We start from the raw sequence: 226,064 nt of genomic DNA, 5'->3' as shown, positions 1-226,064 counted from the left end.
GATGGGCCGCGAGGAAACTCGCGGCTTGACCACACCGCTTTTATTTGTGTAACCTCCTGTCACTTAAGGATATTATCTGTTCAAACACTAACCAGGTAGGTTCGGTTATGGGAGGTAAGACGGTCACACGCGCTGATCTGGCAGAGGCTGTTTACCGAAAGGTAGGCCTGTCCAGAACAGAATCGGCGGCTCTGGTCGAGATGATACTCGATGAAGTCTGTGACGCCATCGTCAACGGTGAAACTGTGAAGTTGTCGTCTTTCGCGACATTTCAAGTCCGTGACAAGAATGAGCGCATCGGCCGTAATCCGAAGACTGGCGAGGAAGTTCCTATTCTCCCACGCCGCGTCATGACGTTCAAAGCTTCTAACGTTCTTAAGCAGCGTATCCTGCAGGAACACCAGAAGCGTAGCGCAAAAGGCGCCAAGTAATCACCTCATATAGATAAAGAGAGATTTGTCTCTTTATCTCTTCGTCCTCACCGGGCGAAGTATTTTCGCTTGCTTATTTATCCAGTGACATCTGTAAATCCGAAAACTGTGCCTCTTCCTGTAATATATGAAGGGGTGCTTATAAAGTTCTGATATTATATAATCGACGGATAAAGCGAGTCGTTTCGCTAATATAACAGGCCAAAAAGTAGGGGGCTTTTTATCCCAATTTTTTGTGTTAAACGCCGTTAGATTATTATGATATTATGGCCGGCGCTGATTCACGTGCCGATTGCCATTTGAACTATCTGGACTGGCAGGTTCGCCCAAAAGACGACCACACCACTGGAAAGGGCAAGCAGATGGACAAAAGCCCTGATGCATTCAGGACTATTAGCGAAGTTGCCGAGGATCTCGATCTCCCTCAGCATGTACTGCGTTTCTGGGAAACGCGTTTCACCCAGATAAAGCCTATGAAGCGGGGCGGTGGTCGCCGCTATTATCGTCCACTGGATGTTGAGCTTCTCAAGGGTATTCGTCATCTGCTTTATGATCAGGGCTACACCATCAAGGGTGTGCAGCGTCTGCTTCGCGAGAACAACGCACAATTCATCATTGCCTTGGGTAATGGCGACGTGCAGGCTATTGAAGCGATCACGCGCCAGAAACAGGCTGCGGCTGAAAAGCAGGCAATGGAAAATGCCGCTGATCATGAAATGGCTTTGCCGAACGGCATCAAGGCACCACAACCCGCACGCAAGCTCTTCGGATTGCTGAAGGGTGAAGAAGACGGCCCGATCGGTGCCGATGGCAAGCGACCATCCAAAGACAATCGTTCGCTGTTGCAGGAAGCGCTTTTTGATCTGCTCGAATGTAAGCGACTATTGGATCAGGTTCGCTAAAGCATTTTGCATTTAAGCTGAACCATTCGAAACGCTCTATCTTTTTGTTTTTACGCATGTCTTCGTCCAAAAAACGGTGTCTGGTTTTGAGAGACGTGCTCAAAGAACGTAATTGAATTGAGATAATAAAAAGGGAGGCTTTTGCCTCCCTTTCTTTTTCGGTTATGTCGATGAGAGTTTGAGCCCGACGATGCCCGCGAGAATGAGCGAGACGCTTAAAATCCGGAAGAACGTCGCAGCTTCGCCCAGAATGACAATGCCCACCACGAATGCACCCAAGGCACCGATTCCGGTCCAGATTGCATAAGCTGTGCCCAATGGCAGGCTACGCATGGCAATTGACAGCAGTGCAAAGCTGCCGATCATCGTTACGATGGTGATGATTGTCGGCGTCAGAAGTGAGAACCCTTCTGACTTTTTCATAAAATAGGCCCAGACGATTTCAAGACCGCCCGCAAGTACGAGATAAATCCATGCCATTATAGTGCTCCTTGGGTATGGGCCGTCCCATATTTGAAGGAACGAAAGGTCGTCCTTTCGCTCTGGTATCGGGTTCCGAGCGCATCCCGAAAAGTGTGAAACGTTTTTTAGATGAAGATGCGCGTTAAAGCTCTAGTGAGAAGGATGCAGGGCGTCGTTTAGATACATGCAGCTTAGCATGGTGAAAACATATGCCTGAATGATAGCCATAAGCAATTCGAGTGCGGTAAGTGCGACAGTCATGGCAAGTGGTAGAACTGCCGACAACAAGCCCATCGTGCCCAAACTGCCCAAGCCCACGACAAAGCCCGCAAAGACTTTAAGCGTGATGTGCCCCGCCAGCATGACGGCAAACAAGCGCACCGAATGGCTGATTGGCCGTGAAATATAGGACATCACCTCGAAAGGTACTATAATCGGCGCGAGTATCATGGGGACACCTGCCGGCATAAACAGCTTGAAGAATTTAAAGCCGTGGCGGACCAGCCCATAAATAGTCACGGTGAGAAATACCAGCATCGCCAGCGCGAATGTCACAATGATGTGGCTTGTAACCGTAAAGGCATACGGAAACATCCCAATGAGATTTGCGACGAGGATGAACATGAAAAGCGAGAAAACCAGCGGGAAGAACTTCATCCCGTGTTCGCCTGCATTCTCGCGAATCGTTTTGGAAACAAACTCGTAGAGCATTTCGACCGACGACTGCCAGCGGCCAGGCACAACCCGATTCCGGCGTGAGGCTAAAAACAGAAAGCCAGCAGCAACTGTTACAGTCAGCAGCATGTAAAGCGCAGAATTTGTGAAGACAATCTGTTGGCCACCAAGTGTACCAAGCTCGACGATAGGTCGAATCGCAAATTGCTCAATAGGTCCAGCCACGGAACACCCCTCTTATGGGGCCGTCCCCTATGCGAACACAGACGCGGGTCGTCCCGCGCAACTTTCAGATAGAGACATTTTTTGCGGGCCGCAAGTCTCACTTAATTCAGAACCTACGAAAACTTGAATGGGCAGCTCTGGATCGAGACCGTTTTTGCGCTATTTTTAAAGTAACGCAACTCACTCTGGAGACTGATTGATGGCTATCTCACGGCGAAATTTCATTGTTGCTGCTTCTGCTGCGGGGGGCGGGGCAGCTCTGTCGCCATTCGATAGCTCTCAGGCTCAGGCACAAGGTCAGGCTCCGGTGTCAAAGGTCGAGAATCCAGGTTTTCATCGCTTTCAGTTTGGCGATTTTGAAATCACGACGCTTTCCGACGGCCGCAGACCAGGCGAAGCGCCTGAAAAAACCTATGCAATCAATCAAGACCCGAAGGACGTGGCGGCACTTCTGGAGGAAAATCTCCTGCCGACTGATCGCTTTGTGAATAGTTTTACACCAGTTCTGATCAATACAGGCAAAGAGTTGGTATTGTTTGATACCGGAATGGGCGCAGGGGCGCGCGAAGCTGGTCAGGGCAAATTAATCAGCGCTCTTGAGGCTTCGGGCTATAAGGCGGACGACGTATCACTCGTTGTGCTCAGCCATTTTCACCCCGATCACATTGGTGGCCTGATGGAAGATGGTAAGCCGGCTTTCGCGAATGCGCGTTACGCTGCCGGTCAGAAGGAATTTGACTTCTGGACAGATCCGGGGCGTCTTGAGACACCGGCTAAAACCGTTGCGCAAATGGTGGAAAAGAACGTGAAGCCATTCGCCGAAAAAACGACTTTCGTCGATGATGGCAAGGAGGTTGTCTCGGGCATTCATGCAGTGGGTGCGTATGGCCATACGCCAGGTCATCTGGCGTTCCGAGTAGAATCGGGTGGAAAGTCGCTGATGTTGATTTCCGATACGGCCAACCACTCTGTCATCACCTTACAGCGCCCCGACTGGCATGTTTCCTTTGATATCGACAAGGAAATGGCGGTTGAAACCAGAAAACGTATCTTCGATATGCTCGCGACGGAACGTCTGCCGTTCATTGGTTACCATATGCCTTTCCCATCTCTCGCCTATCTTCAGCGCGCAGGTGAGGGCTATCGTTACGTCCCGGAAACTTACCAGATCCGCGCAAGTTAAGTCCCCTTATCTACGGTGCAGGGCTGTTCATTTCTGCAAATGCAGAAATTAGACCTTGCGCCGTAACAGGTTATATTCTACGGCTTTTTCATGGTCCGGAGCGTAGCGCAGCCCGGTAGCGCACTTGACTGGGGGTCAAGGGGTCGTGGGTTCGAATCCCGCCGCTCCGACCATTAAATCAAGCCTAACAATAGAAGTTTTTATGGTGCTTTTGCTGACGCTTTTCACAAGCTTCGGCTGAGGATTTCCATCATTTTTGAAAATTGTTTTGTAGCCGAAGTGAAGCGCTCAGTGCCGTCTGCAGTCTGCACAAGCACAAAAAAGCCCCTGTATAGAACAGGGGCAATTTTGTTAACCTAATGCAATTTTGGATAAGAATACGTACGGGGGTAATACGATAAACTGATCCATAATGAAGTTAGTAAAAGAAGTTACGAAAATCTATTTCCACGTTAAATGAAAAAATGCCTGGTAATAGTATATCTTGATTAGATCGCAATTTTAGTTATTGAACAACCGCACTTGTTCGCTCACAATTATGAAGTGGGATTGTCTTATATGATGCAGGTTTGGTTGATTGATATTTTCCAAACGAAAAGAAATTTTACCATTTGGTTCAAAATATTTATTTGTATAATGCGGCGCTTCACGAATGTTATATTTAAGAGGAATCGTTCTTTCATTGCTGAAATTATTGCTGTTATCTGATCTCAAGCGGTATTTATTCTTCTTTTTCAGGTTGATGCTTGATGTGCGAGGCATGTAGTGATGAGTTTGATCATTGATTTCGTCAAATACGTTTCAATCGTCGTGATTGGTCTTTTGCCTATTATGAATCCCTTGACGACAATTCCCTTATATATGTCGCTGACCAAGCGCATGAGTGCTGAAAACAAACGTGTTCAGGCGCGAAAAGCATGTATTTATGCATTTTCGATTCTCACAGCATTTCTATTGCTCGGAAATGGGATCATCTCGCTTTTCAGCATATCCATGCCAGGTATTCGCGTCGCTGGCGGGCTGATCATCATGATTTTGGCGTTGCGGATGATTTTCTCGGGGGAGGATTCGTCATCAGAAGTAGATGCAGAGCCCGCCGATATCAAAAAAGCTGATCTGGATTATTCTTTCTCACCACTCGCAATGCCGAGCCTTGCTGGGCCGGGCTCTATTGCGGTTATTATGAGCTTTGGATCGCAGATTCCGTCTGAGCACACAATCATCGGCCATGGGATTGTCATTGTTGGTATCGCCATCACGATCTGCGTTGCTTATCTCGCACTCTCGTCTGCGTCACTGATTGAAAAAGTGCTCGGGGAACACGGTATGCAGGCTGTGACAAAGATCATGGGCTTTCTGCTGACCTGTGTGGCCGTGCAGTTTCTGGCGTCCGGTATCCGCGATTTCTACATCGAGTTCAGCAAAATCAGCTGATCCAATCAGGATCGTGGGACGAAGAGAATGATGCAGGTGCCAACAAAGGCCGTTGCGGCACCAATGATATCCCAGCGGTCTGGACGCATTCCTTCTGCAGCCCAAATCCAAACAATCGAAGCGATGACGTAAATACCACCATAAGCGGCGTAAGCACGGCCAGCAGCGTCACTTTCAATCAGCGTGAGCAGGTAAGCAAAGAGCCCAAGGCAAACCAGCCCGGGAATAAGCCAAAGCGGCGACTTATCGAGTTTGAGCCACGCCCAGAATGTAAAACAGCCTGCGATTTCGAACAAAGCGGCGGCGACATAGATAAGAAGCTGCAAAGTGATTTTCCTAGAGACAGTTAGTTGCATAAGGCTGAGGTTCAGCAGCTTTGCGCTGATACTTATACTCCAGCCCCGCGCACCCCCAAATAATGCCGAACAGCAAATAGAAATGACGCCAGTGATCGGTATCAATGACATTGCCAATCAGCACATGCCCCAGATAGGCAGCATAGGCGCACATCAGAAATGGCTGCCACGGGCGGTTTCGAAACATCAGTTTGAAACCAATGCCGAGCGTTAGAAAAGTCAGCGTCATAAAGCTTATGAAACCGATCCATCCATAGTCGAGTACCGCTTTTAGCCAGGTATTATGCGTGTCCTCACCAAACATAGGCCCAAACTCAAGCGGTCCAATGCCCAAGGGATGTTCGGTGGCTAACCACATGCCCAGCCAGTGACGCGCAAAGCGGCCCAGCCGCGCGCTATCGTAGCTTTGTTCCAGCTGTGCACGCTCGAGAAAGAAGGAGCGAACATCTGGAATCTGCAGCAGCAGCAGCACAGTGAGAACAATCACGACAACAGAGAGGAGGCCAATCGTTATAAGTCGCAGCCGGAACTTGTTGCTTTCACTTTGCAAAAACAGAACTGCGAAAATGCAAATGAAGGAGAGGGGAACCATCCCCCATGCGGCGCGTGAGAACGATACCAATATGCCCAGGACAAGCACGCAACACAGCGGCATGTAAATCAGGAGATCGCGCATATTTCCGCGCATGATACGGTAAAGGCACCATGTAAAAGGCAGGACCAGAAACGGAGCGTAGACGTTAGAATCCTGAAATGCCCCTTTAGCACGATCATAACGCGTGAAGATTTCCGCACCGGGAAAAAGATTGAGATAGCCAGCAATGCCCAATAGCGAAGATACAAGACCAATGAGCAGATAGGCATTGAAGATCGTTTTCAGGCGCCGATAGTCGGTTTCGATAATTGCTGCATAGAAAACCGCTGTGAAGGCCAGGAAGAGCGACACAGCGATGTAAAGAGGCGCTTCCTTGGTATCCGCCATCTGCATGACGGAAATCATGCCGCCGAAATTGAACATGGCGAAGATTGCAAGCAGCACCATACTGGTTCGCGTCAACCGCATCCCGAAAAGCAGCGCTACACTAATGAGCGCGACCATATAGAGTTCATAAGGCGCGGGCTCGCTCATGACGAACCCAAGCAGAAATACACCGAACCCTATAGCGAAATTACTGATCAGCCTGTTCAGCGCGCGCTTGCCCGCAACATCGGCAGCAGGCAGGCTACGCCGATTTTGAGCCGCATCGTTGACGCTATGGGAAATCGCGCTCAATAAGCATTTTCCGTATTGAGAAGTCGGATCGGCGTAAGAAACAGGATCTTCAGGTCAAACCAAAGCGACCAGTTTTCGATATAAAACAGATCATATTCGGTGCGCATTCTGATCTTGTCGTCATTGTCGATTTCGCCACGCCAGCCATTGATCTGAGCCCAGCCTGTTACGCCCGGTTTCACGCGGTGGCGAGCGAAATAGCCGTCAACCACTTCGTTGTAGAGCACATTGTGCGAGTGAGCAGCCACTGCATGGGGGCGAGGTCCGACCAGAGACAGCGATCCTGTTAGCGAGTTGAAGAACTGCGGCAGCTCATCGATAGATGTTTTGCGGATAAAGCGGCCAACTCGAGTTACACGCGGATCATTTTTAGTGACGGCATTGCGCGCTGTCGGGTCGCTAAGCTCGGTGTACATCGAGCGGAACTTCCAGACATTGATCACTTCGTTGTTAAAGCCATGGCGCTTCTGCTTGAAGATTACAGGTCCCTTGCTGTCGAGCTTGATGGCAATGGCTGTGGCCAGCATGATCGGCGAAAGGAAAATGATGCCAAGCAGACTGAAGGTAATGTCGAAAATACGTTTCGCGACAGAATCCCAATCGTTGATCGGTTTATCGAAAATATCCAGCATCGGCACGGTGCCGATGTAGGAATAAGCGCGGGGGCGGAAACGCAGATGATTGTTGAGAGCCGAAAGACGAATATCGACCGGCAGGACCCAAAGCTTGTTCAGGATCATTAGAATGCGCTCTTCAGCACTGATCGGCAGAGAGACGATCAGCATGTCGATATAGGCGATACGTGCAAATTCTATGAGTTCTTTGATGTTTCCAAGCTTGGGATAGCCAGCGACGATAGGTGGGGAGCGTTTATCATCGCGATCATCGAAAATGCCGCAAATGCGAATATCATTATCCGGCTGTTGCTCGAGCGAGCGGATCAGCGCTTCAGCGTTAGGGCCACCACCGACGATTACGGCGCGACGCTCCATGATACCGTTTCGTGCCCAGCGGCGGATGCGCCATGAAACGAACAGACGGCAAATAATGAGAACGATCAGGCCACTTAAGGCCCAGATAAGAAACCAGGCACGTGAAAAGTCGGACGAAACTTTGAACAGAAAGCCAGCTACGGCGACTGTACCAAGAACCGTCGCCCAGCTGATGATGACGCGTTTCAAATGGCGGCTGGGGCTACGCAGAATATTGATCTGATAGCCGTTGTTTATTTCCATCGAAAGCACATACAGGCCACCGCCTGCGGCCATGATCAGGAAATAATAAAGCAGATGAGGAGTGTTGAAGCTTACATAATAAGCGAAACTGAATACGCCCGTCAGAAAAACAATGCCGAACTCAACGAGCCTGATGACCCCGCTCACCATGGTTGGTGACAATGTGTCACGAGCATATTGTTCGGCCATCTGGCGCGCCATCGGGTTCAGTTCTACCCGTTCGTTCTGCTTGGAATCCTTCGCACCGCTGGCATTGCTTGCCTCAAGGCTGTTTGGAGAAGGTGTATTATTATCCCGCACAGTTTTACCCCTACTAATCAAAGTGCCGGGCTATCTTTAAAGGCAAATCCTAAGGAATTGCTGATTAAACGGCCTTCATCACGATAAGATCGTTAGGATCGTGCCTCACGGTAAACCAATTCTATAGAATGTGCCATTGTCTGGAGGCTGAAGCGCTCATGCAAGCGCGAGGCGTCGGGCATGGAAGCCTTGAAGCTGTCTTCGTCGTTCATGATGACAAGCAGCTTAGCTGCCAATTTCTCCACGTCGGGTTCGACGAGAGAAGGAGAGCTGGGGCCGAAGATTTCAGGGATGCCACCGACATTGCTCGCGAGCACAGCCTTTCCAGCAGCCAAAGCTTCCAGAACGATATAGGGAAAAGCTTCTGCACGCGATGGCACGACCATGACTTTCCCGAGCGCAAAAGCTTCGCGTGCTGCCATTCCAGACATGAAACGGATTTGGTCCGCCATTCCCAGCTCATCTGAGAGCGCCAGAAATTCCGGCTTCTCGGCACCGTCGCCTATGATTGTCGTGGTGAAGCGCTGGTTGTGTTTCTCGCGAAGGTCGGCGAGGGCGCGGATCAACAGATCAGGGCCCTTCAAGGCACGCATGGTTCCGACAAATAGAAAATCGGTGGCGTCTGGTGCGGTTGCCGTATGAACAAACTCTTCATCGGACAAACCATTATAGATGACCGCATGAAGATCATATGGTCGACCGACTTTCTCTTCGTATGTTCGCTTCTCAAAATTTGAAACAAACAGAACAGCGTCGGTCAGCGGCGCCAGCAGTTTTTCGATGAGAAAGACAGCGCCACCGCGGCGTGTCTTTCTGTCGAAATGCAGGCTACCGCCATGCGGTGAATAGATACGGGCTACGCGAGACTTAAAAACCCGTAGGACTGAACCGAACAGACGTGCATAAACGCCACCTTTGGCGCCATGACCGTGCAGGATGTCCGGCTGCAATTTCTTGATGATACGATACGCTTTGAATGCCGCTTTGATATCGCCAGTGCCGATATGTCGTTGCATGGCGATACGGTGGATACCAAGCGTAAGGTACGGCTGTAACTCTTCGAGCAACGCTTCTTCACGCGGACCGCCGGTCGTAGCATCGCAGACGATGCCGACCTGATGTCCATTTTGAGCTTGCGTCGCGACGAGATCGCGCACATGGCGGAACAGCCCGCCGGTTGGCTCACGGAAACAATGGACGATCCGAAGTGGGGAAACGCTTTTTTCATCAGACATTTATCGCCATCAGAACAGACGTTCGCGGACATAGACTGTGTCGCCCGGCAGGATCGGATCAGAGATCAGAACCCGACCTGTCACCACTTCGCCGTTAACGGTGCGCGTGATGTCGACATTCTCCTGATTGGCGCGGGGGCTGAAACCGCCCGCCGCAGCAATGGCTTTCTGAACAGTCATGCCCGGCACGTATGAATACTGACCGGAGCCACCGACCTCACCCATGATGAAGATTGGCCGATAGCGATCAACCTCGACACTTACATCTGGATCGCGCAGGTAGCCGCCGCGCAGTTTGGACGCGATAACTCCTTCAAGTTGCTTTACGGTTTTGCCGCTCGCAGGAACGCTGCCAATAAGCGGGAAAGCGATGTAGCCCGACTGATCGACGCTATAATTATTGGTGAGGCTTGCCTGCTCAAATACGGTAACGCGCACGCGATCGCCGGAATTGAGCATATAAGGCTCGTTCAGTGCTGCATGAAAAGCCGGAGGGGCAGGGCGATAGCTTGAACATGCGGAAAGCGTCATCGCCGCGAGGCCGAGCGCGATAAGGACCATGTGGCCCGAGCGCTTTTTATGAGTTTTCTGCATTGTCATTGTTGCCTCGGTCTCTTCCGAAAAGCCTGCCGCATTTAGAGATTCGGATCACGAATATCCGAATGCTTATGAGTGATGTTATCGTTTGATTAAGGTTAATGGCTGGTAAAGAACCGCCATTCGGATGAAAAATCTTTATACATGGGCAGCTTATACAGGGCGTATTGAATAAAACCCGTTTGTCCTCTGCTAATTCGAGCGGCGATCCGTGCTGCGTCAGCAATTTGAGCCTTGGTATTAACATTGCGATGCGTGTGTTTAACGGTCTGGTTACCTTGTTCGTTTACGTTTCCTTACAAAATTGGCTGTTTGCCTTTGTATGGGTGAGGGCGGTTGCTCGAGAACCGTGTCTCGCGGAGTGTCGGAATGACTGAAGTCGATAGCCTGTCGAAAGACGCAGATATTGATATCGGTGCGCTCTTTGCGAGCCTGCGCCGAAATTGGCTTTTGATTATCAGTGGTGCAGCCATCATGGCTGTGCTGGCGTGGATTATTTGTCTGCTTATCACCCCGGACTATCGTGCAGAAACGCGCATTCTGATTGAATCGCGCGAGTCCGTTTTTACGCGCCCCAATGGTGAAGCGACGACTGAACGTCCGGTCATGGACCCCGAAGGCGTTAAAAGTCAGGTCGAGGTTCTAACCTCTGGCGATCTTTTGAAGCAGGTCGCAGACAGGCTCAAGCTTACCCAAAACGAGGCATTTACCTCAACGAATATAAGGCCTTGGACGCGTGTCTTGATTCTTCTTGGGATGCGTAACAACCCAGAAAATCTGACGCCGGAAGAGCGTGTGTTGCAGATTCTGCGTCAAAACCTGCAAGTCTTCAATGTCGCCGGTTCACGCGTGATCGTGGTTCAATATACGTCTGCCAGTGCGCAGGAAGCAGCTGATGTCGCAAATGCGGTTGCAGACGCATATATCGCGCTTCAAGGTGCTGCAAAACTTCAATCCAATGACGATGCTACCGGCTGGCTTGCGCCTGAAATCGAGGATCTGCGCGGTAAGGTTCGCGATTCAGAAAAGAAAGTCGCTGATTATCGTGCGGCCCAAGGACTTCTGACCGGACAGACGAACACCACCATCGCCGCCCAGCAGCTCACAGAAGTTACAACCGAACTTACGCGTCTGCGCGCCAATCGTGCCGCTTCGGAAGCTCGTGCCAAGAGCGTCCTTCAGGCACTCGCTTCGGGTGTGCCGGTTGATACGCTGCCCGATGTGGTTGCGTCAGGCATGATGCAGCGCCTTGCTGAACGTCGCATTGAACTCAACGCGCAAATTGCTGATCTATCGGTGACGCTGCTTGAAGGTCATCCGCGTATTAAGGCTTTGCGTTCGCAGCTTGCCGATCTGGATCGTCAGATTAATGCGGAAGGTCGCAAATTGCTTGCGAGCCTCAATAATGAGGTGAACGCCGCGAAACTTCGCGAAGATGAGCTTAACCGCGAGCTTAACCGTGTCAAAGCACAGGCCGCACAGGCTGGCGCGCAGGAAGTAGAGTTGCGGGCTCTTGAGCGTGAAGCCGCGGCTCAACGTCAGCTGCTGGAAACTTATCTGACGCGTTATCGCGAAGCTGCATCGCGAACGGATCGCAATTATGTTCCTGCCGATGCGCGCATCTTCTCGCGCGCCGATGCACCTGCGGTTCCTTATTATCCGAAGATCTTGCCTATCGTCAGCGCAACCTTTGTTGCCGGGCTTCTCATTCTTTCAATCTTCGTATTGCTACGTGAGCTGTTCAGCGGTCGGGCATTTGTAACTGCGGATGGAAGGCGCATTGCTTCGGTCGAAGAAATTGAAATGCCGGTCATTGAGGCTACGACCGATATGGCTTTTGTTCCGCCTTCGGAAAATGAACTAGAAGGCTCTCACAGGCCGGTCCGGCATTGGACATCGCCATTCATGACGGAAGCTTTGGTCGAAATCGACCAGAATGCTCCAGCCGTTCCGGAAAACCCGAATGGTGTGAAAGCGGTTGCAGATAGGCTCGTGGCGAACAAATTGAAGCGCGTTATCGCGGTTTCGCCAGAAGGCGATGCGGCTTCCGCGGGCACTGTTCGGTTGCTGCGCGAGCTGGCGGATCGTGGCAAGCGTGCCATTCTGATCGATATGACTGCCTATGGCACGTTGGGGCGGACAATGCTGGATGGCGGCAACCGTGCCGGCATTACAGAGCTTCTCGCGGGAGAACGCCGCTTCAACGACGTCATTCACACCGACCATTATTCTCAGGCGCATGTAATGCCGCTTGGTAAAGTTGAGCCGGAAAGCGCAATGCGTTCGGCTGATCGTCTGCCGTATATTCTTGACGCGCTGGAAACGGTTTATGATTTCGTCGTTGTCGAATGTGGTCCTTCGACCTCACGTCAGATACGCCGTATCGCAGATGGTCCGGCATTGGTTATCATGAATATCGTCGATCCTGACGACAACACAGTCGTTATGGCAGCCCTTGATATGGATCAGGGTGGCTATGAAGACGTCATCATTCTGATGGATAATCCGGCCCACGCTGCGGCTGCTTCCAGTTCTGAAACGCCACGGCCGACAGCCTGATTTCGATTCCCGATCAATGAGATAGCGCTTTCAACTGAATCAGATCTGGAAGCGCTTATCTTGAAATCTCAGCGTCGGGCCAATTTGCTCCGCAGTGTCTTTGCTAATTGCCATAGGCGCGGATTACCCTTGATTGCAGCAACCACCTTGCTTCTTGCTGATTGCAATGCAGTGAATGCTTTGCCTTTTGCAGTCAGCGGAATGATGGTGTCGTAGATGCTGGATTGGATATCGCACCATTCCCGCTTATAGGGCTCATCGCCGATACCGAAACTATAGATGTCTCGTCCGCTCTCGCAGTTTTTCTTGATATCTTCGTAGAACAAAAACTCGCCGGGGCTGGCGGTCATCAACTCATCATCGGCAATGGCGCTGAACTCGACGGTTGGCCCGGATTTCGAGATGCTCTTGCCAATAAGCGAACGGATTTTGCCGTTCACCTCCAGAACCTGAAGTTCGAAATTTGGAGATTGCTGTTCTGCAGCATGGCTATAAAGCTGTTTGAAGAAGGCCTGAATGTCTGCCGCTGCAAAAGGGTCGCTTATTCCCATTTGTTTAAAACGGTGGGCTTTGAGTGCAAAGAATGCGTCGAGCGCCTGCTCAGATTGCAGACGAGATTCAGGCCTATAAATCCGCCATCCGCCAGCTTCTTCATAACGCCGACCATGCTGACGATGTTTTTTAAGTTTACGCTTGGCGTTGCTGCGCTCCAGCACGCTTTCAAAGCCGCAAGTGATAGATGCCGCAAGAACCGGATTAGGGTTCTCTGCGCTCTTCGTCTGTAGCAACGGATTATCGCGCCCGGATAAGGACGGTAGCTGCCGCGTCAGTGAAAGCACATCCACGTCTGGGCGCACTTTGCGTATAGCTGTCACAAGATTTTCGATTGATTTGTAATGAACCTGACCGTCAAGCCATGGGAAATTGCAATTCGCGTGGCTTCCACCGGGATAGCGCAGAACGCGTGCGCCATTCATTCTGAGAACTTCCAATGGCAGTAGCATGATGGGCTCGTTGCCAGCAAAAAGACCCGCTACAAAGCTATCCGCATTTACTTGCCTGCGCCAGCAGTCGAACCAGTCAAAACTTTGAGCATTCCCGTGGACGGCATCCTGTTTTGACCAGATATCGCGCAACTGCTCATAATCGGTGATGAGCCGCGGTGTCAGGTTAACTGTTGCCTTGTCAGTCACGTTCAACCCGCCCCCGCAAAATAATCAGTGACGTTTTTGGCGCGGAGGTTGTGCCATCCACCAGATAATACCCATGGCTGGCAAAACCCACAAAAGACCTGTGAGGAGGAAGTAGAGCAGATGTACCCACGCCGGTGAATTGGCGAGCTGGGCTACGGCGATGATCGTTGCAAAAACTGCATAGATAATCACAAGGGCTACCAGCAGAAACGTGCCAATGAGTTTTTTCAGCCGAACGGGCATGTCTTTCTCCTCTGTCTTGTCTTCACTAGCTCGTGAGCACGCGCAAAGGAAGCGAAAACGCGTCGGCATGTCGCGTGAACCTGTCTTGTAACCGCTTCGCCTATGCGGCATGTATCCCTGACTAAATATTGAAGGAAGAGATGGCATGGCGGCAGTTACCGTTCGACATGAAGGGCAGGGCGCAACAAGATCCCGCGATGATACAAATCGTCGGTTGATCCGGTATTGGCTCTATGCGGTTTTTGTCGTTCTGATCGCCATTGTCATGGTCGGCGGCGCCACCCGCATGACAGGCTCAGGACTGTCGATTACCGAGTGGAAGCCGATCCATGGCGTTATTCCGCCGCTCAATCATGCAGAATGGCTGGAAGAATTCGATAAATACCGCCAGATTCCGCAATATCAGCAGATTAACAAGGGCATGGCCCTTGAAGAATTCCAGTTCATCTTCTGGTGGGAATGGGCACATCGTATGCTGGCCCGCTTCGTGGGCTTTCTGGTAGCCGTGCCGCTTGCGTTCTTCTGGCTTACGGGCCGTCTTAACACGACACTGAAATATCGTATGCTCGGTCTGCTTGCATTGGGCGGTTTTCAGGGCGCAATCGGCTGGTGGATGGTTGCATCGGGCCTGAGCGAACGCACAAGTGTCAGCCAGTATCGCCTGGCGATCCACCTGACCACAGCCTGCGTCATCATAACGGCGGTGTTCTACATCGCCCGCGGTTTGGTGAAATATACCGAACGCCCGGCGGAACGGTCTATCCAGCGTTTCGCTGGCTGGCTGGTATTTTCGGTGCTGATACAGATTTATCTTGGTGGTCTGGTTGCCGGCCTTCATGCTGGTCTGACTTATAACACCTGGCCATTGATGGACGGCGCGATCATTCCGTCAGATCTGTTCATACAATCGCCTTGGTGGCGTAACCTGTTTGAAAATCCAAAGACCGTGCAGTTCGTTCACCGGATGTTTGCCTATACGGTGCTGGTTCTGGCTGTGCTTCATGCTGTGCAGGTCTGGATAAACGCAGCTGCGACCACCCATGCGCGCCGGACCATCGTGCTGCTGGGCCTGATACTGGTACAGGCGGCCATCGGCATTGCAACACTTCTGATGAGCGTTCCACTTGATCTCGGTCTCACACACCAGTTTGTTGCGCTGATGGTGCTGGCCTTTGCTGTGGCGCATTGGCGCGCAACGAAGGGCGCTTACGAGGGATAGGCTTCGGGCCCATTATGAATGGGTCCTGACCCTAAGCCGTCAGGCGCAGGCTTCGTAGCGCGGAGGCTATTTTCAGCTCCCGCGCTTCATCGGCATCATTGCCGTCTTCACGGTGCCACGCCGCCGAAAGGCAGCCGTAAGCAAAAGCATAATCCAGAACATAGGCTGGATCGCGTTTGAGAATTGGCGCGAAATGCTCAGCCATGTGCTTTGCGCGTTGAAGATCAAGGCACAGATCATCGCGATCAAGCGGATTGTAGAAGATATTGGCGGCATCGAATGCTGCATCACCTATCAATCCATGTGGATCGATCACCAGCCACCCGCGCGGCCCAAAAATGACGTTCTCGTGGTGAATATCACCATGCAGCGGAATGGCGCTATGTGGCGATGACAGAAGGCGTTGGGCAAGGGATGCGGCTTCCGCATAGACCGGGCTTTCATTGGCGACTGCAAACAGACCTGCGAAATGCTTATCCAAAGGCTGCAGATCAGTGGGAACGGCAGCGGGAGAAGGCTGATGCAGTGCAGCCAGAACCTCACCGAAAACTGTCAGGCACTCACCGTCTTTACCGTTCTTCAGGTGCTGATCAAGATGATAGCTGCCCGCATATTCGAGCAGCATTGACGTGCCCTTGAGGTCGTAAAGCTTTGCAGCGCCGTGACCGTCACGCCATGAAAGATAATGCGCGCCACGCAATTCCTCCATTCCTGCAGGCTTCAGCTGCTTGATAACAAAAACCTCGTCTGGATAGTCGTTGCGTTCGACTTTCCAGACGAGGCTTGAATGTGTATCAGCCAGTGGCTCAAAAGAGCCGATATTCCATTCGGCAGGGAATATCGGCCTTTCCGTCATCAGGCTTTTCCAAGCATCAGGTTCATGTTCTGAACAGCGGCACCCGAAGCACCCTTGCCGAGATTGTCGAGCAGCGCCACGAGATTGACCTGATTGTCACCTTCCGTGCCAAACACGAACAGCTTCATGCCATCCTTGCCTGCAAGCTCCTCAGCATCGACGCGCGCAAGCTTGCTGCTTTCATCAAGCGAAACCACTTCCACAATATCCTGACCGGCGTAATGTGCAGTCAGAGCGGCATGAATATCCTTGAGCGATGGAGTGCCTTCTAGCTCGGTAACAAACAGCGGAACCTGAACGATCATACCCTGCGGGAAACGGCCCACGCTTGGGCTGAAAATCGGACGACGATCCAGACGGCCATGCAACTGAAGTTCCGGCACATGCTTGTGGTGCAACGACAAGCCGTAAAGGAAGTTATTGGCTGCGAGATGCTCTGGATGGTTCTTGTCTTCCATCTGCGCGATCATCTGCTTGCCGCCGCCCGTGTAGCCGGAAACCGCGTTGACGCTGATCGGATAATCCGCAGCCAGCAGGCCAGCGTCGCGCAATGGGCGCACCAGTGCGATTGCACCCGTCGGATAGCAGCCGGGATTGGCAACGAGCCGTGCCTCAGAGATCCGCTCACGCTGTCCTTTTGCAAGCTCTGCGAAACCATAAGCCCAGTCGGCATGTACGCGATGTGCCGTTGAGGTATCGATGATGCGGGTCGAGTTGTGACCTTCCAGCAGTGTGACAGCTTCCTTGGAAGCGTCGTCCGGCAGGCAGAGGATCGCGATATCGGCAGCGCGCAGATAGTCGGCGCGCAAATCCTTGTTGCGTCGCTCGGCTTCCGGGATGGAAATAACTTCAAGATCGTCGCGCTCGGCAAGGCGGGTGCGGATTTGCAGACCGGTGGTGCCGTGTTCGCCGTCGATGAAGATTTTCGGTTTCATGCGCTTTGCCTTTAGATTTCAGAAAGTTACATCAATATTCGGAATCGATTTTTCAGCTGCTTGAACCAGTTTCTGAGCTTTATCTATCGTCGTCGTGCTTTTTGTTCAGCCAGCAATCCAAGATAGTACATTGCAATGGTTGCTCCGGCGATTGCCGTTATATCAGCATGATCATAAGCCGGTGCAACCTCAACAACGTCCGCACCCACGAAATCAAGCGAAGTGAGCTTACGAAGAACGGAAAGCATTTTCGCAGACGAAGGGCCCCCGGCAACAGGTGTGCCTGTTCCTGGCGCAAAGGCTGGGTCGAGGCAATCAATGTCGAAAGTCAGATAGGTCTTCTTGCCAGCGATGCGCTTGAGAATTTCGTCAGCAATTGCCTGCGCCGACGTATCCTCGACTTCGTGACCATAAATGATCTTGATGCCGCAATCTTCCGGCGCATGTGTGCGAATACCGACCTGGATCGAATGTTCGGGGTCGATAATCCCGTCACGAACGGCACGCGCGACGAAAGAGCCGTGATCAATGCGTTTGCCATCGTCGAACCAGGTATCCTGATGGGCATCGAACTGAACGAGCGCCAGCGGACCATATTTTGCAGCGTGAGCTTTGAGCAGGGGCCAAGTCACGAAATGATCGCCGCCAAGCGTTAGCAAAAATGCATCTGATTTGAGGATTTTTGCGGCTTCCCGCTCGATAGTCGCTGGCGTCTTATAGTGATTGCCATAATCAAGCAGGCAATCACCGTAGTCGATGACAGCAAGGTCTTCGAACAGATCGCGCTCGAATGGATATTGCGGATCATTGTCGAAAATTGCCGATGCACGCCGAATGGCCTGCGGACCAAACCGTGCGCCCGGACGATTAGAGACCGCCGCATCGAACGGAATACCCCAGACCACGGCTTCAGCACCTTTCAGCGATTTACTGTAAAGACGCCGCATAAACGACAGCACACCCGCATGGGTGGGGTCGGTGGCAGCACTTGTCAGGCTGCGAGCGGTGAAAGCATGGTCAATCGTCTTAGAGGGCATGGCCGGCTCCCGGATGGTGTCTCAACTCTCATAGCGCTTCACGAAGCAAAATGGGAGATTGCTTTATGCGGTTTTAAAGCATGTCGCGGAAAAGTGGGAACCGGTTTTCCGATAACGATATGCTTAAAATCAAAAAAGATGGAGCGATCATGATGATTACGATTAAGTGCGACGCGCTCTATCTTCAAACCCGTAAGCGCGTTCTACACGCGCAATGCGAACGCAATAAGTTTCATACCACTGCTGGCGACCAAGCTTTTGCGCCACAAGATGATCAACGTCGCGCTTCCATGCGCGGATGCTGTCTTCATCCACCCAGAATGAATTGGTGATGCCGAAACCTTCTGCATCGCGCGCACTCTCAACGCCAATATAGCCGGGCTGCTTTGCAGCAAGCTCCGCCATGCGGTCGGCCATTTTACCATAGCCATCATCATCGCCCAGACGTTGCGACGAAAACGAAACAACGAAGTAGGGTGGTTGGGGTGTATGAGCGAAGCGTTGCGACGGCATTTATTGTTTCCAGCTTTACAATCCGGTGATCAATAACAAAAAAGCGGACCCGAAGGCCCGCTTTTCTGTAATTCCAAAGCGATAAATATGAATGCTTCGAGAACTGGCCTGAAGCGTACTAACGCTTCGAGAACTGGAACGAACGGCGAGCCTTGGCCTTACCGTACTTCTTACGTTCAACAACGCGGCTATCGCGAGTAAGGAAGCCACCCTTCTTGAGAACCGTGCGAAGGCCTGGTTCGTAGTAGGTGAGTGCCTTGGAGATGCCGTGACGAACAGCACCGGCCTGACCGGAAAGACCGCCGCCAACAACAGTTGCGACAACGTCGAACTGACCAGCGCGGTTCGAAGCAACGATTGGCTGCTGCAGGATCATCTGCAGAACCGGACGTGCGAAGTATGCAGCAAATTCTTTGCCGTTGACTGTGATCTTGCCAGAACCTGGCTTGACCCAAACGCGAGCAATCGCGTCTTTACGCTTGCCGGTCGCATAAGCGCGGCCCTGAGCGTCGATCTTCTGAACGTGAACCGGAGCGGCCTGTTCAGCGGCTACGCTGCCGAGTTCTTCGAGCGAGTTGAGCTGCTCAGCCATGATTATGCATTCCCTTTGTTCTTGCGGTTCAGCGCTGCTACGTCCAGAACTTCTGGCTGCTGAGCTTCATGCTGATGTTCTGCACCTGCGTAAACGCGCAGGTTCTTCATCTGGCGACGGCCAAGAGGACCGCGTGGGATCATGCGCTCGATAGCCTTTTCAAGAACACGTTCCGGGAAACGGCCTTCGAGAATCTGGCGAGCAGTACGTTCCTTGATGCCACCTGGATGGCCAGTGTGCCAGTAGTAAACCTTGTCGGTGTACTTCTTGCCGGTCAGAACAACCTTGTCTGCATTGATGATGATGACATTGTCGCCATCGTCAACGTGCGGGGTGAAGGTTGCTTTGTGCTTACCGCGCAGGCGATTGGCGACGAGGGATGCGAGACGACCGACGACGAGACCTTCTGCGTCGATCAGAATCCACTTCTTCACCACTTCGGCTGGCTTCTGAGAAAAAGTTGCCATTGAAGTCTTCCTTGACTTAATCCCCGATCTTGCGATCCGGGCTTTTCTTGTTGCTTGTGTTGGTCGTACCAATCGTGACGACGGCCAACCGTAAGAACGTATAAAAGCGGGCTTCCATACGTGCTGGGCGGGTCGATACACAAACTCTGACAGGCCGTCAAGCGCTGTTTTTACGGCAATCTTTTAAAAAGTCAATAAAAACAATAAGCTATGATATTGGTATTATAATACCGTATCTTTTTATCGTGGTGGAATGGAATAAGTCGCGGTTGCGTGTGCAATAAGCTCACCTGTTGTGGCGCTTGTAAGGCTTATATCCAAAACGGCCAAACGCTTTCCGAGCTTGAGAATCCGTGCCACAGCTTCGACTATGCCCGGATCGGCTTTGCGGAGAAAATTGATGTTGAGGTTGGTCGTGACCGCCAGCGCTACAGGCCCGATATGACCTAAAATGGCCGCATAAGCCGCCACATCAGCCAGAGCAAAGAGAGAAGGGCCGGATACAGTGCCGCCCGGGCGTAAATGTTGTTCGTCAGCATGAAGATGCATGATCGCAGCACCTTCACTGACCGAGACGATCTTAAAGCTTTCACCAAGCTGCGGAAATTCGCGCTCCATGAAGGTTTGCAAATCTTCAATACTCATGACGGGGCTCAAGCCGGTATGGTGTGCAGTGCTGATGTTCATCTTCTCTCCCTTGAAATAAGAAATAGGGGGAGTGTGGCCGGTCTTGCAAGCATGTGTTTCTGTATGCTTACAATAAAAGCCGGAATGGCATTGGAGGAACGTTATGCAGATGTCTTCAGATAACGAGATTCGCGATATTCTGCAGTCCGCCAAAACGATTGCTTTGCTAGGTGCTTCGCCAAAACCAGAGCGGCCGAGCAACGGTGTCATGAAATTTCTGTTGGATCGTGGCTATCACGTCATTCCCGTTAATCCGGGGCAGGTGGGAAAGACCATCCACGGGCAGCAAGTCGTAGCTGAGCTTACCGACATCAACGAGCCGATTGATATGGTGGACGTGTTTCGCGCGTCCTATTCACTTCCCGGTATTGTGGATGAAATTCTCGCCTTAAAACATCGCCCGGCCGTTCTTTGGACACAGCTTGACGTGGTGCATGAAGAGGCTGCAAAAAAGGCTGAAGAAGCTGGTTTGAAGGTTGTGATGGATCGGTGTCCAGCTATCGATTACCCGCGTCTGATTGGTTGACCGTAAACCACGGAATTAATTTCTTTAATTGTATCGCTGGGAGCAAATTCCTCCTTTGCTTTCTCTCACGCAAAGCCTAACGTCCGGTCACATTATTCGGCATAGGCTGTAAGGAGGAACTCATGTCTAAGCGCTCACCAGGGATCGAAACACTCGCAGTTCACGCAGGCGCGAAGCCTGACCCAACTACGGGCGCGCGGGCCACGCCGATCTATCAGACCACATCCTTCGTGTTTAACGATGCAGATCATGCCGCATCTCTGTTTGGCCTGCAGGCTTTTGGCAATATCTATACGCGCATCACAAATCCAACCACAGCCGTTCTGGAAGAGCGCATTGCGGCTCTTGAAGGTGGTACGGCGGCTGTTGCGACGGCTTCCGGTCATGCTGCACAGCTGCTTGTTTTCCATACACTGCTGCAGCCGGGTGATAATTTCATCGCAGCGCGCCAGCTTTACGGCGGTTCGATCAACCAGTTCGGTCAGTCGTTCAAATCTTTCGGCTGGCAGGTTCGTTGGGCTGATGCGACCAACCCGACCGATTTCGCAAAGCAGATCGATAGCAAGACGCGCGCAATCTTCATTGAAAGCTTTGCCAATCCGGGCGGGATCGTCGTCGATATCGAAGCGATTGCCGAAATCGCACACAAGCATGGTCTGCCACTGATCGTAGATAACACGCTGGCATCGCCTTATCTGGTGCGCCCGATTGAGCACGGCGCGGATATCGTCGTGCATTCGCTGACCAAGTTCATCGGCGGTCACGGCAATTCGATGGGGGGCATTCTGGTTGACGCTGGCACATTTGATTGGGCCAAGTCCAGCAATTATCCGCTTCTGACTGAACCACGCCCAGACTATGCCGGGCTCGAATTGCACAAGACCTTTGGCAATATCTCGTTTGCCATTGCGGCGCGCGTACTCGGTCTGCGCGATTTTGGCCCGGCCATTTCACCGTTCAATGCATTCCAGATCCTGACAGGCGTTGAAACATTGCCACTGCGTATGCAGCGCCACGCGGATAACGCATTGAAGGTCGCTTCATGGCTGCATGGGCATGAAAAAGTGTCCTGGGTGAATTATGCGGGACTTCCGCATGACAAATACCATGCGCTGCAGCAGAAATATTCTCCGAAGGGCGCTGGCTCGGTTTTCACCTTCGGCCTGAAGAGCGGTTATGAAGCAGGCGTCAAGTTTGTTGATAGCCTTGAGTTGTTCTCGCTTCTGGCCAATATCGGTGACACGCGTTCGCTGGTTATTCACCCGGCATCAACAACGCATCGTCAGCTGACTGACGAACAGAAGGTTGCCGCGGGCGCAGGCTCTGATGTTGTTCGTCTGTCCATTGGTATTGAAGACGCCGATGACATTATCGCTGATATCGAGCAGGCACTCGCCAAGGTTTGATGCGATGAGCCGATTCCTCAGTTTTGATATCGATGGTGTGGAACCAGAAGAAAGCGCTCCTTTGCCGGAGCGCGTTCTTTCTGGTGATCCGCGGTTTCTTACGTGGAACTTCGAGGAAAGTACCGACGGCAAGCTATTCGCAGGCATATGGGAGAGCTCACCCGGAAAATGGCGCGTAGAATATGACGAATGGGAGTTTTGCCATATTCTGGCAGGCCACTCGGTTTTGACGGAAGAGGGCGGCGAAGCACGTACGCTTAAAGCAGGCGATAGTTTTGTTATTCAGCCGGGTTTCAAAGGTACCTGGGACGTTATTGAAACTACGCGCAAAGAATATGTAATCCGGCTTTGAAAGTGCCGCTTGATTGTTTGAAACTGAAAGGCCCGGTCGATTGACCGGGCCTTTCTTTTTAAGCGCCGTATGGCACCCATATATTTTTGACTTGAACAGCTCTGCGCAAGTAATCGCGACCTTGTGCTTCGCTGGTATTGTTCCAGTTAGGCAGACGGCCATTGCTGACCCATGTGGCCTTGAGATTTCCGGCAGAAGCCTTTTCAACCATCGCGCTTCCTTCCTTAGAACCGAAGTACCAAAGGGCTGCCACTTCATCATGTTCAGCCAATGTCTTGGCCAAGACATCACGCTCACCAGTGACGATGTTGATTACACCACCCGGCACATCCGATGTGTCGAGCACCTGATAGAAATCGCCAGCAATTAGCGGATGACGGCTTGATGGCACGACAACTGCGCGATTACCCATCGCAATTGCTGGCAGCACAAGTGAGACCAGCGACAAAAGCGGAGCTTCATCCGGGCAGACGATACCCATCACACCCCATGGCTCGTTCATGGCGAGCGTCACATGGCGCGACTTGGTCGAATGCACCGCGCCGTCGAATTTGTCGGCCTGTGCCGCGTAATAGAAAATGCGGCGCAGTGATGCTTCGACTTCTTCGATAGCTTTCTTTTCGCTGATGCCGGCGCTCTCAACAAGGCGAGCCACAAATTCGTCGCGGCGTGCATCGAGGTTTTCACCCAGATAATAAAGCACCTGTGCCCGGTTATGGGCGGTGGCGCTGCCCCAGCTTGATGCTTTGGCTGCCGCTTCAACCGCATTGCGGATATCTTTGCGGTTGCCAATGCCAGCCTGACCGATAACCGCGCCGCCTTTGCCTGTGACCGAATAGCTATAACCACCATCAGGACGAGCCTGCTTGCCGCCAATATAGTTCTTCATGGTGCGGTCAATGCCATCGATGACGATCTTGTCTTCACCTGATGGCGCAGCAGACGGTACGAAGCTTTCGACAGCCTTTGGAGAAGTCAGCGTCTTTTCCCAATCTGCTGCAAGATACTCGTAAAGGCCTTCGCGAGCACCTTCACGGCCGTATCCGCTTTCGCGATAGCCGCCAAAGCCTGCGCCTGCATCCAGCATATTGGTGCAGTTGATCCAGACAACACCGGCCTTCACGCGAGCTGCGAGGTCAAGCGCAACATTGATGTTTTCCGACCAGATGGATGCGGCAAGGCCGTAACGCGTATTGTTGGCGAGTGCCACAGCCTCATCTGGCGTACGGAAGGTTGTGGCGGCGGCGATTGGTCCGAAGATTTCCACCTGGCAGACCGTTGCCGCCTGATCGACCTCAGTGAAAAAACCGGGCGCAATGTAATTACCCTTGGCAGGCAACGGATTTGGTGTCTGCCAGAGTTGGCCACCTTCATCGATACCTTTCTGGATCAGATCGGATATGCGTTTCACCTGAGTAGGCGAGACAATGGCGCCAACATCAGTGGATTTGTCGAGCGGATCACCGACGCGCAGGCTTTCAAGACGCTTTTTCAACTTGGCATAGAAGCGATCGGCAATACCTTCCTGCACCAGAAGACGTGAACCCGCGCAGCAGACCTCGCCTTGGTTAAACCAGATGGCGTCGACGACACCTTCAACAGCGGCATCGAGATCAGCATCTTCAAATACGATGAAGGGCGACTTGCCACCAAGCTCCAGCGAGAGCTTCTTGCCAGAACCTGCAATTTGCTCGCGGATGATGCGGCCCACTTGTGTCGAGCCGGTGAAAGCAACCTTGTCGACGCCGTCATGACCGCAGAGGCTCGCACCCGTTATGCCATCGCCCTGTACGATATTGACCACACCGGCAGGCAGGCCAACTTCGTGGCAGATTTCTGCAAAGGCAATAGCGGTCAGTGGTGTGAGATCAGCAGGCTTCAACACAATCGTATTGCCAGCAGCCAAGGCCGGCGCGATCTTCCACGCCAGCATCAACAATGGGAAGTTCCAAGGGATCACCTGACCACAAACGCCAACCGGCGAGAAGCCCTTGAACTCATCTTCAACCATCTCCGCCCAACCGGCATGATGGTAGAAATGACGAACTGCCAGCGGAATATCAATGTCGCGCGTTTCACGCAGCGGTTTGCCATTATCCATGGATTCCAGAACCGAGAGGAAGCGTTCTCGCTTCTGGATATGGCGGGCAATTGCATAAAGGTATTTTGCACGTTCATGGCCGGAAAGCTTTGACCACTTGCCAAAGGCACCACGCGCAGCTTTCACAGCCTGATCGACGTCTTCCTGCGTTCCAAGTGTGATCTCGGCAAGCTTGTCGCCATTGGCTGGATTGGCCACGGCAATGGTTTTGCGGCCTTCCGGTTTGACGAAAGCGCCGTTGATATAATGACCGAAAGAATGGCCATGCTGTTCCAGCCACTGCTTCACATCGCCGTTTGCTTCAGGGGAAGGTCCATATTCCATGGTCTTCAGAATGTCCTTGATGGGTCGCATTTTATGTTCCTTACGAGCATTTCCAGCAAAACTGCGTGAGCGTTTGAGTAGGAGAATGCGAAATGCCAAGTTTAAGCAGCGGCGTGACGATTGGCGCTTGAATAGCGTCCGGTCACGAAGTGCTCTAATTGTCGTTCAATATCGCCGAGCATCGATGATGCGCCGATGCGGAAAAGATCGGGTTCAAGCCAGCGATTGCCGAGCTCTTCTTTCATGAGCGTGAGCCAAGCGAGTGCGTCCTTGGCGGTCTTGAGACCACCGGCAGGCTTGAATCCGACGATCTGCCCGGATAGCTCGCCATAATCCCGCAATGCCCGCACCATGGTAAGGCTGACGGGCAGCGTCGCGTTGACATCTTCCTTGCCGGTTGAGGTCTTGATGAAATCAGAACCCGCCTGCATCGCAACCATCGAAGCGCGATAAACATTGGTGAGCGTGTTGAGATCACCGGTTGCGAGAATGGCCTTCATATGCGCCTCGCCACAGGCTTCGCGCATGGCGGCGATTTCGTCATAAAGCGCCGACCAATTTTGTGTCAGCACATGCTCGCGGGTAATGACGATGTCGATTTCGTGCGCACCCTGCTCAACCGCATAGGTGATTTCTGCAAGGCGCAATGGCAAAGGTGTCAGGCCCGCCGGAAAACCTGTTGCCACAGAGGCTACGGGAATGCCGGAGCCCTCCAGTGCTTTGACTGCATGGGACACCATGGTCGGATAAACACAGACTGCGCCGGTGGTTATGCCTGCATCGAGCAGGCCGAGGGCTTCAAGAATGTCATCGCGCACGGGGCGGCGCGCCTTGGCACAAAGTCTGCGCACGCGTCCGGCGGTATCATCCCCGGCGAGCGTCGTCAGGTCGATGCACTGGATTGCACGAATAAGCCATGCTGCCTGATATTCTTTCTTGATCGAACGTCGCGCTGGCAGCGTTGCAGCGCGACGTTCCGAGGCGCTGCGGTTCACGACAACATCTTCAAACCATTCAGGCTTGAGCGGCGTGCCATTATTGCGGGGAAGGGTTTCGGTCATTGTATTGTCCGTCTGTGAGGTTTGTTGACGTTCAAGAGCACTTAGGCGCGTTCGATCAAAGGCGCGTGGTCACGGCAGAACGTTTCAAATTCATCGGCACTGGCATAAGCCTTTTGCGTGCCGGGTCGGGTGATGGAATGAGCGGCATAAAGGGAGGCTTTGCGAAGTGCAGCTTCCATATCGCCCGTCTCCGCATAGAAGCGGGCAAACGAGCCGATAAAGGCATCGCCTGCGCCTGTCGTGTCTTTCGGTGTGACTTTGACCGGCGGGATATTGACGATCTCAGTTGCGGTAATCATGCATGCGCCACGTCCGCCGAGTGTCACGATGACCGTGCGGATACCGCGCGCAATCAACGAGCGAGCGGCAACGACAATCTCATCATCCGTGCTGGTTGGAAGGCCAGACAAAAGAGCAAGCTCGCTCTCGTTGGGCACGAGGAAGGTCACTTGTCGGATACGCTCAGGATCAAGATCAGCCGCAGCAGGCGCGGGGTTCAAAATAGTTTCGATGCCATTTTCAGCAGCAAAAGCGATTGTGTGGTAGACGGTCTCGACCGGCACTTCCATCTGCATTAGGATCAGGCCGCACTGCTTCAGATCACTGGCAGCCTTGTCGACTTCGGCTGGTAGGAGGTCTGCATTGGCACCTTTGACGATCAGGATCGAGTTTTCGCCTGAAGGTTCGACAAAGATAGGGGCTACACCGCTCGACTTGCCCGATACTTTGAGAACGTGTCGCGTATCGACGCCAAAGCTATTGAGATTGCGGATCGTATTATCGGCAAAGACGTCGTCGCCAACGCGGGTTACCATCATCACGTCGGCACCGAGGCGTGCAGCTGCAACAGCCTGATTTGCCCCCTTGCCGCCGCAGCCAATTTCGAACGTTGGTGCTTCAAGCGTCTCGCCGGGGCCAGGCATACGGTTCACATAGGTGATGAGATCCACCATGTTGGAGCCGACCACTCCGATCTTTCTGGTCATGAGAAGTTCCTTTGAAATTTCAGAGTGCCCTGATCTTGGCTTCAAACTGTTCGGCGGTAGGCTGATCGAGATAGCCAACGCGCACGGGGAAGATGGCGCGCTCACCCGACGCCAGTATCCGCACATTGTTCTTGGCTTTTTCGGCGAGATAGCCTTCCGGCTCGCAAGTGGATGGCAGGGCAAAGGCTGCAACCTGCGCATCACCGTTGACGAGAATCCAGCGTACGGTTTTCGGGAAAGCCTCAACCGGATAGGAGATCGCAAAGCCGTCACCATCAGCAAGCTGCATCATCTGATGCGTCTTGCCATCGGCATCGGTTGGTAAGCCACGAATGTAGAAGACCTGTTCGGGATCGTAGCGTTCCGGTTCATCCAACACTTCCATCACGGAAGGATCTGCGGCTAGTTCATCAATCAAGGAGAGGTAATCGTCATTGGGTGTCACATGGCCCGGAACGGCCGTGCGAACCTGCACCTGATCTGGTGTAAAGGCGACCGGCTGCACAATGCGCGCGTCTTCGTCATAGGCGAAATTGACGTGGCACATATACATCAGCTCCATCGGAGCCGATGACAGGTTTTCAACATCCATGGTGATGTCGAAGAGCGTTTCCTTTGCATGAAGCCGAACGCTTGGCCGCGCGAGATAATGCGCGCCAAAGCCCATGACATATTCATATTCGCCAGTGACTTCGACAAAGCTGCCATGTTCATCCGCGCCGAACAAAAGCCCCGCCTTGTCCATCTTTGCGCAGGCCATTTCACCATGCAGAAGGTGATTATCCTGTGGCGAAGGGCAACCATTGCGCAAGATTCCGCTGTGAAAAGCAAAGCATCCATAAGTCTCGACGATGGTGGTTGCCGGACGCGGCATGGAGAAGCTGTTGCCCATGGTAAGGTCAATGCCGTCGAACTCTGCGCCCCATACCATCTGCCCCATGAATGGAAGCACGATGATATTGCCGCGCTCGTTTTCGATCAGTAGAGCTTCGATGCCGCTTGGATAGCGAAATGCCGTCACACTCAGCCCGTCTGAACTGGCAATGACATGCGGCTGTTCGACAAAGTCCTGACGACGAAGATGAAATTCAATATCCTGCATTTGGGATCACCTGCCTTGATTGCGCGAAGCATTGATCGCGATGACGAGGATGAGGAACGCACCCCAGATGAAGTCGATCAGGTGGTTGGAGAACCGCATCATCTGAAAGCCGGAGGAAAGAAGCATGAGAGCGATCAGCGCGATGGCGATGCCCAGCACACGCCCCTTGCCACCAGCCGGATTGGTGCCGCCAAGCACGGCGATCAGAACCGCCTGCAACAGATAGGATGCGCCATAATCGGACTTAGCCGCATTGGTACGTCCCGACAAAATGATCCCAGCAAGCGAAGCGAGAACGCCCGTAAGCATGTAGGAATAAAGGATCATGCGTTCTTTGCGGATGCCAGCAAACACGGCTGCGCGCGGGTTGGTGCCGATCAGCATCAGATTGATACCAAGCGTGGTGCGCGTCAGCAAAATTCCGACGAGAATGCAGACCACGATGAATAGAAGGAAAGGCGTGGCGATGCCCATGATCTTTCCATTGCCTACCCAGTTCCAAGCATCCGGAAAACCAACGATGGCAGGCCCACCGGTAAGCACCAGCGCCAGTCCCATCAGAACCTGGCCTGTGCCGAGTGTTGCGAGGATCGGCGTGATGCGCAGTTTGGCGATCAGCAGCCCGTTCACAAGGCCTGATAGAAGCCCGATGAGTATCGCAAGCAGGATACCAATGACCGTGTAAAACAACATTCCAGAGCCTGAAGTGTGGGCTGCCTGCACCATGGATGAGTGGAAATAGACGCCAGCGACAATACCCGCCAGATTGGCAATGCCGACCACCGAAAGATCAATGCCGCCCGTCAACATCGCAATCATCATGGCGACGGAGAGGATGCCCAACTCCGGCATGATGTAGCTGATTGATTCAAAGTTGTAGTAACGCAGGAACTTGTCCGGGTTCATCCAGGTCATCAGCGCGAACACAAGCACGGTGATCACAACGAGCTGGATGATATTGTTGTCTCCGCCAAGGATGCGGCGCATGTCGAAAGACTGTTTCATGTCGCTTTCTCCCTTCAGGCGATGCTTTTGCGATCGCGCCACGCCGTGATGGCGGTTGCTGCGATGATGATGAGGCCGACCACGACACGCTGCCATGTGGTGTCGACCTTCATGATGATGAGCGAGTTTTTGACCATCACGAGCATGAAGACACCCATGAGTGTGCCAAGCACTGTTCCGCGGCCGCCGAAAATCGACGCACCACCGAGAACCACGGCTGCGATCACATCGAGTTCGAGGCCTACAAAATCGCGCGGATTGGCAAGCCAGATCATGGATGAATGCAGCAGCCCTGCAAAACCTGCCAAGGCACCCGCCACGCAATAAACGAAGAAGATCGTGCGGCGCGTGTTGAAGCCGACGCGCTTTGCGGCTTCCGGCGAGCCGCCATAGGCATAAACACTGCGTCCGATCATCGTATGGCTGAGGATCAGGTGGATCAGCAATGCAAGCGTGAGATAGACGAGGAACATCGCGGTCAGACCAAAGGCTGTGCCGGAGGCAGAGGTGAGCGAAATCACGTCTGTCTTGCCAAACTCGATCAGCTCTTTTGGCATCTTGTTGATATTGACGATGCTGGTGCCAACAAGACCCAGCACAAGGCCGCGCACAATGGAGCCGGTGCCGAGCGTCACGATCAGCGGGATCATCTTGAAGCGATGGATGATGAAGCCGTTAAAGGCACCGAGCAGCAAGCCGATCAACGTTGCCGCGACAAACGGAATGAACACACCATCATAGCCAAGGTAAACCATGGCGCGGACGGTCAGATACATTGCCGCAATAGCAAAGGCCGTAAACGATACGTCGATGCCGCCGGAAATCATCACCAGCAGAACGCCAAGCGCCATGATGCCGATCACGACATTGGAACGTAGAAGCCCGAAAATATTATCCAGTGACCAGAAGGCGGGGTTGATAAGACCAATAATAATCATTGCGGCGAGAAGCACACAGGCAATGATGAATTCGGTACTGCGAAAGAATTTCATGTGCCGGTTCCTCAATTCAAGGTCTTGAGCCGGTCATTGACGGCGTCTTCTGTCATGTTTTCACCGGAGAGTTCATCGACGAAACGTCCACGATGCATCACCAGCACACGATTGCAGTTTTGAACCAGCTCCGGCACATCATCGGAAATCATCAGAACGGACAGACCTTCATCCTGTGCGAGTTTGCGGATGATGTTGTGAATCTGAGCCTTTGAACCCACATCAACGCCAACCGTTGGCCCGTTGAGGATCAGGATTTTAGCGCCAGTCAAAAGCCATCGCGCCAACACAACGCGTTGCGCGTTGCCGCCGGAGAGATGGTTGACGGGTGTATGCGGGCCGGGCGCAACAATATTCATTGCCGAGAACATATCGCGCGTTGTCGCGTCCGCTTTTTTGCGATTGATGAACAAACCACGTACGAATTTCTCAATCGACGTCACAATGATATTGCGCTCAATCGACTGGGTGAGGAAAAGCCCTTCCGTGAGGCGATCTTCCGGCACATAAGCAACGCCGCAGGCAATGCCTTCCTGCACGGTTTTGGGATGAACAGGCTTGCCATCGATCCGCACATTACCGGTAAAGTCAGGCTTCATTCCAAAGAGAGCCAAGGCAAGCTCGGTACGGCCAGAACCGATCAGGCCGGAAATGCCAACAATCTCGCCTGCATGAAGCGTGAGGCTGGCTTTTTCCACTGAACCGGGAACCGAGAGATTGTCGACCTCAAGGCTCGGAACATGGGTCGCGCCTTCACGGGCAACCCATTGGTAGCTGTGTGCCGTCAGTTCCTGGCCCGTCATGGCGCGGGTGATCGCCGGTTCGTCAAACTCGTTAATCGGGCCTTCCGCGACTTTCTTGCCGTTGCGGAATACAGTCAGCCGCTCGCTGATTTCCAGCATTTCGCGCATCTTGTGGCTGACGAACAGCACGGCGATGCCCTGTGCCTGAATATCGCGCACGATCTTGAACAGCGCGTCGACTTCATGTCGGGTAAGCGCAGTGGTTGGTTCATCCATGATCAGAAGCCGCGCGTCGGCCATAACGGCGCGCGCTATTGCAACGATCTGCTTGCCGGATGTTGGCAGGCTGTCCACATCGGCATCCAGATCCATCTGAACACCGAGACGATCAAGCGCCTGCTGCGCAAGTTCGCGCACGCGCTTCCAGTCGACAGCTTTTCGGCCTTCCATGAGAAATGTATTGATCGCGAGATTCTCCGCGACCGTCAGGTTTCCGAACAGGGAGAAATCCTGATAAATCACCTGAATGCCATGATGTACGGATTTGACAGGATCGAGCTTGCCGACCGTCTTGCCGTCGATCAGAATTTCACCGTCTTCGGGTGTGTAAACACCGGACATGATCTTGATTACAGTGGATTTGCCAGAGCCGTTTTCGCCAGCTAGGCAGTGAATTTCGCCGGGCTTGATGGTAAAGGACACGTCGTCCAGCGCTTTCACGCCGCCAAAGCGCTTCCCGATATGGCGCAATTCGATCAGATTTTCAGTCATAGAGGCCTCGTGCAAGGCTGCAAATGCAGATGGAATGGGGAGAAAGAGGCGGGGGCCTCTTTCTCCTGTTCAGCAACGATTAGAAGTCGTACTGATCCATGTTTTCCTTGGTCACGCCGACCCAGCCTGCGCCGTAGAGCAGGTTTGGCATGGAAGCGTCGGGAGCGATCAGGCTTTCATAGCCAGGCAGACCGAGATTAAGGCCAGCCTTGATTTGCTCATTCTTCTTTTCAAGGGCTGCAACGGCCAGCATGTTCATGGCATAGCCCGCGACTGCCGGGTCCCAGAACTGAATATACTGAACATCGTCATTCTTGATGTACTCACCGGCAACCGACACAAGACCGGTGCCAGCGAATGAGACTTTACCCTTTAGTCCGCCTTCAGCAATCAGACGACCGGCACCGGCTGAAGTAGGCATTGGCGCGCCCAGAATACCGGTGATGTCAGGATAGGCGGTCATTGCTTCCTTGAGCTTGTTGTAATCGGTATTTGCATCGTCATAGGTTTCGAGACGTTCAGTCGCCTGCGACATTTCCGGGAAGTTGGCCTTCTGATACTCAACGGCACCATCAACCCATTCCATCTGTGACTTCGAGGTCAGGCTGCCAACGGTGGCAACATATTTGCCCTTGCCGCCCATCGACTTGCCCAGTTCCTTCATAAGGTTGGCGCCGTAGGCCTTATTGTCGAAAGCTTCGATGTCATAGTCGACATTCTGAATGTTGGAAGCTTCATGGCTGATAACGACGATGCCGCGTTCACGAGCCTTCTTCAAGACTGGTTCCACAGCCTCAACCGAGAACGGTACGATGGCAATAGCGTCAACGCCCTGAGCGATCAGGTTTTCTACGATCTGAACCTGAGCGGCCGCATCTGCCTGACTTGGACCAACCATCCAGACGTCATTGCCGGTATCGGCCTTGAACTGCTCAACGCCGTCACGCATACGGTCGAACCAGGCAATGCCGTCAACCTTCACAACTGTCGCGATCGTGTATTTCTTGTCGTTTGCCGTCGTGATCAGGTCTTTATTGATTTTCGACGTATCGACGACGCCTTCCGCAAAAGCATGTGGCACGGCAACAGACATCGTAACAGACGCGGCAATAGCCATGGACGCGATAAACTTCTTCACCGGTATTTCCTCCCTGGAAACGAATAGCCCCCGCCAAAAGCGCTTCCGCGCAGGCGAGATTGGTGACTACTGATTTTTACGCTGATGCTTTGCAGACTGCTGCTGACACCAGTGTCTCCTCCATTGCGACCATCAACGCTGGATAAGTCGCAAATTCCTCTTTCTTGGCGCAGGCTGCCTGAAGCGTTGTGGCCTGCTGCAAATTCCTATTGTCAGATCCTCCCGATAATGCGAATTATAATGTTATAATCCGATCATTATGTTTGGATCGTTTCATATTTCTGTTTGACCTGTCAAGTATGCACCATCGCAATTGCACCAATTGATGTGGCAAGCTAAACGGGGGTGAACGGCAACCGAAATGGGGAATCAGTGAGCAGGATCAGTCGTAAAGACGAACGGATTGCCGAACTTGCGGCTCTTGTTGAGGAAGCGGGAGTGCTGCGTCTTCGCGATGCAGCCACGCGGCTGGGCGTTTCGGAAATGACAATTCGCCGCGATATCGGGACCGATTCCGGGCCGCTCAATTGTTTGGGTGGTTACATTATTCCTGTGCAGGATAACGGTAACGGCAGCGATTATGTCTTTGATCTTGAAAAAGATTGTCATGCCAATGCAAAAGCGCAAGCCTGCGCGGCAGCCGCAGCGCTTATCGAGGCGCATGACACTGTTTTTATTGATTGCGGCACGACAACGCCATATCTCGCGCAGCAAATACCGCAAAACCAGCACATCACCGTGGTCTGTTATTCGCTGAATATCGCCGAGATTCTATCGCGCCGGGATGATGTCCGGCTCATCGTGCTCGGTGGGGTTTACCACCCGGAAGCCGCGTCTTTCTCAAGTGATGAAGGCATAGAGGTTCTCAAGCGCGTCAATGTCAACAAGGCTTTCTTGTCGGCAGGCGGTGTTGATGAGCAACACGGAGTCACCTGCTCGCACTTTCATGAGGTGCCGGTAAAGCAGATGGCGATGCAGCGCGCGCTCCAGAAACATCTGGTGGTTGATGAAAGCAAATTCGGCAAAGTCCGCGCTGCACGCTTTGCCGGAATGGTAGATTTCGATTCCATCGTTTCAGGCTGAAATACACGTCCGTCGTCCCGCAATTAGGAAGCTTTGGTGCAGTTCAAATTTTCGAAATCGGCGCTGGTCATCACTATCATGATCTTCTTTGGTCTTTTGCTGTTGGCGACCGCAGGCGCTGGCCTTGGCTGGATAAGAAGCTTCTTAGGCGATGTTATTGCTGTAATCTTCGTCTATTTTGCATTCCGTACGGTGCTTGACGGAAACCGAGTTTTGTTGGCTCTGGCGGCATTTTTTGTAGGCGTGGCGGTTGAGGCCGGGCAATATCTGTCCAAAGTATTCGGTAGTGAAATCAGCAACCGAGCGCTGCGGATCATTCTGGGGGCAACGCCGGATTGGCTCGATGTTCTGGCTTATGGAATCGGCGGGTTGCTGATTATCGCGTGCCTTGGAGTAGGCGCTTTATTGAAGCGCGATCAAAGAATGTGATTTTTCAGCAAGCGGACTTTCTTTGAACACAATGCTCTCTTATATGTCTGTTTATCGGCTTTGCTGATGAGCGCTGGAACGCGTCTGTCGCTCGCAATAGCCTTCATCAATTAGAGCTTTTGACCACGGATGTACTGGCACTGGTAGACATTGATGATCAGGAAGGTCGGTGCATTTTTGCCCCGGCCTTTTTTGTTGCGTAAAATTCGATTGAATACGCGCACAGTACTTCAAGCGCGAAGATCGATCAGCTCATCTACCGACGTTGATGCTACGAGCATGTTTGCTTGGATTGTCCGCGCATATGCACATTCTTAACGAAGAATAGCACGCAAACTACCGGCGAAGGGCAGAACGCACACTCGACGACTTTTGAGAGAAAAACTATTTAGAGGATTGTTGGTCTACAGGGCCAGGCGAGGTTTATTGAACCTAAAGTAAACTTCATATTTTCGATCTAAGTGATTGGAAAATATGGTGGGCGATGAGAGACTCGAACTCCCGACATCTTCGGTGTAAACGAAGCGCTCTACCAACTGAGCTAATCGCCCGACTGACTTGTCAGCCGCTGTGAGAGCCGTTTAGGCTGTTCGTTTGGAGAGTGCAAGCGGAAAAATTAGAAAAATGCATTTTTTTAGTTCTCCGGCTAAAATCGATAGGCCCGCTGGGGATAACTCAAATCGGCGCTCTTATAAGAACTGCTTGTGAGAGCCTGATTCATGCACTTGAACATGCAACGCGATTCTATTTTCCATTTAATTTGAATGCGTTCGGGAGATACATGCAGAGATGTGGATAAAAGCTCCCCTATAAGAAAGCCCGCAAAATGGGGGCTTTTAAAATAAAATCGAATTTCTTCTTTTTTCTTCAGACCACTCGCTTGACACTCGTGAGAGAACCCCTTAAACGACCGCTCACACCGAACGGAAACGCCGGTGACTACCCAGCCAAACGGCTGAAAATGAAATGCGCGGGTGTAGCTCAGTTGGTTAGAGTGCCGGCCTGTCACGCCGGAGGTCGCGGGTTCGAGCCCCGTCACTCGCGCCATTTTCATTCAAGAATTCAATCATAAAATCTTGAAGAAAATGGCGCATCTCGCGTTTTTATTCCCCATGATGAAACATTCAAATCTTATGCTCAGTCACGCCTGATCGAGAGCCTTACTTCGCCGCGTGCTTAGCCGCGCAAGCGAATTAGCGTCATTATTCATATTGTCAGGGTCGGGCTATTTCGCTTTACGCTTCCAGGAGAGATAGGCGACAGACAAAATCCCGGCCAGAATGACCAGAACGTCGCCACTTGTGAGCAGATATGTGCTCAAATCTCTCTCCTTTTATTAAGCCCAGACTTTGATGCCGAAGCGATGAGGTGTGCGTACCTGCAGTTTCGTCAGCATTTGATTCTTATGCCAATGCGAAAGCGCTACGATCCTGAGGGGCAATTCTAAAAAATAGTGGCTGATTGCTGAAGGCACGCGAAACCACTCATTGAATCGCTGGCGCTAATTCATTTCAAGAATCGTGGTCATGACGATGAGAATTTTCCGCCGGTAGCGACAGGTCGGCAGAAGTGAGGAGGGGGCTGTTTTGCACTTTATATATAAGTGTGATTTTCACTCTCTATATATAAAGAGTGCTCAGCGACTTTCCTGAAGCGAAGCTGCGCCTCAATTTATTCCGTATTCGAAAGCAAGCGAGTGAATCGCATCCCGGTTTGCGCTTCGCAATGAATGTGAGCAATAGAAATGAATCGGAGGCACTTGCGGTGAATGACAGGTGCGAACTTGATTGAAAATCCGCCGTCAGTTTTGTCGCTCGCATCTAAATCGATTGATTCTATTCGCCTCAAAATGGCGAAAGACGGTTTGTCTCTAAATACTCACGAAATTATGATGTTTTCGTGCTATACGAAAATAGGGTGGCATATATGGGCTTGATGTTGCCTCTTATTAAGCATCTTGACCGGACTATACCCGCCTGATCGCGTTGGAGGGCTTGCGCTTGCGCGCATGCTGCGCTAACCGTCCCCGCGAAATGAACTAAGTTCGCACGGCATGCCTTTTGAAGCTGCTTGAGGCGACGAGGTCGCAATAGATGCAATGTGTCGCATGGTGGTAAGCTTCAAAAAGCTTATGACAGGCGGCGCAGCCTCGTATTCAAGCCGGATAAGGATCATGAACGAGCTTTTAAGTTCCTATTTGCCGATTGTCATCTTTCTCGGCATCGCAATGGTAATCGGTGTAGCCCTACTGGTTGCGCCGTTTCTAGTCGCGTACAGACAGCCCGACCCGGAAAAGCTTTCAGCTTACGAGTGCGGCTTCAATGCCTTTGATGACGCCCGTATGAAATTCGACATCCGTTTCTATCTGGTGTCGATTCTCTTTATCATCTTCGATCTCGAAGTCGCCTTCCTGTTCCCGTGGGCAGTGTCCTTCGGTGCAATCGGCTGGTTTGGTTTCCTGTCGATGATGTTGTTCCTTGGTGTTCTGACCATCGGCTTCATCTATGAATGGAAGAAGGGAGCGCTGGAATGGGATTGACCGGCACAAATCAGTCGTCGGGTTCGACGCTCATTGCTCCGCAGCCAAAGGGTATTCTTGACCCTCGCACGGGCAAGCCTGTTGGCTCCGACGATGCGTTTTTCAACGATCTGAACAGCGAACTGTCTGACAAGGGCTTCATCGTCACATCTGCTGACGCTCTGATCACCTGGGCACGTACTGGCTCGCTGATGTGGATGACCTTCGGTCTCGCATGTTGCGCTGTGGAAATGATGCACATTTCCATGCCGCGCTATGACGCCGAGCGTTTCGGTATCGCGCCGCGCGCATCTCCACGCCAGTCCGATGTTATGATCGTTGCAGGTACGCTGACCAACAAGATGGCTCCGGCTCTCCGCAAGGTCTACGACCAGATGCCTGAGCCACGTTACGTCATTTCGATGGGTTCATGCGCCAACGGCGGCGGCTATTACCACTACTCTTATTCTGTAGTGCGTGGCTGCGACCGCGTTGTTCCGGTCGATATTTATGTTCCAGGCTGCCCGCCAACGGCGGAGGCTCTGCTCTACGGCATTCTGATGCTGCAGAAGAAAATACGTCGTACAGGTACGATCGAGCGTTAACAGGGCTTTCGCAGTCCCGTTGGTGCAAGAGGGTTTATTAGAGTTCGATCCGTTTTCCCACGGATGGGTCGAAATCTAAAAGAGGAAGTTAGAGATATGAGCGAAGAAGCTCTTGGTGAACTTTCCGGCTATATCAAAGAACGTCTCGGCGATGCGATCGAAGAGGCGAAGCTGGCCTATGGCGAGCTTACTCTTAATGTTCCGGTTACGAGCCTGATCAGCGTTCTGACGTTTCTGCGCGATGACGTGCAGTGCCAGTTCGTGAACCTGACGGATATTTCCGGCGTAGACTATCCGCAGCGCGTTCAGCGCTTCGATGTTGTCTATCAGCTCATGTCTCCACGCCAGAACCTCCGCATTCGTGTGAAGGTTAAGGCTGATGAAGATACGCTGGTCCCTTCAGCTGTCGGCGTTTACGTCGGTGCTGAGTGGTTTGAACGTGAAACATACGACATGTATGGCGTTCTGTTTTCTGGCCACCCGGATCTGCGTCGCATTCTGACCGATTACGGTTTTGAAGGTCATCCGCTGCGCAAGGACTTCCCAACGACTGGTTTTGTTGAAGTTCGCTATAGCGATGAAGCAAAGCGCGTCGTTTATGAGCCTGTCATGCTGCGACAGGAATTCCGCAATTTTGATTTTCTCTCGCCATGGGAAGGGACGGATTACGTCCTGCCGGGCGATGAGAAAGCCAAGACGAACTGAGCGACAGGAAGCTGAACATGGCTGAGACTCAGGTCCGCAACTTTAATATCAACTTCGGTCCGCAGCATCCTGCTGCGCACGGCGTTTTGCGTCTTGTTCTTGAACTCGACGGCGAAGTCGTGGAACGCGTCGATCCGCATATCGGTCTGCTGCATCGCGGCACTGAAAAGCTGATGGAAACGAAGACCTATCTTCAGGCACTTCCTTACCTCGACCGCCTCGATTACGTGGCGCCGATGAACCAGGAACACGCCTATGCTTTGGCTGTTGAGCGTCTGCTCGGCATCACAGTGCCGAAGCGTGGCCAGCTGATCCGCGTTCTCTTTTCGGAAATCGGCCGTATCCTGAACCACATTCTGAACGTGACCACGCAGGCCATGGACGTCGGCGCACTGACGCCGCCGCTCTGGGGCTTCGAAGAGCGTGAAAAGCTGATGGTGTTCTACGAGCGCGCTTGTGGCGCCCGTATGCACGCAGCTTACTTCCGTCCAGGTGGCGTGCATCAGGATCTGCCTGATCAGCTAATCGAGGATATCGGCAAATGGATTGATCCATTTTTGTCGACGACGCTTACGAACCTCGATGATCTGATTACGCCAAACCGCATTTTCAAGCAGCGTAACGTCGATATTGGCGTTGTTTCGCTCGAAGATGCATGGGCATGGGGCTTCTCGGGCGTCATGGTTCGCGGTTCGGGTGCAGCATGGGATCTGCGCAAGTCGCAGCCTTATGAATGCTACAACGAAATGGAATTCGATATTCCTATCGGCAAGAACGGTGACTGCTATGACCGTTACCTGATCCGTATGGAAGAAATGCGCCAGTCGGCTCGCATTATGCGTCAGTGCGTAGATCTTCTGCTTGGTAAGGAACGCGTCGGTCCTGTTTCGAACACCGACAACAAGATCGTGCCGCCGAAGCGCGGCGAGATGAAGCGCTCGATGGAAGCGCTCATCCATCACTTCAAGCTTTACACGGAAGGCTACCATGTGCCTGCCGGTGAAGTTTACGCAGCAGTTGAAGCACCAAAGGGTGAATTTGGCGTCTTCCTCGTATCGGATGGCTCCAACAAGCCTTACCGCTGCAAGCTGCGCGCTCCGGGCTTTGCCCATCTTCAGGCTATGGATTTCCTGTGCCGCGGCCACATGTTGGCTGACGTGTCGGCAATTCTTGGCTCGCTCGATATCGTGTTTGGTGAGGTTGACCGCTGATGTCCGTTCGCCGTCTCGCAGATGATGCCGTCCAGCCGGCTGGTTTCGCTTTTAACGCGGATAACCAGGCATGGGCGCACAAGACGATCGCAAAATATCCGGAAGGCCGTCAGCAGTCGGCTGTTATTCCGCTGCTCATGCGTGCGCAGGAACAGGATGGCTGGGTCACGAAAGCCGCTATCGAACATGTCGCTGACATGCTCGATATGCCGCTGATCCGCGTTCTTGAAGTTGCGACTTTCTATACGCAGTTCCAGCTCAAGCCAGTTGGCACTCGCGCGCACATTCAGGTTTGCGGCACCACGCCATGCATGTTGCGTGGTTCGGAAGCCCTGATGGATGTTTGCCGTCATAAAATCCACCACGATCCTTTCGAGCTTAATGCCGAAGGCACGCTGTCGTGGGAAGAAGTCGAATGCCAGGGCGCTTGCGTCAATGCACCGATGGTCATGATCTTCAAGGACGCTTATGAAGATCTGACGCCAGAACGCCTGGCTGAAATCATCGATACGTTCGAAGCAGGCAAGGGCGACACTGTTAAGCCAGGTCCACAGGATGGCCGCATCACGTCTGAGCCTATGGGCGGACTGACGGCTTTGACCGAAGATCTGGACTACAGAAAAGTTGGTCTGGAAACCCGTAAGGCATCGGATGCCGCAGTTGCCAAAGCCAAGGCGGAAGCCGAAGCAAAGGCAAAGGCGGAAGCTGAAGCCGCAACCAAAGACGGAAGCAGGTGAGACATGCTGGCTGATAAAGATCGCATCTTCACCAATATTTATGGCTTTAAAGACCAGTCGCTGAAAGGCGCTATGTCGCGTGGCCATTGGGATAACACCAAGGGCTTCATCGAAAAGGGCCGCGACTGGATCATCAACGAAATGAAGGCTTCGAACCTTCGTGGACGTGGTGGCGCAGGCTTCCCGACTGGCCTCAAATGGTCATTTATGCCGAAGGAAGTGACGGATCGTCCGCATTACCTCGTCGTGAATGCCGATGAATCAGAGCCAGGCACTTGTAAGGACCGCGAAATTCTGCGCCACGATCCGCATACGCTGATCGAAGGCTGCGTGATCGCCGGTTGTGCCATGAGCGCCCATACCGCTTACATTTATCTGCGCGGCGAATTCATGCGTGAGCGTGAAGCGCTGCAGGCAGCGATTGATGAGTGCTATGACGCTGGCCTTCTGGGCAAGAACAATAAGTGCGGCTGGGATATGGATATTTTCCTCCATCACGGCGCCGGCGCTTATATCTGCGGTGAAGAAACAGCTCTTCTCGAAAGCCTTGAAGGCAAGAAGGGCCAGCCACGTCTGAAGCCTCCGTTCCCTGCGAACATGGGCCTTTATGGTTGCCCAACGACTGTTAACAACGTTGAATCGATTGCTGTTGCTCCGACAATCTTGCGTCGCGGCGGTGCATGGTTCTCGTCGATTGGCCGTCCGAACAACGTCGGTACCAAGCTGTTCCAGATTTCTGGTCATGTGAACACGCCTTGCACCGTTGAAGAAAGCCTCGGCATTACTTTCCGCGAGCTGATCGAAAAGCACGCTGGCGGTATCCGTGGTGGCTGGGACAATCTGCTCGGCGTTATTCCTGGCGGTGCTTCCTGCCCGATTATCAAGGGCGAAGACATGATGGATGCCATCATGGACTTTGACGGTATGCGCGAAAAGAAATCTTCGTTCGGCACCGGCGGCGTGATCGTCATGGACAAGTCCACTGACGTGATTAAGGCAATTGCCCGTCTTTCAGCTTTCTTCAAGCATGAAAGCTGCGGCCAGTGCACGCCTTGCCGTGAAGGCACGGGCTGGATGTGGCGCGTCATGGAACGCATGGTCAAGGGTAACGCGCAGAAGCGCGAAATCGACATGCTTCTCGACGTAACCAAGCAGATTGAAGGTCACACGATCTGCGCGCTTGGTGATGCTGCTGCATGGCCTATTCAGGGCTTGATCCGCAATTTCCGTCCGGAAATTGAAAAGCGCATTGACGATTATACACGCAACGCTGTTCAGAGCCGCAACATCCGCCTCGAAGCGGCTGAGTAAGCGGAAGAATACGTTGTATGTCCGCCCGGGAAGGGCGGACTTTAGAGTTTGACATCTGGAAGATGCGGCAAGAGCCGCAGGTTTGGATAAGCGATGGCAAATATTAAGGTTGACGGCACAGAGATCGAAGTACCCGATCACTATACGCTCCTTCAGGCTGCCGAAGCCGCGGGGGCTGAAGTCCCGCGTTTTTGTTTCCACGAACGGCTTTCTATCGCTGGAAACTGCCGCATGTGCCTTGTTGAAGTGAAGGGTGGACCGCCAAAGCCGGCAGCATCCTGCGCTATGGGTGTTCGCGATCTGCGTCCTGGCCCGAACGGCGAAGCACCTGAAATTTTCACCAACACGCCTATGGTCAAGAAGGCCCGCGAAGGCGTGATGGAATTCCTGCTCATCAACCATCCGCTCGATTGCCCGATCTGCGATCAGGCAGGTGAGTGCGATCTGCAGGATCAGGCAATGGCATTTGGTACCGATGGCTCGCGCTATCGCGAAAACAAGCGTGCTGTTGAGAACAAGTATATTGGTCCACTCGTCAAGACGGTGATGACGCGTTGCATTCACTGCACGCGCTGCGTTCGTTTCACGACTGAAGTGGCTGGCATTTCCGAGCTCGGCCTTATCGGTCGTGGTGAAGATGCTGAAATCACCACCTATCTTGAACGCGCAATGACCTCGGAACTGCAGGGCAATGTTATCGACCTTTGCCCGGTTGGTGCTCTGACTTCGCGTCCATATGAATTCCAGGCTCGTCCGTGGGAACTGAACAAGACTGAAACCATCGACGTGATGGATGCGGTCGGTTCGAACATCCGCGTTGATACCCGTGGCCGTGAAGTGATGCGCATCATGCCGCGCGTCAATGAAGCGGTGAACGAAGAGTGGATTTCCGACAAGACCCGCTTCATCTGGGATGGTCTGCGCACCCAGCGCCTTGATCGCCCATATGTTCGCAAGGATGGTCGTCTGGTTGCAGCATCGTGGCCAGAAGCTTTCGCAGCAATCGCTGCCAAGGTTTCCGCTACTTCCGCTGACAAGATCGGTGCAGTCGCTGGCGATCTGGCTTCGGTTGAAGAACTCTATGCTCTGAAAAGCCTCATTGCATCGCTCGGCTCGAAGAATATCGATAGCCGTCAGGATGGCGTAGCACTTGATCCAGCTTTGGGTCGTTCAAGCTATCTCTTTAACACAACGATCGAAGGCATTGAAAATGCTGACGCTCTTCTGATCATCGGCTCCAACCCACGCGTTGAAGCAGCTGTTCTGAACGCTCGTATTCGCAAGCGTCAGCGCATGGGCCATTTCCCGATCGCTCTGATCGGCGAACAGGCCGAACTGCGTTACGATTACGAATATCTGGGTGCAGGCGCAGACACACTCGCAGCAGTTGCTTCGGGCAAGAACGCATTCCGCGACGTGCTGGCAAAGGCTGAACGTCCATTGATCATCATTGGTCAGGGCGCGCTCACCGGCGAAAATGGTGCAGCAGTTCTCGCATCCGCTGCAAAGCTTGCTCAGGATGTTGGTGCAATCAACGGTGAGTGGAACGGTTTCTCGGTTCTTCACACTGCTGCTTCCCGCGTCGGTGCTCTTGATCTCGGCATTGTTCCGGGTGAGGGCGGCAAGGCTGCCCGCGATATGTTGGGCAATCTCGATGTTGTGTTCATGCTCGGTGCAGACGAACTCGACATGACGACCAAGGGTTCGAGCTTTGTTGTTTATATCGGTACGCATGGCGATGCCGGTGCACATGCCGCTGACGTTATCCTCCCAGGTGCAGCTTATACCGAAAAGTCGGGTACATGGCTCAACACTGAAGGTCGCGTACAGCTCGGCAACCGTGCTGGTTTCGCACCGGGCGAGGCGAAGGAAGATTGGGCAATCCTGCGCGCTCTTTCCGACACGCTCGGCAAGCGTCTGCCATTTGACAGCCTCGCACAGCTTCGCGCCAAGCTCTATGCAGACTTCCCGCATATGATGGCGATCGACACTATTACGCCTGCTTCGGCTGACGACATCGTCGCGCTGGCTGCAAAGGCAGCCAACCTTTCCGGCGGCGCTGCGTTCGTTTCGCCGGTCAAGGATTTCTACCTGACGAACCCAATCGCGCGTGCTTCCGCTGTCATGGCCGAGTGCTCGGCGCTTGCGGCCGGCAGCTTCCAACAGGCAGCTGAGTAAGCGAGAGAGAGACGGAATAATGGACGGAATTTTTGCAGCTTACGTCTTGCCCGCGCTAATCATGGCGCTGAAGTCGGTCGTTCTGCTTGTCGTATTGCTGATCGTCGTGGCTTACCTGCTTTATGCGGATCGTAAGATCTGGGCAGCTGTTCAGCTTCGCCGTGGACCAAACGTTGTTGGTCCATGGGGTCTCTTTCAGGCATTCGCCGATCTTTTGAAGTTTGTCTTCAAGGAACCAATCATTCCTTCGGGCGCAAACAAGGGCGTGTTCCTTCTTGCACCGTTTGTTTCAGCGGTTCTGGCAATGGCAACCTGGGCAGTCATCCCGGTCAATGAAGGCTGGGCGATTGCTAATATTAATGTCGGCATTCTCTATATCTTCGCCATTTCTTCGCTTGAAGTTTACGGCGTGATCATGGGCGGCTGGGCCTCGAACTCGAAGTACCCGTTCCTCGGCGCACTTCGTTCGGCAGCACAGATGGTCTCTTATGAAGTGTCGATCGGTTTCGTGATTGTCACGGTTCTTCTGACGGTTGGCTCGCTCAACCTGACGGATATCGTGCTGTCGCAGAATACGGGTCTCGGCACATCGCTCGGCCTGCCTGCTTCGTTCCTCGACTGGAACTGGCTGGTACTGTTTCCAATGTTCGTGATCTTCTTCATTTCGGCGCTTGCTGAAACGAACCGTCCGCCATTCGATCTTGTCGAAGCTGAATCTGAACTCGTGGCCGGTCACATGATCGAATATTCGTCCACGCCGTTCCTTCTGTTCTTCCTCGGCGAGTATGTGGCGATCACGCTGATGTGCGCCCTGATGACCACACTCTTCCTTGGCGGCTGGTTGCCTCCGGTTGACGTATGGTTCCTCAACTGGGTTCCGGGCATCATCTGGTTCATGCTCAAGCTCTGCTTCTGCTTCTTCATGTTCGCCATGGTGAAGGCTTTCGTACCGCGTTACCGTTACGACCAGCTGATGCGTCTGGGTTGGAAAGTGTTCCTGCCGATTTCGCTGGCAATGGTTGTTCTGACCGCGACCGTCATCAAAGTCTTCGATCTGGTGTAAGGAGAAAGACAAATGGCTTCATTCGCACAAGCCGCGAAATCCCTCCTTCTCAAGGAGTTCGTCGGTGCTTTCTTCCTCTCCATGCGTCAGTTCTTTGCGCCCAAGGCGACACTGAACTACCCGCATGAAAAAGGTCCCGTTTCGCCACGTTTCCGTGGCGAGCACGCGCTGCGCCGTTATCCCAACGGCGAAGAACGCTGCATTGCCTGCAAGCTCTGCGAAGCGATCTGCCCGGCGCAGGCTATCACCATTGAAGCTGGTCCGCGCCGCAATGACGGCACGCGCCGCACGGTGCGTTACGACATCGATATGGTGAAGTGCATCTATTGTGGCTTCTGTCAGGAAGCTTGCCCGGTGGATGCAATCGTTGAAGGTCCGAACTTCGAGTTTGCGACCGAAACCCGCGAAGAGCTCTATTATGACAAGGACAAGCTCCTTGCCAATGGCGATCGCTGGGAACGCGAAATTGCGCGCAACATCGCGATGGATGCGCCATATCGCTGATTGGTTTTGCTGAAACCTTGTTTCGGCATCCGGTTTGAAAAGCGGCAACAAGAAGGGGCGGCCCGTCTTGTTGCTGGAATTTAAGTTTCGCGATTATTCGCGGCAAACAAAGACTAAAGCGGATGAAGCAATCAGGCTTTGTCCACGGAAAGGTGTTGGGGGATCCCCATGCTGACAGGTATTGCGGCAGCGTTCTTCTATCTGTTCGCCTTTATCATGATCGCAAGCGCGTTCATGGTGATTGCGGCACGCAACCCCGTGCATTCGGTGCTGTTTCTGATCCTCGCTTTCTTCAATGCAGCGGCGCTGTTCCTGCTGACGGGGGCCGAGTTCCTCGCCATGATCCTGCTCGTCGTTTATGTCGGTGCTGTGGCGGTTCTCTTCCTCTTCGTCGTCATGATGCTGGATGTTGACTTCTCCGAATTGAAGCGCGGTGCGCTGCAATATGCGCCGGTTGGCGCTCTGGTCGGTCTCATTCTGTTGGGCGAGCTGATTGTTGTTTTTGCGGGTTCGATGTTCACGCCTAAGCTGGGGCAGGGCGCAGTTCCGATCCCTGATCTTGCTGAACGCACCAACACCGCAGCCCTCGGTGATATTCTTTACACCGACTTCGTCTTCCACTTCCAGATTGCAGGATTGGTCCTTCTCGTAGCCATGATCGGCGCGATCGTTCTGACGCTGCGGCACAAGCCGAATGTTAAGCGCCAGTCGATCCCGGATCAGGTCGCTCGTACGCCTGAGACGGCGATCGAGATCAAGAAGGTCGAACCGGGCAAGGGCATCTGAGGATAAGAATATGGAAATCGGTATTTCTCATTATCTGACCGTTTCGGCCATCCTGTTCACCCTTGGCGTTTTCGGTATCTTCTTAAACCGTAAGAACGTCATTGTTATCCTGATGTCTGTCGAATTGATCCTTCTCTCGGTCAATCTCAATTTCGTGGCGTTTTCTTCTGTGCTTGGCGATATGGTCGGACAGGTTTTCGCGCTCTTCGTTCTGACTGTTGCGGCTGCTGAAGCAGCTATCGGTCTGGCAATCCTCGTTGTTTTCTTCCGTAATCGCGGCTCCATCGCGGTGGAAGACGTCAATGTTATGAAAGGTTGACGGGCAAATGCTCTACTACGCGATCGTCTTCCTTCCGCTTATCGGCTTTCTTGTTGCTGGCCTGTTCGGCAACAAGATCGGAGCCAAAGCGAGTGAATACATCACTTCCGGCCTGATGGTGATCGTCGCGATCCTGTCATGGGTCGTGTTCTTCAAGATCCCACTTGGCCACGATGCCGAAACAATTCGTATCCCTGTTCTTCACTGGGTTACGTCCGGTTCGCTGTCGTTTGATTGGGCTCTGCGTGTTGATACGCTGACTGGCGTTATGCTCGTCGTGATCAACTCGGTGTCGGCACTGGTGCACATTTATTCGATCGGATACATGCACCACGATCCACATCGTCCGCGCTTCTTTGCTTATCTTTCGCTCTTCACCTTTGCCATGCTCATGCTGGTAACCTCGGACAATCTGATCCAGATGTTCTTCGGCTGGGAAGGCGTTGGTCTCGCATCCTACCTTCTGATCGGTTTCTGGTTCCAGAAGCCATCGGCAAATGCTGCTGCAATGAAGGCATTCGTGGTCAACCGCGTTGGTGACTTCGGCTTCCTGCTCGGCATCTTCGGTCTGTTCGCACTGTTCCAGTCGGTTGATTACAACACGATCTTCTCAGCCGCGGCGACCTATCTGCCAGCTGAAGGTGCAAGCGATGCCGGTTCGGTTGTTCTTAACTTCCTCGGCTATGAGCTGCACAAGGAAACCGCTCTGACGGTTGTCTGCCTTCTGCTCTTCATGGGTGCTATGGGTAAGTCCGCGCAGTTCCTGCTGCACACCTGGCTTCCTGACGCGATGGAAGGCCCGACGCCTGTGTCCGCGCTTATTCACGCGGCAACGATGGTGACCGCGGGTGTGTTCATGGTTGCGCGCCTGTCGCCGATCTTCGAACTCTCGCACACTGCTCTGCTGATCGTGACGATCATCGGTGCAACGACAGCTTTCTTTGCTGCAACCGTTGCTCTGGTTCAGAACGACATCAAGCGCGTTATCGCTTACTCGACCTGTTCGCAGCTTGGTTACATGTTTGCGGCTCTGGGTGTTGGCGCTTACGGTGCTGCTGTATTCCACCTGTTCACGCACGCTTTCTTCAAGGCTCTTCTGTTCCTTTGCGCAGGCTCGGTCATCCATGCCGTGTCTGAAGAACAGGACATGCGTCGCATGGGTGGTCTGCGTAAGCTGATCCCGATCACCTACTGGATGATGATGATTGGTACTGTTGCGATTACGGGTCTGGGTGTACCAGGCACGATCATCGGTACCGCTGGCTTCTTCTCGAAGGATGCCATCATCGAGTCGGTCTTCGCATCGCACAGCATCGCATCAGGTTACGCTTTCACGCTCCTCGTGATCGCGGCAATGTTCACCAGCTTCTACTCATGGCGCCTGATTTTCATGACCTTCTATGGCAAGCCACGCGCTTCCGCTGAAGTCATGCATCACGTCCATGAATCGCCTCCGGTGATGCTTGTACCGTTGCTGATCCTCGCTGTCGGCGCTCTGCTTGCAGGTGTCGTGTTCAAGGAATTCTTCTTCGGTCACGAATATGCCGAGTTCTGGAAGGGTGCGCTCTTCACGTTGCCAAGCAACGAAATCCTGGAGCATTATCACCATGTTCCACTGTGGGTTAAGTTGTCGCCGTTCATCGCTATGCTGATCGGTCTTGTAACGGCCTGGATTTTCTATATCCGTGCGCCGCACATTCCAAAGGCACTCGCAGAACGCCATCGTGGTCTGTACCAGTTCCTTCTCAATAAGTGGTACTTCGACGAATTGTATGACTTTATCTTCGTCCGTCCTGCACGTTTCCTCGGCCGCTTCTTCTGGAAGGTCGGTGATGGCAAGATTATCGACGGATACGGTCCTAATGGTGTCGCCGCACGCGTTCTTGATGTTACGGGTCGCGTTGTGAAGATGCAGTCGGGTTACCTTTATCACTACGCATTCGCGATGCTTATCGGCGTCGCCGCGCTCGTCACCTGGATGATGCTCGGGAGCTCTTTCTGATGACCGATTGGCCAATTCTTTCTACGGTCACATTCCTGCCGCTCGTCGGCGCCTTGTTGATCCTTCTCATCAAGGATGACAGCGAAGCCTCGCGTCGCAACATCAAGAATGTTGCGCTGCTGACCACGGTTTTCGTCTTCATTCTATCGCTGGTTATCTGGGCCGGATTTGATAATTCAAATCCAGGCTTCCAGATGGTCGAACAGATCGACTGGCTCGGTGGTGGCATTTCCTACCACATGGGCGTTGACGGCATTTCCATGCTGTTTGTCGTGCTCTCCGCTTTCCTCATGCCGTTCTGCATCTTGGCAAGCTGGTTGGCTATCGACAAGCGCGTCAAGGAATACATGATCGCTTTCCTTATTCTGGAAACGCTCATGATCGGCGTGTTCTGCGCGCTCGACCTGTTCCTGTTCTACGTGTTCTTTGAAGCAAGCCTTATCCCGATGTTCATCATCATCGGTGTTTGGGGTGGCAAGCGCCGCGTTTATGCAAGCTTCAAGTTCTTCCTCTACACACTGCTCGGCTCCGTGCTGATGCTGATCGCGATCATGGCAATGTACTGGCAGGCCGGTACACTCAATATCGTCGAACTGCTGAAATACGACTTCCCGGCAGGTATGCAGACGTGGCTGTGGCTGGCGTTCTTCGCATCCTTCGCGGTCAAGATGCCAATGTGGCCGGTTCATACCTGGTTGCCTGATGCGCACGTTGAAGCGCCGACGGCAGGCTCGGTCATTTTGGCTGGTATTCTTCTGAAGCTCGGCGGCTACGGCTTCCTGCGCTTCTCGCTGCCGATGTTCCCGCTTGCATCTGCCGATTTTGCACCATTTGTCTTTGCATTATCTGCAATTGCTATCGTCTACACCTCGCTCGTGGCTTTGGTGCAGGAAGATATCAAGAAGCTGATTGCTTACTCGTCGGTTGCGCACATGGGCTATGTGACCATGGGTATCTTCGCCGCCAACGAGCAGGGCGTGCAGGGTGCAATCTTCCAGATGCTCTCGCATGGTATTGTTTCGGGCGCGCTCTTCCTTTGCGTGGGCGTCATCTATGACCGTATGCATACCCGTGAGATTTCGGCCTTTGGCGGTCTCGTCAACAACATGCCGAAATATGCGGTTGCCTTCCTCATCCTGACGATGGCGAATGTGGGTCTTCCGGGTACTTCGGGCTTTGTGGGTGAATTCCTCACGCTGTTCGGTGTCTTCCGCGTCAATACGTGGGTTGCACTGTTCGCGACATCGGGTGTGATCCTGTCGGCAGCCTATGCGCTGTGGCTCTATCGCAACGTGGTGTTTGGTGCGCTGACCAAGGAAAGCCTCAAGGGCCTTCTCGACCTCAGCCCGCGTGAAAAGCTGATCCTGTATCCGCTTGTGATCCTCACTATCTTCTTCGGTGTGTATCCGGTTCCGGTCTTTGATGCGACCGCAAGCGCCGTGCATGCACTGGTTACTAATTACGACGCAGCGCTGGCAAATGCCGCTAGCGCTACGCTGGCGCAGTAAGTAAAGGCGTAGGCTTGATGCAAACCGACCTGATTGCTTCCCTGTCTCTCGCAGCTCCCGAGGTTCTCCTCGCGCTGAGCGGACTGGCATTGCTCATGATCGGCGTGTTCTCCGGAGAGCGCGCCTCAACCCTCGTCAATGGACTTGCAGTCGCTGTTTTGATTGCAGCACTGGCTCTTGTCGTGATCTTCCCGCACAACGGCACTGCTTTCGGCGGCAGCTTTGTAAGCGATGGCTTCGCACGTTTCATGAAGGCGCTGACACTGATCGGCTCCATCGTGACACTCGTTATGTCCGTTGGCTTTGCGCGTGAAGAAAAGTTCGACAAGTTCGAATTCCCAGTGCTGATCGTGCTTTCGACGCTCGGCATGCTCATTATGGTGTCGGCATCGAACATGCTGACGCTTTATATGGGTCTCGAACTGCAGTCGCTTGCACTCTATGTGCTTGCAGCCTTCAATCGTGACAGCGTTCGCTCCACCGAAGCTGGCCTCAAGTACTTCGTACTGGGTGCGCTTTCGTCGGGTATGCTGCTCTACGGTATCAGCCTTGTTTACGGTTACACCGGCCATATCGGCTTTGCCGAAATCGCAACCGCTATCAGCGGCGGCGAGCGTCAGCTTGGTCTGGTCTTCGGTCTGGTGTTCATTCTGGCAGGTCTCTGCTTCAAGATTTCCGCTGTTCCATTCCATATGTGGACGCCGGACGTTTATGAAGGTTCGCCAACGCCTGTAACCGCATTCTTTGCAGCCGCTCCAAAGATGGCAGCGATGGCTCTGATCGTTCGTGTTGTTGAAGGCGCATTTGCTCCTGTGACCCACGACTGGCAGCAGGTTATCACTTTCGTCGCGATTGCTTCGATGGTGCTGGGTGCTTTTGCCGCTATCGGTCAGCGCAACATCAAGCGCCTGATGGCCTACTCGTCGATCAGCCACATGGGCTATGCTCTGGTTGGTCTGGCTGCCGGTACGGTTGTTGGTGTTAAGGGTGTTGCGCTTTACATGGCGATCTATCTCGTCATGACGCTGGGTAGCTTTGCCTTCATCCTGTCCATGCGGACCAAGGACGGCAATGTTGAGCAGATCGAAGATCTTGCTGGTCTGTCGCGCACCAATCCGGTGATGGCAACCATCATGACCATGATGCTGTTCTCGCTTGCTGGTATTCCGCCGCTCGCTGGCTTCTTCGGTAAGTGGTACACCTTCGTTGCGGCCGTTGAAGTGGGTCTTTATCCGCTGGCAATCATCGGTATCGTCGCTTCGGTTGTTGGTGCATTCTACTACCTGCGCATGATCAAGATCATGTGGTTCGATGAGCCAACAACGACTTTCGTTCCAGCAGCAATTGAGCTGCGTCTGGTACTGCTCGTTTCGGGTGCTTTCGTTCTGTTCTATGGACTGATCGGTGGCTGGCTCGGCGGCTTGGCTGAAACTGCAGCGAAGACGTTCTTCTGAGCATGACAATGAATAAGGCCGCAGGTGATGGCATGGGTTTCACGCTGGCACCTGCGGCTTTAGCAGACGAATACCGACTGGAGTTTTTTCCGGTCGTTGGTTCTACCAATGCAGAGGCGCTTGCACAGGCTAATGCCGGGGATGCTGGGCGCATCTGGTTCGTTTCTCCCAAACAGGAGAGCGGACGAGGGCGTCGTGGCCGTACGTGGACCGCGCCCGAAGGCAATCTTGCCGCAACTCTGCTTCTCGTTGATCGTTTTGATCCCAAAACTGCCGCCACACTCGGTTTTGTCGCAGGTCTCGCTTTGGCGGATGCTGTTGACGCCGTTTTGCCAGAAGCTGTAGCTGCCCGCGTCAATGTCGCGCTCAAATGGCCGAATGATGTGCTGGTTGATGGCGCAAAGCTTTCCGGAATTCTGCTTGAATCAACCATGCTCTCGGATGGACGTTTCGGAATAGCGATTGGCATGGGCACGAATGTCGTTGCAGCGCCTGAGGGCTTGCCTTACGCCGCAACCTCGATCAACGGATTGGGCGGCAATACGGATGCCGCTACGCTGTTTCTGGCGCTTTCGGATGCATGGTGCCAATATTACCGCATCTGGGATCAGGGGCGGGGATTGAACAATATTCGCGAACTTTGGCTGAAGCGCGCGCACGGTCTCGGCCAGCCTGTTGCTATGCAGCTCAATGGCCGGATTGTTGAAGGCGTTTTTGAAACTATCGATTCGGAGTGTCGGCTGGTCATCCGTGAGGACGATGGAACACGCGTGCCTGTGACCGCTGGCGATGTCTATTTTGGAACGGCAGCATCTGTTAAAGCCGTTTCCTGAAGCAATGTATGTGCACAATAGGCCTCAGTTTGCGCCGTTCCGGGCTTGAAAACTATCGGTAGTCGGTTCAACAGAGGCATAATCAGAGCATCTTCGGTGAAGAATTGTTTTCTCTTCCGGAACAGGATGCGCATTATATCAAAAAGTTAGAGTGTTAAGCTGAATCAATTTGCTAAGAAGACACTCTAAAACGAAGTTAGAACAGGGAGGCATTATGCCCCGCTCACCATCGACGCAATTTGTCTTCCTGCCGCTCGGCGGTGTCGGCGAAATCGGCATGAACCTCGCCATGTATGGCTTTGGTCCTGAAGACAATCGTGAATGGATCGTGGTTGACATGGGCGTAAGCTTTGCCGGACCGGAACATCCGGGCGCGGACCTTATTCTCCCTGACATTCGTTTTCTCGAAGCTGAAAAGCACAATCTGCGCGGCATCGTCATCACGCATGCGCACGAAGACCACTACGGCGCATTGCTCGATCTCTGGCCGCGTCTGAAGACGCCCGTCCATGCAACGCCATTCACGGCTGGCCTGCTTGAAGCCAAGCGCCAGTCTGAATTCGGTGCGCCGGAAATCCCGATGAATATTTTCAAGGCGGGTGAAAGCTTTGAAATCGGCCCGTTCAAGTTGGAAGCGATTGCAGTTACGCACTCGATCCCTGAACCTGTTTCGCTGGCGATTACCACGCCACTTGGCACGGTCGTTCATACCGGCGACTGGAAGATGGATCCGGACCCTTCAATGGGGCCGCTGATTGATGAAGCACGTTTCCGTGCGCTTGGTGATCAGGGTGTTCTGGCGCTTGTCTGCGACTCCACCAATGCGATGCGCGAAGGGGAATCTCCATCCGAGCGTCAGGTTGGCGAAAGCCTGCGCGAACTGATCGAAAATGCGCGCGGACGCGTCGCCATCACGACGTTCTCATCCAATGTCGGTCGTATCCGCTCGATCACCGAAGCCGCACGCGATGCGGGTCGTCAGGTGCTGGTGGTTGGTCGTTCCATGAAACGCACAATCGCCGTGGCAACAGAACTTGGCTATATGGAAGGCTTGCCTGAGTTCCTCAGCGAAGACGATTATGGCTATATCCCGCGTGAAAACGTCGTGATGATCCTGACGGGCAGTCAGGGCGAGCCGCGTGCAGCGCTTGCGAAGCTGGCACGCGATGAAATGCGCAGCATTGCGCTTTCGGCTGGCGATACAGTTATTTTCTCGTCGCGTCCAATTCCGGGCAATGAAAAGGCCATTCTAGACATCAAGAACAAGCTTATCGATCAAGGTATCAAGCTGATCAGCGATGATGATGCGCTTGTGCATGTTTCAGGCCATCCGCGAAGAGCTGAGTTGAAGCGCATGTATTCATGGGTGCGCCCGAAGATTCTTGTGCCTGTTCATGGTGAAGCCGCGCATCTGGTTGCTCAGGGTTCGCTTGGTGCAATGGAAGGCATCGAAGAGATTGCGCAGGTGCGCGACGGCGATATGCTGCGCCTTGCTCCCGGCAAGGCTGAAATCATCGATGAAGCCCCGATTGGTCGTATATACAAGGACGGCAAGCTGATCGGTGACGAAGACGAAATCGGTATGGTTGAGCGTCGCAAGCTTGCCTATGTCGGTCATGTTGCTGTTTCCGTACTGCTTGATCGCGATTTCAAGATCATGGACGAGCCTGATCTCGTGGCTTTCGGTCTGCCGGAAGAAGATGCGCAGGGCGATCTGATGGAAGATATTCTGCTCGATTCCGCTATCGAAGCCATCGACAGCATTCCGCGCGCCCGCCGCAAGGATCTGGAAGTCGTTCGCGAATCTGTTCGCCGCGCTGTTCGCGCTGCGACAAATGAGGCATGGGGCAAAAAGCCGGTAGTGACGGTGTTTATCAACCGGATAAAGTAGGCTTCAGTTTTCGGGAGGAGGACACTGATGCTTGAACGCCTGAACCATGTCGCAATCGCGGTTCCGGATATAAAGACCGCATCTGCGCTCTATAGCGCGCAGCTGGGTGCGAAAGTTACAGCGCCACAGGCTTTGCCCGAACAAGGTGTGACTGTGGTTTTCATTGACGTCGGCAATACCAAGATCGAGTTGCTTGAGCCTTTGGGCGAGGGATCGCCCATCGCAAGCTTCTTGGAAAAGAACCCTTCCGGCGGTATGCATCATCTTTGCTATGAAGTTGCAGATATTATCGCCGCTCGTGACCATCTTAAAGCGGAAGGCGCACGCATTCTCGGTAACGGCGAGCCAAAGATCGGTGCGCACGGAAAGCCCGTACTATTTTTGCATCCCAAGGACTTCAATGGGACACTGATCGAGCTTGAGGAGGCATGAAATGACCATCGTTTCCGGCGTCGCAATGTATTTTATCTTCTGGTGGATAACATTGTTTGCCCTTCTACCCGTTGGTTTGCGCACACAGGCCGAAGAAAAAGAGGTCACATTGGGCACCGTTGCCAGTGCTCCTGCAAAGCCACGCATCGGTCTCGCCTTTCTGCGTACGACCTTTGTCGCGACCGCTATCTTCTGCCTCTATTATTACATGACGCAGGTCCAGGGTCTTGGGCTTGATGATATTCCGCACTTCTTTCCCGATCTGAAGTAAAAGCGGACACTCTATTTCCAGAAATTTGTAAGATGAAAAAACCAAATGCCTATTTTTTAGGCATTTGGTTCACGCTAGGCATTTTCGCGGCTGTTGCTGCCTACAGGCTATGAATCTAAAACTCATCAATTCTTTATAACTGTTTGAATCGATAGAAAATTAGCGCTTAGAGAAACTCGCTCTATGATGAAAACCGGCTGTCGATATCATGGTGTTCAAGTCAATAAAAAAGAGCACCCGACACTGCGTTTTGCAGTCAGAGAAATAATAAAACTATCAATGGGTTAATTCTGCGGGAGTTGGCATTTTTTATTGTGAGTTAAGTAAAGCCAAAAAAAAAGCAAGGCTTTCGCCTTGCTAGTCGAATACGCGTTCGACCCGTTTCCATTTTACTGGCGGCAGCGAGTAATCGCGCCTGGATCCATCCTCCCAAGACTTTGACCGCGTGAACCAACGGTTAATTCCGTTGTTAGGCTTATTGATGAAAAAAATAGCGGACTGCACAGCTTTTGTCACCAAAAATCTTTCACAATGTCATATTTCGTTCGTAATTTTTCCCAGAAGGATGTGCAGTTTAATTAATGTATTGAAATTGAATATAAATCTCGCTGTGTATAGTTTCTTGCGATCTACTTTCATGTTTAGGTGATGTTTGTGGATGGCAAAAACCCATATCAGCAAAGCAGTGGCGGGCGGGTTTTCAACAGCGGCATAACCCGTTATGAAACCGGCAAGTTTGCTTAATTTTTGCCTGATTCTACACGCACTCAGTTGATACTCAGGCAATCTCTCTCTTGATCGGTGGTCACGATGCGTCTGTCGCAGTATTTTTTGCCCATTCTGAAGGAAAACCCAAAAGAGGCAGAAATTGTCTCTCATAGGTTGATGCTGCGCGCGGGTATGATCCGTCAGCAGTCGGCAGGCATTTATTCATGGCTCCCGCTTGGTCTGAAAGTGCTCAACAAGGTTTGCAACATCATTCGTGAAGAGCAGAACCGTGCTGGCGCGAATGAAATTCTTATGCCGACGATCCAGTCCGCCGACCTTTGGCGTGAAAGCGGTCGTTATGATGCATACGGCAAAGAAATGCTGCGCATTCAGGACCGTCAGGAGCGTGAAATGCTCTTCGGACCGACGAATGAAGAAATGGTTACGGATATTTTCCGTTCCTATGTGCGTTCCTATAAGGATCTGCCACTGAACCTCTATCACATTCAGTGGAAGTTCCGCGACGAAGTGCGTCCACGTTTCGGTGTGATGCGCTCGCGTGAGTTCCTCATGAAAGACGCCTATTCGTTCGACCTCGATTATGAGGGCGCGAAGATGGCTTACTACCGCATGTTCGTCTCTTATCTGCGCACCTTTGCTCGCGTCGGTCTGCAGGCAATTCCGATGCGTGCCGATACCGGCCCGATCGGTGGTGATCTCAGCCACGAATTCATCATTCTGGCTGAAACCGGCGAAAGCCAGGTTTATTGCGATAAAGCCTATCTCGATCTCGCCGTTCCGGGCGCAGATACAGATTTCCGAAATGACGAACAGCTGACGGATATCGTCACTCGCTGGACGACGCCTTATGCGGCAACTGACGAAATGCATGATGAAGCGGAATGGTCAGCGGTGAAAGCCGACGATCAGGTTTCCGCGCGTGGCATTGAAGTCGGCCATATCTTCCATTTTGGCACCAAGTATTCCGAGCCAATGGGCGCAAAAGTGCAGGGCCCAGATGGCAAGGAACACCTTGTTTCGATGGGCTCTTACGGTATCGGTCCTTCGCGTCTGGTGGCGGCTGCTATTGAAGCATCCCACGACGAAGCAGGCATCATCTGGCCAAAGGCGATTGCGCCTTTCGGTGTTGGCATTGTCAACATGAAGCCGGGCGATGAAGGCTGCGATGGCGTGAGCGAAAAGCTCTATGAAGCATTCACCAATGCTGGGATCGATCCGCTTCTCGACGACACGGATAACCGTCCGGGTTCCAAGTTTGCGACAATGGATCTGATCGGCTTGCCTTATCAGGTTATCGTCGGTCCGCGTGGCGTTGCGGCTGGCGAAGTCGAGGTCAAGGACCGTAAGACCGGTGAGCGTCAGAATCTCACCGTTGAAGCAGCAATCAACCTTTTGACGGCTTAAACATGAGCAGTGCGGCGGCAGCAAAATCTGATGGTAAGCAGAAGGCGTCTGATAAGGCACCTTCTTCTGGCCCATTCTCAGCCTTTGAGCGGATGATCGCATGGCGCTATCTGCGAGCGCGCCGCCGCGAAACGTTTATTTCGGTGATTGCCGGTTTCTCGTTCACCGGCATCATGCTCGGCGTCGCTACACTCATCATCGTTATGGCGGTGATGAACGGTTTCCGCGCTGAGCTTCTGAATAGAATTCTGGGCATCAACGGACATCTCATCATGCAGCCGATAGATCGGCCACTTGATGATTATGCCAGCCTGATTACCCGCATTGACGGCATTTCCGGTGTGAAATTTGCTATTCCTGTCGTCGAAGGACAGGCTTTGGTGCAGGGCAATATCGGCGCAGGCACTGGTGCTCTGGTTCGTGGTCTTCGTGAGGAAGATCTAGCCAAGCTTAAGCTCGTTTCTGACAATATCAAGCAAGGCACTTTGCAGGGCTTTGATCAGGGCGGCGGCGTGGCCATTGGCACACGTATGGCTGAAAATCTTGGCCTTTCCATTGGCGATACGCTTCGCGTTATCTCACCCGACGGCGATGTGACGCCATTTGGCGTCAACCCGCGCGTCAAAGCCTACCCGATTGTCGCGATTTTTGAGATCGGTATGTCGGAATATGACGCGTCCATCGTCATGATGCCGCTATCGGAAGCACAGCTTTTCTTCAATCAGGAAGGCAAAGTGCAGTCGCTGGAAATCTTTGTCGATAATCCCGATAAAGTAGATGCCATGCGAGCACCCGTTGAGGAAGTTGCAGCGCGTCAAATCTCCATGGTCGATTGGCGTCAGCGCAACCAGACGTTCTTCTCTGCCTTGCAGGTTGAGCGTAACGTCATGTTCATGATCCTGACGCTGATCGTGCTTGTGGCCGCACTCAATATCATTTCCGGCCTTATCATGCTGGTGAAGGATAAAGGGCGCGACATCGCTATCCTTCGAACCATGGGGGCAACGCGTGGCGCGGTCATGCGGATATTCCTGATGACGGGTGCTGCGATTGGCGTGACGGGTACGCTTGCAGGCGTGGTTCTCGGTGTCGTCGTATGTCTCAATGTCGAACGGATTCGGCAGTTCTTCTCGTGGCTTTCGGGCACGACCCTGTTTAATCCGGAGCTTTATTTCCTGAGCACGCTGCCTGCGAAGATGGATGTTGGTGAAACATTCTCCGTCATAGCAATGGCTTTGGTCCTTTCTTTTATTGCCACCATTTTGCCGGCATGGCGCGCAGCCAAGCTCGATCCGGTCGAAGCCCTGAGGTATGAATAATGGCGGCTGAAGTCATTCTGCGTCTGGAAAATGTCAGCCGTGCCTATAAGGAAGCTGATCGCGAACTCGTTATTCTGAAGGACGCGAATTTTACGTTGCGTCGCGGCGAGATGGTTGCACTTGTTGCGCCGTCTGGCGCTGGCAAGTCGACCTTGCTGCACACGGCCGGCCTGCTTGAGCGCCCGGATGCAGGTGACGTCATTCTTGATGGCCGTTCATGTGGCGGTCTGTCGGAAGACGAGCGAACTGCTGTTCGTCGCAACGATGTAGGCTTTGTTTATCAGTTTCATCACCTGCTGCCGGAGTTTTCGGCTCTGGAAAATGTGATGATGCCACAGATGATCCGCGGCCTTCCACCGAAGGCTGCAACTGTGCGTGCGCAACAGTTGCTCGACTATATGAAGATCGGCAAACGTGCGTCGCATCGTCCTGCCGAGCTTTCTGGTGGTGAGCAGCAACGTGTTGCAATTGCGCGTGCGGTGGCTAACGCACCGCTGGTTCTGCTGGCGGATGAACCGACAGGCAACCTTGACCCGACCACGTCGTCCTACGTCTTTGGGGCGCTTGAGGCGCTCGTGCGGCAGTCGGGACTGGCAGCTCTGATCGCGACCCATAACCATGAGCTCGCTCGTCGTATGGATCGTCGCGTCACCCTTAAAGAGGGCAAGGTCGTCGATGTCTGATGTCCAAAGGGAAGTTTAAAAGTATTTCCAGCAAAAGTGCGAAGCGCCTCTGCATGGAAATCAGTTCGTCGGACTGATTTCTTTTCCTGCTGCGATGCGTCGGATAATACATAAAGCCAAATAGTTGCAGCGGTTCCAACGTTCATTCTCAACTGGAACCGCTGTAAAAGCAGCTATAGAGCGCATTTCCAATGGTTCAGTTTAAACCGTGGATGCTTTAGCATTCTGCGTCAGCTGTTCTCCGCATAGATCTCATATTGTTGATCATTGAACGCCGGTGGCCATGCTGCCGGCGATTGCATGTTTATTTTTCATAAACCTTAAATACATGACTGCAGCAGAACGGGTGTTGACTTTAGAACAAAAATGGAACAAAAACTAAACATACGTGAACAAAGAGGAGTTATTCCAATGACCGATCTCGTCTACGACGTTTTGTCTTTCGTCTCCGTCAGCCTGTTCGTTGCTACCTTTGCTATCTGGGTAAGCGTAATCTGAAAGCGTAATGCGGGTTCTTCTGTGAACCCCGATGATAGTAGCGACGGTCACTCTGGACATCGTTGCGGTATTCCCCGAAACTGCCTAAATGGGCGATAAGAGTCGCCCGTTAGAGTGTGCAAATCCATATCGTGATTGGCACGCGGATGGCGCTGAAGGCATGATGTCGTTGTCATGATATTGCAGTGCGTTTAGCTCTGCAAAGATCGGGGAAATAGTATGAATGATAAAGCAAGCATTTTAGCGGGCGAGGGCAAGTCGTCACCTCGTTTCGTTCATCTGCGAGTTCATTCTGCTTACTCCTTGTTGGAAGGCGCGCTGCCTGTCGGCAAGATCATCAAACAGGCGATTGCCGATCAAGCACCGGCCATCGCGATAACTGACAGCAACAACCTTTTCGGCGCTCTCGAGTTTGCACAAAAGGCGTCAAAGGATGGTTTGCAGCCAATCATAGGCTGTCAGCTGGATGTTGCTTTTGGCGATCACAACGATAACAGCCGCAGTGCAAACCGACGACTGGTTCTCGATCTTGCACCTCTGGTTTTCCTCGCTTCGACTGAGGAAGGTTATGCGAACGTTGTCAGGCTTGTCAGCCGTGCGTTTCTTGATACGCAATCGGGAGACCCAGTGCATGTCGATGCAAGCTGGTTATCTGATCTGTCAGAAGACGTGATTGTTCTTTCAGGCGGCCCTCTGGGGCCAATCGGACGCGCATTTGCTGCTGATCGTCCTGATCGCGCTGAAAGCCGTTTGGCCTTTTTGAAAGAAGCATTCGGTGATCGGCTTTATGTCGAGTTGCAGCGGCAGGCGGGCTATGATCGCGCGCTTGAGGCCAAGACCGTCGAGTTAGCATATGCGATGGAACTGCCGCTCGTTGCGACCAATGAAGCTTTCTTTTTGAAAGCCGAGGATTTTGAAGCGCACGACGCGCTTCTTGCCATCGCTGAAGGTCAAATTCTATCCAATGATGATCGCCGTCGCTTGACGCCGGATCATCATTTGAAAAGCCGTTCGGAAATGTCTGCCCTGTTTGCAGACCTGCCGGAAGCGCTCGAAAACACGATTGAAATCGCCGAGCGGTGCAGCTGGTTCACGCAGACACGTCAGCCAATCCTACCGCGTTTCACCGGCGAGTCTGATGATCCTGAAGCAGCCATTCAGGCGGAAGCTGACGAGCTGGCACGTCAGGCGCGTGAAGGCCTGCAGATGCGGTTGGAAACAGCAGGTCTTGCTGAAGGCTATACAGAGGAACAATATGCCGAGCGTCTCGATTACGAGATCGGCATTATTACCCGCATGAAATTCCCGGGTTACTTCCTGATCGTTGCGGACTTTATCAAATGGGCCAAACAACAGGGTATTCCTGTAGGACCGGGGCGTGGTTCTGGTGCGGGTTCGCTTGTCGCTTATGCTTTGACGATTACGGACGTTGACCCGCTGCGCTTCTCGCTTCTGTTCGAACGCTTCCTCAATCCAGATCGCGTATCGATGCCCGACTTCGATATCGACTTCTGTCAGGATCGCCGCGAAGAAGTTATTCGCTACGTTCAGGAGAAATACGGGCGCGATCAGGTCGCGCAGATCATCACCTTCGGTACTTTGCAGGCGCGTGCTGTGCTACGCGACGTGGGCCGCGTTCTCGAAATGCCTTACGGTCAGGTTGATCGTCTCTGTAAGCTTGTACCGCAGAACCCGGCCAATCCGGTGTCTCTGGCACAAGCCATCGAGACTGAGCCAAAGATCAATGAAGAGCGTGAGAAGGAGCCCGTTGTTGGCCGTCTTCTTGATATGGCGCTGAAGCTTGAAGGACTGTATCGCCACGCCTCGACCCACGCCGCCGGTATCGTCATCGGCGATCGTCCGCTTTCTGAACTCGTGCCGATGTATCGCGATCCACGTTCCGATATGCCGGTCACTCAGTTCAATATGAAATGGGTCGAGCAAGCCGGGTTGGTCAAGTTCGACTTTCTGGGTCTGAAAACACTGACGGTTCTCGAAACAGCCGTGAAGCTCGTTGCACGCAAGGGCATCGATATAGACCTGTCGCGTCTGCCGCTCGATGATGAACTCACCTATGAAATGCTGTCGCGCGGCGAAACGGTCGGCGTGTTCCAGGTGGAAAGTGCCGGTATGCGTAAGGCGCTGCTTGGTATGCGTCCCGACCGTATCGAAGATATTATTGCGCTTGTTGCGCTTTATCGCCCTGGTCCGATGGAAAACATCCCGACCTATAATGCGCGCAAGAACGGTGAGGAGGAAATCGCCTCCATTCATCCAAAAATCGACGATCTGATCAAGGAAACGCAAGGCGTTATCGTTTATCAGGAACAGGTGATGCAGATCGCACAGGTGCTTTCCGGCTATTCGCTCGGTGAAGCTGATCTTCTGCGCCGCGCGATGGGTAAAAAAATCCGCGAAGAAATGGACAAGCAGCGTGTCCGTTTTGTTGATGGTGCGATCGAAGGTGGTGTTGATAAGGCTCAGGCGAATATGATTTTCGACCTGTTGGCTAAGTTCGCTGACTACGGCTTCAACAAGTCGCACGCTGCCGCCTATGCGATTGTCTCCTACCAAACTGCCTATATGAAGGCGCATTATCCAGTTGAGTTTCTTGCGGCATCGATGACCTATGATATGTCGAACGCAGATAAGCTCAATGATTTCCGTCGTGATGCAAATCGTTTGGCAATCGATGTTGTGACACCTTCCGTCATGACATCGTTCCGTCCTTTCGAGGTGGGCGAGAAGAAGATTTTCTATTCTTTGGCAGCAATCAAGGGCGTGGGCGAAGCTGCCGTTGATCATATCGTCAGTGTGCGGTCCGAAAAGCCGTTTGAAAGCCTTGAGGATTTCTGTGAGCGGATCGATCCGAAAATCGTCAATCGCCGCGTAACGGAAAGCCTGATCAATGCAGGCGCACTTGATTGCTTTGGTCGCGACCGTGCTGCAATGAGCGCGGGTATGGACCGCATTATGGGCTTCGCGCAGCGCACGCAGGAAAATGCGGCCAGCGGCCAGTCCGATATTTTTGGGCTTTCAGGTGCTCCGAAAGAAACACTTATTCTTCCGCAGGCAGCGCCATGGCTCCCTTCGGAAAAGTTGCATCGCGAGTTTCAGGCAGTTGGCTTTTATTTGTCCGCCCATCCGCTCGATGAATATCGTCAGGTCCTTGATCGGATGCGTGTGCAGAGCTGGGCCGATTTCTCGGCGGCGGTGAAGCGTGGTGCAAATGCAGGTCGTCTTGCCGGAACAGTAACCACCAGACAGGAGCGTAAGACGCGCACAGGCAACAAAATGGGCATTGTGCAGCTGTCGGATGCCACCGGCCAGTTTGAAGCCGTACTTTTCTCGGAAGGTCTCGCGCAGTACCGCGACCTGCTTGAAAGCGGTAAATCGGTGGTGATCACAGTTGCCGCGGAAAACCGTCCAGAAGGGATTGGCCTCAGAATTCAGACGGTGCAGTCGCTCGAGGACGAAGCCTGCCGGATGCAGAAGGCACTCCGGCTCTATCTTCGTTCAGCGGAAGCGGTGAAGCATATTGTTCCGCATTTCAACACGCGTGGCGACGGTCAGGTGAGCCTGATTGTCATTAAGGAAGAAGGTCAGCGCGAAGTCGAGATTGAGCTTCCCCACCGCTATCGCGTCAGTCCGCAAATTGCGAGCGCGATGAAGGCAATTCCAGGTGTCGTTGAAGTTGAACTGGTCTAATAAAAAAAGCCGGCTGGGAATATACAGCCGGCTTTTGTTTTAAGCGGGTGTTCGCATGCTCAAGGCCTTGCGGACTTCCGGCGCAACCTTGGTCCCGAACAGCTCAATTGATTTCATTGTATTTTTGTGCGGCAGATTGCCGAGGGCTGTCTGCAGCAAGAACCGGTCATGCTTGAAATAGCTATGCTGGCTCAAGATTTTGTCGACGATCTGTTGCGGGCTTCCGACGAGCAATGATCCTCGTGGTTGGCACATCGCATCAAATTGTTCACGAGTGGCCGGCGGCCAACCACGCTCACGTCCGAGTTTGCTCATGACATAGGCGTATGAACTGTAAAATTCGTCGCCAGCTTGTTGAGAGTTTTCAGCAATATAGCCGTGAGAGTTGATTCCAACTTTGAGTTTTTCTGGTGCGTGTCCGGCTTTAAGACCTGCTTCGCGATAGAAATCGGTCAATTGCGCGAAACGCTCCGGATACCCTCCGATAATCGCGATGGCGAGAGGCAGGCCAAGAAGTGCTGCTCGTCCCACTGAAGCGGGCGTACCGCCCACTGCGAGCCAGATTGGTAAGGAATCCGGTAGCGCGCGGGGATAGACACCACGTCCGTCAATTGCTGCGCGCATGGTGCCAGTCCAACTAACCCGCTCATTCTCGCGAATATTAAGCAACAGGTCGAGTTTTTCGGCAAAAAGCGTGTCGTAATCGTCGAGATTATAACCAAAAAGGGGGAAGGACTCGATGAACGAGCCACGACCTGCCATGATTTCAGCACGCCCGTTGGAGATGAGATCAAGCGTTGAAAATTGCTGATAGACCCGCACCGGATCGTCAGACGAAAGAACCGTCACCGCACTGGTCAGCTTAATGTTCTTCGTGCGTGATGCTGCCGCTGCCAGCACGACAGGCGGTGCAGAAATCGCGTAGTCCGGGCGATGATGCTCGCCCAAGCCGAATACATCGAGGCCGACCTGATCGGCGAGTTCAATCTCTTCTATGAGATTGCTGAGCCGTTGTTGCGGCGAAAGGGGGCGATTGGTTTCGGGATCAGGCCCGATATCGCCGAAAGTATAAATACCGAGTTCCATGGCGTTCCATCGATCTGTTGGCTGTTGCGCTTTAATTAAGGCGCTTCATGCTGCTTGTTAAGAACGCACTGAAAGGTGATCGGGTTACCTTGAGGAAACCGGGCGGTTGCCCGCCCGGCAATCGATTGTCTTAGTATGCAGCGGTGAAACGCTTGCCGATGTGCTTGCCCTGTTCTGCTTCATCGACAATCGCAACGGCCAAGTCTTCGACGGAGATTTTGCTTTCGCCATTGTCATCAAACACAGGCTCGTCAGCACCCAGACGATATTTTCCGGTGCGTTCGCCCGGCTGAAGAATGATCGCAGGCGAAACGAACGTCCAATCGAGGTCTTTTTCATCACGCAATTCGTGCAATGCCTGACGTGCGCCAAGTGCGCCTTCTTTCCACTCGGCCGGAAATTCAGGTGAATCCACCAGCTGATGGCCATTGATAGCAAGGCTGCCTGCACCGCCGACTGCGATGAGACGCTTAACGCCAGCCTTTTTGGCAGCTTCGTTGATGGAGCGGCTGCCCTTGATATGGTTTTCGCGAATGTTGGCATCCGTCCAGCCGGGGTTGAAGGCTGAAATAACGATGTCGTGGCCTGCAAGTTGTTTGGCGAGCGCGTCAGTGTCGAATACGTCTGTCTTCACTGCTGTAACATTATCAAGTTTCTCAACCTTGTCCGTGTTGCGGACGAGGGCCGTTACGGTATGGCCGCGAGATACGGCTTCCTTGAGGACAGCTGCGCCTACAAAGCCGGTAGCGCCGATCAGTGCAATTTTAGCCATGACATTTTCCTTTTCAGTTAAACCTAGAGAAGTGATATTTAATAATCAGGTTCTTTATGGTAACTAGGTAGTCGAGATGAGAAGCCTTGTGAAGAACGCACTTTTTCATGTTTAAGGTACATGGAAGTAACCGCGTTGCCGGCAAGAGCAGAAATCGCCGATAAAAACTTTAGGTTTTGGCTCGCGCATGACTCCCCCAAACGCAAACCGTCTTTGCGGAAGAGGTGCCTGGAAGCGAAGATTTAAAGCGTGCCGCCTGAACTCGATTAAGCGCGATGCGCTTTAAGGAGTAAGAATGAAAAATACGACCGAGCCAAATGCGAGCTCGCCCTTATTGTCTTCAACACCCGCTTTTCAGGCTGATCCCGAAGGTGAGGGCTCATGCCCTATTCGCGAGGTGCTGGATCGCGTCGGTGATACCTGGAGCATTCTCGTGGTTTTCAATCTGCAAACGGGTTCATTACGTTTCAACGCTTTACGTCGCGCGATTGAGGGCATTTCCCAGCGAATGCTGACCGTTACCCTGCGATCTCTCGAACGCGATGGATTGGTCGCGCGTCATGTACGTCCAACATCTCCACCGGAAGTGACTTATTCACTTACCGAGCTTGGTCATTCGCTGGCCGTGCCGATTGATGTGTTGGGCCAGTGGGCGGTTAAAAATCGCGAGGAAATGCGTAGTGCCCGTTCACGCTTTGATGCAGCTACGGAAGATTAAGGAACCTGATATCGGCGCGCTCGTTGTTCTCTTGAAAAAGGGAGTAAGGATCATGCCAGCAAAATCACAGGCGCAGCAAAAAGCTGCCGGTGCAGCCCTCGCTGCCAAGCGCGGTGAAATCAAAAAGAGTGAGCTGATCGGTGCATCAAAAGAAATGTATGTGTCGATGACCGAGAAGGAACTGGAAGAATTTGCGGAAACCAAACGCAAGGGCTTGCCGGAGCATGTTTCAGACAAGAAGAGCAGCTGATTTTTAATCAGCTGCTCTCCAAGATTACAAAACTATAGCCTATTTTGCGCCTTTTCCGGTCGCAAGCTCGATAGCTTTCAGCTTGCCGCCGGTAATTCCACAGCGCAAAGTGATCGTATCCCACTGCGCACCGCTTCTATTGCGCGCTTCTCCCGGAACAGAAATCACCGCAGAAACCTTGCTTGCGTCTTTCGCGCTGAATTTCGATGATTTGTCATTCGTAGTGGCTGCTGCAATGTCCGCTTTGGTGAAGCCAAGGCGGTCGTATTTTTTGCTTTTCTTCACATAGTCATAGGCGCTTGCAATGCAGTCGGCCACCTGCGGCGATGCCTGTTGATCTTTTGCGAGCGTTTGGTAGTTACCGGTAAAATCTTTCGAGCGCTTAGGTACCGCATCTGCATGGGCTGCGCCCGCAATACCAAGTGTAAAAATTGCAGAAAGTATAAGTTGGGTCGATTTCATGGATCGCTTCCTTTGAACAGCTACCGCGCAAAGTGCGGTAAGCAAATCGATAATGACGATGCTATTAGAAACGCAGATTGGATTTTTTTGTGTTTTCCCCGTCACCTAGCAGAATATCTTACTGGCAGATTCGAGCAAGGCAGGATTTGCCGTGACAGCCCTGATCCAGATGCATGTTCGTGCGATGCGCAGCATCGCCGTCGGGCCCGATCACAGTCATGAATAGCTTGCAGCTCGCACCATGCACCGCGCGCCAGAAAGTTTTCTCTTTTTCAGACCCATTCCAACCGCTTTCGAGCTCCGTCTTCGAGCCATCTGAAAATTTAAATGACATGATATCAAGCGCATTGGCGAAAGCGTGTTCTGAGACTCGCCCCGTCAAAGCACCATTGACCTTGCGACACTGGTAATCCGAACCGGTGCCGATTTCAGTGATCTTGATGCTGTCGCCGTACACTTTCTTCGCGGCGTCACTGACATCTTTCGACCACTCAGCAAGCGTCACAGCCATGGCGCAATTTGTCGTGACTGCGGTGGCGAATTTCAGCGGCTCGGTTTTTCCTATAGCTGTGAGCGATAGAGGCGAACGAGCGCTGCATTGCGGGCCATCTTCAATCGGTGGCAACAGCTTGCCCTCTACGTCTCCGGCCATCAGTGCAGGACATGACACTTGATAGACACGTTCGGACTTTGCAGGGGGTGCTGGTGCGGGGGGCGGTTCAGCGCTTTCTACCGGTTGCTCTGGTTTTTTATCGGGAAGTGGAGCCTTTTCAGTAGGAGGTGTTTGAGTAGGCTCCGATTGTTCAGGCTGCTTTGCTGTTTCCTCTTCGCGGCGAGGTGATGGCGTCGGTAACGGAATAACCACGGGTGCGGGGGTAGCTGAAGGGCTAGGCGCAGCAGGCAATGCTTTTGATTGCTTTTGTTTGGCTATACGCTTTTTCTTCGGTCGCTTGTGGGAAGATGTGTGTCTGGCGTTACCGTTTAACACCCTTTCGATAAGGTTCTGCGCGTTAGCGCTCGAAAGACTGCCCCAGTTCTCTTGCGGAAACACCACAATCGCGAAAGTAGCGAAGGCGATAATCATCAGCCTTTGAAGGAAAGCGAAGGAAACGGCCATATTCACCTCTTTTGATATCGGGCGCTAACGAGTAATGTTGAAAGGTGATATGTCGTTCCTTCACGCTTGATGGCAGAACGTTGCAATTGGCTTCGATCAGACCCAGTTCGACGTGCTTCTTCTATAAATGATGCCTTGTGCCATTTAAGATCCGCTTTGAACTGGCCAAATGGCTTAAAATCAGGGCTTCAGCCTTGACAAGATGACACTCCAATGACTAAAAGCCGCCATCGCTGGAGCCTAAACGCTCCGGCGTTTCATTTGACGTGTCCCGTGGATGAAGATCGCAGCTGCGCGCTTCATCCTGTCAGTCCTTGAAACCCAAGGGCAGAGGAGGGCGCGTTTCCTGTCAGCGCCGTAAGGTGCACTAACTTTTTAAAGGAAATGCGATGAGCAAGCGCGAATCCGCTAAGTACAAAATTGATCGCCGCCTTGGCGAAAACATCTGGGGCCGTCCGAAGTCCCCTGTAAACCGTCGTGAATATGGCCCAGGCCAGCACGGTCAGCGCCGTAAGGGCAAGCTGTCCGACTTCGGTGTACAGCTCCGCGCAAAGCAGAAGCTCAAGGGCTTCTACGGCGATATCTCGGAAAAGCAGTTCCGCAAGACCTATGATGAAGCAGCTCGCCGCAAGGGCGATACCGGTGAAAACCTCATCGGCCTGCTCGAATCGCGTCTGGACGCTGTTGTGTACCGCGCAAAGTTCGTTCCAACGATCTTCGCTGCACGCCAGTTCATCAACCACGGTCACGTCAACGTAAACGGCCGCCGCGTCAACATTCAGTCCTACCGCCTGAAGGCTGGTGACGTTGTTGAAGTTCGCGAAAAGTCGAAGCAGCTCGTTGTTGTTCTCGAAGCTGTTGCGCTCGCAGAACGCGATGTTCCTGACTACGTTGAAGTCGATCACAACAAGATGGTTGCGACCTTCGCACGCGTTCCAGTTCTCGGCGACGTTCCATACGCCGTTCAGATGGAACCAAACCTCGTCGTCGAATTCTATTCGCGTTAATTTTGAGCCTCTGGCTCATTTAGCTGAAATAAATGGCCGCCCTCGGTTTTCCCGAGGGCGGCTTTTCTGTATGTAAACATAATCTCTCTTATTCGCAGGAAGCATCATGAACGCTTTTGATCCTAACATCGGGTCAGATATCGCAGACGAAAACGGAGGCGATGGCTGCCACCCACTTTTCCGCGATGTGCCAGCCTCGGTTGAGTTCAACAAGCTGCGTAAACGTCTCCTGCGTCATACGCGCCAGGCTATCGAAGACTTTGCCATGGTAAAGCCTGGTGAGCGTTGGATGGTTTGCCTTTCCGGAGGTAAGGATTCCTACGGTCTGTTGGCGCTTCTGCTCGATCTCAAATGGCGCGGTGTGCTGCCGGTGGAATTGCTGGCGGTCAATCTCGATCAGGGCCAGCCAAATTTTCCGAAGCACATTCTGCCGGATTTCCTGAACAGCTACGGTATTAAACATCGCATCGAGTATCAGGACACCTATTCCATTGTTACTGAAAAGCTGCCTGAAAACAGCACCTATTGCTCCCTTTGCTCGCGTTTGCGCCGCGGCAATCTCTATCGCATAGCGCGAGAAGAAGGCTGCTCGGCGGTTGTTCTCGGCCATCATCGCGAAGACATTCTCGAAACCTTCTTCATGAATCTTTTCCATGGTGGCCGTCTTGCCGCCATGCCGCCGAAGCTTCTCAATGACGAAGGTGATCTCATGGTTTTCCGTCCGCTCGCCTATGCGGCGGAAGAGGATATGGAAAAGTTTGCGACTGCGATGCAGTTTCCGATCATTCCTTGCGATCTCTGCGGTAGCCAGGAAGGCCTGCAGCGCAATGCGATGAAGGCGATGCTGACCGATATCGAAAAGCGTATGCCGGGCCGTAAGGACACGATGATCCGCGCCATGACCAATGTGCGCCCGAGCCATCTTCTCGACCGCAAACTGTTCGATTTCGCAGGCCTGATGGCAAATTCCGATGTGGAGAATGATAGTGCAGTTTGATGAAAAGCAGATCGATTGGCTGGCCGATCTTCTGGCAGACGCAGCCAACGAAGAAATAATGCCTCGCTTCCGCCAGCTGGGGCAGGGCGATATTCGCCAAAAGACCTCTGCTGCCGATCTCGTCACAGAAGCCGATGTGAATGCCGAGCGCTATATCACGGCGCGCCTCAATGAACGCTTTCCCAACGCGCTGATCGTGGGGGAAGAGGCTTGTTCTGATGATGAGGCTTTGCTTGATGGGCTCAGTGATGCGGATCTTGCATTCACGATCGATCCAGTCGATGGCACCTTCAATTTTGCTTCAGGTGTTCCCCTGTTCGGCGTAATGCTGGCGGTTGTTGCCAAAGGCGAGACAGTTGCCGGCATTATCTACGACCCAGTCGGCAAGGACTGGATTTTTGCTTCAAAGGGTAGCGGCGCGCATATTCGTCATGCCAATGGTTCAACGAGCCGCGTGAGTGTGGCTGAGCCTGTTGATATTTCGCAGATGACCGGTGCGGTTTCCTGGCAATATACTGTCGATCCGATCCGTTCGCGCCTTGCACGCAACCAGACAAAGTTTCTCTCCAAGATCGGCTATCGCTGTGCGGCACATGAATATCGTATTATCGCGACGGGCGGCGCGCATTTCGCAGTCTATAACAAGCTGATGCCGTGGGATCATTTGCCCGGTGCGCTTATCCATCAGGAAGCGGGTGGGTATCTCGCACGCTGGGATGAAAGCGACTATCTGCCGTCGCACACCGGCGGTGGGCTGTTGATTGCACCTGACAAGGAAAGCTGGAAAGCCATTCAGGCAGCTCTTTGGGAAGAATAAGAAAAGCCCGCCATCTGGCGGGCTTTTCAGTTTCTAATCAGATTGGCTTGTTGTGCGGCTTGAACATCTTGCCGCGCTCAGCAATCAAAACGCAGATGAATGCGATGAAGCCCAGCACACAATAGCCTGCGGCGACCGGCGTTGTCGTTCCATCGAATGCCTGACCGATGACTGCGCCGAGTGCTGCGCCGATGACTGTCTGTGCAAAGCCCAAAACGGAAGATGCCGTACCGGCGACTTCGCCCAGAGGCTCCATAGCCAGCGCATTGAAGTTAGCCGTTACAAGGCTGAACGAGAACATGATGGTCATATAGATCGTCATCAGAATCCAGAATGGCACGGGACCGCTGAACGTCACAGAAAGCACGACCCAAAGCAGGCTGAAGCCGACAAATACCAGCAGCATCGTCTGTGAAATGCGGCGCATACCGTAGCGACCGACAAGGCGTGAGTTGAGGAACGATGCGAGAGCAAGCGTCATGGCGACGGCAGCAAAGGCCAGCGGAAACAGCGATCCAAGCTTGTAGATATCAACAAAGATCTGCTGCGCCGAGTTGATGTAGCCGAACAGCGCTCCAAGAATGAACGAGGTGCCGAGCATGTAGAAGAGCGCTACGCGGTTGGACAGAACGATGCCAAAACCACCGATTACACTCTTGACTGTCAACGGACGACGATGGCTGACGGGCAGCGTTTCGGGCAGGCGCAAATATGCCCATACACCGATTATAACAGCCATAAGCGCCATAGACAGAAAGATCAGATGCCATTCACCGAACAGCATAATCAGCTGACCGGTTGCAGGGGCGACCACTGGCAGGATCATGAAGACCATCATGACGAGCGACATGACTTCAGCCATCTGACGCCCGGCAAATTTATCGCGAACAACTGAAACGGCAATTACACGCGTTGCTGCGGCACCCAGTCCCTGCAATACGCGCAAAACAATAAGTGTTGTGAAATCCGTCGCAACGGCTGCACCAAGTGCTGCGAGTATATAGATCAGCAAACCGCCAAAGAGAGGCAATCTTCTGCCGAAACGGTCGCTCAGCGGACCATAGAACAGCTGCGATACGCCAAAGCCGAGCAAATAGGCAGTAATGACAAACTGTGCGTGATTTTCTGAAAGAACGCCAAGGCTGGCACCAATTTGCGGCAGACCGGGCAGCATAATATCCACTGCCAACGCATTGATTGCCATGATCGCTGCAATGAGAGCGATGAACTCGCCGCGCCCGCGCATGGAAGTCTTCTGGTCCGGAGAACCATTTTGAATGTCGATTGGCATTTGGGTAGTCCTCGATAAACGGCACACCGGTCAGGGGAGTGCCGGTGTAGTAGTCAGAATTTAGAAAACAGCGGCCCGGCAGCAGATGCTGCCTATGATGGCTATGCATCGGGCAATAGAAAAGGCGCCATGAAACGGCGCCTTTTAGAAAAGGTGAGCTTTAAAAGCCGTATGAGGGGTAATTAATCCTCAAGCGGCCTTGGTTGCAATACCCTTATCGGTAAAAAGTGCCTGTAGTTCGCTGGACTGGAACATTTCGCGGATGATGTCGCAACCGCCAACAAATTCGCCCTTTACGTAGAGCTGAGGAATGGTTGGCCAGTTGGAGTAATCCTTGATGCCCTGGCGGATTTCGTCGGAAGCAAGAACGTTCACGCCCTTATAATCGACGCCGATATAGTCGAGAATCTGAACGACCTGACCGGAGAAACCGCACTGTGGGAAACCTGGTGTGCCCTTCATGAACAGCACGACGTCGTTGGTCTTCACTTCATTGTCGATGAAATCGTTGATTCCGGTCATTTTAGTTCCTTTCAGGATGCCGGTTCAAATCCCGGCCCGCGTAGGGAGAGGTTCTACCCCAATATAGTAAGCTGAGCTTTGGTAATCACCCTCTAAAGGTGAAAGCAAGTCAAATTAGCGCGAAATCAGGCTGTTTTGGGGGCAACATCTTGCCGCAGGAAGAAAATCACCGCCCGGATTGTCGTTTCGAAGTGCCATTGCGTGTATTTCAACCCTTGGCTAAAGGCTGGAAAGCTCAACCGAGGGCGGTGTTGGATTAGTTTATTCTGGTACGCTGGTCTGGAGGGCAAGGGCGTGAAGCACGCCGCCCATGTTACCCTTGAGGGCGTCATAGACCATCTGGTGCTGCTGCACGCGTGACTTGCCACGGAAACTTTCCGCAACAACTTCCGCCGCATAATGATCTCCGTCTCCGGCAAGGTCGCGGATCGTAACCTTTGCGCCGGGAATACCTTCGCGTATCAGTTTTTCGATCTCATGAGCGTCCATAGCCATGCAAAATCTCCTGCCTTTTAGGGCTTCTTCTTGTTCGTTTCGAATCGTAACGCATCATCGTGATACGTCAATATTCAACTGTCTAACGTTTAAATTGCCGACAAGCAAACGCCCGGCGCGGTGTTCCCGGCCGGGCGTCAATTGGTAACAGTTCTAACCAATAACGATTAGTTGTCGACTGCAGCTTCTCCACTCATGAAGCCTGGGAACCAGCCTTCAAAAGCATTGTTAAGCTCTGCAACTGCGACATCAACCGTTGCACCGAACTTCAGGCGGTCGCCGCCGACCGTGCCGAGTACACGGAACGGAACGCCAGCACCTTCTGCATTGAGCGCAATGAGTTTCGCCATTTCAGGTGTTGCTGCAACAACATAACGCGACTGATCTTCGCCAAACAGCGCGGCATGTGGCAGGCCGTCGCCCGCATCAAGAACCGCACCCTTGCCGGATTTGATTGCCATTTCAGCAACAGCAACGGCAAGACCACCATCGGAGAGGTCGTGACAGGCTGTCACCTGGCCATTGCGGATCGCCGAACGGACGAACTCGCCGTTACGCTTTTCAAGCGCAAGATCAACCGTTGGAGCAGGGCCATCAGCACGATCAAAAAGATCGCGCAGATAGACTGACTGACCCAAATGGGTGCCGTCGCCGCCCAGCAGAACCAGCGTGTCGCCATCCTGCATTCCGCCGATCTTGGCCATCTGCGACCAGTCAGGAATGAGGCCGACGCCGGCAATGGTCGGAGTTGGCAGGATCGCCTGACCGTTGGTTTCGTTGTAGAGCGATACGTTGCCCGAAACGATTGGGAAATCGAGCGCACGGCAAGCTTCGCCGATACCTTCAATTGCCTTGACCAGCTGGCCCATGATTTCCGGCTTTTCAGGATTGCCGAAGTTGAGGTTGTCGGTCGATGCAAGCGGCTCAGCACCGGTTGCGGTAATGTTGCGCCAGCATTCGGCGACAGCCTGCTTGCCGCCTTCAAACGGATCAGCTTCGCAATAGCGTGGCGTTACGTCAGACGAGAAAGCGAGTGCCTTGGTGGCGTGACCTTCAACGCGGATCACACCAGCATCGCCACCCGGGAGCTGCAGCGAGTTGCCCTGAATGAGTGTGTCATACTGTTCGTAAACCCAGCGGCGCGATGAACCATCCGGCGAGCCAACGAGCTTGAGCAGCGCATCCGAATAGTCTTCAACCTGTGGCACATTGCTGGCAGGCAGCGGTGCATGCTTGCCCGGTTCCATCCATGGACGATCATACTCAGGAGCTTCGTCACCGAGTTCCTTGATCGGAAGGTTTGCAACTTCTTCGCCCTGATGGATGACGCGGAAGCGCAGATCATCAGTAGTCTTGCCGACGATTGCGAAATCAAGCCCCCACTTACGGAAGATCGCCTGTGCTTCTTCTTCCATTTCTGGCTTGAGAACCATGAGCATACGCTCCTGGCTTTCCGACAGCATCATTTCGTAAGCTGTCATGTTTACTTCGCGAACCGGAACATGGTCGAGAATGAGCTCGATACCGAGATCGCCCTTCGCACCCATTTCAACGGCAGAACAGGTGAGACCTGCAGCACCCATATCCTGAATGGCGATAACCGCACCCGAAGCCATCAGCTCAAGGCAGGCTTCCAGAAGGCACTTTTCGGTGAATGGATCGCCAACCTGAACGGTTGGACGCTTTTCTTCGATCGATTCGTCAAATTCAGCCGATGCCATCGTTGCACCGCCAACGCCATCGCGGCCCGTCTTGGCACCGAGATAGACAACCGGCAGGCCAACGCCCTTGGCTTCCGACAGGAAGATGCCGTCATGCTTGGCAAGGCCAGCTGCGAATGCATTGACGAGGATATTGCCGTTATAGCGCTTGTCGAAGTTCACTTCGCCACCAACGGTCGGAACGCCGAAAGCATTGCCATAACCGCCAACGCCGGAAACAACACCGGAAACAAGGTGGCGGGTCTTTGGATGGTCAGGCTCACCGAAACGCAGGGCATTCATGGCTGCAATTGGACGAGCACCCATTGTGAAAACGTCGCGCAGAATGCCGCCAACGCCTGTCGCCGCGCCCTGATAAGGCTCGATATACGACGGGTGGTTATGGCTTTCCATCTTGAAGACGACGCAGTCGCCATCGCCAATGTCAACAACGCCAGCGTTTTCACCCGGACCCTGGAGAACGCGTGGGCCGGTTGTCGGGAGAGTACGCAGCCACTTCTTCGACGACTTGTAGGAACAATGTTCATTCCACATGGCCGAGAAAATGCCGAGCTCCGTGAAGCTTGGTTCGCGTCCGATCAGATCGAGAATACGCTGATATTCGTCCGGCTTGAGGCCGTGAGCAGAGATAAGTTCCGGCGTGATGTCGCGCTTATTGGAAATAGTCATGGAGATGAGGGACCCCGTCGCAGGCTGCGGTACCCGGAAACTTCTGCCGAAGGGCGGACACCTAAGGTTTCAAGGGGCCTCTTTAACCTAACTCTGTTGGAAGCGCGACAGGAAAATGCCGATTTCCCGGCTCAAATGCTGCCTTCATAGCCTACTTGTTCATTTTCCAGCAATTGCCGCAAAGTTGCGAAGCCATTTTCGATCAGATTACGATCCGTCGGTGAGGAAAAAGCAATACGAACCCGGTGGTAAGTTCGATCAATGCGCCCGGCTTTGAACTCGTCTTCATCGTCGATCAGTAGTCCATTTTCATAGGCGGCTGCTTTGAATGTACTGGCAAGCCATGGTTCCGGCAGTTTCAGCCAGAGGATCGGAACATGCGGTGAAGAAACAAAGTCGTAACCGGCGAAGACCTTGCGGGCCAATTGCTCGCGCCATTCGATTTCAGCCGAGCACTTGTCCAACAGGGCATTCGCCTGACCTGAAAGTACCATCTGTGCGGTAGTTTCAGCGAGCAGAAACGAAACGCCGCCCGTCATCAGCTTGTGGGTCACGCGTAAACGTTGCGCGCAATGCGGCGGGCAGGCCACCCAACCGCAGCGCAGGCCAGCCGTTACGGCCTTTGAAAGACTGCCGAGAAGAAATGTGCGTTCTGGTGCAATATCGGCAATCTTCGGGATATTTGACCGGGTCATAACCCCGTATGTGTCATCTTCAATGAGCCAGACATTGTGTCGTGCCGCGATATTGGCAATCGCCACTCGGCGCTCATAGGGCATGGTCGCAAGCGTTGGATTGTGGATGCTTGGCATGAGAAACGCCATTGTCGGGTGCTGCTGGTTGCAGACCCGCTCAAATTCTTCCGGGATCATGCCATATTCATCGCTTGCAGCAATCGCGACGCGGCGTCCGGCAATTTTCACGGACCGGCTCACTTGTGTGTAAGTGAGATCTTCAAAAACAATCCTGTCGCCGGGCGAGGTGAAAGCCGTAATCGCCGCAATTGCACCAGCATGTGCGCCGTTGGTGATAACAATATTGCTCGCATCGGCAGGAGCGTTTTCTTGATTGAGCCATTGGCGTCCGGCTTCAAGCCAATGTTGCGGGAAATGTCGCGTGTAGTTGACAACCTCATGCGGGAAATTGCGAATGACAGACGCAATCAGCGGCTCAAGTATCGTATTTTGTCCGACGTCAGGAGCTGCCGTCGTATCGAAGCGTCCCTTGTCGAGTGGTGCGTCCTGAATACGTGTGCCAGCAATGCCATCGCTCGAATAGGCAGGCGGCGCATTCTTGCCGTCGGTCCTGCCAAGCACATAAGTTCCGCGACCAACTTCGCCGGTTACAAGTCCACGCTCATGCGCGAGAGCATAGGCGCGCCCGATTGTACCGATTGTCACCTTCAGATCATAAGCCAGATTGCGTTGCGGCGGTAGCTTCTGTCCCGCAGGCAAAGTTCCAAGGGCGATCGCTTCTTCAATTGCGTCAGCGAGTTGAAGATAGAGCGGGCCGGATTTTCCGGTGAGGTCGGGAAGCCAATTTGTCATGGTCGCAATATAAGCATTGTACCGATATTTGAGTCAATTGTATTTACGTTTCACGCATCAGATTGATGCATAATATCGGCTAAGCCCAGTTTAAAAGGCTCTTTGCTATGACATATACGTCAGTTAAGCACGATGAAATAGATACAATTGATACAATCCAGACAAGGGAAAGCGATATTTGTTATGCTTCTCGTTCTGTCTGGCAGCGTTTCATTGAATGGTGCTCTCTGCGTCTCATGCTGCGCCGCAGCCGCATTGAATTGATTGATCTGACGGACGAGCAGCTTCGCGATATAGGTATTACGCGGAACGAGGCAGATGTGGAATCGCGCAAGGTCCGTTTCCACATCCGTTAAATTTGAACGTCAGCAGCCTTTTTGGCCCGATGCCCAACGATTAATGTCAGCACTGATACGACTGTTATGACCCTGCTGCATCATCGGGCCAAAGGCTTCAATGCGTGCTGGATTGCCTTCTGCCTGCACAACCAGGAGCGGGCGTCCTGCCAGATTTCGAGCAGGAACCACCAACATACGTGGACGCCCTGAAAAAGAATTAAGTTCCGGCGCAAATGCATAGCCGCGAAAATCCTTATCATTGGATTTGAACCAACAGCTATTCGCTCCCACAGCGATCCGCTCCATGGTTGCCAAGGCTGCTTTGCTAACACTTGTGGGAGTAGGAGGCGTCGGTTTCGGCGTGCAGGCTGCAAAGAGTGCCAGAGCAGGCAGTGCAACGAGCGCAATGGTCTTGTTCTTCAAGGAAGGCTCCATAAGAACGTTTTCGGCAAGACCAACAAAAGAGTGGCTTGCCGATAAACGCATAGAAACAATTTGTTAAAGCGCATTTTCAGAAATGCGCTTTCTATTGGACGGGATAATTCAGGCAAGCTGCGGCATGAAAGCCTTTAACCCGTCACTCATCTCATTCCATATGAGTTCGAACGCAGGGTCCTGCTTTGCTTTCACCGCATATGTGTCGAATTTTGGGTAAGCAGCCAGCAAATCGTCTTTCCCCGAAAGCTTCTTGAGCGGCTCCATGAGGAAGCGTACTGGCAGCAGCCATGCATCAGCAAGTGTCGGCGCATCGTTGAGTGCAAAATCGTGATCGGTGAGACGTGATTCAACCACGCTCAAGCCTTTGTGGAGCTTGGTAAACAGCCGCTCGATAGTGGCCTCGTCCCTTTCAGGTTTGCTCTGAAGAATGAAGAGTTTCATCGCAGGGCCGAGAACTTCCAGCTCCGTCACACGCGCCAGAAGGCGGATCAGAGCGCGCTCGCGCGGGGTGCCCGGCAGAACGGGAGTGTCCGGAAAATGGTCTTCCAGATATTCCGCAATGACAGCTGCTTCAAACAATGTCTCGCCAGAGCCGGTAATCAGCACCGGGACACGCTTTAAAGGTGTCACATGAATGAAGTCTTCGGGAAATGGATAGGGGAGGTTAATAGGTTTGAACGGCAGTTCCTTGAGATAAAGAACACCGCGCACAAAAGCGGAATAGGGGGAGAGTGGGCGTGAATATAACTGCATCGATATCGTTCCCCGATTCGGTTTACTCAGGAAGTATCTATCGATCAAGCTGCCACGATTTTGTGCGTGGCGCTAGAGCGCATTCCGAAAAGTGGGATCGGTTTTCGAAGCGAGATGCGCGTAGAAACAAAAATATCGAGAGGTTTCAACGCTTCGATATCAACTGGGACTGCTCCAGAGTGTCGTGTGCCTTATTGGATCAGAAAGATCGCTCTAAATCTCTGTTTTTACCGCATAATTTTATCCTAGATCGAGTCGATTTTAAGGAACTATGCTCTAGGTCCTGAAAGGACTGTTCTCTTTTGCGGCCTCAATTGTGCATCTGGTTTGGGCAACAAAAAATGGCCTCCGTTATGCAACGAAGGCCATTTAATCTGCTTGGTCGAGCTTTAAAGCTTTAAGCTGCGATACCCAATGCGCCTGCAAAAAGTGCACGGCCGTCATCGCCGCCATGTGCACCTTCGATCAGGTTTTCAGGATGTGGCATCATGCCGAGAACATTGCCGCGCGCATTGACGATGCCCGCAATGTCATTGACCGAACCGTTCGGATTGGTGCCGTCTGCATAACGGAACACAACCTGCCCTTCGCCTTCGACGCGCTTCAGTGTTTCTGCATCAGCAAAATAGTTGCCGTCATGATGGGCAACCGGGCAACGGATGATCTGGCCTGGCTGATAACCGCGCGTGAACGAGGTATTCGCATTGCTGACTTCAAGCTTCACTTCGCGGCAGACGAACTTCAGCGACGTGTTGCGCATCAGCGCACCCGGCAGCATTCCTGCTTCGACGAGAATCTGGAAGCCGTTGCAGACGCCAATAACCATGACACCCTTGTCGGCCTTCTCGCGAATGGCCTGCATTACCGGCATACGCGCTGCAATTGCACCGCAACGCAGGTAATCGCCATAAGAGAAACCGCCGGGAATCAGGATCAGATCGACATCATCGGGGATGCTCGTGTCTGTCTGCCATACGGTGATTGGTGCCTGACCGGAAATCTTAGTGATGGCCGCAATCATGTCGCGGTCACGGTTGAGGCCCGGAAGAAGAACGACTGCTGCTTTCATGGCGTTTTACGTCTCTTTGAATTTGAGTGCCCTTCAAACCCGCTGTGAAGCGGTGTGAAGGCGCGCAAAAAACTATACTTAAGCCGCAGCGCGTCAGGCGATGACGATTGCGTAATCTTCAATAACCGTGTTGGCGAGCAGCTTCTCGCACATGGCCTTGATTTCGGCTTCAGCTTTCGCCTTGTCCGAGCCTTCGAGTTCGAGATCGAAGACCTTACCCTGACGGGCGGAATTGATGCCTTCGAAGCCCAGGCTGCCGAGCGCGCCGACAATAGCTTTGCCCTGCGGGTCGAGAACGCCGTTTTTCAGTGTAACGGTGACGCGTGCCTTGATCACTCTGTAGTTCCTGCTGATTTAATTTAACAACAATGAAAACAGCCCGGAACGCGAGTTACCGGGCTGTGCGGATCTTTACTTCACAAGCGTAGGGCCGGAAGGACGGGGCGTGTCGTTCTCGTTCATGATGCCGAGACGGCGCGCTACTTCCTGATAGGCCTCAACCAGCCCGCCCATATCGCGGCGGAAACGGTCCTTATCGAGCTTGTCATTTGTGTTGACATCCCAAAGGCGCGCCGAGTCTGGCGAAATTTCGTCGGCAACGACGATGCGCATCATGTCGCCTTCAAACAGACGTCCGCATTCCATCTTGAAATCAACAAGCTGGATGCCGATGCCCAGGAACAGACCGGTGAGGAAGTCGTTGACGCGGATGGCGAGAGCCATGATGTCGTCGATTTCCTGCGGGCTGGCCCAGCCGAAAGCGGTGATGTGTTCTTCGGTGACCATTGGGTCATCGAGGGCGTCTGCCTTGTAATAGAACTCGATGATCGAGCGGGGCAGAACCGTGCCTTCTTCGAGGCCCAGACGCTTGGACATCGAGCCTGCGGCGACGTTGCGAACAACGACTTCAAGCGGGATGATCTCAACTTCCTTGATCAGCTGCTCACGCATGTTGAGGCGGCGGATGAAGTGGGTTGGAATACCAATGCGGTTCAGCTGGGTGAAAATGTGCTCGGAGATGCGGTTGTTCAACACGCCTTTTCCGTCAACAACTTCATGCTTCTTCGCGTTGAACGCGGTTGCGTCATCTTTGAAGAACTGGACAAGAGTACCGGGTTCAGGGCCTTCATAAAGAATCTTGGCCTTGCCCTCGTAAATACGGCGGCGACGGTTCATGGCTTTTCTCGGATTTCCAAAAATGTGATGATCGGCTTTTGCCGCTATTCTCGCGGGCTACGTATAGCAATTGTGGGCTTTTAACAATCCTGCTTTGTACCCGTTCCCCCGTTTTAAGCGTTTCAGAGCCAGATAAATCAATAAAGTGACTTTTGGCTCTTGTATAATCTTGCGCCCCTTGCCAGCTTTAGGCAAGAGAACGGTTGACGATCTCACATAACTTAAAGTCTTGGGAGTTGTATGAATGGCCACTGGCATGGATGATCGCCGCAACGCATTTGAAAGCAAATTCGCACTGGATGCAGAACTTCGCTTCAAGGCAGAGGCTCGCCGTAACAAGATCCTCGGCCTCTGGGCCGCACAGCTTCTTGGCAAGCACGATGCAGACGCTGATGCCTATGCTCGTGAAGTTGTTGCCGCTGACTTTGAAGAAGCTGGCGATGAAGACGTTTTCCGCAAACTACGCGCCGATTTTGATGCGGCAGATGTGAAGGTAACGGACGAAACTATTCGCGAGAAAATGTTTGCTTTCCTTGAGGAAGCGATCCAGCAGGTTCAGAAAGACTAACTCGTAGTATAAAGGGCGGAAATGCAAAATGCGTTTCCGCCCTTAGTTTTTTGTAATGCAGGGGAATAAGCATGTCTTTGTCTTCGCGTCTTCGTGCCGGAGAAACAGTTCTTTCTGCGTGGTCATCTCTACCGGAAGCACTGACAGTTGAAGTTCTGGCGCACAGCTCCTTTGAAGCGGTTACGCTTGATATGCAGCATGGCGGCCATGATGAGCAGAGCGTGTTGCGCAGTCTCGGATTGATCCTCAATGCTGGTAAGCCGCCAGTCGTTCGTATCCCGGTTGGTCGCTTCGATATGGCAAGCCGCGCGCTCGATTTTGGCGCACAGGCAGTGATTGCGCCAATGATCAACTCGGTTGAAGACGCGCGTAAGTTTGCAGCCGCAATGAAATACCCGCCGATTGGCGAGCGTTCATGGGGTGTTTTCCGCGCCAATGCTGATTACGGAGCGCCGGGCTCGAACGATTATCTCGTAACCGCCAATCAGGACACGCTGGCTTTCGCCATGATCGAAACGCGCGATGCCTATGATGCGCTGGATGCGATTCTTGACGTGCGCGGTATCGATGGCGTTTTCGTAGGTCCTGCCGACTTCTCGATTGCCTGGAGCAATGGCCGTGAAGCCAATCCGGATTCCGAAGCGATCATCGAGCCAGTGAGCACCATCGCTCGTAAGGCCGCAGCTGCTGGAAAATTCGCTGGCATTTATTCGCCGTCAGCAGAGTTTGCACGGCGCTACATCCCGCTTGGCTTCCAGTTCCTGACACTTGGAAACGATAGCGGCTATCTGCGTCTTGGCGCAAAAACGCTCGTTGACGCTGTCCGGGCTTAAATAAATAAGCGGCAGATCATTCAATCTGCCGCTTTCAAAACCGTTCTGAATCTATTTGATCAGAAAATTGGATAACTCTTTGATTCAATGCATTTTTGGCGGCTGAAGATTGGTCATAAATTCAGCAAAAACCATTGAGCCTTCCGGCCACGGGCCATGTCCGGATTCCGAATTGATATGACCTGCATCGCCTGCATCGATGAGCAGCGCACTCCAGTCCTTCACGATATCTTCTGCGGCTTCAAAGCTTGAGAAGGGATCATTGCGGCTGACGACGGTAATCGTCGGAAATGGCAGGCGCTCACGCGGATAAGGGCCGAATGTCATCAGGTGCTTTGGCCGGATCTTTTCGTTCGACACATCGGGAGGCGCTACAAAGAAAGCACCGGCTACCTTGTGCTGAATTTGCGGAAGAGCGTGAAGCGCAGTTGCAACGCCAAGCGAATGAGCAACAAGCACGATCGGCTTCGTCGTCTCATTGGCTGCTTTGACCAGCTGTGCCACCCAATCGTCTTTGACTGGCTTCGACCATTCGGCCTGTTCGACACGTCGTGCCGTCGAGAGTTTATTCTCCCAGCGCGTCTGCCAATGATCAGGTCCGGAATTGGTGTAGCCGGGGATGATAAGAATATCTGCGTCTTTGACTTTCATGCCCCCTATTTAGAGCCGTTTCAACGCATCTTCAAGCTCAGCTATAGCGCGTCAAAAAGAACTTAGATGTCGCAAATGATGAACAGCTTGTTCGCTGATCGCTATCTTGTGAAACACTCGCTAAATTGTGATCTTTAGCGGGAAGATAATTACGGAGAGGATTTGACGGCCATGACGATAAGCAGAAGAACGATACTTGGTTCTGCAGGTGCTGCCGTCATGAGCAATATTCTTTCCGCGCGCGCAGAAATGCCGCCGAAGGAGAATGAAATGACTGAAACACTGAAGATGGCCGCTGCTGATAAGGGTGGTTCGACCGCTGCCACTGTAAAGAGCGCTCCTTTGCCTTTTGCTATGACGACACCGGTACGCGTGGCGCGCATTGGCTTAAAGGCGCGCGATGCAGAAACCCTGGCTGAGTATTATCGCGATGTGGTGGGCTTGCGTGAAATGACGCGTCGTGGCGCTTCCATTGTATTGGGTGCGGGCGACCGTGAATTGATGGAAATCGAACAGTTTTCGGCTGCCAAGCCTGATGATCCACGCAGCGCTGGTCTCTACCACACGGCTTTCCTGCTGCCGACTCGTGGCGATCTCGCCCGCTGGTCGCGCCGCGCCATCGACAAGCAGCTGCCTGTTGCCGGTGCGTCTGATCATAATGTCAGCGAGGCAATCTATCTGACTGATCCTGAAGGCAACGGCATTGAGATCTATTCCGACCGTCCACACAATACGTGGCAGTGGAATGGTGATCGCGTGAATATGGGCACCGAGGCGCTCGACGTGAAGAACCTTCTCGACCTTATTGATCGTGAAGGTGGTGAATGGAACGGTGCACCGCAGAACACGGTTGTTGGTCACGTTCACTTGCGCGTTGGCAATGCGAAGGATGCGGAATCCTTCTGGCATCAGCAGCTGGGCTTTGACACTGTTCAGACCTATGGCGACAAGGCCGTGTTTCTGTCCACTGGCGGCTATCACCATCACATTGGTGCTAATGCCTGGCAGAGTTCAGGTGCTGGCATGCGCGATAAGGATCGCACGGGTCTTGCATGGGTCGAAATGGAAGATACGCGTGGCGGTAACAACCACGTCTTTGAAGACCCATGGGGCAATGTGATCAATACGATCAAAAAGAGCGCCTAATCCGAAATAATAAAAAGCCCCATGTTTACAGAAACATGGGGCTTTTTGCAGATTCAATTTATCAGCGTTAGTGATTTTGGTTATGGCGTGCCGAAAATCGTGGCTTTCGAGAACCGGAGCGGAGCGTACTTTTAGGTACGTGAGCACCGGAAGCGCTCCGCATAATCCCGAAAAGTTGCAGACTTTTCGTAGAAAATTATGCGGTTTTAAAAAATTCACGCGATTTGCAGGCCGCCAGAGCCTAAATCTCAGCCGAAAACGCGCTTGAAAATCGTGTCTACATGCTTGGTGTGATAGCCAAGGTCGAATTTTTCACGGATCTGTTCTTCGGAAAGTGCTGCACGCACTTCCGCGTCACCGAGCAGTTCTTCGAGGAAGTCTGCACCCTGTTCCCAGACCTTCATGGCATTGCGCTGCACGAGGCGGTAAGAATCTTCACGCGAAACGCCAGCCTGTGTGAGTGCTAGCAGAACGCGCTGCGAATGCACAAGACCACGGAACTTGTTCATGTTTTTCAGCATGTTTTCCGGGTAGATCACCAGCTTCTCTACAACGCCAGCCAGACGGTTCAGCGCGAAGTCGAGCGTGATGGTGGTGTCTGGGCCAATTGCGCGTTCAACGCTCGAATGCGAAATATCGCGTTCATGCCAGAGAGCGACGTTTTCCATCGCAGGCACAACCGACATACGAACCAGACGGGCGAGGCCGGTCAGGTTTTCGGTCAGAACAGGGTTACGCTTGTGCGGCATCGCCGACGAGCCTTTCTGGCCGGGCGAGAAGAACTCTTCTGCTTCCAGAACTTCCGTGCGCTGCATGTGGCGAATTTCGATGGCTACGTTCTCAATCGACGAAGCGATGACGCCGAGAGTTGCAAAGAACATGGCGTGACGGTCGCGCGGAATAACCTGCGTTGAAACTGGCTCTGCTTCGAGACCGAGCTTTTCGCAGACATATTCTTCAACGCGTGGGTCGATATTGGCAAAGGTGCCAACAGCGCCCGATACAGCGCCCGTCGCGATTTCTGCGCGTGCTGCAACAAGACGCGCGCGGTTACGTTCCATTTCGGCGTAGAAACGTGCGAAAGTCAGACCCATTGTGGTTGGCTCTGCATGGATGCCATGGCTGCGGCCGATACGAACGGTATCCTTGTGTTCAAATGCACGCTTCTTAAGCGCTGCAAGCACACGATCCATGTCTGCGAGCAGCAGATCAGCTGCGCGAACGAGCTGCACATTGAGCGTGGTGTCGAGTACGTCCGACGAGGTCATGCCCTGATGCACGAAGCGGCTGTCTGGGCCGATGAATTCTGCCAGATGCGTAAGGAACGCGATGACGTCATGTTTGGTGACGGCTTCGATTTCGTCGATGCGCGCAACGTCGAACTTGGCGGCATCACCCTTTTCCCAGATGGTCTTTGCGGCTTCTTTCGGGATTACGCCGAGTTCGGCAAGCGCCTCACATGCATAGGCCTCAATTTCGAACCAGATGCGGAATTTGGTTTCGGGAGACCAGATGGCGACCATTTCTGGTCGGGAATAGCGCGGGATCATGGGCATATCCTGTTTTGGCGGCCCGTCTGCCGGGCTGCAGGTCTTGGGTAAAGGGAATGCACGGTGTTTAGCAGAGCCTGATGCTCAGCTCAACGCACTCCCCCGGAAAAGTGGCTTCAGTTTATCGTGCAGCTTCTGCTGCTTCGCGAATGGCTTTGATGTTAGCGGCATAGCACTCAACCGAGTTGCCTTTGTAAACGGCAGAACCCGCAACGAGAATGTTTGCACCGGCTGCAACAACCGATCCGGCAGTCTCAGGCGTGATGCCGCCATCCACTTCGATATCGATCGGGCGGTCGCCAATCATCTCACGCACTTGGCTGATCTTGTCGAGCATCGGCGCAATGAACTTCTGGCCGCCAAAACCCGGATTGACCGTCATGACGAGAACGAGATCAACGTCATCAATGACGTTGGTCAATGCTTCGACAGGGGTTGCTGGATTGAGCGCCAGACCAGACTTTTTGCCCAAAGCGCGGATGCTCTGGAGCGAGCGGTGCGTATGTGCACCAGCTTCTGCGTGGATTGTAATGAGATCGCAGCCCGCATCCGCAAATGGTTCAAGATATGGATCGCAAGGCGCGATCATCAGATGCGTGTCGAAGAAAGCCTTGGTGCGTGGGCGAATTGCTTTCACCACCTGCGGACCGAACGTGATGTTCGGCACGAAATGACCATCCATGACGTCGATATGGATCCAGTCGGCACCGGCTTCAAGCACGGCATCGACTTCTTCTCCCAGACGCGCAAAGTCGGCCGAAAGAATGGATGGGGCGATAGCGATAGGACGCATGGTTGTCTCCCTTGCAGGATGTTTTCACATCATAAAATAAAAATGCGTCCGGCCAGTTTTGACCGAACGCAGATATTGAGTCTCTAGCCCCAACGCTTGTGGAACCACATCCACTGGCCAGGATATTCGCGCACCCATTCCTCAACGGTATCGTTGAGAAGCTGCGCGGTCGCGGCGATATCGATCTCGCCTTTTTCGTCGCGTGGCAGCTCCATGCGCTCTTTCAGCTCAAGCCGATATCGACCGCCAGGCAGGCGGATACAGCGTGCCGGATAAACATCGCAATCATACTGTCGCGCGAGCTTTGCGAGCAACGGATTGGTTTTTACAGGGCGATCAAAGAAGGTGGAGGGAACGCCACGCTGGAATTTCTGGTCAACCAGCATCCCGACATTACCGCCAGCATCCAGAACACGCGCCAGCGACCATGCGGCACCGGCCTTTGATGGCACCAGATGACCCATATTTGTTTTGCGTGCTTTGAGAACGGTCTTCGCGATATAGGGATTGTTCGGTGGGCGGAAGAGGGCTGTTACATCGAGGCCGAACGTACCGGCACAGATCGGCAGAAGCTCGAAATTGCCGGTATGCGCGGTGAAGAAGATATGCGGCTTTTTCTCGTCACGCAGGCGCTCGAAAATCGGAATGCCGTCAACTTCGATAAGACCGGGCTCGGTTGCATTGGGATCAAAATCGAAGATCGCATCGAGAAAGATATATTCCGCGAAAAGACGCGCCATCGAATCCCACATTTCGACGGCGATCTTTTCAATTTCAGCATCGCTCTTCTCAGGATAGGCAAGGCGCAGATTGTTGGTTGCCACCTTGTGCCGTGGCGTCAGTGGTCCCACCTTGCGTGCGAACCATGCAGAAAAGCGGATTGCGCTTTTCGCAGGCAGGAGACGCAGCAGAGCCAGAGCCATAAAGACGGCCTGCGCCCAAAGCCAGTAATTGAACTGCTTGAGCTTACGCGACCATTTGAAGAGAAGAAGCTTAATCTTGAACATAAAGGCTTAGTCGATCTGCAACACGATCTTGCCGAACACGTCGCGGCCTTCCATGCGCTTGAGAGCCGTACCGATGTCGTCAAAGCCGACAATGGTGTCGATCACTGGATGAACAACACCCTGCGCCATTTTCTGCATCGCATCAGCCATGTTTTCCATACGGCAACCAAAGGAGCCGAGGATTTTAAGCTGCTGCTGGAAGAGCTGCATCAGATTCATGTTGGTTGAAACACCAGAGGTCGAACCACAGGTGACGAGACGTGCGCCGCGCTTCATGCAGAGCATCGAGCCTGCCCATGTATCCGCACCAACGTGTTCGAACACGACATCGACGCCCTTCTTCTTGGTGAGCTTGCGCACAACACCTTCAAAGCGGTCAACGCGGTAGTTGATGACGTGATCGGCACCCAGCGCCTTGGCTTTTTCGATCTTATCGTCAGAGCCAACAGTGGTGATGACGGTGCAGCCCATCTTCTTTGCAAGCTGGATTGCTGCCGTACCAATGCCGGAGCCGCCAGCCTGAACCAGAACGGTTTCGCCCGGCTGGAGTTTCGCATTGTCAAACAGCATATGCTCGACCGTACCAAAGGTCACAGGAGCGACAGCTGCGCCGATTGCGTCAACGCCGGGAGGAGCCGGAACCAGCAGACGTGCTGGCAGATTAACGGCTTCACAGGCGAAGCCATCGAGATGGAAGCCATGAACGCCGCCTACGTGTTCACAGAGATTATCGCGACCTTCGCGGCAGGCCTTGCATAGACCACAGGTGCGTGCGCCATAGATCGAAACTAGCTGGCCTGGCAGAACATTCGACACGCCGGGTCCGATTGCATCGACAACGCCGGAAGCTTCCGCACCGATGACCAGTGGCATCTTACGCTTGGCAAATGCCATGCCGCGCCAGCCCCATACGTCGATATGGTTGAGTGCGACGGCCTTGATACGGACCGTAACTTCGCCATTGCCGGGTGCGGCAGGCGGAGCAATATCGGTCATTTCAAGGCGGCGATCGTCGAGGAGCTGTAGGGCGCGCATGAATTTATCCTTTTCAAGACATAATCCCGGGCAGCGTTTCGCTGTCCGGGATTACCGAGAATATATAACTGCAGATCCGATTAATTCGGATTTGCCGTCAAAACAAGGCTCGTGTTCTGTCCACCAAAGCCAAATGAGTTGGAAAGCACGGCAGAAACCTGTCCATCACGCTTAACATTTGGCACGACATCCAGCGGAATTGCCGGATCTGGATTGTCGTAATTGATGGTCGGAGGCAATGTGCCGGTTTCAATCGTCAGCAGCGAGAATACAGCTTCAATCGCACCAGCGGCGGTCAGTGTGTGACCGATCATCGACTTATTGGACGAAACAGGGATCGAAGAAAGCCGTTCACCAAACACGGTTGAAAGGGCAAGATATTCCATCTTGTCATTTTCAGGTGTCGAAGTGCCGTGAGCATTGACATAGGAAAGCTGATCTTCGGTCAGTCCCGCATCTGCAAGTGCTGCGCGCACTGTGCCGATTGCCGGTGAGGCATCCGGCTTGGAGCGGGTGCGATGGAAATCATCAGCCTTTTCACCGCAACCAGCTAGAATGCCGAGCACTTTTGCACCGCGTGCGATGGCGCTTTCAAGCGATTCCATAACCAGAGCGCCGGAGCCTTCAGCCATGGCAAAGCCGTCGCGATCCTTGGAGAATGGCTTGGATGCCTTTTCCGGCTTGTCATTCTGCGTGGACAGCGCCGATAGCAGCGAGAAACGGATCAGAGCTTCAGCCGAGACCGATCCGTCGGTGCCGATTGAGAGAACACGATCACTTTCGCCGCGACGAATGGCTTCAACGCCAAGCTGAATCGCGGTTGCGCCCGAAGCACATGCGGTCGACAGCGTCACCGGCAGGCCGCGTGTTCCAAAAGCCTCAGACAGACGTTCGGCGATGTAGCCAAACTGCGTCGTATTGAAGAGGGCATCCTGACGGGCACGGCGGCAGGCTTCGAGCAGAAGCTGATAGCTTGCGGGGCCTTCATCCTTGATGCTGGCATCAAGTGCAAAGCGGCTTTTCCAGTCGAGTTCAACCGGAGGAGCTGCGAGGAAAAGCGGTCCGCCGAAATTGGTCACTGAAAGACCGGACTGGGCGAGGGCTTCTTCACCGGCAAGCCGTGCAAGCGCTTCCGAAAGAGGCGATGCACCAACTTCGCTTTCAGGCAGAAAATCAACAGTACCCGCAAAGCGCGTGTTGAGATTATCGGACGGGAAGCGTGTGATTTTATGAATTCCGGAACGCCCACCGGTCAGTGCAGCCCAGTTGTCTTCCTTGCCCTGTCCAAGGGAGGAAACAACGCCTGCACCGGTAATTGCAACGATGGGACGGCCGAGATGGTCTGTATATTTGGTCATCTTATGCTCTCACCAGCTTTGCAGCACCTTCGGCGCGCGTTGCGCCAATGGTGGTGACGATGGCTTCACTGACGGCTCCGTCTATGGCCTTCTCAGATGGGCCCGATGGAGCAAACGCTTCGCCCTTCCAGACGGAAATGGCTGCAAGTGCCAAGGCCAGCGGGAACTGCGCTTCGCGCAGGTGGCCGGTCAGGCTTGCAACGCCGCGATATGCGGCTGAAACGCCTTCAAGAGCTGCTTTTTCAGCGGCCGTTGCTTCATGTGCACCGGAAGCGCCGGAGACAACATAGCCAGGCTCTGCGCCGCCATTGGCTGCGAGCACCAATTCATGCACGGTTTTGGCAAGATCAGCCGCATCGCGGCGGATCTGCGCGCTTTCGATGCTGGCAATCTCTGCATAGGCGCGTGCACCGCGTTTTTGCGCATGGTCTGCGCTTTCGAGCACGAGGAAAACACCGCCAGAGCCGGAAATCATGCCGCCACCGGCGCTGCCTTCACGTTCCCAGAGCGATGCCCAGCCGTCGTGCTTGAGCAAGCCGCCAAGCTCGTGACCGAGAATCATGTCGAAATGTTCGGAATTATAAGAGCCGCCGACCAGCGCATGGGTGCTCTGGCCTGAACGAATACGCGCAGCAGCCGTTTCAATCGCCGCGATGCCGGAACCTTCTTCGCCCATGAAGGTACGGGAAGAACCTGTCACCTTATGGACGATGGAAATGTTGCCTGCCAGCAGATTGGAAAGCTGGGCAAGAAACAGGGTAGGGCGCAGCTCCGTCGACAGCTTTTCGTTCAGCATCACACCGCGATTGTTGCTGGTGCGACCTTCTTCGAGGATCTGCATATCGACAGTAATGTCGCGCTCGCCGCCACCGGCTCCCACGATCATATCCATGCTTGCGCAAAGCGCTTCGTCGTCTTTTATACCCGCATCGTCAAGCGCCAGGCCTGCCGCATAGGTTCCAAGTCGCTGCCATGTCTCCATCTGGCGCTGGTCGCCACGCTTGGGGATTTGCAAACCCCAGTCGACTTCGCCAAGCGGATGAACTGTGTAAGGCGCAAAGTTTTCTTTTTCGAGGCGAGGTTCAGTACCTGCCTTGGAGAAAGCGTTCCAATGCGCATCCAGTCCTTCGCCTAGCGAGGAGATGATGCCAATGCCGGTTATGACGACTTTATTGCTCTGCATGGTTCGGTCTGCCCGTAAATGCTGTGCTCAAGAATGCTTGCTTGTTCCAGAAACGGAATCAGGGCGAACACGGATGTTCACCCTTCAATACCGTCAGCTTGCGTGGCTGTTCAGCCCTTCTTGGCTGCGACCAGCTCGTCAATCTTGGCGCAGAGGTTCTTCAGAACGAAGTATTCTTCGGTCGGAGCCTTGCCTTCGTTCACTTCCTGCGTCCACTGTTCCAGCGGAATCTTGATGCCGAAAGCTTTGTCGATAGCGAATACGATGTCGAGGAAGTCGAGGCTGTCAATGCCAAGATCGTCGATGGTGTGGCTATCCGGCGTGATGGTGTCACGGTCGATTTCGCTGGTTTCGGCGATGATGTCGGCGACTTTGTCAAAAGTAGAGGACAAGTTTCGATTCCTTTATTCTTGGCGATGCCTCAACAGGCATGCGTCTGAGTATCTGCGCGTGTCTAGCGTGTTTCCGGCGATAGGGAAAGTCATATTGCTTTCACAATAGCCAGAGCGTTAATTGCGCATATAAGGTGCCTGCTAGGCTAAGCGCAACATAAAGCGAATTACAAAATTTTGAAATATTGTTGGAAAAGAGTTGTTCACGGTTCGCTTCTTACTCGCTTTATGAAGTACCAAAGCCCGACCGCAGTACAGGCAAGCATCACAATCGCGAGCGCATATTGTACCGGTCCATTGCCGGAAGCGATGGCTGCGAGACCTGATGCCGCACTTCCCAGAGTTCCCAGTGCTTCGGGGTGTTTAAGCACAGTCTTAACCGCCGTATCACATTGCTTTGCTTTGGGTGAAGCGTTGGCATTCGGTTTTGCAAGTTCTGTTACGGTTGGTGTCGCTGCCAGCATCAATGCGCGTGACCGAACCCGTTCAACCCGGGCCAGCCAGCCCGCGCCAAATGTCGAAGCTGTGGACAATCCTTTAAGCCAGGCGGCGCGAGCATCGCAAAGCGCATTGATAACCGCCTCGGGAGAGCGGCCGGAAAGGGCGGAAATCGTTTTGACGCCAATGACCCCATCCTGGGGCATGTTGAGGGTGGCCTGCAATGTTTTGGCAGCTCTTCCGGGGCCGGAGTTCACAGCAAAGTCGAACACAGCATAATCAATACCTGACGGAAGACTGTCACCGTCGATCTTGTTCCAGAATTGCTGTTGGTAGATTTTCGTTGCGGTTGAGCTTGAAAGGCTCTTCACGTCGGCAGCCGAAACTGTATGGCCTTCCCATGCGGAAAGTGTAGATAGAGTAATTCCCATATTCGTGGCGCCGCCGGGATCGCGAGGATTGTCAACATAGCCGCCTTCTTCACTAAAAATATAGGGTATAACTTTTTGGAAATTTTCCTTCATTGCTAAAAATCCTAATTTATATAATGAAGATAAAGTAAGTATTATTGATATGGTTAGTTTAAACTATCGTATGACGGAATAATATTTATTTGTTTCTGTATTCCCCGAATAAAATTGGGTCGTAATTTGATCGGGGCGAAGCGGGTATCGATAAGATTATTCTTCAAATAGAGATGGTTAAGCCCGAGTGGCGATTGAATTTTTTCAAGGCGTGGATAGCGCAAGCATCTTGAGCCGCTTTGGTATAAGCGCTGATTTGATGCATTCAGATCAAAATGCATTCTAAGGGGCAGTGTTGCTGCGAATGCCTCTTGCGCAGGCTCAAATGATACGGCTTGATGCGGCTCTCATAAATGCATCAAAACGGGCGAACAAAGTGACATCGGAAATTTTCGGATATGCACCGGACGGGCAGGCGGTTCATCGGCTTACGATCGCAAACGGTCCACTTGAAGCAAAAATCATTACATGGGGCGCATCCATACAGGATCTCCGCATGCAAGGGCATGATGCCCCTTTGGTCATAGGTTATCGTGACTTTGCGGACTACCCGGCGCATTCGCCCCATTTAGGCTCGATTGCCGGCCGTTTTTCCAACCGCATCCGCAATGCGCGCTTTGTGCTCGACGGAAAGGTCTATGAGGTAGAGCCGAATTTTCAGGGAATCCACAATCTGCATGGTGGCAGCAAAGGTCTCGGAAATCGTGTCTGGAAAATCACCGGCTCAGGTGCTGATTTCGTGACACTTGCGACGCTTGCGGCCGATGGCGAGATGGGTTTTCCGGGTAATCTCAACGTGAGCTGCACTTATATGCTCAACGCAAAAGGCACATTGATTGTGCGTTTGGAAGCAGTGACCGATAAGCCAACAGTCTGCAATCTCTTGCACCATAGCTATTTCAACCTCGACGACGGCGGCGAAGGCGATATTCTAGATCACCATCTCAAGATTGAGGCTGATGCCTATATGCCGGTCGATGAGGCACTGATTCCTGATGGGCGTGTTTTGCCGGTCAAAGGAACGGCTTATGATTTCCGGGATTTCCGCCCTATCCGTTTCGAAGAGGACGGCAAACAGGTCGAGTACGACAGCAATTTCTGCATGACGGCTGCGCGCGGCCCGTTGCGGCCATGCGCTTCCGTTAAAGGAGCTCGCTCAGGGATTAGGCTTGATATCGAGACGACAGAACCTGGCGTTCAGTTCTACGCGGGCAATACGATGGCGAATGATTGCATTGGTCTGACCGGAAAGCCTTACGGCAAACATGCAGGTTTTTGCCTTGAGCCGCAGGTCTGGCCCGGTTCTCTCGAATATCCATACGTGCCGCAGGCAATTCTCCGTCCGGGCGAAGTTTACGCCCAGACAAGCCATTTCACTTTTTCGCGGGATTAAATCACGCTGAATAAGCGGCGCGCGCTGTTTCCATGGGAGCAAGCGCGCCGCGGATTTCAACGACCCGAGCCGCAACTGCGTGGGCTTTGTGGGCAGCATCGACAGGTGACAGGCCTTCGAGGCGTGCAGCAAGATAACCGCCGTTAAAGCTGTCGCCAGCGCCTGTCGTATCAACGGCATTGGCTTTCACAGAAGGAACAAGCGTTTGTCTGCCATCGGCAATGATGAGCGCAGGTTCGGTGCCGTCTTTGACCACGATTTCCTTCACACCCAATCCGATCAACCGATCAGCGCAGGCTTGAGCGGTTTCGTCGCCAAATAGTGCCTGTTCGTCGGGGAAGGTCGGCAGGGCAATATCCGCGATCTTCATTGCTTCGCTGATGATCTTTTTCGCTTCTTCCCCATCCGGCCAAAGCTGGTGGCGGAAATTGGGGTCAAAAGCAATAAGCGCGCCTTCCGCGCGGCATTCGCGCAGGGTTTCAAAAAGCGTTTCCCGATGTTCTGGAAACACAATTGCTACCGAAATGCCGGAGAAATAAATCATATCGCGCCCGGCAAGGCTGGCCTTCAGCGCCTGACGGTCGCTTGCAAGGCGCTTTGCAGCGGCATCGCTACGCCAATAGGTAAATGAGCGCTCCGCACCATTGAGCGTGATCGCATAAAGTCCAGGGTGTACACCCTGAATGACCGGGCTTTGCGCAATGCCAATGCCATTGGAAGCAAGGAATGCCCGTTGCTTCTGCGAGAAATCGTCCTCTCCGAAGGCACTGACATAGTCCACGGGGTATGATTGCTCGGTCAGAGCGCGCATGTACCAGGCCGTATTCAGCGTGTCGCCGGCATATCCCATGCGCCATTGATCGCCATCATTGCCTGAAAGCTCGATCATGCACTCACCGATCGACGCAAAACCACCCATAGTCATCTCCTCATTTTTAACCGGACGTAGGCCTATACCAATTTGCCGTGATGTAAAATCCCGATGTCATCTACCCTTTATCGACTTGCCACATTCCGCGTGTAAGCATCGCGCCAAAAGAGGAATCACTATGCGTTACGCGATTTATTTCACGCCGCCGTCGGGCGATGCGCTTCTTAAAGTGGCTGCAAACTGGCTTGGGCGCAGCGCGTTTAGCGGTGAGGCGGTAAAGGTTCCGGCGATTCGCACTCTTGCCGCAGAAGATGTCGCAGCATTGACAGAAGAGCCGCGTCGTTATGGTTTTCATGGGACGCTGAAAGCGCCTTTCCGGCTGGATGAAGCATATCAGGAGAGCGATCTGCTTTCGGCGCTGATGTATTTTGCGTCATCAAGCGCACCGTTTGTGATCCCGCGCTTGAAACTGCAGGGCATTGGCCCGTTCTTTGCGCTGGTGCCTGAAGAACCGGTTGCAGAGCTCAATCAGCTCGCCAATGATATCGTAGTGTCATTTGATCGTTTTCGTGCGCCTTTGCGTGACGCGGAAATCGCCAAACGCCGTCCAGAGCGTCTGAGCGAAGCGCAGCGGCAGAATCTTGACCGTTGGGGCTATCCTTATGTGTTCGACGAGTTCCGCTTTCACATGACGCTCACCGGTCCGGTGGAGGAGAAGCAGCGCTCACAGGTGGAGCGCACGCTCGACGATTTTTTTGCACCCGTGCTAGAGGATCAGGTCGAGGTAGCCAATCTGGCTTTGTTCGTTGAACCAGAAAAAGGTGCACCGTTCGAGATTCATTCGCTGCATCCGCTGACGGGTGGTAATAAGGTGTCGAAACGGTCTTCGCGGGCCGTGGGGAGGCCTTGAGGAATGACGACGGAAACAGTTCTTAAAAATGCAAATGTCGTGTTGCCTGATGAAGTTATCAGCGGCACCGTTAAAATCGTTGATGGCATTATTGTCGACATCACGTCTGGTTCGTCCGTATCTGGCGAAGATATGGAAGGCGATTATCTGACACCCGGTCTGGTAGAATTGCACACTGACCATTTGGAAGGCCATTATGCACCGCGCCCGAAGGTGCGTTGGAATCCGATTGCAGCAGTTCAGGCCCACGATGCGCAGATTGCGGCTTCCGGTATTACGACCGTGTTCGATGCATTACGGATCGGCTTTGATCAGGAAGCGCAGACGGGTATCGATGATATGCGCAAGCTATCTTCGGCAATTGCTGAAGGTCGGGAAGCGGGGCGCTTGCGTGCGGATCATTTTCTGCATTTGCGCTGCGAGGTTTCAGCGCCTGATTGTTTGAGCGCATTCGAGCGCTTTGGCGTTCACCCACTGGTCAAGCTTGTGTCGCTGATGGATCATGCACCCGGACAACGCCAGTTCACGGATATCGAGACCTACAAATCTTACTATATGAGCAAGCTCAAGGTCTCGGAAGAAGAGTTCATTCGCTATTGCGAAAAGCGCATGGGGCAATCGCAGCAATATTCGGCATCGACGCGCAAAGCAATTGCCAATGCCTGCACGGAACGTGGCATTGTCCTTGCCAGCCATGACGATGCAACAGTGGATCATGTTGCAGAAGCAACGGAGCAGGGCATTCGCGTGGCCGAGTTTCCGACCACGCATCTGGCCGCAAAGGCATCGAAAGAATCCGGGATGTCTGTTCTGATGGGCGCGCCAAACGTGGTGCGTGGCGGTTCGCATTCCGGCAATGTTTCGGCGCGAGAACTGGCCGAAGCGGGTCATCTCGACATCATTTCTTCGGATTATATTCCGGCAAGCATGATGCAATCGGCGTTTTTCATGGCTGACGTGATGGATGCAATCACGCTCCCACAAGCAATCAAATTCGTTTCAAGCAACCCCGCGAAGGCCGTTGGTCTTCAGGACCGAGGCGAAATTGCTATTGGTAAGCGTGGCGATCTGGTGCGTGTGCAGATTGCCGAGCATGTGCCGATCATCCGTACTGTTTGGCGTGAAGGACGGCGCGTGATCTAGAGCGCATTTCGAAAAGTTCGAAGCGGCTTTCGGAACAAGATGCGCTTAAATACAAATGGGTAGAGCATTTCCAATAGCTCAATCAAAACAGGAAATGCTCTAGAGAGCCGTGCGCCCTGTTGGGCGCACAAAGGTCGCTCTTAAAGCGTCATTCTCATCATATCAAATAGTGGCGTCTGCCAGCGAAAGTATTCCTGTTTCAGCATCTACTGACAGCTTCAACTCTTTATAGCTGTTGATGCTCTTATGCGATGTTTCTGGTGAATGCGGATGTGTGGCAGTCACAACAACGACGCGTGCGCCAGCAGTTTCGCCGGCAACAATGCCCGCAGGCGCATCTTCAAACACAAGACAATTGTGCGGATCGAAGCCAAGCCGCTTTGCGCCCAGCTGGAAGCATTCAGGGCTTGGCTTTCCGCGCTGAACATCTTCCGCGGAGACGATTGTTTTTGGCATTGGAAGGCCAGCAGCCTGAAGGCGACGGCGAGCCAGCTCGATTGGCGCAGAGGTTACGATTGCCCAGCGGTCTTCGGGTAGTGAGTTCAGGAAGTCTAGCACGCCTTCAATCGCGACGATGCCATCAAGATCTGCCATTTCCGCATCAAGCAGGATTTTAGCTTCCGTATCTGGATCAAGATGCGGCAAGCCGAGCCGACGGACAGTATCGACCGCACGCACGCCATGAATTGTTGGAACAAATGTTACCGGATCAATGCCATGACGGATGGCCCATTGGCCCCAGACGCGCTCGGTTGCAGCAATAGAGCTAAGCACAGTGCCGTCCATATCAAACAGAAAGGCGTCGAACGGCTTATCGAAGGGGGACAGATCGGTCAAAATAAGGTCCTCGGAATTTCATGCCAATTGTGGGCCAAGAATCGGGTGGGTTTGTTCGCCAGAGATCATAATGCGGAAATGCGAGCAAAGTCACAGTATTCAACGGATGAATCGCGTTTGTCATGGCGTGAGTATGAAAAATCGGATGCGCCACCTATATTGAGAGTGCTGGATCTGGCGACAAAACTTGATCATTTGCCATCTTTGTGGCTTTTTGCGCCACCTGACACCACCTCTAAAAGACGAGAACGAATAGCGGCGTGAATCGCTTTCTCAGGATTGTTGTTTAAATGACTGAAATAACAGATAAAAATCGCAACTATCCGGATTATCGGTTTTCGGTCGCGCCAATGCTCGACTGGTCTGACAGGCATTGTCGCTATTTTCATCGCCTGTTTTCCAAACATGCGCTGCTTTATACGGAAATGGTTGTGGCTGACGCCGCGATCCACGGCCCGCGCGACCGTCTCATGGGGTTTGACAATACCGAGCATCCTATTGCTTTGCAGCTCGGTGGCTCTGATCCCGTAAAATTGCAGGAAGCGGCACGCATCGGCGAAGGTTTCGGTTATGACGAAATCAATCTGAACGTCGGATGTCCATCTGATCGCGTTCAATCGGGAACGTTCGGCGCGTGCCTGATGCAGACACCTGATGTCGTTGCGCGTTGCGTTGCGGCGATGAAAGAGGTTGTTTCTGTGCCGGTCACGGTGAAGTGCCGGATTGGCGTTGATGACCAGGATCCAGAAGCTGCACTTGATGCCGTTGCAGATCAGGTGCTTCAAGCGGGCGCAGATGCGCTTTGGGTTCATGCCCGCAAAGCATGGCTGAAAGGCCTGTCACCGAAAGAAAACCGCGATATTCCGCCACTTGATTATGACCGTGTTTATCGCCTCAAGCAGCGCCTCAACACGCCGTTTGTGGGCATCAATGGCGGTATAGGCACGCTGGAAGAGGCTGCTTTGCATCTCAACCATGTAGATGGCGTCATGTTGGGGCGTGCCGCTTATCATAATCCGGCGCTTCTGGCTGACGTTGACCAGCTCATCTATGGTAGCGCCGAAAAGCCGAAAGACATCGCCGATGTTATTGAAGCCATGTGCGAATATGTCGACCGGCATATTGCCGATGGAGGCAGACTTTCGCATATCGGTCGCCATATGGTTGGCCTGTTCATGGGGCAACCCGGTGCACGTCGTTGGCGCCAAATATTATCGACCGATGCGACCAAGCCCGGTGCAAACAGCGATGTGTTGCGTCAGGCTTATGCGTCCGTCATCGAAGCGTGCAACGAAGCAGCCTGATTAGAGCGCTGATTTGATTCATTCAGATCGAAACGCGCTCTAATCCATCATAATCAGCTGGTCGCCGCGAACGCTGAAACCACCAAGGGTCTGAAGGAAGTTCATGCCGAGCAGGCTGCCGGTCATTAAACCTTCCTGTGTCACCATCGCACGAATATTGTGCCGCTGAATGTCGCCGATCTGTAGGGTCGCGATTGTGATGCTGGCTGCAGTCGCTCTGCCGTTAGCCGTATTGATCGGCACATTATAGGCAAGGGACGATGTGTCGATACCTGCTCGCTCGGCATCTTCCTTGGAAAGCACCACTGATGATGCTCCCGTATCGACAAGGAAATGCACGCGGGCATCGTTGACGCGGCCATTGACTTCAAAATGTCCGTTAGCCGATTTTGCCAGTGTGACTGTCAGTGATCCATCAGATGCACGACCAGAAATCGGGCTGCCTGGAATAAGGCCAGCAGTTATGCGACTTCCAACATCCTGAAGCTCATAGCGATATTGATAGGCTGCAACGAGACCGAGAATAATGACAGCCCAAACAGCCATGTTGCGCACGAAATCGGTAAGTTTGATACCGGAGCCGAGCAGACCAGCTGCAAGCACAACGCCCCATATGCCCATATAGGCGGCTTGACCGAAGGCGTCATTGGCAATGCCAAGCGTTGTGCCGCTGTCATTATTGGCCATCAGTAGCAAAATAACGACTGCAATGGCTGCAATCACAATCCAGAACAAACGCCCCATCAGCCTTCCTTCTTTTCCAGTCTTTCATGTCGCGTCGGTAAAAGCGCCATGATTGCTCGCCGTTCGTCTTGGCCCATGGAGGACCACTCGGCAATTTCATCGAGTGTGCGGGCGCAGCCAAGACAGAATCCTGTCCGACTGTCGATTACGCATACCAGAATACATGGCGATTCGATTGTTGCCGTGTTCATGAAATGAATGTGGTTTCCTCAAAGTGCGCTGACAAGGCCAAGCAGCACTGCAGCAACGCCAATCTGTTGAGCGGCACCCAGTGTATCACCTGTTTGCCCGCCAATTTTTGCAGTGCAGAGCTTTGCAAAGCCGAAGATCAATACAATGCTGAAGAGCAGTGCTTTGATAAAACCTGCAAGACCGGCGACCGGAATAGCCGTCACAATAAGGATGCCAAGTCCCAGCGAACAGGCGCAGACGAGGGTTTCCCAGCTTGGTTGCCCAAGGTTATCGGCGAGCCCACCGGGGCGTGCGGATGGCAGCCCATACCAGAGCGATAGCATAGCAGCGCGGCTTGCAGCTTCTGCACCGATAAGCGCAAGTGCTGCATAGCACGGACCTGCGCGATCAATGATAGCGGCCAGCAGTGCCACCTTGAGGCCTGTCCAGATGATGAGTGTCAGTGCTGCAAAGGTCCCAATGCGTGAGTCCTTCATGATGTCGAGGCGACGTTCTGGGTTGGATGAGCCAAAAAAGCCGTCCGCTGTATCACCCAGCCCGTCTTCGTGCAGTGCGCCGGTCATGGCGGCCAGTGCGCCAACGGCGATTAGGCCCGAAACAACCGAAGGCAGGCCGAGATGATCTGAAACCAGAAGGGCGATACCTGCCAAAAGGCCAAGAACAGCGCCAGCCAAAGGAAACGCGCGCAAGCTTTTCCGGAGCGAATCGCCCATGCTATCGTCAGTTGTGGTCAGCCAGTTTTGAGGCAATGGCAAACGGCTCAGAAAGCCCAGAGAACGAAATGTGTCTCTTATAAAGCTATTTCGCTGCAACTATTTGCTCCGCTTTAAAACTACAACGTCGACTGGGTCGAATATTTGCGGCCAATAAGGCTTGGCGCAAAGAGGTGATTTGAAAATTTGATTAAGTGCTTATAGGACGAGCAGAACTGTTTTGCATCCTCCATTGATTGATTGGACTAGACGATATGAGCGCCAGTGGCCTTCCTTTTGACGATTTTCGCGAACTTATCCGCAATCTGCCGGGGCCTGATCTGGGTGCCGAAGCAGCTGTACGAGCACGAGACGCCACTCTGACCAAGCCTGCTGGCTCGCTCGGGCAGCTTGAAGAAATTGTTGCTTGGCTGGCTGCATGGACCGGCAAGTCTGTACCGCAGATCAATCGTCCGCTTGTCGCAGTTTTTGCTGGTAACCACGGCGTAACTGCCAAGAACATCACGCCATTCCCATCAAGCGTTACTGCGCAGATGGTCGAGAATTTTGCGGCAGGCGGTGCAGCAATCAATCAGATCTGCATTGCACATGATCTTGGCCTGAAGGTTTTCGATCTCGCACTGGAGCATCCGACGGGCGATATCACTGAAGAAGCCGCAATGGACGAACGTACCTGTGCTGCTACCATGGCATTTGGCATGGAAGGCATCGCGGGCGGCACGGATCTTCTTTGCATCGGTGAAATGGGGATAGGCAACACCACGATTGCCGCTGCAATTTCTCTGGCGCTTTTCGGCGGCACTGCTGAGGATTGGGTCGGGCCGGGCACAGGTTCAACTGGTGAGCTTCTGCAACGCAAACTTGCTGCTGTTCGTGCAGCGGTCAATCTTCATCAGGATCACCTCAAAGACCCGCTGGAAGTGCTGCGCCGTCTGGGTGGCCGCGAAATCGCTGCTATGGCAGGCGCAATCCTTGCTGCACGCATGGAGAAAATTCCGGTTATCGTCGATGGTTTTGTCGCAAGTGCCGCAGCAGCAGTACTTTATGCAGCAAATCCAACGGCTGTCGACCATTGCCTGTTCGGCCATGTATCTGCTGAACCGGGCCACAGGCTGCTTCTGGAGAAGATGGGCAAAAAGCCACTTCTCGATCTTGGGATGCGTCTTGGCGAAGGTACGGGTGCTGCATTGGCTGCAGGGATCGTCAAAGCCGCAGCGCTTTGCCATAGTGGAATGGCAACATTTGAACAAGCTGGTGTCACAAGTTCCACAAAATGAACACAAAAAAGCCCGGAGTTTTCCGGGCTTTTTTGTGGCTATAAGCGTTTAATTGCTCTCTTTATCGAGCACCATGTAGTCGAGCGGCAGCTCAGTCGTGTACTTGATTTGCTCCATCGCGAACGACGAAGAGACGTCACGAATTTCGATCTTACCGATCAGACGCTTGTAGAAAGCATCATATGCAGCAATGTCTGGTACCGCCACGCGCAGAAGATAATCAACGTCACCGCTCATGCGGTAAAACTCGATAACTTCAGGAAATTCCTGAACCACTTCCGAGAAGCGCTTGAGCCATTCATTGCTGTGCGAGCTGGTGCGGACAGAGACGAAGACCGTTACGCGCGTGTTGACACGCACTGGGTCGAGAATGGCGACACGGCGTTTAATGACGCCGTCTTCCTCAAGTTTCTGGATGCGGCGCCAGCAAGGGGTCGTGGATAGGCCAACCTTTTTGGCGACATCAGCGACCGCCAAAGTTGCGTCTTCCTGCAGCAAGCGCAGTATTTTTCTATCGAGCCTGTCCATACGTTTTTAATCCCGGTATTAGAAATCGTTTCCCGAAGTGTCCGGATGAGTGAAACTTCATACCTTATCGTTTGCATTCGCCCGAATTTACAGGAAAAAAATTCCATTGAGAACTGAAGTTCTAAAAATTATTTTCCGGGATCAATGAGTTTGCGTATTTTCTGCTGAAGAGCTGGTACGGTTTCCGCATCAAACCACGGATTTCGTTTAAGCCAGCCGCTGTTGCGCCACGACGGATGCGGCAGAGGTAAAACCGTTCGGCCGTCGGCATTTGGCATTTCCATGAAGCTGCGCCAGTTCTGAACCGTTTTGGTGAGGCTGGTTTTGCGCCATTCAGGCAAATGATAGGCAAGGGCGTATTGCCCGACGACGAGAATGAACTCCAGTTGCGGCATGGATGCAAATACGCGGTCATGCCACGTCTGCCGACACTCTCGGCGCGGAGGAAGATCTCCGCCATGTTTGTCATAGCCTGGAAAGCAAAAGCCCATTGGCACAATCGCAAAACGTGCGGGGTCGTAAAACTCTTCTCGTGTGGTGCCGAGCCATTGCCGCAGACGATCGCCTGATGGGTCGTTGAAGGGCAGGGAGCTGTTATGCACGCGAATACCCGGCGCCTGCCCGCAAATGGCTATGCGGGCGGTATCCGATATGATGCAGACGGGATTGGGTTCGTGCGGCAAAGGCGGCAGATATTGAGGCGTGTCACGACAAATACGACACGCCTGGATCGAGTGTCTGAGCTCGTCCAGATTTTTCATTATCGCAGTGCCGCTCCGCATCAGAGTGAATTAATAAACGAAAATAGCCGATCTTTGATATAGTTGATGGTGCCGCTGATTACATCGGTTGATGGTGCCTCATGGCCTGTTTCGGGTTCAGCATTCGGCTTTTGGTGTTCTCTGCGCCATTGAAAGGGCATTTCAAAGCTGCCAGCCCATATTCCGCGTTTCTCGCGACGGGCGGAAGCTTCTGCGCTGCGATAGTCGCCATAAGAAACCGCCCAGCCTTGTTCCACCATCCACTGGTTGAGATCCGTGTCACCCAGATAGCAACGCCCGAGATCTCGACCATACTTATCAAAGCCTTCTTTTTCACACCGAATCGCGGCTTTGCCGATTCTGTTTTTCAGCGCATTGCGGGCATCTCGACCGCAGGCATAGTCACTGCCTTCAATTCGACAGGTCTGCTCCATCTCAGGTGCATCGATACTGAGAAGGCGGATATGTGCCTTATTCAGTATGACTGTATCGCCATCAATGACGTAGACTGATCCTGTCGCAGATTCCCGCGGCTGTCGGTTAACCGGTAGGGAAACAATGACGGCCCCAAGAATTAAAAAGATTAGTAAAGTTAAGAGGATGCCGCCAAATCCTCCACCCTTTTTTCGGCTTCTTGGTTGATATGGCCGCTTATAATAGCGCCGCCTTTTGTTCATTGTTTCATGCCCCCAATCGCGCCCCACACTTAATGCATCTGCAGCTTTTTGCGAAGTTCAGCGTATTTTGGATTGAAGATGCACGGCAACTTATTGGGGTCAACTCAGAGCGGTTTTGTGTTGATTCAGCAACAGTCTTTACCATTGCTTTAGTCTAAAAAGGTGGGAGATACATTTTGCCCATTTCCCGCCACAAAGGCACGTCACCGGATAGGAAAGGCAAAAGCTATTAAACACTTCTGGGAAACTTTGGTTCCCTCAGGACAGGCGAAAAATGAAGCAAGGCGCATTGTTATATAACGATCCGTTTTCGAGCAGTGGAAAGACTGCCTCAGCTTCTTTTTCTTATGCGCACAATAGCCGAGCTTTTTTCCGTCAAAATCGGGTCTCAGTGTTGACGAAAAGACAATGCATTCTGTCGTTTATGTCATCAACTTCCACCCAATGTGAAAGACCAGCGTTGTGATGCGTATCCGCAGTTTTTCATATCCCCTTATCGCTGCGGCACTTGGCTTGGCCATTGTATGCAACAGCGCTTCGGCTTTTGATTTAAACGATGACTCGGAAAAATCACGTAGTCCGTTTGAGCTCTTCAAATTCGGTTTCTCCGCTTACAAAAGCGGCCATAAGGACGAAGCCATTAAAGCTCTTCGTTATGCTGCTGAACGCGGTCATCAGGGCGCTAAGTGGAAACTGGCTCGCATGTATGCCGACGGTGACGGTGTTGCCGAGAATGACTACGAAGCTTACCAGATTTTTGAAAAGATCGTCCGTGACGGTGCAGAACCAGGTTCCGAGAATGAGCCTTATGTTGCTGACGCGCTGGTCGCGCTTGCTGGTTACGTGAAAGTAGGCATCCCGGGTTCCCCGGTGAAGTCCAATCCAAAGTTTGCTCGCGATCTTTATGTGCAGGCAGCGTCGAATTTTGGCGATTCGGCTGCCCAGTATGAGCTCGGCAAGATGCTCCTGGATGGCGAAGGCGGTGAACGCAACTCGGTTCAGGCTGCTGGTTGGTTCCAGTTGGCTGCCAAAAAGGGCAATGCCAGCGCTCAGGCAATGCTTGGAAACATGCTCTTTCAGGCTGGCAAGACCGTTCGTGGTCTGGCTATGCTGACCGCAGCATTTGAACGCTGCCCCACGGAAGATTGCACATGGATCCGCGATATGCAGGAACAGGCATTCTCAATTGCAGGTGAAGCAGATCGCCGTAATGCCATTGCTCTCGCAGGCGACTATGCCGTCAAGGGCGACTACTAATCATGCTTTATTCCTTGAACTGATCCAAGTTTAAGGAATTATGCTCTATACATTTGTTTTTACGCGCAACTTGTTCCGATAACCGCTTCGCCCTTTTCGGGATTCACTATAGCGGTGTGATTACACCGCCAATGTGACTGTGACCGGAACATGGTCGGACGGCTTTTCCCACGCTCTGACGTGCTTCTCTATATCCGCAGCAACAAAATGGTTGGCCGCTTCTGGTGAGAGCATCAGATGGTCGATGCGAATGCCATTATTTTTCTGCCAGGCTCCCGCCTGATAATCCCAGAACGTATAGACGCCATCTTCATCAGTTGAAGCGCGCACAGCTTCCGTGAAACCCAGATTTTCAAGTCGGCGAAACGCCTGACGTGATTGAGGCTGAAACAGCGCATCGCCCAGCCACTGCTGCGGGTTCTTCGCATCGTTTGGCTCTGGAATAACGTTATAGTCACCGGCGAGTACTAGCGGTTCTTCGAGCTCAAGCCTGTCTTTGGCCCATGCTTCAAGGCGCTGCATCCACGAAAGCTTGTATGGAAATTTTTCTGTGTCGATCGGATTGCCGTTTGGCAAATAGAGCGAGACCACACGAAGAACGCCCTTATCTGTCGAGAATACCGCCTCGATAAAGCGCGCTTGTTCATCGCTATCGTCGCCCGGCAAGCCACGATTAACCTCGTCAGGCGACTTCTTGGACAGAATCGCAACGCCGTTGAAGCCTTTCTGACCGTGCGTTTCCACATGATAGCCGAGCGCTTCAATCTCCATCCGTGGGAACAGTTCGTCCACCGACTTGATTTCCTGAAGGCAAGCAATGTCAGGCGACGATTCCTTCAGCCAATGCTGGAGGTTTTCGATACGCGCCTTGACGCCATTAATGTTCCATGTCGCGATTTTCATCTGCAAATGATTAGGCGGAAGACGAGGCGAGGGCAAGCGCTGCTCACTCTCCATCACAGAATTTCGCCTCGGTCTGATAATTATTCAAATGCCATTTGTATTGCCGCTTTTGCGTTCCTATCTCCATGAAACCGTAGCCAAACAGGAGATTTTAATGTTCGACGCCAAAAAGCTTCTCGATCAGTTTCTGGGATCGCAAATACCGGGCATGTCAGGAAGCGTTCGTGACAAGGCAGGGCAGGCCACTGATCTCGCGAAAAAAAACCCATTGGCTACGGGGGCGATTGCGGCTGCAATCTTGGGCACAAAAACCGGACGTAAGCTTGCAGGTAATGTGGCAACTGCGGGCGGTATCGCTGCAATCGCGGGCCTTGGTTATCTCGCCTACAAAAATTACAAATCCGGCCAGTCGCCACAGACCGCTGAACAGCCTGTAGCAAAAAAGCCAGAGCTGCCGCCGCCGCCAGCGGATTCTCCATTTCATCCGCAGTCCCCGACGATGAGCAATAGCTTCGCGCTTACACTCATTCAGGCGATGATTGCCGCTGCAAAGGCGGATGGCCATATCGATGACGCTGAACGCGCACATATCATGGAGAAGGTGCAGATTTCGGGTCTCGACAATGAGGCTGAAGCCTTCTTCGAGAAAGAATTGGCTGATCCGATTGATATTGATGCGCTGGTCGCTGCAGCGCAGACCGAAGAACAGAAGGTCGAGCTTTATACTGCTTCCCGTCTGACGATTGATCCGGACACCCGTGCGGAGCGCGGTTATCTCGATATGCTGGCCGGTCGTCTTGGCCTACCGGATGCGCTTGTCGATCATATTGATGCGACCGTTTCATCGGTAAAAGCCTGATAAAATAAAGCGGCTCCAGTCCAACTGGAGCCGCTTTATACAGCTGAATATTACTTAGAAATTAGAGCGCATACCGAAAAATGTGTAACGGTTTTCGGATAAAGATGCGCGTTAAAACAAGGGCTTAGAACGACAATCTGATTCAATCAGATCGAAACGCGCTCTAAGTCTGATCAGATCGCAAAGCTTGTGCCGCAACCGCACGATGCAGTCGCGTTCGGGTTGCGTATCTGGAACGATTGCCCCATCAGATCATCAACGAAGTCGATTTCCGATCCATCCATGTACGGCACAGAGATTGAATCAATCAGCACCTTGGCGCCGAGCTTTTCAATAACAATGTCATCGTCGGATTGATCGTCTACGAGGTCGTACTTGTAAGAAAATCCGGAGCAGCCACCGCCTTCGACCGAAACGCGGAGCGCAGTTTTGCCCGGTTCAGAACCGATAATTTTTGCAATCCGCTTGGCTGCGGATTCGGAAACGGTAATGTCTGTCATCTGCCTTGTTCCGCTTGCAATTGCGAGTGTCGAGTTGGAATTGTCTGGATTTACGACAAACGCATACTTGCCTTCATGTTTAGCTGATAGCTATGAACGCAACGTGTGGAAGTCAATGTCCGCACGATATTTGCGTAATCATATTACAGTGAGGAATGCATCGCAATGTCCGCTGAAGAAATAGGGCAACTGGAAGGAATTGGCTTCGGCTATCGCGAAAGAGCGCCCTATGCCAGTAATCCTGCGCTGAGCCGAGGTCGGCTGGTGCCGGAGCCTGAAAGCGCTACACGAACGCCTTTCCAGCGGGATCGCGATAGAATCATCCATTCCACCGCTTTTCGCCGTCTCAAGCATAAGACACAGGTGTTTATTGCCCATGAGGGGGATCATTATCGAACCCGCCTGACCCACACGATTGAAGTGGCGCAGATTGCCCGTGCTTTGGCGCGCGCTCTGAAGCTTGATGAAGATCTCGCTGAAGCCGTAGCACTCGTGCATGACTTTGGTCACACGCCTTTTGGGCATACCGGCGAAGATGCGTTGAATGAGCGGATGAAAGCCTATGGCGGCTTCGATCATAATGCGCAGTCTTTGCGTATCGTGACCAAGCTTGAACATCGCTATGCAGATTTTGACGGATTAAACCTTTCTTGGGAAACGCTTGAGGGACTGGTCAAACATAACGGCCCCCTTGTTGGTCCATTCGCCACGCACTCAGATGAACCGGTCCCGCAACCGATCCTTGATTTCAACGAACGTTATGATCTCGAATTATCGCGATTTGCCAGCCTTGAAGCGCAATGTGCCGCGATTGCCGACGATATTGCCTATAACGCCCATGACATTGACGATGGTCTTCGGTCGGGTTTGCTTAAGCTTGAGGGGCTTGATGAGGTGCCGCTCACAAAACGCCTTCTGGATATCGTGAGGACGCGCTATCCGGCGCTTGATGCGGTGCGCACTGGTCACGAACTGGTCCGCCGCCAGATCACCATCATGGTTGAGGACGTGATCGCTGAATCGCAGCGCCGTATTGCGGCAGCCAATCCGCAGAGCTTTGAGGATGTACAGGCACAACCGCGTGCGCTTGTTGGCTTTTCAGATAAGATGCGGGATGAAGAAAAAGTCCTGAAACGCTTTTTGTTCAAGAACCTGTATTTTCATGACAGCGTCGTTGTTCGCAGGCACGCTGCAGACAAGATCGTTCAGGACCTGTTCGATATCTGCTTCAGTGATCCATCGATCATGCCGTCAGAATGGCAATCAGGCTGCGAAACGCTTGATGATGCAGGGCGCGCGCGCCGCGTCGCCGACTATCTTGCGGGGATGACTGACAATTATGCAGTGCGAGAACACCGACGATTGTTTGACCATACACCCGATTTAGCTTAATCGGGGCGGGACGAAGCGGGTCTCGAAGCGCAAATGCCTCCGGGATCGCCGCTATTTTTATGACGAACAGAAGCCGGACAGCAGAAATTAACCGGACGGAAGCCTCACAGGACGAACCATGAATATCTTTGCAGATTTCGACGCGCGTATCAAAAAAACGTTGCAAGATATTGATCTTAAAGCAAAGGACGGTGGCGATCTCGATTTATCTCGTATCACCGTTGAGCCTCCGCGCGATGCAACGCATGGTGACATCGCCACCAATGCCGCGATGGTGCTTTCCAAGGCTGTCGGTCAGAACCCGCGTGAGCTTGCCACAATTATTGCTGATGCGCTGAAGGCTGATGCCGATGTTGCAACGGTCGATGTGGCTGGCCCTGGCTTCATTAATCTCCGTCTGAAAGATGTTTATTGGCAGCGCGAACTGTTTGCGATGCTCAATGAAGCAACCGACTTCGGCCGCTCCAAGCTTGGTGCTGGTACGAAGGTCAATGTCGAGTATGTTTCCGCCAACCCGACAGGACCGATGCATGTTGGTCATTGCCGTGGTGCAGTGGTTGGTGACGTGCTGGCAAATCTGCTGAAATTCGCAGGCTTCGACGTTACTAAAGAATATTACATCAATGATGCTGGTGCGCAGATTGATGTTCTTGCCCGTTCGGCGATCCTTCGCTACCGCGAAGCGCTAGGTGAGAACATTGGCGAGATCCCAGCGGGTCTTTATCCGGGCGATTATCTGGTGCCGGTTGGTGAGGCGCTTGCCAAAGAGTTTGGCAACAAACTTCTTGAAATGCCGGAAGATGAAGCGCTCGTTATCGTTAAAGATCGCACGATCGATGCCATGATGGGCATGATCCGTGCCGATCTGGAGGCGTTGAACGTTCATCATGACGTTTTCTACTCCGAGCGCACGCTCCATGTTGATCATGCACGCGTCATTCGCGCCGCAATCAACGATCTGACGCTCAAGGGCCATGTTTACAAGGGCAAGCTGCCGCCGCCAAAGGGGCAACTGCCTGAAGAATGGGAAGACCGCGAGCAGACCTTGTTCCGTTCGACAGAAGTCGGTGACGATATTGATCGTCCGCTGATGAAGTCTGATGGCACTTTCACTTATTTTGCGGCTGACGTTGCTTATTTCAAAGACAAGTATGACCGCGGCTTCAACGAGATGATCTATGTGCTGGGCGCCGACCACGGTGGCTATGTCAAGCGTCTCGAAGCTGTCGCTCGTGCCGTTTCCGACGGCAAGGCCAAGCTGACAGTTCTGCTGTGCCAGCTCGTCAAGCTGTTCCGTGACGGCGAACCAGTTCGTATGTCCAAGCGCTCTGGCGAATTCATCACTCTGCGTGATGTGGTCGATGAGGTTGGTCGTGATCCGGTCCGCTTCATGATGCTTTATCGGAAGAACGATGCGCCGCTCGACTTCGACTTTGCGAAAGTGACTGAGCAGTCGAAAGACAATCCGGTGTTCTACGTGCAGTATGCGTCCGCGCGTTGCCATTCGGTTTTCCGTCAGGCAGTCGACCAGCTTGGTCTGTCGGGTCTTGATCGCGTTTCTATGGCTGAACATTTCGGCAAACTGACCGACGAAAGCGAAATCGCACTCGTGCGTAAGCTTGCAGAATATCCGCGTCTGATCGAATCTGCAGCCACGCATCAGGAGCCACATCGCCTGGCTTTTTACCTCTATGACCTGGCCAGCGCGTTCCATTCGCAATGGAATAAGGGCACTGAGAACCCAGACTTACGTTTTATTAAGGTTAACGATCCAGAATTGTCTCTAGCAAGGCTAGGGCTAGTACAGGTCGTTTCCGATGTGCTGACTTCCGGTTTGACTATAATCGGTGCGGATGCTCCAACGGAAATGCGCTAGGACGGTTTCTATACGCGCAAGTTCAACCAGAGTGTTGAGCGGGTATAGATAAGTCAAAATGATGGAAGATCAGCGAGTATCCAAGTCGTCGATCTTCCTTCAGGCGCAGGAAACTTCCGTCAACTTTTGCCCACATTGCCTCGCTACAACGTAATGTATCGAGACGTCTTGCGGCGTCCAGGGTTTGAGTTAGGAACACACCATGACGGACAGCAGTGCTAATCCCCGTAGTTACGGCGAGCGTCCGCTGCACGAAGACGATCCGCTGATGGAACTTTCACGGATCATGGATTTCGGCGCGTCTGCAGATAATAACGTTGCTCGAAGCGAATATAGACCCGAACCAAATTTTGATTCTGGCGACAATGACCTTTCGTTCGATCTCGAGCGAGAGTTGCTTGGTGATTTCGGTAATTCAATCGAACCGGAACAGCATTCGGCTCCATATGTGACGCCAGCTTACGAGCCGCATTCCTATCAGAACGCAGAACCTGTGGTGCAGGAAGACGCGCTGGCGTCTGCACTTGAAGAAGAGTTCGATCTTCATCTCGATGCAAACGAGCCGCTTGCTCCTGCTGAATCTTTTGAATTTGTTGAAGCTGATCGTTCCGAGCCTGTGCCTCAGTTCGATTACAACGACTATTCAGAAGCCCGCACGGCTTATGAAGAAACTCATCCGGATGCCTATGCTGCACAAGCGCCTGTAGAGCCGCTGGAGCAGAACTATTCGAACTATAATCCGTCTGCTTATCAGCCGTCGGAAGATCCTTACGACAATACTTATGCGACTGAACCTGCACCGCTGCCGTCCGATGGCAATGATTGGGAATTCCAATCCGCCAAGCCATTCGAGGCCAGCTACGCCGCAGAGCCATCGCATCAGCCGCTTTCGTTAGAAGACGAGCTGGAAAACCTGCTGTTCAGCGACGAGCCTCAGTCTGCTCAGGTCACAGAGACTGCTTACGATGAGCAACCTGAGCCGTTTTCGGCCTATACGCCACGTTATGCTGAACCTGCAGCAGAAGCCCCAACTTCGGCTTATGCAGAGCCTGCTTATCGCGAAGAATCTGACCCTGTGTTTGATGACTTTCAGCTGGATGAGCCAGAGGCTTATGAACCAGTCGAAGCCGCTGTAAACTATGCGCCGGAACCAGTAAAAGAGCCACAGGCTGCTTCACAATCTGCACAGACACCGATCTATCCGCATTACGCACTCAGCAACTTCGCGGCGGGTGCCGCAACGGCTGGCGTCTTGTCGCCAGAACCTACGCAGGCTGCTGCAGAATACGAATCAGAACAAGTCGAACTCGACGATGATTTCTCTTTCGATGACGACTTCACGCTTGAGACCGAACAGTCATTTGCACCTGTCGCGGTTGAAGCAACCGGCGATGAACTTTCCGGCCTTGATGAAATCTCGTTCAATGAAGACGATTTCGGTTTCGAAGCCTCGGGCGATGCATCTTCGCCAGTTGCGGCTGACGATGCGAACCTCTTCACTGAAGAAGACTTCTTCACGGCAGATGATCTCGATCTGAGCGTAGAGGCCGAGAGTGAATCGGTGGAAACACCTTACGCTCACGCTACCTATTCCGAGGAAGAGCAGCATCCTGCCGCTCCGTCCTTCACGAACTACGCCGACCCGCGTTCTTCGTTTGCAGCACCAGCACCCGAAATCGAAACGCTGAGTGTTGCTGACAGCAAGGTGGAGCAGACCCATTCGCTCGATTTGCCGGAAGTCAGCTATGGCGAAGAAGAAAATAATGCAGGTCTGACCGATCTTGAGACTGAGTTTGCAGAAGTTTTCAACACGATTGGAGTTGATGAAACCGCTGCAAAAACAGATGCTCAGAGCGAAGCTGACAAGGCGTTTGAAGATATTTTCCGCGAAAGCGCTTCGTCCTACATGCCAAACGCAGGTGTTGCAGCTGGTACCGCGCTAGGCGTTGGAGCGGCTGCAGCTGCTGCAACAATGGCTTATGGACGTGCCAACCCTACGGCACAACCAGCATCACCGCAGAACCCAAGCGGTAGCAGCGATGATTTCTATAATCATTGGGCTGCCCAGGGTGCGCAGACTATGGAAAGTGGCGAGTTCGGCACTCGTGCTACAATGCAGCCCGAAGATGATCTCGGTAGCGCTGCGGAAGCCTATCGTAATCGTCCGGTGCGCGGCCGCCGTGGTCTTATCCTCGCAAGTGTTGCTGGTATCGCTGTCCTTATCGGCGGTATTGGCTACCATTTCCTCGGCGGTAGCGGATCCGGTGAGCCGGTTGTGATTCGCGCTGATAATCAGCCAATCAAGGTTCAGCCGGAAAATCCGGGTGGCGCTACGGTTCCTAATCAGGACAAGGCTGTCTATGACCGTGTCGCTGGTACATTGCCAAACAACCCTGAGCAGAAGTCATTGATTTCTGCCGGCGAAGAGCCTGTTGATCTTGGTGCCACACAGGACAATGAAGTCGGCACGGATGATGCACCTGAGCCTAATCAGGCTGCCGGAAACTCCGCTGAATCCGGTCAGGAATCACCGTTGATCCAGCCCCGTGAAGTTGAAACGATGATCGTTCGTCCTGATGGCACCATTGTTCAGGCCCAGCAGCCTGCGCAGACACCTCCACAGGCCGCTCCAGTAAATACTGCAAACAATTCAGCGCCAATCGCGCCGCCAGCGGAAACTGATGAGATTGCAGCTCTTGCTGCAGGTAATACGCCTCAGGAACCAGTTGCAAACACGCCTGTAACGCAGCCGACACCTGCAACTCAGGCTCCAGCGCCTCAGGTGCGGGCACCTGTCGTGCCTTCACGCCCGGCTGAACAGCCAACCACTATCGTGGGAAATGTTCCGCAGCGTACTCAGGCACAGGCTCCTGCTGCAGCACCTCAGGTTGCTTCTGCAGCCGGTGCAGGCGGTTACTTCATTCAGATCGCTTCGCAGCCGTCTGCTGAACTGGCACAGAAGTCTTACGCCAACATGGCGCAGCGTTATGGCAGCGTGATTGGTGGCCGTGCAGTCGATATCAAGCGTGCTGACATTCCGAACAAGGGCACTTATTACCGCGTTCGAGTTCAGGCTGGTTCGAAGGATGATGCATCCGCACTATGTGGTCGTCTCAAGACTGCTGGCGGTAGCTGCTTCGTGACGCAGTAAACGCTTCAAGATTGTGAATTGAAAGAAGGGCGACACCAGTCGCCCTTTTTCGTGTGACTACCATGCTCACTGTTTTTGGGTTAAACCGTTACCGCTGATTTGAAGGCGACGAACAGATCGAAGGAATGCTGCATGAAAGAGTGCAAGGCGTGGATTGCTGGTGTAGCCGGAACGAAGTTGACGCCGGACGAGGTGGCCTTTTTCCGGGATGAAAAGCCTTGGGGTTTTATTCTCTTTGCGCGCAATGTTGAAAGCCTTGAACAGGTTGCCGAGCTCACTGCGCAGTTGCGCGAAGTGACAGACAGGCCTCAGACGCCTGTTTTCATTGATCAGGAAGGTGGTCGTGTTCAGCGTCTTCGTCCGCCACTGGTTCCTAACTATCCAGCCGCAGCTCAAATTGGTGCGATCTATGATCGTGATCCCGAAGCAGGGCTTCGTGCTGCTTGGCTTCATGCACGCCTTCATGCTTTCGATCTTTTGAAGGTAGGCGTGAATGCCGATTGCCTGCCGGTTCTCGATGTTCCAATCGAGGGCGCTCATGACGTGATCGGCGCGCGTGCTTATTCCAAGAATCCGCACAATGTTGCGGCCATGGGAAGGGCTGCCGCAGAAGGTCTTCTCGCTGGTGGCGTTTTGCCTGTGGTGAAACATATGCCGGGGCATGGCCGTGCATTCAGCGATACGCACAAGGAGCTGGCGCGCGTTAATGTGCCGTTGAGTGAGCTGGTAGCCCACGACTTTGTGCCGTTTAAGGCATTGAATGACTTGCCAATGGCGATGACGGCGCATGTGATCTTTGACAGTCTCGATCCTGAACGCCCTTCGACTATGTCGCCTACGGTCATCAACACGGTTATCCGTGACGTTATCCAGTTCGATGGTCTGGTGATTAGCGACGACATTTCGATGAAGGCGCTTTCAGGTGATCTGGGCGATATCGCTGAAGGCATCACAAATGCCGGTTGCGACATCGTTCTTTATTGCGCGGGCGTTATGGAAGAGCTGGTGAAAGTTGCTGCTCGCGTTCCCGTCCTTGATGGAAAGTCGCGCAAACGTGCTGATCTTGCAGAAGTTTATGCAGGCGACCCTGATCTTTCCGATGAAGCGGAATTGCGCGAAGAGTTTGGACAAATGTTCGAACTGATGGCGTAACCGCCAAAACTTGGTAGACTATAAACTCCGGCGCTGTTTACGCGCCGGACAGAATCTACAAACAGGACGAGCGGGTGGCTGAATCTGAAGCGAACACAGGCGGAAAAGACGGTGCTAACGTGCCGATGGATGCTTTGTGGCAAGGTGAAGCCGAGCGTGCAGAAAGCGAACCATCGCTGCTGATCGACGTGCAGGGCTTTGAAGGCCCGCTTGATCTTCTGCTGCATCTGGCCCGCAATCAGCGTGTCGATCTTTCACGTATTTCTGTTCTCGCACTTGCCGAGCAGTATCTCGGTTTTGTGGAACAGGCACAGGCGCTTCGGCTCGAGCTGGCAGCAGACTATCTGGTTATGGCCGCATGGCTGGCTTACCTTAAATCCAGATTGCTTATTCCCAAGCAACAGGATGATGATGGTGCCACAGGCGAAGAACTGGTTGCTTCGCTGCAATTTCGTCTGAAGCGCCTCGAAGCGATGCGGGATGCTTCCGCAAAGCTTGTAAATCGCAACCGCTTGGGCCGTGACGTTTTCGCCCGCGGTATGCCTGAACTGGTCGTCGTCGATCGATCAAGCCAGTTTGCTGCGTCACTTTATGATCTGTTGACGGCTTATACATCGCAACGCCAGCGACAAGCCGTATCTCATGTGCAGATTGAGAAACGTGCGGTATGGTCGTTGAGAGAGGCGCGTGTTGCTCTTGTAAGATTGATGGGAGTGAGCGGGGACTGGGTTTCCCTCGATCGCTTTCTTATTGATTATACGTTGTCTCCACAGGAGAGAGCGTCAGCCTTGGCAAGCTCATTTGCCGCAAGTCTGGAGCTTGTTCGTGAGGGTAAGCTGGAGGTGCGACAGAACGCGCCTTTCGCGCCAATCTATATGCGGGCGTCGGGCGAACTGAATGAACTGGATGAGGGCGACAATGTCTGAAGCGGAAGCGGCAATGGATGAATATGAAGACGATGCACAGCATCCGGCTTCGTCGCTGACTTTGGCCGAGCTGGCTCGCATGGTTGAAGCAATAATCTTTGCATCATCCGAGCCCGTATCCGAGCGTGCTTTAGCCGAGAGACTGCCGAATGCGACTGATCTTTCTGCAGCACTTACTCATCTGCAGAAGGTGTATGAGGGACGTGGTGTGCATCTCGTTCAGGTTGGCACGGCATGGGCTTTTCGCACCGCTCCTGATCTCGGCTTTCTTATGAGCCGCGAGAAAGTGCAGCAGCGCAAACTTTCGCGCGCTGCCATGGAAGTGCTTGCAATCATTGCATATCATCAGCCGGTGACGCGCGCGGAACTTGAAGATATTCGCGGTGTGGAAACCTCCAAAGGCACGCTTGATGTGCTGATGGAGACGGGCTGGATCAAATTGCGCGGACGTCGGCGCACGCCTGGCCGCCCTGTGACTTACGGCACGACGGACACGTTTCTGGATCATTTCGGTCTGCCGGAAATCCGTGATCTGCCTGGATTGGAAGAACTGCGTGGGGCAGGGCTGTTGTCTGCCCGCATCCCATCCAGTTTCTCGGTTCCGGTTCCAAATGTTGATCCGGATGAATTGACGGATGAGGAAGAGCCACTCGAAGATATCGATCTTGAAGGGCTCGGACTGTTAGCACCACGCGGAGATTGATAAGAAAATTGAGCTACAACAAATAAATTCGTTGTATCTTGGTTCACAGTCATACTTCTGTTTGAAAGATTTGTTGAAAGCGCTTAAATCGTAATCAGCAATACAGGAATAGGCCGTGCTCTAACGGCGATGAGAGGAATGAAATGGGTAGCTTTTCTATTTGGCACTGGCTGATCGTTCTCGCGGTTGTGCTGCTTCTGTTTGGCCGTGGCAAAATTCCAGAACTGATGGGTGACGTCGCCAAGGGCATCAAGAACTTCAAGCAGGGCATGTCTGAAGAAGATGCTGCTAAGGAAGACGCCAAGGCAGATGCACGTACAATTGATGCGCGTGCGGATGAAACCGTCAACGATGTCAAGAAGACGACAAAGTCCTGATGTGATCTAGATGCTGCTGCGTGCAATATGGTGCGCAGCATGTTTTGTCATGACAGCATGATCCCGTGAGTTGAACGCCGGTTTTCGGGGTCCATCATGCGCAATAATAATAGGTTGATTGCAGGGCTTTCTCACCAGAGATGCATTTGTAATCTGGATTGCGGTTTTCCGCCGAAAGACGGGACGCGCGCGTCAGAAGCGCGGAGTATCAAATTATGTTCGATATCGGTTGGTCTGAACTGCTGATAATCGCAATCGTGATGATTGTGGTCGTTGGTCCCAAGGATTTGCCGAAGATGCTCAGAGCTTTCGGTAAGGCGACAGCGCGTATGCGCAGCACCGCCAACGAGTTCCGGCATCAGTTCAACGAAGCTTTGAAGGAAGCCGAACTTGAAGATGTGAAAAATATCGTTGATGAAGCTCGCAAGCTTGATCCGCGTTCGAAGCTTACTCAGGTTTTCGATCCGATTCGCAGCGCCGGTGAAGATATTCGTTCCGGTCTCCAGTCCACGACATCAATGTATCCTACTGAGCCTGCAAAGGTTGCCGAGGTGACGACACCTGTCGAAGCGAATGGTACGACGGTCCCGGTCGAAGCTCCTGCAGAAAAGCCTGCGCCAAAAGCACAGGCAGCCAAGCCTAAAGCCCCGCGCAAGAAGGCCGCTCCAGCTGTTGAGGCAGAGGTTCCGGCTGCATCCAAGCCTGTCAAAGCTAAGGCAGTGGCTGCAAAACCTAAAGCTGCCGCCAAAGTTGAGCCTGTTGCAAAGGCAGTGGCTCCGAAGAAAACTGCTTCGGCAAAGCCCGCAACGCCAAAAGCAGCAGTGCCTGCTGCTAAAAAGACCACCAAAAAGACGACTGAAAAGACAGGAACCAAAGCGTGAAACGGGACGAGGACGAAATTGAACAGAGCGCCGCTCCTCTGCTCGAACACCTGATCGAACTGCGCCGCCGCCTGATTTGGGCGATTCTGGCGTTTTTTGTCGCTTTTGTTATCTGCTTCGCCTTTGCAAAGCATCTCTTCAATATGCTCGTCGTGCCTTACCAGTGGGCTATCGACTGGGCTGGTATGGATCGCTCGAAGGCTGAGCTGATTTATACCGCGCCGCAGGAATTCTTCTTCACGCAGGTCAAGGTCGCGATGTTTGGCGGTCTTGTGCTGGCGTTCCCGATCATCGCCGCACAGATCTACAAGTTTGTGGCGCCGGGCCTGTATAAGCACGAGCGTATGGCATTTTTGCCGTTCCTTATTGCTTCGCCGATCCTGTTTCTGATTGGCGGCGCGCTCGTCTATTTCTTCTTCACGCCGATGGTGATGTGGTTCTTCCTGGCCATGCAGCAAAGTGGCGGCAATGGTGAAGTTCAGATTTCGCTGCTGCCGAAGGTTTCCGAATATCTGAGCCTCATCATGACGCTCATTTTCGCTTTCGGTCTCGTTTTCCAGCTTCCGGTCGTTACAAGCCTTATGGCACGCGTTGGCTTGATTACATCAGCGGGCCTGAAAGACAAACGCAAGTATGCAATCGTCATTGCCTTTGTGGTGGCAGCGGTTCTGACACCGCCGGATCCGGCAAGCCAGATCGGTCTTGCCATACCGACGATCCTTCTCTACGAGATTTCCATCATATTGGCTCGAATGATTGAGAAGCAGCGCGAAGAAGCTAAGGATGAAGCCGAAGGCGATCCTGATGCTGAAGATAGCGCTCCGACTTCCTGATCCGGACATATGTTAAACAGAGGCTGCGGGATCGCAGCCTCTCTTCTTGTTAAATTTCATGAAACGGCTTTTCCCATGCTCGATATCAAATGGATTCGCGAAAACCCTGAAGCTCTCGATAAGGCGCTTGCAAAGCGCGGAGCAGGGGCACTCTCGTCCGAACTGATCGCGCTGGACGAGAAGCGTCGTGAGCACGTCGGTAAAGTTCAGGCCGCGCAGGAACGCCGCAACGCGGCTTCCAAGGAAATCGGCAAAGCCATGGCCGAGAAGGACGCGGCAACCGCTGAAAAGCTCAAGGCTGAAGTTGGTGAGCTGAAGACCTTTTTGGCTGAAGCTGAGGAAGCAGAACGCCGTCTGGTCAAGGAACTGAACGACGCGCTTTCGAGCCTGCCAAATGTGCCAGCAGATGATGTGCCGCTTGGCAAGGACGAGGCAGATAATGTCGAAGTCCGCCGCATTGGCAATCAGCGTAATTTCTCGTTCCAGCCAAAAGAACATTATGAGCTGGGCGAAGCACTTGGCTACATGGATTTCGAGCGCGCGGCAAAGATCGCCGGTGCGCGGTTTACGATTCTCAAAGGCCCGCTCGCCCGTCTTGAACGTGCGCTTGGCCAGTTCATGCTTGATCTGCACACCACCGAAAACGGCTATACTGAAACCATGCCGCCGCTGATGGTGCGCGACGAAGCCGTATATGGCACAGGCCAGCTGCCGAAGTTTTCGGAAGACCTGTTCCGCACCACGGATGGTCGTTGGTTGATTCCAACAGCAGAAGTGCCGTTGACCAATCTGGTTGCGGACGAGATTGTCGATCTCAAGTCGCTGCCTCAGCGTTATACCGCGCTGACACCTTGCTTCCGTTCGGAAGCGGGTTCCGCAGGCCGTGACACACGCGGAATGCTGCGCCAGCATCAGTTCATGAAGGTCGAGATGGTTTCTGTCACTGACGCAGACAGCTCGGCTGCTGAACATGAACGCATGACAGCCTGTGCGGAAGAAGTTCTCAAGCGCCTTGGTCTTCCGTTCCGTACTGTTGTTTTGTGTACGGGTGATATGGGCTTTGGCGCGCAGAAGACTTACGACATCGAAGTATGGATGCCTGGACAGAACGCTTATCGCGAAATTTCCAGCTGCTCGGTCTGCGGCGACTTCCAGGGCCGCCGTATGAACGCGCGCTATCGCCCGGAAGGTGAGAAAGCCACGCGTTTTGTTCATACCCTCAACGGTTCAGGTGTTGCTGTTGGTCGCGCTCTGATTGCTGTGATGGAAAATTATCAGCAGGAAGACGGCAGCATTCATATTCCTGAAGCATTGCAGCCATACATGGGCGGCCTCACGCGCATTGAGAAAGCCGCGTGAAATAAAACATTAATGACGTGAATGAAGGAGAGACGACGTGCGAATTCTGCTGACGAACGATGATGGTATCCACGCTGAAGGCCTCGCAGTTCTGGAGCGTATCGCACGCCAGCTCTCCGATGATGTCTGGGTCGTCGCTCCTGAAACTGACCAGAGCGGCCTTGCACACTCGTTGACGCTGTCAGAGCCTCTGCGCCTGCGCAAGATTGATGATCGTCATTTTGCACTGCGTGGCACGCCGACTGATTGCGTTATCATGGGCGTTCGCCATGTTTTGCCAGAAGCACCGGACCTCATCCTGTCGGGTGTAAATTCGGGTGCCAATATGGCTGATGACGTGACCTATTCAGGCACGGTCGCCGGTGCGATGGAAGGCACGCTTCTCGGTGTAAAGGCAATCGCGCTGTCGCAGGAATATGACTACGAAGATGGTCGCCGTATTCTGCCTTGGGAAACAGCAGAGGCTCACGCACCTGGGCTTATCAAGAAGCTGGTTGAAGCTGGTTGGCCAGAAGGCGTCCTGCTCAATCTGAATTTCCCGAATTGCGCACCGGATAAGGTCAAAGGCACACGCGTCACTGCACAGGGCAAGCTGAGCCACGATGCACGGCTCGATGAGCGCCGCGACGGTCGTGGTTTCCCTTATTTCTGGCTGCAGTTCGGTCGCACCAAGGCAGAAGTCGCCAGCGATAGCGACATTGCCGCAATCCGCGCTGATTACATCTCGGTGACGCCGCTGCATCTCGACCTGACAGCACAGAAGGTTCGCGCTGAATTGAGCAAGACTCTTGGGGTTGAAGCATGAATCAGGCTGTGTCTGAACGCCCGCAGCTTTCGGACAGGGAAGGATTTGCATCCTTCGTAATGCGTATGAGAGCGCGTGGCATCAATGATGCCCGCCTCTTTGCGGCAATTGAAGCGACCCCGCGACAGAGCTTTATGGGCTCTTCCTGGGCGCATCTTGCTTTCAGCCAGCGCACCGCACCGCTTGATTGCGGTGAGTATATTGAAGGTATCGACGATCAGGCGCGGGTTATCTCTGCGCTCAATCTGGAAACGGGACACCGTGTTCTGGAAATCGGTACAGGTTCGGGCTTTACAGCCGCCGTCATGTCTATGCTTTCTGGCCGCGTGACGACAGTTGAACGTTATCGCAAGCTCTGCGACCGTGCCTTGCAGCAATTCGTGACGCTCAAGCGCGAAAATATCATGGTGAAGCACGCGGATGGTCGCCATGGAATGCCGGGTGGGCCATTCGATCGTATCGTGATCTGGCTGGCCTGTGAGGATATTCCGCGCCATTTTGTGGAGCTTCTGGCAACGCATGGCGTTCTCGTTGCGCCAGTGGGGCCGGGCGATGGTATGCAGATGGTAACGCGCATCGCAAAAGTGGGTAGCCGTTTCGAGCAGGAAAACATTATGCCTGTTCGTTATCAGCCGTTTATCGAGGGCATTTCCTCCGTTTTGTGAGGAAGTGGCCCGCGTATTTATCCTTTAAAAGCTCAGGGTTTGTGGAGCATTGCGGGCAATGCCGTGGCACTTTTGTGTGCTTATGGTGTTTAATTGGTGAATATTTTTTCGAAGAAATCTCGATTCTTAACCAGCGAGTAACATTAACGCGTTTTAATGAGTCCAAGTGAGTTTTAGAGTTGGGCGAGTTGAACATGCGTTTTCCAATATTGCAGCATACGTCCGAACGTCTTCTGCGGAATGCAGCGATCGTTCTCATTGCCGGTTTTGGTGCAGGGTGTAGCGCCGATACAATGCGCTTCACGGATGGTCTTTACACAGGCTCCACGTCTAATCAGCGTGTTGTGCAACAACAGCCTGCTGGCGATGTTTACGCATCTGCGCCAGTGGCGGCGGCTCAGCCGGTTTCGAGTGGGTCCGTACAGCGTAACAGCCTGCCTCCTGTGTCGTCTGCACCGGTCGCGGCTGCTGCAACGCAGGCACAAAATCAGGTTTATCAGGCACAAAATAATGCCGCCAATCACGTGAATGGCGCCGTTAACAATGCCGGAACTCAGGTCGCCAGTGCCGCCGGCGCTGCAAATAATGCAGCTGCCAATGCGAAGTCGCAGGTTCTGGGTCAGCTGCCTGCCACCGCAAATGGCGTTCCTCTGCCTGCCGCAAATCATACTGTTGCTCCTGCTCCAGTCGCGAACGCTGCTCCACAACCTGCCGCAGCTGGTGGTGGTTACACGGTTAAGTCAGGTGATTCGCTCTTCTCGATTGCGCAGAAGCACAACGTACCGGTTGAACAGTTGAAGCAGGCAAATGGCCTGACAAACGGAGCAATCCGCGTCGGTCAGAATCTGGCTATCCCATCGGCAGCAGGTGCGGCAACGCAGGTTGCAGCCGCTGCACCTCAGCCAGTGAAACCTGCAGCTCCTGCACCTGTGCAGACCGCTTCGGTTGCACCTGACGCAGCATCGAACGTCAAGCCTTACACGCCGCCTCAGGCGAGCAACAAGGTCATTGAAGATGCAGAAAAGGATCAGTCCGCTGCACCATCTTCAACCGGTATCTCGCAGATGCGATGGCCAGTTCGCGGTCGCGTTCTCGCAAGCTTCGGTCAGCGTGACGGCACTTCCGTGAATGACGGCATCGACATTATGGTGCCAGAAGGTACGGCTGTTAAGGCTGCTGAAAACGGCGTCGTTATCTATGCAGGCGACGGTCTGAAAGAATTCGGCCAGACAGTTCTTATCCGCCACGACAATGGTCTGGTTACGGTTTACGGCCACAACAGTCAGATTCTCGTGCAGCGCGGTCAGAAGGTTCGTCGCGGTGAAGATATCGCCAAGTCTGGCATGAGCGGCAACGCAAAGTCGCCAAAGCTGCACTTTGAAGTGCGCAAGAACTCTTCTCCTGTCAATCCGTCCAAGTATCTGGAATCCTGATCGGAATTGGATCATGTAAATAAGAAAGGCGGGTCTCGGACCCGCCTTTTTCTTTAAGCTTTCAGTTACTGCGGTTCCAGTTGAGAATGAATCCCTGGCCCCGCTTTAACTGTCTGTTTTTACGTATCATCCGACGAACAGCCGCTTCGCACTTTTGCTGGAAATACCTTAAATCGCTTTGCCGAGCCGGCCAGCGAGATCCTGAATATATTGCCAGGCAACACGGCCTGAGCGATTGCCACGCGTGGTTGACCAGGTCAGCGCCTCTGCGTGCATCGCTTGCGGATCGTAATCCAGCTTGTAATGCGCGGCATAGCCGTCAACCATCGCCAGGTAGTCATCCTGACTGCATTTATGGAAACCAAGCCACAGGCCGAAACGATCAGACAGCGAAACCTTTTCTTCAATCGCTTCCGATGGATTAACGGCAGTCGAGCGCTCGTTATCGATCATATCGCGCGGCATCAGATGACGACGATTGGACGTCGCATAGAAAATTACGTTGTCTGGACGGCCTTCAACGCCACCTTCAAGTGCAGCTTTCAGCGACTTATAAGACGTGTCGTCGTGATCGAACGAAAGATCATCGCAGAACAGAATGAAGCGATAGTCCGTTTCCTTGATGATATTCATTAGGGCAGGCAGGCTGTCGATATCTTCGCGGTGGATTTCAACGAGCTTTATCGGCAGTTTGTCGGCCTGTTCGGCGTTGACGCTGGCTTGAGCAGCCTTGACGAGCGATGACTTGCCCATGCCGCGCGCGCCCCAGAGCAGGACATTGTTTGCCGGATAACCTTTGGCAAAACGGCGGGTATTGTCGACAAGCTGGTCACGCACCAAATCAACGCCACGAATGAGCGCTATATCGACGCGATTAACACGTTTGACCGGATCAAGTGTCAGTCGCTCCGGTGCCCAGACGAAGCAGTCAGCGGCTTCAAGATCAGGTATGCCTGGTTGCGGTGGTGCAATGCGCTCCAAAGCAGCAATCAGGCGGTCTAGTTTCTGGCTGAGTATATTTTCGGTGGTCATTCCAAGCCCTCAAATAGTGAGGATCAGGGCTTAACATGCCACAGCGGGTGGGAAAAGTGTGCGACCTTGGCGCAGTAGGGCCTTCGCCGGTTGCAATTGTCGCGCTAACCATTGTAATGCCGTAAAGAATTTGTCTTCGAGACTTCAGAGGAGTTCCTAATGTTCGTAACACCAGCTTTCGCTCAAGCTTCCGGCGGCGGCGCTATGGGGCCAGATATGCTCATGAGCATTCTGCCTTTCGTCCTGATTTTCGTAATCATGTATTTCCTCATCATCCGCCCTCAGCGTACCCAGATGAAGAAGCGTCAGGAAATGCTGGCAGCAGTTCGTCGCGGCGACACGGTTGTGACCGGTGGCGGCATCGTCGGTAAGGTCCAGAAGGTCCATGACGACGGCGAACTCGATGTTGAAATCGCTGAAGGCGTTAAGATCCGCGTTCTGCGCAGCGCTCTTTCTGAAGTGCGCGTTAAGGGCGAACCAGTCGCCGACAACAAGAACAAGTAATTTTTACCAGACTAATCGAGCCCCGGTAAGGTTTCCATAACCGGGGCTCGATCATTATCGTGCATGTGCCTTGTCTTTGGATATGGCGCGTTCACAAAGCCGGAGGGCAGTTCGCGAATGCACTCCTCCAGCACGATCTACCCAAGCCGAAACGGATTTGCTGCTCGATGCTTTATTTTTCACGTTGGAAATCGGCTCTGATCTGGTTGGCAATCATTGCCAGCTTCATCATTGCGTCGCCTAATTTTTTCTCGCGTGAAACACTGGCAAATCTGCCCGGATTTTTGCCCACAAAGCAGGTCGCACTCGGCCTTGATCTTTCGGGTGGTTCTCGGCTCGTCCTTCAGGTGCAGAATGCTGCCAGTGGCGATCTTGATCGCACTAAAGACATTATGCGGCAGCGTCTGGAAGAACTTGGCTACGGCAGCCCTATCGTCGAGGAAGAGGGCCGTAATCGGATTCGCGTTGAAGTCCCGGGCCTTTATGACGCCCAGCTTCTGAAAGATATTCTCAGTATTCGTGGCAATCTCTCGTTCCGTTCGGTTGATGACAGCATGTCTCCCGACGATGCGATCCGCGGAGAACCACCAGCTGACAGCGCGGTTGTCTATTCCTATGACGATCCACCAGTCGGCTATCTCGTCAAGAACGAGCCAATTTTTACCGGTGAAGATGTCACCGATGCAAAAGCAACCCTTGCCGAAGACGATAATGAACCAGTCATTACGCTGACGCTGGACGAGAAGGGGCGCAGCAGTCTCGCTGCTGCGACCGCTCAGGCCGCTGGCAAGAGCTTCGCAATTGTCATCGATAATCAGGTTGTTTCAGCGCCTGTCGTAGACGGACAGCTTGACACGAATGAGCTTGAAATTTCTGGCGGCTTTGATCTGCAGGCTGCCAATAATATGGCCGTCGTTCTGCGTTCGGGCGCGTTGCCAAAGGCTGTTTCAGTTCTTGAAGAACGTACCATCGCTTCGGCTCTGGGTGACGACTATGCAAGTGCAGCGGTATCCGCAGCACTTCTGGCGGCGCTGCTAGTCGGCCTGTTCATGATCCTGTCCTATGGCATCCTCGGCGTGATCGCCATGGTGGCGCTTGTCGTCAACATGATCATTCTGATAGCGATCATATCACTGATTGGAGCATCGATAACGCTTGCCAGCGTTGCGGGTCTGGTGCTGATCATCGGTATGGCCGTTGATGCCAATATTCTGATTTACGAACGTGTGCGGGAAGATCGCCGAAAAGGCTATTCCGTTGTTCAGGCGATGGAATCTGGCTTCTATCGCGCGCTTTCGACCATCGTTGACGCCAACCTCACAACGATGATTGCAGCTCTCGTTCTGTTCCTGCTTGGCTCAGGTCCGGTACATGGCTTTGCGCTCACTGTTACAATCGGTATCCTTACAACACTATTCACGACGCTGACCTTCACGCGTTTGCTGATCGCCCAATGGGTGCGCACGGCAAAGCCGAAAGAAATCCCGAAGCGTCGCCTGAAGCTCGTTCCGACCGTTACGCATATTCCGTTCATGCGTCTTCAGTTCGTGACCCTCGGCATTTCCGTTCTGGCTTCAGCAATCGTTGTCGCTCTCTTCGTCAATATCGGCATCAATTACGGCATCGATTTCCGTGGTGGCTCGATGGTCGAATTGCAGGCTCGCAGCGGTGACGCCAATCTGGCTGACATTGAAGAACGCATGAGCGAGCTCAATATTGAGAGCGCGCGCGTGCTGCCTGTCAAATCCCCACGTTCTGCGCTTGTCCTTATTGGCAGTCAGGAAGTGGGCGACGATGCAGAACAGACCGTAGCGGTGAAACTGCGTGGTGAATTCGAGCAGGACTACTCGTTTCAGCGTGTTGAGGTTGTCGGCCCAACCGTTTCGGAGCAGCTGTCACAGGCCGGTCTTCTCGCGCTGTTCCTGTCGCTTGCCGGTATCTTCGTCTATGTCTGGATCAGGTTCCGTTGGCAGCTGGCGCTTGGCGCTGTTCTTTCGACGCTGCACGACGTCATCATTCTGGCGGGCGTCTTCATTGTCTTCCGCATGGAATTCAATCTTTGGAGTGTTGCGGCGGTTCTGACAATCATCGGTTATTCGCTGAATGATACCATCGTGATTTATGACCGCGTGCGTGAAAACTTGAAGCGCTATAACAGTGCGCCGCTGCCCGCGATTATTGACGCCTCCATCAATCAGACCTTGTCGCGTACATTGCCGACAGCCTTTGTGACTTTCATTGCGCATATTCCGCTCTATATGTTTGGTGGAGCAGATATCCGCATGTTTGCACTGGCATTGAGCGTGGGCATCATCGTGGCAACCTATTCTTCGATCTTTATCGCAGCACCTTTGCTCGTACAGTTCGGCCTCAAGCCGCGCGCTGCTGATGGTGACGATGCAATGGGCGATGATCTTGCACAGTCGCTCAATCTGGATAATTAGACATGGCTAAGGGTATAGAAATTCGTGAGGCCCACTTTCCGGGCCGCGCACCAATTGATGCATATGGTAATGGCGGTTTCCGCTTCGCCGATATGTCGCATATTGGCTCTATTCTGTGCCTGCCATCCGGCATTCATGGCTGGGAACCGCAGACGCCGCCAATCCTGTCACGCCGTGATCTGGGCGCCATTCTTGAACAGGCAAGTGACATTGAAATCCTGTTGGTGGGAACGGGAATGGATCTTCGCCGCATTCCGGAAGATGTGCGCGCTATGCTGCGTGAGCATCGTATTTCCTCTGATCCAATGAGTACGGGCGCTGCGGTGCGCACATATAATGTGCTGCTCGCCGAAGATCGTGCAGTAGCAGCGGCGCTGATTGCGGTAGACTGATTTCCATGAACCAGAATGAGGCACATTGCCTGGCGCTTCTGCGCGAAGCTGACCGGGATCGTTATCTTTCGGTGCTCTATGCGCCGGAAGAAAAACGCGGCGCGCTTGCGGCGCTTTATGCGTTTAATGCAGAAATTGCTCGGATTCGCGATCTGGTACACGAGCCACTACCCGGTGAAGTCCGTCTTCAATGGTGGCGCGATCTCATCAATGGTGAGGAACGGGGCAGTGCAGATGCCCACCCTGTTGCTGCAGCGCTGATCGATACGATTACCAAATATGATCTGCCGCGCGTGGCTTTCGACAATTATTGCGATGCCCGCATTTTCGATCTCTATGACGACCCAATGCCAAGCCGGAACGATCTGGAAGGCTATTGCGGCGAAACCGCGTCGGCACTTATCCAGCTAGCCGGTTTCATTCTTGATCGTGATGCGGCGCAGGCCCATACCGAGACAGTCGGCCATGCCGGAGTTGCACAGGCCGTGACTGGCCTCTTGCGCCTTATGCCGATTCATCGTCGTCGCGGGCAGCTTTATGTGCCTGCCGATATGCTGCAGGCGGTTGGCGTGACGCGCGAAGCCTTCCTCGGCAACGACGACAAATCCGCTCATGAGCGCGTCATCACTGTGATGATGGCTCTCGCGCGTGAACATCTGGCAATATTTGATAAGGCAAAGAAAGATCTGCCCAAAAGCCTCAGTCCTGCATTTCTGCCGCTGGCGCATGTTCCGGCCTATCTCAGCTCTGTTGAACGGCTTGGTAGTAAAGCTGCTGATCAGGTGGCTGACCTGTCAGCCATACGCAAACAATGGCTGATGTTTCGATCTAATTTTTAAACAGATAAGGCGGTTTTCCCGATTAAGAAAACCGCCTTATCTTTTTGAATTAAAACTGTAAATTTCTTTCGAAACTTACGCGTCGTTGCCGAGCCATTCCTGGAAATCGGCGAGTGCGCGTGCAGATAGCGCGCGTTTTTTTGCAAGCGTCTTTTCCTTGCCGCGGAGCCGCTTGCCTTCTGGTTTAGGCACGTCGATTGGCGGGAACAGACCAAAATTCACGTTCATTGGCTGGAATGAGCGTTTACCCGGTTCATCGTCGTCAGCAACAATGTGGCCGCCAGTGATATGGCCGAGCAGGGCACCAAAAGCTGTGGTCTGCGGCGGTGCCACCGGTGTCTTGCCAAGCTTTTCAGCAGCGGTGAAACGTCCGGCCAGCAGTCCGATTGCCGATGATTCGACGTAACCTTCACAGCCGGTAATCTGGCCGGCGAAGCGCAGGTTTTCGCGAGACTTCAACCGCAGCACATTATCGAGCAGCACAGGCGAATTGAGATAGGTGTTGCGGTGCAGGCCGCCAAGACGCGCAAATTCTGCATTCTCAAGGCCGGGGATCATTTTGAAAATGCCGGTCTGCGAGCCGTATTTCAATTTCGTCTGGAAACCGACCATATTGTAGAGCGTGCCAAGCGCATTATCCTGACGCAGCTGCACGACCGCATAGGCCTTGACCGTCGGATTGTGCTCATTGGTGAGGCCCATTGGCTTCATTGGGCCATGGCGCAAGGTTTCCGGGCCGCGTTCGGCCATGACTTCGATAGGCAGACAGCCATCGAAATAGGGCGTGCCTTCCCATTCCTTGAAATCGGTCGTGTCGCCTTCGATGAGGGCAGCAACGAAAGCCTCATACTGCTCTTTGTCCATGGGGCAGTTGATGTAGTCCTTGCCGGTGCCGCCCGGCCCAACCTTGTCATAGCGCGACTGGAACCAGCACACATCCATATTGATCGAATCAAAATGAATGATCGGCGCGATGGCATCAAAGAAAGCGAGCGCATCAGCACCTGTTTGTACTTGAATCGCTTCTGCAAGAGTCGGCGCAGTCAGTGGGCCGGTCGCAACAATCGTCGTGCCCCAGTCTTCGGGCGGTAGGCCGGTGACTTCTTCGCGCTCAATGGTAATCAGCGGGTGCGCTTCTAGTTTTGCAGTCACTGCCTGCGAAAAGCCTTCACGATCGACCGCAAGTGCGCCACCAGCGGGAACCTGATGTGCGTCGGCACAAGCCATAATCAGCGAGCCTGCAAGGCGCATTTCGGCATGAAGTACGCCGACGGCATTGGTCTCAGCGTCGTCCGAGCGGAAAGAATTCGAGCAGACCAGTTCTGCAAGCTGCTCCGTCTTATGCGCGTCTGTGCCGCGAACGGGGCGCATTTCATGCAAAACCACAGGAACGCCAGCCTGCGCAATTTGCCACGCGGCTTCGGAGCCTGCGAGGCCGCCGCCTACGACATGTACGGGGGAGAGATTGGTATCTTTTGACATGGCAAATCCCTTACCTCCTTTGAATGTCGCCTTCAATGGGAGAAGCGCATCAGAGCAGGGAACCTATACCACAAAAACAAATGGCATCCGGCGCGGGAGGAGGTGCGACGGATGCCATTATTGTCAGACCGGAATTGGGAGGAGGAGAGACCGGTCTTGGTATCGCAAAGCATGGGAGGAGGAGTGCTTTGCGACGAACCGGGCCTGATGGGAGGAGGATTCAGGCCCAGCGAAGTCAAATCTGATTAGCGTCCCTTGGACTGACGTGCGACAAACGGAATGTCTGCGCGGGAAATGCCAAGATCGTTAAGTTCGCGAGTCGAAAGCTGGTTAAGCTCGTTGACAGTATCGCGGTAACGGCGCCAGTTGTTGTATGAGCGAAGCAGGTTCATCGTTTTATTCCTTCATCTTTGAGGAACTGTGGTTCAATTCATCTCGTTGTGTTGCCCATTATATAACTCATTGTTTTCGCTACTTGCAGGCCCGAGTTTGCATAGCTGCTCTGCGGGTTCTGCACGACGGACTAAATCGATTAGACTGTTCAGGCACAAAATTGCCGTAAAGGACCTCGACCTAACTATTTGCCGGCTGGCGAGTTTCTTATATGTTTCCTAGTGGATTGAATTTGACGTTTGGACACGGACCGACATACATGGTGCTCCAAACGTCAAATTCGAAAAATCCACTAGATTCATAATATTGCTGGTGGTTTTTAGGTTCCGATATTTGTTCAACGCGAGTCTCGTCCGGTTACAAATATCGGAATCTAACCACCAGCCACTTGGATTAAACTTCGTATCAACGGATAGATTGTTCGGGAGTTGTTTTGTCGTTTTCAGTTTCAGTAGAGCGCCTGATCGAGCGATGGCAGCATGATGGCCTTATCGATGCCGACACGGCTTCGCGGCTGAATGCCGATCTTGAAAAACGTGGCCCCCGGTTCAGTCTCGGCTCGGTTCTCGCAACACTTGGCGGGCTGTTGCTTGGCGCTGCGGTCATTATGCTGGTTGCAGCCAACTGGCAGGATATGCCGCGCATCATGCGTATCGGTCTTATCTTCGCATTGATCTGGGTGTGCTATATCGGCGGTGCATGGCGTGAGCTGCGCGGCGACAAGCTGTTACCGCAGGTGCTCTATATAATAGCTTCAGCATCATTCGGCGCAGGCATCGCACTTGTTGGTCAGATGTATCACCTGTCAGGCGATGTTCATTCGGCGGCTGTGGTCTGGGCGGGCGGTGTTCTTGTAGCAGCGTTTCTGCTGCGCTCTTCGGTTCTGGCTGTGTTTGGTGCAGCCGTCGCCTGCTTTTATTTGGGGACCTATGCGTTCAGCAACGAATATGGCGACCTGGACTACCGCTGGATAGGCCCGTTGCTGGTTCTTGTTGGAGCAGTTGCCGCGCGTTTCACGCAATCCCGCCACGCAGCCCATTTATGGTGCCTGTTCGTTCTCGGCTGGGCGGTGCTTCTTTATTCGGAAAACGAAAGCCGGGCGATTCTTGGCATGATGCTGGTTATCGGTATTGCTTTCATGCTCGCCGACGCCTTTGCCCATGATGCGCTTCAGAAGCTCACACGCTTTGCGCATCCGCTGGCATCCTACGGCCTGCTGCTTGCGCTATTGGCGCTTGGCATTCTGCAAGTCGACAAGATGCTTTCCATCATCTTTGATAAGAACATCACGCAGGATGTCGTTTATGGCATTCTCATTCTGGCGCTATCGATTGGTTCGTTAGCCGTGTGCGGGCGAGACAATGGCAGTTTGCGTTCCATTGCCTATGCAGCTTTCTCGTTTGAAGTGCTTTATCTCGCCTTCTCGACGGTCGGTTCGATGATCGGTACATCAGGTTTCTTCCTGACGGCAGGCGTACTGGTGCTGCTCCTTGCAGCCTTCGTGCGACGTATGGAGAGCCGGTTCGGGCGAAAGCGCCAAGTGGAGGCAAAGCCATGAGCTTATTCAAGAGTAAGTGGCTTTATGCCGGTGCCGTTGTCGCTGCAGTGCTCCAGACAGGCATTCTTTATGCAAGTATTGAGAAACGCGCCTCGGTGCTTCGGTCTGGCAACGAGATCGTGCTGCAGACCCGACCGATTGATCCGCGTGATCTGATGCGTGGTGATTACGTTATCCTCGGCTATGACATCACATCGATCAACCGCAACATCATTCAGGGCAAGCCTGAGGACGGTGCCCGCACAGTCTATGTAGCGCTGAAGCCCGACGCTCAGGGCTTGTGGCATCTTTCGCGTGCGTCCTTTGAGCCGTTTACTGATCTCGCATCTGACGAGAAGCAGATTCGCGGCCATTCGGTCTATGCGATTTCTGATTATCCTGATGCGACCATCAGTATGCGTTACGGCATAGAACGCTATTACGTGCCGGAGGGTGAGGGGCGTGTAATTGAGGATAGCCAGCGTGATTTACAGATCACTGCCGTGGTTGCCGTTGACGATACAGGCACGGCTGTCATGAAAGCTTTACGTGATAATGGCGAGCAACTTTATCAGGAGCCGCTCTATTAATCGGCTTCTGAACGAAAAGGGGCTTGGCTAAGACGACAAGATCGCTATATAGGGGCGGAAAGCACGAAAGCGCTTCGGCTTGAAAGAGCTGGCAAATCTATGCCGGTAAAACGGCTTTTTTCCTTTGAACCGGGAAAATTGAATGATATAGAGACGCGCGCTTTCGAGAGGCGGTTCAATATCTGAGGCGAATTTAGTGCGTTCGGTGGAATGCACTTCGGTTCAGAGGCGGATATGGCGAAATTGGTAGACGCACCAGATTTAGGTTCTGGCGGGAGACCGTGGGGGTTCGAGTCCCTCTATCCGCACCAACTGCCTTAAGGCAAAAGAATTTCTCTCCCGCGACGAGGCACAAACGCCGGAAACGGCGGGACAATGACAAGAAGTGAAGGTTTGAACATGCAGGTTACCGAAACGCTCAATGAAGGGCTGAAGCGCGAGATTAAAGTCGTGGTTCCGGCCGGAGATCTCGAAGCCAAGCTCTCTGAGCGGCTCGAAACTGCCCGTGGTCGCGCCAAGATCAATGGCTTCCGTCCAGGCAAGGTGCCAACGGCACACCTGCGCAAGACCTACGGCAAGTCCTTCATGGCTGAAATCGTGAACGAAATCCTCAACGATTCGTCGCGTTCGATTCTTGCGGACCGCAATGAAAAGTCGGCAACGCAGCCTGTTGTTTCGATGTCGGAAGACGAAAAAGAAGCTGAACAGGTTCTGGACGGCAAGGCCGATTTCGTTTTCTCGCTGACTTACGAAGTTCTGCCAGCGATCGAAGTCAAGGACTTCTCGAAGATTGCTGTGACCCGTGAAGTCGTGGACATCTCGGACGAAGAAGTTGACGAACAGGTTAAGCGCGTTGCTGCTTCGACCCGCACTTTTGAAGCCAAAAAGGGCAAGGCCGAAAATGAAGATCGCGTAACGATCGACTATCTCGGCAAGCTCGACGGCGAACCATTTGAAGGCGGCGCAGACACCGATGCGCAGCTCGTTCTCGGTTCGGGTCAGTTCATTCCAGGCTTTGAAGAACAGCTCATTGGCCTCAAGGCTGGCGACGAAAAGGTTATCAACGTAACTTTCCCTGCTGAATACGGTGCTGCGCACCTCGCAGGTAAGGAAGCAACCTTCGACATCACCGTTAAGGGCGTTGAAAAGGCTGGCGAACTCGTCCTCGACGACGAAACCGCTAAGAAGCTCGGCATCGAGTCGCTTGAGCGTCTGCGTCAGGTTGTTCGTGAACAGATCGAAAGCCAGTACGGCCAGATCACCCGTCAGAAGGTAAAGCGTCAGATTCTCGACGCACTCGATGGCGATTACCAGTTCGAAACGCCAGAAAAGCTCGTTGAAGCAGAATTCAACAACATCTGGCAGCAGATCAACTTCGATCTGCAGCAGGCTGGCCGCACCTTCGAAGACGAAGAAACCACTGAAGAAGCTGCTCGCGAAGAATACCGCAAGCTTGCTGAGCGCCGCGTTCGCCTCGGTCTGGTTCTCTCCGAAATCGGTGAAAAGGCAGGCGTAGAAGTTTCTGAAGAAGAACTGCAGCGCGCTGTTTACGACCAGGTACGTCGCTACCCAGGTCAGGAAAAGGAAATCTACGAATTCCTGCGCAAGACGCCGGATGCAGTTGCTAACCTCCGCGCACCTATCTTCGAAGAAAAGGTCGTTGACCATCTGCTCGCAAACATCAACGTGACCGACAAGAAGGTCTCGAAGGAAGAGCTGACTGCAGAAGACGAAGATGCAGCTTCGGAAGCAAAGCCAGCCAAGAAGGCTGCTGCGAAGAAGAAGGCCGCTCCTAAGAAGAAGGCAGAAGAAAAGTCCGACGAGGCTTAATTCTTCCAAGTCTGAACTATTCGAGAAGGCCGCGCACTGCGCGGCCTTTTCATTTGAAGCTTAGTTCGTCCGTTGAAGGTGTGACATGAATGGATTGCCATATCTCCATTTGGAGCTGACGATGCAGGAAGAGCCACGCCAACCCGCATGGCCGGCCGATGTCAGTGTAGTTACCTTCTCTGATGAATATGCAAGAGCTGCCCATGATTTGTTGCTTCGAGCCTATGCCAGCGGCGGCGGTTCGGTCACTGATTTCGACAGCTGGTACAATGGTTTGATAGCCGATAGCGAATTTGATCCGGAACTGGCCGTTCTGGTTCTCGATCAGGTCCGTCGCCCTGTAGCATTTGTGCAGTGTTGGAATAGTGCTTTCGTAAAGGATTTGGTTGTCGATCAAAGCAGGCGGCGGGAAGGGCTCGGCGAAGCGCTTTTGCTTTGTGTTCTTCGGCTTTTCTTTCAACGTAAACAGACAACGATTAGTTTGAAAGTGGAGCAGAATAACCCCTCTGGTGCTGAAAAGCTTTACAGGCGCATCGGCTTTAGCGAAGTTTCAGTGACGAAACTGCCTATGAAACCTTGAGCAAATCAACCTGAAGGGCAGAGAAGGCTTGCCAGTCCTCGCCGTTTGTTTTAGCCAAAGTCAGATAGAATTTTTGCTGCGCATTGCGTCGCACAGGAAGAGATAGACGAGTTACTATGACCCTTATTGATACGCGTACGCCTGAACCAAAACGTTTCATCTCTGGCGCCACCGGCGACTGGGAAATCGTCATTGGCATGGAAGTCCACGCTCAGGTCACGTCCGAGTCCAAGCTATTTTCCGGCGCTTCCACATCCTTCGGTGCAGATCCGAATGCGAATGTGTCTCTGGTGGATGCCGCGATGCCGGGCATGTTGCCTGTCATTAATATTGAATGCGTCAAACAGGCTGTGCGTACCGGCATTGGCCTGAATTCACAGATCAATCTGAAGTCGGTTTTCGATCGCAAGAACTATTTCTACCCCGATTTGCCGCAGGGCTATCAGATTTCGCAGTTCAAGCAGCCAATCGTCGGCGAAGGCAAGATCATGATCTCCGTTGGTCCTGACAATAAGGGCCAGTTCGAAGACGTAGAGATCGGTATTGAGCGTTTGCATCTGGAGCAGGATGCGGGCAAGTCGCTGCACGACCAGCATCCAACGATGTCCTATGTCGATCTCAATCGTTCCGGTGTGGCGCTTATGGAAATCGTTTCCAAGCCAGACCTGCGTTCGTCCGACGAAGCCCGCGCTTATCTGACCAAGCTGCGCACGATTGTCCGTTATCTCGGCACTTGTGATGGCAACATGGACGAAGGTTCGATGCGCGCAGACGTGAACGTTTCCGTTCGTCGTCCGGGCGGCGAATTCGGCACCCGTTGCGAAATCAAGAACGTCAACTCGATCCGCTTCGTCGGTCAGGCGATTGAATATGAGGCACGTCGTCAGATCGCTATTCTGGAAGACGGTGGCTCTATTGATCAGGAAACGCGCCTGTTTGATCCTGTGAAGGGCGAAACCCGTTCGATGCGCTCCAAGGAAGAAGCGCACGATTATCGCTATTTCCCTGATCCGGATCTTCTGCCACTCGAATTCGATCAGGCATTCGTTGATGCGCTTGCCGCAGATCTTCCTGAGCTGCCGGATGTCAAGAAAGACCGTCTGGTCGAAAAACTCGGTATCTCGGTTTATGACGCGTCGATTCTGGTCTCGGAAAAGGCAATTGCGGACTATTACGAAGCGGTATCCGATGGTCGTGATGGCAAGCTGGCCGCAAACTGGGTCATCAACGATCTACTTGGTGCGCTGAACAAGACGGGCAAGGACATTGAAACATCGCCTGTTTCACCAGTTCAGCTCGGCGCGATCATCGATCTGATCAAAGACGGTACGATTTCCGGCAAGATCGCTAAGGAACTGTTTGAAATCGTCTGGAATGAAGGTGGCGACCCGAAAAGCCTCGTTGAAGAACGCGGCATGAAGCAGGTCACAGACACCGGTGCGATTGAAAAAGCCGTTGACGATATTATCGCAGCAAACCCGGATAAGGTCGAACAGGCTAAGGCCAAGCCAAGCATGGCTGGCTGGTTTGTTGGTCAGGTGATGAAGGCAACGGGTGGCAAGGCCAACCCGCAAGCTGTTAATGATCTGGTCAAGTCCAAGCTCGGGATTGAAGAATAATGTGGGTTCGCAGCGCCAGTGAGGCAGATCTTAAGGCCGTGCATGAATTGCTGGTCTCGACCTGGCACGCGACTTTCGACGATATTCTTGGCCGGGAAACGGTTAATGCCGTCACCGGCAAATGGCACTCGGTTGCGGCGCTGAAAGCCAATCTCAAGAAGCCATATTCTGAATTCATCGTTGCAGATAACGGCGAGGGTGGCATCGACGGCATGGCTTTTGCGAGCCAGACCGGAGAGGGCAAGGCCTCGCTCCATCAGCTCTATGTGCGTCCTGAATCGCAGGTGCAGGGCATCGGCACAATGCTTCTGGCAGAAGTCGAAATGGCTTTTCCGGGCGTAAACACGATGCGGCTTGAAGTGATCGAACGCAATGAAAAGTCGGTGCGCTTTTACGAGCGCAAAGGCTATGCCCGCGTGGGCCGCAGTGAAGATTGGGGCGATCCCAATTGCAAGGAGCCCGTGCTGATTATGGAAAAGTCTCTCGAAGGCTGGAGTATGTAGTCTTTTGCTTTAACGCGCATCATATCCGAAAACCACTTCACACTTTTCGGGATGCGCTTCATACTCTTGTGACAGCGGCAACTTGCCCCTTGCCTTGGGCCTTTGATAGGGCCATAAGCGTTGAAAACCCGGCAGTTAATCTGCCTGTGGCAATAACGGATCTGGATAGGTCATGAAGAAATTTCTTACGCAAGTCTTCACCTGGTGGAATGGCCAAACGCTTGGCACCCGCCTTCACACCTGGCGCAAAGGCGAACGGGTCGGCGAAGATGAGTTCGGTAATGTCTACTATCAGGGTGGCAAGGACTCTGAAGGTCGCACCCGCCGCTGGGTCATTTTCAATGGCTATGCGGAAGCAAGCGCTATTCCTCCGGGCTGGCATGGCTGGATGCATCACCGCGTTGATACGCCGCCAAGCAAGGAAGACTACAAGCCGCGTGACTGGCAGAAGCCACACCTGCAGAACCTGACTGGTTCGTCGCTGGCTTATCGTCCGAAGGGATCGATCGCGATTCCGGGAACCACTCCTGCCGAACGTCCACGCGTGACCGGCGAATACGATGCCTGGACACCGGGCAGCTGATTTGAAGCTTTAAACCGGCATGGATTTCATGCCGGTTTTTTCTCTTTTGCGGTATGAGAGCATAATTCGACCGGCGCGAATCGGGGCGCGATAAGATTATGCTCAACATCAAAAAATTTAGAGCGCCGATTTGATTCATTCAGATCGAAAGGCTGTCTAACGCAAAAGGTTTGAGGATAGTTGGATCGCACATACGGTAGCAAAGCATTGCTGCTTGCAGCTGGGCCACGAATCGTCACAATTGACGATTAGGAGTTGTTCTGGCTCATTATTTAACCAGATTAATACGGATATCCGTTTTGACGAAGCATTTCACCGGCACGGCTATTAACGGAAAGAACTGGTTCAAGCAGGCAGCAAAGGTGGCTTTGCTTACTCTGCTCGCCGGCACTTCAAGCTTTAATGCAGCTTATGCCGAACGTATTTCCAATCCTGTTGCAGAGTTTTCGGGTCTCGACAAGATCACCGGCCGCATCACCAGTTTCGATGTTTACATCAATGAAACTGTGCAGTTCGGCGCGCTTCAGGTAACGCCGAAGGTTTGCTATTCGCGCACCGAGAACGAAGCGCCGCGCACAGACGGTTTTGTCGAAGTTGATGAAATTACCCTCGACCGCAAGATTCGCCGTATCTTTACCGGATGGATGTTTGCCGATAGTCCGGGTCTCAACGCTGTTGAACATCCGATTTATGACGTGTGGCTTAAAGACTGCAAGCAGAAGTCCGACGTTCCGCCACCAGATCAGCGCAAGTAATCTTTCATTTCAGAAAATGGCGACGCCCTGAAGTGCTTCATCGAGAAGCCCTTCATATTTTTTGCGCCTCACTTCGATTGCACCGAAGCGCTCCAGATGGGCTGTCGTGAACTGCGTATCAAGCAGTACAAAACCCTGTCGTTTCAGATGCTCGACCAGATAGGCGAGGCAGACTTTTGAAGCGTCGCGCTTACGTGTAAACATGCTCTCGCCAAAGAAGGCGCGTCCGAGCGTGACGCCATAAAGCCCACCCACGAGCTGGCCGTCATGCCATGCTTCGACTGTGTGGCAATGACCAGCGTCAAAGAGTTTCTGATAGGCTTCGCGGATCGGCGCGTTGATCCATGTCCGCGCACGTTCGCCGGTACCGCTTGCGCAGCCGTCGATAACGCCCTCAAAGTCATTATCGAGCCGGATTTCAAAAACTGCTTGTCTGATGGTTTTCTGCAGGCTTTTCGGAATGTGAAAGCCATCGAGCGGGATGATACCGCGCTTTTCAGGACGAACCCAGAAAATCTCAGGATCGTCTGCTTCTTCGGCCATCGGGAAAACCCCGGTGGCATAGGCCCGCAGGAGCAGCTCCGGTTCGATTGTATAGTCGTCCGGTGAGGCTCCTGCGGTCACTTTATTTATGCACCCATGTTCTTATGTATTTGGAGTTTCTGACTGCTTGGCCAGATACTTTTCCAGCCAATGGATGTCGTAATCACCATTGGCAATGTCCTGATTGGAAATCAGGTCCTGGAACAGGGGCAGGGTCGTCTTGACGCCATCGACCACGAACTCATCAAGCGCACGACGCAGACGCATCATGCATTCAACGCGGTTCCGGCCATGTACGATCAGCTTGCCGATGAGGCTGTCATAATATGGCGGAATGCGGTAGCCGGAATAGACGCCTGAATCCACACGGATACCAAGGCCACCTGGCGTATGGTAATGGGTGATCAGGCCCGGTGAAGGCGTGAAGTTACGCGGGTCTTCCGCATTGATGCGGCATTCAATGGCATGGCCATGGAAGCGTACATCTTCCTGCTTGACGGACAGGCCCAGGCCTGCTGCCACACGGATCTGCTCGTGAACGAGATCGATGCCGGTGATTGCTTCGGTAACTGGGTGCTCCACCTGAAGACGGGTGTTCATTTCGATGAAATAGAACTCGCCGTTTTCATAAAGGAACTCGATCGTGCCTGCACCGCGATAACCCATATCAGCAACAGCATTGGCACAAATCATGCCGATCTTGTCGCGTGCTTCGGCATTCAATGCTGGAGAGTTGGCTTCTTCCCAGACCTTCTGGTGACGACGCTGCAACGAACAATCGCGCTCACCCAGATGGATTGCATTGCCTGCACCATCGCCCATGACCTGTACTTCGATGTGACGCGGCTTTTCGAGATATTTCTCGATGTAAACGGCATCATCACCAAATGCTGCACCAGCCTCGGTACGCGCAGTTGCAAGAGCTACTGCCAGATCGTCTTCAGTGCGGGCAACCTTCATGCCGCGACCACCACCACCGGCGGATGCCTTGATGATGACCGGATAGCCGATTTCTTTTGCGATGCGCTTGGCTTCGTTTTCATCGGTTACGCCACCGTCCGAACCCGGAACGACTGGAATGCCGAGGCGCTTTGCAGTGCGCTTGGCTTCAATCTTGTCGCCCATGGTGCGAATATGCGAAGAGGTCGGTCCGATGAAAGTAATGCCGTGTGCTTCAAGAATTTCAGCAAACTTGGCATTTTCCGAAAGGAAGCCGTAGCCCGGATGGATTGCATCCGCGCCAGTGATTTCGCAAGCGGCAACGATTTGATGAATATTCAGATAGCTGTCGCGTGATGGAGGCGGTCCAATGCACACGCTTTCGTCCGCAAGGCGAACATGCATCGCATCGGCGTCAGCTGTGGAATGAACAGCGACCGTCTTGATGCCCAGTTCTTTACAAGCCCTGAGCACACGAAGAGCGATTTCGCCACGATTGGCTATGAGTATCTTTTGAAACATTGCGCTTTGCTGCCCGTTCATTGAATAAGCCTGAATTCTACTGACCAATGGGTCGTCTTATTCAATGACGACAAGCGGTTCGCCGAATTCAACAGGCGCTGCATCTTCAACCAGAATAGCCTTGACCGTACCGGCGCGAGGCGCGGAAATCTGGTTCATGGTCTTCATGGCTTCGATGATAAGAAGGGTCTGGCCTTCCTTGACCTGTGTGCCAACTTCGATGAAGTTGCGTGCGCCAGGAGCGGGGGCGAGATAGGCGGTACCGACCATTGGCGAAGGAACAGCATTCTTGCTGAGTTCTGCCTTTGTTGGTTCTGCTGCAACAGCAGCAGCCACCGGCGCTGCAACTGCGGCTGGTGCAGCCTGCATCACAGTAGCCGCAGCCTGAACCGTTACATTGCGCGAAACGCGGATACGCAATTCACCATGTTCGACTTCGATGTCGGTCAGGTCGGTTTCATTGAGAATGTTCGCGAGATCGCGAATGGTTTCTTTGTCGATGACGGAATTTTTGCTGGACATATAAAGGCCCCTTTACGCTTGCCCGTTGTTTTCTTCTTCTTTGGCAATTGCCGCGAGTGCGCGCAGGCCGAGCAGGTATCCTTCCGCGCCAAAGCCGCAGATGACGCCTTTGGCGACTGCGGAGACATAGGAGTGATGCCGGAAAGCTTCACGCGCATGAATGTTCGACAGATGCACTTCCACGACCGTAACTTTGGCCGAACGGATGGCATCGTGAATAGCAACCGAAGTGTGGCTGTAAGCTGCGGGATTGATCAGGACATAGGCGTTCTTATCGCCCGCTTCCTGAATCCAGCTAACCAGATCACCTTCGTAATTAGTCTGGCGAAAATCGACAGCAAGGCCCAATTGTTCAGCCTCGCGCTTGCAGCCCGCTTCGATATCTTCGAGCGTTGCCACACCGTAGATGCCCGGCTCGCGCTTCCCAAGAAGATTGAGATTGGGGCCGTTCAGAACAAAAACCGTTTTCACCATATTCGTCCGTGATCGATAACGGGCCTATTACGAAAATTCAATTACACTTCGCATTTCATATAGAGGGCTTGGACGCAAGTCGAAACCCTCTAAATTAAAGCTAATGTTTCACCACAGCGTTTTTCCCGCTATTCTTTGTGGAATGAACGCTATTTGTGGCAAAAATAGTCATTTATCACTTCTGATTTATTGAATGTACCTTGCCAATAATCAACAAGACGCGATCTCAATCAGATCAGCTTTTTTTGGCTGAGCGCGCTGCAGCGATTCTTTCAATCAGGCCTTCTGCGCCGATTGCACCGGGAACGAGGTCGTTTCCGATGATGTAGGACGGCGTGCCGGTGATGTTGAGCTTCTGGGCGAGCTGATAGGTTTCCTGGAAGGCATTGGTGATTGCCGGGTCTTTCATCTTCTCGCGAAGTTGTGCTTCATCTGCGCCGAGCTTGACCGCATCAGCAATAGCCGAAGCTTCTGTTGCGCGTTCCTGCGCACCGAGAAGAACTTCATGATACTCGGCATATTTCTCCGGCATAAGGGCTTTAAACGCCTGCGCTACAATGTGGGCGCGCATGGAATCAGGTCCGAGGATCGGGAATTCCTTCATAACGAAGCGGACGTTTGGATCGTTCTTGAGGATTGCTTCCATGTCTGGAAGCGCGCGCTTGCAGTAGCCGCAATTGTAATCGAAGAACTCGTAAACGGTGACATCACCGTTTGGATTGCCGAAGACAGCATCGTGTAACGGATTGAAAAGCTGATCCTGACTTGATGCCAGAACCTGCTTGACCTGCTCTTGAGCAGCTTCCGCCTGCTTGGTTTCAAGTGCGGTCTGCACCTCAACCATGATCTCTGGGTTCTTCAGCAGATAATTGCGAACGATTGTCTCTACCGCCTGCTGGTCCAATTGCGGCGCAGCAGCCATTTCCACAGGTGCAACTGCTGGGGCTACGGGCGCTGGCTGATGTGCGGTGCCGGCATAATAGCCGAGTGCAAGCGCAGCTGCACCGACGACGGCACCACCGATTGAACCAAGAATGACGTTCTTCATACCGATCACTTTCATACGTTCTGAAATCTCACTTAAAGTGCGGCTTGGGTAGCCTCTTAAGTGGCTTACTTTTTAGCTTTGGCGTTGATGATGTCCTGCGCACGCAGCCAGTCGGGAGTTCCTGACTTCATTTGCTTTTGCGCGCGAATGGCAAATATCTGGGCCTGCTGCAGCTTCCCGGAATAGTAGTTCATGTCGGCTGTGGCAAGGTCAGCGCGGGCCATATCGCCAGACTGGCCATAGGCTTGCGCTAGATATCCATATCCGCCGGGAAACTCTGGGTCGGCCGCAATACCTGCTTTCAGCTCCTTGATAGCATTGGGCATATTGGCCTTGGTGCCAGTAAGCATCAAGGCGCGGCCGTAGCTCATGCGCAGCAGTGGAGACTTGCGCGTATCAAGAGAAACTGCACGTTGGAAAGCTTTTGCAGCACCTTGTGGGTTGTTAGCCTTAATCAGCACTTCGCCCATCATTTCCTGGAAATATGGATTCTTTGGCTGTTCTTTGATGAGTGCCTCAAACTTCGGGAGTGCGGCACGGGCCGAGCCATTCAGATAAGTGGTGATTGCGCTGCCATAACGGGCCGGTAGGCCACCGGGATTACCGCGGAACATGCGCTGCAAAGCGCCCATATTGTTGGAGTAGGCTGCGATCTTGGCGCGTGCCATATCATGTCGGAGTTGCAGCGCTGCGGAATCCGTCTTGTTATAGTTCGGGCTTTTTTTGGCCAGTTCTTCAAGGTTGGAAATTCGCTCGCGGGGCAACGGATGGCTGATACGATACTGATCGATCTGGGTGCCGGACAGTGAAAGTGCCGACGCGAAGCGCTGGAACGTATCAAGCATTCCTTTTGTCGACTGGCCAGTGGCATTGAGATAATTAACAGCCAGACGGTCGGCGGTCATTTCTTCGGTACGCTGATAGCTGAGCAGGCTGCGCATTGCCATTTCCGTACTGCCCATTGCAATGCCGCCACCTGCACCCGCAGCAGCACCGCTGCCTGAAGCTGCACCGGCAACGCCTGCGCCGACGCCCAGAAGCATACCAATAACTGCCATGGTGCGTGCGCGGCTCAACTGTTCACGCAAGCGATCCTGATGCCCGCCAGCGATATGACCGGCTTCATGCGCAATGACGCCGATGATTTCGTTCGGTGTTTCTGCCTGCATGATGGCGCCTGTATTAATGAAAATACGACGGCCATCGACAAAGGCGTTGAAGCTCTGGGAATTGACGAGAATAACGCGGACACCACGTCCGCCTAATCCGGCGACTTTGAGGATCGGAGCTGCATAATCGGCGACAAGCGCTTCGATTTCAGCATCGCGTACGATTGGAACGCCGCCACCGCCACGCGATTGCGCCTGTGCAGGCAGGACGCCTGTAACGGCAACAGCTAGGGCTGCAAAGGCAGCAACTGAACGGCGCATCACATTCTGAAAAGAAAACGCTTTGGTCGTGAAAGTTGCAGTCATGCTCCCCATAGTGCTCCTCATCCTGCTCAAACGAAACAAAAGCGAATCTTACAAATCCGGCCTAGTTTAAGGGCTTTATATCAATCTTCATCGCTGTTTTTACTACAGCGCTGTTGCTTTACCAATCCGGCGATTATAGGGCGGGTGAGTTGCATTGCATTCCCCGCTTTTCTGGAGGCTAAGTTGAATACTCTTTCCAACCGTAGCGCAGTCGAACCGTTTCACGCCATGGATGTTCTGGCAGAGGCCAATCGTCGTCGCGCTGCGGGCCATCCAATCATTTCGATGGCAGTCGGGCAACCGGCAGACCCGGCACCGCAAATCGTGCGGCTGGCTGCGGAACGCGCCCTGAAAGATGGCCGTATCGGTTATACCGATGCTCTAGGGCTGATAGAGCTGCGCGAAGCAATTGCCGCGCATTATGCTGACAACTATGGCGTAACCGTCTCGCCGGAACGCATTGCGATTACGACAGGGTCATCGGCCGCGTTCAATCTGGCGTTTCTTGTCTATTTCGATCCAGGCGATCGCGTTGCAATCACGCGCCCGGGCTATCCAGCCTATCGCAATATTCTGACAGCGCTTGGCCTCGAAGTGGTTGAAATCGCCAATGAAGGCGGCGCATCAGGTGCACTGACCGCTCAGGCATTGGCTGCCGCTCATGCAGAAAAACCGTTGAAGGGCGTACTTTTTGCAAGTCCCGCCAATCCAACTGGCGCCGTGATCGACAAACCGGAACTTAAGGCCATCATTGAAACTGCGCGCGATCTTGGTATCCGCGTAATTTCTGACGAAATCTATCACCGTCTTTCCTATGAGAGCGAAGATGTGACGGCATTGCAGATTTCGGACGATGTCACCATCATCAATTCGTTCTCAAAATACTACTGCATGACCGGCTGGCGCATTGGCTGGATGGTTCTGCCAAGTGCTGATGTGCGTGCCATCGAACGCCTCGGCCAGAGCCTTTATATTTCCGCGCCTGAACTTTCGCAGCGCGCGGCAATTGAAGCGTTTCACGCTACCGCAGAGCTGGAACGCGTGAAAGACCGCTATCGGCAGAACCGACAAATCCTGCTCGAACACCTGCCGCGCATGGGGCTAAGCCTCGCCGCGCCCATGGACGGCGCGTTCTATGCCTATTGCGATGTTTCGCGCTTTACCAATGACAGCATGGAATTTGCGCGACGCATGATTGCCGAAACCAACATTGCGGCTACTCCGGGACGGGATTTTGATCCGATCGACGGGCACCGCACCATGCGCTTTTCTTATGCAGGCAGCATAGAAGAAATTGAGGAAGCGGTTCGCCGTCTTGAAGAGTGGCTTCCACAACAGCGCGCCTGATAGCTGGAGCGGTTCCAGTTAGTATTGAATCGTGGAACCGCTCTATGTTTCTGTTTTTACGCAAAGCCGCTTCGCACTCTTGCTGGAAATGCTTTAATTACTAAAACAAAAAGAAAACCGGCGTTTCCGCCGGTTTTCTTATATTCTACATCAGAAGTGAGCAGGGCTTAGAAGAAGCCCTTCTTCTGCCACCAGCCGCCGCGCTTCGGCTTCTGCTCTTCCGTATCGCTGGAGGTGACGACAGGCTCGGTAACCTTCTGCGCTTCTGCAACAGGGGCTACCTCTGGTTCCACCGCAACTTCCTCAACTTCCGGCTTTACAGCAGTCTTGCGTGTACGACGCTTAGGCTTTGCGGCTTCTGCTTCTTCAGCAGGAGCTGCAACTTCTTCCTCAGCAGCCTTCTTGCGCGAACGTGTCTTGCGAGCAGGCTTCGCAGGTTCTTCTGCTGGCTCTGCAACGACGACATCGTCATTCGCCGCTTCTTCGCTCTTTGCAGTCTTACGACCGCGTGGCTTGCGCGCTGGCTTCGCAGGCTTTTCGTCTGCAACTGTTTCAGCAGCCGGAGCAGCTTCAGTCGCTTCAACAGTGACGGTTTCAACCGCAACGGCCTCAGCAACAACCACATCAACAGGCTGTTTTTCTACCTTCGCAGGAATGACAGGCGTGTAACCGACGAACTCAGGATCAGGTACTTTGTTGAACTGAATATCGTCTTCACGACGGTTCTTGCGACCGCCACGACGACCACGACGACGCTTCTTGCGACGATCTTCATCGCTCTGCGAGGCATTGCTCGAAGATGCGTTGTCTTCTTCATCGTCTTCGTCTGAATCGTCAGAGCCTGCTTCAACCTGCTCAGTCTGTTCGCGATTGTCGCGATCACGACCACCACGACGGCGACGGCGACGACGGCGCTTGCGATCGCCTTCTTCGCTGCTTTCTTCGCGAGCAGGGGCTTCTGCCTTGATTTCTTCTTCGGCGTCGTCGTCCTCAAGTGGAATCTCAGGATCTTCGATATCGTCTTCGTAAATCATCGGCTGTACAGGCTGGATGGTTACTGGACGTGTCGAAGGCGCACCCTTGTCGATGACAAAATGCTGATGTCCGACGCTTTCATCGGCATCGATGCTGATATTGGCGCCGAAACGGCCTTCCAGATCAGCAAGCAGCTGGCGCTTGTGATTGAGGACATAGAGAGCCGACGCTGCAGGCGTGCGAACGACAATGTCGTAGCCCGAATGACGCAGCAGATAGTCTTCGATGCCACGGATGATATGGAGCGCCATGGACGAGTCGGAACGGATATGACCGGTGCCGCCGCAATGCTGGCAAACCTGCATCGTGCTTTCGAGAACGGATGCGCGAATACGCTGACGCGACATTTCCAGAAGGCCGAAATGCGAGATACGGCCGACCTGAATGCGGGCACGGTCGTCCTTCAGGCAATCCTTCATCTTCTTTTCGACAGCGCGATTGTTGCGCTTTTCTTCCATGTCGATGAAGTCAACGACGATAAGACCTGCAAGGTCGCGCAGACGCAGCTGGCGCGCAACTTCTTCAGCTGCTTCCAGATTTGTCTGCAGTGCAGTGTCTTCAATCGAATGCTCACGGGTCGAACGCCCGGAGTTCACGTCGATTGCAACCAGAGCTTCGGTCTGGTTGATGATGAGATAACCGCCGGATTTCAGCGTTACCTGTGGCAGAAGCATACGATCAAGCTGTGCTTCCAGACCATAGCGCGTGAAGACTGGCACCTGTTCGCGGTAAGGCTGAACGACCTTGGCGTGGCTCGGCATGAGCATACGCATGAAGTCCTTCGCTTCGCGATAACCGGTTTCACCTGATACGAGAATCTCGGTGATGTCTTTGTTATAAAGATCGCGGATCGAGCGCTTGATCAGGCTGCCTTCTTCATAGACGAGGGAAGGCGCTGTCGACTGCAATGTCAGCGTGCGGACATTTTCCCACATGCGCATCAGATATTCGTAGTCGCGCTTAACTTCCGCCTTGGTGCGGTTTGCCCCAGCGGTACGAAGGATCACGCCCATGCCCTGCGGCACTTCGAGTTCCTTGACGATTTCCTTCAGGCGCTTGCGATCCTGCGGATTGGTGATCTTGCGCGAAATGCCGCCACCGCGCGCGGTGTTTGGCATCAGAACCGAGTAACGGCCAGCTAGCGACAGATACGTGGTGAGAGCTGCGCCCTTATTGCCGCGCTCTTCCTTAACGACCTGAACCAGAATGATCTGGCGGCGCTTGATGACTTCCTGAATATTGTACTGACGACGGCTGGTGCGGCCATGCGAAGGAAGTTCTTCCATCGCATCTTCCGAGCCTACCGATTCAACGATGTCTTCTTCGTTCTCAACATCATTGTCGTCATCATCGTCACCATTGTCGGTGTCGATTGCTTCGGAAATGACATGTCCAGCTTGCTTCATCAATACGATGGCAGGAGTGCCAGGAACGTAATTTTCAAAAGCCGGTCCGACAGGTTCCGCTGCAGGCAAGCCGCTGTTCGAACCGCCTGAATGCGAATCACCGTTCTGGCCATCACGACGTCCGCGACGGCGATGACGGCGCGAACGGTCGTTCTTTGCCTTCGGCTCTTCGTCTTCATCTTCTGCGCGCGCAGCTTTTGCTTCCGCTTCGAGCAGGGCCAGACGATCAGCAACCGGGATCTGGTAATAATCCGGATGAATTTCAGAGAATGCGAGGAAGCCGTGGCGATTGCCGCCATATTCCACGAACGCAGCCTGAAGAGATGGTTCGACGCGGGTAACGCGTGCGAGATAGATATTACCCTTCAGCTGCTTCTTATGTTCCGACTCGAAGTCGAATTCTTCAATCTTGTTCCCACGCGTTACGATAACGCGCGTCTCCTCCGGGTGGGAGGCATCTATAAGCATTTTGTTGGACATTATTGTCTTTCCTGCCGGCGCTAAGACGCAAGCCGCGTGCGCCGGACGAAACCCTGAAGGCTGTCGTCCTGGCTGGGATGCGTCTGCCGGATGATAATGGGTTCGTCGGAATAAAAGCTGCTGTCCTTGCGCGCGATGGCCTCATGGCGATCACGGTCTTCAGGCTTGCGATGGTCAGTCTTGCTTGACCCATAGCTGTTCCGAACGAAACGACCTCATATATGACCCGAAAAAGCCGGGCCGACCTCTTTGCTCTTTTCAGAGCACTGGCGACAGCGCGTATCAGTACGCAGTCGGCCGATTAAAAAACGGAGGCGGCAGGGGAGCCGTATTCCGTTGAATTCTGTGCGGGCTATTGGAGCAACAAACGTATATGCCACTGTTTTCGCTGCTTTTAGTAACGGTTCAAATTGAGAACCGGCAAACGATTCTGGCAGCTGCTCCATAACCTAACTAAGCTTTTATGGCGTCAATTGAACTATGACAAGTACGAATATCAGTTGACACCTTCATCGTAATTTTGCCGAAAGATGATTATAGGGCTCAAAATGCCCTGCTAGTGGTCTGATTTCGACATTTGCGTCCCTCTGATACAGGCGCCGAGCAAATGTCGGAATCGCAAAGATCACTAGTAACTTTAAGCATCTACTGGATTTTTCGCATTTGACGTTTGAAACAGCATCTCATTCAGTCGGGATTCAAGCGTCAAATTCAATCCAATAGAGCCATCAGATGCGAGCGGAAAAGTGTTCATTAACTATAATTTTGTACGGGTAGATTTATGAAGTGCGCGCAATCATAGGTCTTGGCTGAAATGTCAGGATTTGAGATTATTCGATAATATCTGGATCGCGATTACGGATGCATTGTCTGAGCTTTAAAAACGCAGCAAACAAAATTTCGGCAGTTCGAAGCACGCTCGCGCTTCTGGCGATGGTTTTCGCCGCTATTTTCCATGTCGGTTCGGCCGTTGCTGCTGACGAAGCGCCACTTTCTGCTCTTACATATCGTATGGCGGGGGACGATCTGCGAATGCGGGTCGTTGTGATGTTTGATCGTAAGCCCGAAGTTTCGACGTTGCTGCTCGACAATCCGCATCGCCTGGTCTTTGATCTTCCAGAAACGCGTTTCGGCTTTGATGAAAAAAGCCTGGAGGCGAGGGGAATTGTATCGCGCGTGCGCTATGGCCTGGTTGGAAAAAGCCGGTCACGTCTTATTCTCACCTTGCGTGGACCATTCAACGTCGAAAACGTTCAGGTGATCCAAAACGAAACAACGTCGGGTTATCGGCTTGTCGCGGATATCATTGCGTCCTCTGATCGCGAGTTTTCTGAAAGGCTCAAGTCGCAGCATGAGGTTACTGGCTCAACTGAGCGTAAGTCCGCAACGGCTGCTAAGGCACTTGCATCTGAATCCGGCGGGGCGCGGCCATTCATCGTGATGTTAGATCCCGGCCATGGTGGTATCGATAGCGGTGCTGAAAGCCTGAGTGGTATTAAAGAAAAAGATCTGACACTTGCCTTTGGTCAGGAGCTGCGCGATCGGCTGGGTAAGGAGAAGAATATCAAAGTCATGATGACGCGAGATGACGACACATTCCTGCGTCTCTCAGAGCGCGTGCGACTGGCTCGCCAGTACGAGGCTGATCTTTTCATTTCCATCCATGCAGATACGATCAATCAGGGCGATATACGCGGGGCGACGGTATATACAATTTCCGACAAAGCCTCTGACTCCGTTGCGCGAGCCATGGCTGAACGTGAAAATAAGTCGGATAGCGTTGCGGGCGCCGTTCCAGAAGAACTCCCGGAAGTTGCCGATATTTTGCTTGATCTGACTCGCCGGGAAACACATACATTTTCGTTGAGCTTTGCCGAGAAGGTCATCAGTTCCCTGCAGGGTGAGGTAAACCTCATCAATAATCCGCATCGCTTTGCCGGTTTTCAGGTTCTGCGTGCGCCTGATGTGCCATCAGTGCTTATCGAAATCGGATACCTCTCCAATGCTGAAGACGAAAAACTAATCAGTAATCCTGAGTGGCGTCGCAAATTGGCTGACCGTATTGCCCGGGCGGTAAAAGCGTTCGAAATCCAAAAACATCCGGACACTTTGTCAAAAGGCTAGAATTATGTAATGTTTAGTGGGGGCTCATGTTCATCCCTGCTGATAAGATGCATGGTTGCAACAGTTTCTTGGATTTTTGTCGCTGCCCGGCATTTGCATGCGTTAAATTGGTAAAAACATAGAAACGATCTTGCCTTTGACGCATTTGATGGTCACTAAACCAGCTTGTTGCCAATGCGGCATAGGTCGACGGGTGCTCGTTTTGATTGCCCCTAAATATATGCGAATGATCTGAAGGCAGGATCCCGGATTTATGGTAAGGCTTATCGGATATTTCTTCGGAATTGGTACGGTTCTGGCACTTTTGGTTGCTGGCGGCGTTGCCGTCTATATCGGTAGCGTCACAAAGGAACTGCCTGATTACGAAGTGCTCGCAAAGTACGAGCCTCCTGTCATGACGCGTGTTCATGCATCTGACGGTAGTCTGATGTCGGAATTTGCGCGTGAACGCCGCATGTATTTGCCGATTCAGGCCGTGCCAAATCGTGTCAAAGCTGCTTTCATTTCTGCTGAAGACAAAACATTCTACGAACACCATGGTCTCGATTTTGGTGGTCTCGCGCGGGCAGTGCTGACGAATGTTAAGAACATGGGTTCTGGCCGTCGCCCGGTTGGCGCATCGACCATCACGCAGCAGGTCGCAAAGAACTTCCTTCTAAGCTCTAACCAGACCTATGACCGCAAGATCAAAGAAGCGATTCTTGCGATGCGCATTGAGCAGGCCTATTCCAAAGACCGTATTCTTGAGCTCTATCTCAATGAAATCTTTTTCGGTCTCGGTTCCTACGGCATCGCCAGCGCTGCACTCACTTATTTCGACAAGTCTGTTGGTGAGTTGAGCATTGCTGATAGTGCGTATCTCGCCGCACTGCCAAAAGGTCCAAACAACTATCATCCGTTCCGCTACCCAGATCGCGCGATCGAACGCCGCAACTGGGTTATCGATCGTATGGCCGAAAACGGCTACATCACGATGCAGGAAGCGGATGAAGCGAAGAAAGAACCGCTCGGCGTAAAGACCCGTACTGCTACCCATTATCTGTTTGCTTCGGAATACTTTAGTGAAGAAGTGCGCCGCCAGATCATCCAGAAATATGGCGTCGATGCCCTTTATGAGGGTGGTCTTTCGGTTCGTACAACTCTTAACCCAACCATGCAGGTCGAAGCGCGCAAGGCGCTGCAGGCAGCTCTGCTCCGTTACGACGAAGCACGCGGCTGGCGCGGCCCTGTAAAGCACGCCGAGCTTGGTAGCGACTGGGCTTCTGCCTTCGGTGATTTGCAGGCGTATCCCGATGTGCCTGAATGGCAGCTCGCAGTTGTACTCAATGTATCCGCTGCAGGCGCTGATATCGGGCTTCAGCCTGAAGTCGAAGGTTCTGGTTCCCGCAGCAAAGAGCGCACACGTGCCTTTATTGCGGCTGATGACATGAAATGGGCAATGCGGGTCACCAATATCGGTGGCAAGCGCAGCAGCGCCAAGTCGCCGGAAGGTGTGTTGAACACTGGCGATATTATCTATGTATCCAAGGTCGGTGACGGCGGTTCGCGTTTCCGTCTGCAACAGCCGCCAAAGCTACAGGGCGCGCTTGTCGCGATGGACCCTCATACCGGTCGTGTGCTGTCGATGGTTGGCGGATTCTCATTTGGTGAATCTGAATTCAACCGCGCGACACAGGCCTATCGCCAGCCAGGCTCATCGTTCAAGCCGTTCGTCTATGCTGCTGCACTCGACAATGGTTATACCCCGGCTTCCGTTGTGCTGGATGGTCCGTTGGAAGTTAATCAGGGTGGCGCACTCGGTGTGTGGGCTCCGAAAAACTACTCCGGTAAGTTCTCCGGCCCCTCGACGCTCCGCTACGGTATTGAACAGTCGCGTAACGTCATGACCGTGCGCCTCGCGCAGGACATGGGCATGAAGACGGTTGCAGAATATGCAGAACGCTTCGGTGTTTACGACAAGATGTTGCCGGTTCTGTCGATGTCGCTCGGCGCTGGTGAAACAACGGTTCTGCGGATGGTTACGGCCTATTCTGTGATCGCAAATGGCGGACAGAGCATCACACCTTCGATGATTGACCGTATTCAGGATCGCTACGGCAAGACGGTGTTTAAGCACGATGGACGCCAGTGCGAAGGCTGCAATGCCCAGCAATGGTCCAATCAGGAAGAGCCAACTCTGATCGATAATCGCGATCAGGTGCTTGATCCGATGACCGCTTACCAGATCACATCCATGATGGAAGGTGTCGTTCAGCGCGGTACTGCTCAGCTTCTTAAGAGCCTTGATCGTCCACTTGCCGGTAAGACCGGTACGACCAACGACGAAAAAGACGCCTGGTTTGTCGGCTTCACGCCTGACCTGGTTGTCGGTGTATTCATGGGTTATGACACGCCAACTCCGCTTGGTCGCGGGGGTACTGGTGGCGGTCTCGCTGCTCCGGTCTTCAAGGAGTTTATGGGGCAGGCTCTGGCTGGAACGCCGAAGGTTGATTTCCGTGTCCCTGAAGGCATGACGCTGATTGCGATCAACCGTAAAACCGGTATGCGCACGAATAAGGGCGATCCGAACCTGATCATGGAAGCCTTCAAGCCTGGGACGGGACCGTCTGATACCTATTCGGTCATTGGTATGGATCAGTTCCGCGAAGGATCACCGGTTCAGCCGCAGTCGCCACAGGCAACCCGCGCTATCAATTCGGGTTCAGGCGGACTTTACTGACGTCAGCCTCTTTACACTGCGCCGCGTGCTAATTATGGTCCGCGGCGCTTGAATGGTTTTAACTTTAGCCATTCTGCGTTGAGGCAGAGCGCATCGCTTTGGTGGGATGCGCTTCAGAACAAAGCGGCTCGCTTCGAGCGTCTGTTCTCTCCATCCACGACTGAATTATTGAAGGAACGATTTGCCCATGCGCGCGGAAATCGAGACGCTGGTTGACGAAATCCAGCAGGCCATAAGCCTGCTGAGGAGGCATCTTTGACTGGGATCAGGCAATCAAACGTCTGGGCTATCTGAATCAGAGAGCTGAAGATCCGACCCTTTGGAATGATGCACAGGAAGCCCAGAAGCTGATGCGTGAGCGGCAGCAACTGGAAGACAGCATCAACGGCATTAACGGCCTGAAGCAGACGCTTAACGACAGTATCGAACTCATCGCCATGGGCGAAGAAGAAGATGACAAGTCGATTATCGCGGATGCTGAAAACACCATTCGCGATCTGAAGAAGGAAGTCGACAGCCGACAGATCGATATGCTGCTTTCAGGTGAAGCGGATGCCAACGACACCTATCTTGAAGTCCATGCTGGCGCAGGCGGCACGGAAAGTCAGGATTGGGCGTCGATGCTTCTGCGCATGTACACACGCTGGGCCGAACGCAGCGGACGTAAAGTTGAAGTGATGGAAGTGCATTACGGGGAAGAAGCAGGCATCAAGTCTGCAACGATCCTGATCAAGGGCCATAATTCATACGGTATGGCGAAGACGGAATCCGGCGTGCACCGTCTGGTTCGTATTTCGCCTTACGATTCGAATGCCCGTCGTCACACTTCGTTTGCGAGTATCTGGGTTTATCCGGTCATTGATGACAACATCGATGTGCAGGTAACGGAAGCGGATGTCCGTATCGATACCTACCGTGCATCGGGTGCCGGTGGTCAGCACGTCAATACGACTGACTCGGCCGTGCGTATTACGCACATTGCGTCGGGTATCGTGGTGCAGTGTCAGGCCGAACGTTCGCAGCACAAGAACCGCGAAAAGGCTTGGTCGATGTTGCGTGCGCGTCTTTACGAGGAAGAACTCAAGAAGCGCGAAGAAGCAACTGACGCAGCCAACGCCACCAAAACCGATATCGGTTGGGGGCATCAGATCCGCTCTTACGTGCTTCAGCCGTATCAGCTCGTTAAAGACCTTCGTACGGGCGTTGAAAGCACAAACCCGCAAGAAGTGCTTGATGGCGCGGTCACACCGTTCATGGAAGCAGCCCTCGCACATCGCATTCAGGGCGGTGGCGAAGCAATCGAAGATATTGATTGATCGCTTCCCGATAACGCTAAATAGAAAACCCGGCCTTGTGCCGGGTTTTTTGCATATGCATGTCAGATTATGCCGGAGAAATTTGCGGCCCTTACTAAGCGTCAGGAATCTTTTGACGCCGTGCGCTTGATCTCAGCTCTTGGCTTATAGGCCCGCGGACCAGTGATAATGGGATCAATGCCCTGAACATTTGGCGCATTATCGGGAATAAGCAGCTCTTGCTGCGCAGAAATATTCGGCATGGGCTCAGATGGCATTTCTGGCAACGGCTGCATCGCCGAAGAACCTTTTAACAGCAACGCGAGCTTGCTGTTCTGCGGTTTATCCGAATTGCCACCATCAGTATTGAGATAGATACCAACGCCAAAGCAAAGGGCGACCGTAACAGCGCCAAATCCAAGGACTTTAGATCGAATTCCGAACATGCCGATTGCTTTGCTTTCCATGCTTTCGAATCAACCAAATTCTATCATGGTTAACAAAGCTTATCCGAAGCTTTTGTGGTTAGATCGAAACAGGTGACAAGTTGCGATAAATGCGTGCGCCAGTTCATTGAACGGCGGCTTGAGGTCACTCGCGGAAATTGCTCTGATGGCATTCCCCGCGCAGAGACGGTTCAAACCTTTGCTTTTCAGAGTGCGCGCGCTGCCTCAAGAACGGCTTCAGCGTGACCTGCGACTTTTACTTTTTCCCAGACGTGGGCGACGCGGCCATCTGCATCAATAAGAAAAGTGGCGCGTTCAACGCCCATGTATTTACGGCCATACATGCTCTTTTCTACCCAAACACCGTAGGCTTCCAAAGCGGTTCGGTCTTCATCTGCTGCAAGCTCGACCGTCAGGTCATGCTTTTTGCGAAATTTGGCATGTTTTTCCGCGCTGTCGGGCGACAGGCCAATGATGCGAGCGCCGATTTTGTCGAATTCAGGCTTTAGCTGCGAAAACGCAATCGCCTCTTTGGTGCAGCCGGATGTGTCGTCTTTCGGATAGAAATAAACGACGACTGGTCCGCCTTTAAGTGAAGACAACGAGATTGCACCATTATCGGATGGCAATGAAAAATCCGGTGCCAGATCTCCAACTTGGGGACGAGCCATATCTAGGCCTTTCTTTTATGGATAAACGGGGAAACTGCCTGTTACACTCAAATCTATCGCATTCAGGGTAAGCTCATGCAACCGTTCAAGTGCAGCTTGCAGAGACCTTTGACGGGTGTTGATAATTCATCGGATTCGATCAAGAATGTTTCGGATGCGATGAGGAAGTGAAATAAAAACAGAAAGTTATTTAGCTCTTATAAACCGTCTCGTGAGGTCTTCCATTTGCGGAAATATGTAGTTCGGCTGGAATATTGACAGATAAACCGCGCCAGATCCGCTTTACAAAGCGGGAGATGAAAAGAATCGAACGCCTCGCAGCTGAAGGCGAGGATTGTGCTGCGCTTGGACTAACGCGGCCTCGGCGCTCGTTTGTCACCTGGTGTTCTCACGCTTTTCTTTCTTTGTGCATCGTGCTCGTCCTCATCGGTGGCGCAGGATTTGTCATTTTACGTGGCGGCGTAAACAGCGATCTCTTGCGCGACGAAGCGCAAAAGAGCCTTAGCGGAATTCTCGGTGAAGAAGCATCGGCTTCCATTGCGAGTGCGGGTTTGTCGCTTGACCAAAACAGTCTGGTTGCACTTGAAGCGCGGGGCGTGTCGATTTCTGAGCCAAAGCAGGGGCTGGAAATCAAAGATATCAGATCGGTAAGATTGGGACTGGCCCCACTGCCGCTGTTGACGGGCAAGGTCCGCGTTGCAGAGCTTGAAATCGACGGTGCGAGTTTCGACCTGCCTGAGCAGAAGGGCGCAGGTTTCTGGAAGTCCCTGCCTTACGACAACAACGGCTATATAGATTTTGATGCGGTTTCAAACGAGTTGTTCTCGACAATGCGCCGCAATCTCGAATTGCTGAGGGATCAGAATACTCAGGCAATTGGCCTTCTGAATACAACAATCCGATTTAAGACAGGCGACACGCAGCAAAGTGTTGAAGTTAAGAAGCTTCGACTGGTCGAAAACAATGGCAAGATTTCAATCGAAGGCAGTGTTGTCTGGCAAAATAAAACCATAGCAATTGATGGGAATATTGATCGCAAAGGGCAGGAAAATGATCTTGACGCTTTCCAGATCAAGGTCAGCAACCTGCCGATTGACCTTGGTTCGCCCGAAGAAGTGGCGCCAATAATTGATGGAAATCGGGTTAATCCAGCTCATTTCGATTTGCAGGGTAAGGCGAGCCTCGCCCTGTCAGGCAAGGCAGCGAATGGTGAGAATCCAGAACGCGTAACCGCCGATCTCGCCGTTGATGGCATCGAGATGGAAATTGGTCGCGTGAATGATGTGCTCGGTAAAGCGGCTCTCCGCATTGAGCATTCTGTTGGGAGTGGCAAACTTGAAATCAAGCCGTCCCGAATCCAGCTTGGCGGAATGAACGCGTCGTTTAACGGAGCGTTTGGACCAGACCCTGATTCTGAAAACAATGCGGGTGGTCCGAGCTATCGTTTTGAAGTCGTGACAAGTTCAGCCACCAGTATGCCAGCCGAATCGAGCGATCCTGAATTGCCGTTTGGTGTTAAAATTGCGGGTCGGTTTCTTGCCAATCAGCAACGACTGCAGTTCTCCAATCTGGATGTTAAGACTGAAACAGGGGAACTTTACGGGCAGGGCAGCATGGCCTTCGGCAATGGTTCGCCCGAGATGATTTTCATGCTGCGCATTCCAGAAATGCCTGTAGCGGACGCAAAACATCTCTGGCCGATTGATGTCGCTGACGGCGCGCGCGAATGGGTACTGAAGAACCTCTACGGCGGCATTCTGAAAGACAGCCGCATTGATATTTCTCTGGCGGGTGGACGTTTTAACGGTCCAGGCTTACCGCCTCCATTGACCGGCGAAGAGATCAAAGCAGACTTCAATGTGTCGGATACGCGCTTTGATGTGATCGGTGAGTTGCCGCCCGTTCGCGATGTTACGGGGAACATCTCAGTGCGCGGTGCGCATACGACGATCAAGCTGGAAAAGGGTGTTGCCTACACACCGGATAATCGCAAGGCATCCGTTTCGGACGGCACGCTGATTATCCCATGGGGACCACAGCGCCCGGTTATTGCTGATCTTGATCTGTTGGTATCTGGGGATGCAGCGGCAATTGCTGAGATTGCAGGCAAAAAGCCGATTGATGTGCTGAAAAGCGTGCCGTTTGTGCCAGAAGATGTGACCGGCGATGTCAAGGCAAAGGTGAAAGTCGGGTTTGCTGTTTCCAAGGGCGCTCCTCCTGGAACATTGACATGGAATGCCGATATAGGTTTCACCGACCTTGCGATTGCCAAGCCCGTTGGCGGATCCAATGTGAGCGATGCGACGGGCAGCATCAAAGTTGATCAATCTGCTGCGCTCATAACGGCAGATGCAAAGCTTGATGGCGTCCCTGCCAAGATATCGATGACTGAGCCGGTGGATCGTTCTGGCCCCGTCAAGCGCGAGCAGAAGATTAAGCTTGAGCTCGATGATAGCTCTCGGGACAAGCTTTTGCCCGGATTAAAAGATCTCTTCTCTGGCCCGATATCCGTTGATCTCGGTATGGAGAATAACGGCCAAAGACGCGTTTCTGCGGATTTGGACAAGACACAAATAAGCTTGCCTTGGCTTGGTTGGCGCAAAGGTAGCGGCGTTCCGGCTAAGGCGACATTCGATCTGGTAAAAGCCAGCGGCACTGACGGCAAGCTTGATATCCGCAATTTGGTTCTGACAGGCGATGCATTCGGCGCGAAGGGCAATCTTTCGATATTGGGCGGCGATTTCCAGTCGGCTGACTTCAGCGAAATTCGACTGACGCGTTCGGACCGAATGAGTGTAAAAGCCACCAAAAGCTCCGGCGGCTATCGTGTGACCGTTCGCGGCTCACAGTTCGATGCTCGTTCAATCATCAAACAGATATCTGATATCCAGAAGAAGAGCGAAAGTTCGGGGGGAAAAAGCCCACGCATTGTCGTCAGCGCCCAGGTTGATGAAGTGAGCGGGTTCAATGATGAAAAGCTTCGTAACGTGGCTGTTTCTTATGAGAATGCAGGCAACAAGATTTCCGGCGTTTCCGTGAATGCCGTTACTTCATCCGGTGCAGCTTTCGTTGCGACAAACAACGATCAGGGTGATGCCCGTTCGGTCTCGCTGCAATCCAATGATGCCGGTGCAGTTCTGCGCTTTTTCGATTTTTATGACAAAATGCGCGGCGGAAAAATTACCGTTGGTCTTGCCGGTCAGGGGAATGGACCATTGAGCGGCCAGATTGATGCGCGTAATTTCGCGATTATCAATGAGCCGCGATTGGCCAAGATCGTTTCCAGCTCTCCTTCAAGCGGTGGCACCAGCCTCAATCAGGCAGTTAAGCGGGATATCGACGTCTCACGGGTTGATGTTGAACGTGGGTTCTCTCTGATCGAAAAGGGTGAGGGTTATCTCAAGCTTTCCAAGGGCGTGGTACGTGGCCCATCTGTAGGGACGACCTTCCAAGGCACGCTTTATGATCAACGTGGCAATATGTCGATCACAGGCACATTCATGCCCGCTTATGGCGTGAATCGTATTTTTGGTGAGGTTCCAATCTTCGGCGCGCTGCTTGGCAATGGCCGTGATCGCGGACTTCTCGGCATTACCTTCAAGCTTGAAGGCAGCGCTAAACAGCCACAGGTAATGGTCAATCCGATCTCGATTATCGCGCCGGGCATTTTCCGCTCGATCTTCGAGTTCTAGAGCGCATCCCGAAAAGTGCTAAGCGGTTTTCGGAACAAGATGCGCGTAAAGACAAATGTATAGAGCATTTCCAATGACTCAATCAAAACAGGAAATGCTCTAAAAGAGACCAAATCTGAGCATTAAAAAAGCCGGGCTTAGCCCGGCTTTTATCGTTATGCGATAAGCCCTTACGCTGGGCGGATCAGAACGTGACGCTTCTTGCCGAGCGATACCTTGATAACGCCCTGTTCGTTGAGAGCGGAAGCGTTGATCGTCAGGCGCGGATCGGTAACAGGCTCGTCATTGATACGAACTGCGCCACCTTCGATGTGACGACGTGCTTCGCCGTTGGTTGCGCAGAGTTCTGCAAGAACCATGAGCGCCAACACACCAATACCGTCATTTAGCGTTGCTTTGTGGACGCCAACCGTTGGAAGATTTTCCGACAGTTCACCGTCTTCAAAGGTCTTGCGTGCGGCTTCCGCAGCTTCTTCGGCAGCGGTACGGCCATGCAGGATTGCGGTAATCTCGGTTGCAAGGATCTTCTTTGCTTCGTTGATTTCCGAACCACCCAGTGCTGCAAGCTTTGCAATCTCATCCATAGGCAGCGTCGTGTAGAGCTTCAGGAAGCGTTCTACGTCCGCATCTTCCGTATTGCGCCAGTATTGCCAGAAATCGTAGGCGCTGAGCATATCGGCGTTAAGCCAGATCGCACCACCCAGCGACTTACCCATCTTCTGGCCGGAAGCCGTGGTGAGCAAAGGAGAGGTCAGAGCGTAAAGCTGTGGTGTGCCCATGCGGTGGCCGAGGTCAATACCGTTGATGATATTGCCCCATTGATCCGAACCGCCCATCTGCAGGCGAATGCCATGACGCTTGTTCAGTTCTACGAAGTCGTAGGCCTGAAGGATCATGTAGTTGAATTCGAGGAACGACAGCGACTGCTCGCGATCAAGACGTGTCTTTACCGAATCAAACGACAACATGCGGTTGACCGAGAAATGACGGCCGACATCGCGCAGGAATTCGAGGTAGTTGATGTTGCGCAACCAGTCGGCATTGTTGACCATCATGGCGTCGTTTGGACCGTCACCGAAGGTCAGGTAATTTGCGAAAACGCGTTTGATGCCAGCAATATTCTCGGCAATCGTGTCTTCAGTCATCAGCTTGCGTGCTTCATCCTTAAAGGATGGATCGCCAACCATGCCTGTACCGCCGCCCATAAGGGCTATGGCCTTGTGGCCGGTCTGCTGGAACCAGTGCAGCATCATGATCTGGATCAGACTGCCAACGTGGAGACTCGGCGCTGTAGGATCGAAGCCAATATAGGCCGTCACGGTTTCCTTGGCCAACAATTCGTCGAGGCCGCTTTCATCGGAAATCTGATGAATAAAGCCGCGCTCGGAAAGTGTGCGAAGAAAATCGGATTTAAAACCGGACATGCCCTTTTCCTGACTGATTAGGCGAGAATGGAAACAACAGTAATCAAGTGCTTACCGCCTTATGATATTTTGCCTTTAGCATCATTCAAGCGGGAATAACAAGGAAAGTCCGGTATGGCCGATTTGAAACGCGCAATAGGACTGATGAGCGGTACTTCGATGGATGGTATCGATATTGCGCTTCTGACCACTGATGGCGAAAATTGGGTCGAGCGTGGACCTTCCAGTGCTGTGTCTTATTCGGAAGGGTTTCGTGGGCGCTTGAAGGCAGCGCTGGTTGATGCACGCAGTATCAACAAACGCAGTGAACGCCCCGGTGTTCTTAAACAGCTTGAACACGACCAGACCCTTCTTCATGCGATAGCGATTCAGGATTTCCTATACGCGCATTCGTTAAGGCCTGATGAGATCGATGTGATCGGTTTCCATGGTCAAACCGTGCTGCATCGTCCACGTGAGGCGCTGACTGTTCAGATAGGCGGTGGACAGCTGCTGGCTGAAGAGACGGGCATTCCCGTCGTCTATGACATGCGTGCCGAAGATATGCGGCACGGCGGCGAGGGTGCCCCTCTGATTCCGGCCTATCACGCAGCTTTAGCGGCCAATCTTCCGTTTGGCCTCGATGGGCCGGTGGTCTTCGTCAATATCGGCGGCATATCCAACCTGACCTATGTTGGCGAGGGCGGTGCGCTGATGGCCTATGACAGTGGGCCGGGCAATATGCTGATCGATCAGTGGATGGAGCTGCATGAACAGGGAAGCTTTGATCCAGGCGGCATCACGGCGATGAGTGGCACTGTGGATGAGACCTTGGCTTTGAAATATCTCGATCACGAGTTTTTCAAAGGGAATCATCGTCGTTCTTTGGATCGGGGTGATTTTGTCGTTCCTGCGAAAGATGAAGCGAACTTGGCAACAGGCGCACGCACGCTTGCTTATGTCAGTGCGGCCGCCATTCTGCGGTCGGCTTCGCATCTGCCGTCGAAGCCTCGAACCTATGTCGTCAGTGGCGGCGGACGTAAGAATGCAGCGATCATGGCTGAACTGAGTGCGCTTGCAGAGCGTGAAGGCGCACGCGTTTTGGATGCTGATAATGCGGGTTTTGATGGCGATGCCATGGAAGCGGAAGCATGGGCCTATCTGGCTGTGCGCTCAATGCGTGGGTTGCCGCTCACCTATCCGACGACAACGGGCTGCGATAAGCCTGTTTCCGGCGGTGTTCTTGCACTTCCGCCAAAATAAAAGCCCGGTGAATATTCTCACCGGGCTTCAGTAGGATCAGCCTTTTAAGGCTTTTAGCGCAGACGCTTCTGGCGGACTTCAACCAGTTCGCCAGCAAGACGGCGCTCCAGATATTCCGAGCATTCGTCGATCAGCTGATCGCCCATGCCGGTGAAGAAGTGGTTCGCACCCGGAATGGTGTTCTGGGTAATGGTGATACCCTTCTGCGTCTTGAGCTTATCAACGAGCCCCTGAACATCCTTTGGTGGTGCAACCTTATCCTGATCGCCATGAATGATCAGGCCCGAAGATGGGCAGGGCGCGAGGAACGCAAAGTCATAGGTGTTCGGCTGCGGCGCAACCGAGATAAAGCCTTCGATTTCCGGACGGCGCATGAGAAGCTGCATACCGATCCACGAACCAAACGAATAACCGGCGACCCAGCAATTCTTCGAATCCGGATGCAGAGCCTGCACCCAGTCGAGCGCGCTTGCCGCATCCGACAATTCACCTGCGCCGTGGTCGAACTCGCCTTGACTGCGGCCAATGCCACGGAAGTTGAAGCGAAGCGTTGTAAAACCGCGCTGTTGGAACATGTAGAACAGATCATAGACGATCTTGTTGTTCATCGTTCCACCGAACTGCGGGTGCGGATGCAGGATAAGGGCTATAGGCGCATTCTTTTCCCGTGAAGGCTGATAGCGGCCTTCAAGGCGTCCGGCAGGGCCGTTGAAAATGACTTCTGGCATGTGTACTCCGCTGGTGATCGGAAGATCGGCTTCAGGGTGGCGAACTTGACGTGGGGGTGCGCCGCTTCTAGAACCGATTTGAAATTTCGTTAGACTGGACCGTAGTTCAGTACCTAATGTGGCTTAATAGGCTTTTCCTGATTGAAAATTCAAGAAAATTGCGCTTCTGGCCACTTTATGGTGTCGCTTAGGAGATAGTATCGGTGATCGGAACCGGCAAGAGGCTCTATCTGGACTATAATGCCAGTGCGCCTTTGCTTGATGAAGCGCGCAATGCAGTCATCGAGGCATTAGGCATAACCGGCAACCCTTCATCCGTGCATCGCGAGGGCAGGGCTGCCCGCGCGCTGGTCGAATCGGCTCGCCGTAGTGTGGCAGCACTCGTGAATGCCAAGCCAGAGCATGTCTTTTTCACATCTGGCGCCACCGAAGCCGCATCCACCTTGTTGACGCCGATCTATATGATGGGGCGTTCGCCGGTGCGTCTGTCGCATCTTTACGTAAGTGCAACTGAGCACCCCTGTATGTTGGCGGGCGGACAATTTGCTCCAGACAACATCACGGTTCTTCCGGTCGATGAAAATGGTATCCTTCGTCTGGATGCGCTTGAACAAGCGCTGAAAGCGCACGACAAGAGCGCGGGCTTGCCGCTGGTTGCTGTGCAGGCCGCCAATAATGAAACCGGAGTAATTCAGCCCATTCGCGAGATCGCAGCACTCGTCAAAACGTCAGGCGGTATCTTCGTTGTCGATGCGGTACAGGCAGCTGGACGTATTAAGATCGATATTAAAGAGGGTTGTGGCGATTATCTCATAATCTCTTCACATAAGATCGGTGGTCCGAAGGGTGTTGGTGCCGTGATCGCAATCTCCGATCTCATGATGCCGAAGGCGCTGGTCCGGGGTGGCGGTCAGGAAAAGGGACATCGCGCAGGCACAGAAGCGCTTCCATTGATTGCAGGCTTTGGTGCGGCTGCGGATGTTGCAGCCACCCGACTGAATGGCAATGGCTGGTCTTTCGAAGCGCGTGACCGGCTTGAAACCGGTCTCATGGAGATTGCACCAAGTGCCACGATCCACGGTAAATCCGTTGATCGTCTCCCGAACACGACCTTCTTCTCGCTGGATGGACAAAAAGCTGAAACCGTTCAAATCGCATTTGACCTTGGCGGAATAGCTCTGTCGGCAGGATCAGCCTGTTCTTCGGGAAAGGTCGGACCAAGTCATGTGCTGGCTGCAATGGGCCTTGAGGAAGGGCCGGGCGCGATCCGTGTTTCGCTCGAACCAAACGCTCCAATAGAATCTGTTGATCAGTTTCTTGACGTTTTGCGCAAAATCGTTGCCCGTCACGAGCGCTCAAAGGCCAGTTAAACGCCTAATCGGGCCTAACCTCGTAAATTATTCTTGAATTTTACCAGCAAATTTAAAGCCGGGCTTGAAATTTAGTTTAGAGAGGTTTTAAAGAAGCGTCACGCACACTATATTGTGGCGAGGATAGCGACTATCATCGCCCTGACGTTTGCAACTGTCGAACCTTGAATTCGACGAGGATGGAGAACGCCAATGCCTGCAGTGCAGGAGACCATTGATCAGGTTCGCGGCTTGGACGTGGACCAGTATAAGTACGGCTTCGAAACAACGATCGAATCCGAGAAGGCCCCAAAGGGTCTTAATGAAGATATCATTCGCTTCATTTCCGCTAAAAAAGAAGAGCCGGAATGGATGCTTGAGTGGCGTCTGAAGGCCTATGAACGCTGGCTCACCATGGAAGAGCCATCATGGGCGCGCGTGGATTATCCAAAGATCGATTTCCAGGATGCGTATTATTACGCAGCCCCAAAGAATCAGACAGGCCCGAAATCGCTGGATGAAGTCGATCCGGAATTGCTTCGCACATATGAAAAGCTTGGTATTCCCCTGCGTGAGCAGGAAATCCTCGCTGGCGTGCGCAAGCAGGGCGATCCAAGCGAAATCGACGGCAATCCATCGGACAACGTTTATGCATCGGGCCGCGTGGCTGTTGATGCTGTGTTCGACAGTGTTTCCGTTGTCACGACCTTTAAGGCAGAGCTTGCCAAAGCGGGCGTGATCTTCTGCTCGATTTCGGAAGCCATTCGCGAGCATCCTGAACTGGTTCAGAAGTATCTCGCTTCGGTTGTTCCGGTTTCGGACAATTATTATGCGACGCTGAACTCGGCTGTCTTCACAGATGGTTCGTTCGTCTATGTACCAAAGGGCGTTCGCTGCCCGATGGAGCTTTCGACCTATTTCCGTATCAATGAGAAGAATACGGGCCAGTTCGAGCGCACGCTGATCATTGCGGAAGAAGGCGCTTACGTCTCCTATCTCGAAGGCTGCACCGCACCACAGCGCGACGAAAACCAGCTCCACGCAGCAGTCGTTGAACTGATCGCGCTTGATAATGCCGAGATCAAGTATTCGACTGTTCAGAACTGGTATCCGGGCGATAGCAGCGGTAAGGGCGGCATCTATAACTTCGTTACCAAGCGTGGCGATTGCCGTGGCGATAATTCCAAGATTTCGTGGACGCAGGTTGAAACCGGCTCCGCTGTAACGTGGAAATACCCTTCCTGCATTCTGCGCGGTGACAATTCGCGTGGCGAATTCTACTCGATTGCCGTTTCCAACGGCTATCAGCAGATCGACAGCGGCACCAAGATGATCCACCTCGGCAAAAACACGTCGAGCCGCATCATCTCCAAGGGTATTTCGGCAGGCAATTCCAACAATACCTATCGCGGTCAGGTTTCAGCCCATCGTAAGGCTGAAAATGCCCGCAACTTCACCCAGTGCGACTCGCTCCTGATCGGCAACGATTGCGGTGCGCATACCGTGCCATATATCGAGGCAAAGAACGCCACGGCACAGTTTGAGCACGAGGCAACCACCTCCAAGATTTCCGAAGACCAGCTGTTCTACGTTATGCAGCGCGGCATTCCGGAAGAGGAGGCAATCGCCCTCATCGTCAATGGTTTTGTGAAGGAAGTTATTCAGGAACTGCCAATGGAATTCGCCGTCGAGGCGCAGAAGCTCATTGGCATTTCGCTTGAAGGCAGCGTCGGTTAATCCGGCGCGCTTTACTGCCTTAAAACATCCGATTTTCTGGCCAGCCCTTTAACTGGCATAAGCAGCTCTTCGTGAGTCTGCGCTGAGAGACAAGGTTTATACCCATGCTTGAGATCAAGAACCTTCATGCAAAGATCGCTGACACGGATACAGAAATCATCCGTGGTCTGAACCTCACTGTGAACAAGGGCGAAGTTGCCGCCATCATGGGCCCGAACGGCTCGGGCAAGTCGACACTGTCCTACATTCTTGCAGGTCGCGATGATTATGAAGTGACCGAAGGCGACATTCTTTACAACGGCGAGTCGATCCTCGAGCTCGATCCGGCTGAACGCGCTGCCAAGGGCATCTTCCTTGCGTTCCAGTATCCGATGGAAATTCCAGGCGTTGCCACGATGGAGTTCCTGAAGGTTGCGATGAACAGCCAGCGCAAGGCGCGTGGCGAAGCGGAACTGAAGATTCCTGAATTCATCAAGCGCGTGAAGGAAGCCGCTGGCGGCCTTAACATCGACATGGACATGCTGAAGCGTCCGCTCAATGTTGGCTTCTCGGGCGGCGAAAAGAAGCGTGCTGAAATTCTTCAGATGCAGCTTCTCGAACCAAGCCTCTGCGTTCTCGACGAAACCGACTCCGGTCTCGACATCGATGCGCTGAAGATCGTTTCGGATGGCGTGAATGCTCTGCGTTCGCCAGACCGCGCTGTGATCGTGATTACTCACTATCAGCGTCTGCTCGATTACATTGTACCTGATAGCGTCCATGTTCTTTACAAGGGACAGGTCATCAAGTCGGGCGACAAGACCCTCGCAAACCACCTTGAAGAAAATGGCTATGCCGACATTATCGGCGAAGTAGCCTGAGGAGCGGATTATGAACATCCAGACCTCTAAACCAAGGACACCAGCTGAAAGCGCACTGATTGACAGCTTCGCCACTCGTATGGGCGAACTGCCGGGCAATGGCGATGTCGTCGTTGCACGCGACAACGCCCTGGAATCGCTGAAAGTGCATGGTCTTCCGTCACGCCGCATTGAAAGCTGGCACTACACGGATTTCCGTACGCTGCTTAAAGGCGTTGCTGACTTCAATCCGACTGCTGGAACCAATGCGCTTCCTGCACTGCTCGCAGGCTCGTCCATCATTGCTGCAAGCAATGGTGCAGCACTTGACGCAAAGGCTCCGGAAGGTGTGACCTTGACTGCTGTGCGCGACGCGCTTGCTAATGGCTCGCTCGTTCCGCAGCTTACCGTTCGGGGAACCGATGACACGATCGGCCAGATCAACGCTGCTTATGTAAGCGATGGCTGGGCGTTGTCGATTGCCGATGACGTTGAGCTTGAAGCACCGCTTGAGCTGCAGAACATCCAGAAGACCGGGCAGGGTCACACGCGCTTCCCAGTTGAAATCGGTTCAAACGTCAAGGCAACGATCATTGAGCGTCAGTCGGGCGGTGAAGGCGATGCTTTCTCGACCTCCGTAAGCCATGTGAGCGTTGGCGATGGCGCCGATGTCATCTGGGTTATTCTGCGTGATTTTGGTCAGGCAACGCAGCTTGCCCAGTTTAACGCAACGATTGGCGCAGGATCGAAGCTTACGCTTTACATCGTCAATGCTGGTGGCAAGCTGGTTCGTCAGGAAGTGCATCTGACTGTTGCAGGTGAAGATTCAGACTTTGAACTTCGCGGACTCAATCTTCTGTCTGACGATTCCCACACCGACATCACCATGACGGTGGCGCATCTGGTCGAAAATACACGTTCGACCCAGATCATCCGCAACGTGGTCAAAGATCGCGCGCGTGGCGTGTTCCAGGGCATGATCCGTGTCGCACAGATCGCCCAGAAGACCGACGCCCGCATGGCCTGCAACACGCTGCTGCTGTCTGATGATGGCGAGTTTGATGCAAAGCCGGAGCTGGAAATCTTTGCGGATGACGTGGCTTGCGGCCACGGTGCAACGGTTACTGAGCTGTCGAAAGACTATCTCTTCTATTTGATGGCACGCGGCGTTCCTGAAAACGAAGCCCGCGGCCTGCTGATCAAGGCTTTCATCGCCGAGATTATTGAAGAGCTGGAAAACGAAGCTCTCGTTGAAGCACTGGAAGAAGTGCTCTCGAACTGGCTTGCAGCCCACGCTTGAGTAAATAAGGCGGAGTAATAATTGCTCCGCCTTTTCTGCCTGAATGGTAGAAGGAGCGATCATGGATCAGAAGAATCCAATTGTTGCGGCTTACGATGTCGAAGCGATCCGCAGAGACTTCCCCATCCTGTCACGACAGGTTCATGGCAAGCCGCTCGTTTATCTCGATAATGGCGCATCTGCGCAAAAGCCGCAAAGCGTCATCGACACTGTTACGCATGCTTATGCGAATGAATATGCCAATGTGCATCGCGGCCTGCATTTTCTTTCCAATGCTGCAACCGATGCTTACGAAAAGTCGCGCGAAACGGTTCGTCGCTTTCTGAATGCCGGTTCTGTAGACGAAATCGTCTTCACCAAGAATGCGACTGAAGCGATCAATACGGTCGCTTACGGTTACGGTATGCCCGACATCGGCGAGGGCGATGAAATCCTTCTGTCGATTATGGAACATCACTCCAATATCGTTCCATGGCACTTCATCCGTGAGCGGCAGGGCGCAAAGCTTGTGTTTACACCGGTCGATGACGAAGGCGTGTTCCATATTGAGGAATTCGAAAAGCGTCTGACCGAGCGTACGAAGCTTGTTGCAATCACCCACATGTCCAACGCGCTTGGCACAGTCACTCCGATCAAGAAGATCGTTGAACTTGCTCATGCGCGCGGCATTCCCGTGCTGGTCGATGGTAGCCAGGGCGCTGTCCACTTGCCGGTCGACGTGCAGGATCTCGGCTGTGACTGGTATGTCTTTACCGGCCATAAAGTCTATGGCCCGTCAGGTATTGGCGTTCTTTATGGTCGCGCTGAAATGCTCGAAAAGATGCGCCCGTTTCAGGGTGGTGGCGAAATGATCGAGGAAGTGACGGAAGAAAACGTCACTTACAATCATCCGCCACATCGCTTTGAAGCTGGCACACCGCCAATCGTTCAAGCGATTGGCCTTGGCGCTGCGCTTGAATATATGGAAAAAATCGGTCGTCATGCGATCGCAGCCCACGAAGAAGACTTGCGTATTTATGCGCATGAACAACTGGGCAAGATCAACAGCTTGCGCATTTACGGCAATGCTCCGGACAAGGGGGCGATCATCTCGTTTGCGCTTGATGGTATTCACGCGCATGACGTATCAATGGTCATTGACCGGGCAGGGGTTGCCGTGCGTGCTGGCACGCATTGCGCACAACCGCTCTTGAAACGCTTTGGTGTCACCTCTACATGCCGTGCATCTTTTGGGATGTATAACACCCGTGCTGAAGTGGACGCGCTGGCAGAAGCCTTGGAAAAGGCAAGGAAGTTTTTCGGATGACCGAGATCGAACAAAAAGTTCAGGAACAGACTGAAACCAAGACGGATGATGCAAGCGCACCGGCAGATGGAAAGTCTGTTTTCTCTGCCTCTGCTATTCCGCAGGAAGAGCTGCTTCGGCTGACGGATGATATCATCAGTGCGCTGAAGACGGTTTATGATCCTGAAATACCAGCGGATATTTACGAGCTCGGTCTGATCTACAAGATCGACATCGAAGATGATCGCACGGTCAAAATCGAAATGACGCTGACTGCCCCTGGTTGCCCTGTTGCTGGCGAAATGCCGGGCTGGGTCGAGAATGCCGTTGGTGCAGTTGAAGGTGTTTCGATGGTCGAAGTAACCATGACATTTGATCCGCCATGGTCTGCTGACCGCATGTCGGAAGAAGCGCAGGTCGCTGTCGGTTGGTACTAAGAACTAAGAAGCCCCGCAAAATGCGGGGCTTTTTATTTGGTCAGAAGCCTGTCGTGTTCGCGTAGTGCAGGGAATTCTTTCCGATACTTCCCTGTATGAGGCCAACTAGCCCGCCTAGCGCCGTGGCCGCTGATACGAGCCCTTGGCCGCCTCGGAAAGATATAGACAGTACGGCACCCAAAAATTTGAGTGCACGGCCTACGATCTTGATTGGCAATTTTTTCAATGTCTTGTTCGGGTTTTCGCGATAACGAGCGCCGAACTCTGTGATGTTGTGATCACGGTTGCGACGATAATGATAGCTCAGCGTCAGTCGAGACGACGGCACTGTTTCATAGACGATCGCATCGCAAGCCCAGCCGGTTCTTGCGCCAAGCGATTTTGCTTTCGCCCAGAGGTTCCAGTCTTCACCCCCGGTCAGCCCGAAATGGGAATCGAAACGCAGTCCGGTGTTGCGGAAGAAATCTAGTCGTCCCATCCAGCTGCCTGTGGCAACTTTGATGGAGTCACCGCGACCTGCAGCACATTTGCGGCGGCATCTTTTCTCAGCGTTATAACCACTGCGTTTAATACCCGACCAGACAAGCTTTTGAAGAATTGTCAGGTTTTCATCAAAAGGTTTTGGTCTTACCGGGGAGCCTATAATATCGAGCTCCAGTCGATCTCGTTCTGCGAGCAATGTCGCAAGCCAGTTCGGCTCAACAAATTCATCGTCATCAACGTAGACTAGAAAGTCAAAACCCTGTTCGATTGCGTGATTCAACGCTCGATTTCGTGCCGAAGAAATGCCTAAAACACCTTCCACGATATAATTGATATGATCGCCTGGCATTTGCGCGCGAAACGTTTCGACGGTCTCATCAAGCGTCGGTGAAGAGTTATTCTCGACAATGAGAAATGAAACGTTGACGTTGTTAGGCTTCTGAATGGAAGCAAGTGATGAAAAAAGGTTGCAGAGCATTTTCGGTCTGCTGCGAGTTACGACGGAAACACAAATGCGCCGTTGACACATGATATATTAAACCAAAAAAGTTTATTTGCGATATTATGCAAGCTTAATATGTATTTGTTATGAATGCAATAGTTGTAAAAAGAAACGTTGCAACCGCAGGAAAGAGAAAGCAGTCTCTTATTCTTGCAGCTATTTGAATTTGTAAGGGAAAAAACGAGCGCTTGATAAATGCGCTAGTGGTGCCCCCAGAGAGACTCGAACTCCCGACCCCCTGATTACAAATCAGGTGCTCTACCAACTGAGCTATAAGGGCAGCACAGGCGTGGAATTAGCATAATTTTCAGCCGTGTAAAGCGAAAATTCACATTCAGCGGGTGATGGTAAGCAGGTTTTGCATATGATAGCCATCATGTCTGTGGAAAATGCACGCTTTGGCTCGCTGGAACGGATAAAAATGAACGATACATCCTTGGCGCTTCACTTCGTTTCTTCAGGGACAGAAGAATCACTCGCAGCTCAGAAAGAGCTGGTGAAGCGTTATGGTCATGTTGCTGCAGAAGACGCCGACACAGTTGTCGCGCTGGGTGGCGATGGTACAATGCTGCAGGCCTTGCGGGATTTCATGAACAGCGGCATTCCCGTTTACGGTATGAACCGTGGTTCAGTGGGCTTTCTGATGAACGAGTTCAGCGTCGAAGATTTGCCTGCGCGCATTCATGCAGCGCAGAAAGAAACAATTCGCCCTCTGGAAATGATTGCGGAAACGGAATCTGCTCCGCCATTCAAGGCTTTGGCAATAAATGAGGTTTCGCTTTTCAGGCAGTCCTATCAGGCCGCCAAGGTGCGGATCACCATTGATGGTAAGGTTCGGCTGGAGGAGCTCGTTTGTGACGGTGTGATGGTCGCGACGCCTGCAGGGTCCACCGCCTATAATCTTTCGGCGCAGGGGCCAATCCTTCCGCTGGAAGCGCCACTTCTAGCTTTGACACCCGTAAGCCCTTTTCGACCAAGGCGATGGGGTGGGGCACTTTTGCCAAAGCATGTAACCCTGCGCATGGACTTGCTTGAAACTGAAAAGCGACCAGTGAATGCAGTTGCTGACAATAACGAAGTTAAATCCGTGAAGGCAGTTACTGTGCGTGAAGACCCGGATAGTCGGGTTGCTATCTTGTTTGATCAAAATCATTCATGGGATGAGCGCATTCTGACAGAACAGTTTAGACATTAGTTGGCTATGAATTTAGTAGTTTCACGCTTTAGTGTTCGGTGAAACATAATAAAATACAAATAAATAAGCATTTTTATATTCTCTCCGGGTATTTTAGTTGACTTTTGCACGTTCTGGACGTAGGCGATGCTGCAAGAAAACGCGTATAGCGTTGCAGATGCCTTTTCTGCCTTGGTTCCTGCGCCGGATGACGCGGCTGCAATGACAGGATGGGTGGAACTCACTTCCAAACAGAGAGCTGCGCCTCCATTGACAACATTTGCCGAACTCGGTCTTTCCCCGAAAGTGCTCGCTGCTGTTGAAGCTGCGGGATACACCGCGCCTACGCCTATCCAAGCGGGAGCAATTCCTCCAGCGCTTGAGCGTAAGGATGTGCTTGGTATTGCACAGACGGGCACCGGAAAGACTGCATCTTTCGTTCTGCCTATGCTCACGCTTTTGGAAAAAGGCCGTGCTCGCGCTCGTATGCCTCGCACACTCATTCTCGAACCAACGCGCGAACTTGCAGCGCAGGTCGAAGAAAACTTTGTGAAATATGGCATTAATCAGCGTTTGAATGTTGCTCTGCTCATCGGCGGTGTTTCCTTTGACGAGCAGGAACGCAAGCTTGAACGCGGCGCAGATGTGCTGATCGCCACGCCTGGTCGTCTTCTCGACCATTTTGAGCGCGGCAAATTGCTCCTGACTGGTGTTGAAATTCTCGTCATCGACGAAGCTGACCGTATGCTCGACATGGGTTTCATTCCCGACATCGAGCGTATCTGCAAGCTGATCCCGTTTACCCGTCAGACGCTGTTTTTCTCGGCAACCATGCCGCCGGAAATTACCAAGTTGACCGAACAGTTCCTGCATTCGCCAACGCGTATCGAAGTTGCCAAGGCTTCTTCAACCGCAAAGACTGTGACGCAGCGTCTGGTCAAGTCGGGTAAGAAGGACTGGGACAAGCGCGCAGCTCTGCGTGATCTGATCCGCAGCGAACAAGATTCGCTCAAGAACGCGATCATCTTCTGTAATCGTAAGAAAGATGTGTCCGAGCTGTTCCGTTCGCTTGTTCGTCATGAGTTCAATGCAGGCGCTTTGCATGGTGATATGGATCAGCGCGCACGCATGACGATGTTGGCAAACTTCAAGGAAGGCAAGTTGCAGTTGCTGGTTGCCTCTGATGTTGCTGCACGCGGCCTTGATATTCCTGATGTGAGCCACGTCTTCAATTACGATATTCCGATTCATTCGGAGGACTATGTCCATCGTATTGGTCGTACTGGTCGTGCCGGTCGTTCAGGCAAAGCATTTACGCTGGTAACCACTGCGGACACGAAGTATCTGACCGCAATCGAATCCATGATTGGTGAAAAGATCGAATGGGTGGACGGTGATCTTTCTACATTGCCAGCGGCTGACGAATCTGAAGATACGTCACGCAAGGGCAAGAATGCCCGAGGTAAAGGCAAAGATGCCAAGGGTAAGTCGAAAGACAAACAGAAGGTCGAGGCACCTGTGATCGTTCAGGCCGATGAACCGCAACCAGTTATCAATGAAATAAAAGATCGCCGCGATGCAATCCGTCATTCAAATGACGACCGTCGCGGCAAGCCGCAGCACGATAATCATAAGCGTCGCCGTGATCGCGATGATGATGATGGTCCAGTGCCAATTGGCTTCGGTAACGACATTCCAGCATTCATGCTGATCCCGACAGGGATACTGGCGTAAGGCTTAGAAGAAACAAAAAGCCGCTCAATTCAGTGAGCGGCTTTTATTTTTTGGCTTCTGACCTGAGGCTGGCTGCAAATGCAAGTCGCGCCCATTCGGTCATCATTTCCGGATCATCATAAGCTTCGTCGGGTACCCTCCAATAGGGCATTGCAACGGTTTTTCCGTTCTTGCGGCCGTCGTAAGTCCACTGTGTCGATCCGGCCGCGATGAAAGCCGGTGCGCTTTCCTGATCGGCCTTTAAAAGCAACTCATCCTGAACAACAAGCGCTACGATCAAACCTTGATGGTAGATACCTTTGCCGCCAAACATGCGGCGGATGCTAATCGTCCCTAAGCCTTCAAAAAGGTCTCGTAGAGATTGATCATCCATGGAATGGGTAATCCTGAACGGTTAAGCAGCGCCCTGCATCTGGCGAAGGCTTTCTGGTGACGCTGCTGTGAGCTCGACAGACTCACCGCAACCGCAAGCCGATGTCTGGTTTGGATTATTGAAAACAAAACCAGTGCGCAACGTGGTCACTTCGAAATCCATTTGAGTGCCAAGCAGGAATAACACGGCTTCTGGAGCAATATAGACCTTAGCTCCGTTCTTTTCGACGGAATCATCGCCGGCCTTTGGCTCAATGACGAGATCAATCGTATATTCCATTCCAGCGCAGCCGCCTTTTTTTACGCCTACGCGGATACCGAGGGCACCGTCACGGGAAGCCATGATTTCATTAACGCGCGCTGCGGCTGCATCGGTAAGCGTCAAGACTGAGAAACGGCCCATGTTCATCTCTTCCGGTGTTATGCTGGTTTGTGACTGAAGAATCATCCAGTCTGTTCGCAACGTTGCGCTTTTCTGCGCGATTGCCACGTTTTTACTATAGTTAGTGTTGTAACATCATTACTGCAAGACACCAAATCAGTCGTTGTCCTGGCTGGCAAACACATCTTGGTGTGCTGCAACCAAAGAATTGCTGGAAGAGGAGACGCGTATGTTGATTGAACGCATAAAGCCTTTGATGCTTGCCGGGATTGCTGGCGTTTTCAGCACGATGATTTTGGTCTCTGGCACGCAAGCGCAGGAAGCGCCTAAGAAAGCAGCTTCTGAGCAGGAACAGACCAAGCCGGTCGAAGAGACAAAACCGTCTGAGCAGACGCAGGACGCGTCTGATGGCGTTACGGTGCCTGATTATCGCGATGATAGGTCCACGCCGCAGGCGTTAATGGAATCCTATTATAATGCGATCAACCGCAAGGAATATGCTCGCGCTTATAGCTATTACTCGGAAGAAGGACGTGAACCGGACTTTAAGGTCTTCGTTAAAGGTTATGAGAAAACTAAGAGCGTGAAGGTTGCAGTTCGTAAGACTGATCCAGATCCGGGGGCAGGGCAGATTTACTGGAGTCTTCCGATTGCAATCGAATCCGAAAGCGATGATGGCAAGAAGGAAGTTTATACCGGCTGCTATACAATTCGCCTTACCAATCCCGGTATGCAGGAAGAGCCACCATATAAGCCCATGCAGATTATGACTGGTTCGCTCACCAAGTCGCCGCTTGAAATTGAGAAAAGCGTTCCGGAAAGCTGCGAAGCGCCATAATGAAAGATGTTGCTTGACCTTACCACGATGGGAAGCTGCATTGTGGGTATAGTGAAAGCAAGGAGTGATTTGAATGGTTACGTTTTCAATTCCCAAGATGAAATGTGGCGGTTGTGCTGAGAGCGTTACAAATGCACTGCACAAGATCGATGGAGCATCCACGGTGGATATTGATCTCGATAAGAAAGAGGTCAAATTCGTAAGCAATGCTTCAAATGACGATGCACTCAACGCACTTGCTGCAGCGGGCTATCCAGCAACGATCACGCAATAATGTGATCAACCTCACAAGCGTTTTGATAATGCATGACTTGTAAGACGCTTATCCAAAGCCTAAGTGCCGGACGCAGATGCGCCCGGCATTTTTGTTTTGATAGAATGATATACGGTGCGGAGAGGCGACCAAGTGCTGCAGCTAGGCCTGCAAAACTTGTGTTTGATTGACTGGAAGGCCGATTTTTGCCACATCAGCGGCAAATCTCGTTTATGGTGCCCCGTAACGACAGCGAACTGAGATGATAGCATTGGATGCGTTATCCAGGCTCTGTTCATAAAGGGTGCCAGAAGGCATAATCATCGCGTTATCGCGATATAGAAGGATGTAGGGCATGGCTATGGCAGCCGATTTCCAGGATCTTCGCACGAAGATGGTCGATAACCAGATCCGTACCACGGATGTAACGGACCTTCGGGTCATCGACGCTTTTCTGACCGTTCCGCGCGAAGTTTTTGTTCCGGCAAACCGTCAGGTGCTTGCCTATATCGACGAAGACCAGCTTCTCGAAGGCGAGGGCACTGCGCCACGCTATCTGATGGAGCCGTCACCTTTTGCAAAGCTTATTCAGCTCGCAAAGGTAAATAAGAACGACGTCGTTCTCGATATCGGCTGTGGCACTGGTTACTCTTCGGCCATCCTTTCTGAGCTGGCAGGTTCGGTTATTGGTCTTGAAAGTGATTCCTCTTTGTCAGCTATTGCAGCGGCTCGTTTGCAGGAATTGGGCCATGACAATGTTGTGATCGTTTCAGGCGATTTGAAAGCAGGCTACCCTTCTGAAGCGCCTTACGATGTGATTTTCATCGAGGGTGCAGTTGATTTTGTACCGGAAGTACTTTTCAATCAGCTAAAGGAAGGTGGTCGTTTGATCGCCGTCGAAGGCCGTGGAAACGCCGGAGTTGCAAGGATTTACGTGAAAGAAAACGGCGTGGCTTCTGGTCGTAGCGTTTTCAACACTGCAGTTCGTCCGCTTCCAGGTTTTGAGCGTGTTGAGCAGTTCGAGTTCTAATCCAGAGCATGGGGCAATTCTGCAACGATGCGGAAATTGTTTGTGAAAGCACTGGCGGGAAAGATGGAAATAGCGGAATTTACACGTTATTAAGTCTTCCCGAACCGATCGGTTCGATTATAGATTCGTTTGTTCTTATATGAGGTATACGGTGTTCAAAGCGTGCAAAGGACTTATGGCGGCGGCAATACTCCTGTCGGGCACCGTTTTATCGGGCCAGGCCGCTTTGTCAGAGACGCTGAACGGCGCTCTCATGAAGGCGTATAAGAACAATGCTACCCTGAACTCATCGCGGGCAGGTGTGCGTATTCAGGACGAAAATGTTGCGATTGCAAAATCCGGCTATCGTCCACAGATCACCGGTAGCTATAACGTAGCTCGTGGCAAGTCGCCTACCTCTGATTATAGAACGACCGGCACTTACGGCATTGAGCTTAACCAGATGTTGTTCGATGGTTTTCAGACCAAGAACAACGTTGCTTCAGCAGAAACCACAGTTTTTGCTCAGCGCGAGAATCTCCGAAATGACGAACAGAACACGCTCCTAGAGGCCGTTCAGGCCTATATGAACGTGTATCAGCTTCGCCAGATTGCGGCTTTGCGCGAGAAAAATCTGGCCGCTATGAATGAGCAGGTACGCGCCTCGCGTGCTCGCCTTGACGTAGGTGAAGGCACTCGTACCGATGTTGCTCAGTCAGAATCGCAGCGTTCTACTGCAATCGCGCAACTCAACTCTGCTCGTGCAGACGTTAAGTCTGCCGAAGCGACCTATGTTCAGGTTATCGGCTCACAGCCAGATCGCCTTTCTACGGCACCAGCTGCAAAAAATCTGCCACGTTCACCAGACCAAGCCTACGCGAATGCAGTTACCGTGCATCCTGGTATTCTTGCCACTCAATATGCAGTTAACGCGCAGGGCTTTAACGTCAAGGCCAAGGAAGGCGCTTTGCTGCCGACTGTCGGTCTGACGGCAAGTGCCAGCCATCTCGACACCTATGCCGGTACTAGTGTCGGTGACGGTAACTCTGCTTCGGTTGGAGTTGGTGTAAGCATTCCAATCTATACCGGTGGCCGCACCTCTGCACAGGTCCGCCAGGCTAAGGAACAGCTCGGTCAGGCACGTATCGAAGTCGATATCGTTCAGGATAAAGTTCGTCAGGCAATCAGCTCTGCTTGGTCGCAGCTTGAAGCAGCTCGTGCATCCGTGAAAGCGAACCGCGATGGCATCGCTGCAGCTCAGCTTGCTCTTGATGGTGTGATTGAAGAACGTAAAGTTGGCCAGCGCACGACGCTAGACGTATTGAATGCTCAGAATGATCTCGTCAGCGTACAGATCGCACTCGTTCAGGCTGAACACGACTCGATTGTTGCAAGCTATGCGCTTCTGAATGCCAGTGGACGTATGACGGCACAGGACATGCAGTTGCAGGTCGCTCAGTACAAGCCTGAAGAACATTACAATGCAGTCAAGGACAAATGGTTCGGTTTGCGTACACCAGATGGTCGCTGAGCCCTATCATAAGCATTAATAAAAACGGCGCCCTCATCGGCGCCGTTTTTGTATGATTCGTCTTTCGGTTCGTAAATCTTAATAAAATGATAAAGCTGTGGGTTCGGATCACACATACCTGTGCAGGGATTCTCAAATCGCTGCATGTCCGATACCCTTAATCCATTGATTCTCTGCCTGTGTGAGTAATTGGCAAAAAGGGAAAGACGGACAGCTATGGCACAAACATCCAGCGCAGCACGCGAACCGTCGATGGAAGAAATCTTGGCTTCCATTCGCCGGATTATCGAAGATAGCGATGTTACGCGTCATCCGGCGCCTGCCGCATCCGCATTTCCTTCTCGTGGTGAGGTCGCCAAATTCCGCCGACCTGCAACGATAGAAGAGCAACAGCCTGAAGCAGTGGAGAAGCCGGTGGCAAAAGCCCCGATTTTCTCTGAGGAACCAATCCTGCGCGGCCCGATTGTCGAACCTGCAAAAGAGGTTGCTGTTGCTGACGAAACTATCGATGCCGACGAAGAAGATGCTGACTTCATTCCTGACGCGCAAAACGATGACAATCGTAGCGGAATCGTCGAAACTACTGGCGAGATAGACAATACCGTGTCGGCTGAAGCTCAAGTTGACGATAAGATCAGTGCGTCATGGACCGAAGACGTGTCAGAACCAGAGGCTGAAGTGGCTCCAGTTGCTGAGGCGCAGCTTGCTGACTTGAAAGCGCAGGGCGCAGCACATATTTTGTCGGAAGGTACAGGACGTAAAGTGGCTGCAGCTTTTCAGGATTTGAACCACGCTGTTCATTCCGAACCGCGCCGTTCCTTTGATGAAATCGCATCAGATCTTTTGCGTCCAATGCTACAGAATTGGCTCGATACCAATCTGCCTCCGCTTGTCGAGCGACTTGTTCGCGAAGAAATCGAACGTGTGGTGAGAGGCGAACGCTAACCGTCACACGTCAGATTGGACTCTTTAACCCGTCTGTCATGCAGGCGGGTTTTCACTTTTAGGGTGATTTGTCGGCTGTTAGTTGCTATTCACCCGTCAATCAATTCATTCCGCATAAAGACCGGACGTTTCCATGCTTGAGAAGACTTATGACGCCGCGGCCGTAGAGCCGAAAATCGCTGAACGCTGGGAAGAAGCTGGCGCATTCAAGGCGGGTGCAGGTTCAAAGCCTGGCGCCGATCCATTTGCTGTGGTTATTCCTCCGCCGAATGTGACGGGGTCGCTTCACATGGGCCACGCGCTCAACAATACGATTCAGGACATTATGGTCCGCTTTGAACGTATGCGCGGCAAGAACGTTCTTTGGCAGCCAGGCATGGATCATGCGGGTATTGCCACGCAGATGGTTGTTGAGCGCCAGCTCGCTGAGCGTCAGGAACCAAATCGCCATGCCATGGGCCGCGAAAAATTCATTGAACGCATCTGGCAGTGGAAGTCGGAATCCGGAGGCTTGATTTCCAATCAGCTTCGTCGCCTCGGCGCATCATGCGATTGGTCGCGTGAACGTTTTACGATGGACGAGGGGCTGTCACGCGCTGTTCTTGAAGTGTTTGTCTCTCTTTACAAGCAGGGACTGATTTATCGCGACAAGCGCTTGGTCAACTGGGATCCGAAGTTGCTTACCGCAATTTCCGATATTGAAGTCGAATCCCGCGATATCAAAGGCCATCTGTGGCATTTGCGTTATCCGCTGGAAAACATTCCTTTCGATCCAGAAAACCCACATACATTCATTGTTGTCGCCACCACGCGGCCTGAAACAATGCTTGGTGATACGGGTGTTGCTGTTAATCCGAAGGATGAGCGTTATCACGCTTCAATTGGCAACAATATCGTACTGCCACTCGTTGGCCGCCGTATTCCGATTGTTGCGGATGATTATGCTGACCCGGAAGCAGGTTCCGGTGCGGTTAAAATTACGCCTGCTCATGACTTCAACGACTTTGAAGTTGGCAAGCGTAATGACCTGCGCGTCATCAATATTCTCACGCCTTCTGCTGCGATCACTCTCAAGGGCAACGTTGATTTCCTTGAAGGTCTGGAAGTAACGCCTGAGCTCAATGCGCTTATCAACGAGTTTGAAGGACTAGACCGTTTTGCTGCGCGCAAACGTCTTGTCGAAACGCTTGAAGAGCGGGGTTATCTCGAAAAGATCGAGGATCACACGCATGCGGTTCCGCATGGTGATCGCGGTGGCGTACCGATTGAGCCTTACCTGACCGACCAGTGGTATGTGAATGCGGCTGAACTTGCAAAGCCAGCTATGGCTGCGGTTCGTGATGGGCGCACGCAGATTGTGCCGAAGAACTGGGAAAAGACCTACTTTGACTGGATGGAAAACATTCAGCCATGGTGTGTTTCGCGTCAGCTCTGGTGGGGCCATCAGATCCCGGCATGGTATGGACCAGATGGAAAGTGGTTCGTCGAGAAGAGTGAAGAGGAAGCCAAAGCTGCGGCTCTCGCACATTACGGCGAAAACGTTGCTCTGGAACGCGATACGGACGTTCTGGATACCTGGTTCTCATCAGGTCTCTGGCCGTTCTCCACACTCGGCTGGCCTGACAAGACACCTGAACTCGCGGCCTATTATCCAACCAGCGTTCTGGTAACTGGTTTCGATATTCTGTTCTTCTGGGTTGCCCGCATGATGATGATGGGCATGCACTTCATGGAGGAGATTCCGTTCCACACGGTTTATCTCCACGCACTCGTGCGCGATAAGCACGGCGCAAAGATGTCGAAGTCCAAGGGCAATGTTATCGATCCGCTTGAGCTGATGGATGAGTATGGCGCAGATGCTCTGCGCTTCACACTTGCGATCATGGCGGCTCAGGGACGCGACGTGAAGCTCGATCCAGCGCGTATTGCTGGCTATCGTAACTTCGGCACCAAGCTCTGGAATGCAACACGTTTCGCGCAGATGAATGGTGTTAAGCTCGACCCGAACTTCAAGCCTGATGATGCGAAACTCGCTGTTAATCGCTGGATTCTGACTGAGCTTACGAAAGCAACAAGTGCAGTTACTGAAGGCATTGCGAACTATCGTTTCAACGAAGCAGCAAGCGCTGCCTATCGTTTTGTCTGGAACCAGTTCTGCGATTGGTATCTGGAACTGCTCAAGCCGATCTTTATGGGCGATGATGAGGCTGCCAAGGCTGAAGCACAAGCAACGGCTGCTTACTGCCTGGATGAGATCTATAAAATCCTGCATCCGTTCATGCCGTTCATGACCGAAGAACTTTGGACATTGACCGCAGGCGAAGATGCAAAGCGCGATACAGTTCTTGCTTTGGCAGAATGGCCAGAACTGTCGTTTGAGGATGAAGAGTCCGCCGCAGATATCAACTGGCTGGTTGATCTTGTCATGGGCATTCGTTCTGTTCGTGCGGAGATGAATGTTCCGGCAGGTGCTGTTGCACCGATTGTTGTTCTCGAAGCGAATGAAACAACCATTGATCGTTTCGCGCGTCATGATGCTGCTATCAAGCGTCTTGCGCGTGTGGAATCGGTTTCCTTTGCTAATGAAGCACCAAAAGGCTCTGCTCAGCTGGTGCATGGCGAAGCCACGATTTGCCTTCCTTTGGGCAGTCTGATTGATCTGAAAGCTGAAGCCGCTCGCATGGCGAAGGAAGCAGGTAAGATCGCGGCCGAAATGGAAAAAATCGAGAAGAAGCTCTCAAACGAAAAGTTCGTGGAGAACGCCAAGGAAGAAGTTGTTCAGGCAGAACGCGAGCGGCTCGCTGAACTCAAAGATGCGGCTGCACGCGTTGCAACCGCCGAAGCACGTATCCGTGAAGCAGGCTGATTTCGGCAGTTAGCAACAGCTTTACCTCGAATCACAAGCCCGGCAATTTCACATTGCCGGGCTTTTCTGTGTCGGTGGGTCACAATTAGCTTGTTTCAAGGCGCTCTAAAGTTCATCGAACCGCCGTTTCGATTGTTTTTCCGCGCTGTTGCGCTTTAGCAACAAGGCGTGATTTGGGCCGAAAAGTGGCTAAAATTGGCGTTTTAAAGAAGGTTAGAACCAAGAAATTTAGAAGAATTCGCAATTAGCATGCTAATTTTGTGCTTTTCGCCAAAACACATCTTCGCTACTCGCTGTTCTCCCAATTTATCTATCTTGCGGGCTGAATCCTTCCTGATTTACGTTTGCGTCAAAGTAAACTGCTGAAGTTCATTGCATTCTGTTTGGGAGGACACTTTATGAAACTGCAGCGCATGAAAGCTGTCGGAATCGCAGCCGGTCTGTTGGGGAGTGCCGTAAGTGCACATGCAGGCGGTTTGGAGCGTAGCTCGCAGGATTTTGATATCCTGTTTGAGCAGGGAACCGTGATCGACACGACGGGGACTTTCGTTTCGCCACAGCGTAAGCTGAAGAACATTCGTGGTCCAATTGGCGACAGAACCGGTAACATCAACCCGTTGAGCGGTCGTCCTTATTCCTCTGACGTCGATGAGGCCAAGAGCTATTGGGTTCCGAAGTTTTCGGCAAAGGTTGATCTTACTGACGATCTCGCTTGTGCGGCCCAGTACCGTCAGCCTTGGGGTATTCACACGGATGTTGGTACAGACAATCTTCGTATGTTTACGGCTATCGAGCAGAAGATTTCCTCCAACGATTACGGCCTGAACTGTTCATATCGGTTCAATGCGGGGGAAAAGGGGTACTTCCGTCTTCTCGGTGGCGTTAGCTATCAGGAGCTGAAGGGTGAGCAGACCCGTATGATCCCTCCGGGTTCAGCTTTCGGTGGCACGTTCCGTGTCGCTTCTCTTGATGTTGAAGACAAAGCTTTTGGCTGGCGTATCGGTGCTGCCTACGAACTTCCTGAATACGCAATTCGCGCAAGCGTCGTGTATCAGTCTGAAATCAAGTACAATCTGGAAGGCACTATTGATAACCTGGCTCTGAGCCCGCTCACTGGGCGCTCGCTGCCAATCGCTGTCGCAGGTGATGTTGCTACGCCGCAGTCTGTAGAGTTCAAGTTCCAGACGGGTATTGCTCCTGACTGGCTCGCATTCGGTTCGGTCAAGTGGACCGATTGGTCGAGTGTTGAAACTGTTGCGTTCGACTCTTCTGCCAATCTTCAGCTGGCGCCTGGTGTAATTGTTCCTAAGGGAACGAATATCACAAACCTGAACCTCTACTATCAGGATGGCTGGACTGTCAGTGGCGGTGTTGGTCACAAGTTCAACGAACAGTGGTCTGCTGCTGCAACCGTTACCTGGGATCGCGGAACGACAACCGGTTTGACATCGCAGACCGACCTCTGGCTCTTTGGTCTGGGCACAAACTACAAGGCAACGGAAAACTTTGAAATCCGTCTCGCTGGTGCTGCTGGCTGGCTCACGTCGGGCGAAATGGACGATACCATCGTGAACGGTAAGCCAAACGCTACCGGCTCGAAGGGTGAGTTTGGTAATGATTTCGTCGGCGGTCTGTCGCTGACGGCCAAAGTTAAGTTCTGATCGTCTGAACACCACAATGAAAAGCCCGGCTTCGAGCCGGGCTTTTTTGTTTCAAGCTTAGTATCTTATTGCTCAAGTCGAGCGAGCAGAGAGGAGGTATCCCAGCGACCGCCGCCGATCTTCTGCACTTCCTTATAGAACTGATCAACAAGGGCTGTTACCGGAAGAAGCGCGCCGTTGCGGTTGGCTTCCTCAAGGCAAATCCCAAGATCCTTGCGCATCCAGTCAACGGCGAATCCAAACTCATATTTGCCTTGGTTCATTGTGTTATGGCGATTTTCCATCTGCCAGGAGCCTGCAGCTCCTTTGGAAATAACGGCCACCAGTTTCTCGATATCGAGACCAGCTTTTTTACCAAAGTGAATACCTTCCGCCAGTCCTTGCACCAGACCTGCGATGCAAATCTGATTGACCATCTTGGCAAGTTGTCCAGAGCCAACAGGCCCCATAAGCCCGACCGAACGCGCATAGGATTCAATGATCGGCTTTGCTTTTTCAAAGACCGCCTCTGATGCGCCGACCATAACCGTAAGGACGCCATTTTCAGCTCCAGCTTGACCGCCGGAAACTGGCGCATCTATGAAGTGAAAACCGCGCTTTTGCGCTTCCGCGTCAAGCTCGCGTGCAACTTCGGCTGATGCTGTCGTGTTATCGATGAACACGGCATTCTTTTTCATTGTTGCAAAGGCGCCGTTCGACCCGGTTGTCACTTCACGCAGATCGTCGTCGTTGCCCACGCAGCTGAAAACAAAATCTGCATCACGAGCTGCTTCCGCCGGGGTGGCCACATGATTTCCACCAAACTGTTCTGCCCACTTGGAAGCTTTTGCACTTGTTCGATTATAAACGGTAACGTCGTAGCCGCCCTTGGTTTTCAGGTGACCAGCCATTGGATAGCCCATCACGCCGAGGCCGAGGAAGGCCACTTTAATTGCTGTCATTGTCAGATACCTCCGGAGGGAATGCGTAGAAACATCGATTAGGTGAGGGGTGTCATCACTGCCTTGCGATAGGCTGCACGCTGCGTAAGACGCTGATACCAGCCTTCAAGGCGCGGCATTGAGGGGCGTGTGATGGGTAATTCGAACCAAGCATAGGCATAGCAACCAAGTGGAATATCACCTATGCCGAAATTATCGCCGGAAAACCACGGTTGTACGGCAAGTGCTTCTTCCGCAATTTGGAGCGATCGAGCCATGCCTTCAATGCCGCGCTGCAAAATCGCTGGATCGCGCTTGTCTTCAGGTAAACGGATCAGATGCATCATCACATCTCGGAAATCGCCAAACAGGGTAGTCGACGACCAATCCATCCACTTTTCAGCTTGGGCGCGCTTGGCTGGATTTTCGATCCATAAGCTGCCATTGGCGCGGCTAGCTGCAAGATAGCGTACAATGACGTTGGATTCCCAAAGTGTTGTGTCACCATCCTGTAGAAGTGGAATGAGGCCGTTGGGGTTTAGCGCAAGAAAGCCGGCATCCTGTAAGCCGCCAAATGGACCGCCAATGTTGACCTGTTCATATTCAAGGCCAAGCTCTTCAGCCGCCCAAAGCGCTTTTCTTACATTGGTGGAATTAATTCGACCCCAGATTTTCAGCATGATGTAGCCTATCGCATTGCTATGAAAACGCGCGGGCAGCGCATTTGAATAAGTATACATTTAAAGCAGATCGCCCCCGGTAGCTGCAAGGCTAACGGGGGCGATAAATTTTCTTTTGTTTCGATGATTAGCGGACCAAATGTCTTGTCAGTCGCCGTTCAATGAAATCCCATATATGTCGCAAACACTCGACGATCAGCAGATAAATAACTGCCGCCCAGAGGTAGGTCTGGAAGTCGAATGTGCGCGAATAAGCACGGCGCGTTTCGCCCATCAGATCGAGGATCGTGATGATCGAGACAATCGCAGAACCTTTAATCATCAGAATGATTTCATTGCCGTAAGGACGCAGAGCCACGATCAGTGCCTGAGGCAGAATGACCTTCCAGAATGTCACGCGTTTGGAAATACCAAGCGCTGCTGCACCTTCCCATTGCCCGAGAGCCACACTCTGAATCGCACCGCGAAGAATTTCGGCCTGATAGGCAGCTGTATTGAGCGAGAATGCAAGGATAGCGCAATTCCAAGCATCCCGGAAAAACACCCAGAGACCAATGCTTTCGAGAAACGGACGGAACGTACCGAAGCCGTAATAGATCAAGAATGTCTGCGCGAGCAGTGGCGTGCCGCGGAAGAAGTAGACATAGCCAAACGCAATGCCACGCAACCAGCGATTATTGGACATACGCGCTGCGGTAATTGGCAGGGAAAGCAGCGCACCGATGACGATAGACACTGCAACCAGTTGCAGCGTCGTCAGCAGACCCGACCAATAACGCGGTGCATAGGTTTCAAAAAGATCGATGCGCCACGTATTATAAAGATAAATGGCAAGTCCTGCGAAAAGCAGAGCCCAGAAGGCTACGATGAGGTGGCCAGCGATGCGGATGCCTGTCCAGCTTTTAACGACTGGCGGCGGTGCGAGAACTTCTGCTGCGCCTCGTGATGTGATCTCACTCATGATCATGCACCCCGCGACGCATTGTTGCCGGCATCAGCCCAACGAGCGATGCGGTTGATGAAGTAGGACGAAATGATCGCAAGGCCGAGATAGAGAAGACAAGCCACGCCGAAGAACAGGAATGGCTCTTTCGTAACGCGTGCTGCAATCGAAGTCTGGCGCAAGATGTCTGACAAAGTGATCACGGATACCAGAGACGTATCCTTCAGCAGAACGAGCCAGAGATTGGCGAGACCCGGAAGGGCGATACGGATCAGCTGTGGCAGCACGACTTTGCGCATGGTCTGCCAATGGGAAAGACCGACAGCATAGCCGCCCTCATATTGACCGCGCGGGATCGCACGAAATGCGGACAGGAAGACTTCACTCGAATAGGATGAGAACACGAAGCCAAGCGCCACCATGCCGGCGGCAAAAGCATTGATTTCAACATTTGCATCAACGCCAAACAGACTAAGTAGGCGCTGCAAGCCCAAAGATGCACCAAAATAAACCAGGAAAAGCGTCAGAAGCTCAGGCAGTCCGCGGAAAATGGTGGTGTAGATATTGCTGGCGAGTCGGATGGATGGTTCTTGCGATTGTTTGCCCAAGGCAACAAGAAATCCGAGCGCGAGGCCGACTGGCAGAGTTGCTATTGCCAAAGATATCGTGACCAGAAGGCCCCAGGCAATACTCATCCCCCAACCGTCGGGACCGAAACTTAACAAGGTGGCGTAGTGTTCCATGCGCCTAATCTCTTCCTAGGGCTTCTCAGGTCTGCGAGTAGCAAAGCCCGATAACTTTTGAAGTTTCTCTTTATAGCCCAAATAGTTACGCCGGCTTACTTGTGAGTAAACCGGCGTTTTGATGTTAAAATATCTTAGTTTTCTGCACCGTAAGCGTCGAAATCAAAGTACTTGTCGTTGACTTCCTTGTACTTACCGTTTGCGCGGATCGCTTTGATTGCTTCGTTGAACTTTTCAATCAGCTCAGGGCGACCCTTTTTGAAGGCAACGCCGGCACCAGGACCGTGAATCTCGATCACTGGAGGGAAGGTGCCAACCATCTTACAGCAAGCGCCATCTGGCGTCTTCAGCCATTCAGCCAAAGTCACGCTATCATCGTTGACGGCATCGAGACGACCGTTCGCGAGATCAAGACGATATTCTTCGGCTGTCGGATAAGCCTTGATGGTGCTGTCGGTGAAGGTCTTTTCCGAATAATTGGCGTGCGTTGTCGAAACCTGAACACCGATTGTCTTGCCAGCGAGATCTTCCTTGGTCACGCCCTTGATGTCCGTGTCCTTAGGTGCGGCGATACCTGGAGGTGTGTTGTAATACTTGTTCGAGAAGTCGACCTGCTTCTTGCGCTCATCCGTAATGGACATGGATGCGATGAAGGCATCGAATTTGCCGGACTGAAGGGCTGGAATAGCGCCGTCCCACTCCTGGGTGACGAACTCGCATTCAGCCTTCATTTCTTCGCAGAGCGCTCTGGCGATATCGACGTCGAATCCCGACAGCGTGCCATCTGGCTTGATAAAGTTAAACGGAGGATACGCACCTTCCGTGCCGATCTTCAGCTTCAGTGGTTCCTGAGCGGTCGCAGTGCCTGCGGTCATGGAGCCAATGGTAATTGCAAGTGCTGCAACTGATGCTGCTGCGGCGATACGCTTTAATACGCGCATTCTAAGTCCTCTCGTTTGTTAAGGCTGGTTCCCTGATTATTCTTCTGGTTCAGCCGCTTCAAGGTACACTGTCATTCTAAACTTTAAGTAGCAATTCTGACAGTGAATCCCTTGTTGTCTACAATTAGATGCTAGAGCTGACAACGCGCAATATTTTTTCGCACTTATGCCCAATCATCCGCCCGTAATCTGATATTCCCACCATTTTCCATGTCATGGCAATACGGCTAGAGTAATTTAATTGTGCATGCAAAAAGGCTGATTTAAAAGGATATCCGTGCCATATCTGCGCGTGGTAGAATTTTACCCTATAGTTTAACGTTTAGATGGGGAAATTCTCAAAGCTCCATCAGCTCTACGATGAAATCGGCAATTTCTTCAATTTTATCGATATGGAAAACGGGCAATCTTTCATCATTGGAGAGATGGTCACTGGCCAGTGCAACGATGCTCGGATCATCATCAGAAAGCGGTGGTCCATCATGCCCGCCGCTACGCCTCAGCTCGACCTTCCTATGAGATTCGCGCTTATAGCCCTCGATCAAAACGAGATCGCATGGGGCCAGCTTGCTAACGATGGCTTGTAGCGAAGGTTCTTCTTCACCCATGTTTTCATGCATAATCGCGTAGCGAGCTGATGAGACTATGGCGACTTCGGAAGCTCCGGCATTTCTGTGTCGCCACGAATCCGTACCGACGTGATCAATATCGAAGTTATGGTGAGCGTGTTTCACGGTCGAAATTTTATAACCGCGCTTGGTCAGTTCCTGAACCAGCCGTTCGGTCATGGTGGTCTTGCCCGAGTTTTTCCAGCCGGTGATACCGAATAGTTTATGAGTCATCTCAGAGCCTCATTCAGCCGTTTTGCTTCAGCAAGATCGTCTGGTGTGTTGATGTTGAAGAATGAATCAAATGTTTCGCCATTGGCAAGTTGTACCAAAGGGAACTCTACCTCTTCAAAGCCGATATGCCGTGCGAAAGCAAAGACACTGGCTTTTTCAGCCTGTACCAACCAGTCATTGAGCGGCTGCGCCAAATCAGTTTTCCATAGCCCGAAGATTGGATGAACACGTCCGCCTGAACTCGCCAGCACGATAGAAGCCCCTGTTTTCTTTTGTCTTTCACAAAGTTGAGTCGCAAGATCGAGTGGAAGAAAGGGGCTGTCAGCTGCGACGCTCAACAGAAACGGGAACCCAGATGCATATTCGAATGCTGTTCGAAGACCGACAAGCGGCCCACCATGAGCGGAGGGCAAATCTGAGACAATTGGAATATTGAGCTTTGCTAGACGGTTAGGGTCGCCATTCGCATTGACAAAGAGGTTGCTCACCTGTGGCGAAAGCCTTGAAGCGACGTGTTCAATTATCGTTCGGGAATCAAGTGATTGGAGAAACTTGTCGCCTGCGATGCCACCTTCCTGCATACGGCTGGATAGGCCACCTGCGATGATAACCCCTGCAAGTCTGATCCCGTCTGGTGTCACGACGGCTCTACTCCTGTCGGTGTTGTGGCCAAGGTGCTCTTGTTCTGCTCGCGCCTTTTGCCAATGTTCTCGCGGTAAACCATATAGATACCGCTGCCAACGACAAGGATTGAGCCGGCAATTGTGTAGGAGTCCGGGGCTTCGTTGAAAACGACGGTGCTCAACAAAATGGCCCATAACAGGCTCGAATAACGGAATGGCGATACGAAAGAGATCTCGCCTTCACGCATCGCCATGATGATAAAATGATAACCTACCAGCAATAGCCCGGCGGCCAGCGCCATAATCAGCACTGGTCCAATACCAACCGGTTGCCATCCGCCCATCGGGTGGATGAGCCCTCCGCCTGTCAATGCTATGGCCCCAGCAGTCAGCGTTGAGAGATAAAGGGTAGGGACATGCGCTGGCACACGACGCGTTGCGATATCCCGCATAGCGGCGAAGCAAACGCTGGATAGCAAAATTCCGACGGCTGCGAGACTGGCGGAACTATCGGTGCCGGGGCGGATGATGATGATAACCCCCACAAGCCCAAAGGAAATACACATCCAGCGCCGCCAGCCGACTTTTTCGTTAAGGAAAAGAACAGCGCCAAGGGTTACGACCAAAGGTGTCGCCTGAAAAACTGCAGAGCAGAAAGCCTGCGAAAGGTGACCAAGAGAAAAAATATAGGTGACTGTCGCCAATACCTCGCCGAGAACGCGAAGAACGGTCATTAAATCCAAAGAGAGGTTGCGAAGGGCGCCGTTGCGCCAGGCGAGTAAGCCAATTGCAATTGTCGCGAATATGCCCCGGATGAACATATACTGACCGCTATTCATCTGGGTCAGCAGATATTTCGTCATAGTATCGCCGATGGTGAATGTACCCATAGCGAGAAGCATAAAAATACTTGCACGGAAGTTTGCTGACTGCGGCACGATATGAAATCCGGTTTAGGATTGGATATCGCTATCGTATCATTTGGATTCGGTCCAATTTATACTTGTTGCAAATCCATCTAAATTATTTATCCGCCGGTAAGGCTCATATGGCGTGCGACTGCCGGGCGATTATGGTCGCGATCAATAATGAAATCGTGGCCCTTGGGCTTTCTTGAAATGGCTTCGTCAATCGCATCGTTGAGAACGCTGTCACCTTCACTTGCACGCACTGCGGCACGCAAGTCTGCATCATCATTCTGGCCAAGGCACATATAAAGCATACCTGTGCAGGTGAGGCGCACGCGATTGCAGCTCTCGCAGAAATTATGCGTAAGTGGCGTGATGAAACCGAGACGCCCACCCGTTTCTGCAATCGTGAAATAGCGGGCAGGGCCGCCGGTGCGATACGGGATATCGGACAGGGTGAACTGTTGGCCGAGGTCGTCGCGGAGCTGCGAAAGCGGGAGATACTGATCGGTACGATCAAATTCGATTTCGCCCATCGGCATGGTTTCGATCAGGGTCATGTCCATGTCGCGGCCATGCGCCCAGCGGATCAGTTCAGGAATTTCAAATTCATTGAAATTCTTGAGTGCTACCGCGTTGATTTTGACGCGAATGCCAGCCTTTTGCGCGGCCTCGATGCCTTCGATGACGCGGTTAAGATCGCCCCAGCGGGTAATCGTGCGAAATTTTTCAGGATCAAGCGTGTCCATAGAGACATTGATGCGCCGTACGCCGCAATCTGCGAGTTCGTCGGCATAGCGCGCAAGCTGTGAACCATTGGTAGTTAGCGTCAGCTCGTCCAGCGCACCTGTCTTCAGATGCCGCGAAAGCTCGCGAATGAGATGCATGATATTCTTGCGAACAAGCGGTTCACCGCCTGTCAGACGCAGTTTACGAACGCCCTTCTCGATAAATGCGCTGCAGATGCGGTCGAGTTCTTCCAGTGTCAGCAGATCCTTTTTCGGCAGGAAAGTCATGTGTTCCGCCATGCAGTATGTGCAGCGGAAATCGCAACGGTCTGTAACGGAAACGCGCAAATAGGTGATGGCACGCCCGAACGGATCAATCATTTGTCCGGTCGGAGAAACAACAGGCAGTGTTTGAGAACGTTGCATAGAGTAAGCCATTGTTTCCACATGCTGCAGAGCCTGTCTGCATCTTAGTCCTAGAGATAGGTTCCGCGAAGCGCTTTGTCCAGTTTACACCTTGGTATAGCAGCTTCAAGCAAGAGCACATTAATCGAACAGATCGATCCCTTGGCACTTCTCATAATGGATAAAGATCAATATCTCTTTGATTTGACGCAATTCGAAGCGGCTACTGCAGTATTTATATGCAAGCCGTCATATATTGCAGAATGAAACGCCGCTGGAATGACGGAGAACAATTATGAGTGATGTCTGGCCTACCGAATTGCGGGTCTCGAAGGATCGCAAGCTTTTGACGGTGGCTTTTGAAAGCGGTGAACGTTTTGAGCTGACTGTGGAACTTTTGCGGGTTCTGTCGCCTTCAGCGGAAGTGCAGGGGCATTCACCTGAACAACGCGTGACGGTCGGTGGCAAGCGCGAAGTCGAAATCATGCGTATGGACCCGATTGGCAATTATGCCGTCCGCATCACCTTTGACGACATGCACGATACCGGGCTGTTCTCATGGACCTATCTTCACAAGCTGGGCACCGAGAAAGACACGCTTTGGCAGACTTATCTGGACGAGCTTGCGGAAAAAGGTCTGAAACGCGATCCGCGATGAGGAAAAGGGCGGACTTTATTTTTTGCGCATCTCGAAAACCGCTGCACAGTTTTGGGGATGCGCTTAAGCCGCCCTTTTTTCTTTAACCGAGATTAAGTTCCTTGAAGAAGTCGTTGCCCTTATCATCGATGACGATAAAGGCTGGGAAGTCGACGACTTCAATACGCCAGATGGCTTCCATGCCTAGCTCTGGATATTCGACAACCTCGACCTTCTTGATGCAGTCTTGCGCAAGACGAGCGGCTGGGCCACCAATCGAGCCAAGATAGAAGCCGCCATGCGTGCCACAGGCTTCGCGAACCTGACGCGAACGATTGCCCTTGGCGAGCATCACCATCGAGCCACCGAACGACTGGAACTGATCGACATAAGAATCCATACGACCAGCAGTGGTTGGGCCGAACGAACCAGATGCGTAGCCGGTGGGTGTCTTAGCCGGGCCTGCATAATAGATCGGATGGTTCTTGAAATAATCCGGCATAGCTTCGCCGTTTTCCAGACGTTCGCGGATTTTCGCATGCGCGAGATCGCGTGCAACAATAATCGAGCCGGTCAAGGAAAGCTGCGTCTTTACCGGATGCTTCGACAATTCCTTGAGAATGTCTTCCATCGGTTGATTGAGGTCTATCTTGACCACATGTGACGACAGCTTTTCTTCGTCGATTTCCGGCATATATTGTGCTGGATTGGTTTCAAGCTGCTCTAGGAAAATACCTTCCTTGGTGATCTTTCCTTTGGCCTGACGATCAGCCGAGCAGGAAACACCGAGGCCAATCGGCAGCGATGCGCCATGACGTGGCAGACGGATAACGCGCACATCATGGCAGAAATATTTGCCACCAAACTGCGCACCAACGCCGAGCGACTGGGTCAGTTTGTGGATTTCAGCTTCCATTTCCAGATCACGGAACGCATGGCCGTTATCGGAGCCTTCGGTTGGAAGCTCATCGAGATAGCGGGTGGAAGCGAGCTTCACCGTCTTCAGGTTCATTTCAGCCGAAGTGCCACCAATGACAATCGCCAGATGATAAGGCGGGCAGGCGGCTGTACCGAGACTGAGGATCTTATCCTTAAGGAAGTCGATCATGCGGTCATGCGTCAACAGCGATGGCGTTCCTTGAAACAGGAACGTCTTGTTAGCCGAACCGCCGCCCTTGGCAACAAACAGGAATTTGTAGGCGTCTTCACCTTCTTCGTAGATGTCTATCTGCGCAGGCAAATTGTTCTTGGTGTTCTTTTCCTCGAACATCGACAGCGGAGCGAGCTGCGAATAGCGCAGATTCTTCTTATTATAGGCATCGAGCACGCCAGCACCCAAAGCATCGGCATCGCCACCTTCGGTCCAGACGCGACGGCCCTTCTTGCCCATGATGATCGCTGTGCCCGTATCCTGACACATAGGTAGAACGCCGCCCGCTGCAATATTTGCGTTCTTCAAGAGATCATAAGCCACGAAGCGGTCGTTATCGGTTGCTTCGGGGTCCTTCATGATATTTGCGAGCTGTTGCAAATGGCCTGGGCGCAGAAGGTGATTGATGTCAGCAAAGGCAGCTTCCGAAAGGATGCGCAGCCCTTCAGCGTCGACGCTCAGAATTTCCTGTCCCTTAAACGTATCGACCGACACATGATCGGAAGTCAGTTTGCGGTAAGGGGTTTTGTCTTCGCCAAGTGGGAATAGATCGGCGGCGCTTGCTTCTGCCATTGTGGTACCTCGCTTGCTTGCCTGCCGCATCCAAGTGCCGCCTTCGGCCCAACGGATGCGCTCCGTGATTCAGCCCTGACAAAGTCAGGGGCATATTCTGCGGGGCTTTTAGCGCGATGCAGGGCGGAATCCACTGCGGCACATTGTTCTGTTCGACACGAAACGGAGCTCGAGTGTGTCCGCAAAATCGCTTTTCAAGAAAAATTGATAGAGTTGGACGCAAAATAATAGGAGGATGCGTTAACGTTAAAAGATTCTATACGAGATTCATCAATTCTATGGGCAAAGATTGACGCGGCTTCGCTTAATAGCGGTTGCATTGAATTGGCGGTTGGAATGCAGTTCTCCAGAAATTTGAATCGGAACATTAAAGATAATCGCAAGCGCGGTCCTTATGTCCGTAACGCGATGGTTTTCGCACTGGCAGCATCGACACTTTTCTCGACAGCGCAGGCGCAGGCAGCTAACTCTCTGCTTGAGCTGTTCCAGCAGCGTCGTCAGCAACAGGCGCAGCCGGTTCAGCCGCCTGTGCAGGTCGCGCCAGCACCAAATACTGCTAAGCCAGTTTCCGTGCCGAGAGCTGCCGTGCCGCCAGCACAGCGCGTCACGGTTAAAGGACCGCAGATCTACAATTATAAGCCGGATGCTTTGATCAAGGTCGATTTCAGCGCTCTTGATATGCAGGTGACAGCGGCAGTTGATCCCGCGCGCGTCGATCCTCTGACATCGGGAATGTCGCCGATTGGTCCGGTAAAAAAGACTGACGAATCCCAGGGTGAGCTCGCTTTCGATGCCGCAACGGATTATCTGAAGACCGTCGATGTCAAAGCGGAAAAGCAAATTGCTGAAGCTATCGTCAGCTTCTATTCCGAAAAACGCACCTTTCTTTGGTCAGCAGACAACAAGGCGCTTGATAAAGCCCGCAATGTTGCAGCCTTTTTTGCTCAGGCTGACGATGATGGTCTGAACCCGGAAGAATATGCCGTCGCTATTCCTGGCGATCATTTCGAAGAAGCACAGCTTGCCGAACGTCAGCAAAAACTTGCTGACTTTGAAATTCGCATGTCTGCGCGTGCATTGCGCTATGCAATTGATGCGGGCGAGGGCCGTGTGATTGCAGACCGCCTGAGTGGTTTTTATGATCTGCCGCGTAATCGCGTCGATCCTAAAGCTGTTCTGGCCCGTCTGGCATCTGAAACCGACCCGGTTGCTTATCTGAAAAGCTTCCAGCCGAATAACCAAGCCTATGCTTCATTGAAGCGTGAACTGGCTAATACGGAAGCGCCAGCTGGCGAACCTATTCGCATTTCGCTTGATAAAGCTATTCGTCCGGGTGATTCCAGCGATCAGCTTGCAAATGTTGTCGCGCTCATCACGAGACATGCTCCAGCTAGCTATCTGGAACAGCATCGCAATGTTCTGCAGGCTCACGCAGATGGAAGCATCTATGATCCGGAACTGGCCGCTGCCATCAAGGATTACCAGAAGCTTTCAGGCAGCACGCCCGATGGCATCATTGGTAAGAACACGATTGCAGCCCTTCAAGGCGAGCAGGATTCGGTGAAGCGTGATCGCATTCTCTATTCGATGGAACGCCTGCGCTGGCTGCCACATGATTTCGGCTCGCGTTACGTGATGGTCAATCAGCCATCCTACCGCGCCGAATATTTTGAAGACGGCAAAGAAAAGCTGGCCATGAATGTGGTCATCGGTTCGCCAACCCATCAGACCTATTTCTTCTATAACAAGGTCCAGACGGTTGTTTTCAATCCATCCTGGGGCGTGCCGCGTTCGATTATTCTGAACGAAATGCTGCCAAAGGTGATGCGTGATACGAGCTATCTCGATCGCAACGGCTACGAAGTTTATGTCGGCGGCAAGAAGGTTTCGGCGAGCGCTGTGAACTGGAGTGCAGTTGCTGCAGGCAAGGCGCATGTCGGCATCCGCCAGAAGCCAAGTCTCGATAATGCTCTGGGCGAACTGAAGATTCTTTTCCCAAACGCTCATGACATTTACATGCATGACACTCCGGCAAAATCCTATTTCAGCCGTGATATGCGTGCCTTGAGCCACGGCTGCATCCGTCTGGAGCGCCCGCGCGATATGGCAGCCGCAGTGCTTGGTAAGCCGGTTGAAGAGCTGAGCAAATATTTCGGTAAGGACGAACGCGGCTTGAAGGTTGCTAATCCGGTTCCGGTCTATATCGCTTACTTCACGGCTTGGCCTGATGCCAATGGTAACGTTCGTTACTTCAGCGACGTTTACGATCGTGATGCGGGTATGCAGAAAGCTTTCGATAAGACGGCAGAGTCACGTTTGGCCGCTCTTTGAGCGGTCGGCGGTAACTCGGCTAAAGAATGTTTTTATCGTACAGTGCTGCTTGCATAGACAAATAACATCAAGAAAAAAGCGGACTTAGAGCATTTCAAGCAAAAGTGCGAAGCGTCTCTGCAGGGAAATCAGTTCGTCGGACTGATTTCTTTTCCTGCTGCGATGCGTCGGATAATGCTATAAAAACAAGTAGATAGAACGGTTTCAAAGATTCAGTATTAACTGGAACCGCTCTACCCCTCTTTTCGTTCTTAATTTTGAATGAAACAGGCTTTTCCGACACCGCGTGCTGGATCACCGAAAGCACGGTTGTCACATCGTACGCCATCACGGAATACGCGCTCTACAAAACGCCCCTTCGCTCCGTAACGAACGACCTTACGACCATAGAAATCGCAGAAGCCTTTTTCTTTTGCGCATTGCTGCCACTCGCCACGACGACGATCATCGCGTCTGTTATCACGCCAATCATCCCGACGGTCGTCACGCCAATCATTTCGGCGATCATCACGACGATTGTCGCGCCAATCGTTGCGACGATCATCGCGTCGATCTTCATAACGATCACGGACAACGAATGAGCAGCTTTTCTGTGCGCCAGGGGCCGGATCACCGAAAACTTGATTTGAGCAGCGCACATTCGGACCATCGATAAACTGAGACGTGCCCCGGCCATTCGCGCCATAGATCACTTCAGTTGGATACGGAAGTCTGCAGGTTTCATTTTCACCGGCGCAACGCTGCAATTGCGCAGCCTCAGCGGGTGCAGGAGCAATTACGTACATAGATGCAATAAAAGCTGACATGCCTGCGACGAGGCTAAGTTTATTAGACAGAAGAGCTGCCATGGCTAACACCATTGTTTGAATGTCTGATGAGTTCTTATAGATTTCAGTTCTTGAACATAGAATGAACGGCGACTTACGTTTCAACTGGTCAATATCGCGAATGATTGTAAATATTTGAACGCAAATCGTGTAAAAATTCCAGATAGATAGTTCCCTTTTTTTGCTGAATCCGCAAGAGTGCGAATAGATGTTTCTCGTCAGCAAGGTCGTAAGAAAATGCATGGTGAATACAAGGTCCACGGTGGCAAGCTGGTTGTTATCGATCTCGAAGTTCAGGATAACAAACTGAGCCAGGTTCAGGTCGCGGGGGACTTTTTCCTCGAGCCTGCAGAAGCCCTTGATGACATTCGTGATGCATTGAACGGTTTGCCTGCGACTGCCTCATCGGAAGAAATTGCTAATGCGGTCCGCAAAGGACTTCGCCCAGACGCTTTTATGATCGGTTTCAGCCCTGAAGCTGTCGCTATTGCTGTGCGTCGCGCTCTTGGCGTTGCACGTACCTGGCGCGACTACGAATGGCAGATCATCGATATTCCGCCGCTGACGCCAACGATGCATCTCGCGCTTGACGAAGTTCTGGCACGTGAAGTGGCCGCTGGACGTCGTGCGCCGACCTTGCGCTTTTGGGAGTGGGAGCGTCCATCCATTATCATTGGAGCATTCCAGTCGCTGCGCAATGAAGTGGATATGGAAGCGACTGCTGAACTCGGCGTCGAAACAGTGCGCCGCGTAACAGGCGGCGGCGCGATGTTCGTCGAGCCGGGCAACTCGATTACCTATTCTCTTTATGCGCCGGGTGAACTCGTGCGTGATATGAGTTTTGCCGATTCCTACGCATTTCTCGACGAATGGGTCCTGAAGTCGCTTAATTCGCTTGGCATCGACGCGTTCTATAAGCCGCTCAATGATATTTCGAGCTCGAAAGGCAAGATCGGTGGAGCGGCCCAGAAGCGCTATTCAGGCGGAACTGTTCTGCATCACGTCACCATGGCTTATGACATGGACGCCGAGAAAATGGTGAAGGTGTTGCGCATTGGCCGGGAAAAGCTGTCTGACAAGGGTACGGCCAGCGCGGTCAAACGCGTCGATCCTGTCCGCAGCCAGACGGGCTTGCCGCGCCGCGAAGTCATTGATCGCATGAAAGAGATGTTCGTGTCGTTGAATGGCGGTGTCACCGGGACGATAACACCGGAAGAATACGCAGCAGCCGAGAAGCTCATTGAAGAAAAATTTGCCACGAAGGAATGGCTGCATCACATTCCGTAAGTAAACATGGCTCGCAATGTCATCGCGCCGCGTGACAGCGGGTGCTAGTCATGTCATAGGGAGGCCAAGTTATCACAAGGCCTCCCACGCACATGATCCGCATCGACAGCATCAGCAAGTCCAACAGCCACCGTATTCTCTTTATCGAAGCTTCTGCCGCGTTGAATCGTGGGGAAAAAATTGGTCTCGTCGGCCCGAACGGTGCCGGTAAAACCACGCTTTTCCGCATGATTACCGGCGAAGAACTGCCCGATGAAGGGCAGGTGAATGTCGAAAAAGGCGTGACGATCGGCTATTTCAACCAGAATGTTGGTGAAATGGGTGGTCGTTCGGCTGTCGCGGAAGTTATGGAAGGCGCAGGTCCGGTCAGTGTTGTGGCCGCAGAGTTGCGCGAACTTGAAGCCGCGATGTGCGATCCTGATCGTCTTGACGAAATGGACGCGATTATCGAGCGATACGGCGAAGTGCAGGCTCGCTATGAAGAACTCGACGGCTATGGATTGGATGGTCGTGCGCGCGAAGTGCTTGCGGGTCTGAGTTTCAGCCAGGAAATGATGGATGGCGATGTCGGCAAACTGTCCGGCGGCTGGAAAATGCGCGTGGCTCTCGCTCGCATTCTTCTCATGCGCCCCGACGTTATGCTTCTCGACGAACCGAGCAACCATCTCGATCTTGAAAGCCTTATCTGGCTTGAAGCTTTCCTTAAAAACTATGATGGCGCATTGCTGATGACCTCCCACGACCGCGAGTTTATGAACCGCATCGTGACCAAGATCATCGAAATCGACGGCGGCTCGCTCACGAGCTATTCCGGCGATTATGCCTTTTATGAAGGCCAGCGTGCGCTGAACGAAAAGCAGCAGCAAGCGCAGTTTGAACGCCAGCAAGCAATGCTTGCCAAGGAAATCAAATTCATCGAACGCTTCAAGGCACGCGCATCACACGCATCTCAGGTACAGAGCCGTGTGAAGAAGCTTGAAAAGATTGATCGCGTGGAACCGCCACGTCGTCGCCAGACAGTGGCTTTCGACTTCGCACCAGCGCCACGATCTGGCGAAGATGTCGTGAGTCTCAAGGGTGTCAACAAAAGCTATGGAAGCCGCACGATTTATGACGGGCTGGATTTCATGGTTCGCCGTCGTGAGCGGTGGTGCATCATGGGCGTCAATGGTGCAGGCAAGTCGACATTGCTCAAGCTTGTCACCGGCACAACGGAGCCTGATCAGGGTATCGTCAATCTCGGTGCGAGTGTGAAGCTTGGCTATTTCGCACAGCACGCCATGGATATTCTCGACGGTGACAGCACCATTCTTGAATGGCTGGAACAGCGCTTTCCAAAGGCGGGGCAGGCGCCTTTGCGTGCACTCGCAGGCTGCTTCGGCTTTTCTGGCGATGATATCGAAAAGAAATGCCGTGTGCTTTCTGGCGGTGAGAAAGCGCGATTGGTCATGGCAGCAATGCTGTTTGATCCGCCAAATTTCCTTGTACTCGATGAGCCGACTAACCATCTGGATCTCGACACCAAGGAAATGCTCATTCGGGCCCTTTCCGCTTACGAAGGCACAATGCTTTTCGTATCGCACGATCGTCGCTTTTTGTCGGCGCTCTCCAATCGCGTATTGGAACTCACGCCGGACGGCATTCACCAATATGGTGGCGGCTATACGGAATATGTTGAAAGCACAGGCCAGGAAGCGCCGGGCTTACACGTTGGTTAAGAAAAGGCGGGAAATTTCCCGCCTTTTCTTTTGTCATATGCTTAGCGGTAAACAATGCCGCCATCAGTCAGGATAGCCTGTCCGGTAATATAATCTGAATCTGGACTCGAGAGGAACGATACCAGCGATGCAACGTCTTCCGGGGTCTGGGCGCGGCCAAGAGCAATGCCTTCCACATACTTCTTGTAGGTTTCGCCCTTTGGCGCGCCAGTGATTTCCGAGAAGCGCTCATCGATCTCAACCCACATATCGGTGCCGACGATGCCCGGGCAATAGGCATTCACCGTTATGCCTGCGCTCGCATATTCTTTAGCGGCGGCTTGAGTCAGCGCACGCACAGCGAATTTCGTAGCCGAATAAACACCCAGCATTGCGAAGCCATCATGGCCAGCAATCGACGAGGCATTAATAATCTTGCCCTTATGTCCGCGCGCTTTGAATTTGGCTGCTGCTGCCTGAATGCCCCACAGAACACCTTCGATATTGATTTTCAGGATACGGTCGACTTCTTCGGGCTTAACATCGGAAATAGGCTGAACCTGTGCGATGCCCGCATTGTTGGCGATGACGTCGAAACCGCCGAGTTCCTTTTCTGCATGGTCAATTGCCGCGTAGACATCATCGCGTTTGCTTACATCTGCTGAGAACGTAGAGGCCTTGCGACCCAGTGCTTCAACTTCCTTTTTTACGGATTCTAGCTTGTCTGCTTTCAGGTCGACCAGTGCAATATCAAAGCCGTCTTTTGCAAGGCGCAGAGCAATACCGCGACCAATGCCCTGTGCTGCACCTGTGACCAATGCAACTTTAGCTGTGTTTGACATGATTTATCCTTTTCTGCTGTTAAGCTGATAAGCAGTCGGGAGAACTGCTGTTGTTCAAGCTGGCATTGCCAGATGACATGCACAAGACTGTAGAACGCCGTGCTTTCTGTTCATTGATCACAATCAAGTGCGCGCTAAATTATTGATGTGCCAATCAGAAACAGCTTCTTAATTAGATTGGTAAGCAGTATAGTGGATTAAATTTATCAACTTTTAGAATGTGCCATGCGCTTCCGTTCCGACGACAGAAAAACATCCTCAAAAATTGAACTACAACGCCGTCGTTTTCTCGCGATATCAGCGATGGCTTTCGCTACAAGCTTGCTGCCATCGATGCTCTATGCCGAAGAGAGGCAATCTCTACGTATTGCGCTTGCAACTAGTGTTTCCAACCAAGCTGCGGAGGTGGCAGCTACTGAAGCAAAAGAGCAGGGGCTCGATGTCGAACTGATCGAATTCAGTGATTGGAATACGCCGAATACGGCAGTTGCCGATAAGACTGTTGACGCCAATCTTTTTCAACATATTCCCTATCTGGATTACACCAACTCCAAGACTGGAAACGGACTCGTGCCCATAGCACCTGCTTTCAGCACGCCATTCGGGCTTTACTCGAAGAAATATTCAAAGCTCGAAGATCTTCCGGATAATGCGCAGATCGCGTTTTCAGGCGATGTGATCAATACCGGCCGGTCGCTTCTTCTTCTGCAGAAGGCGGGCTTTCTGGAGTTGAAGCCAGGCACAGACCACCGTGCGAGCCTCGAAGATGTTGTTGTCTGGAAGAAACCGCTCAAGATCGTGCAACTGGACGGACCACAAATCGCGCGATTACTGGACGAGGTGGATGCTGCGGCAACCTATCCCACTTTTGCAAAACTCGCAGGGCTGGAAGCGTCATCAGGACTGATCTTCGAGAACGAACCGATCTATGCCTTTCAGTTCGTCACACGTCCGGAATTGCGAGATGATGTTCGATTAAAGAAGTTCATCGAGATTTATCAGAACTCACCCGCTGTTAAAGCAAAGCTGCAGGAGCTCTATGGCGTTATGGTTTCGTTCCCGCGTTAAAGTGCGTAAAGCGCTTGCATTTGATCTCTGGTGGAACATGCGGTTTTTAGTGGTCATTTTGCCAAATAGACCATTGATGCAGAGACGTGGTTCAGCTAGAAACGCCTAGATTGAGGCGATCACGCCTCCCGGCAATGCACCCGTAGCTCAGCTGGATAGAGTGCTGCCCTCCGAAGGCAGAGGTCACAGGTTCGAATCCTGTCGGGTGCGCCATATAATCAATGACTTAGCGGCTAAACGACTGATCTGTAAAGGTGGCAACTCACCAAATACTCACCACGTACAGAAGGTTTGGTGAGTTATGCAGATAAAGAAAAAGCCCCTGTAGAAGGGGCTGTTTGATTCTAAGCTGATGTACACTTACCGTCCTGCGGTCGAGCTAACTGATGGCGATATCTTCTGCTCAGCCCATTTATCAAGATCTGCCTTATGATAAAGAGGGAAGCGACCTTGATACTGCATAGATGGTCCGCCGCCGTTCGTTGCGAGCTTCTCTAGGGTGGATCGCGAAATATCAATCCCGTGCGTGGAGCGAAGATATTCGGGAACGTCCTTACGACGCAAGCGTGGTCGATTAATCATTGGCTACCTCCATTCGGAGTGAATATTGCTTGGCTTCGGGGTGGTTTTTGAAGTCAGTTCTGCATCTACTCACCGCCTTTCAGGGCTTGGCGACCGGCTTCTTTATCTAGCCAATCGAGCCTGTCTCTGACGCTGTCTGTAAAACGGAAAACGCTTTCAGGATCAGCTTCACGTTCTCGGTCTTCAACGAAATCCAGCAATTCATCGGCCCAATTAGATGCATGCTTAGCGATATATGCGCACCTTTGTGCGAAGCGTGCCTCGGTCAGCTTCATTCGCTCTGCTCCCCTAGTGGGTCTGTCGCGCAAACAATCATGCCCGCAGCAATGGCGTAACGCATGCGTTCGCGCTGGAGTGCTTCTGGGTTGCCGTTTCCAGTCTGGACAAGATTGAGCATGTGCTTTCGAGAATATGCGTCTGCTGCATTGAGGGCAGCGTTGACAGCTTGATCTGACACATACTGTTTCGCTGTTGAGGCCAGACCAGCCAGAACGATTTCATCACGGTCAAACGTCTCGCAGATTTGTTCCTTACTCGCCATGGCTGGCCTCCCATCCGCGCCATTTCTCGCGCTTTGCGTTTTTTCGCTGATACTCAACTTCATTGAACCACTTGGCCAAAAGTTTCTCTTGAGGCTTTCCGGCATGTTTTCGCATCGCATCTTGTATAATATCTTGCAGGAACAGAGCTTGAGCATCAGTACCGTAATAGATGCCAGCAAACGTTAAGCCGAACTGCGGTGGCGGGTCATCGTAGCGGTTCATGTGCTGGCCTCCTTCGCGCGCAAGATGGCGATGCAGAGGGCTATGGCTCCATTAGGAGCGCCGCCCAACGTAACGCGGTCATAGGCAGTAAGATGTCCTTGACGCAATTCAGCATTCCACTGCTTATTGTCGTCTTGACCTAACCTGGCAATCGTCCACCCCGGCAACACCCTCTCAGCCAGAGCGATAGCTGCATCTACAGAGGCGGTGTAGCGAGCAATCTTGCGATATGGGTAAATTCCTCTGATCCAAAGGCCATCAATTGGCCGTTCTATAACGGCTTCTTTATTCGCTGGATCATTGTAATGGACGCGGCCACCGATAAAGAGGGCTTCTAGTTCCGCATCCACTTCCCTATCAGGCCCGTCCAGCTTGGATAGTCTGACAATGAGGGTCATTGCTTGCGACCTTTCCAAGCTCGGGCAAAGGCTTCTGTGTACTCGTCATACGAGGACAGAAGTCCTAACCCAAAATTGTAGATGACGAGTAGAATAGCGACGAGGGGCGCTGACAGGATCAGTGCTGATCTGCGGAGATATTTGTTTCGGATACGACTGATCACGACTGGCCCTCCAAGGCGGCGTTCGTCTCCGCTAGAAAGAATGCGGTTACTTCGCCAGAAGCTTGCTTCGGACCGTTACCCATCAGAGACTTGTGGACTTGATCGAAGCCATATGCTGCACGAGCCAACGCCTTCTTGGCCGCCGCGAGTTGGGTTTCGAGGGCTTCTTTTTCTTCTTCCATCTGGGCGCACAAGTTCATTGCATTATCGCGTTGCCCGATGGCTTCGTTTGAAGTTTTAACCAGCTTGTTACACTCGTCGTCCAGCTCGTTACACTCTTTCTCCAGCCCCTTAACCCGCGCAGTCAGCGCCGCGTTGTCGGCTTCAAGGGCTTCGTACTCGGATGATCTGTCTTTTATGACGCTAACAGCTTGGTCGAGTTCGGCTTTCAGGGCAAGGTAGTCGTCGGACATACGATCAACGACCTCCGAAAGCTGCTTTGCAGCAAGGTCGCGCTCGCGTCTGATTTCCGCTGCAATGACGACCTCGGACTGCGGGCGGGTGCGAGTAGCTGTGTCTATGTTCTCGACAAGCTTTTCTGCCTGCATAGTCAGGTCAAGGCATGAAATATGGGCGGCTCTCATCCTCGAAATTGCCGTGAAAGCAAGTTCTTTTGCTTCGTTCAAAAAAGCCACTGTCTCCAACCCTTCAACCGGCGCGGCGGTGCGGGTGTAGACCGGCAGCATTTTCCGTTCAGGGCAACAAGACAGGAAGTTACCTTCCTTGAGCTTGTGCACGTCGTGTTCGAGATCGCGTGTCAGGCGACCGCAACCATCACATACATATCCGGCTGGTTGTTCATTCGCCATGGTTGCTGCCTCCTGTCGCGCGGGTGGAAGGCCCCTTTTGCAGCCAGATTATGTCATCTGCGGGCTTCATAATGACGACGTCAGTTGCAACAGTGCGTCCTGCGTATAATTCGGTGATCGTGTAAGTTCCGACACTTATCGTTGGCACTTCATGCGCTAAAAGGGCGGCTTCCAGTGCTGATTTCATCTGCACAAGCGCATACTGCTGCATGGTTTGGTCCATGTTATCAAACTGTGGCGTATGGGCTTTTGCTGCCTGTAGAACCATTTTTTCTGTGATCTCCATGGCTTGGCCTCAATCCGGAATTACTGGCTTGAGGCCGTAAGCTTTAAGCGCGGCCTTGTAAGTTTCGGTGGTGTGAGCTGATTTGTTGATCGCGTCTGTTGGTGATAATCCAGCAGCTACGTCACGCTTAATTGTCGCGAGAGTTTCTGCGATTTCTCTCTTAGTTTTCTCGGCCCAAGTTTCTCTCATTCCGACGCCCCCGAGGCTGGGAGGCGGTCAAGACGTTCGATTTCAGCGAGGATTAGTGCACCTGCTTTGACCAGATTGCGGCGATAGCCATCAGGCTTCCACCAAGCATCGGACCACGGCCACTTCAAAGGTACAGTTGGAAGATGCGTACGTTGTTTTGTCGTAATATAACAAGACGCAGCTTGCGCGATTTCACCACCTGCGTGAGCGTCATCATGCTCTGGCGACCATCCTTCTGCCTCGATCTGGCGCTTACGCTCCTCCAGAACGTCACGAGCGGCAGCCGACTGTTCCGCTACAGGCTGAGACGAGAGGGCGCGGTCAGCATCCATGCGGCGATAATGTCGGTCTTGAAACCACTTGCTGACGGCATCGAAATACGCCTGACGATCAGCTTCGTTATTCGTGTGGAATGCACGGAACCGCAATTTATCAATCGCGAACTCTTCTTCCTCCAGCGCCTGCGCACGCGGGGATGGGGCGACACCTTTGCCGTCGCAGATTTCGCACAGTAATGAAGGATAGCCGATAGGGCAGGTTTCATCCTGCTGGATTTTGGTGCATTCGCAATCGCTAGCTGACACCTCGATTGCGGACAGGATGCGAGCCTCATAGTCGGCCTGTGCTGCTGCTTTGGCGGCATCCTCGGTGGAGAAAATGCCAATCATCGTGCCGTCGGTATAAACCCGGAAGCCATCACCCGCTATTTTGATATGGAAGTAGGTTGCGAAAGGAGTGTCAGTCGTCCAGCCGATCACCTCTCCATCTTCCAGTGAGTACGTCTCTTCGGTCCACTCCAGCTTCTTCACAGCCCCTTGCAGGAAAGGCAGGGCGGCTGTGAGGGCGGTTTCAACCTGTTGAGGATCAACATACTCAGCTGCAGGTCCCCAGTATTTGGACATAAAAGCCTTCGTTGATTCACTTACCAACATAACGCACCTCATCACCAACGAGGACGGCCCGACCTGTTGCCGCCAAACGGCGAGCAACGGGCAGGGGGATTCCAGCGGTTCCAAGGGATATGCGCTGCGGGCCGAGCCGCAACGCGTTTAAGTAAGCAGCGTCAATGCTGCTGCCGCGTATGTCTGGGGCGCGTACGTCCATCACGCCGCCCTCCGCTTGAAAGGACGGCGATTGTCGTTTGCCGGCCGGATGCGGCGCATACGGAACTGCTCGCCCGTTTTGCCCGACACTTCATATGCAATGTCTTTGATCTTTGCTGCTGTTGCCGGGTCACCCACGCGATACCAACGGGCAAGCGACAGGATGGCGGCTGCTGTGGTGCCCTGAGCAATAAACTCGTCGGCAGTTAGGATGTGCGGAAGGGTGGCAGTTCTAGTCTGCATGGTATGCTCCTCGTGTGGTGGTGGTAAGCGTGACGACCCGTGGCGTGAAAACGCTCGGATCGTCGATTGTTGGAAAATCCTGGGGCGCTACGCCCCGTCGCTATCTTTCGCGGTAAATCATGTGACGCCGAGCCCTACAGCGCCGATGGTCACGAAGAAGCCGATGACAACCGTCATCTCAACGGCTTCGCGCGCTGCGTATCGGATCCAAGGCATGGGGCGAGCGTGCTTCTTTGCACGGTAATCAGGGCGCCGCATTGGCTCATCGCTGCCCGCACGAGCAGCGTCGGTGTGCAGTTCGGGCTCCATGTCGGCGAGCATTTCCAGCAAGGCGCGGTTCATCACGCAGCCTCCGCTAGCTCGGGGTCCTCACTAGCGACAGTCTCAACGCTGGCGCCGGCCTCGCGGAGTTCAGCGAGAAACACCTCATGGTTGGATGTAGCAATCGCGCCGCTTGTCTGGAAAACTTCATATGTTTCGCCCGGGCAGAGCGTGGCGAGGCGCGTTGCCTCCGCCAAAGCTTGCTCAAACGAGCCGTGTTCATACGGTAGGGTAGTGGCTACGCTAACGCGTCCGGTCTGTTTGCCGCGGCGGAATACAAAGAATCCGCCGCCGATTACTTCGTTCTTTCGAGGTGCTGGCGATCTTCTTCTTCTCGGGGTTTTCGCATTCGTCATTGGGTTACTCCTCGTGTTTGGTTGGTTCAGCAGATCAAGCTGGTGAGGCTGTCTTCGTGCTGTTCTGTCACCTTTATATGCTTATCAGTCATCCGTTGTCAACATGATCGATGACAAAAACACATCTATAGAATTCACAGGGTTAACCAAGCATGAAGAATGTTCTTGAAATGTTCTGCTTATGATGGAATCATAATTCAAGAGTTAAGCGTGTGAGGTGTCATGTATCCGCTGTTTGTTGTGCAAGGATTTACTGCGTGCCGGTGGGGTATGATCCCTGACGCCCCGATCCAAGTCGATACAGAAGATCACGCGCTGAGGCTGGCTCATCGTCTGGCTTGCGAAAAGCCCGCTGTCCTTGCTCTATACAGATGGAATAATGAGACGCAGATCATCGCAGCTATCGGGCGTGTACCTGACAACGCTCTTGAAGCTGTGGCTAACGGCTAGCTTTATCGGGTGTTGTACTTACCTACAACGCGATGGCAGACAGGCCAATCCGCGCGAAATTCCTTGAATTCCTTATGCGGATTGTACTGTTCCAGCATCCATTCGCGGTCATTAAAACCGACGAGTCGCTTGATGATCGCTTCGTTCTCGTCCATTGCACTGGTGTGATAAAGAATTACGTCTTCATCACGAACTGGCGGCAGATTAGGGTTTACGAGTGCGGTTTCGCCGGGCCGATAGGCAGGAACCATTGATTCCCCAGACAATAGAAGGCCGTAACCACCCTTAACGCCCTGCAGTACTGCAGGCATTTTCATGTAGCTGATAGGATCAAAGGTGATGATGACATGACCATCGCCGCCCTTCGCTGCAGCATAAACGGGTAAGCCACGTTCCTGGCTTACGAGCTGATCGCCGGGGATAAGAGTTGGTTTGAAGGTGTCAGATATTGGTTTGGCTGATGTAGCCGCCATCTCGCCGTTACCAAAGGCAAGCCAATCCTCATTAAGATCAAGCGCACGAGCGAGGCGGGCGACAAAATCGACGCTTGCGCCGCGCTTCCCACCCTCCAAAAGACTGATCGACGACTTGTCACGCCCAATAAGGGCGGCAAGGTCAGCCTGGCTCATTCCTTTAAGTTCACGCGCCGAACGAAGGCGCTGCGCGAAATCTTTGTCCATGATGTGCTTTTCGCATATTGTTGTGAAAATGTAACGTGCGAAAATGTCACCATGTGTTGACATGGATGCGAATCTGTCATATATAGGTGTCATCAACCGGCGCATAAGACGCCGGACAGTTCGAAGGAGGGCCTACCTCATGATGCCAGAGAACATCCTCCCAAGGATATCGGCACTCAATAGATAGCAGCCGCGCTCATGCGCAATTGAAACTGAGGAGAGAGCAAATGACCAATACCGCCGAAAGAAGCGAACTGGCTCTCGTTGAGGCGCCGCCGTAGAGATAACAGGGACGCTGCTGACCTTAATAGGGTCAGTGGCGCTTTCGGCGTGACTTACGTCAAAAGCTTTAAAGGCGGAGTTTATGAGCCGGCACCACCCGCTGCTCGCTCCGCCTCGTAATACCCCGGCTTACACGAGGAGGGCTTGCGCCACTTCTACACCGGGGGTTCCTTCGCGAGTACCACCCCGCGCAGGACAACAGATGGCTTCACCAAAGCCATTTGTCAACCAACACCACACACGAGGAGAGCATGAAAGATTATGAAACCATAGAAGAAGTGCATCGCATGCACGAGGTGGGCGCCAACCCGACTGAAATCGGAAATGCGCTAAGCCTGCCTAGATCGACGGTAGCTTCAATTCTGCGTCGTCCTATTCCAAAACCTACAGCCGACCGGATTGTCGTGCGGTGTGTTTCTAACGGTGGATGGTCCACGGCCAATCACTGCGTCAGTTATATCGCGATGCCACGCATTCGTGCGCTGGAAGCTGCGAATGACAACTTCGAGCCGGGCGCAATCGCAGCCTGAGCCACGTTGGCCCGCAAGTGCAGGCCACAGATCAACCTCCTGACAGGAGGAATATCAATGAAATCCCATAACTTGCGTGAGCCCCACAAGGCTTACCAAACCAAATTCACGCGGACTGGTGAGCGGGACACGACAAACCGCAAACCTTACCGAACGGTCGCGCAGAAGCTTCATGCCCGAGACACTGCCGTCCTTAAAGACGGTCGGTATGTTTCGAGCGCTCCTGTGTCGTTCAGCAGAACGAAGCGAGGTGCAGCGTGACTTGCGACTGCGGCGACTGCTGGGATCTGCCCGGCTCAATTGTGACCCACAAGCTTACAGGCTGGAAGGGCATCATTATCGGCGATCGAGACGGCTGCATGTTCCTCACGGTGCGTTTCTGGATACCAGGTACCGGCCTCGGGGCGATCGAGGTTTCGCGTTTCGAAGTTGAACCACCGGCCAATGATGGCGACGGCGGTGGCGGCTCTGAGGTCGGAACTGAAGAAGACAATGTCATTCCGGTCGATTTCACCAAGGGCGTGAAGCTGACCAAATCAACAAAGACGAGGGGAGTAGCGTGATGGGTGAATTTAAAGCTGGATTTAAGGTTAGAAGCCTAGTGACGCAGATCAACGTTCGCGCAGGCGAACTGTACGAGGTAAAAACCGTCGAGAATGGTGGTGTTTGGGTCATCGATGACGTTGGCGACGAGTTCTATTTGACGTCAGATGAGTTTGAAGTTCTGCCTGTTGCTGCGCAGGCACCGGAAGACAAGCCAGCCTTCAAGGTTGGCGATCGGGTGCGTTTGACTATTGATGAAGGCGAGGGCCGTAATAGCGGTTCCATCGGTGTCATCGAGGAAATCAAGAATAATTATGCGCGCGTATTGTTCGACGCGCCTTTTGATGGATGGGGAACAACAGGGCGCAATTGGCACGCACAATTATCCGACCTTGTAGCCGCCCCCCTAAAAATCGAAGCAGGCAAATACTATCGCACGCGTGATGGCCGTAAGGTTGGGCCTATGATGGCACGAAATAATGATTCATATGCATTTGCTGCTGATATAGCCGGTGATATCGGGATCCGCATCTTCCAGAAAGACGGTATTCACGGCTCACGCTGGATAGGCAATGAGCCAAATCTCGACATCATCGCCGAATGGATCGATCAGCCTGTCAAAGCAGCTGCACCGGTCCAGTTTACGATGCGAAACTTTAAGCTCACATGTGAGCCCGTTGCAAAACCCGCCATCGTTGCGCTGATCGAAAACGGCCAGCCAAAGCCGTCCGTGGCGCCGTTCGTTCACGCCAATGAAATGTTGGCCGCGAAGGAAGCCGCACGTCTAGCCAGCCTCCAGAAAGGCCAGGAGTTCGGCGTTTACGTGCTGACGCAGAAGGTGAGTGAGCCTGCACCATCTTATAAGCACGAATGGCAACGGTTCGCTGCGAAAGGCGAAAAGATTTCAGCTATCAAAGAGCTGCGATCTGTAACTGGTCTCGGATTAAAGGCGGCAAAGGACGCGGTCGAACACTGGATCGCGCACGACGAGCCGTACTCGCGCATCGCCGCCTAACCAGCAAATCTCACCGATAAACCAACCAGCCCCGCTGCAATCGCGGCGGGGAATGAGGAGGTATTATGCAAAATAGACCGAATGCATTCCAGCGTGTCCTGAGCCGTGAATATGGTGAAGACCGACTTCTCGGGATGCCAGCACGCGATCGGATGCACCATGATCGTCGCATGAACGAAATGGCGGAGATGACTGGCGGCCTTGGGTTTCGCACCCCTTCGAAGGCAGTTCGACGCTTTGCTGACGGCTCTACCCGTGGCGAGCGTAAGCGCAATCGCCGGGAAACAGCCAATGCTGTTATTCGTGCAGCGCATGAAGCCGCCTGGGCTCGCACAGCTTATGAGGCCAGCCTATGACGTCGCAGTGGCGCAACCAGCCCTTCAAAGACTACGTAGTCGAAGATGACCGCATCTTGTCCAGCGAAACGACGCTGGGTCTCGGCGATAGCTTCGTCATGGGGCTGGCAGTTGTCGCGGCTTTAGCGCTGGCCATCGGCTTTTACTCATGGGTGCTGTCGTGACCTACCCACGGTTTCCCACGCTGGCCACATCGGCGCCAGTCTGGCTGATCGGCTCGCTGATCCTACTGGCCATGATGATCGGATTGAGGATCGCATGACCGCATTGGCTCTAATCGGCGGCCTGGTCTTGTGCGGCATCATTGCGGTCGGCGTTGCTCAGATCATCATCAAAACCACCACCAAACCAACCACGAGGAGAAGATAATGCGTATTCTCGCAGCTATTTTCGGATTTTTTGCATTCATCATCACGCTGACAGTTGTGTTCGGCTCCTGGTACACAATCGACCAAGGCGAACGAGGCGTTCTGCTGCGCAACGGCGCGCTCGTGGGTACTGCTCAACCTGGTCTGGGTTTCAAAACACCTTGGATCGAAGAGGTGGTGAAGGTCTCAGTCCAGTCGCGAGCTCAGCTCTACAAGGAAGTACCCGCTTACTCGAAAGACCAGCAATCAGCGGTTCTTTCCCTGTCCGTCAATTATCGAATTCCAGCCGACAAGGTGACAGAAGTCTACAGCGTCTACGGTGGCGAGGATGGTCTTTTGTCTCGGCTCGTCGACCGACGAGTGAATGAAGACCTCAAAACCGTGTTCGGCCAGTTCACTGCAGTAGCAGCAATTCAGGATCGATCCCGCCTTAATCTTGAAGTCGCTTCTGCGATTCAGAGTTCGGTGAAAGGCCCGGTCATTATCGACAGCGTGCAGATTGAGAATATCGACTTCTCAGATGCATACGAGGCCAGCATCGAGCAACGAATGCTTGCCGAGGTTGAAGTGCAGAAGCTTCGCCAAAACGCCGAACGTGAGAAGGTCCAGGCAGAAATTACGGTCACACAGGCAAAGGCCAACGCTGACGCGGTCCGTGCCAAGGCTAATGCAGAAGCAGAAGCGATCCGGATTAAAGGTGACGCAGAAGCAACTTCGATTAAGGCGCGCGGCGATGCACTTCGCGAAAATCCCGGTCTTGTGGCTCTGACGCAAGCTGAAAAGTGGAATGGCCAGTTGCCAACCACGATGTTGCCGGGCGGCTCAGTGCCGATGCTGCAGCTGCAATAAGCAAACTCGGCGGGGTTCGCTCCGCCACACCAACACCGACCAAAACACACGAGGAGTTATTTATGGCCATAAGCCTATCAAGCCTCAAATCGACGAAGAGAAACGACCCGCCAGTCATGCTTTTGTATGGCGTCGACGGCATCGGCAAGACCAGCCTTGCCGCTGAATTCCCAGACCCAATCTATCTAGCCACAGAAGGCGAGCGTCCGCCGTCTGATATCGAAATGGCAACGCCAGGCACTATTGAAAGCTTCGACGACTTGCTCAACATTATCGGCGAACTGCTGACAGTTGAGCATGATCGGCGCACTGTCATTATCGACAGCGCCGACGGCCTCGAACCGCTTGTCTGGGCTGCCACATGTGCCCGCCTTGGCATTACCAGTATTGAGGAAGCTGGATTCGGAAAAGGCTACGTGGAAGCTGATACCGAATGGAATGAGCTTATGTCGGCCCTGTCGGCGCTCGCTCAGGCTGGCATTTACGTGGTCATCCTTGCCCATCCCGAGATTGTGCGGTTCGACAGCCCAACAACCGATCCATATTCGAGGTACCAACCCAAACTGCACAAGCGTGCCAATGCGCTCGTCCGTGAAAAGTCTGACGTTGTGGCCTTCATGAACTACCGTGTTTCTATCAAGGAAAAGGAAGTGGCGCGGCAGACAAAGGTCGCTCACGCCGAGGGCGGCAAAGAGCGCCAGATCCATCTGAATGAAGGTGCGGGCTTCAACGCCAAGAACCGGTATTCGATGCCCGACGCCGTTCCATACCGTAAAGGGCAGGGCTTCACCGAGCTGGCGAAATACTGGCCGGTCACGCTGCAGGAGGCTGCGTGATGGGGTGGTTCAGTCCAAATCCTATGCAGCTAAAGTTCGGAGAACCTGTCCACCAGATGGCAATCCGAGCGATCATGCAAGGCGCTCTCAAATTTGACTCAGAAAGCATTCTCACCTGCACATCTTACCATTTCGTCGGTCCACATGGGATTGTTTATAAAGGAAAAGACAAAACTTGGCGCCGGTGCGGGGACGTATTTGCAGAAGGAGTTGCCGAACTCTGCGAAGAAATTCAGCAGGATTTCAATGAGCGCATAGCGGCACAAGAAAAAGCGCGTGAGTACGCTCGCGAAAAACTTTCCGTTCCCAGCCTTTTTGCATCAGTCACCAAACAGAAAGAGCCCGCATAATGGAAAAAGCACTAGCAGGACTGGTTACGGTTGCCGCCATCCTTTTCTTTGCGCCGCTGATCGGTGTTCTCTTTGGCGGGTTTTCGGGATGGGTTGTCGGTTTCTTCTTCACTGAAACAGTGCAGGCATTCATCACCGCTTTAGGCATCAATGCTGGCCACATGTCACTTTGGCAGATAGGGGCTTCGCTTGGCTTCATCGGTGGGTTTTTCCGACCCACTGTATTTCGGGCGAAGTCTTAATTCTTGTCTTCTAGAGACGGGCTTCCGCGCACACGTGCGGAGGCCAAGGAAAGGGGATCTAAGCGCTACTTCACCGGGCTTCCATGTAAGCACGGACATGTTGCCCCTCGGTTCACTAGCAGCCGATGCTGCGTAACGTGCGCTGCGGATCGAAATAGGGAATGGGCCGCCGAAAATAAAGGCCACGTGAAGGAATATCGTCAGAAGGCATATGCAGAAAACAAGGATGAAATTCTATCCAACTGGTCTGCATGGTATGCCGAAAATCACGAGCGTGAACTAGAAAAAAAGCGCATTCGGTACGCGGAAAACCGCGAAAAGAACCTAGAATATGCTCGTGAATATCGATCCTCAAATCCAGAAAAAGTTCGGGCAGCAAGTGACAAATGGAAAGCTGAAAACCCTGATAAGGTGAAAAAAGCATGGGATGATTGGTACTCAGAAAATGGCAAAGCCCGTGACGCCAAACACCGATCGACGCCTAGAGGCAAGTTAGACGATGTGATGTCGTCGGCCATTTACAGCGCAATTAAAAAGCGCAAGGCCGGGCGTAGTTGGTCCGATCTAGTTAAGTATAGTGTTGATGATCTTATGGATCACCTCGAACGCCAATTCCAGCCGGGTATGACATGGGAAAACCACGGGCAATATGGATGGCATATCGATCATGTCATCCCCCGATCGGCGTTCAACTACGAAGAGCCAGAAGACATAGATTTCAAGCGTTGTTGGGCGCTGGACAATATGCAGCCTTTATGGTGGCGCGATAACCTATCGAAAGGCGCAAAAATCACCGCGCCCTTCCAACCATCGTTAGCGATGACAGTTAACGACAACCAACCACCACTCACAACACGAGGAGCCTGATATGGCCCAATTAGGAACTAAATTCGACGCGACATCTGTCGATACCGCACCACAAGATTTTTCAACTCTACCTTTAGGTGTTTATCGCCTTGAAGTCACAGCATCGGAAGTCGCGGCAACTAAGGCGGGGACGGGAACAATCCTCAAATTAACGTATGACGTCGTTGAGCCCGAGCCACATGTTGGGCGTAAGATTTTTGCGAACATCAATATCCAGAACGCCAATCCAACCGCTCAAGAGATTGGCCAAAGGGAACTTGGTAGCCTTTGCCGGGCTATCGGCATCTCAGAGTTGGAAGACAGCGAGGAACTTCACTTCGTCGCTTTTACAGCGAAAGTTGGTCTAGAAAAACCACAAGAAGGGTATGCGCAACGTAATAAAATCGTCAGATTCTATTATCCCGACGAAAACAATGTGCCTGAGCCGAGCATTGACGCTCAGCAGCCTGCAGCAGCAGCGCAGCGACCAGCCAATGACAACCGACCTGCAGCGGCAAATAACAACAAGCCAGCGCAGCCTGCAAAAGCTGCAGGCAGCCGTCCTTGGTCTAAGTAAGGCCCAACCAAGGCGCGGTCACCAGCCGCGCCTACCACCAACACGAGGAGAAACCCATGCGGGTAACGCTTGACCGAGCACAGCTTGCGCACGCCTTGTCTACCGTGACAAAGGCAGTCGAGGCCAGAACGACAATCCCAATTCTTGGCAACGTGCTTTTGTCCGCGGACAAAGGACAGCTGAGCATCACCGGCACTAATCTCGATCTGGAAATCAGCACCAGCTTGCCTGTTCTGGACAGTCAGGACGGCACAGTCACGGTTGCGGGTAAGTTGCTTCTAGATATTGCCAAGCGCGCCACAAGTGACATTAACTTGGAAGCCGATGGCAATCATCTGGTCGTAAAATCTGGCAAGAGCCGTTTCAAGCTGGACACGCTACCAGCTGCTGACTTCCCGTCCTTCAATCACGGAAGCTTCGACACCACGATCGAGTTCGATCTCGCTTCTCTCGTGCAGGAAGTGCAGTTTGCTGTCAGCACCGAAGAAACCCGCTATTATCTCTGCGGCGTTTTTCTGGAAGCGAAAGACGGCCATATCGTTGCCACGGCAACAGATGGGCATCGTCTCGCGTCGACACGCATTGAGCAGGAGGCCACGTTTGCGCCGGTTATTCTGCCCAATAAGTTGCTGTCATTGCTGCCGACCGGCGTCGTGTCGGTTTCGCTATCGTCAAACAAAGTGATGGTCGAAAGCGGTTCGACTGTCATCGTGTCGAAACTCGTCGATGGCACATATCCAGATTACGAGCGCGTTATTCCCAAGCCATCGGAGTGTGTCGCTACGCTGTCGGCAAAAGCACTGCGCGAAGCTGTCGGCCGCACATCAGTTATCGCCAGCGAGCGCGGACGCGCTGTGCGCTTCTCATTTGCTTCAGATGCTCTGACGCTGAATGTCGCTAATCCAGATCGCGGCGACGCAACTGAGGAGATGGAAGTCAACTTCAGCAGCGAGCCTCTGACGATCGGTTTCAATGGTCAGTATGTCACCGAGCTCATGGCGGCGTTTGGCACCGATGAAGTGACCATGTCGATGGCTGACTCTGGTTCGCCTGCGCTGGTCACGTCGACGAGCAGGCCGGGGTATAGGTGCGTAATTATGCCGATGAGGACATAATGATCACTACTCCAAAGTTGACGCACGATCGGCTCATCCAAGTGATGGAGTACGATGCGAAAACCGGTCTTTTCCGTTGGAAGATAAAGTTGGGAAAAGGGCACGTCGGAGAAGTGGCGGGGTCTCCGGATAATGTTGGGTATATTCGGATTATGATCGATGGGGAGCGCTTCTTAGCTCATCGTCTGGCATGGTTTTATGTGCGTCGCGAATGGCCAAAACATCAGATCGACCACATCAATGTGAACAATTCAGACAATCGATATGAGAACTTACGCGAGGCAACACAGCAACAAAACCAAGCAAACAGGGGCCTTCAGCGGAATAATTCCACTGGCTACAAGGGAGTGTCATTCAACAAGCGGCAGAACAAGTTTTTTGCGCGTATCAAGATAAATAACAAACTCATTCATTTGGGTAGTTACGATAATGCAGAAGAAGCCCATCAAGCATACGCTGCCGCAGCGAATGACAGATTTGGCGATTTTGCCAGGGTGGCTTAATGGTTGCCCTCCCTAAACCACAATCGACAACAGTCGGCGCGATTTATGCTGCTTACGAGGCCCAGGCGAAATCCTGGGACTCGTGGGGCATAAGCGTGGGCGAGGCGGGCACGGAATGCGACAGGGCGCTTTGGTATGCTTTCAGGTGGGCATCGGCTCACGAAGTCCATTGCGGCCGTCAGCTGCGCTTGTTTGAAACGGGTAACATCGAAGAAGACCGACTTGTCGCTGATCTCGAGCGCATCGGCGTCGACGTGTACGGTCAGCAAGACAAGATCCGGCTAGTGTCTGGATTCGTGCGCGGCAAGTGCGACGGGAAGGCAATGAATGTGCCGGAGGCGCCGAAAACTGAGCACCTGCTAGAGTTTAAATCAAGCAATGCCAAGGGCTTCGCGCTGATTGTTAAGGATGGATGTCAGAAAGCGAAGCCGTTGCACTATGCACAGTGCCAGCTTGGAATGCATGCCTTTGGTCTGACGCGGTGCCTATATCTCGTCTCGTGTAAGGACAGCGACAGTCTTTATTCTGAACGCATCGAATACGATCTGGAATTCTGTTTACGGCTCGTTGCTCGCTGCGAACGCATCGTGTTTTCAGACAGGCCTCCGAGCAGAATTAGCGAAAATCCGGAGTTCTTTGGATGCATGTTCTGCAAGCACAAAGCGGTCTGTCATCACGATGCACAGCCGCGTGTGAACTGCCGAACCTGCCTACATGCTCAACCTGAAAGCGGTGGTGATTGTCACATCTCATGCGCGCGATGGGCAAAGCCATTGTCGATCGACGAACAGCGCGACGGGTGCCCGGCGCATTTGTATCTACCGGGCATGGTTAATGGTGAACAGATCGACGTCGATGAGGACGCCGAAACGATCACTTACAAGATGAAGTCGGGAGAGGTTTGGGTGGATGGCGAGGGGAGGAAGGTGGCGTGAGTGTAAAAATCAACCATGAGCTTGTCGGTCAGACCGTCAGTGTCCGTAAGGTTGGCGACAAGCAAGCATTCATCGGCATCGTTGCAGAAGCTTGGTTCTGGAAAGTGAAGGACAAACCGAGCGTCACTTATTTCAATGTCATCGATCCAACTGATGGGACCATGTGGAATCGTGATGAGGACGAAATCAGAGTAATTGAGAATATCGCGGAGGCAGCTTGATGCAAAAACCAACCAAGGAACGTTTTCTAGAGAATATCGCCAGCCACACAATGGAGGTGCGGTGTAATAGCGGCACGCATAGACACCTGACGTTCTCTAACAATGGCTCGTCAGTATATAAGTTTCACATCACAACATGGCCTGGCTACTTGGCGATATCTGGCGATATGGGTTCGTTCATGTTCTCGCGACTTCCAGATATGTTTGAGTTTTTTCGCGGTGATCATATCAATCTTGGATACTGGTCTGAAAAGCTAACGGCACACGAGAAACACGGCGGTCATACGTCATATAGTGAAGATCTGTTCGTTGAAGCTCTGAAAAGTGATTTTTCAGATTGGTATTTTGAAAGCGAAGATGATCGGGCAAAGGCGTGGGATGCGATAACCGATGAGTGGGACGGCCTAACTGACCGTAGCATCAACGCTCAAGATGCCATCCAGTCTGCCATGGATTGGGCCTGCCCAGTATCAGGGAATTCGTTTCAAGATTTCTGGGAACACAGGGTCGAAGACTACAGCTATCATTTCACTTGGTGCTGCTTCGCCATTCAATGGGCAATTCAACAATATGACGCCCGTTTTACAGCTGCGAACGATAACAAACCTAACGAAAGCATTGAAAAGGCAGCATAATGCTCCAGCTACGCGCATACCAGTCAGAAGCAATAGACGCCGTTTTCGACTATTGGCAAGAGGAGGCAGGCAATCCGCTTGTTGATCTTGCGACGGGCTGCGGCAAGTCGTTGGTTATGGCGTCATTGATCCAGCGCCTCGTAGAAGGCTGGCCTGATATGCGCGTGATGGTCGTTACTCACGTCGCGGAGCTTATCGAACAGGATTATCTGGAATTGCTGGGCGTTTGGCCGTTCGCGCCTGCAGGTATCTATTCGGCAGGCCTTGGTCGTCGTGATGCGCGAAGTCAGATCGTATTTGCCGGCATTCAGACGGTTCATAATAAGGCTGAGCAAATAGGACACGTCGACGTGCTTATGGTCGACGAGTGCCACCTGATTCCGATCAACAGCAATACGATGTATCGCAAGTTCATTGACGCGCTGCTTGAGGTGAATCCGGATATGAAAATCCTCGGCCTGACTGCCACGCCTTATCGCCTGGATAGCGGTCGCTTGGATGAGGGCGCGGATCGTCTGTTTGATCAGATCGTCTACACCTACGGCGTTGCAGATGGTATCCGCGACGGCTTCCTTGCTCCACTGACGAGCAAGCCAACCGCAACGGAATACGACGTCAAAGGCGTCGGGCGGCTCGGTGGTGACTACAAGCAGCGAGCGCTGGAAGAAGCAATCAATCGAACAGATCTCAATGATGCAGTTGTTTCTGAGATCATTGCGAAGGGTGCTGATCGTCGCTCGTGGCTCTGTTTTTGCGCCGGCGTGAAAGCCGCGCTGGATGTGCGCGATGTCTTCAGATCCCGCGGCATTACGTGCGAGGCCGTAACAGGCGATACACCGAAGGAAGAACGCCGCCGCATCCTTGAGGACTTCAAAGCGTTCCGAATCCAATGCGTGACAAACAATTCAGTTCTTACGACAGGATTCAATCACAAGGGCGTTGATTTAATTGCATTTATGCGTCCAACTTTATCTTTGAGTTTGTACGTCCAGATGGCTGGCCGCGGCACTCGTCCGCTCTACAAGGTAGGCGCGCCGTTGGCGACTGTTGAGGAGCGTCTTGCAGCTATCGCGGCAGGCCCAAAGAAGAATTGCCTCGTTCTGGACTTCGCAAAACTCGTCGATCGGCATGGACCTGTCGACATGGTCGAGCCGAAAGCTCCAAGCGCGGGTAATGGCGAGCCGCCAATCAAGATCTGCCCGACCGTACCTGACGACAATGGGGCGGTCGGTTGCGGTGAGAAGGTGCACATCTCGCTGATGAAGTGCCCATGCTGCGGCTATGACTTCCCGCCGAATGAGGATGAGAAACTAACACGGCAGGCAGCCGACGTTCCGATTGTCAGCACCGCCGAAGCAGAGTGGCGCAAGGTGACAGGCCGGACGTTTCACTTTCACGAAGGAAAAGGCGACAAGCCACCGTCGGTCAAGTGCAGCTACATCGCAGGCTATACGCAGATCAACGAATGGCTATGCCCGCAGCATACGGGTTTTGCACAAACCAAAGCGCATCGATGGTGGACGCAGCACGGCGGTCAGCGACCTTTCCCTAAAACGGTCATGGAGTGGCTTGAACGTCAGCGCGAACTTCTCACCACCGATGAAATCAGCGTAGTTCCGAACGGCAAGTACTGGAATGTGAAAGACGTGCGGGCTGGCCTTAGTCTCGAGGCCGATAACGACAACTCACCGGAGCCAGCGAACGACAATGTGTCGGCAGGTATTTCGGAGATGTTGGACTACGAGATTCCGTTTTAAAAAAAAGACCCGTATCGCGCTTGGGCGGGGGGCTTGGGTCGCGCGATACGGGTGCCGTCCTGCGAACAGGATGCCGACATTAAATAGGTACGAGCGCTGAATTCGGAAATGACAGTTTGTTGCAGTTGCAAATTGTTAGTGCCGCAACCAAAAAAGTCGCCCTGCAGCGAGGGCTGTCAGAGCGACTGCGTACGGCGCCCCCACCCGGAAGCCAATACGCAATTCAAGCGTAACATCAGAGGCATGCAAGTAAAAGTTACATTTACTTTAGATTCCTGTTGCACCGACTGACGACCCCGCCACAATGAGTATTACCCGGCCTTACCAGCCAACCACACGAGGAGCACAAATGAAAAATCCTGAAACAGAAACCTACGATCCGTACAACGCCAGAACCACAGCACCGGCAGGACATAACAACCCGCCGACCTCTGCATATGAAGAGATCAAGCAGGAAATCGAAGACCTGTTCGACGAGGCGAAGAATTTCGCGGACGGCGAAGCCATCGACAATCAAGATCTGGCCGACGCTGTGACCGAACTGCACGACAAGTTGCATGAAGCGGGCAACCGTGCTGATACCGCTCGCAAGACTGAAGCCAAGCCGCACGACGACGCAAAAGCTGAAATCCAGACCCGATACAACAAGCTGATCGGCAACACCAAGACTTCAGGGAAAGGCAAGGTCGTGCTTGGCAAGGAAGTGCTGCAGGGGCTTCTGACACCATGGCGCAATAAGGTTGCCGCCGAAAAGGAAGCTGCAGCTAAAGCCGCTCGTGAGGAAGCAGATCGCGTAATCCGTGAGGCGCAGCAAGCCATTCAGGAGAGCGCTGGAAATCTGGAAGCCCGTGAGCAGGCAGAAGAACTGGTCAAGGAAGCCAAACAGGCTGACAGGTGGGCTAAGCGCGAAGATAAAGCGGCCACGACTGGCACTGGCCTTCGTTCGGTATGGCATTGTGATCTGGTCGACGAGGGTGTGGCTCTTGATTGGGCGTATGGCCGTGCACCGGAGCGTTTCAAAGCTGTTGTGCAGGCAATGGCCGAGGAAACCGTGCGCGCCGGTATGCGTCAGGTGCCGGGATTCAATGTGCGTGAGGAAAGGGTGGCGAGGTGAGTCCCGACGATATGGCGCGTTCTTGCCTTCACGCTATGGAGGCGTGCCGCGAGTTTGGCAGACCTGAGACCGACGCTAAAGTCACGCTCGTAACTCCACAGGGGTTCAAGCCGCCGCCAAAATTCCCGCGTGGTTATCTTTTGCAGGTCAAGTCTGATGGCGCCCGTTTGTGGCACTTTCCTGCATCGCGAGTGCTGTCTTGGCTACGGTCAAATAGGTTGGTGGAAATATGACCAACTACGGGGATCAGTCCATGAAATGCCCAAAGTGCGGAAATGCCAGTGGTGATGACTGGTCGCAATGTGAAGGTGGGTGCCCTATCGTCGTATCACCTTATTACGATGAGTACTTGGTCGGTGGTTACAAAGCTAACGTCTCCACCTATGACGACTGGTTTCCTGATCTCAGCATCCCAATTGCTGCCGAGCAGCAAGGCGGCCATGAAAAGGCGAATTAATTTTCATTATTGTGACGATGTAGGATTCGAACCTAACGGACGCTTCCGCTTCACATTGGAACGGGCCACATTGCGGCGCCTGCCCTGAGGAATTTCCCGCTCTTCCCCACGCATCGTCATCAATAAAAAATCCCCTAAACGGGACTTTGTCAACACCCCGCCAGCCACCAACTGGCGGGTTACCACACACGAGGAGAGAATATGTCTTACGCAGAGTTGTTGGCGCGTAAAAGCGCCGACGCACCGATGCGTGGACTTTCGTCTATTCCGTCATTGCATGAAGGCATGTTTGCTTATCAGCGTGACGTAACCGAGTTTCTGCTCGGTGTAGGCGGAGGTGCCGCGTTCCTAGATACAGGGCTTGGGAAAAGCTTTGTCGCGTTAGAATGGGCGAGAGTAGTCTCGGAGCAGGTCGGAAAGCCTGTTTTGATGCTCGCACCGCTCGCAGTTGCGCCGCAGCACGTCCGAGAGGCGCAGAAATTCGGATACGAAGACGCCCGAGTTGTTCGCTCGCAAGATGATGTTGGACCGGGCATCAACGTAACCAACTACGCCAAAATCGATCATTTTGATCCGAGCGCGTTTGCTGGTGTGGTGCTTGATGAGTCCAGCGTCATCAAGAATTTCACTGGCCAGACAACCCGCAAAATGATTGCGATGTGGAAAGACACCCCATTTCGTTTGGCATGCACTGCAACTCCGGCTCCGAATGACCATATGGAATTGGGCCAACATTCGCAGTTCTTGGGTGTGATGAATTCCAACGAGATGTTAACTCGATGGTTTATCGCAGATCAGACGAATATGGGCCGATATCGTCTCAAGGGACACGCTGTAAAACCATATTGGAGTTGGGTTGCGAGCTGGGCCAGATGTATTTCAAAGCCGTCAGATCTTGGTTATTCCGATGATGGCTTTGGACTGCCACCTCTAGAAACCTTTCGACACGAAATCAGGGCGGACTTGAGTGTTGATGCGGGAGAGTTGCTTTTTCGCATTCCCGATACGAGCGCAACAGCCATTCATAAAGAAAAGCGCCTAACTGCCAACGCCCGAGCTCAGGCAATCGCCGAGCAAGTTAACTCCGAGCGTTCCGAGCCTTGGGTTGTGTGGTGCGACACTGATTATGAAGCTGATGCTTTGACTAGCCGTATTCCCGATGCGGTCGAGGTTCGAGGATCTATGACCGACAAAGTTAAAGAAGATCGTTTGGTTGGGTTCAGCGAAGGAAATATCCGCGTAATCGTCAGTAAGCCGTCAATCGCCGGTTTTGGCTTGAATTGGCAACACTGCGCTCGAATGGCATTTGTCGGACTGTCGTTCAGCTACGAGGCATATTACCAGGCCGTGCGTCGCTGCTACAGATTTGGGCAGAAACGACCAGTTCATGTGCACATTGCGCTAGCAGATACCGAGCGAGCGATCTGGGATACGATCAATCGCAAGAGCGGCGATCACGAGCAAATGAAAAGCGAGATGTACGCAGCAATGCGGCGTGCTCATCAGAAACGCCAAGTCAAAATCAACTATCAGCCAACCACGCCTGTTAATTTGCCCGATTGGGTGAAGGGAGCTTCCGTATGACCTACGTCCTAGACCAAGCAGCCGGTGACAATTGGGCGGCTTACAATGCAGATTGCGTGCCATTTACACAGGGGCTGCCTGATGGGTCGATAGATTTCAGTGTTTACTCGCCGCCTTTCTCCTCGCTCTACATTTATTCGGAGAGCGTTGCAGACATGGGTAACTGCGCAACAGACGACGAGTTTTTTGAGCAGTACCGCTACTTAGTGCGTGAAAAGCTCCGCGTGACACGGCCGGGACGCCTCACTGCAATCCACGTGAAAGACTTGGTCTATTACCAGAATAGCAGTGAACGTGGCACAGCAGGTCTACGCCCTTTTTCGGATGACTGCACGCGCCTTCATATTGAGGAGGGTTGGGATTTTCATTCACGTATCACAATCTGGCGTGATCCAGTGCGTGAAATGCAAAAAACCAAAGCTCATGGGCTTCTATGGAAAACGCTTCGCGCTGACAGCACTTTTAGTCGCATGGGTATGCCTGAGTATCTGCTCGTTTTCCGGAAGTGGGCGAAGGATGGTGAAGAGGTTAAGCCAGTAACCCACACCAAGGAGAGTTTTCCCGTGACGGACTGGCAGGATCATGCATCGCCAGTGTGGAACTTTAGCAAGCAAGATTTGCCAGAGACCGATGTTCTGAATGTTAAGGTTGCCAGATCGGACAAGGACGAAAAACACCTTTGCCCCATGCCTCTAAACATCACAAAGCGCGCATTGCGTATGTGGTCAAATGCAGGCGACACCGTTTTCTCGCCGTTTATGGGAATTGGATCTGAAGGATACGTTTCTCTGCAAAATAACCGCCGCTTTCTCGGCACTGAACTGAATCCAAACTACTTCAAACAGGCCGTGAAAAATCTAGGCGACGCCGCAGCTGTTGGCGAGGTGCCTAGCCTCTTTGGAGATAACGACAACGTCGGGGCTGCAAATGCAGCCTGACGACATCTGCCACGTCTGCTTCCGACACGCCGTAGGGCTCGGCGTGCAGGAGCACAAAGAACCGATCCGCTGGCTATGCAAGGAATGCGCGGACATTGCCGAGCATATCCGCACACGCCGCAGGCTGGACCCTTACGAACTGCGCGCGCTTGATACCGGCGTTGAGGCGGTGGGGGAGTTTTTGCAGTCCATACAGAAAACCGACCTTGCGGAGTGCGACGAGCTCGAAGCGCGCATGCTGGTGAAGGCCGCATGGGAAGGCTGCGGGCGAGGGATGCGGGAAGCTTTGAAAGCTGCGCCGTTTTAGTTCACTGCAGCGGCCCGTTCCGTCTGGCAACATAGAGACCATTCAAGAGATCGACCATGTCATCAGCCTCCTGAATATCGAGGTTGGTGATGTAGGTCTCGTTCACCATCACCACGAGGCCAGTGAATATATCAATCACAGCCCAGGTTCCGTCTGGCATCTGCTTCATATCATAGCGGGTTTCAGCCATGGCAGCGCTCCAAGGATTATTCATGCAGAATATCACCACTCAGCAATTTGCAGAAGACCCAATGCTTGACGTCGCGCTGTCGTATCAGGCTCAAAACTGGCCAGTATTTCCGTGTCGCCACTGCGACGAAGAAATCATCGACCCTCAAACAGGCGAAATCGAAATCCTCGCCACCAAGACTCCGCTCACGAGTAACGGGTTCCGTGGCGCGACGCTCAATGAGCGCATCGTGCGGGAATACTGGCGCCGCAATCCTTTCGCTATGATCGGCGTGCCGACCGGTGCACCAATTGGCGCATGGGTGCTGGATATCGATCCAAAACACGGCGGCGACGAAACGCTTGCAACGCTGGAGGCCGTGCACGGCGCTTTGCCTTCAACGCTGACAGCCGAAACTACGAGCGGCGGCCGTCACTATTTCTTTCGCCATCGTCAGGGCGTTCGCAACCGTGGCGCACTTGGTTCAGGCGTCGACGTACGAGGTGACGGCGGTTACGTCATTGCGGCCGGCAGCGTCCCAGAGGTTGGCCTGCCTTATCGTTGGATTGCGGAACAAGAGCCGGTCGACGCTCCTGACTGGTTGCTCGAGCTGGTACTGCCTCGATCGTATGAAAGCACTTACACCGCAGCGCCGTCTGTCAGCGGCAAGATCAATGACCGTTATGTCGAGCGTGCAGTTCAGTCTGAGCTGGACGATCTCGCGCTTGAACCGATGGGCAACCGCAATAACCGGCTGAACGACGCCGCGTTTCGTTTGGGAACTTTCGTCGGGGCTGGCGCTCTGGCTGAATCTGAGGCACGCGCGCTGCTGCAGGATGTAGCCCGAGGATGGGGCCGGGACTGGCCGCGCTGCGTTAAGACGATAGACAACGGCTTGCGGTCGGGGGCGATGCACCCGCGCAATGTGCCGCAGAATGATAACGACAACACGCGTCTGGTAGATATCAGCCGTATGATTGCCAATGGATTGGCGAAAGCTGAGGCGCGCACTGACGTTATTGTGGAGCCAGTCGCGGACTTCGATGATAATATTAGTACTAGCGAACAAACTACTGAAAACAAACGTGCAATCATTGCCACGCCGTTTGTCTGGAAAGACCCGTCGACGTTGCCACGGCGCGAGTTTGCGTTTGGTAAACACTTCATTCGCAAGTATGTTTCAGTGACGGTCGCGCCGGGCGGTCTTGGCAAAACTGCTAACAGCATCGTCGAGGCGTTGGCCATGGCATCGGGTAAGGCGCTCAATGGCACGAAACCTCCGAAGCGTCTGAAGGTCTGGTTGTTCAATGCCGAAGATCCGCGCGACGAACTCGAGCGCCGCATCATGGCCGCATGCATTCATTTCAATCTGAAGCCAGCTGATATCGACGGGCATTTGTTTCTAGATACAGGCCGCGAGCAGGAATTAGTCATTGCGATCGACGATAAGAAAGGCGTACGCATTCAGGAGCCAGTCGTTGAAGCAGTCGTCGAGACGATCTCAGAGCTCGGCATTGACGTGATGATTGTTGACCCGTTCGTGTCGACGCACCAGGTCAATGAAAACGACAACGGCGCAATCGACAAGGTGGCCAAGCTTTGGGCGCAGGTCGCTGACCGGACTAACTGCTCAATCGATATCGTGCATCATCTGCGCAAGGTGAGCGACCGTGAAGCAACTGTAGAAGATGCTCGTGGCGCTGTGTCTCTGATCGGTGCGGCGCGCTCGGTGCGCGTGCTTAATCGCATGTCGGAAGCGCAAGCCAGTGAGGCCGGCCTTACACACGAAGCGCGGTTTTCATATTTCAGCGTGGTCTATGGAAAATCGAACTTGTCAGCGCTGTCGCACAAAGCTGACTGGCGCAAATTGGAAAGTGTCGCTCTTGGGAACGGTCAGGGTCTGACCAAGCCTCAAGATCATGCGCCGGTCGTGACGTCGTGGGCATGGCCGACGAGCGAGGAAGTTGCTGAAACGCTGACCGAAGACGAACGCGACGCAATCCGGGGAGTTGTGAACGGCGGTATGTACAAGCCGGCACCGCAGGCCAAGGATTGGGTTGGGCGTGCCGTTGCACATGCACTGCATCTCGACGTAGACGAAGAGACAGACAAGAAGCGTGTCGGCATGATCACTAAGGCGCTGTTCGCTGAGGGCTTCTTAATGAAGGTGGTAGATCGGGACCCTATTCAGCGCAGGTCGACGACGTTTGTGAGAGCGATGTGAAGAGAGCGCCCTACGGGGCGCTTTTTTGTTATGGTTTTATTAATCATAAGGACGCTGACGTCACGGAATTGTTTCTATTGAATCAGCTGTGACTAATTTACTACAGACTTTTTTCGGATGGCACCTATCTTAAATTCAACAACAGAAGTTCGAAATAAATATGAGTTTGGAGATAGCCATGAAAATCAAATCAATTTTGCTTGCTTCAACAGTCGCAATAGCTGGCATTTCCGGCGCTCAGGCAGCAGACGCAATCGTTTATGAAGAACCTGCACCAGTTGTAGCAGCTCCAGTATTTTCTTGGACCGGTGGCTATCTCGGTGGTCAGGTCGGTTACGGTTGGGGCAAGTCGCGCTTCGACACTGATGGCTTCGACCTCGGCAACGTCAAGCCAGATGGTTTCCTCGGCGGCCTGTATGCTGGCTACAACTTCGATCTGGGCAACAGTGTTGTTCTCGGTATCGACG

227 protein-coding genes and 6 tRNA genes are annotated in these 226,064 nt (G+C 52.9%); 130 read left to right on the top strand and 103 right to left on the bottom strand.

The window, feature by feature from the left end; translation table 11 throughout:
• The first annotated feature begins 107 nt into the window (after nucleotides 1-107).
• The gene (locus tag QSJ70_RS10605) at nucleotides 108-431 is read left to right on the top strand and encodes an integration host factor subunit alpha (RefSeq protein WP_007874478.1); all 324 of its coding nucleotides are present in this window, start codon (nucleotides 108-110) and stop codon (nucleotides 429-431) included.
• A gap of 362 nt (nucleotides 432-793) precedes the next feature.
• Entirely contained in the window at nucleotides 794-1,333 is a 540-nt protein-coding gene (locus QSJ70_RS10600) for a MerR family transcriptional regulator (RefSeq protein ID WP_007874479.1), read from the top strand.
• A gap of 162 nt (nucleotides 1,334-1,495) precedes the next feature.
• On the opposite strand, the gene sugE is transcribed toward QSJ70_RS10600, so the two are convergent.
• Complete coding sequence (gene sugE / locus QSJ70_RS10595; RefSeq protein ID WP_007874480.1) at nucleotides 1,496-1,813, bottom strand: quaternary ammonium compound efflux SMR transporter SugE; 318 nt, start codon at nucleotides 1,811-1,813, stop codon at nucleotides 1,496-1,498.
• A 132-nt stretch (nucleotides 1,814-1,945) separates the two neighbouring features.
• Nucleotides 1,946-2,695 (bottom strand): F0F1 ATP synthase subunit A, encoded by a 750-nt coding sequence (locus tag QSJ70_RS10590; RefSeq protein ID WP_285536249.1) that lies wholly within the window; start codon nucleotides 2,693-2,695, stop codon nucleotides 1,946-1,948.
• 199 nt (nucleotides 2,696-2,894) lie between these two features.
• Here QSJ70_RS10590 and QSJ70_RS10585 point away from each other — a divergent pair, with 199 nt between their 5' ends.
• The 3 genes from QSJ70_RS10585 (at nucleotide 2,895) to QSJ70_RS10575 (ending at nucleotide 5,312) form a co-directional block, all read left to right on the top strand.
• Nucleotides 2,895-3,878 carry an MBL fold metallo-hydrolase gene (locus QSJ70_RS10585; RefSeq protein ID WP_285536247.1) on the top strand — a complete coding sequence of 328 codons (984 nt, stop codon included), beginning with the start codon at nucleotides 2,895-2,897 and terminating at the stop codon, nucleotides 3,876-3,878.
• 96 nt (nucleotides 3,879-3,974) lie between these two features.
• A tRNA-Pro gene (locus QSJ70_RS10580) sits at nucleotides 3,975-4,051 on the top strand.
• Nucleotides 4,052-4,646: 595 nt separating this feature from the next.
• The gene (locus tag QSJ70_RS10575; protein ID WP_007874485.1) at nucleotides 4,647-5,312 is read left to right on the top strand and encodes a MarC family NAAT transporter; all 666 of its coding nucleotides are present in this window, start codon (nucleotides 4,647-4,649) and stop codon (nucleotides 5,310-5,312) included.
• A 5-nt stretch (nucleotides 5,313-5,317) separates the two neighbouring features.
• Here QSJ70_RS10575 and QSJ70_RS10570 read toward each other — a convergent pair whose 3' ends face one another.
• The 5 genes from QSJ70_RS10570 to QSJ70_RS10550 form a co-directional block, all read right to left on the bottom strand.
• Nucleotides 5,318-5,638, bottom strand: coding sequence for a YnfA family protein (locus QSJ70_RS10570; RefSeq protein WP_285536245.1), 321 nt, complete (start codon nucleotides 5,636-5,638; stop codon nucleotides 5,318-5,320).
• Nucleotides 5,639-5,648: 10 nt separating this feature from the next.
• Nucleotides 5,649-6,941: an O-antigen ligase family protein gene (locus tag QSJ70_RS10565; RefSeq protein WP_285536244.1), complete on the bottom strand. Its 1,293-nt coding sequence runs from the start codon at nucleotides 6,939-6,941 to the stop codon at nucleotides 5,649-5,651.
• The gene (locus QSJ70_RS10560) at nucleotides 6,938-8,476 is read right to left on the bottom strand and encodes an undecaprenyl-phosphate glucose phosphotransferase (protein WP_007874491.1); all 1,539 of its coding nucleotides are present in this window, start codon (nucleotides 8,474-8,476) and stop codon (nucleotides 6,938-6,940) included. The genes QSJ70_RS10565 and QSJ70_RS10560 overlap by 4 nt, the downstream gene beginning before the upstream one ends.
• 92 nt (nucleotides 8,477-8,568) lie before the next feature.
• On the bottom strand, nucleotides 8,569-9,711 hold the full coding sequence (locus QSJ70_RS10555; RefSeq protein ID WP_285536240.1) for a glycosyltransferase: 1,143 nt from the start codon (nucleotides 9,709-9,711) through the stop codon (nucleotides 8,569-8,571).
• Nucleotides 9,712-9,720: 9 nt separating this feature from the next.
• Complete coding sequence (locus QSJ70_RS10550) at nucleotides 9,721-10,305, bottom strand: polysaccharide biosynthesis/export family protein (RefSeq protein WP_064322393.1); 585 nt, start codon at nucleotides 10,303-10,305, stop codon at nucleotides 9,721-9,723.
• A gap of 372 nt (nucleotides 10,306-10,677) precedes the next feature.
• On the opposite strand from QSJ70_RS10550, the gene QSJ70_RS10545 reads away from it, so the two are divergent.
• Nucleotides 10,678-12,867, top strand: coding sequence for a GumC family protein (locus QSJ70_RS10545; protein WP_285536236.1), 2,190 nt, complete (start codon nucleotides 10,678-10,680; stop codon nucleotides 12,865-12,867).
• Nucleotides 12,868-12,935: 68 nt separating this feature from the next.
• Here the strand turns inward: QSJ70_RS10545 and QSJ70_RS10540 are convergent, their stop codons facing one another.
• Nucleotides 12,936-14,060, bottom strand: a complete 1,125-nt coding sequence (locus QSJ70_RS10540) for a GNAT family N-acetyltransferase (protein WP_285536235.1) — start codon at nucleotides 14,058-14,060, stop codon at nucleotides 12,936-12,938.
• Between the two features lie 24 nt (nucleotides 14,061-14,084).
• Entirely contained in the window at nucleotides 14,085-14,303 is a 219-nt protein-coding gene (locus tag QSJ70_RS10535; RefSeq protein ID WP_007874498.1) for a DUF2842 domain-containing protein, read from the bottom strand.
• 145 nt (nucleotides 14,304-14,448) lie between these two features.
• Between QSJ70_RS10535 and QSJ70_RS10530 the strand changes: the two genes are divergently transcribed.
• Entirely contained in the window at nucleotides 14,449-15,522 is a 1,074-nt protein-coding gene (locus tag QSJ70_RS10530; protein ID WP_285536232.1) for a COX15/CtaA family protein, read from the top strand.
• A 31-nt stretch (nucleotides 15,523-15,553) separates the two neighbouring features.
• Here QSJ70_RS10530 and QSJ70_RS10525 read toward each other — a convergent pair whose 3' ends face one another.
• The 7 genes from QSJ70_RS10525 to QSJ70_RS10495 all read right to left on the bottom strand — a co-directional run bounded on the left by QSJ70_RS10525 (nucleotide 15,554) and on the right by QSJ70_RS10495 (nucleotide 20,609).
• Entirely contained in the window at nucleotides 15,554-16,378 is an 825-nt protein-coding gene (locus QSJ70_RS10525; protein WP_105518382.1) for an aminoglycoside phosphotransferase family protein, read from the bottom strand.
• Nucleotides 16,378-17,313, bottom strand: a complete 936-nt coding sequence (gene argC, locus QSJ70_RS10520) for an N-acetyl-gamma-glutamyl-phosphate reductase (protein WP_079211747.1) — start codon at nucleotides 17,311-17,313, stop codon at nucleotides 16,378-16,380. Before argC ends, QSJ70_RS10525 begins: the two co-directional genes overlap by 1 nt.
• Before the next feature lie 83 nt (nucleotides 17,314-17,396).
• The gene (gene speB, locus QSJ70_RS10515) at nucleotides 17,397-18,350 is read right to left on the bottom strand and encodes an agmatinase (protein WP_285536229.1); all 954 of its coding nucleotides are present in this window, start codon (nucleotides 18,348-18,350) and stop codon (nucleotides 17,397-17,399) included.
• Nucleotides 18,351-18,512: 162 nt separating this feature from the next.
• Nucleotides 18,513-18,863: an antibiotic biosynthesis monooxygenase family protein gene (locus QSJ70_RS10510; RefSeq protein ID WP_285536227.1), complete on the bottom strand. Its 351-nt coding sequence runs from the start codon at nucleotides 18,861-18,863 to the stop codon at nucleotides 18,513-18,515.
• 118 nt (nucleotides 18,864-18,981) lie between these two features.
• Complete coding sequence (rpsI, locus tag QSJ70_RS10505; protein ID WP_064320455.1) at nucleotides 18,982-19,455, bottom strand: 30S ribosomal protein S9; 474 nt, start codon at nucleotides 19,453-19,455, stop codon at nucleotides 18,982-18,984.
• A gap of 2 nt (nucleotides 19,456-19,457) precedes the next feature.
• Entirely contained in the window at nucleotides 19,458-19,922 is a 465-nt protein-coding gene (gene rplM / locus QSJ70_RS10500) for a 50S ribosomal protein L13 (protein ID WP_007874511.1), read from the bottom strand.
• Nucleotides 19,923-20,162: 240 nt separating this feature from the next.
• Entirely contained in the window at nucleotides 20,163-20,609 is a 447-nt protein-coding gene (locus tag QSJ70_RS10495; RefSeq protein ID WP_285536223.1) for a PaaI family thioesterase, read from the bottom strand.
• 103 nt (nucleotides 20,610-20,712) lie between these two features.
• Between QSJ70_RS10495 and QSJ70_RS10490 the strand changes: the two genes are divergently transcribed.
• From QSJ70_RS10490 to QSJ70_RS10480, 3 genes are all read left to right on the top strand, one after another.
• Nucleotides 20,713-21,135 carry a CoA-binding protein gene (locus QSJ70_RS10490; RefSeq protein WP_285536220.1) on the top strand — a complete coding sequence of 141 codons (423 nt, stop codon included), beginning with the start codon at nucleotides 20,713-20,715 and terminating at the stop codon, nucleotides 21,133-21,135.
• Between the two features lie 122 nt (nucleotides 21,136-21,257).
• The gene (locus QSJ70_RS10485; RefSeq protein WP_285536218.1) at nucleotides 21,258-22,541 is read left to right on the top strand and encodes an O-acetylhomoserine aminocarboxypropyltransferase; all 1,284 of its coding nucleotides are present in this window, start codon (nucleotides 21,258-21,260) and stop codon (nucleotides 22,539-22,541) included.
• 4 nt (nucleotides 22,542-22,545) lie between these two features.
• Complete coding sequence (locus QSJ70_RS10480; protein WP_064320458.1) at nucleotides 22,546-22,893, top strand: cupin domain-containing protein; 348 nt, start codon at nucleotides 22,546-22,548, stop codon at nucleotides 22,891-22,893.
• Nucleotides 22,894-22,951: 58 nt separating this feature from the next.
• Here the strand turns inward: QSJ70_RS10480 and QSJ70_RS10475 are convergent, their stop codons facing one another.
• The 8 genes from QSJ70_RS10475 to QSJ70_RS10440 all read right to left on the bottom strand — a co-directional run bounded on the left by QSJ70_RS10475 (nucleotide 22,952) and on the right by QSJ70_RS10440 (nucleotide 33,116).
• Entirely contained in the window at nucleotides 22,952-25,348 is a 2,397-nt protein-coding gene (locus QSJ70_RS10475) for an aldehyde dehydrogenase family protein (RefSeq protein WP_285536215.1), read from the bottom strand.
• A gap of 71 nt (nucleotides 25,349-25,419) precedes the next feature.
• Nucleotides 25,420-26,379: a deoxyribose-phosphate aldolase gene (gene deoC, locus QSJ70_RS10470; protein ID WP_007874526.1), complete on the bottom strand. Its 960-nt coding sequence runs from the start codon at nucleotides 26,377-26,379 to the stop codon at nucleotides 25,420-25,422.
• Between the two features lie 41 nt (nucleotides 26,380-26,420).
• Nucleotides 26,421-27,365: a ribokinase gene (gene rbsK / locus QSJ70_RS10465; protein WP_285536211.1), complete on the bottom strand. Its 945-nt coding sequence runs from the start codon at nucleotides 27,363-27,365 to the stop codon at nucleotides 26,421-26,423.
• A gap of 19 nt (nucleotides 27,366-27,384) precedes the next feature.
• Complete coding sequence (locus QSJ70_RS10460; RefSeq protein WP_285536208.1) at nucleotides 27,385-28,467, bottom strand: aldose 1-epimerase family protein; 1,083 nt, start codon at nucleotides 28,465-28,467, stop codon at nucleotides 27,385-27,387.
• Nucleotides 28,468-28,473: 6 nt separating this feature from the next.
• Entirely contained in the window at nucleotides 28,474-29,472 is a 999-nt protein-coding gene (locus tag QSJ70_RS10455; protein ID WP_285536206.1) for an ABC transporter permease, read from the bottom strand.
• Nucleotides 29,473-29,486: 14 nt separating this feature from the next.
• Complete coding sequence (locus QSJ70_RS10450) at nucleotides 29,487-30,464, bottom strand: ABC transporter permease (RefSeq protein ID WP_112804940.1); 978 nt, start codon at nucleotides 30,462-30,464, stop codon at nucleotides 29,487-29,489.
• An 11-nt stretch (nucleotides 30,465-30,475) separates the two neighbouring features.
• Nucleotides 30,476-31,978: a sugar ABC transporter ATP-binding protein gene (locus QSJ70_RS10445; protein ID WP_285536202.1), complete on the bottom strand. Its 1,503-nt coding sequence runs from the start codon at nucleotides 31,976-31,978 to the stop codon at nucleotides 30,476-30,478.
• Between the two features lie 79 nt (nucleotides 31,979-32,057).
• Nucleotides 32,058-33,116 carry an autoinducer 2 ABC transporter substrate-binding protein gene (locus tag QSJ70_RS10440; RefSeq protein WP_285536200.1) on the bottom strand — a complete coding sequence of 353 codons (1,059 nt, stop codon included), beginning with the start codon at nucleotides 33,114-33,116 and terminating at the stop codon, nucleotides 32,058-32,060.
• A gap of 372 nt (nucleotides 33,117-33,488) precedes the next feature.
• Between QSJ70_RS10440 and QSJ70_RS10435 the strand changes: the two genes are divergently transcribed.
• Together QSJ70_RS10435 and QSJ70_RS10430 are read left to right on the top strand one after the other, a co-directional pair.
• On the top strand, nucleotides 33,489-34,199 hold the full coding sequence (locus QSJ70_RS10435; RefSeq protein ID WP_064320467.1) for a DeoR/GlpR family DNA-binding transcription regulator: 711 nt from the start codon (nucleotides 33,489-33,491) through the stop codon (nucleotides 34,197-34,199).
• A gap of 36 nt (nucleotides 34,200-34,235) precedes the next feature.
• Nucleotides 34,236-34,628: a ribosomal maturation YjgA family protein gene (locus tag QSJ70_RS10430; RefSeq protein ID WP_285536196.1), complete on the top strand. Its 393-nt coding sequence runs from the start codon at nucleotides 34,236-34,238 to the stop codon at nucleotides 34,626-34,628.
• Between the two features lie 475 nt (nucleotides 34,629-35,103).
• On the opposite strand, the gene QSJ70_RS10425 is transcribed toward QSJ70_RS10430, so the two are convergent.
• Nucleotides 35,104-35,179: transfer RNA gene (locus QSJ70_RS10425), tRNA-Val, on the bottom strand.
• A 419-nt stretch (nucleotides 35,180-35,598) separates the two neighbouring features.
• Between QSJ70_RS10425 and QSJ70_RS10420 the strand changes: the two genes are divergently transcribed.
• The 23 genes from QSJ70_RS10420 (at nucleotide 35,599) to dnaE (ending at nucleotide 63,297) form a co-directional block, all read left to right on the top strand.
• Nucleotides 35,599-35,675: transfer RNA gene (locus QSJ70_RS10420), tRNA-Asp, on the top strand.
• Nucleotides 35,676-36,801: 1,126 nt separating this feature from the next.
• Nucleotides 36,802-37,167 carry an NADH-quinone oxidoreductase subunit A gene (locus tag QSJ70_RS10415; RefSeq protein ID WP_007874537.1) on the top strand — a complete coding sequence of 122 codons (366 nt, stop codon included), beginning with the start codon at nucleotides 36,802-36,804 and terminating at the stop codon, nucleotides 37,165-37,167.
• The gene (locus tag QSJ70_RS10410; protein WP_007874538.1) at nucleotides 37,158-37,751 is read left to right on the top strand and encodes a NuoB/complex I 20 kDa subunit family protein; all 594 of its coding nucleotides are present in this window, start codon (nucleotides 37,158-37,160) and stop codon (nucleotides 37,749-37,751) included. The genes QSJ70_RS10415 and QSJ70_RS10410 overlap by 10 nt, the downstream gene beginning before the upstream one ends.
• A 96-nt stretch (nucleotides 37,752-37,847) precedes the next feature.
• Nucleotides 37,848-38,456, top strand: a complete 609-nt coding sequence (locus QSJ70_RS10405; protein ID WP_064320469.1) for an NADH-quinone oxidoreductase subunit C — start codon at nucleotides 37,848-37,850, stop codon at nucleotides 38,454-38,456.
• A 17-nt stretch (nucleotides 38,457-38,473) separates the two neighbouring features.
• Nucleotides 38,474-39,667 carry an NADH-quinone oxidoreductase subunit D gene (locus tag QSJ70_RS10400; RefSeq protein WP_007874540.1) on the top strand — a complete coding sequence of 398 codons (1,194 nt, stop codon included), beginning with the start codon at nucleotides 38,474-38,476 and terminating at the stop codon, nucleotides 39,665-39,667.
• Nucleotides 39,667-40,404 (top strand): NADH-quinone oxidoreductase subunit NuoE, encoded by a 738-nt coding sequence (gene nuoE / locus QSJ70_RS10395; protein WP_064320470.1) that lies wholly within the window; start codon nucleotides 39,667-39,669, stop codon nucleotides 40,402-40,404. Before QSJ70_RS10400 ends, nuoE begins: the two co-directional genes overlap by 1 nt.
• Nucleotides 40,405-40,407: 3 nt before the next feature.
• Nucleotides 40,408-41,715 carry an NADH-quinone oxidoreductase subunit NuoF gene (gene nuoF, locus QSJ70_RS10390; RefSeq protein ID WP_007874542.1) on the top strand — a complete coding sequence of 436 codons (1,308 nt, stop codon included), beginning with the start codon at nucleotides 40,408-40,410 and terminating at the stop codon, nucleotides 41,713-41,715.
• A 93-nt stretch (nucleotides 41,716-41,808) separates the two neighbouring features.
• Entirely contained in the window at nucleotides 41,809-43,893 is a 2,085-nt protein-coding gene (gene nuoG, locus QSJ70_RS10385; RefSeq protein WP_285536193.1) for an NADH-quinone oxidoreductase subunit NuoG, read from the top strand.
• A gap of 19 nt (nucleotides 43,894-43,912) precedes the next feature.
• On the top strand, nucleotides 43,913-44,956 hold the full coding sequence (nuoH, locus tag QSJ70_RS10380) for an NADH-quinone oxidoreductase subunit NuoH (protein WP_007874545.1): 1,044 nt from the start codon (nucleotides 43,913-43,915) through the stop codon (nucleotides 44,954-44,956).
• A gap of 12 nt (nucleotides 44,957-44,968) precedes the next feature.
• A complete protein-coding gene (nuoI, locus tag QSJ70_RS10375) occupies nucleotides 44,969-45,460 on the top strand; it encodes an NADH-quinone oxidoreductase subunit NuoI (RefSeq protein WP_007874549.1) in 492 nt (163 codons plus the stop codon).
• Nucleotides 45,461-45,628: 168 nt separating this feature from the next.
• Complete coding sequence (locus QSJ70_RS10370; RefSeq protein ID WP_007874551.1) at nucleotides 45,629-46,246, top strand: NADH-quinone oxidoreductase subunit J; 618 nt, start codon at nucleotides 45,629-45,631, stop codon at nucleotides 46,244-46,246.
• 10 nt (nucleotides 46,247-46,256) lie between these two features.
• The gene (gene nuoK, locus QSJ70_RS10365) at nucleotides 46,257-46,565 is read left to right on the top strand and encodes an NADH-quinone oxidoreductase subunit NuoK (protein ID WP_007874552.1); all 309 of its coding nucleotides are present in this window, start codon (nucleotides 46,257-46,259) and stop codon (nucleotides 46,563-46,565) included.
• Nucleotides 46,566-46,572: 7 nt separating this feature from the next.
• Nucleotides 46,573-48,567, top strand: coding sequence for an NADH-quinone oxidoreductase subunit L (nuoL, locus tag QSJ70_RS10360; RefSeq protein WP_194778810.1), 1,995 nt, complete (start codon nucleotides 46,573-46,575; stop codon nucleotides 48,565-48,567).
• Nucleotides 48,567-50,075 carry an NADH-quinone oxidoreductase subunit M gene (locus tag QSJ70_RS10355; protein WP_007874554.1) on the top strand — a complete coding sequence of 503 codons (1,509 nt, stop codon included), beginning with the start codon at nucleotides 48,567-48,569 and terminating at the stop codon, nucleotides 50,073-50,075. Before nuoL ends, QSJ70_RS10355 begins: the two co-directional genes overlap by 1 nt.
• A 17-nt stretch (nucleotides 50,076-50,092) precedes the next feature.
• Nucleotides 50,093-51,529 carry an NADH-quinone oxidoreductase subunit NuoN gene (nuoN, locus tag QSJ70_RS10350; protein WP_200635300.1) on the top strand — a complete coding sequence of 479 codons (1,437 nt, stop codon included), beginning with the start codon at nucleotides 50,093-50,095 and terminating at the stop codon, nucleotides 51,527-51,529.
• A 32-nt stretch (nucleotides 51,530-51,561) separates the two neighbouring features.
• Complete coding sequence (locus QSJ70_RS10345) at nucleotides 51,562-52,362, top strand: biotin--[acetyl-CoA-carboxylase] ligase (RefSeq protein WP_285536446.1); 801 nt, start codon at nucleotides 51,562-51,564, stop codon at nucleotides 52,360-52,362.
• Between the two features lie 214 nt (nucleotides 52,363-52,576).
• On the top strand, nucleotides 52,577-54,253 hold the full coding sequence (locus QSJ70_RS10340) for a ribonuclease J (protein WP_285536169.1): 1,677 nt from the start codon (nucleotides 52,577-52,579) through the stop codon (nucleotides 54,251-54,253).
• Nucleotides 54,254-54,280: 27 nt separating this feature from the next.
• Complete coding sequence (mce, locus tag QSJ70_RS10335; protein WP_285536168.1) at nucleotides 54,281-54,685, top strand: methylmalonyl-CoA epimerase; 405 nt, start codon at nucleotides 54,281-54,283, stop codon at nucleotides 54,683-54,685.
• Between the two features lies 1 nt (nucleotide 54,686).
• Nucleotides 54,687-54,956, top strand: a complete 270-nt coding sequence (locus QSJ70_RS10330; protein WP_285536166.1) for a DUF1467 family protein — start codon at nucleotides 54,687-54,689, stop codon at nucleotides 54,954-54,956.
• A gap of 810 nt (nucleotides 54,957-55,766) precedes the next feature.
• Nucleotides 55,767-57,089, top strand: coding sequence for a proline--tRNA ligase (proS, locus tag QSJ70_RS10325; protein ID WP_079211767.1), 1,323 nt, complete (start codon nucleotides 55,767-55,769; stop codon nucleotides 57,087-57,089).
• A 2-nt stretch (nucleotides 57,090-57,091) separates the two neighbouring features.
• Nucleotides 57,092-58,408, top strand: a complete 1,317-nt coding sequence (locus tag QSJ70_RS10320) for a lipoprotein-releasing ABC transporter permease subunit (protein ID WP_007874571.1) — start codon at nucleotides 57,092-57,094, stop codon at nucleotides 58,406-58,408.
• Nucleotides 58,408-59,091 (top strand): ABC transporter ATP-binding protein, encoded by a 684-nt coding sequence (locus tag QSJ70_RS10315; protein WP_007874573.1) that lies wholly within the window; start codon nucleotides 58,408-58,410, stop codon nucleotides 59,089-59,091. Before QSJ70_RS10320 ends, QSJ70_RS10315 begins: the two co-directional genes overlap by 1 nt.
• Before the next feature lie 717 nt (nucleotides 59,092-59,808).
• Entirely contained in the window at nucleotides 59,809-63,297 is a 3,489-nt protein-coding gene (dnaE, locus tag QSJ70_RS10310; protein WP_285536164.1) for a DNA polymerase III subunit alpha, read from the top strand.
• A gap of 39 nt (nucleotides 63,298-63,336) precedes the next feature.
• On the opposite strand, the gene QSJ70_RS10305 is transcribed toward dnaE, so the two are convergent.
• Complete coding sequence (locus QSJ70_RS10305; RefSeq protein ID WP_079211770.1) at nucleotides 63,337-64,383, bottom strand: LLM class flavin-dependent oxidoreductase; 1,047 nt, start codon at nucleotides 64,381-64,383, stop codon at nucleotides 63,337-63,339.
• Between the two features lie 130 nt (nucleotides 64,384-64,513).
• Nucleotides 64,514-65,155, bottom strand: coding sequence for an NAD(P)-dependent oxidoreductase (locus QSJ70_RS10300; protein ID WP_007874577.1), 642 nt, complete (start codon nucleotides 65,153-65,155; stop codon nucleotides 64,514-64,516).
• Nucleotides 65,156-65,450: 295 nt separating this feature from the next.
• On the opposite strand from QSJ70_RS10300, the gene QSJ70_RS10295 reads away from it, so the two are divergent.
• The gene (locus tag QSJ70_RS10295) at nucleotides 65,451-65,873 is read left to right on the top strand and encodes a winged helix-turn-helix transcriptional regulator (protein ID WP_007874578.1); all 423 of its coding nucleotides are present in this window, start codon (nucleotides 65,451-65,453) and stop codon (nucleotides 65,871-65,873) included.
• Between the two features lie 52 nt (nucleotides 65,874-65,925).
• Complete coding sequence (locus QSJ70_RS10290) at nucleotides 65,926-66,123, top strand: DUF3008 family protein (protein WP_285536160.1); 198 nt, start codon at nucleotides 65,926-65,928, stop codon at nucleotides 66,121-66,123.
• Nucleotides 66,124-66,162: 39 nt separating this feature from the next.
• On the opposite strand, the gene bspC is transcribed toward QSJ70_RS10290, so the two are convergent.
• Both bspC and QSJ70_RS10280 read right to left on the bottom strand, forming a co-directional pair.
• Complete coding sequence (gene bspC, locus QSJ70_RS10285; protein ID WP_113485129.1) at nucleotides 66,163-66,585, bottom strand: type IV secretion system effector BspC; 423 nt, start codon at nucleotides 66,583-66,585, stop codon at nucleotides 66,163-66,165.
• 118 nt (nucleotides 66,586-66,703) lie between these two features.
• Nucleotides 66,704-67,702, bottom strand: coding sequence for an extensin-like domain-containing protein (locus QSJ70_RS10280; RefSeq protein WP_285536157.1), 999 nt, complete (start codon nucleotides 67,700-67,702; stop codon nucleotides 66,704-66,706).
• Between the two features lie 389 nt (nucleotides 67,703-68,091).
• On the opposite strand from QSJ70_RS10280, the gene rpsD reads away from it, so the two are divergent.
• From rpsD to QSJ70_RS10265, 3 genes are all read left to right on the top strand, one after another.
• On the top strand, nucleotides 68,092-68,709 hold the full coding sequence (rpsD, locus tag QSJ70_RS10275; protein WP_007874584.1) for a 30S ribosomal protein S4: 618 nt from the start codon (nucleotides 68,092-68,094) through the stop codon (nucleotides 68,707-68,709).
• A gap of 106 nt (nucleotides 68,710-68,815) precedes the next feature.
• Nucleotides 68,816-69,706, top strand: a complete 891-nt coding sequence (gene ttcA / locus QSJ70_RS10270; RefSeq protein ID WP_007874586.1) for a tRNA 2-thiocytidine(32) synthetase TtcA — start codon at nucleotides 68,816-68,818, stop codon at nucleotides 69,704-69,706.
• Nucleotides 69,690-70,523, top strand: coding sequence for an inositol monophosphatase family protein (locus tag QSJ70_RS10265; RefSeq protein ID WP_502871675.1), 834 nt, complete (start codon nucleotides 69,690-69,692; stop codon nucleotides 70,521-70,523). Before ttcA ends, QSJ70_RS10265 begins: the two co-directional genes overlap by 17 nt.
• A 37-nt stretch (nucleotides 70,524-70,560) precedes the next feature.
• Here the strand turns inward: QSJ70_RS10265 and QSJ70_RS10260 are convergent, their stop codons facing one another.
• The 5 genes from QSJ70_RS10260 to QSJ70_RS10240 form a co-directional block, all read right to left on the bottom strand.
• Nucleotides 70,561-71,814, bottom strand: a complete 1,254-nt coding sequence (locus QSJ70_RS10260; protein WP_285536153.1) for a multidrug effflux MFS transporter — start codon at nucleotides 71,812-71,814, stop codon at nucleotides 70,561-70,563.
• A 189-nt stretch (nucleotides 71,815-72,003) separates the two neighbouring features.
• A complete protein-coding gene (gene grxD / locus QSJ70_RS10255; RefSeq protein WP_007874592.1) occupies nucleotides 72,004-72,336 on the bottom strand; it encodes a Grx4 family monothiol glutaredoxin in 333 nt (110 codons plus the stop codon).
• A 261-nt stretch (nucleotides 72,337-72,597) separates the two neighbouring features.
• Nucleotides 72,598-72,831 (bottom strand): BolA/IbaG family iron-sulfur metabolism protein, encoded by a 234-nt coding sequence (locus QSJ70_RS10250; protein WP_007874594.1) that lies wholly within the window; start codon nucleotides 72,829-72,831, stop codon nucleotides 72,598-72,600.
• A gap of 167 nt (nucleotides 72,832-72,998) precedes the next feature.
• Nucleotides 72,999-75,221, bottom strand: coding sequence for a phosphoribosylformylglycinamidine synthase subunit PurL (purL, locus tag QSJ70_RS10245; RefSeq protein ID WP_285536147.1), 2,223 nt, complete (start codon nucleotides 75,219-75,221; stop codon nucleotides 72,999-73,001).
• Between the two features lie 131 nt (nucleotides 75,222-75,352).
• Nucleotides 75,353-76,768, bottom strand: coding sequence for an aminotransferase-like domain-containing protein (locus tag QSJ70_RS10240; RefSeq protein WP_113498603.1), 1,416 nt, complete (start codon nucleotides 76,766-76,768; stop codon nucleotides 75,353-75,355).
• A 107-nt stretch (nucleotides 76,769-76,875) separates the two neighbouring features.
• Here QSJ70_RS10240 and QSJ70_RS10235 point away from each other — a divergent pair, with 107 nt between their 5' ends.
• Complete coding sequence (locus tag QSJ70_RS10235) at nucleotides 76,876-77,124, top strand: DUF1127 domain-containing protein (protein ID WP_194778821.1); 249 nt, start codon at nucleotides 76,876-76,878, stop codon at nucleotides 77,122-77,124.
• A 9-nt stretch (nucleotides 77,125-77,133) separates the two neighbouring features.
• Here the strand turns inward: QSJ70_RS10235 and QSJ70_RS10230 are convergent, their stop codons facing one another.
• The 5 genes from QSJ70_RS10230 to purC all read right to left on the bottom strand — a co-directional run bounded on the left by QSJ70_RS10230 (nucleotide 77,134) and on the right by purC (nucleotide 80,542).
• Nucleotides 77,134-77,529, bottom strand: coding sequence for a hypothetical protein (locus QSJ70_RS10230; protein ID WP_194778822.1), 396 nt, complete (start codon nucleotides 77,527-77,529; stop codon nucleotides 77,134-77,136).
• Between the two features lie 120 nt (nucleotides 77,530-77,649).
• Nucleotides 77,650-78,297, bottom strand: a complete 648-nt coding sequence (locus tag QSJ70_RS10225; RefSeq protein WP_064320488.1) for a glutathione S-transferase family protein — start codon at nucleotides 78,295-78,297, stop codon at nucleotides 77,650-77,652.
• Between the two features lie 397 nt (nucleotides 78,298-78,694).
• Complete coding sequence (purQ, locus tag QSJ70_RS10220; protein ID WP_064320489.1) at nucleotides 78,695-79,366, bottom strand: phosphoribosylformylglycinamidine synthase subunit PurQ; 672 nt, start codon at nucleotides 79,364-79,366, stop codon at nucleotides 78,695-78,697.
• Between the two features lie 93 nt (nucleotides 79,367-79,459).
• On the bottom strand, nucleotides 79,460-79,702 hold the full coding sequence (gene purS / locus QSJ70_RS10215; protein ID WP_079211779.1) for a phosphoribosylformylglycinamidine synthase subunit PurS: 243 nt from the start codon (nucleotides 79,700-79,702) through the stop codon (nucleotides 79,460-79,462).
• 75 nt (nucleotides 79,703-79,777) lie between these two features.
• Entirely contained in the window at nucleotides 79,778-80,542 is a 765-nt protein-coding gene (gene purC, locus QSJ70_RS10210) for a phosphoribosylaminoimidazolesuccinocarboxamide synthase (RefSeq protein WP_007874627.1), read from the bottom strand.
• A gap of 244 nt (nucleotides 80,543-80,786) precedes the next feature.
• Between purC and QSJ70_RS10205 the strand changes: the two genes are divergently transcribed.
• Nucleotides 80,787-81,110 (top strand): DUF1476 domain-containing protein, encoded by a 324-nt coding sequence (locus QSJ70_RS10205; RefSeq protein ID WP_007874628.1) that lies wholly within the window; start codon nucleotides 80,787-80,789, stop codon nucleotides 81,108-81,110.
• A 65-nt stretch (nucleotides 81,111-81,175) separates the two neighbouring features.
• Nucleotides 81,176-81,943 carry an HpcH/HpaI aldolase family protein gene (locus QSJ70_RS10200; RefSeq protein ID WP_181152453.1) on the top strand — a complete coding sequence of 256 codons (768 nt, stop codon included), beginning with the start codon at nucleotides 81,176-81,178 and terminating at the stop codon, nucleotides 81,941-81,943.
• An 84-nt stretch (nucleotides 81,944-82,027) separates the two neighbouring features.
• Here the strand turns inward: QSJ70_RS10200 and QSJ70_RS10195 are convergent, their stop codons facing one another.
• Nucleotides 82,028-82,594 carry an alpha/beta hydrolase gene (locus QSJ70_RS10195; protein ID WP_285536144.1) on the bottom strand — a complete coding sequence of 189 codons (567 nt, stop codon included), beginning with the start codon at nucleotides 82,592-82,594 and terminating at the stop codon, nucleotides 82,028-82,030.
• Between the two features lie 288 nt (nucleotides 82,595-82,882).
• On the opposite strand from QSJ70_RS10195, the gene QSJ70_RS10190 reads away from it, so the two are divergent.
• Nucleotides 82,883-83,740, top strand: coding sequence for a VOC family protein (locus QSJ70_RS10190; protein ID WP_285536443.1), 858 nt, complete (start codon nucleotides 82,883-82,885; stop codon nucleotides 83,738-83,740).
• A 248-nt stretch (nucleotides 83,741-83,988) separates the two neighbouring features.
• Here QSJ70_RS10190 and purB read toward each other — a convergent pair whose 3' ends face one another.
• The 8 genes from purB to QSJ70_RS10150 all read right to left on the bottom strand — a co-directional run bounded on the left by purB (nucleotide 83,989) and on the right by QSJ70_RS10150 (nucleotide 92,020).
• Nucleotides 83,989-85,290, bottom strand: coding sequence for an adenylosuccinate lyase (purB, locus tag QSJ70_RS10185; RefSeq protein ID WP_007874633.1), 1,302 nt, complete (start codon nucleotides 85,288-85,290; stop codon nucleotides 83,989-83,991).
• Between the two features lie 121 nt (nucleotides 85,291-85,411).
• A complete protein-coding gene (gene rpe, locus QSJ70_RS10180) occupies nucleotides 85,412-86,083 on the bottom strand; it encodes a ribulose-phosphate 3-epimerase (RefSeq protein WP_285536142.1) in 672 nt (223 codons plus the stop codon).
• An 83-nt stretch (nucleotides 86,084-86,166) separates the two neighbouring features.
• Nucleotides 86,167-87,090: a lipid A biosynthesis lauroyl acyltransferase gene (locus QSJ70_RS10175; protein ID WP_285536140.1), complete on the bottom strand. Its 924-nt coding sequence runs from the start codon at nucleotides 87,088-87,090 to the stop codon at nucleotides 86,167-86,169.
• A gap of 6 nt (nucleotides 87,091-87,096) precedes the next feature.
• The gene (locus QSJ70_RS10170) at nucleotides 87,097-88,125 is read right to left on the bottom strand and encodes a zinc-binding dehydrogenase (RefSeq protein WP_064320495.1); all 1,029 of its coding nucleotides are present in this window, start codon (nucleotides 88,123-88,125) and stop codon (nucleotides 87,097-87,099) included.
• Nucleotides 88,126-88,205: 80 nt separating this feature from the next.
• Nucleotides 88,206-89,483: a beta-ketoacyl-ACP synthase gene (locus tag QSJ70_RS10165; protein ID WP_079211782.1), complete on the bottom strand. Its 1,278-nt coding sequence runs from the start codon at nucleotides 89,481-89,483 to the stop codon at nucleotides 88,206-88,208.
• A gap of 1 nt (nucleotide 89,484) precedes the next feature.
• On the bottom strand, nucleotides 89,485-90,666 hold the full coding sequence (locus tag QSJ70_RS10160; protein WP_064320497.1) for a beta-ketoacyl-ACP synthase: 1,182 nt from the start codon (nucleotides 90,664-90,666) through the stop codon (nucleotides 89,485-89,487).
• 110 nt (nucleotides 90,667-90,776) lie between these two features.
• Entirely contained in the window at nucleotides 90,777-91,058 is a 282-nt protein-coding gene (locus QSJ70_RS10155; RefSeq protein WP_007874646.1) for an acyl carrier protein, read from the bottom strand.
• Nucleotides 91,059-91,261: 203 nt separating this feature from the next.
• A complete protein-coding gene (locus tag QSJ70_RS10150; protein ID WP_231193953.1) occupies nucleotides 91,262-92,020 on the bottom strand; it encodes a glycoside hydrolase family 108 protein in 759 nt (252 codons plus the stop codon).
• A gap of 376 nt (nucleotides 92,021-92,396) precedes the next feature.
• On the opposite strand from QSJ70_RS10150, the gene QSJ70_RS10145 reads away from it, so the two are divergent.
• Nucleotides 92,397-93,413 (top strand): aldose epimerase family protein, encoded by a 1,017-nt coding sequence (locus tag QSJ70_RS10145; protein WP_285536133.1) that lies wholly within the window; start codon nucleotides 92,397-92,399, stop codon nucleotides 93,411-93,413.
• A 1-nt stretch (nucleotide 93,414) separates the two neighbouring features.
• Here the strand turns inward: QSJ70_RS10145 and QSJ70_RS10140 are convergent, their stop codons facing one another.
• Nucleotides 93,415-94,332, bottom strand: coding sequence for a sugar kinase (locus QSJ70_RS10140; protein WP_285536131.1), 918 nt, complete (start codon nucleotides 94,330-94,332; stop codon nucleotides 93,415-93,417).
• 130 nt (nucleotides 94,333-94,462) lie between these two features.
• On the opposite strand from QSJ70_RS10140, the gene QSJ70_RS10135 reads away from it, so the two are divergent.
• Entirely contained in the window at nucleotides 94,463-95,194 is a 732-nt protein-coding gene (locus tag QSJ70_RS10135; protein WP_285536129.1) for a DUF1045 domain-containing protein, read from the top strand.
• A gap of 3 nt (nucleotides 95,195-95,197) precedes the next feature.
• Nucleotides 95,198-96,337, top strand: a complete 1,140-nt coding sequence (locus QSJ70_RS10130) for an alpha-D-ribose 1-methylphosphonate 5-triphosphate diphosphatase (protein WP_285536127.1) — start codon at nucleotides 95,198-95,200, stop codon at nucleotides 96,335-96,337.
• A gap of 162 nt (nucleotides 96,338-96,499) precedes the next feature.
• Here the strand turns inward: QSJ70_RS10130 and QSJ70_RS10125 are convergent, their stop codons facing one another.
• On the bottom strand, nucleotides 96,500-97,174 hold the full coding sequence (locus QSJ70_RS10125) for an HAD family hydrolase (protein WP_007874652.1): 675 nt from the start codon (nucleotides 97,172-97,174) through the stop codon (nucleotides 96,500-96,502).
• 290 nt (nucleotides 97,175-97,464) lie between these two features.
• Here QSJ70_RS10125 and dusA point away from each other — a divergent pair, with 290 nt between their 5' ends.
• The gene (gene dusA / locus QSJ70_RS10120) at nucleotides 97,465-98,478 is read left to right on the top strand and encodes a tRNA dihydrouridine(20/20a) synthase DusA (protein ID WP_064320501.1); all 1,014 of its coding nucleotides are present in this window, start codon (nucleotides 97,465-97,467) and stop codon (nucleotides 98,476-98,478) included.
• Between the two features lie 39 nt (nucleotides 98,479-98,517).
• Here dusA and QSJ70_RS10115 read toward each other — a convergent pair whose 3' ends face one another.
• Genes QSJ70_RS10115 through QSJ70_RS10105 form a run of 3 tightly spaced genes read right to left on the bottom strand, consistent with a single transcriptional unit; the run spans nucleotide 98,518 to nucleotide 100,226 of the window.
• Nucleotides 98,518-99,222: a TIGR02281 family clan AA aspartic protease gene (locus QSJ70_RS10115; protein WP_079211785.1), complete on the bottom strand. Its 705-nt coding sequence runs from the start codon at nucleotides 99,220-99,222 to the stop codon at nucleotides 98,518-98,520.
• Nucleotides 99,222-99,413: a DUF1289 domain-containing protein gene (locus QSJ70_RS10110; protein WP_079211786.1), complete on the bottom strand. Its 192-nt coding sequence runs from the start codon at nucleotides 99,411-99,413 to the stop codon at nucleotides 99,222-99,224. The genes QSJ70_RS10115 and QSJ70_RS10110 overlap by 1 nt, the downstream gene beginning before the upstream one ends.
• 18 nt (nucleotides 99,414-99,431) lie before the next feature.
• Nucleotides 99,432-100,226, bottom strand: coding sequence for an adenosylcobinamide-GDP ribazoletransferase (locus QSJ70_RS10105; protein WP_112812376.1), 795 nt, complete (start codon nucleotides 100,224-100,226; stop codon nucleotides 99,432-99,434).
• A 155-nt stretch (nucleotides 100,227-100,381) separates the two neighbouring features.
• Between QSJ70_RS10105 and cobT the strand changes: the two genes are divergently transcribed.
• A complete protein-coding gene (cobT, locus tag QSJ70_RS10100) occupies nucleotides 100,382-101,404 on the top strand; it encodes a nicotinate-nucleotide--dimethylbenzimidazole phosphoribosyltransferase (RefSeq protein ID WP_105519153.1) in 1,023 nt (340 codons plus the stop codon).
• Between the two features lie 48 nt (nucleotides 101,405-101,452).
• On the opposite strand, the gene QSJ70_RS10095 is transcribed toward cobT, so the two are convergent.
• The 3 genes from QSJ70_RS10095 to QSJ70_RS10085 all read right to left on the bottom strand — a co-directional run bounded on the left by QSJ70_RS10095 (nucleotide 101,453) and on the right by QSJ70_RS10085 (nucleotide 103,370).
• Nucleotides 101,453-101,932, bottom strand: a complete 480-nt coding sequence (locus tag QSJ70_RS10095; protein ID WP_007874663.1) for an Lrp/AsnC family transcriptional regulator — start codon at nucleotides 101,930-101,932, stop codon at nucleotides 101,453-101,455.
• 128 nt (nucleotides 101,933-102,060) lie between these two features.
• Nucleotides 102,061-102,693 carry a uracil-DNA glycosylase family protein gene (locus QSJ70_RS10090; protein ID WP_285536119.1) on the bottom strand — a complete coding sequence of 211 codons (633 nt, stop codon included), beginning with the start codon at nucleotides 102,691-102,693 and terminating at the stop codon, nucleotides 102,061-102,063.
• Nucleotides 102,694-102,713: 20 nt separating this feature from the next.
• On the bottom strand, nucleotides 102,714-103,370 hold the full coding sequence (locus tag QSJ70_RS10085) for a thermonuclease family protein (RefSeq protein ID WP_285536118.1): 657 nt from the start codon (nucleotides 103,368-103,370) through the stop codon (nucleotides 102,714-102,716).
• A gap of 465 nt (nucleotides 103,371-103,835) precedes the next feature.
• On the opposite strand from QSJ70_RS10085, the gene QSJ70_RS10080 reads away from it, so the two are divergent.
• The gene (locus QSJ70_RS10080; protein WP_007874666.1) at nucleotides 103,836-104,627 is read left to right on the top strand and encodes a tetratricopeptide repeat protein; all 792 of its coding nucleotides are present in this window, start codon (nucleotides 103,836-103,838) and stop codon (nucleotides 104,625-104,627) included.
• A 120-nt stretch (nucleotides 104,628-104,747) separates the two neighbouring features.
• Here QSJ70_RS10080 and xth read toward each other — a convergent pair whose 3' ends face one another.
• The gene (xth, locus tag QSJ70_RS10075; protein WP_502871676.1) at nucleotides 104,748-105,584 is read right to left on the bottom strand and encodes an exodeoxyribonuclease III; all 837 of its coding nucleotides are present in this window, start codon (nucleotides 105,582-105,584) and stop codon (nucleotides 104,748-104,750) included.
• A gap of 100 nt (nucleotides 105,585-105,684) precedes the next feature.
• On the opposite strand from xth, the gene QSJ70_RS10070 reads away from it, so the two are divergent.
• Nucleotides 105,685-106,389 (top strand): tellurite resistance TerB family protein, encoded by a 705-nt coding sequence (locus QSJ70_RS10070; protein WP_285536116.1) that lies wholly within the window; start codon nucleotides 105,685-105,687, stop codon nucleotides 106,387-106,389.
• A gap of 173 nt (nucleotides 106,390-106,562) precedes the next feature.
• Here QSJ70_RS10070 and erpA read toward each other — a convergent pair whose 3' ends face one another.
• A complete protein-coding gene (gene erpA / locus QSJ70_RS10065; RefSeq protein ID WP_007874671.1) occupies nucleotides 106,563-106,889 on the bottom strand; it encodes an iron-sulfur cluster insertion protein ErpA in 327 nt (108 codons plus the stop codon).
• Between the two features lie 165 nt (nucleotides 106,890-107,054).
• Here erpA and QSJ70_RS10060 point away from each other — a divergent pair, with 165 nt between their 5' ends.
• The 13 genes from QSJ70_RS10060 (at nucleotide 107,055) to dipM (ending at nucleotide 122,442) form a co-directional block, all read left to right on the top strand.
• On the top strand, nucleotides 107,055-108,281 hold the full coding sequence (locus tag QSJ70_RS10060) for a deoxyguanosinetriphosphate triphosphohydrolase (RefSeq protein WP_285536113.1): 1,227 nt from the start codon (nucleotides 107,055-107,057) through the stop codon (nucleotides 108,279-108,281).
• A 118-nt stretch (nucleotides 108,282-108,399) separates the two neighbouring features.
• Nucleotides 108,400-110,157, top strand: coding sequence for an arginine--tRNA ligase (argS, locus tag QSJ70_RS10055; RefSeq protein ID WP_064320508.1), 1,758 nt, complete (start codon nucleotides 108,400-108,402; stop codon nucleotides 110,155-110,157).
• Nucleotides 110,158-110,359: 202 nt separating this feature from the next.
• Nucleotides 110,360-113,308 carry an SPOR domain-containing protein gene (locus tag QSJ70_RS10050; RefSeq protein ID WP_285536111.1) on the top strand — a complete coding sequence of 983 codons (2,949 nt, stop codon included), beginning with the start codon at nucleotides 110,360-110,362 and terminating at the stop codon, nucleotides 113,306-113,308.
• Between the two features lie 132 nt (nucleotides 113,309-113,440).
• Nucleotides 113,441-114,460 carry a beta-N-acetylhexosaminidase gene (gene nagZ, locus QSJ70_RS10045; RefSeq protein ID WP_113498646.1) on the top strand — a complete coding sequence of 340 codons (1,020 nt, stop codon included), beginning with the start codon at nucleotides 113,441-113,443 and terminating at the stop codon, nucleotides 114,458-114,460.
• 74 nt (nucleotides 114,461-114,534) lie between these two features.
• On the top strand, nucleotides 114,535-115,386 hold the full coding sequence (locus tag QSJ70_RS10040; RefSeq protein ID WP_064320510.1) for a segregation and condensation protein A: 852 nt from the start codon (nucleotides 114,535-114,537) through the stop codon (nucleotides 115,384-115,386).
• On the top strand, nucleotides 115,379-116,089 hold the full coding sequence (gene scpB, locus QSJ70_RS10035) for an SMC-Scp complex subunit ScpB (protein ID WP_285536107.1): 711 nt from the start codon (nucleotides 115,379-115,381) through the stop codon (nucleotides 116,087-116,089). The genes QSJ70_RS10040 and scpB overlap by 8 nt, the downstream gene beginning before the upstream one ends.
• Nucleotides 116,090-116,232: 143 nt before the next feature.
• On the top strand, nucleotides 116,233-116,466 hold the full coding sequence (locus tag QSJ70_RS10030) for a twin-arginine translocase TatA/TatE family subunit (protein ID WP_064320511.1): 234 nt from the start codon (nucleotides 116,233-116,235) through the stop codon (nucleotides 116,464-116,466).
• A 215-nt stretch (nucleotides 116,467-116,681) separates the two neighbouring features.
• Nucleotides 116,682-117,347 carry a Sec-independent protein translocase protein TatB gene (tatB, locus tag QSJ70_RS10025; RefSeq protein ID WP_285536104.1) on the top strand — a complete coding sequence of 222 codons (666 nt, stop codon included), beginning with the start codon at nucleotides 116,682-116,684 and terminating at the stop codon, nucleotides 117,345-117,347.
• Complete coding sequence (gene tatC / locus QSJ70_RS10020; RefSeq protein WP_007874680.1) at nucleotides 117,344-118,180, top strand: twin-arginine translocase subunit TatC; 837 nt, start codon at nucleotides 117,344-117,346, stop codon at nucleotides 118,178-118,180. Before tatB ends, tatC begins: the two co-directional genes overlap by 4 nt.
• Nucleotides 118,181-118,255: 75 nt before the next feature.
• On the top strand, nucleotides 118,256-119,539 hold the full coding sequence (gene serS / locus QSJ70_RS10015) for a serine--tRNA ligase (protein WP_112805170.1): 1,284 nt from the start codon (nucleotides 118,256-118,258) through the stop codon (nucleotides 119,537-119,539).
• A gap of 37 nt (nucleotides 119,540-119,576) precedes the next feature.
• Nucleotides 119,577-120,344 carry a 5'/3'-nucleotidase SurE gene (gene surE, locus QSJ70_RS10010; protein ID WP_007874687.1) on the top strand — a complete coding sequence of 256 codons (768 nt, stop codon included), beginning with the start codon at nucleotides 119,577-119,579 and terminating at the stop codon, nucleotides 120,342-120,344.
• Entirely contained in the window at nucleotides 120,341-121,009 is a 669-nt protein-coding gene (locus tag QSJ70_RS10005; protein WP_064320513.1) for a protein-L-isoaspartate(D-aspartate) O-methyltransferase, read from the top strand. Before surE ends, QSJ70_RS10005 begins: the two co-directional genes overlap by 4 nt.
• 179 nt (nucleotides 121,010-121,188) lie before the next feature.
• Nucleotides 121,189-122,442 (top strand): cell division endopeptidase DipM, encoded by a 1,254-nt coding sequence (gene dipM, locus QSJ70_RS10000; protein ID WP_064320514.1) that lies wholly within the window; start codon nucleotides 121,189-121,191, stop codon nucleotides 122,440-122,442.
• Between the two features lie 168 nt (nucleotides 122,443-122,610).
• Here dipM and QSJ70_RS09995 read toward each other — a convergent pair whose 3' ends face one another.
• Nucleotides 122,611-123,474, bottom strand: a complete 864-nt coding sequence (locus tag QSJ70_RS09995; RefSeq protein WP_285536100.1) for an ATP-binding protein — start codon at nucleotides 123,472-123,474, stop codon at nucleotides 122,611-122,613.
• 159 nt (nucleotides 123,475-123,633) lie between these two features.
• Here QSJ70_RS09995 and yajC point away from each other — a divergent pair, with 159 nt between their 5' ends.
• The 4 genes from yajC (at nucleotide 123,634) to QSJ70_RS09975 (ending at nucleotide 127,653) form a co-directional block, all read left to right on the top strand.
• Nucleotides 123,634-123,978, top strand: a complete 345-nt coding sequence (gene yajC / locus QSJ70_RS09990) for a preprotein translocase subunit YajC (RefSeq protein WP_215776313.1) — start codon at nucleotides 123,634-123,636, stop codon at nucleotides 123,976-123,978.
• Nucleotides 123,979-124,145: 167 nt separating this feature from the next.
• A complete protein-coding gene (gene secDF, locus QSJ70_RS09985) occupies nucleotides 124,146-126,422 on the top strand; it encodes a protein translocase subunit SecDF (protein ID WP_007874696.1) in 2,277 nt (758 codons plus the stop codon).
• Nucleotides 126,423-126,424: 2 nt separating this feature from the next.
• On the top strand, nucleotides 126,425-126,814 hold the full coding sequence (locus tag QSJ70_RS09980; RefSeq protein ID WP_007874704.1) for an Mth938-like domain-containing protein: 390 nt from the start codon (nucleotides 126,425-126,427) through the stop codon (nucleotides 126,812-126,814).
• 5 nt (nucleotides 126,815-126,819) lie between these two features.
• Nucleotides 126,820-127,653, top strand: a complete 834-nt coding sequence (locus QSJ70_RS09975) for a phytoene/squalene synthase family protein (RefSeq protein WP_285536095.1) — start codon at nucleotides 126,820-126,822, stop codon at nucleotides 127,651-127,653.
• Between the two features lie 75 nt (nucleotides 127,654-127,728).
• On the opposite strand, the gene trmFO is transcribed toward QSJ70_RS09975, so the two are convergent.
• On the bottom strand, nucleotides 127,729-129,135 hold the full coding sequence (gene trmFO, locus QSJ70_RS09970) for a methylenetetrahydrofolate--tRNA-(uracil(54)-C(5))-methyltransferase (FADH(2)-oxidizing) TrmFO (RefSeq protein ID WP_285536093.1): 1,407 nt from the start codon (nucleotides 129,133-129,135) through the stop codon (nucleotides 127,729-127,731).
• Between the two features lie 245 nt (nucleotides 129,136-129,380).
• Nucleotides 129,381-129,527, bottom strand: a complete 147-nt coding sequence (locus tag QSJ70_RS09965; protein WP_007874707.1) for a DUF1127 domain-containing protein — start codon at nucleotides 129,525-129,527, stop codon at nucleotides 129,381-129,383.
• 434 nt (nucleotides 129,528-129,961) lie between these two features.
• Here QSJ70_RS09965 and QSJ70_RS09960 point away from each other — a divergent pair, with 434 nt between their 5' ends.
• From QSJ70_RS09960 to QSJ70_RS09920, 9 genes are all read left to right on the top strand, one after another.
• The gene (locus QSJ70_RS09960) at nucleotides 129,962-131,086 is read left to right on the top strand and encodes a DUF2157 domain-containing protein (RefSeq protein WP_285536087.1); all 1,125 of its coding nucleotides are present in this window, start codon (nucleotides 129,962-129,964) and stop codon (nucleotides 131,084-131,086) included.
• The gene (locus tag QSJ70_RS09955) at nucleotides 131,083-131,655 is read left to right on the top strand and encodes a GDYXXLXY domain-containing protein (protein ID WP_285536085.1); all 573 of its coding nucleotides are present in this window, start codon (nucleotides 131,083-131,085) and stop codon (nucleotides 131,653-131,655) included. Before QSJ70_RS09960 ends, QSJ70_RS09955 begins: the two co-directional genes overlap by 4 nt.
• Nucleotides 131,656-131,883: 228 nt before the next feature.
• Nucleotides 131,884-131,966, top strand: a tRNA-Leu gene (locus QSJ70_RS09950).
• 88 nt (nucleotides 131,967-132,054) lie between these two features.
• On the top strand, nucleotides 132,055-133,485 hold the full coding sequence (gene tig, locus QSJ70_RS09945) for a trigger factor (protein ID WP_268877849.1): 1,431 nt from the start codon (nucleotides 132,055-132,057) through the stop codon (nucleotides 133,483-133,485).
• Nucleotides 133,486-133,570: 85 nt separating this feature from the next.
• Entirely contained in the window at nucleotides 133,571-134,065 is a 495-nt protein-coding gene (locus QSJ70_RS09940) for a GNAT family N-acetyltransferase (RefSeq protein WP_285536083.1), read from the top strand.
• Between the two features lie 116 nt (nucleotides 134,066-134,181).
• Nucleotides 134,182-135,684, top strand: a complete 1,503-nt coding sequence (gene gatB, locus QSJ70_RS09935) for an Asp-tRNA(Asn)/Glu-tRNA(Gln) amidotransferase subunit GatB (RefSeq protein WP_285536081.1) — start codon at nucleotides 134,182-134,184, stop codon at nucleotides 135,682-135,684.
• Nucleotides 135,684-136,187, top strand: coding sequence for a GNAT family N-acetyltransferase (locus QSJ70_RS09930; RefSeq protein ID WP_064320521.1), 504 nt, complete (start codon nucleotides 135,684-135,686; stop codon nucleotides 136,185-136,187). The genes gatB and QSJ70_RS09930 overlap by 1 nt, the downstream gene beginning before the upstream one ends.
• A gap of 172 nt (nucleotides 136,188-136,359) precedes the next feature.
• Nucleotides 136,360-136,770 carry an NADH:ubiquinone oxidoreductase subunit NDUFA12 gene (locus tag QSJ70_RS09925; RefSeq protein WP_064320522.1) on the top strand — a complete coding sequence of 137 codons (411 nt, stop codon included), beginning with the start codon at nucleotides 136,360-136,362 and terminating at the stop codon, nucleotides 136,768-136,770.
• A gap of 284 nt (nucleotides 136,771-137,054) precedes the next feature.
• The gene (locus tag QSJ70_RS09920; protein ID WP_285536437.1) at nucleotides 137,055-137,525 is read left to right on the top strand and encodes a DUF2155 domain-containing protein; all 471 of its coding nucleotides are present in this window, start codon (nucleotides 137,055-137,057) and stop codon (nucleotides 137,523-137,525) included.
• Nucleotides 137,526-137,534: 9 nt separating this feature from the next.
• On the opposite strand, the gene aat is transcribed toward QSJ70_RS09920, so the two are convergent.
• The 6 genes from aat to QSJ70_RS09890 all read right to left on the bottom strand — a co-directional run bounded on the left by aat (nucleotide 137,535) and on the right by QSJ70_RS09890 (nucleotide 143,057).
• Complete coding sequence (gene aat / locus QSJ70_RS09915; RefSeq protein WP_285536435.1) at nucleotides 137,535-138,104, bottom strand: leucyl/phenylalanyl-tRNA--protein transferase; 570 nt, start codon at nucleotides 138,102-138,104, stop codon at nucleotides 137,535-137,537.
• Nucleotides 138,105-138,170: 66 nt separating this feature from the next.
• Entirely contained in the window at nucleotides 138,171-139,529 is a 1,359-nt protein-coding gene (gene accC / locus QSJ70_RS09910; RefSeq protein ID WP_064320523.1) for an acetyl-CoA carboxylase biotin carboxylase subunit, read from the bottom strand.
• A gap of 57 nt (nucleotides 139,530-139,586) precedes the next feature.
• The gene (gene accB, locus QSJ70_RS09905) at nucleotides 139,587-140,051 is read right to left on the bottom strand and encodes an acetyl-CoA carboxylase biotin carboxyl carrier protein (RefSeq protein WP_007874737.1); all 465 of its coding nucleotides are present in this window, start codon (nucleotides 140,049-140,051) and stop codon (nucleotides 139,587-139,589) included.
• Between the two features lie 12 nt (nucleotides 140,052-140,063).
• Nucleotides 140,064-140,525 (bottom strand): type II 3-dehydroquinate dehydratase, encoded by a 462-nt coding sequence (gene aroQ / locus QSJ70_RS09900; RefSeq protein WP_007874746.1) that lies wholly within the window; start codon nucleotides 140,523-140,525, stop codon nucleotides 140,064-140,066.
• Between the two features lie 235 nt (nucleotides 140,526-140,760).
• Entirely contained in the window at nucleotides 140,761-141,573 is an 813-nt protein-coding gene (locus tag QSJ70_RS09895) for a DsbA family protein (protein WP_285536433.1), read from the bottom strand.
• A 65-nt stretch (nucleotides 141,574-141,638) separates the two neighbouring features.
• Nucleotides 141,639-143,057, bottom strand: coding sequence for a M48 family metalloprotease (locus QSJ70_RS09890; protein WP_039859719.1), 1,419 nt, complete (start codon nucleotides 143,055-143,057; stop codon nucleotides 141,639-141,641).
• Nucleotides 143,058-143,231: 174 nt separating this feature from the next.
• On the opposite strand from QSJ70_RS09890, the gene QSJ70_RS09885 reads away from it, so the two are divergent.
• Entirely contained in the window at nucleotides 143,232-144,395 is a 1,164-nt protein-coding gene (locus QSJ70_RS09885) for a pyridoxal phosphate-dependent aminotransferase (RefSeq protein ID WP_194778848.1), read from the top strand.
• Nucleotides 144,396-144,562: 167 nt separating this feature from the next.
• Here QSJ70_RS09885 and QSJ70_RS09880 read toward each other — a convergent pair whose 3' ends face one another.
• Nucleotides 144,563-147,316, bottom strand: coding sequence for an Rne/Rng family ribonuclease (locus tag QSJ70_RS09880; protein WP_113498755.1), 2,754 nt, complete (start codon nucleotides 147,314-147,316; stop codon nucleotides 144,563-144,565).
• 2 nt (nucleotides 147,317-147,318) lie between these two features.
• Between QSJ70_RS09880 and QSJ70_RS09875 the strand changes: the two genes are divergently transcribed.
• From QSJ70_RS09875 to prfB, 4 genes are all read left to right on the top strand, one after another.
• A complete protein-coding gene (locus QSJ70_RS09875; protein ID WP_007874769.1) occupies nucleotides 147,319-147,504 on the top strand; it encodes a hypothetical protein in 186 nt (61 codons plus the stop codon).
• Nucleotides 147,505-148,249: 745 nt separating this feature from the next.
• Nucleotides 148,250-149,440: an N-acetylmuramoyl-L-alanine amidase gene (locus QSJ70_RS09870; protein ID WP_113485305.1), complete on the top strand. Its 1,191-nt coding sequence runs from the start codon at nucleotides 148,250-148,252 to the stop codon at nucleotides 149,438-149,440.
• Between the two features lie 253 nt (nucleotides 149,441-149,693).
• The gene (locus QSJ70_RS09865) at nucleotides 149,694-152,159 is read left to right on the top strand and encodes a penicillin-binding protein 1A (RefSeq protein ID WP_064320527.1); all 2,466 of its coding nucleotides are present in this window, start codon (nucleotides 149,694-149,696) and stop codon (nucleotides 152,157-152,159) included.
• A 187-nt stretch (nucleotides 152,160-152,346) separates the two neighbouring features.
• Nucleotides 152,347-153,475 (top strand): peptide chain release factor 2 gene (prfB, locus tag QSJ70_RS09860; RefSeq protein WP_105518438.1). Its coding sequence is split into 2 segments (ribosomal slippage): nucleotides 152,347-152,415 and nucleotides 152,417-153,475, totalling 1,128 coding nucleotides; the frame shifts between segments, so codons are not numbered across the junction.
• Nucleotides 153,476-153,576: 101 nt separating this feature from the next.
• Here the strand turns inward: prfB and QSJ70_RS09855 are convergent.
• Nucleotides 153,577-153,921: a hypothetical protein gene (locus QSJ70_RS09855; protein ID WP_285536070.1), complete on the bottom strand. Its 345-nt coding sequence runs from the start codon at nucleotides 153,919-153,921 to the stop codon at nucleotides 153,577-153,579.
• Between the two features lie 185 nt (nucleotides 153,922-154,106).
• Nucleotides 154,107-154,571, bottom strand: coding sequence for a peroxiredoxin (locus QSJ70_RS09850; RefSeq protein WP_064320529.1), 465 nt, complete (start codon nucleotides 154,569-154,571; stop codon nucleotides 154,107-154,109).
• 296 nt (nucleotides 154,572-154,867) lie between these two features.
• Here QSJ70_RS09850 and QSJ70_RS09845 point away from each other — a divergent pair, with 296 nt between their 5' ends.
• Entirely contained in the window at nucleotides 154,868-158,263 is a 3,396-nt protein-coding gene (locus QSJ70_RS09845) for an AsmA family protein (protein ID WP_112805161.1), read from the top strand.
• 170 nt (nucleotides 158,264-158,433) lie between these two features.
• Here the strand turns inward: QSJ70_RS09845 and tyrS are convergent, their stop codons facing one another.
• Complete coding sequence (gene tyrS / locus QSJ70_RS09840) at nucleotides 158,434-159,687, bottom strand: tyrosine--tRNA ligase (protein WP_285536066.1); 1,254 nt, start codon at nucleotides 159,685-159,687, stop codon at nucleotides 158,434-158,436.
• A gap of 114 nt (nucleotides 159,688-159,801) precedes the next feature.
• On the opposite strand from tyrS, the gene QSJ70_RS09835 reads away from it, so the two are divergent.
• A complete protein-coding gene (locus QSJ70_RS09835) occupies nucleotides 159,802-160,929 on the top strand; it encodes an anhydro-N-acetylmuramic acid kinase (RefSeq protein WP_285536064.1) in 1,128 nt (375 codons plus the stop codon).
• A 53-nt stretch (nucleotides 160,930-160,982) separates the two neighbouring features.
• On the opposite strand, the gene QSJ70_RS09830 is transcribed toward QSJ70_RS09835, so the two are convergent.
• On the bottom strand, nucleotides 160,983-161,657 hold the full coding sequence (locus QSJ70_RS09830) for an alpha/beta hydrolase (protein WP_007874783.1): 675 nt from the start codon (nucleotides 161,655-161,657) through the stop codon (nucleotides 160,983-160,985).
• A gap of 203 nt (nucleotides 161,658-161,860) precedes the next feature.
• Between QSJ70_RS09830 and QSJ70_RS09825 the strand changes: the two genes are divergently transcribed.
• The 6 genes from QSJ70_RS09825 to QSJ70_RS09800 all read left to right on the top strand — a co-directional run bounded on the left by QSJ70_RS09825 (nucleotide 161,861) and on the right by QSJ70_RS09800 (nucleotide 168,604).
• A complete protein-coding gene (locus QSJ70_RS09825; protein WP_285536062.1) occupies nucleotides 161,861-163,027 on the top strand; it encodes a cysteine desulfurase family protein in 1,167 nt (388 codons plus the stop codon).
• A gap of 192 nt (nucleotides 163,028-163,219) precedes the next feature.
• On the top strand, nucleotides 163,220-164,743 hold the full coding sequence (sufB, locus tag QSJ70_RS09820; protein WP_007874786.1) for a Fe-S cluster assembly protein SufB: 1,524 nt from the start codon (nucleotides 163,220-163,222) through the stop codon (nucleotides 164,741-164,743).
• A gap of 104 nt (nucleotides 164,744-164,847) precedes the next feature.
• Entirely contained in the window at nucleotides 164,848-165,603 is a 756-nt protein-coding gene (gene sufC / locus QSJ70_RS09815) for a Fe-S cluster assembly ATPase SufC (protein WP_007874788.1), read from the top strand.
• Nucleotides 165,604-165,613: 10 nt separating this feature from the next.
• Nucleotides 165,614-166,882 (top strand): Fe-S cluster assembly protein SufD, encoded by a 1,269-nt coding sequence (gene sufD, locus QSJ70_RS09810; protein WP_285536058.1) that lies wholly within the window; start codon nucleotides 165,614-165,616, stop codon nucleotides 166,880-166,882.
• Between the two features lie 61 nt (nucleotides 166,883-166,943).
• Nucleotides 166,944-168,188: a cysteine desulfurase gene (locus QSJ70_RS09805; protein WP_285536057.1), complete on the top strand. Its 1,245-nt coding sequence runs from the start codon at nucleotides 166,944-166,946 to the stop codon at nucleotides 168,186-168,188.
• Complete coding sequence (locus QSJ70_RS09800) at nucleotides 168,185-168,604, top strand: SUF system Fe-S cluster assembly protein (RefSeq protein ID WP_285536056.1); 420 nt, start codon at nucleotides 168,185-168,187, stop codon at nucleotides 168,602-168,604. The genes QSJ70_RS09805 and QSJ70_RS09800 overlap by 4 nt, the downstream gene beginning before the upstream one ends.
• A 40-nt stretch (nucleotides 168,605-168,644) precedes the next feature.
• On the opposite strand, the gene QSJ70_RS09795 is transcribed toward QSJ70_RS09800, so the two are convergent.
• Both QSJ70_RS09795 and QSJ70_RS09790 read right to left on the bottom strand, forming a co-directional pair.
• Nucleotides 168,645-169,616, bottom strand: a complete 972-nt coding sequence (locus QSJ70_RS09795) for a glycosyltransferase family 2 protein (protein WP_285536055.1) — start codon at nucleotides 169,614-169,616, stop codon at nucleotides 168,645-168,647.
• A 177-nt stretch (nucleotides 169,617-169,793) separates the two neighbouring features.
• Nucleotides 169,794-169,869, bottom strand: a tRNA-Thr gene (locus QSJ70_RS09790).
• Nucleotides 169,870-170,010: 141 nt separating this feature from the next.
• Here QSJ70_RS09790 and QSJ70_RS09785 point away from each other — a divergent pair.
• Nucleotides 170,011-170,784, top strand: a complete 774-nt coding sequence (locus QSJ70_RS09785; protein WP_007874798.1) for an NAD kinase — start codon at nucleotides 170,011-170,013, stop codon at nucleotides 170,782-170,784.
• A 249-nt stretch (nucleotides 170,785-171,033) separates the two neighbouring features.
• A complete protein-coding gene (locus tag QSJ70_RS09780; protein WP_007874799.1) occupies nucleotides 171,034-172,497 on the top strand; it encodes a DEAD/DEAH box helicase in 1,464 nt (487 codons plus the stop codon).
• A 43-nt stretch (nucleotides 172,498-172,540) separates the two neighbouring features.
• On the opposite strand, the gene QSJ70_RS09775 is transcribed toward QSJ70_RS09780, so the two are convergent.
• Entirely contained in the window at nucleotides 172,541-172,870 is a 330-nt protein-coding gene (locus QSJ70_RS09775) for a TfoX/Sxy family protein (protein WP_105518442.1), read from the bottom strand.
• A gap of 21 nt (nucleotides 172,871-172,891) precedes the next feature.
• The gene (gene sufA / locus QSJ70_RS09770; RefSeq protein WP_285536052.1) at nucleotides 172,892-173,272 is read right to left on the bottom strand and encodes a Fe-S cluster assembly scaffold SufA; all 381 of its coding nucleotides are present in this window, start codon (nucleotides 173,270-173,272) and stop codon (nucleotides 172,892-172,894) included.
• 208 nt (nucleotides 173,273-173,480) lie between these two features.
• Here sufA and QSJ70_RS09765 point away from each other — a divergent pair, with 208 nt between their 5' ends.
• From QSJ70_RS09765 to QSJ70_RS09735, 7 genes are all read left to right on the top strand, one after another.
• Nucleotides 173,481-174,089 (top strand): Cif family virulence factor, encoded by a 609-nt coding sequence (locus QSJ70_RS09765; protein WP_113158542.1) that lies wholly within the window; start codon nucleotides 173,481-173,483, stop codon nucleotides 174,087-174,089.
• Between the two features lie 73 nt (nucleotides 174,090-174,162).
• Nucleotides 174,163-174,363, top strand: a complete 201-nt coding sequence (locus tag QSJ70_RS09760) for a heavy-metal-associated domain-containing protein (protein ID WP_064320538.1) — start codon at nucleotides 174,163-174,165, stop codon at nucleotides 174,361-174,363.
• Between the two features lie 340 nt (nucleotides 174,364-174,703).
• Nucleotides 174,704-175,372, top strand: coding sequence for a protein-L-isoaspartate O-methyltransferase family protein (locus tag QSJ70_RS09755; protein WP_064322403.1), 669 nt, complete (start codon nucleotides 174,704-174,706; stop codon nucleotides 175,370-175,372).
• A 139-nt stretch (nucleotides 175,373-175,511) separates the two neighbouring features.
• Entirely contained in the window at nucleotides 175,512-176,882 is a 1,371-nt protein-coding gene (locus tag QSJ70_RS09750) for a TolC family outer membrane protein (protein WP_079211819.1), read from the top strand.
• A gap of 216 nt (nucleotides 176,883-177,098) precedes the next feature.
• Nucleotides 177,099-177,827: a PopZ family protein gene (locus tag QSJ70_RS09745; RefSeq protein WP_285536046.1), complete on the top strand. Its 729-nt coding sequence runs from the start codon at nucleotides 177,099-177,101 to the stop codon at nucleotides 177,825-177,827.
• 133 nt (nucleotides 177,828-177,960) lie between these two features.
• Nucleotides 177,961-180,693 carry a valine--tRNA ligase gene (locus tag QSJ70_RS09740; protein WP_285536044.1) on the top strand — a complete coding sequence of 911 codons (2,733 nt, stop codon included), beginning with the start codon at nucleotides 177,961-177,963 and terminating at the stop codon, nucleotides 180,691-180,693.
• A gap of 398 nt (nucleotides 180,694-181,091) precedes the next feature.
• Nucleotides 181,092-182,354, top strand: a complete 1,263-nt coding sequence (locus QSJ70_RS09735; protein WP_352230998.1) for an OmpP1/FadL family transporter — start codon at nucleotides 181,092-181,094, stop codon at nucleotides 182,352-182,354.
• Between the two features lie 65 nt (nucleotides 182,355-182,419).
• On the opposite strand, the gene QSJ70_RS09730 is transcribed toward QSJ70_RS09735, so the two are convergent.
• The 9 genes from QSJ70_RS09730 to moaA all read right to left on the bottom strand — a co-directional run bounded on the left by QSJ70_RS09730 (nucleotide 182,420) and on the right by moaA (nucleotide 190,108).
• Complete coding sequence (locus tag QSJ70_RS09730; protein ID WP_285536042.1) at nucleotides 182,420-183,295, bottom strand: NAD(P)-dependent oxidoreductase; 876 nt, start codon at nucleotides 183,293-183,295, stop codon at nucleotides 182,420-182,422.
• Between the two features lie 38 nt (nucleotides 183,296-183,333).
• Nucleotides 183,334-183,954, bottom strand: a complete 621-nt coding sequence (locus QSJ70_RS09725; RefSeq protein ID WP_112805157.1) for a glutathione S-transferase family protein — start codon at nucleotides 183,952-183,954, stop codon at nucleotides 183,334-183,336.
• Between the two features lie 127 nt (nucleotides 183,955-184,081).
• Complete coding sequence (locus tag QSJ70_RS09720; protein ID WP_007874829.1) at nucleotides 184,082-184,915, bottom strand: ABC transporter permease; 834 nt, start codon at nucleotides 184,913-184,915, stop codon at nucleotides 184,082-184,084.
• 2 nt (nucleotides 184,916-184,917) lie between these two features.
• Nucleotides 184,918-185,640, bottom strand: a complete 723-nt coding sequence (locus QSJ70_RS09715) for an ABC transporter permease (RefSeq protein ID WP_039859731.1) — start codon at nucleotides 185,638-185,640, stop codon at nucleotides 184,918-184,920.
• Nucleotides 185,641-185,774: 134 nt separating this feature from the next.
• Complete coding sequence (locus tag QSJ70_RS09710; RefSeq protein ID WP_007874831.1) at nucleotides 185,775-186,581, bottom strand: ABC transporter substrate-binding protein; 807 nt, start codon at nucleotides 186,579-186,581, stop codon at nucleotides 185,775-185,777.
• Between the two features lie 338 nt (nucleotides 186,582-186,919).
• Nucleotides 186,920-187,423, bottom strand: a complete 504-nt coding sequence (gene mobB / locus QSJ70_RS09705; RefSeq protein ID WP_113498774.1) for a molybdopterin-guanine dinucleotide biosynthesis protein B — start codon at nucleotides 187,421-187,423, stop codon at nucleotides 186,920-186,922.
• The gene (mobA, locus tag QSJ70_RS09700) at nucleotides 187,420-188,064 is read right to left on the bottom strand and encodes a molybdenum cofactor guanylyltransferase MobA (protein ID WP_285536033.1); all 645 of its coding nucleotides are present in this window, start codon (nucleotides 188,062-188,064) and stop codon (nucleotides 187,420-187,422) included. Before mobA ends, mobB begins: the two co-directional genes overlap by 4 nt.
• Nucleotides 188,061-188,948 (bottom strand): DMT family transporter, encoded by an 888-nt coding sequence (locus tag QSJ70_RS09695; RefSeq protein ID WP_285536425.1) that lies wholly within the window; start codon nucleotides 188,946-188,948, stop codon nucleotides 188,061-188,063. Before QSJ70_RS09695 ends, mobA begins: the two co-directional genes overlap by 4 nt.
• Before the next feature lie 125 nt (nucleotides 188,949-189,073).
• The gene (moaA, locus tag QSJ70_RS09690; RefSeq protein WP_352230997.1) at nucleotides 189,074-190,108 is read right to left on the bottom strand and encodes a GTP 3',8-cyclase MoaA; all 1,035 of its coding nucleotides are present in this window, start codon (nucleotides 190,106-190,108) and stop codon (nucleotides 189,074-189,076) included.
• 274 nt (nucleotides 190,109-190,382) lie between these two features.
• On the opposite strand from moaA, the gene QSJ70_RS09685 reads away from it, so the two are divergent.
• Nucleotides 190,383-190,745, top strand: a complete 363-nt coding sequence (locus QSJ70_RS09685; protein WP_285536031.1) for a gamma-butyrobetaine hydroxylase family protein — start codon at nucleotides 190,383-190,385, stop codon at nucleotides 190,743-190,745.
• 82 nt (nucleotides 190,746-190,827) lie between these two features.
• Here QSJ70_RS09685 and QSJ70_RS09680 read toward each other — a convergent pair whose 3' ends face one another.
• The gene (locus tag QSJ70_RS09680; RefSeq protein WP_007874840.1) at nucleotides 190,828-192,447 is read right to left on the bottom strand and encodes a fumarate hydratase; all 1,620 of its coding nucleotides are present in this window, start codon (nucleotides 192,445-192,447) and stop codon (nucleotides 190,828-190,830) included.
• A gap of 408 nt (nucleotides 192,448-192,855) precedes the next feature.
• On the opposite strand from QSJ70_RS09680, the gene QSJ70_RS09675 reads away from it, so the two are divergent.
• Entirely contained in the window at nucleotides 192,856-194,778 is a 1,923-nt protein-coding gene (locus QSJ70_RS09675) for a L,D-transpeptidase family protein (protein ID WP_285536422.1), read from the top strand.
• 251 nt (nucleotides 194,779-195,029) lie between these two features.
• Here the strand turns inward: QSJ70_RS09675 and QSJ70_RS09670 are convergent, their stop codons facing one another.
• On the bottom strand, nucleotides 195,030-195,626 hold the full coding sequence (locus tag QSJ70_RS09670; RefSeq protein WP_235820829.1) for a hypothetical protein: 597 nt from the start codon (nucleotides 195,624-195,626) through the stop codon (nucleotides 195,030-195,032).
• 216 nt (nucleotides 195,627-195,842) lie between these two features.
• Between QSJ70_RS09670 and lplAB the strand changes: the two genes are divergently transcribed.
• Both lplAB and abc-f read left to right on the top strand, forming a co-directional pair.
• Nucleotides 195,843-196,892: a lipoate-protein ligase LplAB gene (gene lplAB, locus QSJ70_RS09665; RefSeq protein WP_007874843.1), complete on the top strand. Its 1,050-nt coding sequence runs from the start codon at nucleotides 195,843-195,845 to the stop codon at nucleotides 196,890-196,892.
• Nucleotides 196,893-196,984: 92 nt separating this feature from the next.
• Nucleotides 196,985-198,610, top strand: coding sequence for a ribosomal protection-like ABC-F family protein (gene abc-f, locus QSJ70_RS09660; RefSeq protein ID WP_064320548.1), 1,626 nt, complete (start codon nucleotides 196,985-196,987; stop codon nucleotides 198,608-198,610).
• A gap of 41 nt (nucleotides 198,611-198,651) precedes the next feature.
• On the opposite strand, the gene QSJ70_RS09655 is transcribed toward abc-f, so the two are convergent.
• A complete protein-coding gene (locus QSJ70_RS09655; protein WP_285536021.1) occupies nucleotides 198,652-199,431 on the bottom strand; it encodes an acetoin reductase in 780 nt (259 codons plus the stop codon).
• A gap of 303 nt (nucleotides 199,432-199,734) precedes the next feature.
• Here QSJ70_RS09655 and QSJ70_RS09650 point away from each other — a divergent pair, with 303 nt between their 5' ends.
• The gene (locus QSJ70_RS09650) at nucleotides 199,735-200,499 is read left to right on the top strand and encodes a MetQ/NlpA family ABC transporter substrate-binding protein (protein ID WP_285536020.1); all 765 of its coding nucleotides are present in this window, start codon (nucleotides 199,735-199,737) and stop codon (nucleotides 200,497-200,499) included.
• 136 nt (nucleotides 200,500-200,635) lie between these two features.
• A tRNA-Arg gene (locus tag QSJ70_RS09645) sits at nucleotides 200,636-200,712 on the top strand.
• 147 nt (nucleotides 200,713-200,859) lie between these two features.
• On the opposite strand, the gene QSJ70_RS09640 is transcribed toward QSJ70_RS09645, so the two are convergent.
• The 13 genes from QSJ70_RS09640 to QSJ70_RS09580 form a co-directional block, all read right to left on the bottom strand.
• On the bottom strand, nucleotides 200,860-201,081 hold the full coding sequence (locus tag QSJ70_RS09640) for a helix-turn-helix transcriptional regulator (protein ID WP_285536019.1): 222 nt from the start codon (nucleotides 201,079-201,081) through the stop codon (nucleotides 200,860-200,862).
• Between the two features lie 65 nt (nucleotides 201,082-201,146).
• On the bottom strand, nucleotides 201,147-201,356 hold the full coding sequence (locus tag QSJ70_RS09635; RefSeq protein WP_285536018.1) for a hypothetical protein: 210 nt from the start codon (nucleotides 201,354-201,356) through the stop codon (nucleotides 201,147-201,149).
• On the bottom strand, nucleotides 201,353-201,622 hold the full coding sequence (locus QSJ70_RS09630; RefSeq protein ID WP_285536017.1) for a hypothetical protein: 270 nt from the start codon (nucleotides 201,620-201,622) through the stop codon (nucleotides 201,353-201,355). Before QSJ70_RS09630 ends, QSJ70_RS09635 begins: the two co-directional genes overlap by 4 nt.
• Nucleotides 201,612-201,845 carry a hypothetical protein gene (locus QSJ70_RS09625; RefSeq protein ID WP_285536016.1) on the bottom strand — a complete coding sequence of 78 codons (234 nt, stop codon included), beginning with the start codon at nucleotides 201,843-201,845 and terminating at the stop codon, nucleotides 201,612-201,614. Before QSJ70_RS09625 ends, QSJ70_RS09630 begins: the two co-directional genes overlap by 11 nt.
• A complete protein-coding gene (locus QSJ70_RS09620) occupies nucleotides 201,842-202,243 on the bottom strand; it encodes a hypothetical protein (RefSeq protein WP_285536015.1) in 402 nt (133 codons plus the stop codon). Before QSJ70_RS09620 ends, QSJ70_RS09625 begins: the two co-directional genes overlap by 4 nt.
• On the bottom strand, nucleotides 202,240-202,407 hold the full coding sequence (locus QSJ70_RS09615; RefSeq protein WP_285536014.1) for a hypothetical protein: 168 nt from the start codon (nucleotides 202,405-202,407) through the stop codon (nucleotides 202,240-202,242). Before QSJ70_RS09615 ends, QSJ70_RS09620 begins: the two co-directional genes overlap by 4 nt.
• Entirely contained in the window at nucleotides 202,404-203,216 is an 813-nt protein-coding gene (locus QSJ70_RS09610) for a hypothetical protein (protein ID WP_285536013.1), read from the bottom strand. The genes QSJ70_RS09615 and QSJ70_RS09610 overlap by 4 nt, the downstream gene beginning before the upstream one ends.
• Nucleotides 203,206-203,502, bottom strand: coding sequence for a hypothetical protein (locus QSJ70_RS09605; RefSeq protein WP_285536012.1), 297 nt, complete (start codon nucleotides 203,500-203,502; stop codon nucleotides 203,206-203,208). Before QSJ70_RS09605 ends, QSJ70_RS09610 begins: the two co-directional genes overlap by 11 nt.
• Nucleotides 203,503-203,687: 185 nt before the next feature.
• Nucleotides 203,688-204,593: a hypothetical protein gene (locus QSJ70_RS09600; RefSeq protein ID WP_285536011.1), complete on the bottom strand. Its 906-nt coding sequence runs from the start codon at nucleotides 204,591-204,593 to the stop codon at nucleotides 203,688-203,690.
• Nucleotides 204,594-204,609: 16 nt separating this feature from the next.
• Complete coding sequence (locus QSJ70_RS09595) at nucleotides 204,610-204,798, bottom strand: hypothetical protein (protein WP_285536010.1); 189 nt, start codon at nucleotides 204,796-204,798, stop codon at nucleotides 204,610-204,612.
• Nucleotides 204,795-205,037, bottom strand: a complete 243-nt coding sequence (locus QSJ70_RS09590; protein ID WP_285536009.1) for a hypothetical protein — start codon at nucleotides 205,035-205,037, stop codon at nucleotides 204,795-204,797. The genes QSJ70_RS09595 and QSJ70_RS09590 overlap by 4 nt, the downstream gene beginning before the upstream one ends.
• A 117-nt stretch (nucleotides 205,038-205,154) precedes the next feature.
• Nucleotides 205,155-205,379, bottom strand: coding sequence for a hypothetical protein (locus QSJ70_RS09585; RefSeq protein ID WP_285536008.1), 225 nt, complete (start codon nucleotides 205,377-205,379; stop codon nucleotides 205,155-205,157).
• Nucleotides 205,379-205,714: a hypothetical protein gene (locus QSJ70_RS09580; protein WP_285536007.1), complete on the bottom strand. Its 336-nt coding sequence runs from the start codon at nucleotides 205,712-205,714 to the stop codon at nucleotides 205,379-205,381. The genes QSJ70_RS09585 and QSJ70_RS09580 overlap by 1 nt, the downstream gene beginning before the upstream one ends.
• Nucleotides 205,715-205,936: 222 nt before the next feature.
• Between QSJ70_RS09580 and QSJ70_RS09575 the strand changes: the two genes are divergently transcribed.
• The gene (locus QSJ70_RS09575; RefSeq protein ID WP_285536006.1) at nucleotides 205,937-206,164 is read left to right on the top strand and encodes a hypothetical protein; all 228 of its coding nucleotides are present in this window, start codon (nucleotides 205,937-205,939) and stop codon (nucleotides 206,162-206,164) included.
• Between the two features lie 2 nt (nucleotides 206,165-206,166).
• Here the strand turns inward: QSJ70_RS09575 and QSJ70_RS09570 are convergent, their stop codons facing one another.
• Nucleotides 206,167-206,844, bottom strand: a complete 678-nt coding sequence (locus QSJ70_RS09570; RefSeq protein WP_247875320.1) for an XRE family transcriptional regulator — start codon at nucleotides 206,842-206,844, stop codon at nucleotides 206,167-206,169.
• A gap of 533 nt (nucleotides 206,845-207,377) precedes the next feature.
• On the opposite strand from QSJ70_RS09570, the gene QSJ70_RS09565 reads away from it, so the two are divergent.
• The 22 genes from QSJ70_RS09565 to QSJ70_RS09460 all read left to right on the top strand — a co-directional run bounded on the left by QSJ70_RS09565 (nucleotide 207,378) and on the right by QSJ70_RS09460 (nucleotide 223,204).
• Nucleotides 207,378-207,656 (top strand): hypothetical protein, encoded by a 279-nt coding sequence (locus tag QSJ70_RS09565; RefSeq protein ID WP_231194973.1) that lies wholly within the window; start codon nucleotides 207,378-207,380, stop codon nucleotides 207,654-207,656.
• Between the two features lie 257 nt (nucleotides 207,657-207,913).
• Nucleotides 207,914-208,219 carry a hypothetical protein gene (locus QSJ70_RS09560; protein ID WP_285536005.1) on the top strand — a complete coding sequence of 102 codons (306 nt, stop codon included), beginning with the start codon at nucleotides 207,914-207,916 and terminating at the stop codon, nucleotides 208,217-208,219.
• The gene (locus QSJ70_RS09555; RefSeq protein WP_285536004.1) at nucleotides 208,219-209,214 is read left to right on the top strand and encodes a ribosomal protein L7/L12; all 996 of its coding nucleotides are present in this window, start codon (nucleotides 208,219-208,221) and stop codon (nucleotides 209,212-209,214) included. The genes QSJ70_RS09560 and QSJ70_RS09555 overlap by 1 nt, the downstream gene beginning before the upstream one ends.
• A 65-nt stretch (nucleotides 209,215-209,279) precedes the next feature.
• Nucleotides 209,280-209,570 (top strand): hypothetical protein, encoded by a 291-nt coding sequence (locus QSJ70_RS09550; protein WP_285536003.1) that lies wholly within the window; start codon nucleotides 209,280-209,282, stop codon nucleotides 209,568-209,570.
• On the top strand, nucleotides 209,567-209,734 hold the full coding sequence (locus QSJ70_RS09545) for a hypothetical protein (protein WP_285536002.1): 168 nt from the start codon (nucleotides 209,567-209,569) through the stop codon (nucleotides 209,732-209,734). The genes QSJ70_RS09550 and QSJ70_RS09545 overlap by 4 nt, the downstream gene beginning before the upstream one ends.
• A 204-nt stretch (nucleotides 209,735-209,938) precedes the next feature.
• Nucleotides 209,939-210,787, top strand: coding sequence for an SPFH domain-containing protein (locus tag QSJ70_RS09540; protein WP_285536001.1), 849 nt, complete (start codon nucleotides 209,939-209,941; stop codon nucleotides 210,785-210,787).
• Between the two features lie 62 nt (nucleotides 210,788-210,849).
• On the top strand, nucleotides 210,850-211,623 hold the full coding sequence (locus QSJ70_RS09535) for an ATP-binding protein (RefSeq protein ID WP_231194963.1): 774 nt from the start codon (nucleotides 210,850-210,852) through the stop codon (nucleotides 211,621-211,623).
• Nucleotides 211,623-211,973: a hypothetical protein gene (locus QSJ70_RS09530; protein WP_285535999.1), complete on the top strand. Its 351-nt coding sequence runs from the start codon at nucleotides 211,623-211,625 to the stop codon at nucleotides 211,971-211,973. Before QSJ70_RS09535 ends, QSJ70_RS09530 begins: the two co-directional genes overlap by 1 nt.
• Nucleotides 211,973-212,215, top strand: a complete 243-nt coding sequence (locus QSJ70_RS09525) for a hypothetical protein (protein ID WP_285535997.1) — start codon at nucleotides 211,973-211,975, stop codon at nucleotides 212,213-212,215. Before QSJ70_RS09530 ends, QSJ70_RS09525 begins: the two co-directional genes overlap by 1 nt.
• 186 nt (nucleotides 212,216-212,401) lie before the next feature.
• Nucleotides 212,402-213,082: an HNH endonuclease signature motif containing protein gene (locus tag QSJ70_RS09520; RefSeq protein ID WP_207488904.1), complete on the top strand. Its 681-nt coding sequence runs from the start codon at nucleotides 212,402-212,404 to the stop codon at nucleotides 213,080-213,082.
• A gap of 1 nt (nucleotide 213,083) precedes the next feature.
• Nucleotides 213,084-213,638, top strand: a complete 555-nt coding sequence (locus QSJ70_RS09515; protein WP_285535991.1) for a DUF669 domain-containing protein — start codon at nucleotides 213,084-213,086, stop codon at nucleotides 213,636-213,638.
• 56 nt (nucleotides 213,639-213,694) lie between these two features.
• On the top strand, nucleotides 213,695-214,753 hold the full coding sequence (gene dnaN / locus QSJ70_RS09510; protein WP_285535989.1) for a DNA polymerase III subunit beta: 1,059 nt from the start codon (nucleotides 213,695-213,697) through the stop codon (nucleotides 214,751-214,753).
• Nucleotides 214,753-215,256, top strand: a complete 504-nt coding sequence (locus QSJ70_RS09505; protein WP_285535988.1) for an HNH endonuclease — start codon at nucleotides 214,753-214,755, stop codon at nucleotides 215,254-215,256. The genes dnaN and QSJ70_RS09505 overlap by 1 nt, the downstream gene beginning before the upstream one ends.
• The gene (locus tag QSJ70_RS09500) at nucleotides 215,256-216,191 is read left to right on the top strand and encodes a PDDEXK family nuclease (RefSeq protein WP_285535986.1); all 936 of its coding nucleotides are present in this window, start codon (nucleotides 215,256-215,258) and stop codon (nucleotides 216,189-216,191) included. The genes QSJ70_RS09505 and QSJ70_RS09500 overlap by 1 nt, the downstream gene beginning before the upstream one ends.
• Entirely contained in the window at nucleotides 216,188-216,412 is a 225-nt protein-coding gene (locus tag QSJ70_RS09495; protein ID WP_285535984.1) for a hypothetical protein, read from the top strand. The genes QSJ70_RS09500 and QSJ70_RS09495 overlap by 4 nt, the downstream gene beginning before the upstream one ends.
• The gene (locus QSJ70_RS09490; protein WP_285535983.1) at nucleotides 216,412-217,047 is read left to right on the top strand and encodes a hypothetical protein; all 636 of its coding nucleotides are present in this window, start codon (nucleotides 216,412-216,414) and stop codon (nucleotides 217,045-217,047) included. Before QSJ70_RS09495 ends, QSJ70_RS09490 begins: the two co-directional genes overlap by 1 nt.
• A complete protein-coding gene (locus QSJ70_RS09485) occupies nucleotides 217,047-218,804 on the top strand; it encodes a DEAD/DEAH box helicase (protein ID WP_285535981.1) in 1,758 nt (585 codons plus the stop codon). The genes QSJ70_RS09490 and QSJ70_RS09485 overlap by 1 nt, the downstream gene beginning before the upstream one ends.
• Before the next feature lie 349 nt (nucleotides 218,805-219,153).
• The gene (locus QSJ70_RS09480) at nucleotides 219,154-219,918 is read left to right on the top strand and encodes a hypothetical protein (RefSeq protein WP_285535979.1); all 765 of its coding nucleotides are present in this window, start codon (nucleotides 219,154-219,156) and stop codon (nucleotides 219,916-219,918) included.
• Between the two features lie 253 nt (nucleotides 219,919-220,171).
• Complete coding sequence (locus QSJ70_RS09475; protein WP_285535978.1) at nucleotides 220,172-220,375, top strand: hypothetical protein; 204 nt, start codon at nucleotides 220,172-220,174, stop codon at nucleotides 220,373-220,375.
• 429 nt (nucleotides 220,376-220,804) lie between these two features.
• The gene (locus tag QSJ70_RS09470) at nucleotides 220,805-221,959 is read left to right on the top strand and encodes a helicase-related protein (RefSeq protein ID WP_285536420.1); all 1,155 of its coding nucleotides are present in this window, start codon (nucleotides 220,805-220,807) and stop codon (nucleotides 221,957-221,959) included.
• The gene (locus QSJ70_RS09465; protein WP_285535976.1) at nucleotides 221,956-222,897 is read left to right on the top strand and encodes a DNA-methyltransferase; all 942 of its coding nucleotides are present in this window, start codon (nucleotides 221,956-221,958) and stop codon (nucleotides 222,895-222,897) included. The genes QSJ70_RS09470 and QSJ70_RS09465 overlap by 4 nt, the downstream gene beginning before the upstream one ends.
• Nucleotides 222,887-223,204 carry a DUF6511 domain-containing protein gene (locus QSJ70_RS09460; protein ID WP_285535974.1) on the top strand — a complete coding sequence of 106 codons (318 nt, stop codon included), beginning with the start codon at nucleotides 222,887-222,889 and terminating at the stop codon, nucleotides 223,202-223,204. Before QSJ70_RS09465 ends, QSJ70_RS09460 begins: the two co-directional genes overlap by 11 nt.
• A gap of 1 nt (nucleotide 223,205) precedes the next feature.
• Here QSJ70_RS09460 and QSJ70_RS09455 read toward each other — a convergent pair whose 3' ends face one another.
• Entirely contained in the window at nucleotides 223,206-223,394 is a 189-nt protein-coding gene (locus QSJ70_RS09455) for a hypothetical protein (RefSeq protein WP_187548681.1), read from the bottom strand.
• A gap of 22 nt (nucleotides 223,395-223,416) precedes the next feature.
• Here QSJ70_RS09455 and QSJ70_RS09450 point away from each other — a divergent pair, with 22 nt between their 5' ends.
• Both QSJ70_RS09450 and QSJ70_RS09445 read left to right on the top strand, forming a co-directional pair.
• Nucleotides 223,417-225,597 carry a bifunctional DNA primase/polymerase gene (locus QSJ70_RS09450; RefSeq protein ID WP_285535972.1) on the top strand — a complete coding sequence of 727 codons (2,181 nt, stop codon included), beginning with the start codon at nucleotides 223,417-223,419 and terminating at the stop codon, nucleotides 225,595-225,597.
• A gap of 178 nt (nucleotides 225,598-225,775) precedes the next feature.
• Nucleotides 225,776-226,064, top strand: a 289-nt coding sequence (locus QSJ70_RS09445) for an autotransporter outer membrane beta-barrel domain-containing protein (RefSeq protein WP_285535969.1), incomplete at its 3' end; no start/stop codon positions are given.

It is taken from the genome of Brucella sp. NBRC 12950, from assembly GCF_030268145.1.
Taxonomy (GTDB): Bacteria; Pseudomonadota; Alphaproteobacteria; order Rhizobiales; family Rhizobiaceae; genus Brucella.
This window is presented reverse-complemented; position numbering and strand designations above follow the sequence as displayed.

Bases quoted from the DNA above. Each gene is read 5' to 3' on its own strand.
- purB (WP_007874633.1), bottom strand. From the start codon at position 85,290: ATGATCCCGCGCTATTCCCGACCAGAAATGGTCGCCATCTGGTCTCCC.
- QSJ70_RS10525 (WP_105518382.1), bottom strand. From the start codon at position 16,378: ATGACGGAAAGGCCGATATTCCCTGCCGAATGGAATATCGGCTCTTTT.
- QSJ70_RS09805 (WP_285536057.1), top strand. From the start codon at position 166,944: ATGGATCAGAAGAATCCAATTGTTGCGGCTTACGATGTCGAAGCGATC.
- QSJ70_RS09715 (WP_039859731.1), bottom strand. From the start codon at position 185,640: ATGGAACACTACGCCACCTTGTTAAGTTTCGGTCCCGACGGTTGGGGG.
- QSJ70_RS09680 (WP_007874840.1), bottom strand. From the start codon at position 192,447: ATGGCAGAAGCAAGCGCCGCCGATCTATTCCCACTTGGCGAAGACAAA.
- argC (WP_079211747.1), bottom strand. From the start codon at position 17,313: ATGAAACCGAAAATCTTCATCGACGGCGAACACGGCACCACCGGTCTG.
- QSJ70_RS10345 (WP_285536446.1), top strand. From the start codon at position 51,562: ATGGGTTTCACGCTGGCACCTGCGGCTTTAGCAGACGAATACCGACTG.
- sufB (WP_007874786.1), top strand. From the start codon at position 163,220: ATGCCTGCAGTGCAGGAGACCATTGATCAGGTTCGCGGCTTGGACGTG.
- QSJ70_RS09775 (WP_105518442.1), bottom strand. From the start codon at position 172,870: ATGGATGATCAATCTCTACGAGACCTTTTTGAAGGCTTAGGGACGATT.
- QSJ70_RS09830 (WP_007874783.1), bottom strand. From the start codon at position 161,657: ATGCCAGAAGTCATTTTCAACGGCCCTGCCGGACGCCTTGAAGGCCGC.
- QSJ70_RS09940 (WP_285536083.1), top strand. From the start codon at position 133,571: ATGAATGGATTGCCATATCTCCATTTGGAGCTGACGATGCAGGAAGAG.
- nuoG (WP_285536193.1), top strand. From the start codon at position 41,809: ATGGCAAATATTAAGGTTGACGGCACAGAGATCGAAGTACCCGATCAC.
- QSJ70_RS09955 (WP_285536085.1), top strand. From the start codon at position 131,083: ATGAGCTTATTCAAGAGTAAGTGGCTTTATGCCGGTGCCGTTGTCGCT.
- QSJ70_RS10455 (WP_285536206.1), bottom strand. From the start codon at position 29,472: ATGAAACAGTCTTTCGACATGCGCCGCATCCTTGGCGGAGACAACAAT.
- QSJ70_RS10555 (WP_285536240.1), bottom strand. From the start codon at position 9,711: ATGTCTGATGAAAAAAGCGTTTCCCCACTTCGGATCGTCCATTGTTTC.
- dnaE (WP_285536164.1), top strand. From the start codon at position 59,809: ATGAATGATAAAGCAAGCATTTTAGCGGGCGAGGGCAAGTCGTCACCT.
- QSJ70_RS10195 (WP_285536144.1), bottom strand. From the start codon at position 82,594: ATGAAAGTCAAAGACGCAGATATTCTTATCATCCCCGGCTACACCAAT.
- QSJ70_RS10115 (WP_079211785.1), bottom strand. From the start codon at position 99,222: ATGGGGCGTTTGTTCTGGATTGTGATTGCAGCCATTGCAGTCGTTATT.
- QSJ70_RS10005 (WP_064320513.1), top strand. From the start codon at position 120,341: ATGAATCAGGCTGTGTCTGAACGCCCGCAGCTTTCGGACAGGGAAGGA.
- xth (WP_502871676.1), bottom strand. From the start codon at position 105,584: ATGGAGAGTGAGCAGCGCTTGCCCTCGCCTCGTCTTCCGCCTAATCAT.
- scpB (WP_285536107.1), top strand. From the start codon at position 115,379: ATGTCTGAAGCGGAAGCGGCAATGGATGAATATGAAGACGATGCACAG.
- QSJ70_RS10415 (WP_007874537.1), top strand. From the start codon at position 36,802: ATGAACGAGCTTTTAAGTTCCTATTTGCCGATTGTCATCTTTCTCGGC.
- nuoL (WP_194778810.1), top strand. From the start codon at position 46,573: ATGCTCTACTACGCGATCGTCTTCCTTCCGCTTATCGGCTTTCTTGTT.
- QSJ70_RS09630 (WP_285536017.1), bottom strand. From the start codon at position 201,622: ATGGCGAGTAAGGAACAAATCTGCGAGACGTTTGACCGTGATGAAATC.
- QSJ70_RS09635 (WP_285536018.1), bottom strand. From the start codon at position 201,356: ATGAAGCTGACCGAGGCACGCTTCGCACAAAGGTGCGCATATATCGCT.
- QSJ70_RS09655 (WP_285536021.1), bottom strand. From the start codon at position 199,431: ATGTCAAACACAGCTAAAGTTGCATTGGTCACAGGTGCAGCACAGGGC.
- QSJ70_RS09730 (WP_285536042.1), bottom strand. From the start codon at position 183,295: ATGACAGCAATTAAAGTGGCCTTCCTCGGCCTCGGCGTGATGGGCTAT.
- tig (WP_268877849.1), top strand. From the start codon at position 132,055: ATGCAGGTTACCGAAACGCTCAATGAAGGGCTGAAGCGCGAGATTAAA.
- QSJ70_RS10550 (WP_064322393.1), bottom strand. From the start codon at position 10,305: ATGCAGAAAACTCATAAAAAGCGCTCGGGCCACATGGTCCTTATCGCG.
- QSJ70_RS10175 (WP_285536140.1), bottom strand. From the start codon at position 87,090: ATGTTCAAGATTAAGCTTCTTCTCTTCAAATGGTCGCGTAAGCTCAAG.
- QSJ70_RS09695 (WP_285536425.1), bottom strand. From the start codon at position 188,948: ATGCTTCTCGCTATGGGTACATTCACCATCGGCGATACTATGACGAAA.
- QSJ70_RS09465 (WP_285535976.1), top strand. From the start codon at position 221,956: ATGACCTACGTCCTAGACCAAGCAGCCGGTGACAATTGGGCGGCTTAC.
- erpA (WP_007874671.1), bottom strand. From the start codon at position 106,889: ATGACAGACATTACCGTTTCCGAATCCGCAGCCAAGCGGATTGCAAAA.
- accC (WP_064320523.1), bottom strand. From the start codon at position 139,529: ATGTTTCAAAAGATACTCATAGCCAATCGTGGCGAAATCGCTCTTCGT.
- sugE (WP_007874480.1), bottom strand. From the start codon at position 1,813: ATGGCATGGATTTATCTCGTACTTGCGGGCGGTCTTGAAATCGTCTGG.
- QSJ70_RS09835 (WP_285536064.1), top strand. From the start codon at position 159,802: ATGGCCGATTTGAAACGCGCAATAGGACTGATGAGCGGTACTTCGATG.
- QSJ70_RS09995 (WP_285536100.1), bottom strand. From the start codon at position 123,474: ATGACCACCGAAAATATACTCAGCCAGAAACTAGACCGCCTGATTGCT.
- QSJ70_RS09710 (WP_007874831.1), bottom strand. From the start codon at position 186,581: ATGCGCGTATTAAAGCGTATCGCCGCAGCAGCATCAGTTGCAGCACTT.
- QSJ70_RS09880 (WP_113498755.1), bottom strand. From the start codon at position 147,316: ATGTCCAACAAAATGCTTATAGATGCCTCCCACCCGGAGGAGACGCGC.
- QSJ70_RS09485 (WP_285535981.1), top strand. From the start codon at position 217,047: ATGCTCCAGCTACGCGCATACCAGTCAGAAGCAATAGACGCCGTTTTC.
- nuoK (WP_007874552.1), top strand. From the start codon at position 46,257: ATGGAAATCGGTATTTCTCATTATCTGACCGTTTCGGCCATCCTGTTC.
- QSJ70_RS10250 (WP_007874594.1), bottom strand. From the start codon at position 72,831: ATGGCTATGGACGCTCATGAGATCGAAAAACTGATACGCGAAGGTATT.
- rpe (WP_285536142.1), bottom strand. From the start codon at position 86,083: ATGCGTCCTATCGCTATCGCCCCATCCATTCTTTCGGCCGACTTTGCG.
- ttcA (WP_007874586.1), top strand. From the start codon at position 68,816: ATGAACGCTTTTGATCCTAACATCGGGTCAGATATCGCAGACGAAAAC.
- QSJ70_RS09980 (WP_007874704.1), top strand. From the start codon at position 126,425: ATGGCTAAGGGTATAGAAATTCGTGAGGCCCACTTTCCGGGCCGCGCA.
- QSJ70_RS09525 (WP_285535997.1), top strand. From the start codon at position 211,973: ATGGAAAAAGCACTAGCAGGACTGGTTACGGTTGCCGCCATCCTTTTC.
- rbsK (WP_285536211.1), bottom strand. From the start codon at position 27,365: ATGACCAGAAAGATCGGAGTGGTCGGCTCCAACATGGTGGATCTCATC.
- QSJ70_RS09725 (WP_112805157.1), bottom strand. From the start codon at position 183,954: ATGCTGAAAATCTGGGGTCGAATTAATTCCACCAATGTAAGAAAAGCG.
- QSJ70_RS09685 (WP_285536031.1), top strand. From the start codon at position 190,383: ATGAGTGATGTCTGGCCTACCGAATTGCGGGTCTCGAAGGATCGCAAG.
- QSJ70_RS10165 (WP_079211782.1), bottom strand. From the start codon at position 89,483: ATGACCAAATATACAGACCATCTCGGCCGTCCCATCGTTGCAATTACC.
- QSJ70_RS09555 (WP_285536004.1), top strand. From the start codon at position 208,219: ATGGGTGAATTTAAAGCTGGATTTAAGGTTAGAAGCCTAGTGACGCAG.
- QSJ70_RS09600 (WP_285536011.1), bottom strand. From the start codon at position 204,593: ATGTCCAAATACTGGGGACCTGCAGCTGAGTATGTTGATCCTCAACAG.
- QSJ70_RS10300 (WP_007874577.1), bottom strand. From the start codon at position 65,155: ATGGCTAAAATTGCACTGATCGGCGCTACCGGCTTTGTAGGCGCAGCT.
- nagZ (WP_113498646.1), top strand. From the start codon at position 113,441: ATGAAAGAGTGCAAGGCGTGGATTGCTGGTGTAGCCGGAACGAAGTTG.
- QSJ70_RS10160 (WP_064320497.1), bottom strand. From the start codon at position 90,666: ATGCAGAGCAATAAAGTCGTCATAACCGGCATTGGCATCATCTCCTCG.
- QSJ70_RS10060 (WP_285536113.1), top strand. From the start codon at position 107,055: ATGTCCGCTGAAGAAATAGGGCAACTGGAAGGAATTGGCTTCGGCTAT.
- QSJ70_RS09750 (WP_079211819.1), top strand. From the start codon at position 175,512: ATGAGGTATACGGTGTTCAAAGCGTGCAAAGGACTTATGGCGGCGGCA.
- QSJ70_RS10080 (WP_007874666.1), top strand. From the start codon at position 103,836: ATGCGTATCCGCAGTTTTTCATATCCCCTTATCGCTGCGGCACTTGGC.
- QSJ70_RS09605 (WP_285536012.1), bottom strand. From the start codon at position 203,502: ATGGAGATCACAGAAAAAATGGTTCTACAGGCAGCAAAAGCCCATACG.
- QSJ70_RS10585 (WP_285536247.1), top strand. From the start codon at position 2,895: ATGGCTATCTCACGGCGAAATTTCATTGTTGCTGCTTCTGCTGCGGGG.
- QSJ70_RS10405 (WP_064320469.1), top strand. From the start codon at position 37,848: ATGAGCGAAGAAGCTCTTGGTGAACTTTCCGGCTATATCAAAGAACGT.
- QSJ70_RS09590 (WP_285536009.1), bottom strand. From the start codon at position 205,037: ATGCAGACTAGAACTGCCACCCTTCCGCACATCCTAACTGCCGACGAG.
- QSJ70_RS10530 (WP_285536232.1), top strand. From the start codon at position 14,449: ATGGCGGCAGTTACCGTTCGACATGAAGGGCAGGGCGCAACAAGATCC.
- mce (WP_285536168.1), top strand. From the start codon at position 54,281: ATGCTTGAACGCCTGAACCATGTCGCAATCGCGGTTCCGGATATAAAG.
- QSJ70_RS09640 (WP_285536019.1), bottom strand. From the start codon at position 201,081: ATGATTAATCGACCACGCTTGCGTCGTAAGGACGTTCCCGAATATCTT.
- argS (WP_064320508.1), top strand. From the start codon at position 108,400: ATGAATATCTTTGCAGATTTCGACGCGCGTATCAAAAAAACGTTGCAA.
- QSJ70_RS09540 (WP_285536001.1), top strand. From the start codon at position 209,939: ATGCGTATTCTCGCAGCTATTTTCGGATTTTTTGCATTCATCATCACG.
- QSJ70_RS10205 (WP_007874628.1), top strand. From the start codon at position 80,787: ATGGCCACTGGCATGGATGATCGCCGCAACGCATTTGAAAGCAAATTC.
- tyrS (WP_285536066.1), bottom strand. From the start codon at position 159,687: ATGTCCGGTTTTAAATCCGATTTTCTTCGCACACTTTCCGAGCGCGGC.
- QSJ70_RS10295 (WP_007874578.1), top strand. From the start codon at position 65,451: ATGAAAAATACGACCGAGCCAAATGCGAGCTCGCCCTTATTGTCTTCA.
- QSJ70_RS09675 (WP_285536422.1), top strand. From the start codon at position 192,856: ATGGTTTTCGCACTGGCAGCATCGACACTTTTCTCGACAGCGCAGGCG.
- purL (WP_285536147.1), bottom strand. From the start codon at position 75,221: ATGACTATTTCCAATAAGCGCGACATCACGCCGGAACTTATCTCTGCT.
- sufA (WP_285536052.1), bottom strand. From the start codon at position 173,272: ATGGGCCGTTTCTCAGTCTTGACGCTTACCGATGCAGCCGCAGCGCGC.
- speB (WP_285536229.1), bottom strand. From the start codon at position 18,350: ATGCCCTCTAAGACGATTGACCATGCTTTCACCGCTCGCAGCCTGACA.
- QSJ70_RS10240 (WP_113498603.1), bottom strand. From the start codon at position 76,768: ATGACAAATTGGCTTCCCGACCTCACCGGAAAATCCGGCCCGCTCTAT.
- QSJ70_RS09550 (WP_285536003.1), top strand. From the start codon at position 209,280: ATGCAAAATAGACCGAATGCATTCCAGCGTGTCCTGAGCCGTGAATAT.
- QSJ70_RS09975 (WP_285536095.1), top strand. From the start codon at position 126,820: ATGAACCAGAATGAGGCACATTGCCTGGCGCTTCTGCGCGAAGCTGAC.
- QSJ70_RS09505 (WP_285535988.1), top strand. From the start codon at position 214,753: ATGATCACTACTCCAAAGTTGACGCACGATCGGCTCATCCAAGTGATG.
- aroQ (WP_007874746.1), bottom strand. From the start codon at position 140,525: ATGGTGAAAACGGTTTTTGTTCTGAACGGCCCCAATCTCAATCTTCTT.
- QSJ70_RS10575 (WP_007874485.1), top strand. From the start codon at position 4,647: ATGAGTTTGATCATTGATTTCGTCAAATACGTTTCAATCGTCGTGATT.
- QSJ70_RS09480 (WP_285535979.1), top strand. From the start codon at position 219,154: ATGAAAAATCCTGAAACAGAAACCTACGATCCGTACAACGCCAGAACC.
- QSJ70_RS10305 (WP_079211770.1), bottom strand. From the start codon at position 64,383: ATGGAACTCGGTATTTATACTTTCGGCGATATCGGGCCTGATCCCGAA.
- proS (WP_079211767.1), top strand. From the start codon at position 55,767: ATGCGTCTGTCGCAGTATTTTTTGCCCATTCTGAAGGAAAACCCAAAA.
- QSJ70_RS10605 (WP_007874478.1), top strand. From the start codon at position 108: ATGGGAGGTAAGACGGTCACACGCGCTGATCTGGCAGAGGCTGTTTAC.
- QSJ70_RS10085 (WP_285536118.1), bottom strand. From the start codon at position 103,370: ATGAACAAAAGGCGGCGCTATTATAAGCGGCCATATCAACCAAGAAGC.
- abc-f (WP_064320548.1), top strand. From the start codon at position 196,985: ATGATCCGCATCGACAGCATCAGCAAGTCCAACAGCCACCGTATTCTC.
- QSJ70_RS10095 (WP_007874663.1), bottom strand. From the start codon at position 101,932: ATGGACAGGCTCGATAGAAAAATACTGCGCTTGCTGCAGGAAGACGCA.
- nuoI (WP_007874549.1), top strand. From the start codon at position 44,969: ATGGCTTCATTCGCACAAGCCGCGAAATCCCTCCTTCTCAAGGAGTTC.
- QSJ70_RS10450 (WP_112804940.1), bottom strand. From the start codon at position 30,464: ATGAAATTCTTTCGCAGTACCGAATTCATCATTGCCTGTGTGCTTCTC.
- lplAB (WP_007874843.1), top strand. From the start codon at position 195,843: ATGCATGGTGAATACAAGGTCCACGGTGGCAAGCTGGTTGTTATCGAT.
- QSJ70_RS09800 (WP_285536056.1), top strand. From the start codon at position 168,185: ATGACCGAGATCGAACAAAAAGTTCAGGAACAGACTGAAACCAAGACG.
- QSJ70_RS09765 (WP_113158542.1), top strand. From the start codon at position 173,481: ATGTTGATTGAACGCATAAAGCCTTTGATGCTTGCCGGGATTGCTGGC.
- QSJ70_RS09870 (WP_113485305.1), top strand. From the start codon at position 148,250: ATGGTTTTCGCCGCTATTTTCCATGTCGGTTCGGCCGTTGCTGCTGAC.
- QSJ70_RS09735 (WP_352230998.1), top strand. From the start codon at position 181,092: ATGAAACTGCAGCGCATGAAAGCTGTCGGAATCGCAGCCGGTCTGTTG.
- yajC (WP_215776313.1), top strand. From the start codon at position 123,634: ATGTTCGTAACACCAGCTTTCGCTCAAGCTTCCGGCGGCGGCGCTATG.
- QSJ70_RS09545 (WP_285536002.1), top strand. From the start codon at position 209,567: ATGACGTCGCAGTGGCGCAACCAGCCCTTCAAAGACTACGTAGTCGAA.
- QSJ70_RS10150 (WP_231193953.1), bottom strand. From the start codon at position 92,020: ATGAAGGAAAATTTCCAAAAAGTTATACCCTATATTTTTAGTGAAGAA.
- QSJ70_RS10355 (WP_007874554.1), top strand. From the start codon at position 48,567: ATGACCGATTGGCCAATTCTTTCTACGGTCACATTCCTGCCGCTCGTC.
- QSJ70_RS10030 (WP_064320511.1), top strand. From the start codon at position 116,233: ATGGGTAGCTTTTCTATTTGGCACTGGCTGATCGTTCTCGCGGTTGTG.
- QSJ70_RS10130 (WP_285536127.1), top strand. From the start codon at position 95,198: ATGACGACGGAAACAGTTCTTAAAAATGCAAATGTCGTGTTGCCTGAT.
- serS (WP_112805170.1), top strand. From the start codon at position 118,256: ATGCTCGATATCAAATGGATTCGCGAAAACCCTGAAGCTCTCGATAAG.
- QSJ70_RS10600 (WP_007874479.1), top strand. From the start codon at position 794: ATGGACAAAAGCCCTGATGCATTCAGGACTATTAGCGAAGTTGCCGAG.
- QSJ70_RS10485 (WP_285536218.1), top strand. From the start codon at position 21,258: ATGTCTAAGCGCTCACCAGGGATCGAAACACTCGCAGTTCACGCAGGC.
- QSJ70_RS09740 (WP_285536044.1), top strand. From the start codon at position 177,961: ATGCTTGAGAAGACTTATGACGCCGCGGCCGTAGAGCCGAAAATCGCT.
- QSJ70_RS10135 (WP_285536129.1), top strand. From the start codon at position 94,463: ATGCGTTACGCGATTTATTTCACGCCGCCGTCGGGCGATGCGCTTCTT.
- QSJ70_RS10190 (WP_285536443.1), top strand. From the start codon at position 82,883: ATGGCCGCTGCTGATAAGGGTGGTTCGACCGCTGCCACTGTAAAGAGC.
- mobB (WP_113498774.1), bottom strand. From the start codon at position 187,423: ATGACTCATAAACTATTCGGTATCACCGGCTGGAAAAACTCGGGCAAG.
- rplM (WP_007874511.1), bottom strand. From the start codon at position 19,922: ATGGCAACTTTTTCTCAGAAGCCAGCCGAAGTGGTGAAGAAGTGGATT.
- QSJ70_RS09755 (WP_064322403.1), top strand. From the start codon at position 174,704: ATGGCAGCCGATTTCCAGGATCTTCGCACGAAGATGGTCGATAACCAG.
- QSJ70_RS10410 (WP_007874538.1), top strand. From the start codon at position 37,158: ATGGGATTGACCGGCACAAATCAGTCGTCGGGTTCGACGCTCATTGCT.
- QSJ70_RS09850 (WP_064320529.1), bottom strand. From the start codon at position 154,571: ATGGCTCGTCCCCAAGTTGGAGATCTGGCACCGGATTTTTCATTGCCA.
- QSJ70_RS09785 (WP_007874798.1), top strand. From the start codon at position 170,011: ATGAACGATACATCCTTGGCGCTTCACTTCGTTTCTTCAGGGACAGAA.
- QSJ70_RS09535 (WP_231194963.1), top strand. From the start codon at position 210,850: ATGGCCATAAGCCTATCAAGCCTCAAATCGACGAAGAGAAACGACCCG.
- QSJ70_RS09530 (WP_285535999.1), top strand. From the start codon at position 211,623: ATGGGGTGGTTCAGTCCAAATCCTATGCAGCTAAAGTTCGGAGAACCT.
- bspC (WP_113485129.1), bottom strand. From the start codon at position 66,585: ATGAAATCGACCCAACTTATACTTTCTGCAATTTTTACACTTGGTATT.
- QSJ70_RS10535 (WP_007874498.1), bottom strand. From the start codon at position 14,303: ATGCCCGTTCGGCTGAAAAAACTCATTGGCACGTTTCTGCTGGTAGCC.
- QSJ70_RS10225 (WP_064320488.1), bottom strand. From the start codon at position 78,297: ATGCAGTTATATTCACGCCCACTCTCCCCCTATTCCGCTTTTGTGCGC.
- QSJ70_RS10510 (WP_285536227.1), bottom strand. From the start codon at position 18,863: ATGCCGTCGCAACGCTTCGCTCATACACCCCAACCACCCTACTTCGTT.
- QSJ70_RS09575 (WP_285536006.1), top strand. From the start codon at position 205,937: ATGTATCCGCTGTTTGTTGTGCAAGGATTTACTGCGTGCCGGTGGGGT.
- QSJ70_RS10445 (WP_285536202.1), bottom strand. From the start codon at position 31,978: ATGACTGAAAATCTGATCGAATTGCGCCATATCGGGAAGCGCTTTGGC.
- deoC (WP_007874526.1), bottom strand. From the start codon at position 26,379: ATGACCGAAACCCTTCCCCGCAATAATGGCACGCCGCTCAAGCCTGAA.
- QSJ70_RS10265 (WP_502871675.1), top strand. From the start codon at position 69,690: ATGATAGTGCAGTTTGATGAAAAGCAGATCGATTGGCTGGCCGATCTT.
- QSJ70_RS09865 (WP_064320527.1), top strand. From the start codon at position 149,694: ATGGTAAGGCTTATCGGATATTTCTTCGGAATTGGTACGGTTCTGGCA.
- QSJ70_RS09720 (WP_007874829.1), bottom strand. From the start codon at position 184,915: ATGAGTGAGATCACATCACGAGGCGCAGCAGAAGTTCTCGCACCGCCG.
- QSJ70_RS10480 (WP_064320458.1), top strand. From the start codon at position 22,546: ATGAGCCGATTCCTCAGTTTTGATATCGATGGTGTGGAACCAGAAGAA.
- dusA (WP_064320501.1), top strand. From the start codon at position 97,465: ATGACTGAAATAACAGATAAAAATCGCAACTATCCGGATTATCGGTTT.
- QSJ70_RS09895 (WP_285536433.1), bottom strand. From the start codon at position 141,573: ATGAAGAACGTCATTCTTGGTTCAATCGGTGGTGCCGTCGTCGGTGCA.
- QSJ70_RS09470 (WP_285536420.1), top strand. From the start codon at position 220,805: ATGCTCGCACCGCTCGCAGTTGCGCCGCAGCACGTCCGAGAGGCGCAG.
- QSJ70_RS09890 (WP_039859719.1), bottom strand. From the start codon at position 143,057: ATGGGGAGCATGACTGCAACTTTCACGACCAAAGCGTTTTCTTTTCAG.
- QSJ70_RS09620 (WP_285536015.1), bottom strand. From the start codon at position 202,243: ATGACCCTCATTGTCAGACTATCCAAGCTGGACGGGCCTGATAGGGAA.
- trmFO (WP_285536093.1), bottom strand. From the start codon at position 129,135: ATGTCAAAAGATACCAATCTCTCCCCCGTACATGTCGTAGGCGGCGGC.
- QSJ70_RS10140 (WP_285536131.1), bottom strand. From the start codon at position 94,332: ATGGGTGGTTTTGCGTCGATCGGTGAGTGCATGATCGAGCTTTCAGGC.
- QSJ70_RS10330 (WP_285536166.1), top strand. From the start codon at position 54,687: ATGACCATCGTTTCCGGCGTCGCAATGTATTTTATCTTCTGGTGGATA.
- QSJ70_RS10475 (WP_285536215.1), bottom strand. From the start codon at position 25,348: ATGCGACCCATCAAGGACATTCTGAAGACCATGGAATATGGACCTTCC.
- QSJ70_RS10400 (WP_007874540.1), top strand. From the start codon at position 38,474: ATGGCTGAGACTCAGGTCCGCAACTTTAATATCAACTTCGGTCCGCAG.
- QSJ70_RS09460 (WP_285535974.1), top strand. From the start codon at position 222,887: ATGCAGCCTGACGACATCTGCCACGTCTGCTTCCGACACGCCGTAGGG.
- QSJ70_RS09580 (WP_285536007.1), bottom strand. From the start codon at position 205,714: ATGACGAATGCGAAAACCCCGAGAAGAAGAAGATCGCCAGCACCTCGA.
- QSJ70_RS10340 (WP_285536169.1), top strand. From the start codon at position 52,577: ATGCCCCGCTCACCATCGACGCAATTTGTCTTCCTGCCGCTCGGCGGT.
- QSJ70_RS10110 (WP_079211786.1), bottom strand. From the start codon at position 99,413: ATGAACACGGCAACAATCGAATCGCCATGTATTCTGGTATGCGTAATC.
- QSJ70_RS09450 (WP_285535972.1), top strand. From the start codon at position 223,417: ATGCAGAATATCACCACTCAGCAATTTGCAGAAGACCCAATGCTTGAC.
- gatB (WP_285536081.1), top strand. From the start codon at position 134,182: ATGACCCTTATTGATACGCGTACGCCTGAACCAAAACGTTTCATCTCT.
- QSJ70_RS10280 (WP_285536157.1), bottom strand. From the start codon at position 67,702: ATGGCCGTTTCCTTCGCTTTCCTTCAAAGGCTGATGATTATCGCCTTC.
- QSJ70_RS09455 (WP_187548681.1), bottom strand. From the start codon at position 223,394: ATGGCTGAAACCCGCTATGATATGAAGCAGATGCCAGACGGAACCTGG.
- QSJ70_RS10260 (WP_285536153.1), bottom strand. From the start codon at position 71,814: ATGCCAATCGACATTCAAAATGGTTCTCCGGACCAGAAGACTTCCATG.
- purC (WP_007874627.1), bottom strand. From the start codon at position 80,542: ATGAACCGTCGCCGCCGTATTTACGAGGGCAAGGCCAAGATTCTTTAT.
- dnaN (WP_285535989.1), top strand. From the start codon at position 213,695: ATGCGGGTAACGCTTGACCGAGCACAGCTTGCGCACGCCTTGTCTACC.
- QSJ70_RS10315 (WP_007874573.1), top strand. From the start codon at position 58,408: ATGGCGGCTGAAGTCATTCTGCGTCTGGAAAATGTCAGCCGTGCCTAT.
- QSJ70_RS09610 (WP_285536013.1), bottom strand. From the start codon at position 203,216: ATGGCGAATGAACAACCAGCCGGATATGTATGTGATGGTTGCGGTCGC.
- QSJ70_RS10545 (WP_285536236.1), top strand. From the start codon at position 10,678: ATGACTGAAGTCGATAGCCTGTCGAAAGACGCAGATATTGATATCGGT.
- QSJ70_RS09930 (WP_064320521.1), top strand. From the start codon at position 135,684: ATGTGGGTTCGCAGCGCCAGTGAGGCAGATCTTAAGGCCGTGCATGAA.
- rpsD (WP_007874584.1), top strand. From the start codon at position 68,092: ATGAGCAAGCGCGAATCCGCTAAGTACAAAATTGATCGCCGCCTTGGC.
- nuoE (WP_064320470.1), top strand. From the start codon at position 39,667: ATGTCCGTTCGCCGTCTCGCAGATGATGCCGTCCAGCCGGCTGGTTTC.
- QSJ70_RS09845 (WP_112805161.1), top strand. From the start codon at position 154,868: ATGAAAAGAATCGAACGCCTCGCAGCTGAAGGCGAGGATTGTGCTGCG.
- nuoN (WP_200635300.1), top strand. From the start codon at position 50,093: ATGCAAACCGACCTGATTGCTTCCCTGTCTCTCGCAGCTCCCGAGGTT.
- tatB (WP_285536104.1), top strand. From the start codon at position 116,682: ATGTTCGATATCGGTTGGTCTGAACTGCTGATAATCGCAATCGTGATG.
- QSJ70_RS10290 (WP_285536160.1), top strand. From the start codon at position 65,926: ATGCCAGCAAAATCACAGGCGCAGCAAAAAGCTGCCGGTGCAGCCCTC.
- nuoF (WP_007874542.1), top strand. From the start codon at position 40,408: ATGCTGGCTGATAAAGATCGCATCTTCACCAATATTTATGGCTTTAAA.
- QSJ70_RS09515 (WP_285535991.1), top strand. From the start codon at position 213,084: ATGGCCCAATTAGGAACTAAATTCGACGCGACATCTGTCGATACCGCA.
- sufD (WP_285536058.1), top strand. From the start codon at position 165,614: ATGAACATCCAGACCTCTAAACCAAGGACACCAGCTGAAAGCGCACTG.
- QSJ70_RS09855 (WP_285536070.1), bottom strand. From the start codon at position 153,921: ATGGAAAGCAAAGCAATCGGCATGTTCGGAATTCGATCTAAAGTCCTT.
- QSJ70_RS09565 (WP_231194973.1), top strand. From the start codon at position 207,378: ATGAAAGATTATGAAACCATAGAAGAAGTGCATCGCATGCACGAGGTG.
- QSJ70_RS09965 (WP_007874707.1), bottom strand. From the start codon at position 129,527: ATGAACCTGCTTCGCTCATACAACAACTGGCGCCGTTACCGCGATACT.
- QSJ70_RS10070 (WP_285536116.1), top strand. From the start codon at position 105,685: ATGTTCGACGCCAAAAAGCTTCTCGATCAGTTTCTGGGATCGCAAATA.
- QSJ70_RS09925 (WP_064320522.1), top strand. From the start codon at position 136,360: ATGAAGAAATTTCTTACGCAAGTCTTCACCTGGTGGAATGGCCAAACG.
- QSJ70_RS09650 (WP_285536020.1), top strand. From the start codon at position 199,735: ATGGCTTTCGCTACAAGCTTGCTGCCATCGATGCTCTATGCCGAAGAG.
- QSJ70_RS10235 (WP_194778821.1), top strand. From the start codon at position 76,876: ATGACATATACGTCAGTTAAGCACGATGAAATAGATACAATTGATACA.
- QSJ70_RS09795 (WP_285536055.1), bottom strand. From the start codon at position 169,616: ATGTGTCAACGGCGCATTTGTGTTTCCGTCGTAACTCGCAGCAGACCG.
- QSJ70_RS10370 (WP_007874551.1), top strand. From the start codon at position 45,629: ATGCTGACAGGTATTGCGGCAGCGTTCTTCTATCTGTTCGCCTTTATC.
- QSJ70_RS10495 (WP_285536223.1), bottom strand. From the start codon at position 20,609: ATGAACATCAGCACTGCACACCATACCGGCTTGAGCCCCGTCATGAGT.
- QSJ70_RS09760 (WP_064320538.1), top strand. From the start codon at position 174,163: ATGGTTACGTTTTCAATTCCCAAGATGAAATGTGGCGGTTGTGCTGAG.
- QSJ70_RS10490 (WP_285536220.1), top strand. From the start codon at position 20,713: ATGCAGATGTCTTCAGATAACGAGATTCGCGATATTCTGCAGTCCGCC.
- QSJ70_RS09585 (WP_285536008.1), bottom strand. From the start codon at position 205,379: ATGAACCGCGCCTTGCTGGAAATGCTCGCCGACATGGAGCCCGAACTG.
- QSJ70_RS09625 (WP_285536016.1), bottom strand. From the start codon at position 201,845: ATGAACCGCTACGATGACCCGCCACCGCAGTTCGGCTTAACGTTTGCT.
- grxD (WP_007874592.1), bottom strand. From the start codon at position 72,336: ATGACCGGAATCAACGATTTCATCGACAATGAAGTGAAGACCAACGAC.
- nuoH (WP_007874545.1), top strand. From the start codon at position 43,913: ATGGACGGAATTTTTGCAGCTTACGTCTTGCCCGCGCTAATCATGGCG.
- QSJ70_RS10050 (WP_285536111.1), top strand. From the start codon at position 110,360: ATGACGGACAGCAGTGCTAATCCCCGTAGTTACGGCGAGCGTCCGCTG.
- QSJ70_RS10090 (WP_285536119.1), bottom strand. From the start codon at position 102,693: ATGAAAAATCTGGACGAGCTCAGACACTCGATCCAGGCGTGTCGTATT.
- QSJ70_RS09670 (WP_235820829.1), bottom strand. From the start codon at position 195,626: ATGGCAGCTCTTCTGTCTAATAAACTTAGCCTCGTCGCAGGCATGTCA.
- secDF (WP_007874696.1), top strand. From the start codon at position 124,146: ATGCTTTATTTTTCACGTTGGAAATCGGCTCTGATCTGGTTGGCAATC.
- rpsI (WP_064320455.1), bottom strand. From the start codon at position 19,455: ATGGCTGAGCAGCTCAACTCGCTCGAAGAACTCGGCAGCGTAGCCGCT.
- sufC (WP_007874788.1), top strand. From the start codon at position 164,848: ATGCTTGAGATCAAGAACCTTCATGCAAAGATCGCTGACACGGATACA.
- accB (WP_007874737.1), bottom strand. From the start codon at position 140,051: ATGTCCAGCAAAAATTCCGTCATCGACAAAGAAACCATTCGCGATCTC.
- QSJ70_RS09500 (WP_285535986.1), top strand. From the start codon at position 215,256: ATGGTTGCCCTCCCTAAACCACAATCGACAACAGTCGGCGCGATTTAT.
- QSJ70_RS09490 (WP_285535983.1), top strand. From the start codon at position 216,412: ATGCAAAAACCAACCAAGGAACGTTTTCTAGAGAATATCGCCAGCCAC.
- QSJ70_RS09475 (WP_285535978.1), top strand. From the start codon at position 220,172: ATGAAATGCCCAAAGTGCGGAAATGCCAGTGGTGATGACTGGTCGCAA.
- moaA (WP_352230997.1), bottom strand. From the start codon at position 190,108: ATGCAACGTTCTCAAACACTGCCTGTTGTTTCTCCGACCGGACAAATG.
- QSJ70_RS10170 (WP_064320495.1), bottom strand. From the start codon at position 88,125: ATGCGCGCCCTACAGCTCCTCGACGATCGCCGCCTTGAAATGACCGAT.
- QSJ70_RS09745 (WP_285536046.1), top strand. From the start codon at position 177,099: ATGGCACAAACATCCAGCGCAGCACGCGAACCGTCGATGGAAGAAATC.
- QSJ70_RS10460 (WP_285536208.1), bottom strand. From the start codon at position 28,467: ATGCAGGATATTGAATTTCATCTTCGTCGTCAGGACTTTGTCGAACAG.
- QSJ70_RS09570 (WP_247875320.1), bottom strand. From the start codon at position 206,844: ATGGACAAAGATTTCGCGCAGCGCCTTCGTTCGGCGCGTGAACTTAAA.
- QSJ70_RS10320 (WP_007874571.1), top strand. From the start codon at position 57,092: ATGAGCAGTGCGGCGGCAGCAAAATCTGATGGTAAGCAGAAGGCGTCT.
- cobT (WP_105519153.1), top strand. From the start codon at position 100,382: ATGAGCGCCAGTGGCCTTCCTTTTGACGATTTTCGCGAACTTATCCGC.
- purQ (WP_064320489.1), bottom strand. From the start codon at position 79,366: ATGAAAGCAGCAGTCGTTCTTCTTCCGGGCCTCAACCGTGACCGCGAC.